The 230,686-nt window shown below is 55.2% G+C and carries 209 protein-coding genes, 1 tRNA gene, 1 pseudogene and 1 riboswitch (2 of these 212 only partly in view); of the genes and pseudogenes, 103 read left to right on the forward strand and 108 right to left on the reverse strand.

Translation table 11 applies throughout. From position 1 onward, the window contains the following. The 6 genes from SH678x_RS01500 to SH678x_RS01525 form a co-directional block, all read left to right on the forward strand. Window positions 1–1,104, forward strand: partial view of a phage major capsid protein gene (locus SH678x_RS01500; protein ID WP_496921114.1) — the 3' portion only. The gene continues 57 nt to the left of window position 1, outside the view; 1,104 of the gene's 1,161 nt are visible here — the last part of the coding sequence; the start codon falls outside the window, past its left edge; its stop codon occupies window positions 1,102–1,104. A 61-nt stretch (window positions 1,105–1,165) separates the two neighbouring features. Then, a complete protein-coding gene (locus SH678x_RS01505) occupies window positions 1,166–1,651 on the forward strand; it encodes a hypothetical protein (RefSeq protein ID WP_496921115.1) in 486 nt (161 codons plus the stop codon). Window positions 1,652–1,653: 2 nt separating this feature from the next. Beyond that, window positions 1,654–2,454, forward strand: coding sequence for a LamG domain-containing protein (locus SH678x_RS01510; RefSeq protein WP_496921116.1), 801 nt, complete (start codon window positions 1,654–1,656; stop codon window positions 2,452–2,454). After that, window positions 2,454–2,852, forward strand: coding sequence for a hypothetical protein (locus tag SH678x_RS01515; RefSeq protein WP_496921117.1), 399 nt, complete (start codon window positions 2,454–2,456; stop codon window positions 2,850–2,852). The genes SH678x_RS01510 and SH678x_RS01515 overlap by 1 nt, the downstream gene beginning before the upstream one ends. 57 nt (window positions 2,853–2,909) lie before the next feature. Continuing rightward, window positions 2,910–3,125 carry a hypothetical protein gene (locus SH678x_RS01520; protein WP_496921118.1) on the forward strand — a complete coding sequence of 72 codons (216 nt, stop codon included), beginning with the start codon at window positions 2,910–2,912 and terminating at the stop codon, window positions 3,123–3,125. Next, the gene (locus tag SH678x_RS01525; protein WP_496921119.1) at window positions 3,125–3,742 is read left to right on the forward strand and encodes a hypothetical protein; all 618 of its coding nucleotides are present in this window, start codon (window positions 3,125–3,127) and stop codon (window positions 3,740–3,742) included. The genes SH678x_RS01520 and SH678x_RS01525 overlap by 1 nt, the downstream gene beginning before the upstream one ends. Before the next feature lie 3 nt (window positions 3,743–3,745). On the opposite strand, the gene SH678x_RS01530 is transcribed toward SH678x_RS01525, so the two are convergent. Next, a complete protein-coding gene (locus SH678x_RS01530; protein ID WP_496921120.1) occupies window positions 3,746–4,291 on the reverse strand; it encodes a helix-turn-helix domain-containing protein in 546 nt (181 codons plus the stop codon). 98 nt (window positions 4,292–4,389) lie between these two features. Between SH678x_RS01530 and SH678x_RS01535 the strand changes: the two genes are divergently transcribed. Further along, the gene (locus SH678x_RS01535; RefSeq protein ID WP_496921121.1) at window positions 4,390–5,763 is read left to right on the forward strand and encodes a flavin-containing monooxygenase; all 1,374 of its coding nucleotides are present in this window, start codon (window positions 4,390–4,392) and stop codon (window positions 5,761–5,763) included. Between the two features lie 92 nt (window positions 5,764–5,855). Continuing rightward, a complete protein-coding gene (locus tag SH678x_RS01540) occupies window positions 5,856–7,859 on the forward strand; it encodes a hypothetical protein (RefSeq protein ID WP_496921122.1) in 2,004 nt (667 codons plus the stop codon). Window positions 7,860–7,876: 17 nt separating this feature from the next. Here SH678x_RS01540 and SH678x_RS01545 read toward each other — a convergent pair whose 3' ends face one another. From SH678x_RS01545 to SH678x_RS01590, 10 genes are all read right to left on the reverse strand, one after another. Continuing rightward, entirely contained in the window at window positions 7,877–8,617 is a 741-nt protein-coding gene (locus SH678x_RS01545; RefSeq protein ID WP_496921123.1) for an MBL fold metallo-hydrolase, read from the reverse strand. Between the two features lie 159 nt (window positions 8,618–8,776). Continuing rightward, window positions 8,777–10,069 (reverse strand): DEAD/DEAH box helicase, encoded by a 1,293-nt coding sequence (locus tag SH678x_RS01550; protein WP_496921124.1) that lies wholly within the window; start codon window positions 10,067–10,069, stop codon window positions 8,777–8,779. A 132-nt stretch (window positions 10,070–10,201) separates the two neighbouring features. Then, complete coding sequence (gene nhaA / locus SH678x_RS01555) at window positions 10,202–11,527, reverse strand: Na+/H+ antiporter NhaA (RefSeq protein WP_496921125.1); 1,326 nt, start codon at window positions 11,525–11,527, stop codon at window positions 10,202–10,204. A 179-nt stretch (window positions 11,528–11,706) separates the two neighbouring features. Further along, window positions 11,707–11,880, reverse strand: a complete 174-nt coding sequence (locus SH678x_RS01560) for a hypothetical protein (protein WP_496921126.1) — start codon at window positions 11,878–11,880, stop codon at window positions 11,707–11,709. A gap of 69 nt (window positions 11,881–11,949) precedes the next feature. Next, window positions 11,950–12,132, reverse strand: coding sequence for a hypothetical protein (locus tag SH678x_RS01565; RefSeq protein WP_496921127.1), 183 nt, complete (start codon window positions 12,130–12,132; stop codon window positions 11,950–11,952). A 70-nt stretch (window positions 12,133–12,202) separates the two neighbouring features. Beyond that, on the reverse strand, window positions 12,203–12,406 hold the full coding sequence (locus SH678x_RS01570) for a hypothetical protein (RefSeq protein ID WP_496921128.1): 204 nt from the start codon (window positions 12,404–12,406) through the stop codon (window positions 12,203–12,205). A gap of 1 nt (window position 12,407) precedes the next feature. After that, window positions 12,408–13,415, reverse strand: coding sequence for a glycoside hydrolase family 130 protein (locus tag SH678x_RS01575; protein ID WP_496921129.1), 1,008 nt, complete (start codon window positions 13,413–13,415; stop codon window positions 12,408–12,410). A gap of 69 nt (window positions 13,416–13,484) precedes the next feature. Beyond that, window positions 13,485–14,555, reverse strand: coding sequence for a hypothetical protein (locus tag SH678x_RS01580; protein WP_496921130.1), 1,071 nt, complete (start codon window positions 14,553–14,555; stop codon window positions 13,485–13,487). Window positions 14,556–14,557: 2 nt separating this feature from the next. Continuing rightward, window positions 14,558–15,787 carry a glycosyltransferase family 4 protein gene (locus tag SH678x_RS01585; protein WP_496921131.1) on the reverse strand — a complete coding sequence of 410 codons (1,230 nt, stop codon included), beginning with the start codon at window positions 15,785–15,787 and terminating at the stop codon, window positions 14,558–14,560. 428 nt (window positions 15,788–16,215) lie between these two features. Beyond that, entirely contained in the window at window positions 16,216–17,028 is an 813-nt protein-coding gene (locus SH678x_RS01590) for a transglutaminase-like domain-containing protein (RefSeq protein ID WP_496921132.1), read from the reverse strand. Window positions 17,029–17,192: 164 nt separating this feature from the next. On the opposite strand from SH678x_RS01590, the gene SH678x_RS01595 reads away from it, so the two are divergent. Then, a complete protein-coding gene (locus tag SH678x_RS01595) occupies window positions 17,193–20,021 on the forward strand; it encodes a cation-translocating P-type ATPase (protein ID WP_496921133.1) in 2,829 nt (942 codons plus the stop codon). A gap of 101 nt (window positions 20,022–20,122) precedes the next feature. On the opposite strand, the gene SH678x_RS01600 is transcribed toward SH678x_RS01595, so the two are convergent. Continuing rightward, window positions 20,123–20,353: a hypothetical protein gene (locus SH678x_RS01600; RefSeq protein WP_496921134.1), complete on the reverse strand. Its 231-nt coding sequence runs from the start codon at window positions 20,351–20,353 to the stop codon at window positions 20,123–20,125. Window positions 20,354–20,891: 538 nt separating this feature from the next. Further along, window positions 20,892–22,103 (reverse strand): inositol-3-phosphate synthase, encoded by a 1,212-nt coding sequence (locus SH678x_RS01605; protein ID WP_496921135.1) that lies wholly within the window; start codon window positions 22,101–22,103, stop codon window positions 20,892–20,894. 160 nt (window positions 22,104–22,263) lie between these two features. Between SH678x_RS01605 and SH678x_RS01610 the strand changes: the two genes are divergently transcribed. The 4 genes from SH678x_RS01610 (at window position 22,264) to SH678x_RS01625 (ending at window position 28,548) form a co-directional block, all read left to right on the forward strand. Beyond that, the gene (locus tag SH678x_RS01610; protein ID WP_496921136.1) at window positions 22,264–23,466 is read left to right on the forward strand and encodes an amino acid aminotransferase; all 1,203 of its coding nucleotides are present in this window, start codon (window positions 22,264–22,266) and stop codon (window positions 23,464–23,466) included. A 77-nt stretch (window positions 23,467–23,543) separates the two neighbouring features. Then, entirely contained in the window at window positions 23,544–25,034 is a 1,491-nt protein-coding gene (glgA, locus tag SH678x_RS01615) for a glycogen synthase GlgA (RefSeq protein ID WP_496921137.1), read from the forward strand. 5 nt (window positions 25,035–25,039) lie between these two features. Further along, on the forward strand, window positions 25,040–26,095 hold the full coding sequence (locus SH678x_RS01620) for a galactose-1-phosphate uridylyltransferase (protein ID WP_496921138.1): 1,056 nt from the start codon (window positions 25,040–25,042) through the stop codon (window positions 26,093–26,095). Window positions 26,096–26,361: 266 nt separating this feature from the next. Further along, a complete protein-coding gene (locus SH678x_RS01625; protein ID WP_496921139.1) occupies window positions 26,362–28,548 on the forward strand; it encodes an alpha-amylase/4-alpha-glucanotransferase domain-containing protein in 2,187 nt (728 codons plus the stop codon). 48 nt (window positions 28,549–28,596) lie between these two features. Here the strand turns inward: SH678x_RS01625 and SH678x_RS01630 are convergent, their stop codons facing one another. The 3 genes from SH678x_RS01630 to SH678x_RS01640 all read right to left on the reverse strand — a co-directional run bounded on the left by SH678x_RS01630 (window position 28,597) and on the right by SH678x_RS01640 (window position 30,693). Then, window positions 28,597–29,007, reverse strand: coding sequence for a GxxExxY protein (locus SH678x_RS01630; RefSeq protein WP_496921140.1), 411 nt, complete (start codon window positions 29,005–29,007; stop codon window positions 28,597–28,599). Between the two features lie 42 nt (window positions 29,008–29,049). After that, window positions 29,050–29,736: a dethiobiotin synthase gene (gene bioD / locus SH678x_RS01635; RefSeq protein ID WP_496921141.1), complete on the reverse strand. Its 687-nt coding sequence runs from the start codon at window positions 29,734–29,736 to the stop codon at window positions 29,050–29,052. Window positions 29,737–29,835: 99 nt separating this feature from the next. Next, a complete protein-coding gene (locus SH678x_RS01640) occupies window positions 29,836–30,693 on the reverse strand; it encodes a shikimate dehydrogenase family protein (RefSeq protein ID WP_496921142.1) in 858 nt (285 codons plus the stop codon). Window positions 30,694–30,885: 192 nt separating this feature from the next. Between SH678x_RS01640 and SH678x_RS01645 the strand changes: the two genes are divergently transcribed. From SH678x_RS01645 to SH678x_RS01655, 3 genes are read left to right on the forward strand one after another with little or no spacing between them, the layout of a single operon-like run. Then, window positions 30,886–31,680: a hypothetical protein gene (locus tag SH678x_RS01645; RefSeq protein ID WP_496921143.1), complete on the forward strand. Its 795-nt coding sequence runs from the start codon at window positions 30,886–30,888 to the stop codon at window positions 31,678–31,680. A gap of 58 nt (window positions 31,681–31,738) precedes the next feature. Continuing rightward, entirely contained in the window at window positions 31,739–32,047 is a 309-nt protein-coding gene (locus SH678x_RS01650) for a nucleotidyltransferase family protein (RefSeq protein ID WP_496921144.1), read from the forward strand. Beyond that, window positions 32,037–32,381: a HepT-like ribonuclease domain-containing protein gene (locus SH678x_RS01655; protein WP_496921145.1), complete on the forward strand. Its 345-nt coding sequence runs from the start codon at window positions 32,037–32,039 to the stop codon at window positions 32,379–32,381. Before SH678x_RS01650 ends, SH678x_RS01655 begins: the two co-directional genes overlap by 11 nt. Here SH678x_RS01655 and SH678x_RS01660 read toward each other — a convergent pair. The 5 genes from SH678x_RS01660 to SH678x_RS01680 form a co-directional block, all read right to left on the reverse strand. After that, complete coding sequence (locus tag SH678x_RS01660; protein ID WP_496921146.1) at window positions 32,361–33,161, reverse strand: class I SAM-dependent methyltransferase; 801 nt, start codon at window positions 33,159–33,161, stop codon at window positions 32,361–32,363. The genes SH678x_RS01655 and SH678x_RS01660 overlap by 21 nt on opposite strands. Before the next feature lie 144 nt (window positions 33,162–33,305). After that, a complete protein-coding gene (locus SH678x_RS01665) occupies window positions 33,306–34,106 on the reverse strand; it encodes a PEP-CTERM sorting domain-containing protein (RefSeq protein WP_496921147.1) in 801 nt (266 codons plus the stop codon). Further along, window positions 34,103–35,014, reverse strand: a complete 912-nt coding sequence (locus tag SH678x_RS01670) for a hypothetical protein (protein WP_496921148.1) — start codon at window positions 35,012–35,014, stop codon at window positions 34,103–34,105. Before SH678x_RS01670 ends, SH678x_RS01665 begins: the two co-directional genes overlap by 4 nt. After that, the gene (locus SH678x_RS01675) at window positions 35,011–35,922 is read right to left on the reverse strand and encodes a DUF1559 family PulG-like putative transporter (RefSeq protein ID WP_496921149.1); all 912 of its coding nucleotides are present in this window, start codon (window positions 35,920–35,922) and stop codon (window positions 35,011–35,013) included. The genes SH678x_RS01670 and SH678x_RS01675 overlap by 4 nt, the downstream gene beginning before the upstream one ends. A gap of 151 nt (window positions 35,923–36,073) precedes the next feature. Next, a riboswitch (cobalamin riboswitch) is annotated at window positions 36,074–36,324 on the reverse strand. A 36-nt stretch (window positions 36,325–36,360) separates the two neighbouring features. Continuing rightward, entirely contained in the window at window positions 36,361–37,611 is a 1,251-nt protein-coding gene (locus SH678x_RS01680) for an alpha/beta hydrolase family protein (RefSeq protein WP_496921150.1), read from the reverse strand. 541 nt (window positions 37,612–38,152) lie between these two features. On the opposite strand from SH678x_RS01680, the gene SH678x_RS01685 reads away from it, so the two are divergent. From SH678x_RS01685 to SH678x_RS01695, 3 genes are all read left to right on the forward strand, one after another. Continuing rightward, window positions 38,153–39,394: a DUF4832 domain-containing protein gene (locus SH678x_RS01685; RefSeq protein WP_496921151.1), complete on the forward strand. Its 1,242-nt coding sequence runs from the start codon at window positions 38,153–38,155 to the stop codon at window positions 39,392–39,394. A 113-nt stretch (window positions 39,395–39,507) separates the two neighbouring features. Further along, on the forward strand, window positions 39,508–39,738 hold the full coding sequence (locus tag SH678x_RS01690; RefSeq protein WP_496921152.1) for a DUF433 domain-containing protein: 231 nt from the start codon (window positions 39,508–39,510) through the stop codon (window positions 39,736–39,738). Further along, window positions 39,735–40,055, forward strand: a complete 321-nt coding sequence (locus SH678x_RS01695) for a hypothetical protein (RefSeq protein WP_496921153.1) — start codon at window positions 39,735–39,737, stop codon at window positions 40,053–40,055. The genes SH678x_RS01690 and SH678x_RS01695 overlap by 4 nt, the downstream gene beginning before the upstream one ends. Window positions 40,056–40,064: 9 nt before the next feature. Here SH678x_RS01695 and SH678x_RS01700 read toward each other — a convergent pair whose 3' ends face one another. From SH678x_RS01700 to SH678x_RS01750, 11 genes are all read right to left on the reverse strand, one after another. Continuing rightward, complete coding sequence (locus SH678x_RS01700; RefSeq protein WP_496921154.1) at window positions 40,065–41,183, reverse strand: alpha/beta hydrolase family protein; 1,119 nt, start codon at window positions 41,181–41,183, stop codon at window positions 40,065–40,067. Between the two features lie 207 nt (window positions 41,184–41,390). After that, complete coding sequence (locus SH678x_RS01705; protein ID WP_496921155.1) at window positions 41,391–42,962, reverse strand: sigma-70 family RNA polymerase sigma factor; 1,572 nt, start codon at window positions 42,960–42,962, stop codon at window positions 41,391–41,393. Window positions 42,963–43,000: 38 nt separating this feature from the next. After that, window positions 43,001–43,147, reverse strand: a complete 147-nt coding sequence (locus SH678x_RS01710; RefSeq protein WP_496921156.1) for a hypothetical protein — start codon at window positions 43,145–43,147, stop codon at window positions 43,001–43,003. Between the two features lie 923 nt (window positions 43,148–44,070). Further along, window positions 44,071–44,862, reverse strand: a complete 792-nt coding sequence (locus tag SH678x_RS01715; RefSeq protein WP_496921157.1) for a class I SAM-dependent methyltransferase — start codon at window positions 44,860–44,862, stop codon at window positions 44,071–44,073. Between the two features lie 81 nt (window positions 44,863–44,943). Continuing rightward, the gene (locus tag SH678x_RS01720; RefSeq protein WP_496921158.1) at window positions 44,944–46,308 is read right to left on the reverse strand and encodes a YcjF family protein; all 1,365 of its coding nucleotides are present in this window, start codon (window positions 46,306–46,308) and stop codon (window positions 44,944–44,946) included. Then, window positions 46,305–47,873, reverse strand: coding sequence for a YcjF family protein (locus tag SH678x_RS01725; RefSeq protein WP_496921159.1), 1,569 nt, complete (start codon window positions 47,871–47,873; stop codon window positions 46,305–46,307). The genes SH678x_RS01720 and SH678x_RS01725 overlap by 4 nt, the downstream gene beginning before the upstream one ends. 281 nt (window positions 47,874–48,154) lie before the next feature. Then, window positions 48,155–50,434, reverse strand: coding sequence for a glutamine amidotransferase (locus tag SH678x_RS01730; RefSeq protein WP_496921160.1), 2,280 nt, complete (start codon window positions 50,432–50,434; stop codon window positions 48,155–48,157). After that, entirely contained in the window at window positions 50,431–52,569 is a 2,139-nt protein-coding gene (locus SH678x_RS01735) for a BatA domain-containing protein (RefSeq protein WP_496921161.1), read from the reverse strand. The genes SH678x_RS01730 and SH678x_RS01735 overlap by 4 nt, the downstream gene beginning before the upstream one ends. A 3-nt stretch (window positions 52,570–52,572) precedes the next feature. Then, complete coding sequence (locus SH678x_RS01740; RefSeq protein WP_496921162.1) at window positions 52,573–53,469, reverse strand: DUF58 domain-containing protein; 897 nt, start codon at window positions 53,467–53,469, stop codon at window positions 52,573–52,575. Between the two features lie 28 nt (window positions 53,470–53,497). Further along, entirely contained in the window at window positions 53,498–54,016 is a 519-nt protein-coding gene (locus tag SH678x_RS01745; RefSeq protein ID WP_496921163.1) for a hypothetical protein, read from the reverse strand. 37 nt (window positions 54,017–54,053) lie between these two features. Continuing rightward, complete coding sequence (locus tag SH678x_RS01750) at window positions 54,054–55,010, reverse strand: AAA family ATPase (RefSeq protein WP_496923048.1); 957 nt, start codon at window positions 55,008–55,010, stop codon at window positions 54,054–54,056. Window positions 55,011–55,221: 211 nt separating this feature from the next. Between SH678x_RS01750 and SH678x_RS01755 the strand changes: the two genes are divergently transcribed. Genes SH678x_RS01755 through SH678x_RS01765 form a run of 3 tightly spaced genes read left to right on the forward strand, consistent with a single transcriptional unit; the run spans window position 55,222 to window position 58,296 of the window. Further along, window positions 55,222–57,579, forward strand: a complete 2,358-nt coding sequence (locus SH678x_RS01755) for a DUF4159 domain-containing protein (RefSeq protein WP_496921164.1) — start codon at window positions 55,222–55,224, stop codon at window positions 57,577–57,579. Window positions 57,580–57,616: 37 nt separating this feature from the next. Then, window positions 57,617–57,850, forward strand: a complete 234-nt coding sequence (locus SH678x_RS01760; RefSeq protein WP_496921165.1) for a hypothetical protein — start codon at window positions 57,617–57,619, stop codon at window positions 57,848–57,850. Then, the gene (locus SH678x_RS01765) at window positions 57,847–58,296 is read left to right on the forward strand and encodes an HNH endonuclease (RefSeq protein ID WP_496921166.1); all 450 of its coding nucleotides are present in this window, start codon (window positions 57,847–57,849) and stop codon (window positions 58,294–58,296) included. Before SH678x_RS01760 ends, SH678x_RS01765 begins: the two co-directional genes overlap by 4 nt. A 6-nt stretch (window positions 58,297–58,302) precedes the next feature. Here the strand turns inward: SH678x_RS01765 and SH678x_RS01770 are convergent, their stop codons facing one another. Continuing rightward, a complete protein-coding gene (locus SH678x_RS01770; protein WP_496921167.1) occupies window positions 58,303–60,564 on the reverse strand; it encodes an efflux RND transporter permease subunit in 2,262 nt (753 codons plus the stop codon). Window positions 60,565–60,838: 274 nt separating this feature from the next. Here SH678x_RS01770 and SH678x_RS01775 point away from each other — a divergent pair, with 274 nt between their 5' ends. Beyond that, on the forward strand, window positions 60,839–63,997 hold the full coding sequence (locus SH678x_RS01775) for an LPS-assembly protein LptD (RefSeq protein WP_496921168.1): 3,159 nt from the start codon (window positions 60,839–60,841) through the stop codon (window positions 63,995–63,997). 58 nt (window positions 63,998–64,055) lie between these two features. Here SH678x_RS01775 and SH678x_RS01780 read toward each other — a convergent pair whose 3' ends face one another. The 7 genes from SH678x_RS01780 to SH678x_RS01810 all read right to left on the reverse strand — a co-directional run bounded on the left by SH678x_RS01780 (window position 64,056) and on the right by SH678x_RS01810 (window position 70,986). Next, the gene (locus SH678x_RS01780; protein WP_496921169.1) at window positions 64,056–64,217 is read right to left on the reverse strand and encodes a hypothetical protein; all 162 of its coding nucleotides are present in this window, start codon (window positions 64,215–64,217) and stop codon (window positions 64,056–64,058) included. Between the two features lie 235 nt (window positions 64,218–64,452). Continuing rightward, window positions 64,453–65,052 carry a hypothetical protein gene (locus SH678x_RS01785; protein ID WP_496921170.1) on the reverse strand — a complete coding sequence of 200 codons (600 nt, stop codon included), beginning with the start codon at window positions 65,050–65,052 and terminating at the stop codon, window positions 64,453–64,455. Next, entirely contained in the window at window positions 65,049–65,741 is a 693-nt protein-coding gene (locus SH678x_RS01790; protein WP_496921171.1) for an RNA polymerase sigma factor, read from the reverse strand. Before SH678x_RS01790 ends, SH678x_RS01785 begins: the two co-directional genes overlap by 4 nt. Before the next feature lie 12 nt (window positions 65,742–65,753). Then, complete coding sequence (locus SH678x_RS01795) at window positions 65,754–66,704, reverse strand: hypothetical protein (protein ID WP_496921172.1); 951 nt, start codon at window positions 66,702–66,704, stop codon at window positions 65,754–65,756. A gap of 190 nt (window positions 66,705–66,894) precedes the next feature. Next, on the reverse strand, window positions 66,895–67,533 hold the full coding sequence (locus SH678x_RS01800) for a Uma2 family endonuclease (RefSeq protein WP_496921173.1): 639 nt from the start codon (window positions 67,531–67,533) through the stop codon (window positions 66,895–66,897). Window positions 67,534–67,585: 52 nt separating this feature from the next. Further along, the gene (locus tag SH678x_RS01805) at window positions 67,586–68,746 is read right to left on the reverse strand and encodes a DNA topoisomerase IV subunit A (protein WP_496921174.1); all 1,161 of its coding nucleotides are present in this window, start codon (window positions 68,744–68,746) and stop codon (window positions 67,586–67,588) included. Between the two features lie 101 nt (window positions 68,747–68,847). After that, window positions 68,848–70,986, reverse strand: coding sequence for a DNA topoisomerase VI subunit B (locus SH678x_RS01810; protein WP_496921175.1), 2,139 nt, complete (start codon window positions 70,984–70,986; stop codon window positions 68,848–68,850). A gap of 472 nt (window positions 70,987–71,458) precedes the next feature. On the opposite strand from SH678x_RS01810, the gene SH678x_RS01815 reads away from it, so the two are divergent. The 4 genes from SH678x_RS01815 to fmt all read left to right on the forward strand — a co-directional run bounded on the left by SH678x_RS01815 (window position 71,459) and on the right by fmt (window position 74,213). Further along, window positions 71,459–71,848: a hypothetical protein gene (locus SH678x_RS01815; RefSeq protein WP_496921176.1), complete on the forward strand. Its 390-nt coding sequence runs from the start codon at window positions 71,459–71,461 to the stop codon at window positions 71,846–71,848. A 75-nt stretch (window positions 71,849–71,923) separates the two neighbouring features. Further along, window positions 71,924–72,301 carry a hypothetical protein gene (locus SH678x_RS01820; RefSeq protein WP_496921177.1) on the forward strand — a complete coding sequence of 126 codons (378 nt, stop codon included), beginning with the start codon at window positions 71,924–71,926 and terminating at the stop codon, window positions 72,299–72,301. 207 nt (window positions 72,302–72,508) lie between these two features. Continuing rightward, window positions 72,509–73,096: a peptide deformylase gene (def, locus tag SH678x_RS01825; RefSeq protein WP_496921178.1), complete on the forward strand. Its 588-nt coding sequence runs from the start codon at window positions 72,509–72,511 to the stop codon at window positions 73,094–73,096. 184 nt (window positions 73,097–73,280) lie between these two features. Beyond that, entirely contained in the window at window positions 73,281–74,213 is a 933-nt protein-coding gene (gene fmt, locus SH678x_RS01830; RefSeq protein WP_496921179.1) for a methionyl-tRNA formyltransferase, read from the forward strand. A gap of 87 nt (window positions 74,214–74,300) precedes the next feature. Here the strand turns inward: fmt and SH678x_RS01835 are convergent, their stop codons facing one another. The 4 genes from SH678x_RS01835 to SH678x_RS01850 all read right to left on the reverse strand — a co-directional run bounded on the left by SH678x_RS01835 (window position 74,301) and on the right by SH678x_RS01850 (window position 78,478). Then, the gene (locus SH678x_RS01835) at window positions 74,301–75,629 is read right to left on the reverse strand and encodes a hypothetical protein (protein WP_496921180.1); all 1,329 of its coding nucleotides are present in this window, start codon (window positions 75,627–75,629) and stop codon (window positions 74,301–74,303) included. Then, window positions 75,626–76,861: a hypothetical protein gene (locus tag SH678x_RS01840; protein ID WP_496921181.1), complete on the reverse strand. Its 1,236-nt coding sequence runs from the start codon at window positions 76,859–76,861 to the stop codon at window positions 75,626–75,628. Before SH678x_RS01840 ends, SH678x_RS01835 begins: the two co-directional genes overlap by 4 nt. Window positions 76,862–76,891: 30 nt before the next feature. Next, complete coding sequence (locus SH678x_RS01845; RefSeq protein ID WP_496921182.1) at window positions 76,892–77,584, reverse strand: PEP-CTERM sorting domain-containing protein; 693 nt, start codon at window positions 77,582–77,584, stop codon at window positions 76,892–76,894. A 288-nt stretch (window positions 77,585–77,872) separates the two neighbouring features. Continuing rightward, the gene (locus SH678x_RS01850; RefSeq protein WP_496921183.1) at window positions 77,873–78,478 is read right to left on the reverse strand and encodes a hypothetical protein; all 606 of its coding nucleotides are present in this window, start codon (window positions 78,476–78,478) and stop codon (window positions 77,873–77,875) included. Window positions 78,479–78,710: 232 nt separating this feature from the next. On the opposite strand from SH678x_RS01850, the gene SH678x_RS01855 reads away from it, so the two are divergent. The 4 genes from SH678x_RS01855 (at window position 78,711) to SH678x_RS01870 (ending at window position 84,882) form a co-directional block, all read left to right on the forward strand. Next, window positions 78,711–78,878 carry a hypothetical protein gene (locus tag SH678x_RS01855; RefSeq protein WP_496921184.1) on the forward strand — a complete coding sequence of 56 codons (168 nt, stop codon included), beginning with the start codon at window positions 78,711–78,713 and terminating at the stop codon, window positions 78,876–78,878. 17 nt (window positions 78,879–78,895) lie between these two features. Beyond that, the gene (gene miaB / locus SH678x_RS01860; RefSeq protein WP_496921185.1) at window positions 78,896–80,320 is read left to right on the forward strand and encodes a tRNA (N6-isopentenyl adenosine(37)-C2)-methylthiotransferase MiaB; all 1,425 of its coding nucleotides are present in this window, start codon (window positions 78,896–78,898) and stop codon (window positions 80,318–80,320) included. 237 nt (window positions 80,321–80,557) lie between these two features. After that, on the forward strand, window positions 80,558–83,743 hold the full coding sequence (locus tag SH678x_RS01865) for a [protein-PII] uridylyltransferase family protein (protein ID WP_496921186.1): 3,186 nt from the start codon (window positions 80,558–80,560) through the stop codon (window positions 83,741–83,743). Between the two features lie 41 nt (window positions 83,744–83,784). Beyond that, window positions 83,785–84,882 carry a hypothetical protein gene (locus tag SH678x_RS01870; protein ID WP_496921187.1) on the forward strand — a complete coding sequence of 366 codons (1,098 nt, stop codon included), beginning with the start codon at window positions 83,785–83,787 and terminating at the stop codon, window positions 84,880–84,882. On the opposite strand, the gene SH678x_RS01875 is transcribed toward SH678x_RS01870, so the two are convergent. Continuing rightward, the gene (locus SH678x_RS01875; RefSeq protein WP_496921188.1) at window positions 84,879–85,583 is read right to left on the reverse strand and encodes a hypothetical protein; all 705 of its coding nucleotides are present in this window, start codon (window positions 85,581–85,583) and stop codon (window positions 84,879–84,881) included. The two genes, SH678x_RS01870 and SH678x_RS01875, sit on opposite strands and share 4 nt — an antisense overlap. Before the next feature lie 191 nt (window positions 85,584–85,774). Here SH678x_RS01875 and SH678x_RS01880 point away from each other — a divergent pair, with 191 nt between their 5' ends. From SH678x_RS01880 to SH678x_RS01890, 3 genes are all read left to right on the forward strand, one after another. Next, complete coding sequence (locus tag SH678x_RS01880) at window positions 85,775–86,653, forward strand: DMT family transporter (protein ID WP_496921189.1); 879 nt, start codon at window positions 85,775–85,777, stop codon at window positions 86,651–86,653. 131 nt (window positions 86,654–86,784) lie between these two features. After that, window positions 86,785–88,137, forward strand: coding sequence for a hypothetical protein (locus SH678x_RS01885; protein ID WP_496921190.1), 1,353 nt, complete (start codon window positions 86,785–86,787; stop codon window positions 88,135–88,137). 416 nt (window positions 88,138–88,553) lie between these two features. Next, window positions 88,554–90,038 (forward strand): DEAD/DEAH box helicase, encoded by a 1,485-nt coding sequence (locus tag SH678x_RS01890; RefSeq protein ID WP_496921191.1) that lies wholly within the window; start codon window positions 88,554–88,556, stop codon window positions 90,036–90,038. 41 nt (window positions 90,039–90,079) lie between these two features. On the opposite strand, the gene SH678x_RS01895 is transcribed toward SH678x_RS01890, so the two are convergent. Together SH678x_RS01895 and SH678x_RS01900 are read right to left on the reverse strand one after the other, a co-directional pair. After that, window positions 90,080–91,063, reverse strand: a complete 984-nt coding sequence (locus SH678x_RS01895; protein WP_496921192.1) for a metallophosphoesterase family protein — start codon at window positions 91,061–91,063, stop codon at window positions 90,080–90,082. Window positions 91,064–91,184: 121 nt separating this feature from the next. Then, window positions 91,185–91,763, reverse strand: a complete 579-nt coding sequence (locus tag SH678x_RS01900) for a TetR/AcrR family transcriptional regulator (RefSeq protein ID WP_496921193.1) — start codon at window positions 91,761–91,763, stop codon at window positions 91,185–91,187. Between the two features lie 148 nt (window positions 91,764–91,911). Between SH678x_RS01900 and mddA the strand changes: the two genes are divergently transcribed. Together mddA and SH678x_RS01910 are read left to right on the forward strand one after the other, a co-directional pair. Further along, window positions 91,912–92,688, forward strand: a complete 777-nt coding sequence (gene mddA / locus SH678x_RS01905; protein WP_496921194.1) for a methanethiol S-methyltransferase — start codon at window positions 91,912–91,914, stop codon at window positions 92,686–92,688. A 17-nt stretch (window positions 92,689–92,705) separates the two neighbouring features. Further along, window positions 92,706–93,068 carry a cupin domain-containing protein gene (locus tag SH678x_RS01910; RefSeq protein WP_496921195.1) on the forward strand — a complete coding sequence of 121 codons (363 nt, stop codon included), beginning with the start codon at window positions 92,706–92,708 and terminating at the stop codon, window positions 93,066–93,068. A 22-nt stretch (window positions 93,069–93,090) separates the two neighbouring features. Here SH678x_RS01910 and SH678x_RS01915 read toward each other — a convergent pair whose 3' ends face one another. Beyond that, complete coding sequence (locus SH678x_RS01915) at window positions 93,091–94,491, reverse strand: Gfo/Idh/MocA family protein (RefSeq protein ID WP_496921196.1); 1,401 nt, start codon at window positions 94,489–94,491, stop codon at window positions 93,091–93,093. 198 nt (window positions 94,492–94,689) lie between these two features. Here SH678x_RS01915 and SH678x_RS01920 point away from each other — a divergent pair, with 198 nt between their 5' ends. Further along, on the forward strand, window positions 94,690–96,210 hold the full coding sequence (locus SH678x_RS01920; RefSeq protein WP_496921197.1) for a pectate lyase: 1,521 nt from the start codon (window positions 94,690–94,692) through the stop codon (window positions 96,208–96,210). A gap of 67 nt (window positions 96,211–96,277) precedes the next feature. Here the strand turns inward: SH678x_RS01920 and SH678x_RS01925 are convergent, their stop codons facing one another. After that, window positions 96,278–97,123, reverse strand: coding sequence for a sugar phosphate isomerase/epimerase family protein (locus tag SH678x_RS01925; protein ID WP_496921198.1), 846 nt, complete (start codon window positions 97,121–97,123; stop codon window positions 96,278–96,280). A 90-nt stretch (window positions 97,124–97,213) separates the two neighbouring features. Between SH678x_RS01925 and SH678x_RS01930 the strand changes: the two genes are divergently transcribed. After that, window positions 97,214–98,131, forward strand: coding sequence for a DNA-methyltransferase (locus SH678x_RS01930; RefSeq protein WP_496921199.1), 918 nt, complete (start codon window positions 97,214–97,216; stop codon window positions 98,129–98,131). Between the two features lie 20 nt (window positions 98,132–98,151). Here the strand turns inward: SH678x_RS01930 and SH678x_RS01935 are convergent, their stop codons facing one another. Next, window positions 98,152–98,772 carry a transposase gene (locus tag SH678x_RS01935; RefSeq protein WP_496921200.1) on the reverse strand — a complete coding sequence of 207 codons (621 nt, stop codon included), beginning with the start codon at window positions 98,770–98,772 and terminating at the stop codon, window positions 98,152–98,154. A 109-nt stretch (window positions 98,773–98,881) separates the two neighbouring features. After that, window positions 98,882–99,772, reverse strand: a complete 891-nt coding sequence (locus SH678x_RS01940; protein WP_496921201.1) for a TerC family protein — start codon at window positions 99,770–99,772, stop codon at window positions 98,882–98,884. A 375-nt stretch (window positions 99,773–100,147) separates the two neighbouring features. Here SH678x_RS01940 and SH678x_RS01945 point away from each other — a divergent pair, with 375 nt between their 5' ends. The 3 genes from SH678x_RS01945 to SH678x_RS01955 all read left to right on the forward strand — a co-directional run bounded on the left by SH678x_RS01945 (window position 100,148) and on the right by SH678x_RS01955 (window position 102,021). After that, a complete protein-coding gene (locus SH678x_RS01945) occupies window positions 100,148–100,588 on the forward strand; it encodes a fasciclin domain-containing protein (protein ID WP_496923049.1) in 441 nt (146 codons plus the stop codon). 69 nt (window positions 100,589–100,657) lie between these two features. After that, a complete protein-coding gene (locus tag SH678x_RS01950) occupies window positions 100,658–101,224 on the forward strand; it encodes an RNA polymerase sigma factor (RefSeq protein WP_496921202.1) in 567 nt (188 codons plus the stop codon). Then, complete coding sequence (locus tag SH678x_RS01955; RefSeq protein WP_496921203.1) at window positions 101,224–102,021, forward strand: anti-sigma factor domain-containing protein; 798 nt, start codon at window positions 101,224–101,226, stop codon at window positions 102,019–102,021. The genes SH678x_RS01950 and SH678x_RS01955 overlap by 1 nt, the downstream gene beginning before the upstream one ends. Before the next feature lie 11 nt (window positions 102,022–102,032). On the opposite strand, the gene rlmN is transcribed toward SH678x_RS01955, so the two are convergent. Together rlmN and epmB are read right to left on the reverse strand one after the other, a co-directional pair. Continuing rightward, window positions 102,033–103,076 carry a 23S rRNA (adenine(2503)-C(2))-methyltransferase RlmN gene (gene rlmN / locus SH678x_RS01960; RefSeq protein WP_496921204.1) on the reverse strand — a complete coding sequence of 348 codons (1,044 nt, stop codon included), beginning with the start codon at window positions 103,074–103,076 and terminating at the stop codon, window positions 102,033–102,035. A gap of 115 nt (window positions 103,077–103,191) precedes the next feature. Next, a complete protein-coding gene (epmB, locus tag SH678x_RS01965; RefSeq protein ID WP_496921205.1) occupies window positions 103,192–104,223 on the reverse strand; it encodes an EF-P beta-lysylation protein EpmB in 1,032 nt (343 codons plus the stop codon). 78 nt (window positions 104,224–104,301) lie between these two features. On the opposite strand from epmB, the gene efp reads away from it, so the two are divergent. The 6 genes from efp to SH678x_RS01995 all read left to right on the forward strand — a co-directional run bounded on the left by efp (window position 104,302) and on the right by SH678x_RS01995 (window position 109,272). Continuing rightward, window positions 104,302–104,883: an elongation factor P gene (gene efp, locus SH678x_RS01970; RefSeq protein WP_496921206.1), complete on the forward strand. Its 582-nt coding sequence runs from the start codon at window positions 104,302–104,304 to the stop codon at window positions 104,881–104,883. Window positions 104,884–105,080: 197 nt separating this feature from the next. Further along, complete coding sequence (locus SH678x_RS01975; RefSeq protein WP_496921207.1) at window positions 105,081–105,683, forward strand: LemA family protein; 603 nt, start codon at window positions 105,081–105,083, stop codon at window positions 105,681–105,683. A gap of 106 nt (window positions 105,684–105,789) precedes the next feature. Beyond that, window positions 105,790–107,748: a M48 family metallopeptidase gene (locus tag SH678x_RS01980; RefSeq protein WP_496921208.1), complete on the forward strand. Its 1,959-nt coding sequence runs from the start codon at window positions 105,790–105,792 to the stop codon at window positions 107,746–107,748. Then, window positions 107,745–108,674 (forward strand): EF-P lysine aminoacylase EpmA, encoded by a 930-nt coding sequence (gene epmA / locus SH678x_RS01985; protein ID WP_496921209.1) that lies wholly within the window; start codon window positions 107,745–107,747, stop codon window positions 108,672–108,674. The genes SH678x_RS01980 and epmA overlap by 4 nt, the downstream gene beginning before the upstream one ends. A gap of 32 nt (window positions 108,675–108,706) precedes the next feature. Then, on the forward strand, window positions 108,707–108,991 hold the full coding sequence (locus SH678x_RS01990) for a hypothetical protein (protein WP_496921210.1): 285 nt from the start codon (window positions 108,707–108,709) through the stop codon (window positions 108,989–108,991). Further along, entirely contained in the window at window positions 108,988–109,272 is a 285-nt protein-coding gene (locus tag SH678x_RS01995; protein WP_496921211.1) for a hypothetical protein, read from the forward strand. The genes SH678x_RS01990 and SH678x_RS01995 overlap by 4 nt, the downstream gene beginning before the upstream one ends. Window positions 109,273–109,306: 34 nt before the next feature. Here the strand turns inward: SH678x_RS01995 and SH678x_RS02000 are convergent, their stop codons facing one another. After that, the gene (locus SH678x_RS02000) at window positions 109,307–109,624 is read right to left on the reverse strand and encodes a hypothetical protein (protein ID WP_496921212.1); all 318 of its coding nucleotides are present in this window, start codon (window positions 109,622–109,624) and stop codon (window positions 109,307–109,309) included. Between the two features lie 476 nt (window positions 109,625–110,100). Here SH678x_RS02000 and SH678x_RS02005 point away from each other — a divergent pair, with 476 nt between their 5' ends. Continuing rightward, entirely contained in the window at window positions 110,101–110,349 is a 249-nt protein-coding gene (locus SH678x_RS02005; RefSeq protein WP_496921213.1) for a hypothetical protein, read from the forward strand. Between the two features lie 197 nt (window positions 110,350–110,546). Here the strand turns inward: SH678x_RS02005 and SH678x_RS02010 are convergent, their stop codons facing one another. The 5 genes from SH678x_RS02010 to SH678x_RS02030 all read right to left on the reverse strand — a co-directional run bounded on the left by SH678x_RS02010 (window position 110,547) and on the right by SH678x_RS02030 (window position 115,558). Further along, on the reverse strand, window positions 110,547–112,538 hold the full coding sequence (locus tag SH678x_RS02010; protein WP_496921214.1) for an ABC transporter ATP-binding protein: 1,992 nt from the start codon (window positions 112,536–112,538) through the stop codon (window positions 110,547–110,549). Window positions 112,539–112,559: 21 nt separating this feature from the next. Continuing rightward, window positions 112,560–113,645, reverse strand: coding sequence for a LipP1 family hormone-sensitive lipase (gene lipP1 / locus SH678x_RS02015; RefSeq protein ID WP_496921215.1), 1,086 nt, complete (start codon window positions 113,643–113,645; stop codon window positions 112,560–112,562). 332 nt (window positions 113,646–113,977) lie between these two features. Then, window positions 113,978–114,724 carry a peptidoglycan recognition protein family protein gene (locus tag SH678x_RS02020; RefSeq protein WP_496921216.1) on the reverse strand — a complete coding sequence of 249 codons (747 nt, stop codon included), beginning with the start codon at window positions 114,722–114,724 and terminating at the stop codon, window positions 113,978–113,980. 14 nt (window positions 114,725–114,738) lie between these two features. Next, complete coding sequence (locus tag SH678x_RS02025) at window positions 114,739–115,056, reverse strand: P-II family nitrogen regulator (protein ID WP_496921217.1); 318 nt, start codon at window positions 115,054–115,056, stop codon at window positions 114,739–114,741. Between the two features lie 88 nt (window positions 115,057–115,144). Beyond that, window positions 115,145–115,558 (reverse strand): ferredoxin, encoded by a 414-nt coding sequence (locus SH678x_RS02030; RefSeq protein WP_496921218.1) that lies wholly within the window; start codon window positions 115,556–115,558, stop codon window positions 115,145–115,147. Window positions 115,559–115,731: 173 nt separating this feature from the next. Between SH678x_RS02030 and SH678x_RS02035 the strand changes: the two genes are divergently transcribed. The 4 genes from SH678x_RS02035 to SH678x_RS02050 are packed head-to-tail and all read left to right on the forward strand — an operon-like array spanning window position 115,732 to window position 117,886. Continuing rightward, window positions 115,732–115,995, forward strand: a complete 264-nt coding sequence (locus SH678x_RS02035) for a hypothetical protein (RefSeq protein WP_496921219.1) — start codon at window positions 115,732–115,734, stop codon at window positions 115,993–115,995. Between the two features lie 6 nt (window positions 115,996–116,001). Then, entirely contained in the window at window positions 116,002–116,796 is a 795-nt protein-coding gene (locus SH678x_RS02040) for a thymidylate synthase (protein ID WP_496921220.1), read from the forward strand. Next, window positions 116,793–117,296 carry a dihydrofolate reductase gene (locus SH678x_RS02045; RefSeq protein ID WP_496921221.1) on the forward strand — a complete coding sequence of 168 codons (504 nt, stop codon included), beginning with the start codon at window positions 116,793–116,795 and terminating at the stop codon, window positions 117,294–117,296. Before SH678x_RS02040 ends, SH678x_RS02045 begins: the two co-directional genes overlap by 4 nt. A 2-nt stretch (window positions 117,297–117,298) precedes the next feature. Beyond that, window positions 117,299–117,886: a DNA-3-methyladenine glycosylase I gene (locus SH678x_RS02050; protein WP_496921222.1), complete on the forward strand. Its 588-nt coding sequence runs from the start codon at window positions 117,299–117,301 to the stop codon at window positions 117,884–117,886. 65 nt (window positions 117,887–117,951) lie between these two features. Here the strand turns inward: SH678x_RS02050 and SH678x_RS02055 are convergent, their stop codons facing one another. The 3 genes from SH678x_RS02055 to SH678x_RS02065 form a co-directional block, all read right to left on the reverse strand. Beyond that, window positions 117,952–118,167 carry a hypothetical protein gene (locus SH678x_RS02055; protein WP_496921223.1) on the reverse strand — a complete coding sequence of 72 codons (216 nt, stop codon included), beginning with the start codon at window positions 118,165–118,167 and terminating at the stop codon, window positions 117,952–117,954. Between the two features lie 146 nt (window positions 118,168–118,313). Beyond that, a complete protein-coding gene (locus SH678x_RS02060; protein ID WP_496921224.1) occupies window positions 118,314–118,601 on the reverse strand; it encodes a hypothetical protein in 288 nt (95 codons plus the stop codon). A 265-nt stretch (window positions 118,602–118,866) separates the two neighbouring features. Continuing rightward, window positions 118,867–119,058, reverse strand: a complete 192-nt coding sequence (locus SH678x_RS02065) for a hypothetical protein (RefSeq protein WP_496921225.1) — start codon at window positions 119,056–119,058, stop codon at window positions 118,867–118,869. A gap of 432 nt (window positions 119,059–119,490) precedes the next feature. Here SH678x_RS02065 and SH678x_RS02070 point away from each other — a divergent pair, with 432 nt between their 5' ends. The 4 genes from SH678x_RS02070 to SH678x_RS02085 all read left to right on the forward strand — a co-directional run bounded on the left by SH678x_RS02070 (window position 119,491) and on the right by SH678x_RS02085 (window position 121,128). Continuing rightward, window positions 119,491–120,027, forward strand: coding sequence for an RNA polymerase sigma factor (locus tag SH678x_RS02070; RefSeq protein WP_496921226.1), 537 nt, complete (start codon window positions 119,491–119,493; stop codon window positions 120,025–120,027). After that, window positions 120,024–120,512, forward strand: coding sequence for a hypothetical protein (locus SH678x_RS02075; protein WP_496921227.1), 489 nt, complete (start codon window positions 120,024–120,026; stop codon window positions 120,510–120,512). The genes SH678x_RS02070 and SH678x_RS02075 overlap by 4 nt, the downstream gene beginning before the upstream one ends. Window positions 120,513–120,587: 75 nt before the next feature. Continuing rightward, entirely contained in the window at window positions 120,588–120,830 is a 243-nt protein-coding gene (locus SH678x_RS02080; protein WP_496921228.1) for an addiction module protein, read from the forward strand. Beyond that, entirely contained in the window at window positions 120,820–121,128 is a 309-nt protein-coding gene (locus tag SH678x_RS02085) for a type II toxin-antitoxin system RelE/ParE family toxin (RefSeq protein ID WP_496921229.1), read from the forward strand. Before SH678x_RS02080 ends, SH678x_RS02085 begins: the two co-directional genes overlap by 11 nt. 16 nt (window positions 121,129–121,144) lie before the next feature. Here SH678x_RS02085 and SH678x_RS02090 read toward each other — a convergent pair whose 3' ends face one another. Together SH678x_RS02090 and SH678x_RS02095 are read right to left on the reverse strand one after the other, a co-directional pair. Further along, a complete protein-coding gene (locus tag SH678x_RS02090) occupies window positions 121,145–121,381 on the reverse strand; it encodes a hypothetical protein (RefSeq protein WP_496921230.1) in 237 nt (78 codons plus the stop codon). 255 nt (window positions 121,382–121,636) lie between these two features. Then, window positions 121,637–122,032, reverse strand: coding sequence for a 4Fe-4S binding protein (locus tag SH678x_RS02095; RefSeq protein WP_496921231.1), 396 nt, complete (start codon window positions 122,030–122,032; stop codon window positions 121,637–121,639). A gap of 247 nt (window positions 122,033–122,279) precedes the next feature. Here SH678x_RS02095 and SH678x_RS02100 point away from each other — a divergent pair, with 247 nt between their 5' ends. Both SH678x_RS02100 and SH678x_RS02105 read left to right on the forward strand, forming a co-directional pair. Continuing rightward, entirely contained in the window at window positions 122,280–123,842 is a 1,563-nt protein-coding gene (locus SH678x_RS02100; RefSeq protein WP_496921232.1) for an alpha-N-arabinofuranosidase, read from the forward strand. 19 nt (window positions 123,843–123,861) lie between these two features. Beyond that, window positions 123,862–124,434, forward strand: coding sequence for a DUF2585 family protein (locus SH678x_RS02105; protein WP_496921233.1), 573 nt, complete (start codon window positions 123,862–123,864; stop codon window positions 124,432–124,434). A 6-nt stretch (window positions 124,435–124,440) separates the two neighbouring features. On the opposite strand, the gene SH678x_RS02110 is transcribed toward SH678x_RS02105, so the two are convergent. From SH678x_RS02110 to infA, 3 genes are all read right to left on the reverse strand, one after another. Continuing rightward, the gene (locus SH678x_RS02110) at window positions 124,441–124,959 is read right to left on the reverse strand and encodes a glycine cleavage system transcriptional repressor (RefSeq protein ID WP_496921234.1); all 519 of its coding nucleotides are present in this window, start codon (window positions 124,957–124,959) and stop codon (window positions 124,441–124,443) included. Between the two features lie 120 nt (window positions 124,960–125,079). Beyond that, window positions 125,080–126,789 (reverse strand): hypothetical protein, encoded by a 1,710-nt coding sequence (locus SH678x_RS02115; RefSeq protein WP_496921235.1) that lies wholly within the window; start codon window positions 126,787–126,789, stop codon window positions 125,080–125,082. 381 nt (window positions 126,790–127,170) lie between these two features. Then, window positions 127,171–127,395 carry a translation initiation factor IF-1 gene (gene infA, locus SH678x_RS02120; RefSeq protein ID WP_496921236.1) on the reverse strand — a complete coding sequence of 75 codons (225 nt, stop codon included), beginning with the start codon at window positions 127,393–127,395 and terminating at the stop codon, window positions 127,171–127,173. 464 nt (window positions 127,396–127,859) lie between these two features. On the opposite strand from infA, the gene SH678x_RS02125 reads away from it, so the two are divergent. The 3 genes from SH678x_RS02125 to SH678x_RS02135 all read left to right on the forward strand — a co-directional run bounded on the left by SH678x_RS02125 (window position 127,860) and on the right by SH678x_RS02135 (window position 133,173). Next, on the forward strand, window positions 127,860–129,947 hold the full coding sequence (locus tag SH678x_RS02125) for an efflux RND transporter periplasmic adaptor subunit (RefSeq protein ID WP_496921237.1): 2,088 nt from the start codon (window positions 127,860–127,862) through the stop codon (window positions 129,945–129,947). A gap of 64 nt (window positions 129,948–130,011) precedes the next feature. Beyond that, window positions 130,012–130,908, forward strand: coding sequence for an HlyD family secretion protein (locus SH678x_RS02130; protein WP_496921238.1), 897 nt, complete (start codon window positions 130,012–130,014; stop codon window positions 130,906–130,908). 18 nt (window positions 130,909–130,926) lie between these two features. Next, a complete protein-coding gene (locus SH678x_RS02135) occupies window positions 130,927–133,173 on the forward strand; it encodes a hemolysin D (RefSeq protein WP_496921239.1) in 2,247 nt (748 codons plus the stop codon). A gap of 193 nt (window positions 133,174–133,366) precedes the next feature. Here the strand turns inward: SH678x_RS02135 and SH678x_RS02140 are convergent, their stop codons facing one another. Continuing rightward, a complete protein-coding gene (locus SH678x_RS02140) occupies window positions 133,367–133,678 on the reverse strand; it encodes a hypothetical protein (RefSeq protein ID WP_496921240.1) in 312 nt (103 codons plus the stop codon). A gap of 191 nt (window positions 133,679–133,869) precedes the next feature. Here SH678x_RS02140 and SH678x_RS02145 point away from each other — a divergent pair, with 191 nt between their 5' ends. The 8 genes from SH678x_RS02145 to SH678x_RS02180 all read left to right on the forward strand — a co-directional run bounded on the left by SH678x_RS02145 (window position 133,870) and on the right by SH678x_RS02180 (window position 143,957). After that, on the forward strand, window positions 133,870–137,373 hold the full coding sequence (locus tag SH678x_RS02145) for a hypothetical protein (protein ID WP_496921241.1): 3,504 nt from the start codon (window positions 133,870–133,872) through the stop codon (window positions 137,371–137,373). Between the two features lie 85 nt (window positions 137,374–137,458). Continuing rightward, window positions 137,459–138,754, forward strand: a complete 1,296-nt coding sequence (locus SH678x_RS02150; RefSeq protein ID WP_496921242.1) for a hypothetical protein — start codon at window positions 137,459–137,461, stop codon at window positions 138,752–138,754. 77 nt (window positions 138,755–138,831) lie between these two features. After that, window positions 138,832–140,100: a serine hydroxymethyltransferase gene (gene glyA, locus SH678x_RS02155; protein WP_496921243.1), complete on the forward strand. Its 1,269-nt coding sequence runs from the start codon at window positions 138,832–138,834 to the stop codon at window positions 140,098–140,100. A gap of 15 nt (window positions 140,101–140,115) precedes the next feature. After that, window positions 140,116–140,415, forward strand: a complete 300-nt coding sequence (locus tag SH678x_RS02160; protein ID WP_496921244.1) for a nucleotidyltransferase family protein — start codon at window positions 140,116–140,118, stop codon at window positions 140,413–140,415. Continuing rightward, the gene (locus tag SH678x_RS02165) at window positions 140,402–140,749 is read left to right on the forward strand and encodes a HepT-like ribonuclease domain-containing protein (RefSeq protein WP_496921245.1); all 348 of its coding nucleotides are present in this window, start codon (window positions 140,402–140,404) and stop codon (window positions 140,747–140,749) included. Before SH678x_RS02160 ends, SH678x_RS02165 begins: the two co-directional genes overlap by 14 nt. A gap of 6 nt (window positions 140,750–140,755) precedes the next feature. Further along, window positions 140,756–141,187 carry a response regulator gene (locus SH678x_RS02170; RefSeq protein ID WP_496921246.1) on the forward strand — a complete coding sequence of 144 codons (432 nt, stop codon included), beginning with the start codon at window positions 140,756–140,758 and terminating at the stop codon, window positions 141,185–141,187. Window positions 141,188–141,321: 134 nt separating this feature from the next. Then, window positions 141,322–143,151: a tetratricopeptide repeat protein gene (locus tag SH678x_RS02175; RefSeq protein ID WP_496921247.1), complete on the forward strand. Its 1,830-nt coding sequence runs from the start codon at window positions 141,322–141,324 to the stop codon at window positions 143,149–143,151. Continuing rightward, window positions 143,148–143,957, forward strand: coding sequence for an alpha/beta fold hydrolase (locus SH678x_RS02180; protein WP_496921248.1), 810 nt, complete (start codon window positions 143,148–143,150; stop codon window positions 143,955–143,957). Before SH678x_RS02175 ends, SH678x_RS02180 begins: the two co-directional genes overlap by 4 nt. A gap of 23 nt (window positions 143,958–143,980) precedes the next feature. Here the strand turns inward: SH678x_RS02180 and SH678x_RS02185 are convergent, their stop codons facing one another. Then, entirely contained in the window at window positions 143,981–144,520 is a 540-nt protein-coding gene (locus tag SH678x_RS02185) for a DUF2617 family protein (RefSeq protein ID WP_496921249.1), read from the reverse strand. Between the two features lie 262 nt (window positions 144,521–144,782). Between SH678x_RS02185 and SH678x_RS02190 the strand changes: the two genes are divergently transcribed. From SH678x_RS02190 to SH678x_RS02225, 8 genes are all read left to right on the forward strand, one after another. Next, window positions 144,783–145,475: an endonuclease III domain-containing protein gene (locus SH678x_RS02190; protein ID WP_496921250.1), complete on the forward strand. Its 693-nt coding sequence runs from the start codon at window positions 144,783–144,785 to the stop codon at window positions 145,473–145,475. A gap of 192 nt (window positions 145,476–145,667) precedes the next feature. Next, window positions 145,668–147,077, forward strand: a complete 1,410-nt coding sequence (locus tag SH678x_RS02195; protein ID WP_496921251.1) for a LysM peptidoglycan-binding domain-containing protein — start codon at window positions 145,668–145,670, stop codon at window positions 147,075–147,077. 172 nt (window positions 147,078–147,249) lie between these two features. Beyond that, window positions 147,250–147,789 carry an orotate phosphoribosyltransferase gene (gene pyrE / locus SH678x_RS02200; protein WP_496921252.1) on the forward strand — a complete coding sequence of 180 codons (540 nt, stop codon included), beginning with the start codon at window positions 147,250–147,252 and terminating at the stop codon, window positions 147,787–147,789. 121 nt (window positions 147,790–147,910) lie between these two features. After that, window positions 147,911–148,585, forward strand: coding sequence for a DUF8091 domain-containing protein (locus tag SH678x_RS02205; RefSeq protein WP_496921253.1), 675 nt, complete (start codon window positions 147,911–147,913; stop codon window positions 148,583–148,585). A gap of 109 nt (window positions 148,586–148,694) precedes the next feature. Next, entirely contained in the window at window positions 148,695–149,714 is a 1,020-nt protein-coding gene (locus tag SH678x_RS02210; protein WP_496921254.1) for a 3-oxoacyl-ACP synthase III family protein, read from the forward strand. A 179-nt stretch (window positions 149,715–149,893) separates the two neighbouring features. Next, window positions 149,894–150,268, forward strand: a complete 375-nt coding sequence (locus SH678x_RS02215) for a GxxExxY protein (RefSeq protein WP_496921255.1) — start codon at window positions 149,894–149,896, stop codon at window positions 150,266–150,268. Window positions 150,269–150,320: 52 nt separating this feature from the next. Beyond that, on the forward strand, window positions 150,321–152,144 hold the full coding sequence (gene pepF, locus SH678x_RS02220; RefSeq protein ID WP_496921256.1) for an oligoendopeptidase F: 1,824 nt from the start codon (window positions 150,321–150,323) through the stop codon (window positions 152,142–152,144). Between the two features lie 155 nt (window positions 152,145–152,299). Continuing rightward, window positions 152,300–152,893 (forward strand): hypothetical protein, encoded by a 594-nt coding sequence (locus tag SH678x_RS02225; protein ID WP_496921257.1) that lies wholly within the window; start codon window positions 152,300–152,302, stop codon window positions 152,891–152,893. Between the two features lie 36 nt (window positions 152,894–152,929). Here the strand turns inward: SH678x_RS02225 and SH678x_RS02230 are convergent, their stop codons facing one another. Beyond that, entirely contained in the window at window positions 152,930–153,499 is a 570-nt protein-coding gene (locus tag SH678x_RS02230; RefSeq protein WP_496921258.1) for a nucleotidyltransferase family protein, read from the reverse strand. A gap of 359 nt (window positions 153,500–153,858) precedes the next feature. Between SH678x_RS02230 and SH678x_RS02235 the strand changes: the two genes are divergently transcribed. Together SH678x_RS02235 and SH678x_RS02240 are read left to right on the forward strand one after the other, a co-directional pair. Next, on the forward strand, window positions 153,859–156,450 hold the full coding sequence (locus tag SH678x_RS02235) for a DUF2339 domain-containing protein (protein WP_496921259.1): 2,592 nt from the start codon (window positions 153,859–153,861) through the stop codon (window positions 156,448–156,450). A 29-nt stretch (window positions 156,451–156,479) separates the two neighbouring features. Further along, a complete protein-coding gene (locus SH678x_RS02240) occupies window positions 156,480–157,871 on the forward strand; it encodes a DUF3999 family protein (RefSeq protein WP_496921260.1) in 1,392 nt (463 codons plus the stop codon). A gap of 7 nt (window positions 157,872–157,878) precedes the next feature. On the opposite strand, the gene SH678x_RS02245 is transcribed toward SH678x_RS02240, so the two are convergent. From SH678x_RS02245 to SH678x_RS02305, 13 genes are all read right to left on the reverse strand, one after another. Beyond that, window positions 157,879–158,967: an HlyD family secretion protein gene (locus tag SH678x_RS02245; RefSeq protein ID WP_496921261.1), complete on the reverse strand. Its 1,089-nt coding sequence runs from the start codon at window positions 158,965–158,967 to the stop codon at window positions 157,879–157,881. 28 nt (window positions 158,968–158,995) lie between these two features. Next, entirely contained in the window at window positions 158,996–159,751 is a 756-nt protein-coding gene (locus SH678x_RS02250) for an ABC transporter ATP-binding protein (RefSeq protein ID WP_496921262.1), read from the reverse strand. A 14-nt stretch (window positions 159,752–159,765) separates the two neighbouring features. Continuing rightward, a complete protein-coding gene (locus tag SH678x_RS02255) occupies window positions 159,766–160,905 on the reverse strand; it encodes an ABC transporter permease (RefSeq protein WP_496921263.1) in 1,140 nt (379 codons plus the stop codon). Further along, window positions 160,902–161,567, reverse strand: a complete 666-nt coding sequence (locus SH678x_RS02260) for a CerR family C-terminal domain-containing protein (RefSeq protein ID WP_496921264.1) — start codon at window positions 161,565–161,567, stop codon at window positions 160,902–160,904. Before SH678x_RS02260 ends, SH678x_RS02255 begins: the two co-directional genes overlap by 4 nt. Before the next feature lie 157 nt (window positions 161,568–161,724). Further along, window positions 161,725–162,573, reverse strand: a complete 849-nt coding sequence (locus tag SH678x_RS02265; protein ID WP_496921265.1) for a DUF1559 family PulG-like putative transporter — start codon at window positions 162,571–162,573, stop codon at window positions 161,725–161,727. A 4-nt stretch (window positions 162,574–162,577) separates the two neighbouring features. Further along, window positions 162,578–162,976 carry a hypothetical protein gene (locus SH678x_RS02270; RefSeq protein ID WP_496921266.1) on the reverse strand — a complete coding sequence of 133 codons (399 nt, stop codon included), beginning with the start codon at window positions 162,974–162,976 and terminating at the stop codon, window positions 162,578–162,580. Further along, window positions 162,973–163,482 (reverse strand): PulJ/GspJ family protein, encoded by a 510-nt coding sequence (locus SH678x_RS02275; RefSeq protein ID WP_496921267.1) that lies wholly within the window; start codon window positions 163,480–163,482, stop codon window positions 162,973–162,975. Before SH678x_RS02275 ends, SH678x_RS02270 begins: the two co-directional genes overlap by 4 nt. Further along, the gene (locus SH678x_RS02280; RefSeq protein WP_496921268.1) at window positions 163,479–163,844 is read right to left on the reverse strand and encodes a type IV pilus modification PilV family protein; all 366 of its coding nucleotides are present in this window, start codon (window positions 163,842–163,844) and stop codon (window positions 163,479–163,481) included. The genes SH678x_RS02275 and SH678x_RS02280 overlap by 4 nt, the downstream gene beginning before the upstream one ends. 59 nt (window positions 163,845–163,903) lie before the next feature. Continuing rightward, complete coding sequence (locus SH678x_RS02285) at window positions 163,904–165,007, reverse strand: type II secretion system F family protein (protein ID WP_496921269.1); 1,104 nt, start codon at window positions 165,005–165,007, stop codon at window positions 163,904–163,906. 14 nt (window positions 165,008–165,021) lie between these two features. Next, window positions 165,022–166,224, reverse strand: a complete 1,203-nt coding sequence (locus SH678x_RS02290; RefSeq protein ID WP_496921270.1) for a type II secretion system F family protein — start codon at window positions 166,222–166,224, stop codon at window positions 165,022–165,024. Window positions 166,225–166,232: 8 nt separating this feature from the next. Next, window positions 166,233–167,243 carry a type II secretion system F family protein gene (locus SH678x_RS02295; protein ID WP_496921271.1) on the reverse strand — a complete coding sequence of 337 codons (1,011 nt, stop codon included), beginning with the start codon at window positions 167,241–167,243 and terminating at the stop codon, window positions 166,233–166,235. A gap of 219 nt (window positions 167,244–167,462) precedes the next feature. Next, window positions 167,463–167,873, reverse strand: a complete 411-nt coding sequence (locus SH678x_RS02300) for a hypothetical protein (protein WP_496921272.1) — start codon at window positions 167,871–167,873, stop codon at window positions 167,463–167,465. Then, entirely contained in the window at window positions 167,866–168,432 is a 567-nt protein-coding gene (locus SH678x_RS02305) for an RNA polymerase sigma factor (RefSeq protein WP_496921273.1), read from the reverse strand. The genes SH678x_RS02300 and SH678x_RS02305 overlap by 8 nt, the downstream gene beginning before the upstream one ends. Window positions 168,433–168,828: 396 nt before the next feature. On the opposite strand from SH678x_RS02305, the gene SH678x_RS02310 reads away from it, so the two are divergent. Next, window positions 168,829–170,505 (forward strand): esterase/lipase family protein, encoded by a 1,677-nt coding sequence (locus SH678x_RS02310; RefSeq protein WP_496921274.1) that lies wholly within the window; start codon window positions 168,829–168,831, stop codon window positions 170,503–170,505. A gap of 340 nt (window positions 170,506–170,845) precedes the next feature. Here the strand turns inward: SH678x_RS02310 and SH678x_RS02315 are convergent, their stop codons facing one another. Next, window positions 170,846–171,985: a hypothetical protein gene (locus SH678x_RS02315; protein ID WP_496921275.1), complete on the reverse strand. Its 1,140-nt coding sequence runs from the start codon at window positions 171,983–171,985 to the stop codon at window positions 170,846–170,848. Between the two features lie 446 nt (window positions 171,986–172,431). Here SH678x_RS02315 and SH678x_RS02320 point away from each other — a divergent pair, with 446 nt between their 5' ends. Together SH678x_RS02320 and SH678x_RS02325 are read left to right on the forward strand one after the other, a co-directional pair. Further along, entirely contained in the window at window positions 172,432–172,851 is a 420-nt protein-coding gene (locus SH678x_RS02320) for a hypothetical protein (protein ID WP_496921276.1), read from the forward strand. Window positions 172,852–173,497: 646 nt separating this feature from the next. Beyond that, complete coding sequence (locus tag SH678x_RS02325) at window positions 173,498–173,905, forward strand: DUF4405 domain-containing protein (RefSeq protein ID WP_496921277.1); 408 nt, start codon at window positions 173,498–173,500, stop codon at window positions 173,903–173,905. Here the strand turns inward: SH678x_RS02325 and SH678x_RS02330 are convergent. The 7 genes from SH678x_RS02330 to SH678x_RS02360 form a co-directional block, all read right to left on the reverse strand. After that, entirely contained in the window at window positions 173,880–174,587 is a 708-nt protein-coding gene (locus SH678x_RS02330) for a sulfite exporter TauE/SafE family protein (RefSeq protein ID WP_496923050.1), read from the reverse strand. The two genes, SH678x_RS02325 and SH678x_RS02330, sit on opposite strands and share 26 nt — an antisense overlap. Window positions 174,588–174,607: 20 nt before the next feature. Further along, on the reverse strand, window positions 174,608–176,692 hold the full coding sequence (locus SH678x_RS02335) for a heavy metal translocating P-type ATPase (protein WP_496921278.1): 2,085 nt from the start codon (window positions 176,690–176,692) through the stop codon (window positions 174,608–174,610). Window positions 176,693–177,049: 357 nt separating this feature from the next. After that, on the reverse strand, window positions 177,050–177,391 hold the full coding sequence (locus SH678x_RS02340; RefSeq protein WP_496921279.1) for a hypothetical protein: 342 nt from the start codon (window positions 177,389–177,391) through the stop codon (window positions 177,050–177,052). 5 nt (window positions 177,392–177,396) lie between these two features. Beyond that, window positions 177,397–178,059 carry a cbb3-type cytochrome c oxidase subunit II gene (locus SH678x_RS02345; RefSeq protein ID WP_496921280.1) on the reverse strand — a complete coding sequence of 221 codons (663 nt, stop codon included), beginning with the start codon at window positions 178,057–178,059 and terminating at the stop codon, window positions 177,397–177,399. A 16-nt stretch (window positions 178,060–178,075) separates the two neighbouring features. Beyond that, window positions 178,076–179,491, reverse strand: coding sequence for a cbb3-type cytochrome c oxidase subunit I (locus SH678x_RS02350; protein ID WP_496921281.1), 1,416 nt, complete (start codon window positions 179,489–179,491; stop codon window positions 178,076–178,078). Then, a complete protein-coding gene (locus tag SH678x_RS02355) occupies window positions 179,488–180,120 on the reverse strand; it encodes a hypothetical protein (protein WP_496921282.1) in 633 nt (210 codons plus the stop codon). Before SH678x_RS02355 ends, SH678x_RS02350 begins: the two co-directional genes overlap by 4 nt. A 26-nt stretch (window positions 180,121–180,146) precedes the next feature. Continuing rightward, complete coding sequence (locus tag SH678x_RS02360) at window positions 180,147–181,181, reverse strand: c-type cytochrome (protein ID WP_496921283.1); 1,035 nt, start codon at window positions 181,179–181,181, stop codon at window positions 180,147–180,149. 289 nt (window positions 181,182–181,470) lie between these two features. Between SH678x_RS02360 and SH678x_RS02365 the strand changes: the two genes are divergently transcribed. Continuing rightward, entirely contained in the window at window positions 181,471–181,923 is a 453-nt protein-coding gene (locus tag SH678x_RS02365) for an RrF2 family transcriptional regulator (protein WP_496921284.1), read from the forward strand. A gap of 102 nt (window positions 181,924–182,025) precedes the next feature. Here the strand turns inward: SH678x_RS02365 and SH678x_RS02370 are convergent, their stop codons facing one another. Next, complete coding sequence (locus SH678x_RS02370) at window positions 182,026–183,048, reverse strand: hypothetical protein (RefSeq protein ID WP_496921285.1); 1,023 nt, start codon at window positions 183,046–183,048, stop codon at window positions 182,026–182,028. A 630-nt stretch (window positions 183,049–183,678) separates the two neighbouring features. On the opposite strand from SH678x_RS02370, the gene SH678x_RS02375 reads away from it, so the two are divergent. Continuing rightward, a complete protein-coding gene (locus tag SH678x_RS02375) occupies window positions 183,679–185,367 on the forward strand; it encodes a B12-binding domain-containing radical SAM protein (protein WP_496921286.1) in 1,689 nt (562 codons plus the stop codon). A gap of 127 nt (window positions 185,368–185,494) precedes the next feature. Here SH678x_RS02375 and SH678x_RS02380 read toward each other — a convergent pair whose 3' ends face one another. The 3 genes from SH678x_RS02380 to SH678x_RS02390 form a co-directional block, all read right to left on the reverse strand. Further along, window positions 185,495–185,644, reverse strand: a complete 150-nt coding sequence (locus tag SH678x_RS02380) for a CPBP family glutamic-type intramembrane protease (protein WP_496921287.1) — start codon at window positions 185,642–185,644, stop codon at window positions 185,495–185,497. 347 nt (window positions 185,645–185,991) lie between these two features. Beyond that, on the reverse strand, window positions 185,992–186,720 hold the full coding sequence (locus tag SH678x_RS02385) for a fumarylacetoacetate hydrolase family protein (RefSeq protein WP_496921288.1): 729 nt from the start codon (window positions 186,718–186,720) through the stop codon (window positions 185,992–185,994). 266 nt (window positions 186,721–186,986) lie between these two features. Next, window positions 186,987–188,135, reverse strand: a complete 1,149-nt coding sequence (locus SH678x_RS02390) for an ABC transporter substrate-binding protein (protein WP_496921289.1) — start codon at window positions 188,133–188,135, stop codon at window positions 186,987–186,989. 257 nt (window positions 188,136–188,392) lie between these two features. On the opposite strand from SH678x_RS02390, the gene SH678x_RS02395 reads away from it, so the two are divergent. Continuing rightward, entirely contained in the window at window positions 188,393–189,172 is a 780-nt protein-coding gene (locus SH678x_RS02395) for an SDR family NAD(P)-dependent oxidoreductase (RefSeq protein ID WP_496921290.1), read from the forward strand. Between the two features lie 26 nt (window positions 189,173–189,198). Here the strand turns inward: SH678x_RS02395 and SH678x_RS02400 are convergent. The 5 genes and pseudogenes from SH678x_RS02400 to SH678x_RS02420 form a co-directional block, all read right to left on the reverse strand. Beyond that, a pseudogene (locus tag SH678x_RS02400) lies at window positions 189,199–189,840 on the reverse strand (enolase C-terminal domain-like protein); the annotation flags it as partial. A gap of 530 nt (window positions 189,841–190,370) precedes the next feature. Further along, a tRNA-His gene (locus tag SH678x_RS02405) sits at window positions 190,371–190,444 on the reverse strand. A gap of 159 nt (window positions 190,445–190,603) precedes the next feature. Further along, a complete protein-coding gene (locus SH678x_RS02410) occupies window positions 190,604–190,756 on the reverse strand; it encodes a hypothetical protein (RefSeq protein WP_496921291.1) in 153 nt (50 codons plus the stop codon). Further along, complete coding sequence (locus SH678x_RS02415) at window positions 190,757–192,070, reverse strand: DUF1570 domain-containing protein (RefSeq protein WP_496921292.1); 1,314 nt, start codon at window positions 192,068–192,070, stop codon at window positions 190,757–190,759. It abuts the gene before it with no gap. 140 nt (window positions 192,071–192,210) lie between these two features. Then, window positions 192,211–193,209: a sugar phosphate isomerase/epimerase family protein gene (locus SH678x_RS02420; protein WP_496921293.1), complete on the reverse strand. Its 999-nt coding sequence runs from the start codon at window positions 193,207–193,209 to the stop codon at window positions 192,211–192,213. A gap of 244 nt (window positions 193,210–193,453) precedes the next feature. Here SH678x_RS02420 and SH678x_RS02425 point away from each other — a divergent pair, with 244 nt between their 5' ends. Continuing rightward, complete coding sequence (locus SH678x_RS02425) at window positions 193,454–194,494, forward strand: hypothetical protein (protein ID WP_496921294.1); 1,041 nt, start codon at window positions 193,454–193,456, stop codon at window positions 194,492–194,494. A 48-nt stretch (window positions 194,495–194,542) separates the two neighbouring features. Here the strand turns inward: SH678x_RS02425 and SH678x_RS02430 are convergent, their stop codons facing one another. From SH678x_RS02430 to SH678x_RS02455, 6 genes are all read right to left on the reverse strand, one after another. Then, window positions 194,543–195,838, reverse strand: coding sequence for a Gfo/Idh/MocA family protein (locus tag SH678x_RS02430; RefSeq protein WP_496921295.1), 1,296 nt, complete (start codon window positions 195,836–195,838; stop codon window positions 194,543–194,545). Between the two features lie 82 nt (window positions 195,839–195,920). Beyond that, a complete protein-coding gene (locus SH678x_RS02435) occupies window positions 195,921–197,168 on the reverse strand; it encodes a DUF3748 domain-containing protein (RefSeq protein WP_496921296.1) in 1,248 nt (415 codons plus the stop codon). A 7-nt stretch (window positions 197,169–197,175) separates the two neighbouring features. Further along, complete coding sequence (locus SH678x_RS02440; protein ID WP_496921297.1) at window positions 197,176–197,841, reverse strand: DedA family protein; 666 nt, start codon at window positions 197,839–197,841, stop codon at window positions 197,176–197,178. Window positions 197,842–197,942: 101 nt separating this feature from the next. Continuing rightward, complete coding sequence (locus SH678x_RS02445; RefSeq protein ID WP_496921298.1) at window positions 197,943–199,799, reverse strand: cellulase family glycosylhydrolase; 1,857 nt, start codon at window positions 199,797–199,799, stop codon at window positions 197,943–197,945. Window positions 199,800–199,812: 13 nt separating this feature from the next. After that, window positions 199,813–201,705: a sodium:solute symporter family protein gene (locus SH678x_RS02450; RefSeq protein WP_496921299.1), complete on the reverse strand. Its 1,893-nt coding sequence runs from the start codon at window positions 201,703–201,705 to the stop codon at window positions 199,813–199,815. Window positions 201,706–201,801: 96 nt separating this feature from the next. Further along, window positions 201,802–202,860: a glycoside hydrolase family 130 protein gene (locus tag SH678x_RS02455; RefSeq protein ID WP_496921300.1), complete on the reverse strand. Its 1,059-nt coding sequence runs from the start codon at window positions 202,858–202,860 to the stop codon at window positions 201,802–201,804. 415 nt (window positions 202,861–203,275) lie between these two features. Between SH678x_RS02455 and SH678x_RS02460 the strand changes: the two genes are divergently transcribed. From SH678x_RS02460 to lysA, 8 genes are all read left to right on the forward strand, one after another. Further along, entirely contained in the window at window positions 203,276–204,334 is a 1,059-nt protein-coding gene (locus SH678x_RS02460) for a LacI family DNA-binding transcriptional regulator (protein WP_496921301.1), read from the forward strand. Between the two features lie 259 nt (window positions 204,335–204,593). Continuing rightward, window positions 204,594–205,799: a PEP-CTERM sorting domain-containing protein gene (locus SH678x_RS02465; RefSeq protein WP_496921302.1), complete on the forward strand. Its 1,206-nt coding sequence runs from the start codon at window positions 204,594–204,596 to the stop codon at window positions 205,797–205,799. A 157-nt stretch (window positions 205,800–205,956) separates the two neighbouring features. Further along, complete coding sequence (locus SH678x_RS02470) at window positions 205,957–207,510, forward strand: hypothetical protein (protein WP_496921303.1); 1,554 nt, start codon at window positions 205,957–205,959, stop codon at window positions 207,508–207,510. A 118-nt stretch (window positions 207,511–207,628) separates the two neighbouring features. Continuing rightward, a complete protein-coding gene (locus SH678x_RS02475; RefSeq protein WP_496921304.1) occupies window positions 207,629–208,750 on the forward strand; it encodes a DUF1559 family PulG-like putative transporter in 1,122 nt (373 codons plus the stop codon). Between the two features lie 35 nt (window positions 208,751–208,785). Further along, window positions 208,786–209,208, forward strand: coding sequence for a hypothetical protein (locus SH678x_RS02480; protein WP_496921305.1), 423 nt, complete (start codon window positions 208,786–208,788; stop codon window positions 209,206–209,208). Window positions 209,209–209,238: 30 nt separating this feature from the next. Continuing rightward, a complete protein-coding gene (locus SH678x_RS02485; RefSeq protein WP_496921306.1) occupies window positions 209,239–211,212 on the forward strand; it encodes a glycoside hydrolase family 113 in 1,974 nt (657 codons plus the stop codon). Between the two features lie 3 nt (window positions 211,213–211,215). Beyond that, window positions 211,216–212,400, forward strand: coding sequence for a glycoside hydrolase family 113 (locus tag SH678x_RS02490; RefSeq protein ID WP_496921307.1), 1,185 nt, complete (start codon window positions 211,216–211,218; stop codon window positions 212,398–212,400). 220 nt (window positions 212,401–212,620) lie between these two features. Continuing rightward, a complete protein-coding gene (gene lysA / locus SH678x_RS02495; RefSeq protein ID WP_496921308.1) occupies window positions 212,621–213,859 on the forward strand; it encodes a diaminopimelate decarboxylase in 1,239 nt (412 codons plus the stop codon). A gap of 29 nt (window positions 213,860–213,888) precedes the next feature. Here the strand turns inward: lysA and SH678x_RS02500 are convergent, their stop codons facing one another. Both SH678x_RS02500 and SH678x_RS02505 read right to left on the reverse strand, forming a co-directional pair. Continuing rightward, the gene (locus SH678x_RS02500; protein WP_496921309.1) at window positions 213,889–215,358 is read right to left on the reverse strand and encodes a FecR family protein; all 1,470 of its coding nucleotides are present in this window, start codon (window positions 215,356–215,358) and stop codon (window positions 213,889–213,891) included. Next, window positions 215,355–215,903, reverse strand: coding sequence for a sigma-70 family RNA polymerase sigma factor (locus tag SH678x_RS02505; protein ID WP_496921310.1), 549 nt, complete (start codon window positions 215,901–215,903; stop codon window positions 215,355–215,357). The genes SH678x_RS02500 and SH678x_RS02505 overlap by 4 nt, the downstream gene beginning before the upstream one ends. 412 nt (window positions 215,904–216,315) lie before the next feature. Here SH678x_RS02505 and SH678x_RS02510 point away from each other — a divergent pair, with 412 nt between their 5' ends. From SH678x_RS02510 to gad, 9 genes are all read left to right on the forward strand, one after another. Further along, window positions 216,316–217,017, forward strand: a complete 702-nt coding sequence (locus tag SH678x_RS02510; RefSeq protein ID WP_496921311.1) for a hypothetical protein — start codon at window positions 216,316–216,318, stop codon at window positions 217,015–217,017. Window positions 217,018–217,126: 109 nt separating this feature from the next. Further along, window positions 217,127–218,074: a PEP-CTERM sorting domain-containing protein gene (locus SH678x_RS02515; protein WP_496921312.1), complete on the forward strand. Its 948-nt coding sequence runs from the start codon at window positions 217,127–217,129 to the stop codon at window positions 218,072–218,074. A 95-nt stretch (window positions 218,075–218,169) separates the two neighbouring features. Next, window positions 218,170–219,255, forward strand: coding sequence for a DUF1559 domain-containing protein (locus tag SH678x_RS02520; RefSeq protein WP_496921313.1), 1,086 nt, complete (start codon window positions 218,170–218,172; stop codon window positions 219,253–219,255). Between the two features lie 76 nt (window positions 219,256–219,331). Continuing rightward, window positions 219,332–221,320 carry a glycoside hydrolase family 30 beta sandwich domain-containing protein gene (locus SH678x_RS02525; RefSeq protein ID WP_496921314.1) on the forward strand — a complete coding sequence of 663 codons (1,989 nt, stop codon included), beginning with the start codon at window positions 219,332–219,334 and terminating at the stop codon, window positions 221,318–221,320. Window positions 221,321–221,504: 184 nt separating this feature from the next. Further along, on the forward strand, window positions 221,505–224,333 hold the full coding sequence (locus tag SH678x_RS02530) for a glycoside hydrolase family 2 TIM barrel-domain containing protein (protein WP_496921315.1): 2,829 nt from the start codon (window positions 221,505–221,507) through the stop codon (window positions 224,331–224,333). Window positions 224,334–224,480: 147 nt separating this feature from the next. After that, window positions 224,481–225,785: an efflux RND transporter periplasmic adaptor subunit gene (locus tag SH678x_RS02535; protein ID WP_496921316.1), complete on the forward strand. Its 1,305-nt coding sequence runs from the start codon at window positions 224,481–224,483 to the stop codon at window positions 225,783–225,785. A 24-nt stretch (window positions 225,786–225,809) separates the two neighbouring features. Next, on the forward strand, window positions 225,810–229,055 hold the full coding sequence (locus SH678x_RS02540; protein ID WP_496921317.1) for an efflux RND transporter permease subunit: 3,246 nt from the start codon (window positions 225,810–225,812) through the stop codon (window positions 229,053–229,055). A 141-nt stretch (window positions 229,056–229,196) separates the two neighbouring features. Next, window positions 229,197–230,294 carry a PEP-CTERM sorting domain-containing protein gene (locus tag SH678x_RS02545; RefSeq protein WP_496921318.1) on the forward strand — a complete coding sequence of 366 codons (1,098 nt, stop codon included), beginning with the start codon at window positions 229,197–229,199 and terminating at the stop codon, window positions 230,292–230,294. 148 nt (window positions 230,295–230,442) lie between these two features. Beyond that, window positions 230,443–230,686 carry the 5' portion of a glutamate decarboxylase gene (gene gad / locus SH678x_RS02550; protein WP_496921319.1) on the forward strand. It continues 1,154 nt past the right edge of the window, so the window shows 244 of its 1,398 coding nt (coding positions 1–244); the start codon lies at window positions 230,443–230,445; its stop codon lies off the right edge, out of view.

Below are 230,686 nucleotides of genomic sequence, written 5' to 3' on the forward strand. Positions count from 1 at the left end.
ACCGTCGCGCACCTGTCGGAGGCCTTAGAGAAAAAGCATTTGGCTCCCGAGGATTTTTCGATCCGTGATTTGGCGGAGGCGCTCGTGCCAGATGGTCGACAGTGGGTTCGCTTGTTGGACCCGCGCTCGAGTGGGCAGGTGAGTGTGACGGAATCGATGGAAGGGGTCGACGTCACCGCGTTTCTCAACGTCGCGGGGCAAGTGGTGCATGCCAAGATTCTGGATGCCTACACGCAAGAAGCGTTTGTCGTGTCGAAGCTGGTGCAGACCATTCCGACGCGGCTTGATGGCGAGAAGATTCCAGGCGTGGGGCGGTTGAAGGAGAACATTGACGAAGTTCCGCCGGGGATGCCTTATCCGCATCTCGGATTCGGTGAAGACTTCATCGAAACACCTAATACGGCGAAGCGTGGTTTCATTGTGCCGGTGACGAAAGAAGCAATTTTCTTCGATCGCACTCATTTGATTTTGAGCCGTGCCGCGGAAGTGGGTGAGATCCTCGGCCTGAACAAGGAAAAGCGGTTGCTCGACGTCGTGATCGGCGAGACGAACAACTACAAGGCCAACGGCACGAGTTACGACACTTATTACGCCAACGGGCCGTGGGTGAACTCATTGGGTGGCATCGCGCTCGTGGATTGGACGAACGTCGACGCGGCGGAGCAGTTGTTCGCCGACATGCTCGATCCTAATACGGGTGAGCCGGTACTCGTGCGAGGGACGACCGTGCTGGTGATGCCGGCGTACCGTCACGCGGCGCACCGAGTGTTCAATGCCGTCGAGATCAACTACGGCGCGAGTGGCGCGGCCACGCAAACCACGGCGGCCAATCCGCTGGGCAATTACAAGGTCGTGGAAAGCCGATTGGCTTATCGCCGGGTCATCGCCGCTGGGGTCGCGGCCGTCGAAGCGAAGAAATGGTGGTTTGTGGGCGACTTCAGGAAGGCGTTTGCTTACATGGAGAACTGGCCGATCACGGTGACGCAAGCGCCGATCAACAGCGAGGCGGATTTCAATAACGACATCCTGCTGCGGTTCAAGGCGAGCGAACGAGGCGCAGCGGCGGTGATCAATCCGCGGTTCGTGGTGAAGTGTACGGGGTAAGTGTGAACGGTTAAGGGAGGCACGCCCAGGGGTTGCAACCCCTGGGCGTTGGAGATTCAAGATGGCAACAGGTGACACGATTTTGGTTTTTGATCCTTTGGCGAATCATCCGCCGACGGCGAATTTTGCCACGCTCGATTTGCGGGGAGAGTTCGTCGTGCTCGATTTCGATGCGAGTGCGAATGAGTCCGCACAATTTCAGGCGGTTGTGCCGAGCCACTACAAAGGGGGCGAGCTTCATGTTGTTGTGACGGGAACATCAACATCAGCTACCAGCGGGAACGTGAAGCTGCGCGTGGAGCTGACGCCAATTGCCGCTGGAATTAACCTCGATTCTCTGCCTGCGGCGAGCGTTAGTGGTGATCTCGTTGTGGCATGTCCCGCGACGAGTGGAGTGTTGGTGGAAAGCGAATTTGATGCGCTGAGCGTCGCGGATTTAGAGGCAGGTGAAATTTTGCGTGTGCAAATCACTCGCTTGGCCTCGGACGGGGCCGACACGATGGCTGGCGATTGGGAATTGGTAGGCGTCGCGGTTAAGGAGGTATAGCCGTGGGACTGGGTGTGAATCTGACAAGCCTCATTGATTTAGGGGCCGTGGGTATTACGGGTTATCCGTTTACGCTGGCGGGATGGTTTCGCGTGCCGAACGTGAACAGCTTGCTGACGTTGATGGGGATTGGCAATTCAACGACGGGATCCTACCACCGTCTTGTTTACGCGGGTCATGCCAGTAATGTGGTCGGGGCGGCTAGTTTTATCACATCAAGCACGACGGCCTTGTCGAGCGCAGTAATGCCGACGGGCGAGTGGCATCATGTGGCAGGGGTGTTTGAAGCGTCCAACTTGCGGCGGGTTTATCTCGATGGCGGTCATGTGGGGACGAGCTCACAGAATCGCGTGTTTGACGGGGCCAATCAATATACCTTGGGCAATCTGGGAACCGATGCCGTGGATGTGGCCGAGGCGGCCATTTTCAAAACTGCGCTATCTGCAGGGCAAGTGGGACAGCTGGCTTTGGGTTTCTCGCCGTTATGTTTGCCGGTGAGTTTTCAATTAGCGGTGTATCAATGTTGTGCGCGTCAATTGAATTGGCCCGCGCGGGGACCAGTTGCAACCGCGAGTGTGGCACCGACTGCGGTGGATCATCCCCGGATTTTTTGTCGACAAAACTTTGGTGCGCGAACAATGCCGTTTCGTCGCTGGGCGCCGTTTCAGTTGGCGCGGGGAGAGTTGCGCGGAATGAATTTGGCAGATGGCCAACCTGGCCAAGCAAGCCAACCTGGACAAGCAGAAAGTCAGATCGCGGGGGCGGGTGTGAACATTGGGGAGCTGTGGGGAGAAGAAAGCTAATGGGAATCGCCAAGGATATTCAAGGAACGGTTTTTCGACACGGGACGGCCGTGTTGATGGCACGCGTGGTCGATGGCCAAGCCGAGCCGATCAACCAAGCCTCGGTGGCCAGTGCGAACTACACGATCTTCGCGTTGGCAACGGATCAGCCAGAAAGTCTGATTGCGGTCGAAGGGCATGACGAGGTCACGCTCGACGTCGAGGCGATCATCTTTGATTCGCTGCAAACTGGCGGTGGCTGGACGGCGGACGAGGTGGGTTACAACTTTCGGCACGAGTTGGATGTTTCGGAGGCGGAGGCATTCACCGAAGCGGGTCGGCGGTATCAGGTGCGTTACGAGTTGCTGCCCGTCTCGGGGCAGAAGATTGTGTTTCGGTTTTTGTTGAAGTGCATTTAGAAGCAGTCCCCCTCCCTTGCGGGAGCGGCTAGGGGAGGGAGTAGAGGAAATAAAAATATGCCAACGGATATTGAACAGATTGAAACGATTCGCGCGAACACGTTCGCGCAGCTCGTGGAATTGCGGGAAAGTCCAAAGCCGAGTTACACGATCGATGGCCAGCATGTGTCGTGGACCGAATACGTGCGGGCGTTGCAAGAGACGATTGAATGGTGCGATTTGAAGCTGGCTGGTTATCGACCGTTTGAATGCCGTTCGCAGGGGATGACCTAATGGATATTGCCACGGATTTTGCACAGATTGTGGACGGCCTGGAAGAAGTGACCCTGCGGCGGCGCGATTCCAACGCGACCGTGTCGGTGCTGACAGCGCGACGGCAGCAAATGCGTACGCGCGAAGCTGAACCTTCAAGCGGTATGGTCGTCGAGGCCAATGCGGAATGGCATTTGGTACTAGCCGAAGATGCTTCCCCGCAAGTGGGTGACGTGGTGCTGGACGGCGCCGATCATCGTTGGACGATTCTTGAAGTCGAAGAATTGCCGCTGCTGGGGCGTTGGAAATGCGCGACGCGCGAATTGCGGATTGCTTATGGGTGTGGTGAGCGAGTTGACGTCGAGCGGGCCGTGTGGAGTGACGGCGAGACGCCGGAGATTGTCGGTTACACGTATGTGGCGACCGCGCTACCCGTGCGAATTCAGCCCGTGGAAGTGAGCGTCGACGATGAGCAAGCTGGGCGAGCGACGTTTCGGATTATTCTGGGAGAGTCGCTGGTGCTCGAACCACACGACCGTTTTGTCGCGGGTGATGGGACGATTTATGTGTTGCAATCGTATCAGCAAGCGGAGCGGATTGATGTGTTGCCGGTGGTAGTGGTGAGGCGGGTGGAATAAAAATTAGGCATTATTGGTTTTCGAATTAACATTCGTGACTCTCCGATAGAGCAGGCCGATCATTTCGCGCAGGATTTCGGCTTCGCTGGTTTCGAGGATCACCGAGACTTGGTAGAGCAATTCGCGGCGGGCGTTCATGGCCGTGGCGGTTGCGATCGCCCCGGCTGCGGTGAGCTCGCCGCCGACGGCCACGCGGCTGTAAAGCTCGTTGAATTCGGCTTCGGTCCAATCCTCAAAAAGCTCGGGGTGATTGCGAATCGCCTCGGTGACTTGCTGGTTGGTGGCTCGATCAAATTCGGGATGTTCCGAGAAGAAGGCGTCGTGAAACAGCTCGTCGCTATCGATGCCCAAGCCTTCGGCCAGCTTGTGCAGCGTGCGGGCGTGGGGGGAGGTTTCGCCGCGTAAGATGCTCCGCAACGTGCGTTCGTCGACCCCCGTGGCGTCGACGACCCCTTGCATGGTCATGTTGAACCGGGCCATGAGCCGACGAATGTTGGCCCCGGGGAGGGTGCGCAGGTCTTTCCGGGATTGGGAGGACGTGGCCGACATGTAAACTTATGTACAGTATTCGGGGCGGGGTGTCAAGAGATCGGATGTGGGACACGACCGGCTAACCGGGGGCGGGTTGTTGAGACATAATAGACAGCATGACCACCGACACTTCAGACCGTTATTGCATAATTGGCGCGGGGACTTCCGGCTTGGCCGTGGTTAAGAATTTCTTGGATCACGGGATTCCGTTCGATTGCCTAGAGCGGGAAGACGCGATCGGCGGGAATTGGTGCTACGGCAAGCCGGCGAGCAGTATCTATCAATCGACGCACTTGATTTCGTCGAAGCGGCTCACCGAGTACAGCGACTTCCCCATGCCGGAGGATTATCCGGAGTATCCCAACCACGAGTTGGTGTTTCGCTACTTGCGGAGCTATGCCGAGCATTTTGGATTGCTCGGGCATATTCAATTCAACACGGCGGTGGAGTGGGTGGAGCCTTTTACAAATAGCCGCGATTTAACAAATCGCAGGGACCAGCGACTCGTTGAGTCGCGGCTAGTGAGCGATCACTCAGGATTTCGCGTTCGTCTCGCCAATGGTGAGGAGCGTGTTTATCGCGGGCTCGTCATCGCCAACGGGCACAATTGGGATCCGCAGTTCCCCGATTTTCCTGGTGAGTTCACGGGCCAGGTGTTTCATTCGAGCGAATATAAAACGCCCGACGTACTTGTTGGCAAACGGGTGTTGGTCGTGGGGGGTGGCAACTCGGGTTGTGACTTGGCGGTGGAGGCCGCGACTTATGCCAGCCGTGCGATGCAGAGTTGGCGGCGGGGGTATCCGATTCTTCCCAAGTTCTTCAAAGGCAAACCGATCGACGAATGCGGCGAACGGTTGCTCCGCTGGCGATTGCCCCTGTGGGCACGGCGAGTGGCCTCGAAGTTGATCATCCGCTGGGTGATTGGCCCGCCGGAACTTTCGGGACTGCCGCGTCCCGATCACAAGCTGTTTGAGAGCCATCCGATCATCAACTCACGAATCCATGACCGCGTTGGGCATGGCGATCTTACGATCAAACCGAACATCGCGCGGCTTGATGGGCGATGCGTCCATTTTGTCGACGGCACGAGCGAAGAATTCGATGTGATTATCTACGCCACGGGATTCAAGCTTTCATTTCCGTTTATCGACACTGAGCAATTGCATTGGCGCGACGGCAAGCCGGATTTGTATCTCAACATCTTTCATCCCGAACGGGACGATCTGTTTTGCATCGGTTTGATTCAGCCCGACAGCGGGCAGTGGGGAATCGTCGACGATCAATCGAAGTTGGTGGCACGGTACTTAAAGGGCTTGCAAGAGAGGTCGTCACACACGCTGGGGTTTAAGCAGCTTAAGGATCGCAACGATCAAGCCTGGCGTGGCGGGCGGACGTATGTGGATTCACCGCGGCATCGGTTGGAGGTGGAGCATTTTAGCTATCGGAATGAGCTGCAGAGAAGGGCGCGGGGGATGCAAAAAAACACCTAAATAGCACTCGTTAAGTGACAGTTCCCGGCGTCTGGGTTAAACTAAATTTCTCGTTGGGATCTTTTCTTACCTTATCGCAGGTTGATGCTCGCATGAATGCACGCGTTGTTTTGCTGCTCGCGATGAGTCTTGTTGTCCATAATCGGCTTTTCGCCGCACCGACGTATTCGATTCGATCCTTGGGACTGACGGATGCGATTCACACTTTTAACGGCGAGAGTCATGGATACGCCGAGTTGATCAACGACGATGGTTACGTTGCGGGGACATCGAGCCGTTACGTGAATGGCGAGAGCGCTGGCAGTAGTGCGTGGTTGTTCGATGGCACACAGACGTTCGACATCAGTCCCGTGGGTCCAGAGTACCTTGGCACGGGCGGGCTTAAGGACATCTATCCAGTTGACTTGAATTCCCAAGGATCGGTCGTGGGCATTGCAACGCTTTGGCCAGGGGAGGAAGAGACTGGCCTTGCCACTTGGCTTTATGATGGTGCGTCGACCCGCGATATCGGTCTCACAGATGCTGAACACATACGGAGTGATGGATTTCGATACAGCGAACTTGATCCCAGTGGGGTCGTCTATCCTGGCATGAGAGATTTTGTCAACTCCTCGAATCAAGTCACTGGTAGCTCAAGTCGTTACAACGGCAGCCAGTACATAGGACGCAGTGCCTGGGTTTTTGATGGTACAACGACCCAAAAAATTGGCTATATCGATACGGATCACACACGCGCCGATGGATATCGCGATAGTGCGGCACTGAATATCAATGATGCTGGGCAGGTGATCGGCTGGTCTCGGCAGTATATTCCGAGTTTAACAACTGTTGGGCAAACGAGTTGGTTTTATGAGAACGGCAACTTGATTCAGCTTGGTTTAACTGGCGCCGAGCATACGGGAACCTCGGGGCTTCGCTTCACATGGGCAACGAAGATCAATTCAACTGGCCATGTGATTGGCGCCAGTCAAAGGTATCAAGGGACAACGAGCGTCGGCCAAAGTGCTTGGATATACCACAATGGCACGACAACACAGTTCGGATTGTATGATTCCGAGCATACTTCGAGTTCGGGAGTTTCGGGCAGTGCGGTTCTGGATCTCAATGAGTCTGGTCAGGCTGTCGGCTATGCGGCGCGTTGGAATGGAGGTTCTATTCATTTGGGTGTGACTGCTTGGGTTTACGATGGTATAGAAGCAACAAGGATAGGTTTGATCGACTCGCAACATACAAATAACGCGGGGAAGCGTGAAAGCTTTCCCGCCAAGATCAGTGAATTCGGCCATGTCATCGGTAATTCAGTCCAATATGCACCTACAGGCAACGATCATGACAACGGGTATAGTGCCTGGTATTTTGATGGAAACATGACAAAGCGAATCGGCCTCTATGGTGCTGAATACATTGGACCAGCCGGACAAGAAGTCAGTGTCGCGCGATTGATTAATATTGCAGGACAAGCCACAGGCTCTTCAACACGATTCTTAGATGCCGAAAACTTTGCCCAAGACGCATGGTTTTATGACGCGGCGCTCGATCAAACATTTCCATTGAGGCTCTCAATGCGGAGCGATGGTTTTTCTTATAGTACTGTTCATCATCTCAGCGACGACGGCTACGCGCTTGGGTACTATCAGGCGTTTGACGAACTTGACAACGATTTAGGATATAAGCCGTTCTACTTTAGTGTTGAGGATGGATTGCACGATCTGGGTGAACTCGTTGAAAGTGGTCTTGCAGCTAACCGATGGCAGCAACTTTTCCAGGCTTCTTTTGCAAACTCGGCCGGACAGATCGTGGGTTACGGCGATCTGGCGGGTGGAGTTGTGAGTTCAACACCTTTGCTGCTAACTCCCATAACAGCTGATTTCAACAACGATGGCAACATCAATGGTCGGGACTTTCTTGCCTGGCAGCGTGGTGAATCACCTAACCCTTTTAGCGCTGAAGATTTGGCGATCTGGCAATCGCAGTACGGTAATAACAATGCTTTGAGTGCGAATGTCGCTGTGCCGGAACCTAATGCGGCCGTATTAAGCGTTTTTGGGTTACTCTTCGCAGCATTGGTCAAGCAAGGCAGACCGGCGATTCGTTGAATCGCGGCTAGCCGACTTCAAAACTCCACCACCATGCCATCGGTGCCGATTGATGTTTTGGGGAAGATTTTTCTTGCTGCGGCGAGGTCGTAGCATTCGTCTTCGTCGTAAACCGGATTAATGTGTACGAGCACTAGCTTCTTCACTTCGGCGGCGGCGGCGAGTTCTACCACGGGCATCAGGCAGCTATGGCCGGTGAGTTCGGCTTGCTCGGGTTGATCGTCGCAGAAGAAGCATTCGTGGATCAAGAGATCAACACCGCGGATGTGCTTAATGTAATCAGCGTTCTTGGCGGCCACGGTGTCGGTGACATACGCCAGCGAGCGGTCGGGCCAATCGATGCGAAAACCGACCGATCCGCCGGGATGCTTTAACGGAAAATGCGTGAGGACTGCGCCGTCAGCAAGTTTTATTTTGCCCGCGAGTGGCTGCATTTCGAACGGAGGATCGACCGGAAACAGTTCTTCGTGGAACAGATGCTTGCGGATGGCTTGCAGCTTGTCGGCTTCTCCGTGGACGGTCACGCGCTTGAGCGGCCCGGCGGGGATAATGTCGAACATGAACGTCAGGCCAAAGCAGTGATCTAAGTGGGTGTGCGAGAGGAACACGTCGAGCGTGTCGGTTTGCACGTGATCGGCGACGCGAAACATGGCCGTGCCGGCATCGAACACCACGCCCAATTCGGGCAGCATCAGGCAAGCGGTCTGCCTTCGATCGTTGGGGTGATAGCCGCTTGTGCCCAGCAAAACCAGTTTCATAAAGATCTCTGCAAGTAGCCGCGATTCAATAAATCGCAGATTCCCGGCGATTCGTTGAATCGCGGCTAGGGATGTTTTATTGTACCGACCGACGGAAAGTGGTTCCATCGCAGCTAGAGGCACCTGGGTAAACGGTATCGGGACGATACCGGCTAACTTCTAGAGGCCGCGGCGATGACGGCGGCGGGGGCGTTGACCAGGAGGAGCCGGTTTGGGGGGCTCGGCTGGCTTGTCCTCAGTGGCTGCTGGTGCTTCGCGCGGCGGAGCGGACGAGGCAACGGTTTGAAAGCCCTCGATTTCGTCGCGTTTGAGGAGCGTGTTGATCAGCATTTCAATGCGGGTGAGCTCGATGCCTTGCTCGGGGGTGACGAAGGAATAAGCCACCCCTTCGCGGCCCATGCGGCCTGTTCGTCCCACGCGGTGGACATAATCATCCGACGACTGGGGGAGATCGTAATTGATAATGTGCGAGATGTTGGATACGTCGATACCCCGGCCAACGACATCGGTGGCAATCAGAATCGTCACGTCGCCATCGCGGAATTTGCGCATCACGCGGTCGCGAGCCGTTTGGGGCAGGTCGCCGTGGATCACGTCGATGTCGGGCAGTTTCTTGGAGAGCTTATTGTGCAGCCGATCCGTGCCGCGCTTCGTCCGGCAGAATACGATCGCCTGCTCGGGCTGTTCGCGATGAAGTAAGCGGACAAGCAAGTCGTACTTGCGTTCTTCATCGACCGAAAAGTAGCGCTGTTCAATAGTGTCGACGGATTTGTTCTTGGGAGAAAAGTCCATGACCTCGGGTTCGATCATGTACCGCTGGGCGAGCCGTTCGATGGCGGGGGCGACGGTCGCGCTCAAGAGCAGCGTTTGCCGTTCTTTGGGACAACGGCGCAAAATCTTTTCGATGTCGGGCCGGAAACCGATGTCGAGCATGCGGTCGGCTTCGTCGAGCACGACGAATTTCAGTTCGTTGAGATTGAGCGCGTTGCGGGCGAGCAGGTCGATCACGCGGCCGGGGGTGCCCACGACAATGTCGGATCCCTTGGTGAGCTTGGTGATTTGCTGACGGATCGGCTTGCCGCCATAGACCGCGATGCAACGCGTCTTGCGTCCCTTGGCAAGCTTGCTCATTTCATCTTTGACTTGCACGGCGAGTTCACGCGTGGGAACAAGCACTAACGCGCGGGGCAGGCTGCCGGCTTTGCCTTCTTCGAGCAGTTCGAGAATCGGAATCGAAAACGCAGCGGTCTTGCCGGTACCGGTGCGGGCTTGGCCCAGAACATCTTTTCCGGCGAGCGCACGGGGAATGATGCCGGCTTGCACGGGCGAGGGGTTGTGGTAAGCGGCGTCGGCGAGCGAGGCCAACATCACGTCCGACAGGCCGAGCTGATCAAATGTAAGAACAGGGGGTGATTCTGCGGACTCGCCGCTAGAGACGCGATCAGTTACCAAGGCACATGCAGGATTGTTAGGGAGGTTGGGGCTAAATTTAGGCCAAATCGACTCAGCAAGGCTAGCAGCAAATGGGAGTTAGGTCAATTCCGCGGGACGCAGCGACGTGTCTCCCCGTTTCTAACTCGGCTTTCACTCACTCGTGGTCGCCAGAGCGGGCGGTAGGAACAGGGTCAGAAGCGTGAGGCCCAGGACGGCACTCACGAAAGAGCCAAGCAGGGTACCGATCTTTCCTGCGCTCAACAGGTCGCCTTCAAATGCCAGGCTCGCGATAAAGAGCGACATTGTAAAGCCGATTCCCGCAAGGCAGCCTGCCCCGGCGATCGATTTCCAAGTCACTCCTGTGGGCAGTTTGGCCAGTCCGATCTGGACCGCGAGCCAGCTACAGAGAAAGATTCCTAGCGGTTTGCCCAAGACCAAACCCAGTGCCACGGACCAAGAGATAGGATGAGTAACGGCTCGCAGGTCGATCGTCACGCCTGCATTGGCCAGGGCAAAGAGTGGCATAATAACAAACGCGACCCAGGGATGAAGAGCTTTCTCAAGCCTGTCGAGCGGGGACATGGTTTCCCCCATCATCCACTTCAGCCGTCCCACCGATTTCAATTCCCTCGGCAAATCGTCGGGTTCACCGTCGCCGATGGATTCCGCCAGAGCGTCGAGAACAGTGACTCGGGGAAGGAGCGCGGTTGCAGGTGTCAGCAAGCCCAACAACACGCCCGCGACGGTCGGGTGAACGCCCGAATGAAACATGGCCACCCAAATCGCCGTTCCTATCAGAAGATAAACTCCGATACTCCGGATCCCCATCCAATGCGAGAGGACCGTGACACCCAAACCCGTGGTTGCCACCACCATGGCCACGATTGAAATTCCCTCGGAGTAGAAGACAGCAATGACTAGGATGGCTCCAATGTCGTCGACGATCGCTAGTGCGAGGAGAAGAATCTTGAGACCCGTTGGGACGCGTCGCCCGAGCAGGGCTAGGAAGCCGACCACGAACGCAATGTCGGTCGCCATCGGGATGCCCCAGCCCGATCGCCCGCTTTCGTGGTTACCAATCAATAACAAGTAGAGAGTTGCGGGCACGACCATGCCACCGAGGGCCGCCATGAGTGGCAGGGCCGCTTTCCGAAAGTCATTGAGTTCCCCGTCGACGATCTCGCGTTTGATCTCCAAACCGATCACGAAGAAAAAGATGGTCATCAGTCCATCATTGACCCAATGCAACAAGGATTCATTGATCTCCCACCGGCCGATACCGATACGGAGATGCGTTTCCCAGAATGCTGAGAACTCGTCCGCCCACGGAGAATTCGCCACTGCCAGCGCAATGGCTGCGCACAGAACCAGTAAGACGCCACTGGTGGCTTCGATGGCCATGTACCTGCGCAACGGGCCGAGCAGACGATGAATCGGCGCGTTTGGAAGTTCAGGTTTTAGGGTCTCAGTAGTCATTGATGTGTGGTGCTAGTGGCAGTAGTCGCGTTTGTTTGCAACGACAATTGACAGATGCGCATAATGCCACACATCTCCCGAGAACATAAGGTTCAATCGGCAGTAAATTTTATGATGGCGCGGGATCAGCTCGCGTAACCGCGATGACTGCGAGTTATTTCCAGCGTCATTCCACAGGCTTACGGTTGTACGGCCGGAGGATTATCACCCGTCGTCTCGATTTCTTTTTCAGTCGTGACGGTCGTGGTGCCGCCGGGCGTCGAGACGGTGGTTTCCTCGGTCGTAGACGTCGTTTTGCCGCAACCGACGGCGAATAAACTCAAAATAAACATCGAGCATAGTAGGTTTTTCATATCAATACCATTTCCTTTTGCTGTGATTGCCGTGACGAACGGCCCTCGTGACATTGTGTGAACGAACATTTATTTCGGGCGGCGATCGTCGAGCATACGACTGTTGCCCGCTTTACTGCTCACCCTTTTCGTAACGACGGGAACAGCTTGTGATCGATTGTGGCTGTAGATCAGACTCACGACCCACAGCGCTAGCAGCGTTGCGAGCGTGAAGGCTGTGGTGCTCACGGGGAGTTGGTCGAGAAGCGACATGTTTGCCTCGATTGCATTGTTCGCATGCGAACAATTTGGGGGACATTGTTAATCAATCGAAAAAATGATCTTAGTGTTCTGTGCGCTCGCGTTTTTGTCGGGCTGCTTTAAATAAGTTTTCACCGAGGAATTCGAGTGCCTCCGATTCGGAGGCATGGGCCGAGGTGCGTTCTAGGTCGTCGACGGTCGTGCCCGAATACCAATGCCAAGGATGGCGATCGCCCGAATAGTCTGGGTTGTAATGCAAGGCATACGCGGCTTTGATTGTGCTCATCTTATGTTGCTAATCCCCTTGGGACGTAATTGCTGGAATCAGTTGGTACGGGACAAGCAAGTAAGTAATCGAGCAGCAAAGATGCTTGTGTTGTTGCCAACGCGATGCAGGAATCGGCCCCACCGTAGTACATGCGGATCTCGCCACTCGCTTTGTCGTGGACCCAACCGCAGGGGAAGACAACGCCGTTGACGTCGCCTTGTCGTTCGTAGGGCTCCTCGGGGGCAAAGATCCAGTCATCGCTACGGCGGAGCACATGAGTGGGATTCTCCAAGTCCAGCAGGGCCAAACCCAGGCGATAAAGACAACCGCCCGGAGTATGCCGCACGCCGTGATACAGCATCAACCATCCCTCGGGCGTTTCGAGCGGAGGGGGACTCAGGCCGATCTTATTGGCATCCCACCAAGCGCCACGCCGCGCGTGCATGAGCACGTGATGATCGCCCCAATGTTTCAGATCGGGCGAAAACGAGAGCCAAATATGCGCGCCCGAGCTGCCGGCCGAAACCGGCCGATGCAACATGGCATAGCGGCCGCCAAATTTCCGTGGAAAAACGGCCGCGTCTTTGTCATCGGGAGGCATCACGGGGCCAAGCCGTTTGAAGCTCCTGAAATCCTTGGTTACCGCCAACGAAACGAGTGGGCCGCTATGTGAGAACGCGGTGTAAGCGATCAACCATTCTTGCCGATCTTCGACCCATGTGAGCCGCGGGTCTTCGACGCCCCAGGTTTCTTCGGGGAATTGATCGGGGCTAGGTGCGAAGCTGGGCTTCTCATCTATTTGCCAGTCGGAAACTCCGTCGCGGCTGCGAGCCACGGTTAAGTGAGAATGACCACGGCGATCTTCCACGCGGACGAGCAAGATTGTTTCATCACCAAGCTGACACGCACCGGCATTGAAAACCGTATGCGCTGGATAGGGCCAATCGGCGGCAGTCAAAATCGGATTGTCCGCGTGGCGTTGAAATAGCTCGGGAAATGCTGGGGCTCGTTTACGTTCTATAAGCATCTTGGTTTTCCTTCCCTCCGTGGTTATGTCGACAATATAAAATGTGTTTTGTGTTTCACTGGAAAGGCCTTAGGCACCTTTGAATTGGTGCTTATTAACGGGCATCGTTTCCATCGTGGAGTCTAGGACGGCGACAAACAGATAAGCGAGAGTCGACTCGGCTCCTTGATTGCGATTGACCCCTGCGGCCGCGAGTCCGTCAAAGCACGAATGGTTCTCAGGATTTATAAGGGGCTGCCGTTGGCTGTTCTCTCCAAAGAACCATTCCCGGGCACGACGAAATGTGACGAGATGGTTTTTGTCATTCGTAAGCTCGTGCGCCGCCAGTGATGCGTCGGCCATCGTCGCGGCCTCGACGGGCTGTTGATCGTAGATGGCTTTTTCCTCACCATGCTCAAACCAACCCTGATTGCCAATCGGTTGAAAGAAACCGTTAACTGTCGTGGTCTGTTCGAGAAACGCAAAGGATGACAATGCCACTAAGTGAAATTTTTCTTGGGGCCAGCGCTGGGCGGCGATCATCATCGCGTGAGGCAAAACGGCATTGGCGTAAGTCATTTTCGACTCGAACCAGGGCCATTCGGGACGTGACGAACGATCGTAGCATTCCGTGAGTCGATTCGTGGCGGACCAGGCGACACTTTCGAGTAGGTCAATATTTTTGACCCCACTGGCGCGGAGATGACCCCAGGCGAGAATGATATAGGCTTGGGCGCGCAGGCTGCGTAAATCAGCAAGAGCTGGCAGCACGGCGTTGATCAGCTCACGTGCCAAGAGCCGATAACCCTCAGGCAGATCGCTTCCCAACACTTCCGCGAGTGCCAGCACCGCTTGGCCTTGGCAGTCGCCACAGCCTTCGGCGTCGAGCCAGCTACGGTCGTAGTCCATGAAATTATGAAATCCCCGACCGGGCGATTGAGCATGCTCGACAAAGCTCAAGTACGTCGTGATACGGTTAAGCATTGCTTGGCTGGGCTGCTGTTGCCACAGGCGTACGCAGATTCTCAGCGCACGGGCATTATCGTCGGTGCAATAGCCACTGTCGCGGCGCGGAATGCTATAGATCGCGTGTTGAATCAGACCGGTCGAGTCTGTCATGCGATCGAGATGTTCTAAACAAAGTTCGATACGATTTATCATTCTCAACCTCCATGCAGGGGTGCGGAGAGATGGCCTAAGACGTTCGCGGGCGTAAGGGCGTATTCAACACGATTGAGCGGATGCTTGCTGACCTGGCCGTACTTCTTGAAGCACTCCAAGTAGCGCTGTCCAACAACAGGCCAGAACATCGACTTAGCATATTTGTAGGCACGTCGCCGTGTTTCCAGTTGAAACTGCGGGTCTTTGAGAAATTGCAAAGTCGCCGTGGCAAATTGGTCGCTGCCGCCAAAGGGAACTAACAAGCCGCGGCCTTCGGCCAAGACTTCCTTTGCGTACAAGTAAGGCGTGCTGACCACCGATCCCACGGCACCCAAGGCGTAAGCCAATGTCCCGCTCGCGATCTGATCGGCGCCTTGATAGGGCGTGACAAACACATCACAAGCCTGCAGGTGTTGTAACAGGCCTGGCAAATCCAGGTACTTGTTCACGAACCGCACATGATTCGCGACGCCCCGCTTTTGAGCTAACTCCACTAAACTATCGCGATACTTCTCTCCAGAATCTCTTTTCACCTGGGGATGCGTGGCACCCACAATCAAGTAGATCGCCTCGGGGCACTCCTCGACGATGCGGGGCATGGCCTCGATCATGTACTCGAGTCCCTTGCCCGGATTGATCAGGCCGAAGCTGCAAATCATCTTGCGACCGGCGAGCCCTAATCGTGCTTTATGCGAGTCGTCGCGTTCAAAAGGCACCGTCGGCACGCCATGCGGAATCACATGCACGTTCGCCGTGGGGACTCGATAAACACTATGTAGCAATTTGGCTGCGATGTCGGTCATCACCACGATGCCTTGGCTCTTGGCGGCAATCTCTTGGATGATGCGGCGTGGCAACGAGGCAGGTTTTGTCAGCAAGGTATGAAACGTTGTGACGACCGGCTTACGGCACTCATGCATGAAGTCGATGACACGCTTGCCCCACTCGTCGGGGTAGAGCCCGAACTCGTGCTGCAAACTGACTACGTCGCAAGGTCCGTCGTTGGCCACTTCGGCCGCGTGACGATAAGCGCTCGCGCGTTTGTTGTCGATGACGTGTACGATGCGAGGATCGTCGCCGGGAAGTTCTTCAAGTTTTTGAATGGCCATCACCGAGGACACGGGCCAATCAGCGACCGCATCGACGGCATCCGCCGAATCTTTAGTGAACGTCGCGAGGCCGCATGCTTCAGGCGGATACGTGGAAACAAAGAGCGGACGAATGGTACGCATCACGAATCACCACCACTTTCTTCATCGCTAGAAAGGAGCATGCGATATTCGAAGCCATACTAGCCTGGCAACAATACCAATTAGGACTTGGACGGCATGGTCCAAACGAGCGAATGGAGATTCAACGCGTGGTTGAAGTAGGAAGCAAAATCGCCCGGTTCAAATGCCCGCCGAGTGAGGCTTATCGAGTCAGCGACCAAACAACTGCCTGGTCGGTGTAAGAAGAATTCGGCATATCAACCATACGCCTAAGAGTACTTATTTACAAGTCACCATTAAACGCATTGTTGCCAATACACGGGTTATAGGTGCGCTTTATCGCCTTTTTATTATAGGGTTTCTTTGGGATTAGTAAGAATTGTCTCACGCGCGACCGCGCTGAGTGGATTGTGCTCAGCCAATGATTCCAATTGCAGCAGGTTCAATTCTTACGCTGGAAGATCGTAAGCCCAAACGTGAAAGTCGTGCAACGTATTCATGCCGAACGTCGTCGTCAGCGCAACGTCGGCGGCATCGCGACCACGAGCCATCAGCACGCGGCCGATGCGTGGTGTGTTGTTGCGTGCATCCAGCGTGTACCAGCGACCCCCTAAGTAGACCTCGAACCACGCGCTGAAATCCATCGGGTCGTGTACCGGAGGCACCCCAATGTCGCCAAGATAGCCCGTGCAATAACGCGCGGGGATGTTCAGCGATCTGCAAAACGCAATCGCGAGATGCATGTAGTCGCGGCAGACGCCTGTCCGTTCGCGAAACACATCAAGCGCCGTGCGATTCGCACGAGCCCGCATGTAGTCGAAACGGATATGCCCATGGACAAAATCGCAGACGGCTTGCACGACGGGCCAACCCGCCGGTTCTTTACCAAAGCGGGCCCAGGCAATGTCACGCAGTTCGCTGTCGACTTCGCAATAACGGCTTGGGAGCAAGAATTGCAGTACGTCGTAAGGAAGGTCCTGCACTTGGTGTTGGAAGGCATTCAGCCCAAGCTCATCGACGAGGCCAGTGTCTTCGACAATCGCTAAGGTGCGAAAGCTCACACGACCCGCGGGCACGACCGCGCGACCGCAGAGGTTGCCGTAGGTGTCGAAGTACTCGTTGATGGGAACGGTGGGGGCGACCGTTAAGGGGTTGAGTTGCCGAATCGTGGAGGTCCGCTCGGGGTGCAGATAACCCATGACGATCACGGCCGTTGGCTGGGAAAAATCGAAAGTGGCTTCGAAGCCAACTTGAATAAGCATAAGTTTATTTCATCTTTCATCCGCCAAACCCTTCATTGTAGCAGTTCTCTCCAAGTCGTGCATTTATTGAGCCGGAGACGCATGCTACCTTTTAGAAGCGGATCTCATATCGAATTAACGGTGAACTTTTTTGTAAAACTTGTCGGATGGCGAGTCAGGAGTGCATGATGGATTGCAAGCTGATCGCCAAGGAAGCAGGAAGTGTTTTGGACACGCCTTATCGACTATCGATTGACGAAGTTTTCTCGGCTTTGGGATCTAATCGAAAACGGGGTCTCTCGGAATCGAAAGCCCAGGAACGACTCGATCAATATGGCCGGAACGAATTGATAGCCGAGCCTCCCGTGCCTGGTTGGAAGAAATTCTTCGCGCAGTTTACAGATACTCTCGTGATCTTGTTGCTCATAGCGACCGGGATCTCGACTGGACTTTGGCTCTACGAGCGGGAATCGGCGTTGCCCTATGAAGCGATTGCCATTTTCAGCGTGGTTCTGATCAATGCCATTCTGGGCTACGTGCAAGAAGCCCGAGCGGAAGCTGCGGTGGCGGCGTTGCGGGCGATGTCGGCGGCTGAAGCTGTGGTGATTCGCGATGGCGAGCAGCGGAGTGTGCCGGCCACGGAGATCGTACCGGGTGATCTGTTGCTCATCGAAGAGGGCGACACCATTCCCGCCGATGCTCGCGTGGTTCAATCGGCCTCGCTTCAGGTGGCCGAAGCGGCGCTTACCGGCGAGAGTCTGCCGGTGTCGAAAGACGTGCCACCACTCTCCGGGGAGGTAAGCCTTGGTGACCGTCACAACATGGTCTTTAGCGGCACGGCAGCCACCTATGGTCATGGCATGGCCGTGGTCACGGCCACGGGCATGCAAACCGAGATGGGACGCATCGCCGGGATGCTGCAAGAGACTCCCGAGGAATCGACGCCGCTGCAAAAGGAACTCGATCAGGTCGGCAGGGTGCTTGGCATCGTCGTCGTGGCAATCGCCGTGGTGATGATCATCACAATCATTTTCGTTGAGAATGTGCGCGGTATCTCTGCTCTCTTTGATGTGCTCATTTTGGGGGTGGCGCTCGCGGTGGCTGCGGTGCCCGAAGGTTTGCCCGCAGTGGTGACGGCGGTTCTCGCTTTGGGCGTGCAGCGGATGGCGAAGCGGCAAGCGATTGTGCGTCATCTGGCAGCGGTGGAAACACTCGGTTCGACGGATGTCATTGCCTCGGACAAGACCGGCACGCTTACCAAGAATGAAATGACGGTGCGAGTTGTTGTTACGGCCAGCGGCCGAGTGAATTTCTCAGGGACCGGCTACGCCCCTGAGGGACAAGTTGAGGTCGAGGGAGGGTCGCCGCTCGAAGGGGCGTTGCGCGTGGAGCTGGACATGTCGCTGACGGTCGCCGACCGTGCAAACAACGCCGTGTTGCAGGAGCGCGAGGGGCGTTGGCTGGTGCAGGGTGACCCGACAGAGGGTTCGCTCATTGTGGCGGCGCGCAAGGCGGGTCTTGAGACTGCATCACTCGACGCACGATACGAGCGACTCGGTGAGGTTCCCTTTTCATCCGAACGCAAACTCATGACGACCGTTCACGCCGATGCTGAACTCCAGGAAAACTTGCTAATTTTCACCAAAGGCGCGCCGGATGTGCTGTTAGCACGCTGTACTCACGAATACGTGGGAGAGCAGTCCAAAAAGCTAACCGCGGAGCGTCGCGCGCAGATCGTTCAGGCCAATGAAGAACTAGCAGGCCAAGCGTTGCGGACCCTGGGGGTGGCCGCGCGCAAACTCGCTTCGGACGCTCTCAAGCCAGATGAAATGGACGATAGCGTTGAACAGGAACTCGCTTTTCTGGGCCTCATTGGCATGATCGATCCCCCTCGCGAGGAAGCTCGCGAGGCCGTCGCACGAGCGAAGAGCGCCGGCATTCGACCGATCATGATCACGGGCGATCATCCCAAGACGGCGGCCGTGATTGCGGTGGAACTCGGGATTGCAAACGAAGCTCGTGCCGTCACCGGCTCCGAACTGCAGGCCATGTCCGACGAAGTTCTGCTCGAAACCGTGCGGGAAGTGTCGGTCTATGCGCGCGTGAATCCCGAACACAAGCTGCGCATCGTGAAAGCACTGCAACGTGACGGCAACACGGTCGCGATGACGGGGGACGGGGTGAACGATGCCCCAGCGCTGAAAAAGTCCGATATCGGTATAGCGATGGGAATTACCGGCACGGATGTTTCGAAGGAAGCAGCCGACGTGGTACTGACGGACGATAATTTCGCGACCATTGTCGCGGCCGTCGAAGAAGGTCGGGCGATCATCGCGAACATTCGCAAGTTTTTGCGCTATCTTCTTTCGTCGAACATCGGCGAGGTGCTGACGATGTTTTTTGGTGTCCTGCTGGCCAGAGTCATCGAACTCCATGCCGAGGGGGAAGCCGTTGTTCTGCCGCTGTTGGCCACGCAAATCTTGTGGATCAATCTGGTAACCGATGGAGCGCCTGCCTTGGCGCTTGGCGTCGACCCGGCCGATGAAGGGTTGATGCAACGGCCCCCACGCCCGCAGGACGAAGGGGTTATCACAGGCCGAATGTGGAGGGGCATCTTTTTTGTCGGGGTGATCATGGCCGTGGGAACGCTCGCGGTGCTTGATGCATCGCTCCCCGGCGGCCTGATCCCCGGCAGCGGCGACATGCGATACGCTCAAACGATGGCCTTCACCACGCTGATGATGTTTCAGCTGTTCAACGTATTCAATGCCCGCTCGGATGAATCAAGCGCCTTCCACGGACTGTTTCGCAACCCACTGTTATGGGGTGCGGTAGGTCTTTCGTTGGTGCTCCACATTGCAGTGGTTTACATTCCTTTCCTGCAAAAGGCCTTTTCAACTACGAACTTAAGTTTCGGAGATTGGCTGGTCTGCACCGCAGTTTCGAGTTCCGTACTATGGCTGCAAGAGCTCAGCAAGATTGTGACACGCCGAAGTGCATGGCCAGCGAGTTGAGGCACTTGCTGAAATCGAGTCCTACGGCATAGACAATAAAAAAACCGATCGCGCCCTGCAGGACGCAACCGGTTTTGATCAGTCTTGCACCAAACCAAGAATTACTTGGCGGCAGGAGCCGGAGCAGCAGCAGGAGCAGCGGCAGGCTTCTTGGCCTTAGCAGCAGCGCGCTTCTTGGGGCTCTTCTTGGCGGCCGGAGCGGCTTTCTTAGCAGCCTTCTTCTTCGGCGACTTCTTGGCGGCAGGCTTCTTGGTTGCAGCCTTCTTCTTGGTGGACTTCTTCGCAGCCTTCTTGGGGGCGGCCTTCTTAGCAGCTTTTTTCTTAGTAGCCATAGCCTTATGGGCTCCTTCCGTGATTGCGCCCGAGTTGAAAATTTTGGCTCTCCCTCTGGGCGCACAGAAAGAAAGGGAGGAACCCACCTAAAATTGAAACAGAACCGATTTTTCGCTAGCAGAATTGCCAGAAGCTTCTGGTAATTCGTGGTGCGTCTGTCAGCTCTACTTACTCCTAATTAAGGTTCGCGGCCGGCGGAATTGTGTTACGTGATCGCGACCGACGGTCGCAGCGTTATAGATTAATGAGTGGCCGCTGGTTGATTGACGAGAGAAGTTTTGCGAATAAGTGGAAGTTAATGATGAATTAAACAATCGTCAAATAATCTGTCGGAGTCAAAATAATTTTGTTTAAGTCTTCCAAGAATCGCTAACAAACTCTCTGTGTGAAATCTCCGTTGACTTCACTGCGCGCAATTGAACCAATTTTTTGCCAAACTAGTCAAGGCGAGTTCGCACAAAATTTGTGTTTTGTAAAAACTTCCTCTCTGAAATTTTTACGCGCTGGAGAGAATCGATCAGAGTCGCGCGGCACGACTCACGCCCCGTCTTGATTCCCATGGTCGTGGGCCCAGCGGCGGAGGTCCAGAAATTGGTCCGCGAACGAGTGGCTCGATGCGCCAAGTGGGCTCTTGAAGAAGCTCGCCAGGAAGTCCAGCGTGCCGGTCTGACCACGCTCGCGCGCAAGCAAAACGAACCTGGCGAGATCGAGCACCAAAGGGGCGGCGAGCAGCGAATCGCAGCCCTGCCAGGTGAACTGCAAAGTCATCGGAGTGCTTAAAAAACCGCGAAAATGCACGTGATCCCAGGCAGTTTTCCAATCTCCGAGGCTCGCCACGTGTTCGATCGAGACGAGCGTTTGTGGGGGGTAACCGAGGATCTCTTCGAGCAAGTGATCCTTGCTTTTGACCTTCGATGCCTTGTTGGCAGGATCGGTCAAAACACGTCCGTCGAGGTTGCCAAAAATGTTGTGTCCGACCCAGCTCATGACCTCGAGATGACGCGCCGCGAACATGGGAGCTAGCACGCTTTTGAGGAGCGTCTCGCCGGTCTTGGCATCGCGCCCGGCATGGCAGGTGCCACGGACGCGCGCGAGTTCGTCGATCCCCTGCGGAGTAGCTCCCAAGGAGGGGGTGAAATTGATGTAAGGCATTCCCAAATCGAGCACCGCGATGGCGTACAGCGTACTCGCGGGGAGAGGGCACGCTTCGGAATCGAGCAATGCCTCGGCGGCTGGCCACGTTTGCGGCCACGCTTCGACCTCGACAGGAGCTTCTGTGGAGGCGAGATTCACCACCACAACTTGGGTCGCGCCGGTCCGATTTTGAAAATCTTGCAAATCGGCCTGGATCCGTTCGATGGCTTGGCGAGCCGATTTCTCCACGGGAACGGCTTCTCCAGCGAGATTTTTGATCGTCGGGCCGACATTCCAAAGCACGCCGGGGCGGATATTGGCATCGCACTCGGCAAGGAAATTCTGGCTCGCGGCGAGTGTCTCGGCAGGGATCACGCGGCTTTCGATGTGCAGCCGCTCGGCTTCCGCGGCGAGCGTGGTGTCGCGAATTTCGTGGCCGCCGACCACGAACTGGTCCCACGCTGCGAACGGCATGTGACCGAATTCGGGGAGCGCGGTGACCAAACCCACTTGGTCGGTTTTGTTGGCACGCAGGGCGGCGAGCCCAACGAGTGTCGTCACGGCGACGCCTCCGCGTGCTCCAATAATCCACAGGCCGATGCGAGGAGCGCTCATGGAGGAAATTGAACCAATGCTCGTGAAAAGGTGTCGGGAGAGGATGAGGCGGGTGCGACAAATCCACTAGGAATGCTGGAAATCTGGGCCTATGATTGTCGCATGACAGCCCGCCTAGCCGCAAGCGGCGGCGACCATTCTCTTTCCTCCGGAACGACCCATGTTAGAAACCGTCGAACAAGCACCCGCGGATGCCATTTTGGGCCTCGCCGTGGCTTTTAATAAAGATCCCCGTGCCGAGAAGATCAATCTGAGCGTCGGCATTTATCAAGACGAGAACGGTAAGACGCCGACCCTCGCCTCGGTGCGAGAAGCCGAAAAACGGTTAGCGGCGGGGCCTTCGAGCAAGACCTATCTCCCCATTCCCGGTTCCCCCGGTTATCTGCAAGCCGTGCAGGAGTTGGCATTCGGCTCGGGGAGCGAAGTCGTGACTTCAGGCCGACTCGCGGGCGCGCACACGCCCGGAGGGACGGGTGGCTTGCGGGTGGTCGCCGATTTTCTGCACGAAAATTTTCCTCAGGCGACCGTCTGGCTGAGCGATCCCACGTGGCCAAATCATCAAAGCATTTTCGCCGCGGCCGGTTTAGCGACGAAGACTTATCCTTATTTCGATCAAGCAGCCAACAGTCTGAAGCTCGGCGCAATGCTCGCGGCGATTGAGAAGATGGCCCCCGGGGATGTGATTCTGCTCCACGGCTGCTGTCACAATCCGACGGGGATCGATCCCACGCCCGCCGAGTGGAAGCAGATCGCGGCGGCGGTCAATAAACAGAAAGTGCTGCCATTTCTCGACTTCGCCTACCAAGGCTTTGGCGACGGGCTGGAGGAAGACGCCGTGGCCTTGCGGGAGTTTGCCCAAGCCGGTGGCGAGTTTATTGTGTGCAGTTCGTTCAGCAAGAATTTTGGGCTCTATCGCGAGCGCGTCGGGGCCGTGGCTGTGGTTTGTAAATCGGCCCAAGACGTCGCCGCCGTGCAGAGCCAGCTCAACCGCGTGGTGCGGGCGAACTATTCCAATCCGCCGGCCCATGGGGCAGAAATCGTCGAAACGATTCTTAAGGATCCGGAACTTCGTCAAATGTGGGAGAAAGAATTGGCCACGATGCGGGACCGGATCAACGGCATGCGGAGCCAACTTGTCCAGGCCCTGGCCAAAAAAGGGGTGCCGGGGGACTACTCATTTATCAAAGATCAGCGGGGAATGTTCTCTTTTTCTGGCCTAACCAAGGACCAAGTTGAATTGCTGCGCGACGAGTATGCTATCTATATAGTAGGGTCGGGCCGCATCAACGTGGCGGGCTTAACCCCGGCCAACATCGACCGCGTGGCGGAATCGATTGGTGCGGTCGTGGGCCAACCGGCGTAAAGAATGGGTCCACCGCTAAACCGCAAGCGGCCGCTTGCGGTTTAGCGGTGGATTTCTAACTCACAATTGGATTCTTCGTGAACATTTTGTTTGCTACTGCCGAGGCGGTGCCGTTCTGCAAGACCGGAGGCTTGGGAGACGTGTGTGGCAGTTTGCCCCGCGAGCTCTACAAGCTGGGCCATCGTCCGGCGGTGATCTTGCCCGCGTTTCGGCAGATCTACCAATCTGGCTTGCCGATTATCCCAATGGGAATCCACTTTGACATTCCGATTGGCCAGAAGCAGGTGGGTTGTCAGATTTTGGAAAGCCATCTGCCCGACTCGGCAGTGCCGGTTTTTTTCATCGAGAACAACGACTATTTCGACCGTCCCGGCATGTACGGCGAGAACGGCGAAGACTATCGCGACAATTGCGAACGGTTCGTGTTCTATTGCCGAGCATTGCTCGAAGCGATCGTGCAATTGGATCTGGAAACGGAACTCATCCATTGCAACGATTGGTGCTCGGGGTTGATTCCCGCGTATCTCAAAACGATGCTGCACGATCAGTCCCCCTACGATCAGATCGCCACGCTCTACACGATTCATAACCTGGCCTATCAGGGAAGTTTCTGGCACTGGGACATGGTGCTTACCGGGATCGACTGGAAGTATTTCAATTGGCGGCAGATGGAATCTTACGGCAATTTGAACTTCATGAAGTCGGCCATCGCTTTTGCCGATTCGATCAGCACGGTGAGCCCCACCTACGCGAAAGAGATTTTGCATCCCCCCTTGGGATGCGGCATGGATGGTGCCCTTCAACATCGCCGCAACGATTTGTACGGCATCATCAACGGCGCGGACTACGACGAGTGGAATCCGTCGATTGACGAATACTTAGGTCCACACAATTACGACGCCGAGAGTTTCATCGGCGGCAAATCGGCTTGCAAGAAAGCGTTGCAACAGGAACTCGGCTTGCCGGTCGAGCCGCGGATCCCGTTGATCGCCGTGGTGAGCCGTTTGGCCGATCAAAAGGGCCTCGATTTGGTCGCCAAAGTGATGCAGCAGTGGGCCACCGAGCATCACGCTCAGTGGGTGATCCTGGGGACGGGCGAACCCCGTTACCACCAACTGTTGGGCCAACTGGGGGCGGAGCATCCCCACAAGATTGCCGTGCGGCTGGAGTTCTCGAACGAGCTGGCACACCGCATCGAGGCGGGGGCCGACATGTTTCTCATGCCCAGCCAATACGAGCCGTGCGGCCTCAATCAGCTCTACAGTTTGAAATACGGCACGGTGCCAGTCGTCCGCGCGACGGGGGGCCTCGCTGATACGGTCGTCGACACCACACCCGAAACGCTGGCCAACGGCACGGCGACGGGCTTCAGCTTCACCGAATACTCGGCCCTGGCACTTAACGAGGCCTTACAGCGGGCCTGCGGAATGTACGCCGACCCCAGCTCGTGGCACAAATTAATCGCCACGGGGATGCGGCAAGATTGGTCCTGGGGCTCGAGTGCTCTGAAATACAGCGACCTCTATGAGCGGACTCTGGCCCGCGCGCGGCAGGGTGTATTAAGCTAGTGGCGATGGACTGCACGAGCGACACCGTTTTTGAAATGCGAACCGATCCCACGACGGGACGGCGCGTTCTAATTGCCGAAGGGCGTGCCGCACGACCCAACGATTTCGCTGAGGACGCCGTTCTCGAGCAACATTCTTCCGTGGATTGTCCATTCTGCCGGGGCCATGAATCGCACACGCCCCATGAACTTGCCGTGGTGCGTGATTCGCAAGGGGAGTGGCAGATTCGCGTCGTGCCGAATAAGTATCCGGCCGTGGCACCGGCGAGCGGGGGACGTAAGTCCCCTGCATCATCGAACGCACCGTTTGCAGGGGACTTACGTCCCCCGCTCGCCGCTGATGGGGTCCATGAAGTAATCATCGAATCGCCGCGGCATATTCAAGATTGGTCCGAACTTGCGACGGACGAAATCGCCACGGTGCTTCAGGTCTTTCGAGATCGCATCGCCCATGCCTACACGAACGGCGGCATGCGGACGGCCGTCCTGTTTAAGAATGTCGGCCAAGGGGCGGGGGCCTCGCTTGAACATATCCACAGCCAATTGATTGCCTTGCCGTTTGTGCCGGAAGTGCTCGAGACAGAACTCACCGTGGCGGCAGAGTTTCAAAGCCATTCGGGCGAATGTTTGATGTGTCATTTGTTGGCGAACGAGAAGATCGACCAGAGTCGTTTCATTATGGAGAACGATCACTTTGCGGCGTTTTGTGCTTACGCTGGTCGCCAGCCTTATGAGACTTGGATTGTCCCCAAAGTCCATGCGAGTGATTTTCTCGAACTCAGTACCCAAGAGTCCTTGGCATTGGCTGAAATTCTTGGCGAAGTGGTCCGTCGTTTGCGTACACTTCTTGCGCCGCTTGCCTACAATTTGGTGCTCCATACAGCACCCGTTGGGGACGAGCGGCAAGCAGCGTTTCATTGGCATTGGGAACTGATTCCGCGCAGCACGTCGCTGGCCGGGTTCGAATGGGGTACCGGCATGCACATTAATTCGGTATCACCGGAACGAGCGGCAATCCGACTGAGAGCGTCAAAATCGGGTGAAAAAGTGCCGATTCAGTAAACTGGGCGGACTTCGTTAGCTCTTTGCCCTGTAGTGTTTATGCCAGCCAACGACCCTGACTTGGGCCGAACATTGCGAAAAGTTGGGTAGTTGCCGACTAGCATATTCCGCAGTAACCGGCGATCTTAAAGGGACACCGTGACTGCTGGCTTGAGCATGCTCAGTTAACTCACCAATCAACGGCAAAACACGCTTAACCCTCACCCGAGGGAACACGATAAAATCCTACACGCGACCGCGATTTCGCCTTTCACTCGATAGTCATCATGAATCAACCTTTACGACTCGTACTTGTGCTCCACAACCATCAGCCGATCGGCAACTTCGATGGCGTGTTCGAGCAGTCCTACCAAGATAGCTATTTGCCGTTTCTCGACGTGTTCGAGCGGTACGACAGCAAGCTGCGGATCGCCCTCCACACGAGCGGGTCGTTGATGGAATGGCTCGACGACCGGCATCCGGAGTATGTCGACCGGTTGGCCGCGCTTGTGGCCAAGGGACGCATCGAGATCATCGGCGGGGCCTTCATGGAGCCGATCCTGGCGATGATTCCCTCGCGGGACCGCGTTGGACAGATATCGACCTATTCCAAGTGGCTTGAGAATCGTTTGGGTGCAGACGTACGCGGCATGTGGGTGCCGGAGCGCGTTTGGGAACAATCGATGACCAGCGACATCGTCAAAGCCGGGATCGAATTCACGGTTCTCGACGACTTCCACTTCAAGAATGCCGGACTCACCACTGAACAGCTGCACGGCTATTTCGTAACCGAAGACGATACCAACGTGCTGAAGGTCTTCCCCGGCAGCGAACAGCTACGCTATTTGATTCCATTCCAGCCGGCACTCGAAACGATCAAGTACCTGCGTAGTGTGGCGGACACCCACCCCGGTGCGGTCGTCGTGTTTGGCGACGATGGCGAAAAGTTTGGCACTTGGCCCGGTACCAAAGAACATGTTTACGACCGCGGTTGGCTTGTGCAGTTTTTCGACGCCTTGTGCGCGAACAGTGATTGGCTCAAGGTGACGACCCCCAGCGAAGCCATTCAAAGCGTGCCGCCGCTGGGCAAGCTGTACATTCCCGAGGGCAGCTACCGCGAAATGACCGAGTGGGCCCTCCCCGCGGCTAAGATTAACGAATTCGAAGACGCGCACCACGATTACGAGGCTCAAGGCCTGTGGCAAAGGGTGTCGCCATTCATCCGCGGCGGTTATTGGCGGAATTTCAAGGTGAAATATCCTGAAACCAATGTCATGTATTCGCGGATGCAGATGATCAGCCGCCGCTTACAGCAAATGGTCGACGATGGAGCCGCCGGTGATCTTGTCGATTATGCGCGGATGGAACTGTATCGCGGCCAATGCAATTGCAGCTACTGGCACGGGGCGTTTGGCGGCACTTATTTGCCGCACTTGCGCAACGGTGTGTACACGCATTTGATCGCGGCCGAGAACCTGCTCAATCAATCGGAAGGCCGCGGCTGGCAACACGATCAACAACCGTGGGTGGAGATCGATGCCAGCGATTTCAACTTTGACGGCCGTCCTGAAACACGCTTGGCGAATAATAGGCTCATGCTGCTTGTTTCACCCGTCGAAGGGGGCCAGATTTACGAACTCGATGTGAAGACCATCTGCCACAACTTGCAAGCGACGCTAACCCGCCGCCCCGAAGCCTACCATCGCAAGGTGTTACGTGGCCCGAACACCAACGGCGATGGCGTGGCGAGCATTCACGATATGGTGGTGTTCAAGCAGGAAGGGCTCGACCAACGCTTGGGTTACGACACCTGGGCGCGCAATTCGCTCGTGGATCACTTCTACGCTGAAAATGTCTCGCGCGAAGCGGTAGTGGCCGGCACGGCTGAAGAGCAGGGCGATTTTGTCCATGGTCCTTACGAGGCCAAACTTCGCCGCAATCCGGGCCGCGTGCAATTGCAGCTTGTCCGCGAAGGCAACGTCGGTGGCAAGTCGATTCAAATCACCAAGGGCATCACTCTCAACGACGATGGCACAACGGTCGAGATTGCGTACTTGATCGAGAACTTACCCGAACACAGCGGCTTTATTTTTGCCCCTGAATTGAATTTTGCGGGTTTGCCGTCGGGCAACGATGATCGCTACTTCCGTACCGCCGACGGTCATTCGATTGGTCAGCTCGGCCATCAGTTAGATCTGCACGACGCCAACGACCTGGGCCTTGTCGATCAATGGTTGGGTATCGACGTCGGATTGAACTTCGATCGTCCCACGTCGGTTTGGACTTACCCCGTAGAAACGGTGAGCCAATCGGAAGGGGGCTTTGAGCTGGTGCATCAATCCGTGGCGGTCGTGCCGCACTGGCACCTCACGCCCGATGCGAATGGTTGCTGGAGCGTGACAATCCGGTTGGCGGTCGACACCAGCATGGCCGAGCAACGCATGGGCGAAGCGCCCGTCGCGGCATCGGTATAAAGATTGAACCGCTCATTGACGCTGATATGCGCTAATGTTGGCAGGACATCATTTAAGAAATTCAGAGAGAACCATGCGCTTCCATTCAATTTTGGCAATGGGACCAAAGTTGATGAGATAGCCGACCGGCTTGCGGGTCAATCGCATGTAATTTAGCAATTGAGCTTCGTGATCAACGATGAGTTCACGAACCGATTTTAGTTCAACAACGATCTGCGAATAGATGATTAGGTCAGGCACATAGCGTTTCTTGAGCATGTGATCCTTGTAGAAAGTGGCGAGATCCTGCTGTGGTACAAAAGGAATCCGTCGTAATTCGCACTCAATCTCCAAAGCTTCTTGATAGATTTCTTCGAGTAGTCCTCCGCCTAAAACTTTGTGAACCTCGAATGCTGCGCCCATCAGATCACAACCCTCTTGTGAAAAGGGTTTGTCACGCTCATTCGGTAACAATGACATTATCTATCTCATTTATTAGCGCACATTAGCGTCAATTAGCGGTTAACTCCCGCCTGCTAATTTGTACCAATCCACGCCCTCGCGAAAATCTTGCTGCTGATAATTCACCGAGGCCAACACCGGTACGTCGGTACGGCAGGCGATTTCGTCGGCATTGGTTTTCGTGCTTTCGTCGTCTGGAAAAAGCGCGAGCCGATTGAGAATAACTCCTGCCACGGGCAGTTCGGGTAGCAAGGTTTTTGCCGCGACCAATGTGAGCAGCGTGGCGTTGATCGTTCCCAACTCGTTGACCGCGACGACCATCAGGGGATAGCCAAACTCCCTGGCGAGCGTGCAGTTGTCGTCTTCGTCGCTCATGGGCGACATCAGGCCGCCCGCCCCCTCGATGAGCACGATATCGCTACGCTCGCGCCAGACTTCAATCCCCGTGCGGAGCAGATTACGATCCACTTCGCGTCCTTCAAGACGCGCTGACACGGGGGGAGCCAGAGGTGCCACGAATCGTTGGGGGCAAACTTCTTCGAGTTTGCCGGGCTGACCGGCCGCTTCCCAAAGCTTCAACGCATCGGGGGCGACGACGTCGTTACCATCGCGCTTGCAATCGGTGGCCACCGGCTTGTAGACGCCGACTTTGTAGCCAGACTTCACCAGCGCCCGGGCGATCAGCCGCGTGACGTGGCTCTTGCCGACACCCGTGTTTGTTCCCGTGATATAGAAGCCAGGAGTCATATTATTTCCTGTAGGGAACGGGCTCTGTCCCGTTCCGCTTGCAATGTGTTGTGTCGAGATAAAAGTTTCATGGAACGCCGAGGAGGGCGTTATCTACAGTTACAAAACCAAAAATTCTTCGACCGCTTCGCGCATCGCTTGGCGATCGGCGGCAGCGCCGGTCCAAATCTCAAACGCGAGCGCCGCTTGTTCGATGAGAAGCGTGAGGCCATCCACGGTGCGACAGCCCCGCGATTGGGCCTCTTTGATCAGCCACGTGTTGGGCGGATTGAACGCCACGTCGGCGACAATGGTGTGCTTTTCTAAACCATCGAGATCAAGCGGCAAGCGTTCATTCGGTTGATTAGGGCCCACGGGCGTGGCGTTGATCAACAACTGAAACGTGCCATCAATGGCAAACAAGCTGTCGCCCGCGAGTTCCTCAACACGGCAACTTCCCAGCGGTGTTTCTGTGACTAATGTTTTGGTAAGCTCTTCGACCTTTTCGGGGTGGCGACACAGAAAGCGAATCTCGCCCGCCCCCACGAGAGCCAACTCCGCGGCAATCGCGCGCGCGATGCGACCCGCGCCGACAATCGTGACCTGCAAGCCTTTCACGGAGCCGGTTTGCTCGAGCAACTGTCGCAGGGCCCGTCCTTCGGTGTTGTAGCCAGAGAACTTGCCTTCTGATTGCTTGATGCAGTTGACCTGGCCGCTGATCCGGGCGGCTTCGCCGATTTCTTGCAGATAGGGGACAACGCTGTTGCGATGGGGCGGGGCCAGCATGATCCCGTTGAATCCAAAAATTCGCGCCCCACGCAAAGCCCCTTCCAAATCCAGCGGCGGAACCTCGAACGTCAGAAATCGCCAATCGAGCCGTGCGGCCGCGAACGCTTTTTCGAGCATGTACTGTGTGGGATTGCCGGCAATTGGCTCGCCCATCAAACAGCAAACGTCTTGTTGGGGGTGGCTGGTCAAGGAACGCTCGTAAGTGATGGCCTGCGAAACTGGTAGAACCCTCCATTTTGACCTGCCGGAGGCTGATTTTCAACGCCGAGATTAAACGCAAAGCCCGCGAAGGCGCAGAGATTCGCAGAGAAATCTGTCAAAATTAAGTGAAGACCTCTCTTTGCGGGCCTCTGCGACTTAGCGATCTTTGCGTTGAAATCTATGCCTCCTAAATACCCACTCACGACGCTGTTTATCATTGCCACGGTCTGCGTGGATTTGGCAGTGATTCTGACGGGCGACGCGGGTTCGGTGCTGGCTGCCGAGAGTGGGCTCCGTTTCTATGTGTGGAACTACGCGATTCCCGCGCAGTTCGGTGCGCTCGCTCTGTGGGCCGTGTTTGGACGAACGCATCGACTCACCAAGGCCGCATGGGTGACGCTCGCTTGCGGGCTGCTCTTTGCGGTCATCTGGTACACCGTCGAGCCAGGCTTTCGCGGCGAGTCGATTTCGTTCAGTTTCATTCAATTCTTTACCGTGATGCTGGGAGTGGGTCTGCTGAAGTTGTGTGGCGTGGGGAAAGCCATTTCCAACGAAACTTTTCAAGTTTCCTTGATTGAGTTTTTTGGTTGGACCATGATTGTTGCCCTCTGGGCGTTTGGACTGCGCTTCGGCGGGGTCGATTTCTTGATCGATCAATATTGGGTCGTGTGGATCATCGCGGCCTCAGCGGCGCCGCTGTTACTTGTGCCAGTTCTGTTTTCAAGGATCTCGTCGGGCTCGCGACTGCTAAGTTTGTTGGCACTCTATTTATTCGTGTTTGGCGCTTATGCTCTCCTCACGAAGTTCATGGAAGGCCCCATGCCATTGTGGGCTCTTTCGCTGGCGATCACGCAAGTGACCTATATCTCGGCCTGGTGGTCGGTGGTGCGAATGGATGAAGTGATGCAAGAACGCCGGGTCGTCACCGAATCGAGCCGCGAGAAGTTGAAGGTCTTCGATCCGCAAGAAAGTTAGCCGGCAATGGCATGATAACTATTTTGACCGATTCCTGTGGGTAAGGTAGGATTGTGATATGGAAACAATTGTCACTCCGCATCTTGACCAAGTTGCCCAGCTTTGCCGTAAATTTCATGTGCAACGACTCGAGTTGTTCGGCTCTGCGGCGGATGGGTCGTTCAACGAAATGCGGAGCGACGTCGATCTTCTGGTGGAATTTGCCACACTCCCCGCTGGTGAAAATGCGGATGCCTACTTTGGCTTTCTTGAGTCATTAGAATCGCTTTTCGGTCGTTCGGTGGATTTGGTCATGATCCGTGCGATTCGAAACCCTTATTTTCTACAGGCCATAGAGAACAGCAGGACGCTCCTTTATGCAGCTTGAAATCAAGACGTGCTTAGAAGATATTCGACAGGCTGCAGAGTTAATTATGCAGTTCACGGCCAATAAATTGTTGACTGACTACGAAGACGACGCACTATTGAGAAGTGCTGTTGAGCGACAATTCGAGATCATTGGTGAAGCAATCAACCGCATGCGGAAAATTGAGCCATCAACAATCGATAACATTCCTAATGCTCGCCGTATTATTGCATTTCGCAATATCCTGATACATGGTTACCATGTGGTTGAAAACACCATCGTTTGGGAGGTTGTACAAAACAATCTGATGCCTCTCTTAGATCATGTGCGCCAATCAATGAAAGCCAACGAATGAGGTCGTTTTGATTTTCGATGTTGTCCGCCGTGCCTTGATGCGCACATACGGTGCAACATACTGCGAGCGATGTCCAAAGCTTCCCGTCGCTGCGTCTTCATCGGCGTGCATGGGTTCGACCAAATCTTCGATCACGAATCCCGCGCGGCACATGCCGCCGACGAGTTGCTCCCAGCGATGCAGAAATTCCAGCGTCCCCGGCTCGCGGATCCGACAATGCTCGGCAGGTGGGAGTGGACCCGTGCGATAATACTGTTCCGTCAGGCGATAGCCTGCACCGGTAGGCCGAATCTCGGCCTGCAAGCTCGTGGGAGACTTATGCTGGCTGATATAGAGTCCGCCAGACTTCGTGACGCGCGCGATCTCCACAAATGTTCGCGTCACGTCGGCCACGTAACACGTGCTGACGGGATGAATCACTACGTCGAACGTCCCCGCCGCGAACATCGCAAGCTCATCCATCGACGTTTGCACCGCGCGGATGTCGAGCTTACGTTCCGCGGCCACTGTACGGTCGAGGGCGAGCATTTCACCGCTGATGTCGACAACCGTCACTCGCGCGCCAGCCGCGGCATAAATCGCACTGTGCCGTCCGCCACCGGCGGCCAAGCAAAGCACTTCCAAGCCGGCCACACTGCCGCCTAGCCAACCCAAAGGGTCGACCGTGTCGAGCGGTCGGGCGAGCTCTTCGTTGGATGCAGGCCGCGCGAGGGGAACTTGTTGCCGCGCGAGCTTATCCCACGCGCGGGCATTGTGTTCTTTTTCTGGAGTGTCGGGCATAAGCTAAGCTCGCGGAATGGTTCGGGCACTCGAATCCAAGGGGTTCATCAATTGAACCATTCCGCAAGCCGCATGTCACGTAGTAATGATTCTCACTAGCCGGAGACAAACTTGTCTCCGGGCCCGGAGGAAGTTGCCCTCCGGCTAGGAGCGACGAGTTGCAAGGGCAGCAATCGCCAAACCGATGAGAGCGATGGCACTTGGTTCCGGCACCCGGCCACCCATCGCCGAGCCAGAGATCGTAACGCCATCGAGTTCAAAGTTGGCGTTCGCCGCAGTATCCGCCACGATAAAGCGGATATAACCCACCTTCGAGAGCGACGTGCCAGAAATATCGAGCCAAGTTCCACCCCCCGAGCCAGCCAGCAGTTCGAGAATGTCGGGATTGCCGGGATCGGACAGCCGTAAGCCGTTGAACTCACTCAACGCACCCGTGAAGGGTTGCTGGAAGTTCGAAGGAATTGTGCCGGCCAGGTCGTTATAACCTTGCGTCGGAATATCGAACGTAACCACGCCTAGGCTTTCCCAGCTGATGCCGTCGGCGCTGACTTCAACCTCGGCATCGTCGATGCCAAAGGCGAACAGCGGATTGCCGGCTTGGTTGTTGGGATAATCTTCGTCGGCGATCCCCACGTTGGTGAAGACGCCAATCTCGGGACCAGCACCAGGAATCGCAAAGTGCGAGAGCCGCAACGTGAGATGACCGGTCTCGCCGATGGAAATGAGCTCATCGGCGCCATAAGCCGGATTAAATGCGGTGACATTACCTGGGAAAATTCCTTCGCCCGTATAGCGTTCCGGCGACCCGAGTGCTGTGCTGGGATCGCTGTATCCCCCCGCCGGGTTCGTGCCGGGATCGTACGAGATGACTTGGTTCGCAAATTGCGCGTGTGTCGATTGTGTGCCAAGGAGTGCCGCGAGGCACAAACCTAAATACCATTTCATGAGACAATTCTCCGATCGTGATGCAAAAGTCGTGGAAGCATGAATATAAACGTAAGCAGCAACAGGCCTGTTGATGGTTCAGGAAGGACGGAAACTAAGGGGTAAGGGGGAAGGGGGAGGGTGGAGAGGGGTTCTTCGCCGTAGTTTGTTTGCCAGTGTGCGAGGTCATTGGCACTCAAGGGGGCAGGAGACTCTCCGCGTTGCCAGGTAAGAAAATCACGACCGTCGATGTCACCATCGCCATCGAAATCGGCATCGACTTCGGCGGCAAGGGGATTGCGTGCGAAGGCTTGGTTGCTGAAGCTGGGCGAGAACGCCAAGCTGTGCCAACTTTGGTTCAACACGTCGCGTGAAGAAATGCCAGATCCCGAACGTGCCCAAGTGCCGCCGTCGTAGGGATTGGCCGTGGCGACGCCGTATTGCCAAAAGCCGGTGATGAACCAACCCTCGGCATACCAATCGCCGGGATCGACCGATTCCGCTCCGTCGGTGGGTCCCGAGGTCGCAAAGCCTTGTTCATCGAAAAACGTGTCGTCGGTGATCGCAAACTGGCTGTCGTCGTTGGCATCGTAACCCATACCGACGACACCGGTGCCGAAGCCACCGATGCTGCCAATCTTCGCGAACAGGCGATCATCGGCCGCGACGATGGCAGTGATCATGTTGACCGCTTTGATGTTGCCATCCCAGCGGAAGCCCCAAACGAGTGAATTGTCGGTCGTGGCATCACCCTGCCAGTCGAGGGCCAGAGCCGCTTGATTTGCGCCGCTGCCGACCCAGAAGTCGATGTCATCGAAATTAACAACGGGACCAGCAACAACTGTCGTGTTGGTAAAACACACTAACAATACGGCGAAAAATGCCGTTAGCCGGCAGCGTCCCGCTGCCGTGAGCGATCGATGATTCACAGCGCTTCGCCTCCACTACGCGTCAGCAGCGCATTGAGCACGGCTTGTTCCACCTCGTCATGGAGGAACGAAACATGGCCATCACAAAAGGTGACCGAAGCACCGCCGGGATGGGGGCTACCGATTTCGTTGTCGAGGCTCGGATGATTGATGGGGTTGGATTGTTCCTGGGCGAAGATGTTATGCCCGTTCGCCCATTCCATGCTTGTGGTCGCGATATCTCCACTAGGTGTTGAAAGTTTTGATTCGCGTCTGAGAAAGGCTTCACCAATCACGGCGGTGTGGGCCGAGCCATCTGTGATTTGCTTGAACGTGACGGGTTCATTAAAGAGCATGACTCCCAGCGACTGGTCATTAACATGTTGAGTCGAGGGATTCTCAGTGTCCGGGTCTTCATAAACATCGCGCCCATCACCTTCGACGCCATACAATCCCGCGTAGTCAGTGAAGCCTTGGCCGCGCCAGAGGGTTGCCGTGCTATAGAGCTGTTCGCTTGGTGTGCTGGGACATAAGAAAAGCGGGATTGAAATCGTGGTGAGATCACGGTTGGGTGATTGGTAGGCTGGCAACTTGAGGTCGTACCGATCCCACAACGACTGGTATTCGATGAACGGGAGCAACTGGATGTTCCAGGAGATAAGCTGCTTTCCCGAACCACCCGGCAGCATGTTGTTGCCAATACAACCGATGGGGAACTCCCCGCGTTGCTGTTCGAAATTGATCGTCGCCGTACCGTTCTCGCACAAGTGGCTTTGGCATTGCGTGCGGCGCGCGGCTTCCCGAGCGGCTTGAATCGCTGGCAGCAAAAGCCCCACGAGCACGCCGATGATGGCAATCACAACCAAGAGTTCCACAAGCGTGAAACCGCGCAACTTGGACAGGTCTTGATGTGCTCGAACGCCAAACATGAACGGCTTCCCGCTGTTCGCATGTTTTGCCGGGACCTTCAGCGCAGCAACGCGCCTAGGAATCAAAATCAGACCGACAAAGAAACACGAACTCGCAGAGTTTCCTCAATTACGCGGCCGGCGTCCCTCGCGCCCATGCTACATGTAGCTAGCCACATACAACGCATTGGTAGGTCTTCTGACTCCCGAGCTCAAGCGAACCGGGCCTTCTCACCGCAAGTCTGCGTTTCTGTAATGGCAGAATCTCGGCAATGGCACTTAGATGTAGTTCGCTTGATCGGCTCGGTCACAGCGGCGGGGCCGTCCCGGACTAAGATTCCCAAAGAATCTGGCACCGGAGTTCCCTGTTGCGTCGGCGTAAAGAGTTTTTACTAACCGACCACCAACGCACGATCAAATCAGTAGGGCAGTGTAATGGGGCCGTCAGGGCGTGTCAAATCACCCGTTACCAAGGCTTAAAAATGCGGAATTTCTATAGCAAGCAGGCGCGAATACGATAACCGCCATCAGCAAGAGTGTCGTGGGTTCAGGGACGGCGACGCCCGCCACGACCGTGGCGTTATAGTTTGATGTTTGCTTTGCTATGCCGTCGGAAACATAGTCCGCGACAGCGATAAATGTATGTAAGCCATTCTCTTTGGCTTGATAGGTGTATTGAAGAGAATTTTCACTGGGACCGAAGGTAGCGATCAAAGTTTCATCGTGATAAAGCCGTAGTACCGTCCAATCAATTTGATTGACCGACAGTTGCAAGGGCACCTTCCCATTAAAAGTATTGCCCAGAGTTATTTGAATCGGCGGAACGACGAACGCATTGTCGTTGTGAGCACGGTAAACCATGGCCATGGCTTCTGTTGGAAGCCACGATGCACTTGCTGTGTCTCCTGGATAAGTCGATAAGGGGGTGATCAGTGGAGAATCAAGCTGAAGATAATTACCATTCATGTCGAGCTGGTTGGCTTCGCCTAACCATGCTGTCGATAAGTTCGATATATCGTTTAAAGGAAGGGGCGTATTGGGAACAACTGAGGGAAGCTTGTTTTTGGGATAACGCACGCGCATCGCTTGGTCCATAAAAGCAAACTTCGTAATTTGGTTGGTCGCCAAATGGCCATGCTGCCAATCGACAAGCTGCGCGAGCGTGGCACCATTGGCCCGTGAATTCATAAAGTTCGGTTGAATAATGTTGGGAGTGACAACCTCGTCATGCGCGCCGGCAATGGCGATTCCCGGCACCTGATAATCTTCAGAAGTCGCGAACGGAGATTGATATCCCTTGTCGGCAATGTAGCAAATCGTCCGTTCCGGAATGTGCGTGGCCAGAACGCCGACGTTGTAGCCCCCTTTGGAAATGCCGTCGAGAATCACGGGAGCATTTTTGATTTCGGGACGAGCAAAAGAACTGGCAACGGCATCCATAACTATTTGCAAGTTCGCCGTCGATTCTTCAGCGGATGAACCCGCTAGCACGGGAAAGTCGGAAATATCGCGAAAGCCAACAATGCCGAACCCCATTTGAGGCAGGCGAAATTGCCACAAGCTGTTACCCGTAAGTCCGCGCGTATCGTTGCCGCTGCCAGGAATGCTAAGAATGAGACCTTTGAGTGGAGTTGAACTATCTGGCAGCCATGCCCGCGCCTGTATGGGGACGTTCGAGCCGGCATAGTTGAAATTAAAGCTATAGTTCACTGGCGCGGCAGCCTTCGAAGCGGAGATAATACCGCAAAGAAGTAGGCACACCCCGTGTGCCATCATTGACAGGCGTGACGAAGTCATCATTTTATTGCCGATGAGAGTGACAGAGGAGTTAAGAAAATGAATCAGTCAACCATGTTGCCGTCGAATAACGGACTTTAGCGCGAGAAGTGGTTAGACTGACCTCCATCAAAACGAAGTGCGAAGCGACACGCTTAGTTTAACAACGCAACCTTGCCCTGGCAGTACTTAACCAACCGTTCGTCGACTTCTCCCTGATTATTTTTTACCTTTGCAAGATTCAGGCCCAAACGTTGCGCTAAAAGCGTTAGCCCGCGACGAGTTTCGACGGACCCTAGTTGCGACCTTCGCCGGGGTAAAAAGAGTTTTTTACTTACCTACCACTAACGCACGATCAAATAATAGACCGCAGTGCAATGAGGGGCTGTGGAAGTGACAACCACGAGCGGGAAGGCCGGGTTTATCGCACAAAAGCGGATTGATTGGAGCGGAGCACTCAACTAGCTTGGCACTTATGAAGGGCACTCTCAATTTCGTTGCCATGTTTTTGGTATCGCTGACGGCGACTGCATTGGCAGCAGAGATGCAGCCCGTCACACTCTCGGCAAAAGTGGCACATCCTCAGCCGATGACCGGCATCGTTTTGTGGTCGACCAATGAAGAAGTCGAGTCTGCACCCATTCAGTTGGAGTACAGCTATCTGACTTACGATCAGGTCGTGCGCGGCAAAGGGGAATACGATTGGGCGCCTGTCGAAAAATTGTTCAAGGAAGTGGCCGCTCGCAAGCATCAAGCGATTCTACGTTGGCATGATACGTATGTTGGTAAACCGACGGGTGTCCCGACGTATATCAAGGCGTTGCCCGACTATGAGGAGACCAACGCGACGAGCGAGAATCGCCCCACTGGCTTTCCCGATTGGTCCCATCCCGAGCTGCAAGAATGCGTGCTCGCTTTTTTCACCGAGTTTGCCCGTAAATTCGACAGTGATCCGCGCATCGCATTTGTCGAGGTCGGCTTCGGCTTGTGGGCGGAGTATCACATCTATGATGGACCGATGGAGTTGGGACGCACATTTCCAGCGAAGCAATTTCAAACACGGTTCTTCGAGCATCTGGGACGAAAGTTTCAGCAAACCCCGTGGCTGATTTCCATCGACGCGGCGGGTGAGCATACGCCGTTGGCAGACAGCGCGGCGCTGCGATCCATTCCCTGCGGATTGTTCGACGATTCGTTCAATCACGCTGCCCACGAGCTCGAGAACGAACCGAATTGGAATGTGTTGGGCCGCGACCGTTGGAAGATCGCGCCCTGTGGCGGGGAGTTTAGCTTCTTTGAAAGAAAAGACCAAACCAGGGCTCTAGCGCCCCAAGGGCCGCACGGCATATCGTTCGAAGATCAAGCAGCCAAGTTTCACATTTCGTTCATGATCGGCGATTCCCAGCCTGAGCATCAAAGTGACGAGCGGATCTTGGCAGCAGGATTGGCGTGTGGTTTTCGGTTTGAAGTGACTGAATTTAAGTCGGGAGACGGTCACTCGCGAGTAACGATTCGCAATCAGGGTATCGCACCGATTTATTACGATGCCTATCCCACGGTTAACGGCCTGCGGGCACAGAAATCGCTCAAAGGATTGTTGCCCGGAGAATCGAAGACTTTTGAAATTGCCAGCGACGGCACAACGCCAAAGCTGACGATTGAGTGCGATCGGCTTGCCCCGGGGCAACGCATCCAGTTCGATGCCGACTTGCCGTGATTTTTTTTCGCTGTCGGTAATCCTTTGCCTCGGTTTTGTTGTTTCAGGTGACGGTTACACCAGTCTTCTTGGATAGCGTATAATTGTTTGGTAACAAAAATTAGGAAGGGTCTATGATGGCTAATTGGGAAACATGCCCTGCGGTTGAGCGAATCCCGGATAAGGTGAGTGGTGCCTGGGTTTTTCATGGTACACGCGTGCCCGTTGCTGCTTTGTTTGAAAATCTCAAAGATGGGGCTTCCGTTGAGGATTTTCTTGCTTATTTCCCGGGCGTTCAGCGTTCGCAAGTTGAAGCCGTCTTGGAGCATGAAATGACGACTGCCGCGAGCGGTACCGTCTCATGAAGATCGTCTTTGATCAAGGTGTGCCCGTACCCTTGCGAGATCATTTGGCCGAACACAGCATCGATACGGCGTTTGAACTCGGCTGGTCACAATTGCGGAACGGTGATTTGCTCAACGCTGCGGAAGAAAATAAGTATGAGCTACTGATTACCACCGATCAAAATTTGAAGTATCAGCAAAATGTTTCCGATAGATCGATTGCCATAGTTGTCTTACTTTCTACCTCATGGCCAAAGATATTGCAGAAAATTGCAGAAGTTAGGCAGGCAGTTGGTGCAGCGTCTCCAGGCGCCTATCTCGTAGTCAAGATTTTGTAATCAGTCACTTCAACCGTTCTTATTCAGCAACCCAATAGCCTGTTCGCAATCAATCGCATGCTCGGGGCGAGGATGTTCCGCGGTGAAGACACGCAAGTCATCTTCGGGCAAGACTTTCACAAAACTTTCATCGATTTTGCCGACGGAATTTTCGAGGGCTTTCAAATTCAGGTCTAAATGAGTCGCTAAAAAACGAGAGGCCGCGGCGCGTTTCGAGGGCCCGTAGTCGTGGCCTTCGCTTGGGAAATGGGCATTCTCGATTTTGTCGTCTGCGTTAAAGAAAGAATAAATTCGCTTGATGTGGGGGTACTCAACTTCGGGGGCGTTGAGCGTCCAATCGCCGCCGTCGGAGATGAGCATCATCGGCTTGGGTGCCACGAGCGCGGCAATCTCGACGTTGTTCGTTTCGTAGTCTTTTGTTTTATGAATCGGCATCGCGCTTTCGCATTCGCAACCGCCGAAGAAGTGAGACGAGACCTGCACCACGGGGACTGAGACATCGATGCGATCGTCGATCGCGGCAAGCAAGAATGTTTGTGTCCCGCCCCCCGATTCACCGGTGACTGCGAGGCGGTCTGCATCGATAAACCCCAGTGATTCCAGAAAATCGAGAGCACGAATGCTGTTATAAGTTTGCAGACGCTGCACTTGATAACGACGATGTTCGCATTGAGTCGACTCGCCGTAGCCGATCATGTCGTAACAAAAGGCCGCAGCTCCCATGCGGGCTTGAGCCGCGCAGCGCTTTTGCATGTATTCCTGCATGCGGCCGTTGCCGAGATGGCCGTGAGGATTCAAAATGCCGGGGATTTTGCCTGTGAACTCAGCGGGGAGATAGAGATTCCCCGTTACCCAAAAGCCAGGCAAGCTTTCGAACGCGACGTTTTCGACCGTGTAGCCATCCATCTCGCGTTTGTCGCGACGGATGACTTTGAGATCGCACGGCTTCGGGAGCTTTTCGAGTTGTATCCCGCGGCGTACTCCCGCGCGAAGCAAATCGGCGCGCTGCTGCCAACCTGCACGGTCGTTATACAGCTTGGACTTCTCAGTAAGCTTTTCGCGGCCTTCGGCTTCGGTGTAGGCGGGTCCCCGGAGGAGGGTGATTTCCTGGGCTCGGACATTTGACAAGATTGATATTGAGAGCAGTAGACAACAAATCTTAATTGGATGCATACCAGAACCCTATTGAAAAAATTAACAGGAGGCAGCAGGGTGAGCAGAGATCAAACTATCAGCTTCTCTGCTAACTCTGCTACCTCCTGTAAAGGTTTACAACAAAAAACCCCGCGAAGTGAAACACTTCGCGGGGTCGTTAGTTTTAAGATCCGTGCGTTGTTAGTCCAAGAAGCCCGAAAGCTCGGCACTGCGGCTCGGTTGCTGCAGTTTGCGCACCGCCTTGGCTTCAATTTGACGGATACGCTCGCGGGTCACTTTGAAGATGTGGCCTACTTCTTCGAGCGTATAGCTGTAACCGTCGCCTAAACCGTAACGCAGCTTGATAATTTCGCGTTCGCGATAGCTGAGCGTCTTGAGCACCTTGGAAATCCGCGTCCGCAACATCTCTTGAGCGGCACCGATGGCGGGGCTTTCGGCACCCGAATCGGGCAGCAAATCGCCAAAGTGGCTGTCTTCGCTATTGCCGACGGGGCGGTCCAAGCTGATCGGGTAACGGCTCATGGCCAACACGCGGCGAGCTTCGTCGACGGTGCATTCGGCGGCACGAGCGGTTTCTTCAATCGTCGGTTCGCGTCCCAGGCGTTGCAGCAAAGCTCGCGACACATTTCGCACGCGGCTCATGGTTTCGACCATGTGAACCGGAATGCGAATCGTGCGACTTTGGTCGGCCACGGCCCGGGTAATCGCTTGGCGAATCCACCATGTGGCGTAGGTACAAAACTTAAAGCCACGGCGATATTCAAACTTGTCGACGGCACGCATCAGGCCGGCGTTGCCTTCTTGGATCAAATCCAAAAAGCTCAAGCCGCGGTTGCGATACTTCTTGGCAATCGACACGACAAGGCGCAAGTTGCCTTCGGACAAACCGCGTTTGGCTTGCTGATACTTGGAAAACACATCCCGCAAAAAGAGGACGCGGTTACGAAGGCTCGTGGGCGTTTCTTGAGTCATTCGCAAGATGTTGCGATACTCGACCATCAAAGGCTTCCGCTCGGACATCGGGCGGCGGTCCTTCTTCATTTGGTCGAGTTGCTTCTTGAGATCATCCACGCGGCGGCTGAACTCTTCGAGCGGAGCAATCATAGCTTCGATTCGCTGAGTCCGCAGACCCAACTCTTCGATCAGCATGACGGCCCGACGACGACGGCCCGCGAGGCGAACCCAAGCGGCTTTGCGAGCGGCAGGCTTGGCGCTTTTGCTGGTCGCCGTGCGATAGTCTTCCTCGTTGCGTTGCAGCAAGATTTCGAGCGTGCGCAAGTTGTGAGGCAGTCGGCCGAGAATTTGTTCTTTCTCCAAGCGGTCGGTCACCGACACCTGCACCGTGCGGTCGAATGGTAGTTCACCACGATGTACGCGGTTGAGCACCTTGTAGGCCACGCGAATCACATAGTCGCAGGCCAACAACCGGCGCCGAAAGGCCGTGCGAGTGTGCTCAATGCGGCGGGCCAAGTTGATTTCTTGCTGGCGGGTGAGCAGCGGAATCTCGCCCATTTGCGTCAGATACATCCGCACGGGATCGTCCGACCAGGATTCGAGATCGACAGTTTCATCGCCAAACTCGCTGTCCTCTTCGCCGTCAGCCTCTTTAACGTCGGTATCTAGCCCGAGCGACAAATCGTCATCGACGTCAACGTCGACGACATCGTCGATACTCTTGGTATCGAATTCCTTCTCCACGTCGGCGACGTTCGATTCATCATCCAATTCGTGATCCAATATCGCGTCGTACAAAGTCAATACTCCTCAACTACGGGAAGTCAGCAAGTGGTTTATGAACGGTTCGTGCTGGGATGAGCGATTGTGGCCAGGACCCAAGCGGGCCGTGCGATCAACATCCGACGAGTTGCCAGGAAATGAGTAACGATGTCAAGCAACGGAAATGCCAGCAAAGCTCGCAAAGCGTCGCGCAGGTGCATCGGACGTTTGGCAAATCGAACCAGGAGAGTGAACGCGGCGATCAAACTATTCCCCTAAAAACACAAACCTTAAGAAAGTCATTTGAAAAGATTGGGTCTGTCATCAATTAAGACAACTAATTCTAACACCAATCGTTTCAAGGGCTTTCGTCTTACTCAATTTGGAAAAAAATTACGTTTACACGAGTCACACTGGACAAGTTTCCGCGCGACGAGCGCGAATCAAATTACCCAATGCAAACAATCTCAATCGTATGGAAGCTTGCTCGCAGAATGCGTCGGCAGACTTTACGCGATCGGCACGGCCTATCAGCCTCGTGAGACATACCCAAATTTAAGTGTCTCGTGCTCGATCCTCAAAGTCAGCCCACATGCCCCATGAGCGCGCTTGAATTTCAAATCACTACTTTCTGAAATGGTCCTTCCTGGAAATGACGGCTTCCCAATCATGGCAAACCCACCATCAACCGAAGTACCGATCATTACCTCGGAACAAGTAACCGCACGCAACTTGTTCCGGAACCGTTCTCAGACCCTAGTCTCAATCAACCCGGCCAGCAGATATGCCCTTAGGCAATAAGGTCACTTGGCAGCTTTGGTCATCACCACAATGAGAGTGTTGACCTGGAGGGGAGATGCCGAAGTGAGCGTCTTATTTTGCGTGCGTCTGGCTCTTTGGGGAGTTACTTGAGGGGAGGGGGGAGAACCAATCGTTTTCAACCTTATAATTTTATCTGGGGACGAGCGGCGGTCCAGTGTTTTTTTGAAGAAAAACTTGACAAGCGTGTTTAAGCTTCTTTGGCAGCCTCGCGGCCACATCACCAAGAGCACAATGCTGGCAGAGGAATAGCCCTGAAAACTCGTCTCAGGCGGTTGCGGCATAAGAAGTTAGGTGGCAGCACGATAACAAACAGCTGCGTGCATCAAACATGCTTCTTTTTAAGTACGTAGACAACATCTTCAGTGGCCGTCGTGACTTCAACGGGCGTGTTGATGTCGTACCCAAAGTCGTAGATGCCCACGACTTCCAGATCGCTGCTACTGTCGATGAGTTTTTGCATTTGTGCGGCCGAATAGGTGCGGAAAACAACCCGATCCTCGATGCGAAACTGTTTCGTGGGGGTGTAAACGTCGAAACTCATCCCGACGGCTTCTTGCCGTTTGCGTGTATTGCATTCGATCACCCACAATTTGGAGAGAACCGCCAGATTCCCCCGCCGTGCGGCCCAGCTTTCCTCCTGCATCGGATCGACGCTCGTAGGTGTAAGATGCAGGCCCAACACGTAGATCCCGCCGGGACGCAGGGCGTTGGCCATCGCCTGCAGGTGATTCTCGGCCTGTTGTTGTGTGGCAAGATGCCGAAAGCTGTTGATCGTGTTGAACGCGGCATCGACTGGTTTGCGGAGCTTGAAGTCGCACATGTCCCCCACAAACGTCGATCGGGGAAAGCCCGCCCGCTCGAGTCGATCATTGCAAAAATCGACAGCCGCTTCGTTGAGGTCGAGCCCCCCAACTTTGTAGCCTTCCGCCGCAAACTTGACGAGCAACCGCCCCGTACCGCACGCGGGTTCAAAAATATTCTTAACCTTCCCGCCACAATGCTTGTCAAAACAATCAAGCAGAAAATCGAACTCGGGCTTCCAGTCGCTGCCGTACACCAAGTCGTAGTATTTGGGAAAGTCGTAGAGGCTGGCTTCGATGGTGGGGAGTGTCATGGGCCCAGTGTATCGGCAGAATAGTTGGGCTGCAATGAATTTGTCTACTTAGATAGCCGAGTCATCCTGGCTCGGAAATACTTATTTCTCCCCCACGTACCGATTGAGCGAAATCTTTTTGCCGATTTCGACCTTCAACCGTTCAAGCACCGATTCTTTGTCGGTGTTCGATAGGATTTGCTTCACGACTTCCTTCGGCGATTCGTCTCCCCAGCTCGCGCCATGTTGGAAGTAATGCCGCGCGGCTTGGCCGACGATGTACGAGCCGTATCCCGCCGCGGCGCCTTGGGGGAGCGCCGTCGCCACGGTGCCGAAACCTACGGTGAGCGCTTTGAAAATGCTCGATGCATAACTCACCGCCGCTTCGCTAAGCATCACCCAGCCGGCTGCTTTGAGAATGGAAGTGACGAGGTCGCGTGCGTTCGATGTGGTAATATTCATGCCATACACGCGGCCCAGCGTGACCACCATCGTCGCATCAACTGCTGAACCCCCCAACACATCAAGAGCTGGTACGGGATTCAGAGCGACGGCTAGCGATTTGGTGACGGCGAAATTCCAGATCAGCCGCGAAGCCTCTGTTTCCCGTAACCGAATTCTCAGCGCCCCCATGCGATCGCTCTTATCGGCGGCGAACATCGCGGCGTTGAGCGCGATCAACGATTTGCCTTCGGCGTTGAGAACTTCCAGTATGCGGCTGCGTAGCTCGCTCACTTTGGGCGCGGGTTTTCGCCATTCGTGCCGCACGCTGCCGTCGGGAGATTCGATCACGAACTCCATTTCGCGTGGATTGGCCTGCGTCACCAAAATATTGGCCGGTTCGACTAAACCCGCGAGCCGGCGACCGCGGAACAATTCCAAGAGTTGCTCAAGTTCGTGACGTGAATATAAATCTGACTTGTTAAGCACCAACAGAATCGGCTTGTGACTGGCAGCAAGTTCCAACAGAGCGGAGTATTCAGTTTCATTCAAATCGGAATCTGTGACGAACAAGACCAGGTCCGCCCGCGCGGCTGCCGAGCGGGCCATTTCCGCCCGCTGCGCGCCATCGACTTCATTGAGTCCCGGCGTGTCGACGAGCACGACTTCGGAATCCGCCAGCCCCGGCACGCGATAGCCGATGCCGTTCCATGGCACGTGCCACACGTCTTTGGTCCAACCCCCTTGCACGTTGACGTGGGTGATTTCATCACCGACCAACGCATTGATCAGCGCCGACTTGCCGGTGCTAATCTCACCAAAGACAACAATTTCGACCCGACCGCATTCGAGCTTTTCGGCCATGCGCTCGAGTTCGCTCAGATCCCGCGCAAGTTCCGCGCGTTCCGCGGTGGTACAGCCTTTGTACTTATCAATGGCGCGACGCACCGAATTCACGGCCGCGTGAAAATCGGTGTCGCGGTGCGTGCCGATGGGTGTTGTCTCGAAATTTGGGGAATCGCTCATGACTGGCCCTCGTCACGCAGCGATTTGGTGAGTTCCGTGCGACCGCGCTGCACGAGCTTGCGCAGCTGATCGGGACTGGTGAGCAATTGCCATTGATCGCGGGCAAGTTCCGCGATCCCTCCGGGTGGTGCTTCCATGTCGCGGCGATAGTATTCGACAAACACATTGCCGATCCAACGCGTGACGAGGGCTTGCGTGATGCCTTGCACAAGTCCGCCCGCAATCGTGCCAATGCCCGGCACGGTTTTAAGCAGCGAACCAACCCCCGCGGCCACGGCGGGTGAGACGGCGGTCGCCCCTACCATCGCGATGAGATTCTTGCCAAGCTGTTCGAGCATCTTCACCACGCCGTCGGTATCGATGGGCTGCTTATAAACGTTGGCCAATTCGATCACCATTTTGATCGTGATCGCACTCCCGCCTGCCAGGTCCAACAGCGGAATGGGATTGATCCCCGCCGCGCCACCGGCAGCCCACATGTGGCGGTTGATGATCTCGTTCGCCTTGGCATCGAGCACCGCCCGCACGCGATCCTTGGCTTCATCGACAAGACCACGCGATTGGAGCAGTAAATTCGCGAGCAACAATTCACGGCCATCTTTCTGTACGATTTGCAGCAGCCGTTCGGCAAGCGGCGCCACATTCGGCGGCACTTCGTATTCTTCGGTCAGTTCCTCGCCGGTGGAGGTCACGCGAATCCGTTCACGATTCACCGCCGCGGCCCGCACGGCGACGACATCTTTCGGAGCAATGCCAGGAAGTTGCGCGACAATCTGACCCACGAGCAATTGTTCCTCTTCCTCGTCGTACCAATCTTCCTTGTTGAGGCAGACGACGATGCGTTTTTCCATCTCGCGAAGTTTTTTGACGAGATCAACTTCATAGGATTTAAGCGGACCATCGACAACGAGCAGCACCAAGTCGGCATTCTTAGCTGCCAGTGCCGCGACCGCGGCCCGTTCTTCGCCACGGACCTCGGCAAGGCCGGGCGTATCGACCAACACAACCTGCTCGTTCGTGGGCCAAGGGACTTCGCTCCGCACCGAGGTCGTGCCGCCGATGACGTCCGAAGCAAAGACTTGCCGCCCGGCGAGCGAGTTGAGCAGCGACGACTTGCCGCTGGAGATCGTGCCGAACGCGACAATTTCAAGCCGCGAGTCGGCGTGCTTCTTATCAAGAGTTTTAAGAGCTTTCTCGATTTCACCGCGCAACTGCGCCGAGACCGCTGCATCGGCGGCAAAGTTTTGACTCGTGCTTAAGTTCTCACGCAATTCGGCCTGCAACTGCGCAGTGGAAAGTTCGCTGGGATTCTGCTGCCGACGTTCGCGCCCCAGGTCCTTCTTACGAGTGTTTCGCCACAATCGATAAAAGACGACCACTGAAGTGCCGAGCAACACGAACGCGCCCAGGCCTACCGCTCCGAGATAGCCATAAGCCAGCCAGGGGTAGGAGTTAGCGATTGTTTGATAGCCGCCAATGATCGAAGGGAGCCACGACACGAGCAAGTACCCCGCCACGGCGAGATAGATGATCAAGAGCAGCAACATTCCCCGGGGGAGTTTCATGTTTTAACGGTAAGGTAGGGAACGCGGACGAACACGGATCAAACAGATTGGTGTGGATTAATTTTACAGGAGGAAGCGGAGTGAGCAGAGTTGTAAGATTAACCGCTCATGCACGCTGAATTTCGCTAATTAATGCGAGATCAAATATTAGCGAGTATTAGCGTTCGTTAGCGGTTAGTCTTTGGTTCCCCTCTGCTTCCTCTGCGATCTCCTGTAATAATCCGCACGCTATCCTAAGCATAGTTGCTATTCGCTTGGCGAGACAGGTGATTGGTCGGGTGTTAGACCATTCCCCAGCGTTTTCGCAGATACCATTCACCGCCCAGGCAACCCACGAGCGTCAGCAGCATCGGCCAGCTGTCCCAGAGGCTATGCTCGGTGGCGATTTCTTCCTCGAACTCTTCCGTGCGGTCCTTGAGTTTTTCGAGCAGATCGGGCAACTCTTCGGGGGCGAGTCCCGCGCCTCCCGCGTCGGCGGTGAGGTTGGCCAGCGATGCCATGAACGTGGGCTCCGCTGCGGGTTGGTCGAGTTCCATGTCGCGGTCGGGAACCGTGAAGCGTGCTTCCGCCGCGCCGAGCACACCCGCTGAGCCTGTGGCGGTGACATTGATTTGATAATCGCCGGGGACGGTGCTTTCTTCAAAGCTACCGACGAAATCTTGCCCGCGCCGCGAAACATTGACCGTCGCGGTCGTGCCGTCGGGTTTGTTGACTTCAACTTGAAACTTGGCATCGGCAATTAGTTCGCGGTTTTTATCCAAGGCCCCCACGGCGAATTCCACGCGGCTGCCGCGCTGGTAACGGCGTTGATCGAGTTGCACGAACACGGATTCGCCGCTCGTGTCATCTTTCCGCGACAGCCACAACACGAGTTGCCGCCAGAAGCGTTTTTGCAATTCGCCAAAGCCTTCCATCTGCCACCGCCACGTGGTGTCGAAGGCCACTGCCGCGGTGCGACCTTCGCCCCACGTTCCGACGACAATGATCGGCGAGCGCTGGGGATCATCGGCCTCGGCAATGATTGCCGAGTTGGGTTTGATGGCCAACCGATCAAATCGGTTAGCTCCATCAAGCGCGGGGAGTTTGTTCCAATCGAGTTTGAGCGCACTTTCCTCATCGAGTTGGAAGATGGGATGCAACCGATTGCCCGCGGTGAGTGGAATCATGCGGATCGGACCAGGCAAATGCATATCTTGTCGCGGCGGTTCACCAAAGTTCTGCCGCTCGGCGGGGCCCATAATGATGGGCAGCACATCGTCCATTGGCGTGTTGCGAAAGCCCCCGGGCCCGAAACTATGAAAGCCCCCGACCATGGCCAGCCCCGCGCCGTTTCCAACTTGATCGGCCATCATCTGCCAAGTGTCGGGGCTTAAGCCCATGTAATCGACGTTGCCGATGAGAAAGACGTCGTATTTGCCGTCTTGCAGTTGGTCGCGCAAGTCGAGTTGTTGCCGGCGATAGTTGATCTGTTCGTAACGGACATGCTGATCGGGATACGACTGAAGTGCCGCGCGGACAAACCGTGGTTCGATGCCCGGCCCACCCCCTAAGCGCTGCGTCCCCGCAAGATACAGGATATTGATGCCCCCCTTCATGACCGTGACGAACGTGCTTTGCGAATTGTTGGTCGTGGCGAGCTCACCGTCGGGGGGCTCGACCGCCACCGAGACTTTGAATTCCCCTGCCTTTTGCGGCGTGTAGCTCAGCGTGAGCGGATACTCTCGCTGCCCGGCCGTGATGCGCACTTGCCGAGTGTCGACTGCTTCCATTTCGCCGTCAGCGTTTTCCCACAGAAGCTGCACCTTGACCGTTTGGTTACTAAAACCGTCTGCCGACAGCATGGCTTGCACAGTGGCTGGCGTTTCGGCGAAGAGTACATTGTTCACCAGTAAGTCATCCACGCGCACGTCGGATTGCAAGCCCAACGAAGGCTTGCCGTAGGTGAACGTATAGAGTGGGATGCGATCGGTGGCCAACCGTTCGACAGGAATTTGCGGGGGTTCATCCCGAGGGGCGAAGGCGCGTTGGGCCCCGTCGCTCATCAAGAGCACGGCGACGATTCGCTGCTGAGACTCACCCTCCAGCACATCGTCGAGCGCCGCTCCAACGGCGGTCTGCGCACCGTCGGCATTTTCAGGCAGCTCAAACTCGCCGTCGTCGAATTTGACTTCGCTTGTTTTTTCATCAAAGTGATAAAGCTTCAAATCCCAGGCTTCAGCAAGCTCCGTGAATTGGTCCGATGCCGCGGCGAGCGAATTCTTGAGTGCCTGCCAGCGCGACGTGTCACCGTTGGCATCGTTAATGGTCATGCTGCGAGAACTGTCGGCCAAGATCAACAGCGAGCCCGGCAATTTGTTGGTGTCGGTTGTGACCAAAGTTGGCCTGAGCATAACGAGAAACAACAGCAAAGCCGTCGCACCGCGCAAGGCCAGCAGAATTGTCCGCTGCTTGGGGGTGAGTTTTCTGCCGCGCGGCCCGACCGTGAGCACTCCGATTAAGAGCGCAGCGATGCACGCCATGAACCACCAGCCACCGACGGGATCGATCGACCAACTTGTCATGGCTGACGCTCCTCGCGGTAAAACCGATTGGAGAGCAAATATTCCGAGCCCCACACGAGGGCCACGACCATGATCGCCCAGGAAAACAACTCACGCCCCCGGCGGCCGATGTTCACGTATTGTTCCACGTCGGCAAGCGAATGGGCGAGTTCAACGCGTTGGGCGGGGAGCGCCGCCAGGATCGTTTGCGGATCGGCACGAGCGAGATCGCTCAATTCAGACTGCGCATTGATACTGAAACCTTCATCAAGCGCGCCGCTGGCTCCGCCCGCGGCGACACGATAGTTGCCGAGTTGCTCGGTCGTGCTGATGCGAATTGCATCTTCCCCCGGCGGCAAGGTTCTTCGCAAGGCTTCGCCCGTCGGTTCTTTGAGCACAAAGTCGGTCACCTGTTGCCGCGGTGAAAGTGGCAAGCTGACCGTTTCGCCGGCGTTGAAATTCAGTTCGCCCCCTTGGTTCTGTGAGAGATAACCAACGAGTTGATTGGCGAGTGCGACAAACACCCACGGCGGTTCTTGCGTCGGCAAAGCATTCCAAGAATCCCGTCCCACGGGTGCGAGTGGGTCCGACACCGGCGTGGCAAAGGTCATCACGCGGCCACGACCGACGGAACGCTCGACCAGCGCGGGGTCGTTGTTCGCGAAGCGTGCGACGACATAAGCGTCTCCCGCCAATTCGCCGAAGGTCCAAAAACTCCACACTGGATAAATCTGCCAGGGAATTTCCTCGGCATAGTTTCGAAAGCCCACGAGCGCAGGGTGGTCAAACTGCTGGGGGCGAAACCAAGTTTCTTGACGCGAACGGAGTTTCAAAGGCCCAGGCAACAGCTCTTGCGGCGGATCGGTGTTGAATGCGCTCGGTACGGCCCGATGGCCGAGAAAAATACCAACGCCACCCCCTTTGCGGGCAAACTCGGCGAGCTTGTTCCAAACTTCGTCGGTAAGTGGGGGCGGGTCCAACAAACAGACGGATTCAAAATCGGTGAGATTCAATTTGGCCGCATCGGCAAATCGACTCACCGTGCATTCAAAGCGTTGCGGTGCGTCGGGTCCCATCAGCGAGGGGCTCAACGCTTCCTTGAGGAACAATGTGTCGGCCGCCGATTCGCCCAGTAGCAGCACCTTGGCCGCCGGGCGGACTTCGACCGTGAAGTAACGGCGATTGTCGAACTCCAAAGGATCGCTCAGCGCAATCTGCACGGCCCCTTGATGAACGCCAAGCGGCAAATCGCCGAGCACGAACTCCGTTTGGCCCGTGCCGTCGGAACCCAATTCCACGATCCGCTGCCCGCGCTTCACGAGTTTGCCGTTGGCATCTTCGAGAAAAATTTCCACGAGCGGTTGTTCAGAATACCCCACACTTTTGACGTCGACTGTCACATTCAACGGTTCGCCCGTGCGGAGCGAACTTGAGCGCATTTCGACCGGAGCGAGCGACATGTTCCGCGCATCGCCACTTCCCACGTCGACAACGTAAATCCGCACGTCGGGTGAATCAGTGAGCGCTTTGTTAATCGCCGCGAGAGATTCCTCGTTGAACGACTCGATGCTCAAGTCGCTGAAGACAAACACTTCCTGCCGACGGTCTTCTTGCTCGGCGACCAGATCGATCGCATTGCGCACGGCTTCGGCGAGCGCGCGGGGGTGCGTTTCGGGCCGCAACCCACGAATTCTTGTTTCGGCTGTGTTCTTGTCCGCAGCAAAATTGCTCGTCGAACGGCTTAAGTCGATCACCGCGATCTCGGTATCGTCAGGCAACTTATCGACCAGCGTCTCCGCCATCGTCGTGGCCTTCGTTAGCCGGCTTTCATTCCGTTCGACATATTGCATGCGGAGCGAATTATCGAACACCAGCGCAACGGCCAGCGGCGCGCCTTCTTTGCCACGCAACCCCGTGCCACGCAGCGTGGGGCGGGCCAGCGCGAACGCGATGCCTGCGATCAACAAACAACGCATCGCCAACAGCAGCAGATGACGTAGATTCAGCCGACGGCGGTTCGCATCGCGACGTTGCTTGACGAATCGCAATGCCGGAAAGAGAAATTGCTGCGGCTGCCGGCGCATCACCAGATGCAGAATGATCGGCACGGCGATCAAACCGATTCCGGCAAGCAATAGAGGGGTTAAAAATCCCACGACTTATCCCATGTTCTTGCGATTGATGAGATACTCGGTGAGCGCCCTGTCAAATGGCATGCTCGTATCCAGCGGCACATAGTCGATACCGCTCTTGCGGCATTCGCGTTCGTAGTAGGATCGAAACTCGCGGATCTCGTCGAGATAATCAGCGCGATAAGCATCGGCATCGACTTCAATCGTTTCGTTCGACTCGGGATCACGCAGTTCCACGAGGCCTTCAAACGGGAAAGCGACTTCAGCCTGATCCAAGATATGAAACAGAATGACGTCGTGCCCGCCATGGCGCAGGCGGCGTAGCGCGGCAATCACCGGCTCGGGGTCCACGAGCAAATCGCTGAACAGCATGATCAGGCTGCTGTGCTTGAGCATCGCGGCGAGTTGAATCAGGCTTTGCGCGACGTTCGTCTGATCGCGCGGCTCAAGATTGGCGAGCACCGACAGGATGTTACCGATTTGTTGACGCTTCGACTTTGGCGGCAGGCAATTGACGATTTTTTCGCCAAACGTCACCAGCCCGACGGGATCGTTCTGGTGGATCATCAAATAACAGAGCGCTGCCGCCAGGCAAATGGAATACTCGAACTTGGTCAGTTCTTGTTCGTGGCTATAGGCCATCGACGCGCTTAAGTCCATCACCAGATAGCCAGTGAGATTGGTCTCGGCTTCATACTTGCGGATATAGTATTTGTCGGTTTTCGCGTAGACGAGCCAATCGATATCGTCGGGATTGTCGCCGTGAACATATTTGCGATGTTCGCTGAACTCCACGGAAAAGCCGTGAAAGGGGCTGGCGTGCATTCCCTGGAAGAAGCCTTTGATAATAAACTGAGCGCGTAGGTCGAGCCGAGCAATATGCCGAATGACTTCGGGTTTCAGATATTTTTCAACGGTCGACATAATTCAATAGAACGCGGAAGAACACGGATTAGGCGGAGGGGCGCGGATGGTATGCAGACAACTCAATAGGCTGATCAATTATTGAACTCAATTCGGTTTCGAGATTTATTAATGTTTCTTGTTTGCCATGCTTTGAATCGTGGAAGGCACGATAGAATCTAATTGTTTTCGGCAAGCGCAGGGGAGATATTTTTAGAATCATCGGATTGAAATCTTTTTCCCCCTTGAATTGAGAAAACAGGATCGTTTTGAGCGAAATCGGTGGCCACTTTGACCGATTAGACCAATTCAAGACATGTGCTCGAGTGCTAATGAGAGGTAACAAACCTGCCTCAAAATAGTCTTTCCACAATGGACTATCAGAGTAGATGACTAAAAAGTCCTTGCCCCGCCAAGGCCATTTCAACCAGACAACTGTTACAATTAATGAACTATAAAGAGTACATGCCACGATCCATATTAGAGCAGCAACAACTACTACTGGGACTAGTAGTGTTAATGCTAACAGTACGGTGAGATATTTCGCTGGTCTGTTATCTGTGCCCATCTGCCAAATCCGTGTTCATCCGCGTTCACTATTCTTGCTAACTCGCGTACTTCGGCTGCTCGGGCACCGGGATTTCTTTCACCAATCGCGCGATCACGTTTTCAGTTGTCATCCCTTCGGCTTGGGCTTGAAAGTTTGTGCTGATGCGATGCCGCAACACGGGAACGGCCACCTTTTGGATGTCTTCAATCGCAACGGTGAAGCGACCGTCCATGGCGGCGAGCGCCTTGCCGCCGTGGATGAGGAATTGCCCCGCACGGGGTCCCGCGCCCCAATCGACAAGCTCGCGTATAAATTTCGGTGCCGATTCATCGCGTGGTCGAGTGGCCCGCACGAGCGAAGCGGCATACTTAATAATCAGTTCGCTCACGGCGACCGAGGCGACGAGCTTTTGCAGATTGAGGATGGCCCGTGATGAGAGCACTTTGCCGACTTCAGGTTTTTCGTGTCGCGTGGTCGAGGCCAGAATCCGCTGCTCTTCGTCCAAGCTGGGATAATCGACCTTGATGTTGAACATAAAGCGGTCGAGCTGTGCTTCGGGAAGCGGATAGGTTCCTTCTTGCTCGATCGGGTTTTGCGTGGCGATGGTGAAAAACGGATCGGGCAAGGAATAAGTCGTTTGACCGATCGTCACTTCCCGTTCCTGCATCGCTTGCAAGAGCGCGGCTTGGGTTTTGGGGGGTGTCCGATTGATTTCGTCTGCGAGCAAGATATTCGTGAACACCGGCCCTTCGACAAAGCGGAAGCTCCGTCGGCCATGTTCGTCTTCTTCCAAGACGTTCGTACCCGTGATGTCCGAGGGCATGAGGTCGGGTGTGAATTGAATGCGTTTGAAATTGAGATCAAGAATCTGCGCAAGCGTGCTCACCATCAAAGTCTTCGCCAGCCCCGGCACGCCTTCGAGCAAACAGTGGCCCCGCGTGAAAATGGCGGCAAAGATTTGTTCGATGACTTCGTCCTGACCGACGATGACCTTTTGCAGCTCTTGCTGCATGACCAACCGATGTTGACGAAAGTCCTTGAGAATGTCGCCTAAGTTACGTGACACTGAGATTGGCTCCTCGACTGATGAAAGTTCCAGCGTGAATTTTATAGGTCCGCCACGGGACCGACAATGCAAGGAGCTGAATGCATTGTTTTCCCAGTCGTCGCAGCTTACGATTAAACACGGTTTTCTGATTGTGACTGCGTGAATCGGTGTAGGCATGAAGCGCCATCGACGAATTTGGATTATTTTCTGTTTGCTTATCTGGCAAGCCGCGGTGCCCTATTTGCTTCATGCTCAGCTGCTTCCCGGGGCCGCCGCGGAGCCGATCACGGCCGATCAGGTTCGCGAGTCGATCGACGGTGGCGTGAAGTATTTGCTCGAACAGCAAAATGCTAATGGCACTTGGAACGATCTGGCTCCCTATCCTGGGGGCGTGACAGCGCTCTGCACGCTCGCACTCTTAAACTCGGGGGTCGAGCCGGGGCATCCCCAAATTCAAAAAGCCCTGAGATATTTGCGCGACATCGAGCCGAGCAAGACCTACAGTGTGTCGCTCCAAACGATGGTCTTTTGCGCCGCCGAACCCGATCGCGATCAAGTGCTCATTCAACGAAATGTCAATTGGCTCGAAGCGACCCAAGTGCCCAACGGTGCGTGGTCATATCCTTCCGGGGATGGCGATAACAGCAACGCGCAGTTCGCCGTGTTGGCTCTCCACGAAGCGGAACGCGTCGGGGCGCAAGTTCGCCTCGATACCTGGCAGAAGGCCGCCGACTATTGGGCGAAGTGCCAGAACCCCGATGGGGCTTGGGGCTATCGCATGGATTTCAACGAAGGCCTCGGAAGCATGACCTGCGCGGGCATCGGCGCCACGGTGATTTGCAACGAGCGCGTCCGCGCGGCCGATGCGAAAGTCGAGAACGGTTTCGTGCAATGCTGCGAAGAATCGGAAGAAAACGATTCCATTGAGAACGCCATCAACTGGCTCGCGCGGAATTTTTCGGTGAGGCGCAATCCCGGTCGACGTGGCGGCGGACAGGTGTGGCACTATTATTATTTGTATGGACTGGAGCGAGTCGGTCGACTCACCGCGCGGCGTTTTATTGGCGATCACGATTGGTATCGCGAAGGGGCGGAGTTTCTCGTTCGCCAGCAAGACCCATTCAGCCATCGTTGGCAAGGACAGAATACCGCGGAGGATAGCCCGCACATTGCCACGTCGATGGCGCTGTTGTTTCTTTCCAAAGGTCGACGCCCCGTGTTGATTGCCAAGCTTGAGCATGGCCCCGACATGGATTGGAACAATCACGAAAACGATTTGGCCAATCTCACCGCGCGAATCGAAAAATTGTGGAACATGGCCCTCACCTGGCAAGTGATGGACCTGCAATCGGCCACTGTTGACGATTTATTGCAATCTCCCGTGCTGTTTCTCACGGGGAGCAAACCGCCGGAACTTGATGGGACCGAAACCAAGATGCGCGATTATTTAGATCGCGGTGGTTTTCTGTTTGCCGAGGCGTGTTGTATGGACGGCAGTGGCTTCGAGCAAGGTTTTCGCGAATACATGGATAAAGTTTTTCCTGAAGAGGAATACCGCCTCCGCCGCGCCGGACCCGAACATCCGATTTGGCGAGTGGAAGAATTGGTTCGCCCCGAATCGCCTTATATCGGGCGGATTTGGACGGTCGAATATGGTTGCCGGACGAGTGTTGTCTTCTCAGAAGTCGACCTTTCCTGTTATTGGGAGTTAACAGGCCGCGGCAGTCGCCCGACATTTCCCGATGCGATTGAAAATCGCCTAGCCGATGCGAATGCGATTGGCGTGAATGTCTTGGCGTATGCCACCAATCGTGAGCCCAAGGGCAAGGAAGCGGCATTCGTCGATACAATCGACCCGGCGGAAATCTTGGCGGCGGGGAGTCGCGGCACGATTCAAATTGCCAAGTTGCAGCATGGGGGGGGCTGCAACGATGCGCCGGGCGCGCTGGTGAATTTGCTGCGCACGGCGGCTCAAGGCGATCTCAAGTTGCAGATCAGCACTAACGAATATCCGATCTCGGCCGACAACCCGAATCTGTCACGCTACTTAATGGCCTTCATGCACGGCCGGCATAATTTCCGCTTCACGCCCAACGAGCAGCAAGCCCTGCGTGAGTATCTCACCAACGGCGGCACGTTGTTCGCCGACAGCATTTGCGCGAGCAAGGAATTTATCGTTGCATTCGAACGAGAAATTCAAGCGGTTTTGCCGGATGCAAAACTTGAGCGCATTCCGATCACCGATCCGATCTTCAGTAGCGCGGCCGGCGGGTTTGATATTCGTAAAGTGAAACGCCGCGATCCGGTTTCGCGCCAAGCGAACGAGCCGCTCGAAGCGCGCACCCGTGAAGTCGAACCCGAACTCCTGGGCATGCAAATCGACGGCCGTTGGGCCGTGATCTTTTCACCTTACGACATCAGCTGCGCGCTTGAGCAACACGAAGCGATGGAATGCCGCGGCTACACCCGCGAAGACGCGGCTCGCATTAGTCTCAATGTGCTGCTGTATACGCTGAATCCCGATGCGGAGTGAGAATTGCCATCCGTCTTTGGCGTGGTAGAATTGTGGTATGATCCGTGCTTACGAAGAAATTGTTGACTTTATTGCCGCCGGCACGACTTCCGACGCCGTTTCGCGGTTTGAAGCCTCGGAAGCCACGAAAGAGCAAGTGGCAAATCTCGTCCATAAAGAGAAAACCGTAGGACTTTCAGCGGACGAGGCTTCCGAACTTGATTACTTCTTAAAGATCGAACACCTGATGCGGCTGGCTAAGGCGCGCGCTTTGAGTCTTCGCGCGTTATGAGCAGCTATATTCCAGCCGACCTACGCCGTTTAGTAGAATCACGGGCTGGCGAAGTCTGTGAGTATTGTCTCATTCATCAGGCAGATACATACCTTGGTTGCCAAGTCGATCATATTATCAGTGAGAAGCATGGGGGATTGACCGAAGAGTCTAACCTTGCACTCGCATGCACGTTCTGCAATCGAGCAAAAGGGTCGGACATTGGTTCAATGTCGCAAACGACAGGGCTATTTGTCGCCTTCTTTAATCCTCGTAAGGACAAATGGCCGGATCATTTTCGCATTCAAAGTCACATCATTGAACCGCTTTCAGCGGCTGGTCAAGTGACGGCACGAATTCTTTCATTCAATACGGCAGAGCGTTTGTTGGAGCGTGAAGAATTAGTTCGCTGCGGAAGATATCCTTCTGAAGCAGCCAAAAGAATGAGTGGTCTTTCAACTTCTTAATGGCGTTCACCTCTCCACCACCCGCAACAACAGCGGCAGCGCCACCAGATTCCCAACCAGCCCGCCGATCATGGTGAGGCTCACCAGCGTGCCGAAGTAGACCGTCGGGATAAACTCGCTGAAGCAGAGCGTCGAGAAGCCGACCATCAGGGCCAGCGTGGCGAGTACCGCGGCGCGGCCGACGCTCGATTGCACGTCGAGCAAGGCTTGATCGCGTGACAGGCCTTGGCGCTTTAATCTTAGATAGGACATCACGTAGTGAATCGAGCCGTCGACGGAGAGCCCCACCGAGACCGCGGCGATCATGGCGGCGCCCATGTTGATTTTCAGGCCCAACCATCCCATGAGTCCAAACAACCAAAACACGGGCAGGATATTGGGAATCAGCGTGGCCACCGCAAGCGGCAAACTGCGAAATGCCCACGCCATCACCAACAAAATACTAATGGCAGAGACAGCAAAGGTTGTCCACTGATCGCGCAGTAAGCTTTCGATCAGGTGAGTAAACAACACAAAGTAGCCCGTGACGTGTGCCTCCGGATATTCCTTGGAAGTCGTCGCGCGAACTTGAGTGATCAAAACGGCTTTTTCACTGGCTTTGAGACGTTCCGGGGCACGCAACATAATGCGCAAATAGCGCTTGTCGCTGTCGGCGGTGGGGTTGTAGATCGTGGCGATGAAATCAGGCAGCCGTCCGCGAACTAGACTCAAGCTACCACGCACCGCCATATCAGCGCCAAGGGTAATCCGTTTCAAACCACCGCTGCCCGCATCGAGCATATCGGCCAGCGAAGTTGTCTTGGTCAGACCGGGGGCTTGTTGGCGTAACTGCTCTTCAAATTCAAGGATCTCCAACACAAAAGCTTTATTCATTCGAGCAGGCGCCGGGATCAGAATGTCCCAAACGCCCGCCCCTCCGAAATTGTTGTCGACAAATTGAAATCCGCGAACGAGATCGCTGTTTTGGCGAAAATTGCGTGTGAAATCGGTCTCTTGTTCGAGGCGAATATTTCCCACCACGGCTAACATCGTGATGGCCACGGAAGTCACTCCAATGAGCCGAGCGTGTCGACAACTCCAGTCGTAGAGCGCTTGCAAGCGCCATTGCAGACGCCTGGCCTCGAGTTCCGGTTGTGGCTTCTCGCGATGCTTGCCAAAGAGAATGATGGCCGGGGAAATCATCACGATTACGACGAGAACCAGCATGCTGCCGATCGCCATCATCAAGCCAAAGTCGACAACCGGTTTGACGCTGGAGACCATCAGCGCGGCGAAGCCCAAGGCATCGGTCAAGCAAGCATAGAACAGCGGGGCAGCCACCAATTCGGCGGTTCGCTGGAAAGCTTCGCGTGGCGGAAGCCCAGCGAGCCGTTCATCCCGATAGCGAACGATCACGTGCATCACCGCGGCAATTCCCACGACGGTGACAATCGCCGCGAGCATCGAGCTCACCATGCTTAGCTCAAGATCGAGCGCCACGAGAACGCCCCGCGTCATGGCCAATGTGAGTTGCACCAATAAGAGGGGCAGCACCAGCCAACGAAGGTCCCGAAAGCAAATCCAAAACGTAATCAACAAGAGTGCTAAGCACCATGTATTGAGCCGACGACCATCGATCTCCAACAGATCAAACGCCTCGCCGATGAGTACCGGCTCGCCGATCAATACTCCGCCGGGCAAGGGATTTACAAGCTGGCGAAGCCCGGCCAGCGTTTCACGAGTGGGAACCTTTGCGTTGGCATCTTTATCCAACAAACAAACCACACCGGCTGCATCCAAGGTGTCGTTATGGGTGTAGCCGGCAAACACATTTTTAAGTTTTTCTGCGCGGATGTTGGTGTGAAATTCTTTTCCTGCATTACCAAGCAGGCCCGGAACCTCGTGCAGTGATACGACTGATACCACGCCGGGGAGTTCTCGGGCGGCTTGCGCCAATTGATCAACGCGTGCCAATCCCTCCGCCGTGGGCAACTTGGGATCACGATAAACGGCCAAGACGATTTGATGTTGGCCGAAGGCTTGTTGCAACTTTTGATAGGGTGCGAGCAGCGGATCATCGGGAGCGAACATTCGTTCCAGGGAACGATCCATTTGCAAATCGCGTCCGATGTATGCACCAGCTGCTCCCAATACGAGCGCCAACGCCAACAGCCACCAGCGCTGCTCAATGAGCCAATGAATCGCTGAATGAGTGGAAGTGTCGGACATCGTGTCGGCATGACGGAGTGGGAAAGAACGTGAGGCGGGATGCGTAGTATCGATGTTCATGACACGCTCGACAACTCAAAGGGAGGCGGGGAAGGGCGGTTACTTTGCTGAGCGCAGGCGGTGCTGGCGTGTTACCCACCAAGTTGAAAAATTGAACGCTTCACCACGGTGGCCTGCGGAAGCCGAATGGCCGAATAATTTGGCGTTTTAAGTCGTTGACCTCAAAGGCTTTAGGAACTGCTAGCAACAAGCCAAAGTACCTTGCTTCCCTTTTTGACGGCTCCTATACTTCGCCACCCAAATTTGGGCAGGATTTTTTTCGTAACTCGAACCCTTGCTTATCGTTGGCACGATTGCCATTCCCATTTCAGAAAGCCCACCCCTGAGCATCGCGCGCATTACCAAGCGTTGCCCGCCCTCTCTCCGCACCAGCCGGACCGGCTCGCGGTGCGCGAAGTTCTTCCGCGTGTTGCTCACGCTGATGTGTTTTCTCGGTTTGAATGAATTTAGTTCTCGCGACTTGCGAGCCGAGGAACCTGCTCCAGCTGCGAGTGCGTCGGTAGAGCCGATCACCATCGCGGCCGATTGGTGTTGCCGCTGGCAGCAAGGGACCTACGAAGTTTGGCATCTGAAAGGGAATTGCTACATCAACCACGGGCTCACCTATGCCCGTGCGCCCGAAGCTGTGTTGTGGCTCGATGCCAACCGACCGGCTCACGATCCGAATCGTGTTGTGGTGTACATGGAAGCTTCGCGCACCGACAAAGTCGTGATCGACGATTCTCCGGTCGCTGGCGATCAAACTTCGCGCAAGACGGAAACCGCTTGGTTCAAGCGTTTGGAAACCAACGGCGAATTGCGGATGAAATTGCCCGAACCGGTGATCGCGACTCCACAACCACCACAAATTTACGATCGGGGCCTCGCGCATTTCGATCCCGAACATCAACGCCAATTGATGCTCGCACAATACAACGAATTCTTGCCCCCGGCGGTCGCCGTTCAGCCCAGCCCAAGTGGCATGCGCCGTATTGAGTTCTTCCCGCGTAGCGATTTTCCGCCTGATATTCAGAGCAAGAATCTGCCCTCGGGCGAAACGGCCGTGACCGTTTCCGGTGGTATGCGGCTGCTCATCGAAGGTTTGCCGACTAACGGTTTGCCGAGTGCTTTTGGTCCCGTTGGTACGGTGGATATCACGACCGATCGCGCGGTGATTTGGACTGCTGGCGACTTGGGCGTCGGTGGGCAATCGTTCCAAAGCCAGGACACGCCGCTGCAAATCTACATGGAAGGGAACATCGAGTTTCGCCAAGGGGATCGCGTGGTTTATGCCGACCGCATGTTTTATGACGTGCGTCGTCAGGTGGGTGTGATCTTGAACGCGGAATTGCTCACGCCGCTTCCCCGGACCGAGAATTTTGAATATCAGGGGCTCGTTCGCTTACGTGCCGCGGCGATTCGCCAACTCGATGCTGCGAATTTCTCCGCCACGGATGCCCTCGTCACTACCAGCCGTTTGGAAGAGCCGAGCTACCATTTCGGCGCCAATGAAATTACGTTCCAAGACATGCAAACGCAGGCCTTCGATCCGCAAACGGGGGCCGTCATCACCGATCACGCACAACTGGCCGAGAGCCAAGGCAATTTCGTCTATCTCTCGGGAGTGCCAATCTTCTATTGGCCGACGATTGCCACCGACTTGCGCAAGCCGACCTTTTTCATCGATAGCGTTCGTCTTGGCAACGACAACGTGTTTGGCTTCCAATCGATGTTCGACCTGGATGCCTACCAATTGTTCGGCATTCGTAACGCTCCCGCTGGCACGGATTGGGGTTTGAGCCTCGATTACCTCAGCAAGCGTGGTTTGGGCCACGGCACCGATTTCTCTTATGGCCGGAACGATATCTTCGGCTTCACGGGACCGGCGCAAGGAATTTTCGATTACTGGGGCATCTACGATAACGGCAACGACAACCTCGGTTTTGGCCGCCGCGATATTGTGCCCGAGGCAAACTATCGATATCGGCTCTACGGCCAACACCGTCAACGCTTGGACAACGGCTGGGAAATCACCGGTGAATCGGGTTGGAGCAGCGATCTCACGTTCGTCGAGCAATACTTCGAACAAGAATGGGATGAACGCCGTGATCCGCGCACCGGTCTGCGGGCGAGGCACATCGTCGACAATCGCGAATTCCTGATCGAAGCCAATGCCCAGGTGAATCCGTTCTTTACGGAAACGGGTTGGTTGCCGCGACTCGATCATTACTGGCTGGGTCAATCGCTTTGCGATGATACGCTCACTTGGTTTGAGCATTCGCAGGCGGCCTATGGGCGCATTGACTACGCCAGCACGCCGACGAATCCGACGTTGGCCTCTCAGGTGGCCGATGGCTTGCCGTGGCAAGGTCCTCCCAGCACGAATTTGGCGGGTGAGCGCTTGGTCACGCGTCAGGAACTCGATCTGCCCATGATGCTCGGTGGCGTGAAAGTCGTACCATTCGCACTGGGTGAACTCGCGCAATGGGGCGAGGATCTCAACGGCGAGGAACTCCAGCGGGCGTACATTAACACCGGCGTGCGGGCCAGCATGCCGTTCTGGGCGACGTTCCCGAGTGTGCAAGATCCGTTGTTCAATTTAAATGGCTTGTCGCACAAAGTCGTGTTTGAAGCGGAAGCCACCTACGCCGATTCCAGTCAAGATTTCGACCAACTGCCGCTCTACGATCCGCTACAGGATCAAAATATCTTGCAGATGAACTTGCGAACCTACACCGGTTTATTGCCGCCCCAGATTCAGGATCCTAAATTCCTTGCACCGAATTACGCTTTACGGACCGGTATCCAAAGTTGGGTTACGTCGCCGACGACTGAAATCGCCGACGATCTGGCGACCTTGCGTTTGGGTATGCGGCATCGTTGGCAAACCAAACGTGGTGGCCCCGGGCGGCAACACATCGTCGATTGGCTCACCATCGATTCGAACATCACGTACTTCCCAGACGCCAATCGCGATAACTTCGGTCAAGATATCGGCCTGTTCAATTACGACGCCCGTTGGCATTTGGGAGATCGCTTTACCGTCCTCTCAGATGGCTTCGCCGATTTCTTTGGTGACGGCATGAAGACAATCTCCGCCGGTGTGCTATTGAATCGTCCCACACGGGGCAATGCTTATCTGGGCTTGCAATCGATTGGCGGGCCGATCGAGAGTAACGCCCTGATTGGCAGCTACAACTATCGCATCAGCGAGAAATGGATTTCCTCACTCGGTGCTTCTTACGACTTCAGTGATACCGGCGCGATCGGCCAGTCAATTTCCGTCTCGCGGATTGGCGAATCGCTGCTCGTGACTTCCGGCTTGGCGTACGATTCGTCGAAAGACAACGTCAGCTTCATCTTTGCCATCGAACCACGATTCTTGCCGAAGCTCAATCTCACCAGCCGCACGGGCATCGAAGTGCCACCCGCGGGTGCGTACGGAATCGAGTAGCAGTACTCCCAGAGTTTGGGACACCATCTCAAACGAGCAGGCTCGCTAGGCGTGCTACCTACTTCTGCATCAAAAGCAAAACACCGGCCACGATCGCCAGCACGGCTGTGATGTCGGCACTGTGTGAGAAGCTTACCCCTAGGAATGGCGCGGTTAGCACGCCGAACAGAATCAGCCAAATGGCCAGCAATAACATCCCGAGGTTCTTGGGAACATTCATCGTAGGATTATCCAAGTGAAAGTAGCTTCGCCCGGATTGAGAAATCCTGGGCCTATTGTGTACTTCGACAGGCGGCCTGATGAGCATGAGCGCATCACAAAAGTGAGAGCACTTTCCGACGAGACCTGACCGAAGGACCGGGTTGAGCCAATATTCACGCTCCTTTTGTCAGCAAATCGATAATCCAGTTAATTTAAGTGTATTGAATGAATTGCCCAGAAGATCGGCTATTCACTTAGTTCATTTCCGCGCTCACGTCGAACCGTTCATACACTCGTTCGCCCATCGCCGACAATTGCGAACCCCATTCGCTGAACGATTCGCGTAAGGTGCCTTGAGTCGTACGCGGAATCTCGTTCAACACCGTGACCTCAGGAAGTTTCAACTGCGCGAGCGGTGAATAATCTTGCGATGTCCGTGCGGCCTGTGCAAACACGCCCAGCATTTCGTCGGGCATCGCAGCCAATTGCGTCGAAATCATCTTGGCGTGCTCGGCCCGCGTTTGCTGTTCGGCGTAATTGTTGAAGAGCATCGTACCGACCAGCAACATCGCTGCCGCGGCTGCCAGCCAGCCAACTGGTCGGTAAGCGAAGACCCGGTGAGACGGTGCTTCGCGTTGAGCTGTTAAGCTTATCGCGGCAGAAGCAGGCCGACTCGCCAGCTCTTTGCGACGAGTGTTCGCGGAAACGCGCAGCAAATCGTCGAGTTCCTGAGCCTGAGCCGCGTAATTGCGCAGACTTGCATCGCGTCGCTCCAGCCAACGCAACCAACCGGACAGGGGCGTTCCCATGTCAAATGAGCGTTGCATCAAAAATTCGAGCCATGTGCGAATCATGATTTGTTTCTCCCGGCGAGCTGGTAAACCGCGTCTCTGCTGCCAGAATCAAACAGCAAAGTGGGCGATAGCTCAGTGTTCGAGAATTCCTCGATTTCAGCGTCGTCCTCCGTGACGGTCAGTTTTTTTAAATGGGGCAGCAAGGCCTTGCGAGCGCGGAACAACAGCACGCTGACCGATGTTTTGGTTCGCCCTAATGATTGGGCGACTTCCTTAATCGATTGCTCCTCGCCATAGAACAACCACAAAGCGGTCCATTGTTCCGCCTTTAATGCACGGTCGGCGATCTGCCAGAGTTGATCGCGCTCTTCACGTTGGCTGGCTTGTTCGTAGGGCGAATGTGCGCCGTCGGTTAGTTCCAAGTGGCCGTCCGCTTGTTGCCCCATCGGCAAAGTTTTTCGACGGGAATGCCCCGCGGCGAGTCGCAGGGCGATTGTGAATATCCAGGGACTCAATCGTTGCTTTGGATCGTAGAGATGAATTTTCTCGTAGACTCGCAACAAGGTTTGCTGCACAACGTCTTCGGCGTCCTCCCGTGTGGGAAGACGCCGTGTTAAGACGTGCAGCAAACGAGGTCGCAGTCGGCGGTCCAGTTCGGCAAAGCTTTCCGCGCAGCCGTCTTGCACGCGCTGAGCCAATTGCTCGTCGCTCTGATCAGCCGGTTCGGTGGTTGCCGTTGGATTCGCCATTGAAGAGTGTATCTATTTAATCTCGTCAATTAAGCCTTGAACCACATCATAACCGACTTGGAAATTGGCAACGACGCTTGTCTCGCCTTCAGCATGACTTACGCTGAGGTGATTAAGCATCTCGGCCAGCTTCTTGGCTTCTTCGTCGTTGTCGGGGACGGCCAGTTGCACCATCGCCTTCATGCCGACTATCAGCTGGTTGATCTGTTGGGCCCGAGCCGGCGTGTCGGCCGTGATATTGGCGTCGATGGAGAGCGTATCCTGTGCCGACGCAGCTGAAAGGGCGAGCGACTGAATGGTCTTGATCAATCCCGACCCAGGGGCGTCTTGATCGATCTCGATGGGAGCCTTGGAGAGATCATTCACCGAAATCGAGAGAAACTTTTCGCCCGTGAGTTGGCCAGCCAGTTCAGCCGTGCCTGCAGTTTGCAATTCCTTGGCCAAGGCCACGGTTGTTTCGCGATTGAAGGAACCGACAAACACGTAATTCTGATTGCCGCTGGTCTTGGGCATCGCACACCACATCCGAGGGATGTCTTCTTTTTCGGCAACGAAGGAATGCACGATCGTATTCTCGTCGAGGTCTTCCGATTGGTAACCCGGAGCTGCTAGAAGCCACCCTTCGATATTGCCGCGGTTTGGGCCGAGGTTGGCGATTACAGTTGCCGATGTTTTCTCGAAGTCGTTACCGTAAATCACTACCTCACCAATCGCCGTGCGAGGGTCAAAGCCTAAGGCGTCGATGAGCGCCTTCACGTCGAGTTCTTTCTCTTTGCCTTTGTCGGTATTCTCGGCGATGACCTTATTAATCATGTCCCCCAGCGGACTGGCAAACAGACCTTTGACGTTGATATGCAATTGCCAAGCCGCGTCGGTCGTGGGGGCCGTCGCCGTGGTTTGCGCGATCGCTGGCAACGCGGTTAAGAAGAAAACAAGCATAAGCAGTTTTGAAACGTATTTCATGATCGAGTTCCTAGCAAAAAAATGACTAGCGAAAAAGTGATCGAAAGGTGTTGGTTCTAGCGGCCGCTACCAAGACTACGCGACCTCGGCCCCGAGAATTACACACAGCATAACGCAATCGGCGCTGCTGGCATTTCGCCAAAATGGCGGGGAGATTGGAATTTCCACGAGAAAGGTGGGGAGAAAGTCGTTAAACCTTCGCCGCGGCAAAGACATCGGTCACAGCAACCGAAAAGCCCGCTAGCAGCTTCGAAGTGGCGATTTCATTCTCGCCGAACACGCCGTGCATTTCATACGCTTTGCCAACGAGCGTGAGCACGGTGATCTTTTTCTCTTGAGGATCAACGATCCAATATTCCGGAATTCCGCCCTCGGCGTAATCAACAACCTTCTTCTCGAAATCGCGTTCATGAGATTCGGGATCGTCGCTCACCACTTCCATGACCAGATCGGCACCCTGAAAGTAGCGATTTCCACTCTTAGTGAGCCGCTCCATGGTACTGAACACGATGTCCGGCTCTCGATAATTGTCAGGGTCGAGATAAACACGAGTGGGAGAAAAGAGCACGACACCGATCTTCTGTCGTTCGACGAATATATCGAGAGCACGAAAAAGAAACTTCAAAATGAGCTGGTGTTCGATTGTTGGCATTGGCAATACCTCAATATGTCCAGCAGTGTACTCGATAAGCCAGTTAGTGCTGTCCGTCAGACTCAAGTAGTCTTCGTGACTCCACTTGCCCTGTGCAGGGTGAAGAAGGGCGAGATCCCAGACCGGCTCGCCGAAGATGGCAACGGAAGGATGTGATGAAGGCGCGCCAGTAGCCATAAAACCACTCCAGAAATAAAGGTGCTATTCAATTATAGCACGGCCAGCTCGCTCAATCCAACCAATCCTGCGCTTCGAGCCGTTCGGGGACGTACACCTCGGTGACATAGCTAATATCTTTCGAGATCAAAGATTCGACTTCCAACTTGAAATCGTTTTTGAGCATTCGCTGAATTTCTGCTTGCCAACGCTTCTTTTTCTCGAACCACGGGTAATGCGCAATCTGCTTCGCGCGTTTGCGGTCGTTTTCGTTCAGAGCGATCTTCACGCTGTCCGAAAGTTGGCAGCGATCGAAGTCGATACTGCGTAGTCCTAAATACTTGGCGTCGGGGATCGCCATGCGTTGCGACTCGTAGGCCAGGTTAATCGAACCCTGTTTGATCACGCTGTAGATATAGTATCCCCACGGATCGTTATCGAGCACACAGTAGATGGGCAGCTTCAATTCATTGTGCAAGCGGTAGAGCATTCGCCGCACGCCGCGTGGGGGTTGGCCGCTCCCGTGGGTCAGGATGCAATTGTGCTTCTGCCAAAATTTGTCTTCATTGAACCGTTGCCAGACCGTCCCTTTTTCGACGTGGAGGATAAACGTCGCACCACACTTTTTCGGATCGAGCTCTATGACTTCGGGTTCAACAATCGAGGGGATCGCGTAGCCACCAGAACCCATGCGCGAGCAATCGATCGTGTCCCCTTTGTCGATCAGCGTGATATTGCCGACCATCGCACCGCGATTTTCCGCGTACAGGTGCAACTCTTCGCGGATGGAATCCAACAGTACTTCAACGTCTTCGATGATCGTGTCGCACTCATTTTGTTCATCGAAGGTGTTTTCCTTGGAACCTTCGATCGTGGCTTTAAGCATGTAGTACAGACCCCGGAGGCTCGTTGTCTTTCCCTGATCGAGCAGCCGCTTGCAGCCGCTCGCCACGAGCATGGTGCGCATGTAGGCCTTCGCTTGCGACAGATCGAAGAGCTGTCGACGGTTTTTGCTGGTGCCCATTTCAAGGATACCCTTGCGCGGGCTGAACTTGACGTTCGCCAGTGTGCGCGAAGGGATATCGACGTACGGATCTTTCCGCGTTTTCGCCGCGGCGACGACGCGGTCGGCTAACCCGGTGATGCTTGTCATCGTTTTCTTGTCACGCGGCGTAAGTTTCACCGAGGAACCGCGCTTGGTGGCTTCAACTTTAACGGGACGTTTCTTGGCCATGATGCTAATTTATTTGTTTGCCGGTCCGCCGCGGCGGATTCCGATGCCGTGTGATTTGGTATGCGTAACGTCTCGGCATCGGGACGATGCCGACTAACTTTTTATTCTTCCGAATCTTCTTCGATGTCTTCTTCCGCTTCTTCGGCGACCGCGACGCGATTGATGGCCGCTTCGTGCGACATGGGATCAACGATCAATACGTTGTCGCCCAAGTCGAGTTGCGTGGGGTCTTCAACCTTTTTACCCCGTTCGTCGAGTTTCATGTCGGCGTCGGCCGTACGATTCTTGGCGACTTTCACGAGTTGCTCGTAAAGCTCCGATTGTTTCACGCCGTTGATTTCGCTGACGGCTTCCGAAACTTTCTTGAGATATCGCAAGAAGATTTCGCGGCGGTCCGATTGTTGCTTCACCCGCAAACGTCGCCGTAAAAACATGCCGAGCTTACGTCCCACGGCTTGCAGTCCGAGCCGGATTTCTTTCTGAATCTCGGGGTAGTTGGCAATCGCTTCCTTGGATTCGCTGGTGAACGGCACCCACACGCTGGCCATGTGGACCATCAAACTCACCGGACCCTTAGGAAGCGTCCCGCGTGATTGGCTCAAGCCATAGCTCCGCCAGTTCGTGCCGATGATTGTTTGAGTAATCGCACAGGCACTGTGTTGAAATTGCAACGGCACGCGGTTGGCATATCGCAAGATTTCCATCGACTGGCCTTCGGAAATGTTCACGTTCTTCATGGCGGCGAACAAGCTTTCGATTTCCTTAGGCTTGAGCTTGTTCGGTGTTTGCCGCGTGCCGATGCTGGCCGTCTTGATAATCTTGTCGGCCCCTTCGCCACCAAGTCCGTTGAAAGTGTGTACCAAAAACTGCCGGACCGTTCGGGCATCAGTTTCTTCCAACAGTTCAAGCAGCAGATCTTTGGTGATGTTCTGCGTGGGGGCGGTTCCGCCGTAAGTGAGCCCCACTTCAATCTGGAACGGATTGCCGCGGTACACCGCCGGTGGTCGCGTGGCGGCGGCATAAAACTCGCCCGGCACGACTTTGTGCATCCCCTTGAGAATCAAATCCTCACCAATCGGGCAAATACAATCCGTCGCGGGGGGAGCAATTTTCGTTTGCTGAATCGCTTGATAGAGCGCTTCCGCTTGCTTGCGGTCAACTTTTTGGGAATTGGTTCGCGTGCTAACTTTGGCCGCTTCGCAGATCTTCTTGGCGACTGAGCCATTCACCCGCGAAAAGCGGCTACTGAAAAACTCCGACAACGATCCGCCGGGGCCTTCCTCGAGCATCGCCGCCAACCGACCAAGTTCCACCCCATAAGGATGGGGTTTGATTTCCTTCGGCTCGGGGGGCAATGTTTTGGTCGAACGCTCGTAGATGTACTCGAAATCATCGGGGTCTTCGTAGTGCAGCGTGATATGCGGGTTGGCAATCGCCGTTTGTTCGAGATACTCGCCGACGCTGCCTCGCCCGCGATTGAACTTTGCCTCAAGCTCAATCGTCACCCGTGTGCCATGCGCTTGCTCGACCCATTCGATGCCATGTTTTTCGATAACAGCCTTGCCCTTTTCGCCGGGCAGAATGTCGACCCCTTCGCCGTTGCCATTGAGAATGCGTGGCTCGTTCTTCTTGGTGTCAATCTGAATTTCGTAATAGTGGGCGGGCTTGTTGGCGCCGACCTTGGAGATGATCTTCACTGGCTTGCCGGTGGTTTGCACGCCGTACATACCCGCCGCGCTGATGCCGATCCCTTGCTGGCCCCGGCTTTGCCGCAAGCGATGAAACTTCGAGCCATACAACAGCTTGCCGAAGATCAGCGGAATTTGCTTCTTGAGGATGCCCGGTCCGTTGTCTTGAATGCCAACCTTGTAGCGATCGGGCGCCATCTGTTGGATGTGAACCCAAATCTCGGGCAGGATGCCGGCTTCCTCACAGGCGTCGAGCGAATTGTCGACCGCTTCCTTCACCGTAGTGAGCAGCGCCTTGCGCGGATTGTCGAAGCCGAGCAGGTGGCGATTCTTGGCGAAGAATTCGCTCACCGAGATATCGCGTTGATTGGCCGCCATCGCCTGGGCGGTGGTGCGCCGCTTGGGCTTGGCTTCGCCGTTGGTCTCGGCTTGGACTTCGATCTCTTGGTCGTCGGTTGCTTCGTCGCCGACGGTTTCGCTCGCAGCACGCTTCTTGGCGGGGCGCGCAGCCTTCTTCACGGGTCGAGAAGCTTTCTTCTTTGCAGTGGCCACTTTATCTCTTGCCGCTAAACGGACATCTCCCTCGATTCCCAGCTGGAGTCGCCCCAACGGAATAATTGGGGCTGGCCGGCGTCGTCCCGACACCAAGCCTGACAATGAAACCCACGGCGGCTATCCCGGCATCCCGGACCGCTAAACTTTGTGGATTAGGGGGATTGTAGCGATTTTCGGGCGTCCTACCCAGGGCAGCGTTCCCGCATTTCGCCTGCAACCGGAATTACCGTATCCTTCGGCAAACAAATTCTCATCGATAGGAACCGTTCGAGCCGAAACCCTCTGTAGGACGTTGCAATTCGGCGGCTGAGTCGCCGTTGCCGTCCGTGACCCCCGCAGTCCAATCCCGGTCAACCAAGACCGCCTGCCTGATTGGACTCAAACAAAACCAACCCCAAACTCTCGCCGGCTCCTTGCTTTTGCTGCAAGCACTCCGCGCGTGAGCTTCGTGAACGCAGGGAGGCGATACATGGGTATTCGAATTCTCGCCGTCGGAATGCTGGCGTGCCTCGTGGGCACCGTGTTGGATTCTGCCAACGCCAATGCCGAAGTCGAAGGCCGCTACAAGCGAGTCATCAGCTACCAGAACAAAGGCGATTTGTTCTACAACTTCTACGAAGGTCCCCAGCCCAGCGGCACGGCAGCTCAGATGTATGTTTCGCCGTTGCCCGTACCCGCGTACGTGGGACACAGCTACACGACCTATCAACCGTTGATGCCTCACGAAATGATGTATCACCATTGCCGCACGCACTATGCCCACACGCCCGGTGCAGGTTGGTCGCGGGCGAAGATTCGCTATGGTACGCGCGGCCTTAAGCTGCAAGACATCATCCACGACTTGAGCATCAAATATTAATCTTTCCCTTTCACCTCTCGCCGGGGCTAGGGAAGGGGCTTACTTAGAATCAATTTCAGCACGAGGAATGAAATCGTGATCAACAAAATTTCAATCTGCTGCGGTGCTGCTATTTTGGCTGCGTCGCTGATGGGGTCGCTCGCCTCAGCCGAAGCGCCGTACTTGCATCCGTTGCGTCGTGCGGAGCTTTCGAACTGGCACGCCAATTACGCTCATTCGTCCTATGGGTATCCCGTAGCGATGGTCGTTCCCCCCACGGCTCAGTTGCAAACCAACTGGAGCTGGGGCGCACCAAGTGTGAGCATCTCGCGAATCGACCACCAATTCGGTCGCAATTACCCAGGCCCCGCACCGTTCGGCGCCGGCTTCCGCAAAACCCCCTACTGGCCAAGCAGCACGCACCAATTCGGTGTCTACCACGTGCGGGCCCCTTGGTATCCGACCCAGCGGTAAGCGGTTCCTCGTAGTTCTCGAACAACAATCCCGGACCACATTGTGGTCCGGCTAGGTGAAGACCTTAGCCGGATCGCAACGCGATCCGGGATTTCCGTTTTGATAGCTAGAAAGTCTATAATAAACCTGTCCCTCCACGCCGTAATTGCACACAATGGGCGTTTCGTTACGGACAAAATTTTAACTTCTGGGTACGAAGGTGCTGGCGTGAGTTTGCAGGTTATTCATTATCCCCATCCCACTTTGAGGCACGTGTCGAAGCCGGTCAAACGGGTCGACCGGGAACTGCGCGACATGATCGCCCAGATGTTCGAGCTCATGTACAAGCATGAAGGGGTGGGACTGGCGGCCAATCAGGTTGATTTGCCGTATCGCTTGTTCATCGCCAATCCGACGGGCGATGCCAATAAGAAGGACCAAGAGTTCGTTTTTATTAACCCCGTGATTCTGAGCGGCAAAGGCCAGGTCGACGGCGAGGAAGGCTGCCTCAGTATTCCCGGCCTGACCGCGGAAGTGACCCGTAAGGAAACAGTGCAAATCGAGGCCTACAACTTGGCTGGCGAGTTGTTCACCGGCGAGCTTGAAGGGCTGTTTGCCCGCATCGTGCAGCACGAAACCGATCACCTCGACGGCGTGCTGTTCATTGATCGTTTGTCACCCGCCCAGTTCGCCGACTTCCGCGAGGACTTGGAAGAGTTCGAGATCGACTTCCAAAGCAAACGCGACGTGGGCGAAATGCCGACCGATGAGCAGATCGTCGCCAAAATCGCCGAACTCGAAAAATTGCGAACTTAGAAATTTATTAACCACGAATCAAACGAATAGCACGAATCAGAAGAAGAAAAGATTAACCGCTAATATTCGCTGAAAAACGCTTATGAATTTATTAGCGATCATTAGCGTGGATTAGCGGTTTAAATTCTTTGCCTTTATTCGTGCTATTCGTTTGATTCGTGGTTTCAAAATCTTTGGTACTGCCATGCGGATTGTGATGTTAGGAACGGGACCGTTTGCCGTGCCGACGTTGCGCGCCTTGCATGCCTCTCGCCACGAAGTGCTCCTTGCCGTGAGTCGTCCGCCGCGGGGTCGCAAGCCGCTTCCCGCGCCTGTGCAAGTTGCCGCCGCAGAACTTGGCATTTCGACTTGGCTTCCCGAGACCGTCAATGCCGATGAGGCTCGGGCGAAGCTCACTGATCTCGAAGCCGATCTGTTGGTCGTGTGCGATTACGGCGAGATCCTGAAATCAGAAACGCTCGCCGTCACGCAATTGGGTGGGATCAATTTGCACGGGTCACTGCTTCCCAAATATCGCGGCGCTGCACCCGTGCAATGGGCTGTTCTCAACGGTGATTTGGAAACCGGCAACACGGTGATTCAAATGACGCCTGGGCTCGATGCCGGTCCCTGCGTTGGCGTCGATCGCGTGGCCATCGATCCCGACGAAACAGCCGGCGAATTGGAAGCCAGACTCTCCCAGCGTGGAGCCGACCTAGTCCTACAAGTCGTCGACCAGTTGGAAGCGGGCACTGCTGATCCCATCGTTCAAGAAAAAGCACAAGCCACCAAAGCGCCCCGATTGGAAAAAGAGCATGGCCAGGTCGATTGGTCGCGCTCAGCCCAACAGATCAAAAACCAAGCCCGCGCGCTTCATCCCTGGCCGCGTGCCTATACTTCCTGGCAGCGCGATTCGGCCGAGCCGTTACGCCTGATTCTCGACCGCGTGCAAGTGGCGAGCGGTGATTATCCGCTGAGTGCGCCGGGAACCGTCGTCGCCGCGGAGCAGCAACTCGTGGTCGCGACGGGTGACGGTTTTTTGAGTCTCGAACAGATTCAACCGGCCGGAAAGCGCGTGATGAGCGCGGCCGAGTTTTTGCGAGGGAACCCGGTGCAGATTTGGGAAGTATTCGGCTAAAACATTTTCAGCGAGTAGGATCCGGGGGATCTCCCTCGAAGTTTATTTTGACGTAGGGCTGGTGAAACGGTGCACCAAAAATCACGTCTACCGTCGCGTCCGCCGCGAGCCGAAATGCACCGTTGAGGATACTAAAACGAGCGCGAGGAGTTGAAGAGAATTTGGTTCCGGAACAACCGATTCCGCAGAAGTAGACCCAACGGACCGATGCCAAGCTGCGTTGCCGAAGTTTACAAAACTCGAATTTACCAACCATTCACCCTGAGTTGTTGCCATCGTATCGTACAAATTCACGGTTCCATCAAAGGCAACAGGCAATCCAAAGTAAGTCCATACGAGGTCTGTCACGTCATTGCTCTCCCAATCAACAACCGACAAGTCTGGATGAACTAGTTGCCAAATTTCTATACCTGGGAAAAGGATCAGTTCCAAATCGATTTCCGGATCCCATCCGTAGATGGGGATCTCAATAATTTCTCCGGGATTGAGAGGTCTTTCGAACCCTTCATCCGAATCAACGGGCAGCGTGCCTTCCGCCGGGGGTGTTGGCAAGTCGTCCGGTAGAACCGAAGGTTCGTCGATTGGCGGAACCGAGGGTTCGGGCGTTGGTAAGGGCGGAATTTGCGGTAGGTCAGTCGGCGGATCGTCGACTTCAGGCAAGGGCAAGGGAGGTGCCGGCGGTTGGGGCGGAGGGACCACTTCCGCGGTCGCTAGGATGTTTTTTAGCGAACTCGCTGGATCGGGAGCAGACAGGATCGTTTCGGGAGTGAACTTGACCATACCTTGACTGGTGGCAACTGATAAATCGAACGTTAAATCCCACGCGAGATCAGGGAGTACCACGTAAGCCAAACTTGTGGACGTTGTTTGGCTGCTACCCGGAACGCCCCACACACCCGAGAGATACGTTCCCAGGCCCGTGGCAAATTGGCTGTCAGCTAAACTTGAGGCCCCACCGGCGTTGTCTTCGTCGGGAGACCGCACAACCAGCGCATTGCTAGGCAGAATCAGGTGGCTATCTGAGCGGCCATCGACCAAGCCATTTCCCGTGCGGTCGGCCAGTCCGTCGAAGTCCACATCGAACCAACTTTGGTGGAATGTGCCCGAAAGGGTCACATCAAACGCTTGGAGCAGACTGCCGTCATCAGTCTCCAAGCCAATTTCCCAGGCGGAATACCCTTCCAGAAGAGAGTCGTGCAGGTCGACGCGCTGTGCCGTGAGCAAAACGCCTCCCCGCACGAACTGTGGGAAAACGATGCTCGTAGCGAGAAATAAGACTGCGACACTGAGTTTGCGCAACAACACCAGTTCTCCCTCGCCGTGACCGGCAGTATCCTGAACCGAGACAATTGATTCTAACCCTATTGGGCCTGGAATACCTCGCTTCGTCACGCCCGGTGAAGGAAAAAAGGTCATTTTCTTCCATGGCGACCTGCGAGAAGCATAGCTGGCAGCAGGGAGAGAATCAGCGAACTCGGCTCCGGCACGAAGAAATCAGCGGCGGTAAGCGTTTGGGTGTAGGTCCTTCGGTCCCGAGCGCGGGTTACGACCTTAATCGCGATGTCGAGGTCGCGTGGGTCAAAGTCTGCGGGAATCACGATATAGGCCAATCGCGCGTCCGCCGTCTGAATCGTTCCCGGGATACCCCAAGCCCCGCGAAGGAATGTGCCGATTCCATAATCAAAATTTACCGTATCCATGAGCGGGCTAAGACTTGCATTGTTGTCTTCGACAGGAGCAAAAGCAGAAGCAAACAGTGCTCCTGCTATTAACGTAAGATGACTATCACCTCGCGAATCAGCTGGAAGGCTGCTTGGTGAGGAGTCGGGGATACCATCGAAATCGACATCGAACCAGCGCTGATGAAGCGGCCCTTCGATGGAAATCTCGACTGCCGAGACGAGATGGTCGTCCAGCGAATGGACATCGAGTTGATAAGCGACAAAACCTGTCAGCGCGGCCTCGGGAGCGAGAAATGGTGGGGCAATTTTAGTTGCCGTTGCCACGAGTCGCGTTATCGTCGAGGGAGGAGGTGGCGGAGGTGGAGGCGGGGGAGGCGGTGGCAAGGTGCCTTGGGAGAGCGTGAAGAGCCCATTCGAGGTTTGCACCTTGATTTCGTAAATGCTGTCTACAGTGGAAAAGCCATCTGGAATTACGAGATACGCCAGGTCGACAGAAGTGGATTGGTCGAAGGCAGGAATTTCCCACGCGCCCGACAAGTAGTTCCCTACTCCATAGTCAAATGCCGCCGTATCCATGAGGGGACTGGGACTTACATTGTTGTTCTCGACAATTGTTCGCGTCATGATGCCTGCCGGCGTGAGAGCACTATCTCCTCGTCCACTTCTGGGTGCAACAAGCGGAGATGGATCGAAAATGCCGTCAAAATTGACATCCTGCCAACGCTGATGCATCGGTAGCGTAAACGTCGCATCAATCGCCTGAATGAGCGAACCATCGTCGGTGGAGACATTGAACTGGTAGCTAGAAAATCCGGTCAGGGCGGCATCAGGCGCGGAAAACGGTGGCGATTGACTAATAGCTCCAAGTATGACGCCGGCTTGTGCAAACTGAGCCGTCAGTGAAGCAATGACCATCAACGCGATGGCAACGCGAAGTTTCCGAGAGCAGGCAGCTACGTTATTCATGGTAAGATGTTTCTCAATTCACGATTGTGTTTAGTCACTGCGGCGCCAACAGATAAGGGCCAAAACTGCCAGCCCCGCACCCGTTAGCGTACTCGGCTCGGGTATGCAGAAAACCGCTGCAGAGCCGGTGAGGTGCGGACCGAACTCACCACGAAAAGTGCCGCTTGAGGTAACGATTCCGTAAACTAAATCGAAGTCGAAGATTTCGTCATATTCGTCAGTGACCTTTCGTGGCAATACCAGATAGGCCACTGAGGCCGTCGATGACTGACTGACGCCTGGAATCCCCCAAGCACCGCGTAGAGACGTGCCCACGCCATAGTTCCAGTCACTATTAGGATTAGGCAACGGACTGGGGAATACGTTATTATTCTCGATAGGCGCACGACCAATTAACGCGCCCGACACAGGTGTCAGGTGACTGTCACCGCGCCCATCAGCTGACGCTCCTATCGGCGACGGGTCAGGAATCCCGTCAAAGTCAATGTCATACCAGCGTTGATGAAACCGTCCCGTAATAGCGAGATCAATGGCTGAAATCAAACCACCGTCCGTAGTGTTGGCATCTATCTGACAAGCGCAGAAACCTTGGAGATTTTGCTCGGGGGCAAGGAGTGGCAATCGCATGGGGGTGACAGAGAACAAGATGTCCGCTCGGCTTGATGTTTCCACCAGCACCACGAGCAACAGGATTGTCATGATGATCAGTTTGATGTTACGCATGGCGACCCGCCTTATTAAAAAGTATCCACGAAAAAAGCCAACCTAGGCAATTCACAACGTCGCCGGTCAGGGCAAACGAAGAATCGCAAGGGTTGGCTATTCAATAGCGTTTCTCAGGGATAAGAATCGGTACTCTGGCCGTTAGCATATCAGCAGACAGGTGGCGTGTCAAAGCAATTACTTGTTTTCGCTCCGGGCTATTAGAATTAGTGTGGAATTTAGTCCGCAAGCCACCTGCCGCTATTCGTGGCAAACCAAATCGTTGCCAATTGCGGCGAATGAGCAACTTTATGCTCGCTGCAGCTTGCGTACCCACTCAGGCGTCGCTCGCACGTAAGCTTCGATGTGCTTCCGTCGAGTGAAGTAATAGAGAGCAGTGAATCCCTGGAAGATTACGCTAATTGCAATCACCGAGCCGTACACCGCGTAGACAAGCATTTCATAGAGGCCGGTCACTTGTTCGGGCGAGCCGAGGAGATCACTCAGTTCCGGATTCGACGTAAATTCTGAGAGAGCCGAATCAGACTCGTTGATCCCTGTGTACATCATCCAACCGCAGTAGATGACGATCATTGCCAGGAATCCAATCTGATTCCAACCTAAGAGCGCGGCGGCTTTCGGGTTGAATTTGTTGAGCAGGCTGCGTCCACGGAACTCATTCCATGCGACGAATGACAGCACGACGGTCACCAAAAGACCAGCGACGCTCAACAAGGCGAAGGGTGCCGACAGCGCCGCAATGATCGCGGTCGTCCAGCCATTGAACGAGGCCACCCGAGCCGCCTTGCGGATGAGCTTGCCACGATCGTCGGCGCGCGAAATTTCTTGGAAATGTTCTATGCTCAGCGGCCCCTCGGCAGTGAGCCCCAGTTTTTGAACGGCGATGGCAGACATATATAGTGGCTCGAAGGTTTGATACGAAGGCTTTGGACGCTGTGCATTGTCGCTTGAAACTCTACGTCGAAGTGCGGATAACGCAATTTTCTGGCGTATTTGTCATTTGTACTGCTGTCAGAACCACAATTTCCGCCTCGCCCCAGACCCCCACCGCCGTGTATCATAAGGGTTCGCGGCAATGGATTGGCCGCGCGTAGGCAATCGTCCGAATCGATTTGGGAGTTCTCTGATGGATCGCTGGGACATATTCATAGTGTGCGTGGCCGGCTACGTCGCCATCATGGCACTCGTGCGGCTGATGACCGGTCGGCGGAACCAATTGATCAGCCAAGTCCGCGAACAAATGGCCGACATGCAAAAGAAGAAAAAGAAATCCAAAAAGAAAGAAGCCGCGTGAGTTAGTCGGCCGCCTCAATGACCAAAAAACTCTACATCGAAACCGTGGGTTGCCAGATGAACGTGCTCGACAGCGAGCTCGTCGTGGCCAGTTTGCGCAAGCGTGGTTTCGAGCTGACCGACAACACGGGCGATGCCGACACAATTCTGTTCAACACCTGCAGCGTGCGGCAACATGCCGAGGACAAGATCTACAGTGCCTTGGGCCGCCTCAAGAATGCCAAGGTCAAGAATCCCAACAAGATCATCGGCGTATTGGGCTGCATGGCTCAGAAAGATCAACGGCTGATCTTCGAACGAGCTCCTTACGTTGACTTGATCGTGGGCCCCGGCCAGTTGCATCAGGTGCCTGACTTGATCGCCGACATCGAAGCGGGTGGCGGTCAGAAAATGGAAGTGAGTTTGGGCCGTAAGGACGGCACGCGGCAACAAATCGAGCGCAGCCACGAAAGTTTCGATCCGCTGCGCGACGCCACAATGCGTCCCACGCCTTATCAAGCATACGTACGGATCATGATCGGCTGCGACAAGTTCTGCACCTATTGCATCGTGCCCAGCGTCCGCGGCCCTGAGCAAAGTCGGCATCCCGCCGATATCCTTGCCGAAGCTCGGCAACTGGCCGGCGAAGGATGCAAAGAAATCATACTGCTCGGCCAGACGGTCAACAGCTATCGCTATCGCGAAAACGGCGGCATCACGCGGATGAGCGATCTGCTCTACTCGCTGCACGAAATCGATGGCATCGACCGCATCAAGTTCGTCACGAATTATCCCAAAGATATGACCGACGATTTGTTGATTGCCGTGCGCGACTTGCCCAAGTGCGCGAAGTACCTGCACGTTCCCGCGCAGAGTGGTTCGAACCGCATGCTCGAACGGATGAAACGCGGCTACACGATCGAAGATTATCGCGAGATGATGGATCGCATCCGCACGTTGATTCCCGACGCAGCCGTCACGAGCGACTTCATTGTCGGTTTCAGCGGCGAAACCGAAGATGATTTTCAACTGACTTGCAAGCTCGTTCACGAACAACGCTTTAAGAACAGCTTCATCTTCAAATACAGCGAGCGTCCCGGCACGAAGGGGGCGGAGCTCTTTCCCGACGACGTGCCTGAAGAAGTGAAAAAGCGCCGCAATAACGAACTGCTGGCCATGCAAAACATGATCAGCGAAGTCGACAATCATTCGTTCCTGGGTCGCAACGTTGAAGTGCTCGTGGAAGGCCCCAGCAAAGCCAGCGAAAAATCCGACGATCCCAACGCACAGCAATTGCAACTCACCGGCCGGACATTGTGCGACCGCATCGTCGTTTTCGACGGCAATCGCCGCCAGATTGGCCAAACGCTCCCGATCACGATTTACGATGCCAACGCCCACACGCTGTTTGGCGCGGTCGTCACGCAACACGTTGGCCCCGAGTTGTTTTCGTTGAAAGCTTAGTGGTTGCCGTTGATTTTCCCTTCATTCGGTGGGACAATGGAAGCAGAGTGGCGTACTTGGCGGCACGCGCTCCTCTCAAGTCGACCACTTGGTGCTAATAATCGAGCGCATCGACGATCCAGGCAAAGGGTCAGCAGACTGCGATAGTCCTATCGCGGTCCGCGGCAGCTTGCATGAACAACGGCCTCGCCGTTTGCTGCCGCAAATCGGAACATCCGTAGCGACGAGATTTGCCTGGTGTCTAAGCTCGCCATTGAGATCGATCAACTGCAGAGCGTGCTCAATTCGCGCGAAGAAGCTGAGCCGTGGCTCGCTTCGTTGGGAATTGCCAACTCGCGCTCGGCCTATACCGATCTCACCAAGCTCGCGAGCCTCGTGCCGCTCGATTTGCTTTCGATTCTATTGGATCAGTTTGCCGACGCCGCGCCGCAGTTGGCCGATCCCGACATGGCGCTCAACAATCTCGAGCGTTTTTTCCTGGCGTCCCGCAGCCCGCTGTCGATGGCCGCGCTGTTTGAGCGCGATCCGGTCGCGCTCCCTAATCTTCTTTTAATCCTCAACAGCAGCCAGCACCTCAGCGATCAGTTGTGTGCCGACCCCGAGAGCTTTGAGCTCTTGCGGCTCACCGAGGGACGGCCTGTTGCGCGTGAGTTGCTAATCGAAGAATTGCTCACCGATATACGCCGTTTGGAGAATGAAGAAGACGTGCTCGCGGCTTTGCGGCGTTTCAAACGTCGGGAAACTCTGCGGATCGCTTACGGTGATCTCGTACTGGGCGTGCCCGTGGCGCAGATTACGCGGCAGATTTCTTATGTGGCTGATGCGACGGTGGAAGCGGCGCTCGAGTTCGCGCAGCGGAAAGTTTGGAAGCGCAAAAATCCGAACAATGGCCGGCAATATGCCCCGCCACGCTTCGTGGTGTTGGCCTTGGGAAAACTCGGCGGGCTCGAACTCAACTATTCCAGCGACATCGATCTGGTCTTCCTGTATCAAGGCTTCAACGGCAATGGCTCACGTGAAGATAACAGCCACGAGTTCTGCACGGCCGTCGCGCAAGAATTGATCAGTCTGCTCACCGAAACCACCGATTTGGGCTTTGTCTATCGGGTCGATATGCGCCTGCGGCCCGAAGGTCGCCAAGGCCCACTGTGTGTCAGTGTTGAGCAAGCCCTTGGCTATTACGACATGCGTGGCCGCACCTGGGAACGCCAAGCCTATGTGAAGGCGCGTCCCATCGCCGGCGACATGGAACTTGGGTACGAATATCTGGCTCGCTTGGAGCCCTGGATTTATCGCCGCTATTTGAGCCTCACCGACATCACGGGTATCAAGTCACTTAAGCGGCGAATTGAAGATCACAGCACCAGCGGCGAATTGGCGTCCAGCGACGTAAAAACCGGCATGGGTGGGATTCGCGATATCGAGTTCGTGATTCAATTTCTGCAACTTTTGAACGGCGGGGCGCTCGAGCAAGTCCGCACGGGCAACACGCTCGAAGCAATCACCAAACTCAATCAAGCCGGCGCACTCACGCATCAGGAGAGTACGATTCTCGAAGAGAATTACGCCTATCTTCGCAAGCTCGAGCATCGTTTGCAGATTATGTACGATTTGCAAACGCACCAACTTCCCAAAGCGACGGCTGATTTAGCAAAAGTCGCCCGACGGATGGGCTACGCCGATCGCGCTGGCACAACGGCCCTTGATCTGTTTCGCAAGGATTACAAGCAGCGGACCGAACTGAATCGCAAGATTCTCGATCACTTGCTGCACGATGCCTTTGGCGACGATGCCGAGACCGAGCCCGAAGTCGATTTGGTGAATGACCCCGATCCCGCACCGGAAACGATTGATCGCGTCTTGGGCAAATATCCGTTCGCCGATCCTCGCACGGCCTATACGAATTTGATGTCGCTGGCCGAAGAGCGGATTCCCTTCCTCTCGACACGACGTTGCCGCATGTTTTTGGCGTCGATTGCTCCACGCTTGTTGGCCGCAATCGCGCAAACGCCCGACCCCGATGGCACGCTCGTCACGCTCAGTCGTGTAAGCGATTCATTAGGGGGCAAGGCCGCGCTCTGGGAACTCTTCAGCAGCAATCATGCCACGCTCAATTTGTACGTCACGCTTTGTGCCGCTTGTCCTTATCTGTCGGGAATTCTGACCAGCAATCCCGGCATGATCGACGAGTTGCTTGATAGCTTGTTGATTGCGCGGATGCCAGATCTCGCCGCACTCGAAGCTTCGCTCGCCGAACTGACGCGTGGTGCCGAAGATCGCGATCCAATTCTGCATAGCTTTAAAGCCTCGCAGCATCTGACCATCGGCGTGCGCGACATCCTGGGGAAGGATGACATCCAGGTCACGCATGCGGACCTCGCCGACGTGGCGGAAGTGTGCTTGCGACAGATCATGGATTTGGAAAATGCCAAGCTCATCGAGAAGCGTGGCGAACCGCGGATCGGCGAACCGTCGAGCGTGCCGCTCACCGACGGCGAATTGCCTTCGTATTGGCGCTTTCATCCGGGATCAGAACGTATCGGCGAGGCGTGTGAATTCATCGTGCTGGCCCTGGGTAAGCTCGGCGGTCGCGAGCCCAACTATCATAGCGATCTTGATTTGGTTTTCCTCTACGACGCCGAGGGGATGACTCACGCCCCGCGGCGCTCCGCGATTCAGAACACCAGCAACAATCATTTCTTCAGCGAGCTGAGCCAGCGGATTATCAAGCGGGCCACCCATTTTGGTCCCTATGGCCGCTTGTACGAGATCGATCCCCGCTTACGGCCAACGGGTCGCAGTGGCTCCTTGGCGATGTCGCTCGCCGGATTTGTTCGTTACTTCCACGAAGGGGGCGGTCAGCTTTGGGAGCGGCAATCGCTGTGCAAAGCGCGCGTGATCGTCGGCAGCGCAGCCGCCGCGGCGCGCGCGATGGAAGCCGTCACCGAAGCGATCTATTGCAAGCCGTGGCAACGAAGCGATGCCACGGAGATTCGCGCGATGCGCATGAAGCTCGAAGAAACGGCATCGCAGCGCAATCTCAAACGTGGCCCCGGCGGCACGATGGACACAGAGTTCCTCGTGCAGATGTTACAGCTCAAGCATGGCAAAGAAATGCCCGAAGTTCGCAAGCAGGGCACCATCGCTGGTCTATGCGCTTTGGAAAAAGCTGGCGTTTTGAGTGCCGACGACGCCCTCTTTTTGCGCAGCGCGTACGGCTTTCAGCGCAGCATCGAAGCGCGTATTCGCCTGATGGATGCCGCGGGACGTCATGAATTTCCCGAGGAATTGCGGGAACAAGCCAAACTTTCGTTCCTGATGGGGATGAGCGACCCCAGTGCACTCGATAAAAAAGTTTTTGACACCTTCCAAAAAGTGCGCGAAACTTTTAACAAGGTGTTCGATCACGCCGAGCGAAGCTAACACGATTTTAGCCGGACCGCCACGCGGTCCGGGATGCACTCATGCGTACCGTCTTACTTGCAGTGTTATTGTTTGCTTTCGTGCCCACCGCCCACGCGCAACTTCCCGTCGCCACCGGACGGCAATACACGCTCAGTAATGCCGCTTGGAAAGTCTTTATTCCTAATACGTACGTTCAACGTCCTAACAGCGTGGCCGACGTGTTGGTCCACTTCCACGGCGATCCGCAGACGTTTTACAACAACGCCGCCTACGCGAATCTCAACGCGATCTTAGTGACCGTGAACTACAGCGGTCTATCGGCCGCTTATACGACACCATTCAGTAACCAGAATCTTTTCCAAACCGTGCTCGATGAAGCGCTCGCCACCGTGCGCGTGCAACGTGGCATGGCCAGCAATCTCACTTGGGATCAGATCGGAGTTTCATCATTCAGCGCAGGCTACGGCGCCGTTCGTGAGATTCTTAAATCGTCCAATTATCGCAATCAAATCGATAGCCTGCTCGCCGCCGATTCGTTGTATGCCACCACTGCGGGAGATGGCACGTCGGTCGATTCGCAGCTGGCCGACTACAAAACTTTCGCTAACTTGGCCAAGAATGGCAGCAAGACGTTCCTCTTCAGTCATTCGCAGGTCCCCACTTACACTTACGAAAGCACTGGCGAAACGGGCGATGAATTGATGCAGTATCTCGGCATCGCGCCGACAGTCACGACAGCCAACGGGTTGGGAACGCTCAATTTCTATCGCACGGCACAGACTGGCAACTTTCGCTTATGGGGCGCACTTGGCACCGATGGCGATTCGCATCTTGAGCACCTGCGCTACATCGGTGAGTTTCTGAAACAGATGCCGTTGGCTTTGGTTCCCACGTCTCCTACGGATTTCGACCGTGATGGTCGCTTCGACGCAGATGATTTGCCGATTTGGCAGGCGAGCTACGGCGTGAACGCCAATGCGGATGCCGACGGTGATGGCGACACCGATGGCCGCGACTTTTTGTTGTGGCAACAGCGCGTGACTTATGCCGACATGACACCGTCAGTCGCCGCGATCCCCGAGCCATCAACAACGCTGCTGATTGGGATAGCCGTACTCCTAGCCGGATCGCAACGCGATCCGGGCAAACACCGCTAATTCAACGGGAACAACCAATCCTTATCCTTGTTCTCATCGATCAGCTTAATCATCGCACCTTCTTGCTTCTCGAGTGACCGCGCCGCCGAAGCCCTGACCCGATCATTGGCAATCGCGTGCGCAAACCAAGGGGCATGTGTTTTGATCGCTTGCGTAAGTTTCAGCGTCACAAGCGTGTGATCCCCCTCGCGCTCCAGCCGAGTCGACATCGTGTAACCCAACAAACGGGGCGACCCTTTGATCAATTGCGTTTCGGAGTTGATGTAATTCGGATCGATTTCCACGTTCTGCTGCAACGTGACGACTTCATGCCCCACGTAGTCGTCGAGCGTGCGAACCTGGAGCTCACCCTTCAAATCGAGTTTCCAGCCCGGGTCGGGGGAGAACACCGATTTGAGTAATGCCTCGCCAATGTTGCCCCCTTCGGCTTGCACGTTGGCCTCGTCCCATTTTTGCGAGACGAATTCGCTGGTGCCCCCCATGGTGATGATCTCTTTCGCGGCATTCGTGCGGACCATGATCTTGCGGACTTTGGTGAAATCCTGATCGATCACAAAGGTTCGCTCGACGGTCTGCTGCGAAACATAATTCGCGGTCAGCACCCAGCTTGCGGCAAACGCGGCGATCGATAGCACCAAGCCACCCACAATCCACGGCCATTTAAGTTTTGTGCGGGGTGTCTCAATATCAGTATCGGGCATGCTCTTTTCCTGGGAGTTATGAATTATCGTAGCTTACTCACCAGAAATCCGCGGGACCAGCCAAACTCATCGAATCACCGGATTTACGCCTGTTTCTGAAGGGTTTTACGCGTCACAATTTGCAGTTGCTCGCGACACTTACCCACACCCGTCGGCACACAATCACCTTGCGTTCGATAAGCATCTATCTGATGGCCTTCTTCACGGTGATCATCTTCTCCAGTGCCCCCGCCTGCGTAAAAGCCGTGAGTCTCAACACGATCACGCAAGGGATCGTTCGCTTAGGGCTGGCCAGCGCGGGGATGACGTTGCTGCTCTTGTTTCGTGGCAAGCTAACCCTCCAAGAATTCAAAAGCTGGAACCGCCGCACCTGGTGGGCGCTGTCACTTGTCGGATTTGCTTTCGGTCTGCACTGGTTGCTCTTCTTCGCCAGCATCAAACTTGCCAACGCGGCCATCGGCGCGATTGGTTTCTCGACTTACGGCTTGCACTTGCTGCTGTTGGGTTGGCTGTTTGGTTTTGGGCAAGTCTCGAAGCTCGATTTGTTCGGTTTGGCGCTCGCCTGTGTGGGCACGTATCTGCTGATTCCCGAGTTCAGCTTTCAGAACGACCACACTGTGGGCCTGATCATCGGCATCTTGAGCGGCCTCGCCGCCGCGGTCTTGCCATTGATTCACCAGCGTAACGCCGACATCGACGTTAACATTCGCACGTGGGGACAATTTACGTTGGCCCTCCCCATGTTTTTTCTGCTCTGGCCTTACACCGATTGGACGATCATTCCCAGCGAGATTCCATTGATTCTGTATCTGGGACTAGGAATCGCGCTCGTGGGCCACGGCATGTGGGTCCATGTAACAACCGAACTCTCGACGACGACCGTCAGTATTCTTTCTTATCTGTATTTGCCCATCTCGTTGATCTTCGGTTATTTGACGCTCGGTGACAGCGAAAAACTCTCCGGGCGAATGCTCGTCGGTACGATCCTGGTGCTGATTGCCAATGGACTTGTCCTCTGGAGCCAGACCCGCCTGCGCGCCCTGGAAGCAGAAGTCATCGAAACGGTGTAAGATTATTGTTGCGTAGGCCGGAACAAGCTCCGCGCAGTTCCGGCATCTTCCGTCATTCCCGCGCAGGCGGGAATCCAGGTGCGTTGCCGGAACTTCGTAGAACTCGTTCCGGCCTACAAAAGAGCAGCATCATGTTCAAAACCATTTCAGTCGTTCTTCTCTTTTCACTCTGCCAAAGCTCCCACGCCATTGAACCCTGCCGCATCGAAATCATCGACTCCGAAAACGGTTGGCCCGTGCCGTTGGTTGAACTACGCACCACCCATCAAATGCGATTCGTTTCGGACAACGCAGGGGTGATCGCCTTCGACGCGCCCGAACTCATGGGCCGCGAAACCTGGTTTTCTGTCGAAGGCCACGGCTATGATGTGCCCGCCGATGGCTTCAGTAAGCGGGGCGTGCGGCTCGTCCCCGAGCCAGGAAGAACTCTCACGGTGAAAGTGAATCGCCAACTTCCCGGTAAACGACTTGGCCGCCTCACCGGGGGAGGATTGTTTGCCGAGTCGCAGAAACTTGGTGAACACATCGACTGGCCCGAAACGGGCGTCCTCGGATGCGATAGCGTGCAAGTCGCCGTGCATAACGGCAAAATCTTTTGGGCCTGGGGCGACACGACCTTGCGGCAATATCCGCTGGGGCTGTTTCAATCCACGAGCGCCACGAGTGATCTCCAACCGCTCGAAAGTTTCGAGCCGCCATTGAAACTCCGCTACGAATATTTTCTGGACGAAGCCGGCCGTCCTCGCAACGTAGCCGTTATGCCGGGCAAGGGCCCAACGTGGCTCAGCGGTTACGTCGTGCTCCCCGACAAGGAGGGTAAACAACGCCTCGTCGCTCACTATGTGAAGATCAAAGGGAAGCTCGATTCCTACGAAAGCGGGCTGTGCGTTTGGAACGACGAAACCGAAAATTTTGAACGGCTCAAAAAACTGTGGACGAAGTCCGACGCCGAGCCGAAGCAACCCTTTGGCCCCGAAGGGCACCCCGCGCTCTGGAAAGATGGCGCAGGTAAAGAGTGGTTGCTCATCGGCGATCCGTTTCCACGTTTTAAGTGCCCGCCAACTTTCGAGGATTGGCAAAACCCCGACACGTGGCAAGAACTTGAACCACAAGCAACCGTGCCTACGGCTGATGGCAAAGAGCAAATCACGCCCCATCGTGGCTCGATCGCTTGGAATGAATATCGCAAGAAGTGGGTGGCCGTCTTCACGCAGATGGGCGGCAAGTCTTCGCACTTAGGAGAAATTTGGTTCGCCGAGGCCGACGAGCCGACAGGCCCTTGGAAAGATGCCGTCAAGGTTGTCACGCACAACAACTACACGTTCTACAATCCGCGGCTCCACCCCGGATTAACCCCCGCCGATTCGCCGATCTTGTTGTTCGAGGGGACCTACACCCAAACCTTCGCCGACCGCCCCCCGGCGACGCCACGCTACGATTACAACCAAATTCTGTATCGGCTGGATTTGAACGAACTCCCCTAACCGCCTGCGGCCTAGCGATTTGGCAATTGACTCTGCCCGCAAAGCTGCTACACTTACGCATACAAATTAGGTGCGAGACCGCCGCGAATGGACACATCGGCGGATCATTCCTTCTATGCTGCTAGCCCGCTTCGGTGGGTCCTGCCTCAGATTGCGAACGATTCTCTTGCTCCTCAGGTTCCACGACGGGTTCGTCGGGAGACCTTTGCTCTTGGAGCTTTGTGCACTTTGATGCACCGCGTCAGTAGCAGATTTGGTGAGCGGGTTTGTCCGTGAGTAGGTATTTAACCTACGTTACGCCCTGCTCAGGCATCACGTACGCACCTACTAACTTACTCACCCATGCAAGTGTCTCGCTGAGCCCACGTAAACGGTTCGCGCACGACAGAATATTTCCCACCAGAAAGTAATTCCCCATGAGTTTTGAATCCCTCGGTTTGTCCCAATCCTTGCTGCGTGCCATCAAGGAAAAGGGCTATGAAACGCCCACCCCTATCCAAGCCCAAACGATTCCCGCGGTTCTTGCGGGACGCGATCTCATGGGCTGCGCCCAAACTGGCACAGGCAAGACGGCCGCATTCGCGCTGCCGATGCTCGATCGTTTGTTCGCCAAAAAGAAAGAACCGTTCCAAGCCGGCAAGCGTCGCCATCATCCCAACTATCGCCCGGTGCGCGCGGTGGTGCTCGCCCCCACGCGCGAGTTGGCTGCTCAGATCCTCGACAGCTTCAACACCTACGGCAGCAATTCGGGTTTACGCTTCGCGGCGATCTACGGCGGCGTCAGCCAAAATCCCCAAGTCCGCGCCCTCGACCGGGGCGTTGATATCCTGATCGCCACACCGGGCCGACTCCTCGATTTGATGAATCAGGGTTTCGTCGACCTTGCCAACGTCGCGATTCTTGTCCTCGACGAAGCCGATCAAATGCTCGATATGGGCTTCCTGCCCGATATCAAGCGAATTGTTTCCGCCGTGCCGCAGCGCGAGCAAACGCTCATGTTCTCGGCCACGATGCCCGCCGAAATCAAGTTGCTGGCCGATAAGTGGCTGCGTGATCCCGAGTATATTCAAGTCACACCCGCGGCGACCACAGTCAAGGCCATCAAGCAGTCGGTCTACTTTGTGACTGCCAAGAACAAGCCACAACTGCTCGCGCATTATTTGCAAACCAATGCGATCGAGCGGACCTTGATTTTCTCCCGCACCAAACATGGCGCGGATAAGATCGTCAAACATCTGGTCAAGCACGGCCTTCGCGCCGCCGCGATTCATGGCAACAAAAGCCAGTCCGCGCGGATGAAAACCCTCGACGAGTTCAAATCAGAAAAGCCACCGATCCTCGTGGCGACCGACATCGCCGCCCGCGGTCTCGACGTGCGGGGCGTTTCGCACGTGATCAACTATGAACTGCCCGAAGTGCCAGAAACCTACGTCCACCGCATCGGCCGGACGGGCAGGGCGGGCGCCACTGGTTTCGCCACGTCGTTCTGCGATCGCGACGAACGGCCCCGTTTGTCACGCATCGAAAAGCTCACGAAGCTTCGTATCGTGGTCGAGGAAAATCATCCCGAGTACGCCGACCAAGGTCAGTCCGAACCTAGCCGCGACGAGCGGCCCCAATCCCGCGGACCCCGTGGCAATTCGCAGTCCCGCAGTCGTGGCAATTCGACTCCCCGAAATGGCGGCGCCCCCCGCAACAAGTCACGCCGCCCCGCGCGACCGAAGAAGCCCCAAGGCGATTCGCAATCCGATCGCAGCGAAACGCGTGATACCCAACGCGAGACGGCCGCTGGCCAAGGGGATGCTGTAGCCAGCAAGCCACGCAAACGTCGCCCCGCCCCAGCCGGCGCCACCGCAGGCCGCCCCGCGAAGAAAAAGTGGCGGCCAAAGGTGGGGAAGTAACTGTAGACTGTAATGCGGCAAGATCGTGGAAGTGATGGCTGTTAGGCTTTATCAGCCTTCCAGCCATACTCCACGTATTGATGGTCGAACGATCCATCGTCGTACAGATCGAGGATCGCATAGCCCTCGTCGCAATCTTTGTGGCGGCCTTTCCACCAGCCGCCGCAGACTGCTCCGTCGCAAAGATAGGTGACGCCGTTGTAATCAACGCGGTCGAGCGTGTGCAGATGTCCGCTCACGCAGAGCTTCACATTCGGATGCTTGGCGAACAGATCTTTAAGCTTCACGCAATCGGTGTGGATTAAGCCGCAGCCATAGTGAAAGCTGTTGTCTTTCTGATTGGCGAACAGAAATGCCGAGGCACTCAAGATCGGAATGTGTGACAGCACCAGCACGGGCGTGGTCTTGGGCGTATCGCGGAGTGTGTTGGCGAGCCAATCGTATTGTTCTTCGTCGACGTACGCCGAATAGCCATTCGGATCTTCCGGATGATGCTGCGTGCTGTCGAGCACGATGAACTTCCAGCCGCATTGGTCGAACGAATAGAAGCGGTTGTCCAGCTTCAGCATTTCCGTCGAGCGGAGCTTACCGTAGTTTGGCTCTTCGCCAGTGGTCTTGCTGCTCGATTTATCCCAACCCCAAATGTCGTGATTGCCAATCGCCGACCGCACGGGGATCGAGCAATCGTTCTTCAATGTGTTTTGCCAAATGTTCCATTGCAGTTTGGTCCGTGCGTCGTCGGCGCCATAACTGTCCATGATCGAATCGCCACCGGTGAGAATCAAATGCGGCTTGTCGGCATGCTGCTGCACATGATGCAAGCAATCGATCATCCCCTCGGTGGCACGGCGTTCGGGTTGAACGTGAAAGTCTGTCATATGCGCCACGCGCAGCGAACGCTTGCGGCAGGGATCGACTTTTTCAGCTTGAGCGGGTGCGGAGAAACTTCCCCACGCCGCGGCCCCTAAAGCCGACGCACCCAACAACGACAATGTTTCACGACGATTGAGCGACGTATTTTTCATACGGCGGGGTTCCTTAGCACAAACGAGTGGTTAAGCGACTCACTCTGTTCTAGCAAATTTTGATGAAGAATTGGCATCGAAATCGCGCACGAAAATCTACGGTTTACACACACCAAAACCTTCACTCGGCCGCGGCGGGGCACTGGCTGGCGATTACTTGTCGCGCGATGCTACGAGCGATGTCCACCGTGGCAGGGTTTCCGCTCACGTGCCGTGTGACATACGCCCCTTCCATGATCAGGCAGAGTTCCTGAGCCAATCGGCGCGGTTCACGGGCCCGCGCTTCTAGAGCAAGCATATAGACGATCTCTTCAATGGCTTGCTTGCTGGCTCGAGCCGCTTGATGGGCCGGCTCATGGGGCAAAGGAAACTCAATCGCCGCGTTAACGAAAATACAGCCCTGGAAGTCCTCGGACTTGACGACCATCTCGACCACGTCCATGACCGCTTGCAACTGACCCAGAGGAGTCGGCCCACCATGTTCACGAATTAAGTCGCGAAATGTGTCCTGAAACCATCGGTCATGGTCTTCCAGTGCGGCAAGCATCAAGTCTTCCTTGCAGTCGAAGTGCTTGTAGAACGCCGTTTTACTAATCCCCACGTCGCTCAAGATTTGGTCAATTCCCACGTTGCGAAAGCCGTCGCGATAAAATCGTTTGCCGGCGGCGTCGACCAAACGTTGACGGGTAGGAGTTTTCATCGTGTTTTTTACGGGTTTTTTAGCACAAGTTGACTCCAAGTCCACCTTTTGGTGGACCTCTGGTCAACTTTCGGGGCGTAACAAACGGACGATACTTGACGCTACATACTTTAGCGAAAAATCAATTCTTTGCCGTGAGGTCCCAATTATGAAACGATGGTTGTTTTTGATCTATGGAGTCGGGTGCCATTTGCTTTTTCTGGCAACGTATGCCTACATGGCATGCTTCGTAGGAAATGTGTTTCTACCTAAGACGATCGATACTCGCGCGCGAATCACACTGCCAACCGCCTTGGGGATCAACTTTATGTTGCTGTGTCTGTTCGCCGTGCAACATTCGGTCATGGCCCGGCCAGGTTTTAAGCAGATATGGACCCGCATCGTACCACAACCCGTCGAACGAAGCACCTATGTCCTTTTTTCCTGCGTCGTGACGATGTTGATGATGTTGCTGTGGCGGGGCATCGATATTGTCGTTTGGGATGCTCAGAATCCTGCGCTTCGTAAGATGCTCTGGGGCCTATTTGCCTGCGGCTGGCTGTTCGTGCCCGCGGTGAGCTTGCTGATCAATCATTTCGACCTTTTCGGAACGCGACAGGTATGGTTCTACTTTCGGGGGGAACAATACAAGCCGTTGGAATTTCGCGTACCTCTGTTTTACAAACATGTGCGACATCCTCTTTACGTCGGTTGGGCCCTGGCGTTTTGGGCCACGCCGACAATGACCGTGGGGCATATGTTCTTTGCTGGTATATTGACAATTTACATGCTGGGAGCGGCAGTGATTGAGGAACGCGATCTGATCGCCCACTTTGGCGAGCAATATCGCGAATATCGCAACCGCGTGCCGATGTTTTTGCCGCGATTTGGTAAACTGACGCCTGACGAACCGGTTTCCGAGATTCTAAAGGCCAACGCGCAATAGCCGACAAGGAGCGACTCATGCCGCAAATCATTCAAGCCCCCGTGATCGTGAATGCCGCTGGGAATAAGCCCAAGCGCATCGAAGAATACGCCGGCCGCGTGAGTTCAGGCCACACCAACGTGAGCGTCGCACGCATGGTGTCGCCCGGCGGTTGGGTCGAACCCGCGCAAACGCCTGAGTTCGAGGAAATCACTATGATCCTTCGCGGGCTGTTGCGGATTGAAGTCGGCGACGAGATTTTCGAACTCCACCCCGGTCAAGCCATCGTCACCAAACCGGGCGAAACGGTGCGCTACAGCACTCCCGATCCCGAAGGTGCGGAGTACATCGCCGTGTGTATCCCGGCGTTCTCACCGGAGACCGTTCACCGCATTGTTTAACCGATCGCATTCCGCTCGTTAATTAAACCTCCGGAATATCATAACCCTTGCGCTGCTCGCGCTTTTGCATCGCGTTGGCCACGTCGTCGCCGATGATGGTTTCCGTTGCGGCGTCCCATTCGATTGGGCGGTTCAAGCGCCCACTGATCGCCGCCAAGTGGCCCGTCGTCACGGCCTTGTGATGCGACCACACGTCCGACACCGGCTTCTCGCGCGTTCTGATGCAATGAACAAAGTCGGCCATGTGATCCCACGGATGCCCCACGCCGCGCACCTCGTCGAGCGCATCCTCAGGAAGCGGATTCTCTTTGAGCTCGTCGACGGGCTTCCCTTCGAGTCCACCCCGATTCACAAAGATGCGGCCCTTGGTTCCTTCAACGAGCAAACCATTGCGGGCGTCGCTCGAGACGGTCACTTGCACATCGTTGGGGAACTCCAACAGAAACTCATATTTCGTCGCGACGTTATAACGGTCGGTTTGCTTGGGATTGCCTTTTTCGTCGAACTCAACGGGATGCTCCACGTTGACCGGCGTCACCTTCTTCACGCCGCCATCTTTGCCGTTTTGTCCTAATAGCCACTGGCAAATGTCGATGTGATGGGCACCCCAGTCGGTGAGCTTGCCGCCGCTGAAATCGTACCACCAGCGAAATTCCTGATGGCCGTTGCTCGCATCCTCGCCACCATCGCCAAGTGATTTCGCCGCCGTCCACTTCTTGAGCTTCGGACCAAACCGGTAATCACGTGCCGAACATTGCCCCAACCACTTGTCCCAATCCAGCGTGCTGGGAGCAGCCTCAGTGGGGATCCCTTCGCTGTACGGCGCGCGATCGATGCCGATGGTCACCTTCTTGACGTCACCGATTCGTCCCGCGCGCACCAATGCGATCGCTTCCACGAATTGCTGCATCGAACGTTGTTGTGTGCCGACCTGCATGATGCGGTCCGATTTTTCGAGCGCGCGAATCATCTGCCGCCCTTCATCGATCGTGAGCGATAACGGCTTTTCGCAGTAAACGTCTTTCCCCGCTTGAATCGCTTCCACCGCGATCTTCACATGCCAGTGATCGGGCGTGGCAATGATCACGGCATCGACATCGGGCCGATCCAATACTTCGCGATAATCACCGTAGCCATGCGCAGGATTGCGACCACTTCGCACAAGCATGCTTTGATATTTCGCCCGATGATTGGTATCGATATCACACGCCGCGACGACATTACCAAACGGCGCCAGCGTTGTGCCAATATCGAACCCACGCGAACCCAAACCGATCACACCGAGGCTTAATCGGTCGCTGGGATGTTCGGTCCCCTGTGCGAACAACCGGCTGGGAACGAAATAAGGTGCGACCCCCGCCGCCGCGGTTGTCGAAAGCGTGCGACGCAGAAACTCCCGCCGCGAAGTGGATGAATAAGGCATGCCGCCCTCGGAATAGTGATGAGATTCTTCCAACAAACTTCAGTATACGGCCCACACTGCGTTTTTCTTCCCCTTGTTTCCAAAAAACCGCCCGTGATAGGCCGTTCAATTATTGACGCCTATCAGCAACAATTAAAGAGTTCCCACGCGGAACACCCTCCTATCAAATCTCTCCTTTCCATCGCATTCAGGCTCCCCATGAACGCAACCGTCTTGCTTCGCAGCATCATTCTCCATTCCTTGGTCCTCACAAGCGTCGCGGCAGCGGCCGAAGTTGCCGAGCCGACCCCAGGGCAAATTCCGCCGTTGCCGTTTCGCCCGCCGCAAGGCATCCCCGCGTTCCCCGGTGCTTGGGGCGGAGGCATCTTCGCCACGGGTGGGCGCGGCGGCAAAGTGATTGCCGTCACGAATCTCAACGACAGTGGCCCTGGCAGCTTGCGGGCAGCCATCGATGCCGAAGGCCCACGCATCGTCGTGTTCAAAGTGGCCGGAGTGATTCCACTCGAAAGCAATCTCGACATCAATCACCCCGACATCACGATTGCCGGCCAATCGGCGCCGGGCGATGGTATTTGCCTTGCCAATGCATCGCTCAACATCAACACTCGCAACGTAATCATCCGTCACTTGCGCGTTCGCCGCGGTCTCACCGAAGGGGGCCAAGGCTCCGACAACATTGGCGGCAATCCCATCGAGCAGATCGTTGTCGATCACTGCTCGGCGAGTTGGGGCATGGACGAAAATCTTTCGCTCTATCGCTACATGCGACCCGAGGAAGATGGCAGCCAGACCAAGCTCCCCGTGAAGAATCTCACAGTACAGTATTGCATCACCAGCGAAGCGCTCGACGCCAAGCATCATGCGTTCGGTGGCACCTGGGGGGGCGAGGACAGCACGTTCCATCACAACTTGTTTGCTTGCAACACGGGCCGCAATCCGTCGATCGGCATGAGCGGCGAATTCGATTTCCGCAACAATGTTGTGTTCAACTGGGCCCACCGCACGATGGATGGCGGCGACGAAACTTCGTTGATCAACGTCATCAATAATTATTACAAGCCAGGCCCCGCCACGAATGAAGAGATGCGCGACACAATCGCCCGCATCGAAGAACGCGATATGTATTCACCTGGCCGCCGCTTCGAACCAGGTGGTTGGTATCCGAAGGAAGCGAAGCGCCCCGGCAAATGGTATGTCGCGGGCAACTATTTTGATGGCTCGCCGGACGTGACCGCCGACAATTGGAACGGGATGAAGTCACAAGATCGCGGCGAGGGTAATGAACTCGCCCGTGTGAACACGCCGTTTGAAGCCTGGCCCGTGAAACAGCAAACCTCGCACGAAGCTTTTGATACTGTATTGAAACTCGCCGGGGCCACGCTCCCCAAGCGTGATGCCGTCGATGCCCGGGTGACCGAAATGGTTCGCACTGGCAAAACGATGACCAAGAACGGCATCGTGGCTGACCCGAAAGAGGTGGGGGGCTACCCCGAGTACAAATTCGATCCCGCCGAAGTCCCTACTGATGCCGATGAAGACGGCATGTCCGACGAATGGGAGAAGGAGCACGGTCTCGACGCCGCCCAAGCCTCCGACGGCTCGGCCGACACCGACGGCGATGGTTACACCAACGTCGAAGAATTCTTGAACGGCACCAACCCACAAGAAAAAATCGACTACACCAACCTCGGCAACAACATCGACACGATCAGCGGCTAAAAACTTAGCACCGGGTGATTTGATGGTTCTGCCATCAATACACCCGGGGCTGACTCGCTCTATTCATTTATCCACCGCGCTCCACCGCCATCTCAATCTCTTTCATATACTCAATACTCACCCGCGCAATTTCCAGCGGACTCGGTTCATACTTAAACACCTCCACGCTAATCCACCCGTCGTATTTGATGTCGTGCAGCGTTTGCATGATCTCCCCGTAAGCAACGTCCCCCATGCCGGGACCTAGCAGGTTCGGATCGTTGGCATGAAAATGAACGAGCCACTCCCGACTGCTCTCAATGATGACGGGAATCGAATGCTTTTCACTCGACATCGCCTTCACGTCGAGATGCAACTGGCAGTGCGTTGAATCGACGAGCTTCGCCAGCTGAATTCCTGCTTCGGCGGTCAACATAAAATCACCTTCGGCGGGCCCCAACGGTTCCAAGGCAATCGTCACATTGTTGTCCGCACAGGTAGGCATCACGGCTTGCAGAATTTCCGCCGCGTATTGTTCGGCGTCGTTGTAACCCACACCCGGCAAGAGATTGCGCTGCTGTGGCGAGCCGAGCACCATCACCTTGCCACCCAGGTCACCGCACAACTGCACCAGGGCTTTGAGATAATCGGTTGTGGCACTGCGCACCGCGGCATCGGGGCTCGTCAAATAAAAACCGCTCGTCTTCGCCAGCAGCCAGTGCAGGCCGACAACTTCCAATCCCGCGTTAGCCGCGATCTTGGCCACGTGTTGCCGCATGAATTTCGGAACCGCGCGGGCATCGAAATGCTCGTCTTGCTTCCACAGCGTAAACGGCGCGATTTCCACGCCCGTGTAACCAAGCTCCGCCGCTTGAGCCCACGCTTGTTCAAACGGCTCGTCGCCAAACATCTCGTTGCAGAAGGCGTATTTCATGGTTTCCTGCGTGCCTCTCGTTGAAGATTGAGCAATGCGTTATCATTCGTAAACAGATTCTGCCTCATTCCTTCGCAACTCACAATTCTTATGTCGCTCGCTTCAGGGAAGATTCATCAAGGGGACTGCCTCGCATTGATGCGGAAGATCGACGCCGGGTCGGTCGATTTGGTCTTCGCCGATCCACCATTTAACATCGGATACGAATACGACCAATACGACGACCGCCAAGAAGATCAGAAATATCTCGATTGGTGCACGAGTTGGATTCGCGAAGTTCATCGCATCCTGAGTCCCTCGGGCACGTTCTGGCTGGCCATCGGCGATGAATATGCCGCCGAACTCAAGGTCGCCGCCCAACGTGAGATTGGCTTCACGACCCGCAGTTGGGTGATTTGGTATTACACGTTTGGCGTGAATTGCAAAAACAAGTTCAGTCGGTCGCACGCTCATTTGTTTCATTTTGTGAAGGACGAAAAGAACTTCACCTTCAACGCCGAGGACCCGGAGATTCGTGTTCCCTCGGCACGGGCGCTCGTTTATGGTGATAAGCGAGCGAACCCCAAGGGGCGACTCCCCGACGATACGTGGATCCTCAGGCCACAGGATTTCCAAAGCGACCGCTATGGCTTCACGCCCGACCAGGACACATGGTTCTTTTCGCGCGTGGCGGGCACATTCAAGGAACGCCAAGGCTTTCATGGCTGCCAGATGCCAGAGCAACTGTTAGCACGCATCATTCGCGCGAGCAGCAACGCGGGCGAACTTGTGTTCGATCCCTTCTCAGGAAGCGGCACGACACTGGCCGTCGCCAAGAAGTTGGGGCGAGAGTTCTTAGGCACCGAGCTTTCGACCGAGTATGCGAAGGCCGCAACCGACCGGCTTAAGAAAATCAAAAGCGGTGACGCACTCGACGGCCCCGCCGACCCCGTGGCCAGCGCCCCCAGCACCGCCAACGGCACAACGCTCGAATCGCGGAAGAAAAAATTGGCGCGGGGGCGGAAGTAACGGCATCGGAACGACACCGGCTAACCGTTAGCCGGCATCGTTCCGATGCCGTTTGTGAACGGTGTCACGAACGACCAGCGCTGCAATTGCTTGCCTTCTTTCAGGGGATTGTTTTCGACGTACTGAATCGCACGCCAAACAGCTTCCGGCGAATCGAGAAAAACCTTCCAACAGCCTACTGCCCAACAAGCTGGCAATTCACCCGTGCGCTCGAAATCAAGCTGAAACGGATGCAATCCGGCAACTTTCAGGGCCAACGAAGCTTCGCGCTTCAAATGCCCAATGACATTCCGAGGCGGGATCGTTCTGCCCTTCACCACGACGTGCACATGTTCAGGAAGAATTGCACAGGCGAGCACTTCGTGCCCACTGCGACTTATAGCTCGTGAGAAACCTTTCGCAATTTGACGAGCCTGTACTCCTGAGAACAACACAGGCTCTCGCAGGAGCAATTGCTTCGTTGCAAGACGCTGCTTTTGATCATGCCTGATGTGGGCGACACTGCGCCTCGTGTCAACTTTCGTCGCTGGGCCACCTGTACGGAAGAGTTCCCAAGCGGCCACGTAATCAGACCACGACCCGCGAGGATCGTTAGGCAGCCAAAAGCCGTACGCTGTAAAAATGCCATGAAAAGCAATCATGGCGATTAGTGTACATTAGACCACTATTTAACGCAAGCACTCACGGCACCGGGACGGTGCCGGCTAACAGTTTGACGTACCGTTAGCCCGCCTCGTTCCGAGGCGGTGTCTACGTGGCGGTTTTCTCTTCCTTCTTTGGCAAGAACCCCGTGCAGAACGTCACCGCCATCGTCACCCAGAAGATCCAAAACGCCGGCGAATGGTAGTCGTGGAAATCGACCGGATGATGATCCTTTGTGTTGAAGCCCCAATCGACCAACAGCTTCGCACCAATCAACAGCACGAGCCAATAGGCCGTGGACTCGAAGCGTGGAAACTTTTCGAGAAGTCGTATAAAGATCACCGCCGCAAAGCGCATCAGCACCACGCCCAAGATGCCGCCGGTGATGATGACCCACAGTTTAGGATGCAGGGCCGTTTCGGAATGGCCCTTTGGTACAGGACCGACTAAAGCGATTGCCGCGAGTATCGAATCGACCGCAAACGCGATGTCGGTCAGTTCGATCACAAACACCGTGGGCCAGAATTTTGCTGTGCCATCAGCCCCTTTGCCATCTATAATATCGGTGGCGTGGGGGACCGGCACGCGCTGTTCGATTTCCGATTCTTCTTCCTCGGCCGTCAGTGGCAGACCTGTGCTTTGATGAATTAAGGCGGGTTCTCCCTCAGTATCGATGGCCGCCTGTTCGTCTTTATTATCCCTCTCAAAGTAAAGGTGCTTGATGGCGATATAAGCGAGATAGCCACCCCCCAAAAGTTTCACGACGGTCCATTCCAGCAGAAACGTCGCGACGGCGATGGCCAAGAAACGAAAGACGAATGCTCCGACCAAGCCATAAGTCAAAGCGCGCTGGCGCTGATGCTTCGGCAACCGCTTCGCCAGCAAACCCAATACGAGGGCATTGTCGATCGACAAAACCCCTTCCAGCAAAATGAGAATTCCGACGATTCCCAGATCGCCCCAAACAAATTCTTGACCGAACGGCAACGCAGAGAGCATGACAACCCTAGCTAGAGATTCTCGTTGATAACTAGTAATAAGCCGTGGATTATGACAGCCAGTACCAGTGGGGAAAAGGCTACCCCAAACCGTATTTAATTCCTCGAGTTAACGCACAATGGCAGCATTTCTCGGCAAACCGCATGCCACGGTAATCCCTGCATCCGTGGGCTTTCTCACCGCGAATCATCCTCTGAAGTGGCCGCTTCAACAGAAAGTCATGTCATCTCAAACCCAGGAGGAATATCAGTCATGCGTATCGCTACAATTTTTGCCTTTGCCAGTTTATTGGCCCTAGTGGCTAGCAGTGCAAACGCCTGTCCCAACAGTCAAAAGACTGCGCGTCACACTTATTCAGGAAAGCCGGTTGTTCATATGGTTTCGCAAGTGGTTGCGCAAGATGAGGAAATGGATATTGTCGATACGGCCGTTGCCGCCGACAGTTTTAAGACCTTGGTGGCTGCCGTGAAAGCAGCAGGTCTCGTCGACACACTCAAGGGCGAAGGTCCTTTCACGGTGTTCGCTCCGACGGATGAAGCCTTTGCCAAAATCCCCAAGGAAACTTTGGAATCGCTTCTCAAGCCCGAGAATAAGGACAAGTTGGTCGCGATCTTGACCTATCACGTCGTCCCCGGCAAAGTCATGGCCGCCGACGTTGTGAAGCTCAAGAAGGCCAAGACCGTCCAAGGCACCGAAGCGACTGTCAAAGTCGAGGGTGGCAAGGTGATGATCGACGGTGCGAATGTGGTCAAAACCGACATTCCCTGCAAGAACGGCGTCATTCATGTCATTGACGCAGTGATCATGCCCAAGTAATTTGAGTTGCGGGAGAGGGTTGCCTGTGCAGCCCTCTCTCCCTTTCTTCAAAAAAATTTGGGTCTCGTCTTGGAAGAAGCAAGCATTCTTTCTCGCGTTGCGTCTGGCGATCCAACTGCAGTCGAGCAGTGTATTGCTCGCTATGGTGGATTGGTCTGGACGATTGCGCGCAAGTTGAGCCCCACGCTTGCCGATGCCGAAGATGCAGTTCAGGAAGTTTTTGTCCAACTGTGGCAGCAGGCCAAGCGATTCGATCCGTCGTGTGGTTCGGAGGCAACGTTCGTCACCATGATCGCCCGACGCCGGTTGATTGATCGCCTGCGAAAATTGCAACGTCGGCCCACCCCGGCATCGTTCGACGCCTCTGCAGCCGAGCCCGCCGCTCAATCCACCGACTGGGCACAAATCTCCGACGAAGTGGCTTTTGCCCGACAGCAAATGCAGCGACTCAAATCCGACGAACGTCAGGTTTTGACGTTAGCTTTGCAAGATGATCTGACGCATACCCAGATTGCGGAACAACTGGAGATGCCGCTGGGTACGGTCAAGTCGCATGCACGTCGTGGGCTGTTGCGGTTGCGAGAACTCATGGGACTCGAGAAGGCGGCCTTAGTCGGCGGGGAGGGGCGCGCATAATGTCATCCCAACCTGATTACGACCGCTTGTTGGAACTCTTGGCCGATCGGGCCTTGTTCGAACTTTCGTCCGAGCAACAGGCCGAACTCGATACACTGCTCGCCAATTCCTCCGAGTTCGATACCGAAGAACTGGATCGCGTCGCGGCCATGGCCTATTTGGCGACCGTAACCGAACAGAATGAGTTGCCCGCCGCGCTGGCTACGAAAATCGCCAGCGATGGCCGTGCCATGGTTGGTGTTCAGTCCAAACGAACTTTGCCCCCGGCAGGATCTCAACTGAGCCGCCGAGAAATGGCGGCGTGGTTCACCGCGGCGGCGGCCTTGCTGGTTGCGGCGTTCTTTGGCACACGAGCCACGGAACAAGAAGTGGCGGAATTCATTCCTGACGAAACGAATGTTGCTGAATTCAAAGCCGATTTAGCACGTGCTAAGGAAGGTCTCACTCAGGTGGCCTGGGCACCCGGCACCGATGAAGCAGGCAAACAAGCCACCGGCGAAGTCCTGTGGGACAACAAACGGCAACAAGGGGTCATGAGCTTCAAAGGCCTGCCAGTAAATGATCCTAAGAAGAGCCAGTATCAACTTTGGATCTTCGACACGGCCCAGGATGAAAAGTACCCGGTCGATGGCGGCGTCTTCGATATTCCCGCCGGAGAAGACGAAGTCTTGGTGCCGATTCACGCGAAGCTGCCGATCGTCGATCCCACGCTTTTTGCAATCACAATCGAGAAACCTGGCGGCGTGGTTGTTTCCAGCCGTGAGCGATTGCCGCTGCTGGCCCAAGTCGATAAATAGCGAACACCCAGCTAGTGCAACGATTTGGCCACTTCGCGATTTTCTTTCCGCACGAGTTGCCCGCACGCGGCGGCGATATCCGCACCCAAGGAATAGCGAATCGTCGTGGGAATGCCGGCCTGTTTGACGACCGCCGCAAACGCCTCGCGTTCAGACTTTTCAGTGCCGGTCAGGTGAGGCGAATCGTCGATGGCATTATAAGGAATGAGGTTCACATGGACGTTGAGCCCCGCGAGCCAATCGACCAACTCGTGCGCTTCCGCCAACGAATCGTTCACACCGGCGAGCATCAAGTACTCGATCATCACGGTTTTATTTTGCAGGCTATTCACTTGTCGTAAGGTCGCTTGCAATTGATCGAGCGGATACCGCTTGGCGAGCGGAATCAACTGCGCGCGCGATTCTTGCCGCACGCTGTGCAAACTGAGCGCGAGATTGACTTGAGGAAAACGCCGCACGCAGCGCAACATGCCGTCGGCAATCCCCACCGTGGAAACAAGAATCTTCGCGGGCGAAAAATGAAACATCCGCGGCGAAGTCAAACATTCAATGGCCGCGTACAGGTTTTCTTCATTATGAAATGGCTCGCCCATTCCCATGAAGACAATGTTACGGAGCGCGCGGCCCTCGGGCGCCAAAATTTGACCTGCCTGCAACACTTGATCGCAAATCTCCGCCGCGGAGAGATTCTGAGCGATTCCCATCTTGCCGGTCGCGCAAAAATCACACGCCGCGGCACAACCAATCTGGCTCGAAACACAAAGCGTTGTCCGCCCCGTCGCGATGCGCAATATGACCGATTCGATCAGCATACCCGTAGCAGTACGAAACAACAGTTTCGACGCCCCGTCGATCTGCGAGTCGTGCCGCGAATCGAGCGTTAACGGATGCAATGCAAGATGCTCACGTTCCGCAAATTCAGCGAGCGCCTGTTCGTCGCTTTCAAAATGCTTGAACAAAGCGGTCCGCAACCGGCGCAATCGCTGCGGCTCGATCCGCAACTCCCGTTGCAATCGTTCTATCTCGGCCGTGTTGTAGATGCTGATCTTGGACATGAAAGATTTAAGAATGGAACGCTGATTTCGCGGATTGAACGGATCTTCACGGATCAGGCACACCAATTTTTAATCTGTGCAAATCCGCCAAATCCGTGTTCATCCGCGTTCTATTTTATAGAAGTACTGTCTTACTCATTTCACCGGCAATTTCTTGCACGTAGGTTGGTACAAGATATCCCGGCAGCCGCTTGCGCAGTTCCGTTACGATTCGTCGGCCTTCTTCCACGGACACTTCAAAGTGGGCCGCCCCCGCGACGCGATCCAATTGATGCAAATAGTACGGCACAACGCCCAACTGAATCAGCCGCTCGCTCAATTCTTGCTGAGCACTCACCGAATCGTTGACCCCACGCAGCAGCACCGCTTGGTTTAAGAGCGTCACACCAGCACGACGCAGCTTTTCAATCGCCATCGCCACATCGTCAGCCAACTCCTGAGCATGATTCACATGCACTACCATCACCGGTGCGAGTCGCGTGGTAGTCATCCAAACGATTAGCTCAGAAGTCACGCGCGAAGGGACAACAACAGGCAGCCGCGTGTGAACGCGCAGTCGCGTGACATGTTCAATCGCCGCGATCTTTTCCACAAGAGCCGCCAATCGCGTATCCACCAGCATCAGCGGATCGCCGCCGCTGAGGATCACTTCGTCAATTGTGTCATCCGCGGCAATCGCCGTGAGCGCCGCATCCCACGCCGCGGTGCTGTGCGGCGCTTCCTCATACGGGAAGTGACGCCGGAAACAATAACGGCAATGAATCGCACACGCCCCCGTGGCAATCAAAAGTGCCCGCCCGGCATATTTTTGCAACACACCCGGCCGCAAAGTCGCGGCGGTATCCCCCACGGGATCGGTCGTGAAACCAGCGACAGTATGCTCCTCAGCACCCAACGGCAGAACCTGTCGAAGGAGCGGGTCATCAGGATCGCCGGGCCGCATGCGGGCGAGGTAACTCGGCGGCACGAACACCGGGAAATCTTTGGCTCCTGACAGGCTTGCTGCAGCAGGTGCGGGCAAGTCCAACCGTCGGCAAAGTTCCGCCGCATCGCGCACGGCCAGCCGAATTTCCCCCTGCCAATGAGACTCATCGGCAGGGGGTAAAACGGGGCGGACAAGTCGGTCGGAATGAGCTAGAATAGCCATTTTAATTTTTGTTTGTTAGCCGGCACCGTCCCGGTGCCGTTCCATGCAAGATAACCAGTAGCGAGACAGGAAGATACCGTGCCCACGTACAGTACCAACGAATTCCGCAAAGGACTCAAGATCCAAATCGACGGCATTCCCTTTCAAATGGTCGAAATGAACTTCCGCAAGCCAGGCAAGGGCAACGCCCTGTACGAGTGCAAGCTGAAGAACCTGATCCGCGGCACGGTCACCGACAAAACCTATCGTGCCGGCCAAACGGTCGAAGCCGCCGACGTTTCGGAATTCACCGCCCAGTTTCTTTACAAGCAGGGCGAGGGCTACATCTTCATGAAGTCCGACGACTACGAACAATACGAGCTCACCGGCGAGCAAATCGGTGACGAAGCCAAGTTCCTCAAGGAAGGCATGGAATGTTCGCTCGTCGTGTTCGACAACAACCCGATCGGCGCGACGCTCCCCAATCACGTGGTGTTGCAAGTGGAATACTGCGAGCCCGCCGTCAAAGGCAACACGGCGACCAACGTCTCCAAGCCCGTGAAGCTGGAAACCGGCGCAGAAATCCTGGCCCCGGCGTTCATCAACATCGGCGATTGGCTCCGCGTCGACACCCGCACTCAGTCGTACATCGAACGCTCGAAGGATCCCAACGAAGCTTAAGAACGCCCCTAGCCGGAGGCACACCTGCCTCCGGGTCCCCAAATCGCATTGCAATCTGGCTTTACTTTCGATTTTCAGCAAGATTACCCTGGAACTCGCGAATCGCCTAAAAGGATTGCATTCAGCCGCCAACCGGTTAGGCTGACGGCTGCTGCGTGGCTTGGATTTTGAGTATTTGACTCGCAAGGGAGACTCTCATGGTGTGGGCAATTTTGGGGACAATCGTTGGCGTCGGCGTGTTGCTGCTGCTCTACGGCGTGGCGATCTACAACAACTTGGTCGCTTTGCGCAATCGGCTTGACAACGCCTTCGCTCAGATCGAAGTCCAACTCAAGCGTCGCTACGACCTGATCCCTAACTTGGTCGAAACCGTCAAAGGTTACATGTCCCACGAAAAGGGGACGCTCGAAGCCGTGATCAACGCCCGCAATCGGGCCGCGAACGGGTTGCAAGCGGCCGCTGCTTCGCCGGGCGACCCCAAAGCCATGCAGGAACTCGCCGCCGCGGAAGGTGCGCTCGGCAGCACCTTGGGTCGCCTCTTCGCGTTGTCAGAAGCCTATCCCGACCTCAAGGCGAATCAGAACATGGCGCAGCTCACCGAAGAGATCACCGCGACGGAAAACAAAGTAGCCTTCGCCCGCCAGGCCTACAACGATTCGGTGATGTCTTACAACACCTACCGACAATCGTTCCCGCCAATTTTCTTTGCCAACATGTTCGGCCACAACCGCGATGCCGAGTTGCTCGAATTCGCCGACAGCGCCGCGATCGCCGAAGCGCCGAAGGTGTCATTTTCTTAGGACCATAGGACTATGGACCGTGGACTGTGGAAATACTCACAGTCCGCGGCCAATAGTGATTTGTCGAGACCACAGTCCCACAGTCTATTGTCCACTGTCCTAGCACATGTCCACCGACTTCTTTCAGCGCCAGGCCGATTCCCGTCGCACGACCAAATGGCTGATCGTGATGTTTACGATTTCGGTCATTTGTATCGTGGGTGGCGTGTTCTTCGCCACGCTGGGAGCGTTACAAGCCAATAACTACACTCACGATGAGCTAGGCGTGGGGGGGCATTATTTTCAAGCCGATGATCTTTCAATCCCTCTCGCCGCGAGTGCTGGGACATTGGCGCTCATTAGTTTTGGCAGTCTCTTCAAAGTCGCCCAGCTCCGCGGCGGCGGCACGACGGTTGCCGAGAACCTGGGCGGATATCGGGTTCCTCAAAATACAACCGACCCTGTTGAACGGCGACTGGTCAACGTCGTCGAAGAAATGGCCCTCGCGTCGGGCGTGCCTGTCCCACCGATTTATCTGCTCAAAAACGAAGAAGGGATCAACGCCTTTGCCGCCGGTTATTCGACGAGCGATGCCGTCGTGGCCGTCACGCGCGGCACGGCCGAGCAACTCACCCGCGAACAGTTGCAGGGGGTCGTGGCCCACGAATTCAGCCATATCCTCAACGGCGATATGCGGCTCAACATCCGGCTCATCGGCGTGTTGCATGGCATCTTGCTGATGGGACTCATCGGTCGCATGCTGCTCAACATCGGCGCCCGTGGTGGCGGCAATCGTCGTGGCAAGAATGATGGCGGACTTTATTTACTCGCCGCTGGGCTGGCATTGATGCTCTTGGGGCTCTTGGGCACATTGTTCGGCAACATCATCAAAGCGGCCGTCTCGCGGCAGCGTGAATATCTGGCCGACGCGTCGGCCGTGCAGTTCACGCGCAACCCGGAAGGCATCGCCGGCGCGCTCAAACGCATTGGCGGAGCCGTCTTCGGCTCGAAACTCAAAGCCGCCAACGCCGCCGAGTTGAGCCACATGTATTTCGGCCAAGGCGTGTGGGAAGGTTTTACCGGCTTGATGGCCACTCATCCGCCGTTGGAAAAGAGAATCCGTGCCCTCGACCCGCAATGGGATGGCAAGTATCTCGCCGGGCCCAAAGTTTCACCCGCGCTCACCGAATCAGAATTCACGGCCGGGTTTGTCGGTGGCTTGAAAGGGGCCGACGAAGTTCCCGTCGAAGTCGTCCGGCATTCAGCCGAACAGGTGGGTAATCCCACGGAGCAGCATCGTTCTTATGCGGCCAAGTTGATTGAAAGCATTCCCAACGAAATCACCGATGCCATCCGCGAGCCTTACGGCGCGCGGGCCGTCATGTTTGCGCTGCTGCTCGACAAGCGGCCCGAGATTCGCGAACTGCAATATGAGTCCCTGCAAGCATCGATTGCGCGTGATGTTGTCGATCTGACATATAAGCTGTCGCCCGTGGTCGATAAGATCGATCCCCGCGCTCATTTGCCGCTGGTCGATTTGGCGCTCCCAGCATTGCGAACGATGACCAAACACCAATACACCGCCTTTCGCGATGCCTTCAAAAAGCTGGTCGAGGCCGATCAAGAAATCGCTTTGTTTGAATGGTCGCTCTATCGTGTCTTGTTGCGGCATTTGCGACCGCAATTTGAGACCGTCAAACCGCCACGAATTCAGTACTACAGCTTGGCTCGACTGGGGCAGGAGGTCGGCATTCTGTTTTCGACGCTGGCCTATCTCGACAACACGGGTAAGCGCGTCGAAGCGGCCGTAAAGCACGCGGCTTCGCTGCTCCCCGACATCCAAGTGCCGTTGCTAACTCCCCAGGAATGTACCCTTTCGCGATTGCAGTTGGCATTGAGCACGCTGAGCACCGTGGCCGCCAAACATCGACAGCGCGTCATAGAAGCGGCCGCCGACCTGATTTGCTACGACCACGACGTGTCGATCAAAGAAGCCGAGCTATTCCGCGGAATTTGCGACATGCTCGAATGCCCCATGCCGCCACTCCTCCCGGGCCAACCACTGGGCAAAGGTCGCGCGGGATGAACGAGCGTCTCGTCAATCTTGAGCGTCGCAGTGAAATTTTGCGACAGCTTCGTGAGTTCTTCTACGCCCGTGACTTCGTCGAAGTCGAAACTCCATTGCTCTCATCAGAAGTCATCCCGGAACTCCACATCGAGCCGCCAGCACTCAACAAACAATGGCTCCAAGCCTCCCCCGAACTTCACATGAAGCGGCTCCTCGTCGCGGGGATACCCGCGATTTTTCAAGTCACCCGTTCCTTTCGCGCGGGCGAGCTCGGTCAACTTCATAACCCAGAATTCACGATTGTGGAATGGTACCGTGCGAGCGACGACATGTCCGCCGGCATGCAGCTTCTCGACGAGCTTTGCCAGACGCTTGTGAAGACTCCCGCAGCGAAGCGCACCACCTACAGCGAAGCCTTCCAAACGTATCTCAACATTTGTCCCCACACGGCCACTTGCGAAGAACTCGCCCGCTGTGCCGCCGAGCAAGGTGTAGCAGCGGAAGGAATGAACACCAACGATCGCGATGAATGGCTCAATCTGTTGCTCGCCACCAAAATCGAACCGCAACTCGGGCGCGATGCCCCCGAAATTCTGTTCGACTACCCGGCGAGCCAAGCTTCACTCGCGAAAACAATCCGACGCGAGAACGGGATCGAAGTCGCCGAGCGTTTTGAACTCTATTGGCAAGGTGTGGAACTCGCCAACGGCTATCACGAGCTCACCGCTGCCGACCAGTTGCGAGCACGGTTCGTGGAAGTCAACAAAGCTCGCGTTGCGGATGGTCGCCCCGAGTTGCCACTGCCCGAATCGTTGCTCACCGCGATGCAACACGGACTCCCCAATTCCACAGGCTGCGCGCTCGGTTTCGACCGCCTAGTGATGCTGGCGCTCGGCGCGAAGTCGATTCACGAAGTTAGGGCATTTGACGAGTGTGTGGTATAATTAAGCGAACGTCCACTTTCCGGAGCAAACCGATGACTTCCATTATTCTTGACTCCACAACGGCCCAATTACCACTGCAACAGCTTCTGCAACAGTTGAGTAGTGGAGGAATTGAAGTTCGGGATTCCCAAGGTAGAGTAGTGGCAGTGATGCTCGGTCCCATGGACAAGGAAGCACTGACCTATGCGGAAGCGATGCTCGATTTAGCTCAGAATCGTGATGAAGTGCGTCAGGCTCTCGGGCGTCGGGAGGGCATCTCCACATCTGAGTTGTTGGCGAAAGCCGCCGCGGCCGGTGAAAAGGCCGATCGGCAATGAATCGCTTTACCGTCGTGTGGGCTAAGGAAGTTGAAAAACCTTACCTTCACTATTGGATCAATGGCGATTCCCAGATGCGAACCGCTCTCACCGAAATTGCCAATTGGGTCGATTCAAATCTTTCCAACGACCCCGTGAGCAAAGGCCGATCGGGACCTGAACCCACGACTCGGATAGTTAATGTCGAACTTGCAAGTTCACCCGCACGTGTTTCTGTAACGTATGAGATTTATCCCGATGATCGCCTTGTGCGAGTCGTACGATTGACATTTCGGATTTAATTCTTCGTTCACAATCTGAATCACGCTGCCGCGTTCAATCGTCGCTCGGATAGCCACCGATCCCTTGGTAATCGAACGTGATGTCGGTCTTCCAGCCGTCGGTTTCGTTCTTCACAACGACGTATTTGCCACCCTTGATCCCTTCGGTGCGCAGATGCTCCGGCTTGAAGGTGCTGGGGAGTCCCTGTGGGGAAGTCGGTTGAATCGTGCTGCCGATTTCGCCTTCCTTCGAGGCGACATAATAGCCATGCAGCAGCATCCGCACGTTGTCGGGGTACTGCTCGCCGCCGCTATAGACTCCATCCATCGGCCCGCCGATGAATTTTATAGTGAGATTGTCAGGCAATTGCATCGTATTGAGCTCCTTCGTTGCCGCCTTTGTAGCATGAACACAGTCAAAGCAAAACCCGTTAGCCGGCATCGTCCCGATGCCGCGTGATTTGCACCGCGGCGAATTCCAACGCCCTGAACGGCCAAAAATTCTTCCCCGGATTTTTGTAGAAATTGTGCCACGCCCTGTGCTAGGGTGATGAGAGTAGTGGGGTCATTCTGAGGGAGCCTAAGCGACCGAAGAATCTAGCCTCCATCACCGTGCGTGTCACAGACTCGAAAACAACACCACCCGCAAACCAAGCAAACCTGAACAACCTGGCAAACCTGAATGAGGAGACCGTAGGACCGTGGACGGTAGGACTGTAGACAGGCATCCGCTGATCTATCTTCCACCGTCTTCCCAATTCAACTTGATCAAACAAAAGACATGAACAAGTTGATGAAGTTGAGCAAATTGATCAAGTTTGATGTCGTACAGAACTGGAAGGGATTTAGATGACTATCGAACGAAAAGAGCTGCTAATTAATACTGGCCTTGTCGTTGCTGTGGGGCTTGCAGCAGTAGCCATCAATTGCCTAATAGACCTAGCGCAAGGTCATAAAATGGACTTAAGCGGGCAAATCAGCACATTTCTGATTTTCGTTCCGCTACTTCTTATGATTCAGCGCTATCAGAGAATTAAGAAAAGCAAAATCGTTAACGACAACACCATTACAAACCACCCGCAAACCAAGCAAACCTGAACATCCTGGCAAACCTGAATGAGGAGACGACTGCGCTTTCGTAGGCCGGAACAAGCGGTGCGCAGTTCCGGCATGGAACACGTGTTGGTAACCATGCCGGAACTGCGCACCGCTTGTTCACGGCCTACACCTTAACCAATCACCACGAACAACTGACCACAAACAGAGCGCAAATAAACCCTACCAAGTTGACCAAGTTAACCAACCTGACCAACCTCAGAATCTTTAAGAGTGTTCGACGTTTGCGGGGCCGTCTGTAGATCGACCATTCGGCGGTATTTGCCGTTGGTGGCCATCAGCGTTTCGTGCGTTCCGATTTCCGTGATCTGGCCGTGCTCCACTACGACGATCCGGTCGGCATGAGCAATCGTGCTCAGCCGATGAGCGATCACCAAGCAGGTGCGGCTTTGCATCAGGTTCGCGAGCCCCGCTTGAATGGTCCGTTCGCTCTCGGTGTCGAGATTGCTCGTCGCTTCGTCGAGAATGAGAATCTTGGGATCGGCCAGCACGGCCCGCGCGATGGCGATACGTTGACGTTGCCCGCCGCTGAGTTTGACGCCTCGTTCACCAATGAGAGATTGATAGCCCTTCGGCAAAACTTCGATGAACTCCGCCGCATTGGCAAGTCGTGCCGCCTCGCGAATTTCGGCATCGCTCGCGTGGCGATTGCCGTAGGCGATGTTGGCCGCGATCGTGCCGTCGAACAGAAACACATCCTGCTCGACGATGCCGATCAGGTTGCGATAACTGTCCATGTCAATTTCAGAAAGGTCTTGACCATCGAGCAGAATCCGACCACTCGTGGGTTCATAGAACCGCGCGACGAGATTGCACAGCGTCGTCTTGCCGCCACCGCTGGGTCCGACGAGCGCGATCATCTCCCGCGGCGCGATTTCGAGATTGATGTTCTCCAGGGCAAAACTGTCCGCACCGGGATAACTGAACGACACGTTCGCCAGCGTGACTTGGCCTTCCACGAATTCCTTGTCGACTTTGGTCGCCGCCGCGGAGTTGTATTCCTGCGGTTCCTCGAGCAAATCGAGAATGCGATCCAAGCCAGACAGGCCGTTCTGAAATTCAGCCGCACTTTGGGCGAGCATGGCCAGCGGTCCCAGCAGCATCAACAAATACGCCAGAAACATCACCAAGTCGCCCGTGGTGAGCGGACCATCCAGCACTCGGTAGCCGCCATAAAGCAAAAGCGCAGCGCTGGCGAGCGGCATCAGAATTTCCCACAGGATTTCGATCCAACGCATCCACCACCAGGCATAAAGTTCCTGCCGACCCATCAAGTGATTGCCGCGCATGATGCGGCTCGCTTCGGCCCGCTGTCCGCCGAAAGCCCGCACCACGCGCATGCCGCCGAATGCTTCGGTCGCCAGCGAATCGACTTTCTCGCGCTCCGAGCGAATGCGGCGATGCTGTGGTCGGATTTTTTCGATCCATGTACGGTGCGTTGTGTAAACGAGTGGAATCACGGCGAGGGCTCCCAGCAGCAATCGCCAATCGACCCAAGCCAACACGCACAAGCTACCGACCAATTGCACCGCCGCGCGCCACGGGTTGTAGAGCATGCCGAACACGAGCTCGCCGACACTGCCAGCGTCTTGGCGAAGAATGCTCGCCGTGCCCCCCGATTTAAGTTCCTGCACGCGATGCAAAGGGAGCCGCATCACGTGGGAAAAGACTTTCTTACGAATCGAAAGCTGCAACAGCTTGGTCACACGAGTGGCATACCAACGCCCCCACACGTGCAATACCAGCCGCACGAGAGAAATTGCGAACACGGCGACGACGATGGTGATCAGCAACTGCCAGCGCTCGTGTGGCAACCAGTTGGGAAATCCGGCGGGAAGCGGTTGATTCCCCAGCACATTCTCCACGACAATTTTCGTGGTCGCCGGAGGAACCAAAGCCAAGATCGTGGCTACGGTCAATGTCGCCAAGGCAAACGAAAGAGTTTTCCACTGACCATGGAGCAGTTGGAAGAAGCTCGTCACCAATTCCCTGGCCGAGCGATCACGCCGTTTCTTGCCGCTAATCGCCTCGTCCTCGGCAAAGACCTCCGCGCGATAATCGTCAAAGCGTTGTTTGCTGGAAGCGGGAGTTCTCCTCATAGCGGCGGCGTAGGCGGGGGTGACTTGCGGCTGCGCAGGTCTCGTTGCCCGCGTACGCTTTATTTTACGCATCCCACCCCAGCGTGGCGACCGCTAGCGACTGTGGGAGTAGTTTCCGATCTTGCAACGAGCATTTTCAAAGGCCTGCTGCAAGTCGTGCCCAGCGATTTGAACCGCCTCGCGAGCCTCTTCCAGCACCGCCGTCATGCCAAAAAACTCGTGCGTCACACCGACGAAGTTGTGATAGCTCACCGGCACACCGGCGGTAGAGAGCTTTTCGGCATAATGCTCGCCGTCACTCCGCAAGGGATCGATATCGGCGGTGATGATCGTCGCCGGGGGCAGATGGCTCAGATTGTCGGCGTGGAGCGGGGTCAAATAGGGATTGTCCGCGCAGTCCGTGCCATACAAATAGTGACCCCAAAACCATTTCATCATGGCCCGATTGAGTGGCTTGGCGTCGGCGTGTTCTTTGTACGACTCTGTTTCAAAATCGCAATCGGTCACCGGATAAATCAACAACTGATGCAAGGGGGCACGCACGCCATAGTCGCGCGCTTGCAGAGTTGTGACCGCCGCGAGATTGCCGCCCGCACTTTCGCCACACACGGCGATCTGTTCGCAATCTCCACCCAAATTCGGCGCATTATCGACGACCCATTGATAAGCGGCGAACGCATCTTCGATGGCAGCCGAGAATGGATTCTCGGGGGCACGGCGGTAATCACACGAGATGACAATACATTGGGCCGCGTTGCACAAGGCCCGGCACGAAGCATCATAGGTATCAAGATCAGCAATCACCCAGCCACCACCATGCCAGTAGACAAGCACAGGAAGTGGAGCTCGTCCTCGCGGCGTATAAACACGCGCATCGAGCGAACCCGCCGGACCAGGAATCTTGATCGCGCTGACGCTTCCTACTGCTTCGGGCTCAACGCTTTGGCCACGCTTTTCAAGCAACGACTTCACAGCGTCTACGGGGCCAGGTTGTTGGCGTGCTTCATCGGGATTGAGAGTTTCCAAGGGCTTGGGATTCAATGCCGCAAGTTCATCGAGCACAGCTTGCATGTCGGCGGTTGGTTGCCTCGAGTGTTCATTACCACGTCGCCCCAACGAAACCATGCCAGCCAATACACCAAGCGAGGCACCTCCGTAAAGAAAAGACTGAAGTTCCATAGCTGCTCCTTAATTAGCGGGTTATCGCTTAAGAACAGTGAATCTCATTCGCAAATGCTATGCCACGAAGAGGTTATGTTCGGCGCGTTGAATTCAGTACGACATAGCGAGCGTGTTATGTTGCAGCGACAACCAGCAAGATTGCGATGGAACCTAGGAAGTGGGCTTGGAGCAGAAATTCAAGAAGGGCTGTGCGCTTTGAACGGCAAATCAACGCAGGAACGGTTACTCAGCAGACACCAGTTTGCCCGCCAGGTGATCGAAAGGAGCCAGCCGAACCATGGTTGGAGTTCAACCACATGCATCTCCATGCAAGTCCAGATGATCTTAGCTTAGTCCTCGATCCGTGCTTTGACTTGCTCAAGCCCTGGGCCAAGCGAATAACGTTCGCCTTTGGGGTAGTTCCTGAGCCAGCCATAGAACTTGTTACCGGGGCAGAGCGTGGAAGCCACTTCGCGATGAACCCAGACGTCGTCAACCTTGAGATCATTCTTCTGCAACAGGTAGGCACAGAGCTTCACGAACGATTCCTTGGCCGCGTCGGTCGGTTCTGTTTCCATGAAGTTGCCGAGCAAGCAGATCGTCACATGCCCCGCCACGTTGCCTGGTCGCGGACCGGTTATGCTTTCGGGAACATACTTTGTCCCGCCCACACCCAAAGCCGGATTTTCCGCCACTTCGTCAGTGGAGAAGACGCCATTTTCTCGCCACTGTTCTTCCGTGAGATAACGCGTTCCACTGTTCGGTGCGTACTCGGTCGAGCGGCCTTCGAAAATCCGACCGTCGGGAGCGATCAAAAAGTGGTAGGCGATGTCGCCCCATTGATTGTCATCGCGATGGCCATGCTGAATGATCCGCAATTCGGCTTCCGGCGTGCCGTCGCCACGCAGTTTATCCACGGCCGTGTGATGCACGCTCACGTGCTTGACCTTGCCCATCGGCTGGAGCGAACCCGAACGCGGATCCGGCTTCTCGGCTTGCCACGCAGAACGCGGCTGAATCTCGGGCTTCTCAACTTCCGCGGCCGTCACAGGAGCAAGACATATCCAACAGGCCCACAGCAAGCAAGCGTTTCTCAACTATGTCCTCGTTCCTAAAAGTTCAACATGGTTTCCGGTGTTTCCGCGGCGAGGACCAGAATCTTGCCATCACCCATTCGTCCCGTGCGTGCCAGCTCGACCATCTTGCGGATCACTTCCTCAGCACGTGAATTTTCCACCCACGCGGTGATCTCGACTTTGGGAAGAAACGCTTCGGAGTATTCGCTCTCAGTATATTGGTCGAGATAGCTCTTTTGCCGTCCCATGCCCTTCACTTCGCGGACATGAACGGCTTCGAGCGGTGCCAATCGCAAACCCTCGAGAATTTTCTCGGCCAGAAAGGGCTTCACGATAGCAATCACTTGGCGCATGGCAGGAAAGCTTTCGGTTCGTCGGGCGAGCGGGATGCGTCAGCTTCCCGATTTATTATGTTGCAGTGGGCTAACGCCCACCGCTCGTTTAGCTGAAAAAGTTCTCGCCAAAGAGGTCCAGCTCGGGACCTATTTCGACTTCCATATCGCCCTGCACCGTCACTTGGCAGGAAAGGCGCATTGTGTCTTCGTTGCCGATAAAGGCCATCGCCGGAATCGGATCGATGCCGCCCGGGGTGACGGGGGTCGGAATCGGCATGCGGAAGCGCCACCGCTCGACCAGCCCCATCGGGCTAGCATTCTCCATACCCTTCACGATCTTCACCCGGCAGGTGCCGCATTGGCCGAAGCCGTGGCAGTTGATCACCGCGTTGAGCGACGCTCCGAAACCGTTGAGCCCCTGATGCGTGTTGACGCCCGCCTTGATAGCTTCCTTGCGGAGATTGGCTCCGACGGGGACCTCGATTTCCTTCTTCTCTTTGATGAACTTGACGACGGGCATCGATTGAACCACACCTTCTCACGGCCAGAGGGGAACTCACAGAGCGGCGCGGCTACCGTTTTTGCCGGCCAGGGAGTAGGATACTTTACCGCGCCACGGGGCCGCCGAAAAGTGGAAACACAGCTTGTTTTCCCGCATGTCAACACAACCGAGAACACTTCCCACAAGCGATTATGGCCAAGGATTTTTCGAAATACCAACAAAAAGTCATCAAAAACTACTACGACAACCGCGACGCGATTTCCCTGCAGCGGCTGAGCGAATTGGTGACCGATCTTTATCTGGCCGAAGGCAAAAGCCGCCAGACCAAATGGAATCAGGTGATCGCCACGCTCGAAAAACTGGGCATCACGGCGGACCGAATCGAGCACCTGCGCAAAAAGGACGATCCCGCGCTGGTCGCCAAAGTCGTCGAAGAACTCATGGCCAAAGAGTAACGCGTCATGAAGCAATATCTCGACCTTCTGCAGCACGTTCTCGACCACGGCGTCGTCAAAAGCGACCGCACGGGTACCGGCACGCGCAGCGTGTTCGGCTATCAGATGCGGTTCAACTTGAGTGACGGCTTTCCGCTGCTCACGACCAAGAAACTCCACCTGCGGTCGATTATTCACGAGTTGCTCTGGTTTCTGCGCGGAGAAACGAATGTTCGCTATCTCAACGAGAACAAGGTCACGATTTGGAACGAATGGGCCGACGACGATGGCGAACTCGGTCCCGTCTACGGCAAGCAATGGCGGTCGTGGATCGCGCCCGATGGCCGCAGCATCGATCAGATTGCCGAAGTCGTGAAAGCGATTCGCACGAATCCCGATTCGCGGCGATTGATCGTGACGGCTTGGAACCCCGCCGATGTTTCGCAAATGGCACTGCCACCGTGCCATCTGTTGTTTCAGTTCTACGTGGCCGAAGGACGCCTTTCCTGTCAGCTTTATCAACGCAGTGCCGACGTGTTTTTGGGCGTGCCCTTTAACATCGCTTCCTACGCGTTGCTGACGATGATGGTCGCCCAAGTCACGGGATTGCAGCCGGGCGATTTCGTTCACACGTTGGGCGATGCTCACCTTTACGACAACCACATCGAACAAGCGATGCTGCAACTTGCCCGCTCGCCCCGTCCGCAGCCGCAGATGCAGATCAATCCCGCGGTGACCGATTTGCTCGACTTCCGCTTCGAAGATTTTCAGCTTGTGAACTACGATCCCCATCCTCACATTTCCGCGCCGGTTGCCGTATGAAATTGTCGTTGATTGTTGCCATGGCCGAAAACGGCGTGATCGGCCGCGAGGGGGAATTGCCGTGGCATCTGTCGGCCGATCTGCGGCGTTTCAAGCGGCTCACGATGGGCCACGCGATTGTCATGGGCCGCAAAACGTGGGAATCGATTGGCCGACCGCTGCCGGGGCGGACTTCGATTATCATCACGACTCAGGCCGATTATCAGTCGGGCGATCCGTTGACGCTCGTAGCGACGAGCCTCGACGAAGCCCTGCAAAAGGCGAGTCACGCCGATTGCGTGCAGGATCAGTTGTTCATCATCGGCGGCGGCACGATTTACGAATTGGCGATGCCGCGTATCGATCGGTTGTATCTCACGCGGGTGCATGCCACGGTGGAAGGGGATGTGAGCTTCCCCGCAATCGATTGGCAACAGTGGGAATTGAAAGAGCAATCGCAACATGCGGCCGATCCTTTGAATGATTTTCCTTATGCGTTTGAAATGTACGAGCGAGTTTAGTTGTGGCCAAAGCGGTACGTAGAACTTGTGAATGGCAATACGCCGGCAGCGGCGAGTTGATTCCCTATCACGACAGCGAATGGGGCGTGCCCGTCCGCGACGATCAAAAGCAGTTCGAGTTCTTGACGCTCGAAAGCGCCCAAGCCGGTTTGAGTTGGATCACGATCTATCGCAAACGCGAAGCCTATCGCAAAGCGTTCGCCGACTTCGATCCCGAAAAAGTCGCCCGCTTCACCGCGAAGAAAATTGAGACTCTGCTGCTCAATCCGGGCATCGTGCGCAATCGACTCAAAGTCGTCGCGGCGGTGACCAATGCTCAATGTTTCTTGGAAGTTCAGGACGAATTCGGGACGTTTACGGATTACATCTGGGGTTTCGTGAACGGCAAGCCCAAGGTCAATCGCTGGAAGCGGATGGATCAACTCCCCGCCACGAGCAAGGAATCCGACGCGCTCAGTAAAGACCTCAAGCAACGTGGCTTCAAATTCGTGGGGAGCACGATCGTCTACGCCCACATGCAAGCCGCGGGGTTGGTGAACGATCACTTGGTGCATTGCTACCGCCACGCCGAATGCAAGGCGCTGGGGTAGATTTCAAGGTTTCCAATGTTTCCAACTCTTCCAACTTGTCGGGGGGTGATTCGCGGACGCTGTCGCTAATTCTTGTTGAATAGTCGGATCGCAAAGTGCGCAACAAGAACTACCGTTCCCGCAATGAACAAAATTCTTCCCAGAAAATGCGTGAAGGAAATCGCCCGAATAAAAGTCACACTGACTTCAGCATCTTTATCCCTAAACCAAATACCGATTAAATGGTGAATTGCAGCGAAAATCGCACCTGCTACTAAAAGTGAAATCGCGCCCTTAAGCATCACGCTACCCGCTCCAATAGCTCCAAGAATCGTCTATTGCCGATCAGCATAACTTTTCTTTGTGTTCGCTTGCCGTTTTTTTGGTTGGTCAGGTTGGTTAACTTGGTAGGGTTTGTTTGTGATGATAGTTTCGCAATTTTTTACTGTTAAGTACGCCGTTTAACAAGAATCCAACTATCATCGTTCAGCGCGAGATAATGTGATTCTATTGTGCCATCCGCTTGTTTAAGGCGACAGTTAACCCACGGCAAACCATCTTTATCAACTTCATAGACTCGTAGTGAACGTCCACGAGCAATTAATCGCTTGTAAAGGCTGCGAGTCTCATCGCGAAAACTTTTGTTTGAATCGTTGGCATAGTGTGGTAATCGCACAATTCTTACTCGGTCGCCGACACGCAAATTTTTCCATTCTTTGTTGCTGTTACTTGCCATTGGAATTCGTTTCAGGTTTGACTGTTAACAGCGTGCCAGCCAAGCCGCTTACTTGGGCAATAAACATTTAGCCAAATCTTTGATACGCATACCGATAACGATTAACAACAGTATTGCCAATGGGCCAAGTAATGCACTTTCAAATATCCCCAACCCATTCCCGCGATACATCAAATATCCGAGTTGACTTACAAATGCCAATGCCACCAATGGGCCCAATAAGCCAAATATCTTCATGTTAGCTGTTTTCTGATTAGTTTCTTTATTATACTTCTTTCCAAAATCCGTAGGCCATCCGACCAGCCCAGCAGCCAAACACAATACAAAACACGCTGAGTGCAATTCCGATCGTATATTGCATGGCATCGGTAAAGAGCATGGTTATTCCTGCTCCTGCTATTACGGCGGAACCGTACATAGCAATCTTCGCGCTGTTTCGCTGTTGTTTAGGATTCATCAACTTGTTCACGTCTTTTGTTTGATCAAGTTCGGTTGTTTGTCATTCCCACGCAACTGGATTCCCGCCTGCGCGGGAATGACGGTTGGAGTCGTTTTTCGAGTATGCGACACGCAAGGTGATGGAGGCTAGATTCTTCGGTCGCTTAGGCTCTCTCAGAATGACCCTGGTGCTCCCCATCACCCTAGCACAGGGTGTGGCACAATTTCTACAAAAATCCGGGGAAGAATTTTTGGGCTGGAGTAATGAAAAATGGGGAGAATTTTTGGCCGTTCAGGGCGTTGGAATTCGCCGCGGTGCATATCACACGGCATCGGGACGATGCCGGCTAACGCCGTTGGGAGTGTTTTATGATTCCGAGGTAATTTTGGCCATAAATTCTGAACCGCGGGGCTCTCTCAAACGACTACAGTGGTGAGCCAGGAGTTCATAATGCAGCCAGTCGAACAAAGTGATGCCGTTATCGCCGTGCGATGCCAGTTGGGAGACCCCGCCGCTTGGGAGGTGTTGGTCGAACGCTGGCAGCCGCGGTTGTGGGGTTTCATCGCGCGGATGGTGGCTGACGAACAAACGGCCGAAGACGTGTTGCAAACGGTCTGGCTCGAAGTGGTCCGCTCGCTCGTGAGACTCAATGACCCCGAGCGACTGGCGGCGTGGTTGTATGGCATCGCTCGGCGACGGATTGCGGACCGCTATCGTGCGGCGTATCGGCGGCCTCCCACGGAGGAGTTCAACAATGTCGCGATGCTTGATGAAAGTATCGAGCAGAGTGACCGCACGGAATGGTTGGCGTTGAGTATGGAACGCTTGCATCCGACGGATCGCGAAGCCGTGTTGCTGCACTATTACCAAGAGTTACCCATCCATGAAGTCGCGCAGATTTGTGGCGTGCCGTCGGGGACGATCAAGTCGCGGCTGTTTCGCGCACGACAAATTCTGCGGCAAGTTTTAGCAGGAGAAAAATCATGACTACGAATACTTTGAGCCCTCCGACCACCGAACGTGTTTTGGCGATGATTCGCGGAGAACTTTCTACGCCACGCCGGTGGTTTTATCGCGCGGTGTTGCTGGCGGCGAGTGTGATGACGGCCGCGATTCTTTCGTTGTGGATGACCGAGTCCGGGCCGTTGCCGTTGAGGCTGCATGTGGCGTTTGGGGCATTAAGTTTGATTGGCTGCGCGTGGATCGGCGTGCTCACGTGGATTCTGTGGAGACGGCGCTGCCCCACGGCACTCGATCAAATTGCCACGGGCTGGGTCGCCACGGGAGCATGTGCATTATTTTTGGTTGTGGCCGTTGTTACGGCGGTGACTCGTGGCGATCAGCAAGCGGCGATCTGGCTCGGGCTGATTGGCATTTCGTTTCTGAGCGTGGCGGTGATGATGTTGTGCCGTGCGTATGCTTGGCGTGAAGAACTGGGTCGAAAGCTGGCGGAGTTGGAAGGGAAAGCTTGAATGGCGATAAGCCAGCGTGAAGAGCGAGTTGGTGCTGATTGTTATTCATGCTAAAATTCAATGAGGAGAATTCAAATGACTCAACATGCCGAGCAATTACTCAATCAAGCGATGCAGCTCTCGCAAAGCGAACGCGAAGTGCTGGCCGATCAACTTTATTTGAGCTTGGAAGAGACAGGCACCGCCGACGAATCGATTAAAACCGCATGGAGCAGTGAAATCGCGCGTCGTCTCGGCGAGGTAGATGCTGGTACCGTAGTTCTTCATTCTGCCGACGATGTTCACGCAGACGTCAGAAAGATGATGCATGGCGAGTAATTTGCCAATCAAATATCATCCGGAAGCAAGAAGCGAAGTGCTTTCTACAGTGCGATGGTATTTATCAAAAAGTGCAATCGTCGCACAATCTTTTTTTGAAGAACTTCGTATTGCTGAGCGCCAAGTACAAGAAAATCCTGAAACTTGGGGTGTTTATGAGCAAGAATGCCGCATCTATCGGCTCAGACGATTTCCATACGGTGTCGTTTACCAGCAACGTGAAAACTATATCTTGATCTTGGCTGTCGCTCACTTGCATCGTAAACCAGGATATTGGAAACATCGGGTCCCATCTTGACCTAAACATTGAGAGATCACGCCGGGTCACGCACTTGATGTGCTTTGAATGCCGGCGCTTTGTCGGCCACGGATTGTTGCATGTGCCGACGCAACTCGGCGAAATCTTCTTCGGTGAGCTCGTGAGTTTCGGTCGCGGCTGGGTCACCGAGGGTGAGATAACCGATCGTGACGCCACTCGTGTCGACGACTTCCACGCTGCCATTGGCCGTGGCAAGTTCCTTGGTCTGTTCGGCAGTCAGGATAAGACGCATCGCAAGGCTCCGCGTAAGCACCAACGGGATAAGAACGGATGGTCATCCGCGATTTTAGGCGAACCAATGGCTGGTGGAAATCGATGAATTGCTCGGAAATGAAATAATCGGGGTAATGGGCCAGTTAGCTGAGAGCTGAGAGTCCAGGGTCAAGTGCCATGCAGTCTGGTTCTATGCTCTGGACTCTTCGCTCTTGACTATCTAGATTCTTCGGGTCGTGCCATAAAAATAAGCTGGCCCCTCAGAATGACACTTTTAGTTGGCGGCGCGGAGTTCGGCGAGATTTTGGGCCGTGCGTACCAGGCGGTCCCAGTTGTCGCGGATGTATTCCGGCGGGCCACCGACTTGGGCCATCACTTGGGCCGCCTTCTCGGTGGGGACCATTTCGATCGCGTCCCAGGGGCAGACCTTCAAATCGTAGGGATTCGATTTCTTTCCGGGAATATGGACGCAAACTTCGCAGCCGACGCAGCGCTCGAGGTCAATCTCGCACCACTGCTGATTGCCTTTCACGATGCCGCCGTCAAGCGAAAGCAAAGTGATGCAATCCACGGGGCAGACTTCCAGACAGGATTCGCAGCCGGTGCAGTTGTCGGCGTTGATGATCGCCAACTCTTTGGGAACTTTTTTACGAGGACCAGCTTTGGCCATGGTTCGATACGCGCTATGGGAGAGCGTTGGTTACGCGGGAAAACATTGTGAAATCTGTCACAATCTTACTCCACGAGGCCGCTCAAGCCAAGCGCGACCTGCGCTTTTCCCTGCCCTCGGTGAAACGCTCGCCGCCACTTAAGCCCTTGCAGCACTGGGAATTCCCGGCAAAATGCTGCTCAAGACGTATTCTTTTCGCTCGTCAATGCGATTCCCATTCCCACTGACTTTTCCGAGGTGAGCGGCCATGGCCAGACTATCGAAACTTTTCCCGCTGCTGCTAGCGATTTCTTGGTGCGCTTTCGGTGCGGAGGCTCCCGCCGACGATTTGCAGGCCGTCGGCACAATCCACGGCGACCAGCCGGGGGGGCAAATCAGCCGCCACATCTACGGCCACTTCATGGAGCACTTGGGCCGCTGCATTTACGACGGCGTGTGGGTGGGCGAGGATTCGCCGATTCCCAACACGCGCGGGATTCGTAACGACGTGATCGAAGCGCTCAAGAATGTGAACTGCCCGAACTTGCGCTGGCCCGGGGGATGTTTTGCGGATGACTATCATTGGCGCGACGGAATTGGTCCGCGCGACAAACGACCCAAGACCGTCAATATGTTTTGGGGACAAGTGGTCGAAACGAATGCCTTCGGCACGCACGAGTTCCTCGACCTGTGTGAGTTGGTTGGGGCCGAGCCCTATATCGCCGGCAACGTGGGAAGCGGTTCGCCCAGTGAAATGCGCGACTGGATTGAGTATCTCACTTACGACGGCAAGAGCACACTGGCCGATCTACGACGGGCCAACGGACGTGAGAAGCCGTGGAAGATCACGTACTTCGGCGTGGGGAATGAGAACTGGGGCTGCGGTGGGAACATGACCCCCGCGTTCTATGCTTATTTGTTCAAACAGTTCGCGACGTATTGCCCCGACTTCAGTGGCAACAAACTTGTGCGCGTGGCGTGCGGACCGAATGGCGGCGATCCCGCGTGGACGGATGCGGTGACGCTGCGTGCTGGTCGGCACATGCAAGCGATCTCATTGCACTACTACACGCTCGCCGCACCGTGGAGCGATAAACTCCCCGCCACGGGTTTCAACGAAGAAAAGTGGTTTGGCATTCTGCACGAGACGCTCAAGATGGATGATATTCTTGAAGCGAACGACAGTATTCTCACAGGCTATGATCCCGAGAAGAAAATTCCCTTGTTCGTCGATGAATGGGGGACTTGGTACAAGAACGAAGAGAACACGAACCCCGCGTTCTTGTATCAGCAAAATACGATGCGCGACGCGCTCGTGGCGGTGCTGAATTTCCATATCTTTCACAAGCACAATGAACGCGTGAAGCTGGCGAACATCGCGCAAATGGTCAACGTGTTGCAGGCGATGATTCTCACCGAAGGGGAGAAGATGATTCTAACGCCGACTTACTATGCGTTTGAGATGTGCAAGGTACATCAGGACACGACCTACTTGCCGGTGGAGATCGAAACGTCGGCTTACAAATATGGAGATCAGGAAATCCCCGCGGCCAGTATTTCGGCTTCGCAAGCGGCGGATGGCGTCGTTTATATTTCGTTGGTGAACACAAGCGCGAACGATCCGGTGCAGGTGCAATGCGAGCTCAAGGGAATCGAGGCCACGAAAATGACAGGCCGCGTGCTGACAGCGTCTGCCCTGGATGCCCACAACACATTTGATAAGCCGGGGCACGTGAAGCCCACCGAGTTCAAAAACGCGGAGATTCAAAACGGCACGTTGAAGGCCGTTCTGCCGCCTCATTCGGTCGTGGTGTTGAGTTTGTCGAAATAGATTTTGACTTGGGAACCGCATGCAGCTGAAAATCCTTGAGCGGAAGAATTGGCCGTGGCTGGCGATTGTGGCCACGATGGTGCTGACGGTTTGGCAGCTTCGCGCCCAGGGTCGGGTTTGGTTTTGCGAATGCGGCTCGTTGAAGTTTTGGGTTAACGATCATAACGGCTCGCATACGTCGCAACATCTGGCCGATCCGTATACGCTCACGCATTTTCAACACGGCCTCGTGTTTTTCTGGGCCGTGCGAATTGTTTTCAAACGGTGGAAATGGCAGTGGCAATTGTGGTTGGCTCTGGCCATTGAAGCGGCTTGGGAAATCGTTGAGAACACGTCTTGGGTGATCGACCGTTACCGCGAAGCGACGGCGGCGCTCGGTTACACGGGGGATTCGATTCTCAACAGTTTTGGCGATCTGCTCGCGTGTTTTCTGGGGATCGTCGTCGCCCACAAAATCGGTTGGCGGGCTACGTGGGTGGTGTTCTTCGCCTGCGAAGTGCTGCTGATTTTCACGATCCGCGACAGCTTGCTGCTGAATATCTTGATGTTGTTCTATCCGATTCAGGCGATTAAAGAATGGCAGATGAAATAGTCGCACTCACTCCAACGTAAGATCAACCATCATATCAGCGGCGACTTGCTCGAGCGCCACGCGGAGGGATTCGATTTCCAAGCCTTGTGGCAGGCGAAGTTGGGCCGTGGCGTGAAAGAGGGATTGGCCCGTGGTGGGGGCGGCGGTGCATTCGGTGGCGAGCTCTTCCACGTTCACTCCCTTGGTGGCGAGAACTTGGCTCACCTTGCGAACGATGCCGGGTTGGTCGAGGCCTACGAGATCGAGCTGTGCGATCATTCCCGTGGCCGCCGTGGCCCCCGTGGGATCGGCGCAGACCATCGATTCCAAACCTTGGGCTGATAGATTCTTGACCGCCGCGGAGAGGGCGTTGGCCTGGGCGGGAGCAATTTCCACGCGTAAGATGCCGGCGAATTGGCCCGCGAGATGAGCCATGCGGCTCTCGACCCAGTTGCCGCCATGTTCGGCGACAATCGCCGCGAGCGAATCAACGAGTCCCGGTTGATCGCGCCCTAAAACCGTAAGTACCAGTGAAGTCTTTTCCATCGCCGCCGCCTCCCTGAGCTGTCATGGTGAGACGGAGAGTATATCCAACAAAAAGGGCATCGGCTACCTAGGTAACCGATGCCCGTCTGTTGTAGGAACGAATTGGAGTAACTTGATACGTTACTCAACCGCACCAGCGGGAACGCCGTGAGCGCCCATGGCCTGCATCTGCGACGCTTTGACGGCGACGCCGATGGCACGCATGACGCCCTCTTCAGCTTCGAAGCGAGTCCGCAGACCGTTTTCAACTGGCTGGGCAACGATCTTCACGTGATCGCGGCCAACGGCTTCGGTCTTGAGAGTTTCGGCCACGGCTTGAAGCACTTGGTCTTCGGTCTCGAAGGCGGCAATCGTGTTGATGATTTGGCCAACCGAGATGCTCAATTCCATGGGGGCAATCGACTTGCCGGGGCTGGCTGCGGAATCATCGATCACTTTCTTGGCGGCGGTCAGGCAATCACGACCCATCGCAAAGTAGACCGAATCCTTGCCGATGCCGACGGCGAAATCAATCGTTTCGCCGAAGAGCTTCGTGGCTTCATCTTCCTTGGGGGTGGGAACGCTGAGGGTGTGGAACGTCACGCCCGCATGCGATTCCGCACTCCACTTGGGGGCAGGATGATCGGGCTTGTTCTTAGCCACTTCAGCCAGTTTCTTGAGACCGGCTTCGACCTTCGCGGGGTCGGCAATGAAACCGCCAGCCACCACGGTCACGGCTTCGGGCGAAACATTGGCCACGGCACCCATGTCCATCTTGCCGGCTTCAATCGTGGCAACCAAGGCGTCGATGAAATCGTTGCAGGCTGCCTTGACGTTTTCCTTGTCGGCTTCGCTATCCAGATCGTCTTGTTCATCAATCGCGTTGGCGATTTGCGACCGCAGCGATTCGACCATTTGCTTCGTCTGAGCGACGTCACTTTCGTTGACCGTGGAAGCGGTCATCATCATGCCGGCGGCATCGGGTTGGAAGAATCCAGCAAAGTTGGTCTTGGTGTCCTGCATGGTCTTCAACTGATCGGCGAGCTGCGTACCAGCGACCGCCGTGTAGATGAAGTCGATGAAGGCCCGTTGCTGATCGCCGTCGATCGATAGGCCGAACGTGAACTGATCGATTTCTTTGATCATCCGTTCAAGTTGTTCGACTTGGCCGTTGGCGAGGGCGGTGCGAGCTTGGTATTGTTCGTCGGTTTCGTCGGGCTTGCGTTTCATGCCCGCTTCCATGCCCGCGCGAAGTTGTTGCATCGCCATTTGACGATACGGCTCGGGAATGTTCTGCACGTTGGCGCGAATGCCGAGGTCGTATTCGTCGACCAGCGACTTAAAGGCCGCGACGGGATCGGCGGGGAGGCCTTCGAGCATTTGCGGCATCATCGACAGGAATGTCCAGCCCCCTTCGTTCTTGCCGAAGAGCGTTTGGCCGTTGGCGGTGATTTGGGTGATGCCGTTACCCGCGTCGGCGGTGGTGACACCGAAGGCCTTGAGGTTACCCACGAAGGTGGCGAGGTCCTTGATCGGCAGGCAGATCGCACCGCCGAAGTTCATGCCATCGCTTTGAATGAGCACACCGAGCGGCTGATTCTTTTCCAAACCTTGGGTGAAACCAAGAATGAACGGCTCGAATTGGGAAGCGAGTTCCGGCTGACCGGCCAGGCTGCCAATAAAGTTGACGTCTTGCTTGAGGGCGTCGTAACCAGCGAGCGTGATCAAAACGACCGGCTTCATTTCGGTGGTCGCTTGGGCACGCACGGTGCCGGCGACGGCCGACAGGGCGAAACTCGCGATAAGCGCGATTGAGAAAAATTTCCGGATGGAAAAGCTTCGATTCTTCACAGTGATTCTCCGTAAGTCGAATAAATAAAGACCGCGTGTGCCTCGTGATTGCATGTTGCTCGAAGGCGAGGGCGGCGCCCGATTTGCGGCCGAAACGGCAGGCGGGTAGATAGTTATACTGTTATACGCCCGGCGGGACGAGGTTATTGCAGAGAATTAGGGAAATTCGGCAAGGAAAGGCAGGCTGTTTGAGGGGCGCTCAGGGAGGAGCGGCCGGGGCCAGGGGATGCTCGTTCCCCGTGCCGCTATAAACACCGCTGGGCGAGCCAGCAGTGGCACCCTCAATGAGCGTCAGCAGTGGCCCCCATTGAGATCGTGGCAGCCCAGTTCAGAGCGCAGTTTGAGCTTTCCGGGCGAAATGCTGCGGTAGAAAGGAGCGGCTTAGCGCTCGCGGAAGGTAATGCGGCCCTTGGTCAGGTCGTAAGGGGAGAGTTCCACCCGCACCTTGTCGCCGGGGACGATGCGGATAAAGTGCTTGCGCATCCGGCCGGCCACGTGAGCGGTGACGACGTGTCCCCCCTCGATTTCAACGCGAAATCGCGTATTGGCCAATGCCTGGGTGACGACCCCTTCAACTTCAAGGGCCTCTTCTTTCTGCTTCGACATAAAATCTTTCGTTGGGAATCGATTTCTTGTGCCGCCTACTCTCGACGCCGAGACATGGCAACAAGTCTTTTAATCCTACCACTTCCCGGGCTGAGTTCCAAGCGAGATGTGGAATTTGGCCGGGGTTGGAGCCGTTTTTCCGCCTTGAATGGGTGACCAGGGAGTTGTCGCTCTCCGCAGGCCGACAGTTGGGTGCTGGCAGCACGGGCTGGTTTTGGGCGGAATGCGCGCTTTGTGACGGTCAAAACGCCCCGTGTCGTAACCTTCGACCCTGTATGATGTTTGACGTTGGCGGTCTAAGCACCACAATGATAATTGCCTGAAGCCATCAGGCCGATGAGTTCGAATGAAATGCTATCGCCCACCCACTTTCGGGGTTTGCGTAGCCTAAACCGTTCGATGATATCCCCTTACGCTCGTCATGGTCCGCCGTGTCCACTTCATCCGACCCCTCGCAAGCCACTGTGTCTTCAGCGCAAAACTCCCCTGACGACGATGCCGTCCAGCGCGCGAAGTTCGAGATTCAAAGTCTCGTGCAAGAAGTGGTCGAATTGAGCCGTTCGGGAATCGAGCCGGCCGAATTTTTCGCCGCGATGATGGATAAGTCGGTCTCAGCACTGGCGGCGATTGGCGGCGTCGTGTGGATGCTCGAAGAAAACGGCGCGCTCAAGCTGGAATACCAAGTCAACCTGCGCCAGACCGGACTCGCCGAGAGCGAACAAGCTCAGATGCAGCATGGGCGAATGCTCAAGCAACTGATCGACAAAGGCGAGCCGACGATCGTGCAGCCGCACTCGGGGGGCGAATCGCAAGACGACGCCGGCAACCCGACGGCCTTTCTGTTGGTACTCACGCCGATCATCAGCGACCGCGGCGTCGAAGGGATGATCGAAATCTTTCAGCGTGCCGGGGGACGGCCCACTACGCAGCGCGGGTATTTGCGCTTCCTGGTCCAGATTAGCGAACTGGCGGGGGAATACGTCAAGTCGCGGCGGTTGAAGCATTTCACGACCAAGCAAAGTTTGTGGGAACAACTCGAAGCGTTCACCACGCTGGTTCACAAAGCGCTCGACTCGCGCGAGACAGCCTACACGATTGCCAACGAAGGACGCCGGCTCGTTGGTTGCGACCGCGTGACCGTGGTGCTGCGCAAAGGGACCAAGTATCAAGTCACGGCGATCAGCGGTCAGGATACGTTCGACAAGCGATCAAACGTTGTCCGTCTGCTTCGCGAACTGGCGACGACGGTCTCTCGCACGGGGGACGATTTGTGGTTCACCGGCGATACGTCGGACCTTGCGCCGCAAGTTGAAAAAGCGGTCAACGCTTACGTCGATGAATCTCACACCAAACAACTAGCGGTGCTGCCGCTGCGTGAGTCGGACAAGGAACTCGACGATTCGCCCGAAGCGAAACGCGATAAGAAGGCCGAGAACATCCTGGGGGCGATTGTCATCGAGCAATTGGTCGATAGTCGGCCTCCCGATGGGATGCTCCAGCGGATCGAAGTCGTGCGTCGCCATAGCGCGACGGCGCTCACCAATGCCCAGGAATTTGAAGGATTATTTCTGCTCCCCTTGTGGCGGCTGTTGGGCAAGACGCGCGTGCTGGTCACCGCGAGAAATTTGCCCAAAACGATCGCGGCCAGCCTCTTGATTGCCGCAGCGGTGATTGCGCTCTGCACGGTGAAATACGACTTCACGATGGTGGCCGACGGGAAGCTGCTCCCCGAAGTGCGCCGCGACGTGTTTGCGGGCATAGATGGCCTCGTGACCGAAGTGCCGGTGGTGCATGGTCAGAACGTCAAAAAGGGCGATCTGTTGGCCAAGATGCGGAGCGTCGATCTGGAGTCGCAGATCACGCAGCTCGACGGCGAGTATCAACGGTTGTTGGAAGAAATCGCCACGACCGATCGCCAGCGACAGATGCTCACCAACAATCCCGAACGTGACCCCGTGGAACTCGAACAACTGACGGGAAAGCTCGCCCAATTCGAGAAGCAGCGGTTGAGTGCTGAGAAACAGCGACAGTTGCTTGACGAAAAAGAAGCCGAATTAACAGTCAGCAGCCCGATTGATGGTCGCGTTGTCACCTGGAAGGTGCGGCAGTTGATCGAGAACCGCAACGTGCAAAAAGGTCAGCGGCTGATGGAGATCGCCGATCCTGCGAGCGATTGGGAGCTGGAAGTTTATTTGCCCGAAGCCAAGATGGGGCATGTTGTTGAATACTTCCAGGAACTGCGTAAGCAAGATCCGAACGCCAAGCTGGAAGTGTCGTTCATCCTGGCTACGCATTCTGCCGAGCATCTCACGGGCACGGTCGAAGAAATTGACACCAGCGCCGAAGTGCAAGGCGAAAAAGGAAACACCGTGCGGATGATCGTTTCGTTCCCCCAGGAAGACTTGAAGCGGTTGGTGAGCGACCCCGTCAATGAGCTCAAGGTGGGAGCCGACGCGAAAGTCAAAGTCATGTGCGGCCAGAAACCCGTGGGCTACGTCCTGCTGCACGACCTGTTTGAGTTCATTCAGTCGCGAATCCTGTTCCGACTCTAGGGGCAAGCGATAATTACGGAAGCTTGAATTGTTCAGGCCGACGGTTGCTTGAGGAGATTGCTTGATGAGATTGACGGTAGCTTTACTGGCGGTGCATTGCCTGACCAATGGGGTTTGGGCGAATGGCACGGCTTCGGATCACGTGTTCGAACCATGCCATGTGCGCGTGAAGGACGAAGTGGAACTTCCTGCTCAGAAGGAAGGGGTCATCACCGAGCTCGGTGTGATTGAAGGCACTTCGGTGAAGGAGGGGGACAAGATCGGCGTGATCGACGACCGCGAAGCGAAGGCGGCCGTGAAGATCGCGAAGTTTGCCGAGGAACAGGCCCTACAAAAGGCGAAGGATGATATCGAACGTCGTTTCGCGGCGAAGAGCGCCGAAGTGGCCAAGAAAGATTGGGACCGCGACGTTGAAGCCAACCGGCGCTCGCCCGGTGCTGTTCCCGAAATTGAAGTCACGCAAAAGAAGTTGATGTACGAGAAAAGCCAACTCCAGATCGAGAAGGCCGATAAAGATCAACTGTTGGCTGCACTCGATGCCAAGACGAAATCTGCGGAACGCGCCGCGGCGGAAGTTGCGCTCGAGAAACGGACAATGTTCGCCCCCTTTGATGGCGAAGTTGTAAGATTGCATCGCGAGAAATCCGAGTGGGTCAATCCGGGGGATCCGATTCTCACGTTGATGCGATTCGACAAGCTGTACGCCGAGGCCAAGGTCCCCGTGAATCAATTCGATCGCGAAGAATTGTTGGGACAGAGCGTGACTGTGACCGTGCCACGGGCGCGGGGGAAGGAAAAGTCATTGCCGGGTAAGATCGTTCACGTGAGCCAGCTCGTGGAAAGTGGCGGCTACTGGGGAGTGCGCGCCGAAGTGGAGAACACCAAGGAAGGTGATAGTTGGGCCATTCAGCCAAGCCTCAGCCCACGGGCGAAGATGACGATTCACGTGGAGCAGCAATAGTTCCGCGCTGCGAAGCCCATGGCCACGTTATCTAACAGCATCGTTTCGAGTTCGTCGCGGAAGCTCGCCATTCGCGCGCGGCCCGATCTCAAGGCGCGTAAGCAGCGCTACCAAGGTCGCGTCTATTGGGTGGTCAAGGATCCGGTGGGGCTTCAGTATTTCCGCTTCGAAGAAGAGGAATACGCGGTGCTGCGGATGCTCGACGGTGAGTCGAGCCTGGAAGATATTGCTGAACGGTTTGAAAAGGAATTCCCGCCGCAGACAATTCGCGTCGAGGAGTTGCAGAATTTCATCGGCATGCTGCACCGCAGCGGACTTGTGCTGTCTGATTCGGCGGGGCAGGGGGTGCAGCTCAAGAAACGCCGCGATCAAAAAAAACGGCAAGAGCTGTTGCAGTCCCTCAGCAATATCATGTCGTTTCGGATGCGGGGGATCGATCCCGAGCGGATCCTGAACGCCATGTATCCGTGGGTGCGGTGGTTCTTCACCGTTCCCGCAACGATTTGCGCACTGATTTTGGCGTTGAGCGCGTTGACGCTCGTGATCGTGCAGTTCGACGTGTTTCAAGCGAAATTACCATCTTTCAATTCATTTTTCGCGGCCCAGAATTGGATGCTGATGGCGGGTGTGTTGTGCGTGACCAAGATCATCCACGAATTTGGGCACGGGATGTCGTGCAAACATTTCGGCGGTGAATGTCACGAGATGGGGGTGATGTTTTTGGTGCTCACGCCGTGCTTGTATTGCAACGTGTCAGACTCGTGGATGCTGCCCAATCGTTGGCATCGCGCGGCGATCGGCGCTGCGGGGATGTACGTGGAAGTGGTGCTCGCTTCAATCGCGACGTTCATTTGGTGGTTCAGCGAACCCGGGTTTTTGAATTATCTCTGCTTGAACGTTATGTTCGTCAGCTCGGTCAGCACGATCATGTTCAACGCGAATCCGCTGCTGCGCTATGACGGCTATTACATTTTGAGCGATATTTTGGAGATCCCGAATCTGCGGCAAAAGGCCAGCACGATTCTGAACAGGAAGCTCGGTTGGTTATGCTTAGGCTTGGAGGAACAGGAAGACCCGTTTTTGCCGCACCGTCATCAGATGTGGTTCGCTCTGTACACCGTGGCGTCGTTCTTCTATCGCTGGGTGGTGTTGCTCTCGATTTTGTATTTCTTGAATAAAGTGTTCGAGCCCTATGGCTTGAAGATTTTGGGGCAGATGATCGCGCTGGGTTCGATCTACGGCATGTTGGTGATGCCGCTTGTGAAGATTTTCAAATTCTTTCGCGTGCCGGGGAGGTTGAGCAAAGTGAAAAAGGTTCGCATGTATGCCAGCATGGCCGTGGTGGCGGCCGTGATTGGAGCGATCTGGTTCATCCCGTTTCCGATGAGCGTGATGTGCGAGTTTGAATTGCAGCCGCGCGACGCGGAAACGGTGTACTTCGACGTGGCGGGGACTTTGGAAGAGGTTTATGTCAAACCGGGCGAACATGTTGAGAATGGCCAGCTTCTGGCGCGGATGAGCAATGTCGATCTCGAGCTTGAGGTCGAAAAGCTACGTGGGGAACGCGAGGCGAGCCAAGCTCAGCTGGAGACCTTATACCAAATGCAGTTTCACGATCCGAACGCTGGCTTACAGATCGAACTCATTCGGCAACGCTTGGCGGCTCTCGATGAACAGATGAAACAGAAGGCCGACGACATGAAGCGGTTGGAGCTGCGCGCCAAGCAGGCAGGCACGGTGATACCGCCCCCCTATCGGGCCGATCAAACGGGTGAGCAGCAGATCGCGCTGGCGGGGTGGTCGGGTTGGCCGATGGAAGAGAAAAACATTGGAGCCTCGTTTTCACCCGATGGACAGGATAATGTATTTTGCCAGATTGGCGATCCCGACGAATGGGACGCGGTGCTCGTGATCAGTCAGAGCGAGATGGACTTGGTGAAAGAAGGGCAGAAAGTGCGACTCATGTTCAACGAGTCGGCTTATCATGTGTTTAATAGCACCGTGGAATCAATCGCCGATGACCAGATGGAATCGGTGAGCCCACGGCTGGCCAGCACATCGGGGGGCGCGGTCCCCGCTCAGCATGACCCGAATGGGTCAGTCAAACCGCTGTCGACCTCGTATCAAGCGGAAGTGCGGCTCGATAATTCGCTGGGGCTATTTCGCAACGGCCTGACGGGCACGGCCCGGATTCAGACTGAGCCCCGCACATTGGCCTGGCGGATGTGGCGTTATATCACGCGGACGTTTAATTTTGATTTGTAAGAACGAAGCAACTCAGACTTCTTGCTCTTCAATAGGGCATTCCACTGTGCATGGTTCATAATGAAAAGAAGCACGATAGCCACTGATTTTCACGGATGAAACACGGACCATTGGGAGTAATGTCCCGTGGGGGATACCGTTGCCGTTGCGTAAAAAACCTTCTCTATTCTTAATATCCGTGTTCATTCTGTGCTCAATCCGTGGCTAATTTCTCTGGGCTTGGCGCTGTAGCGATAGAGGGGTGTGACTTAAGCTTTACTTGAAGCAAGGCGTCTTGACGATCAAACAAAGCCGCGACACGTTCGTCATCCATCGGGCGAGATTCACCGAGTTTGCTGGACTTGATGGCTTCTTGGATTTTTGTTCGAGCAACTCCAAGTTCACTTTGGTAGCGTCGAAATTCTTGGAGAGCTTCTTCGAGGCTTGTGCCATTGAGGTCGCCACCCCATCGATGATCGATGTAGGCGTTAAAAGCATCACGTTCTGTGAATCGGCTTGTGCTCATGGATTTCACCTTTGTCTTTAAATTCTAACATAGACTTTGTTCGAGGCGAGCGAAGGATTTGCTCGGAAATCTGGAATTCCGCTAGCACGCGACTCGCTCTAGGACCATTTCTGCTGGCGGTTTAGAATCGCGGCGCTTTATTCTTTCCGCGCGGCTATTGCCGTGCTTTCCTTGCCGCAAATTCTCAGATCATGGCCAAGCGACGTTCTGCCACCAAACAGCTTGCCGACGAACCGGGCGAAGAGCAACCGTCGCGGCCGCGCAAAAAACGACGCTTCTTGCGGCGATTACTCGTGCTGGGTGTGTTGATGGTCGGCCTGGTGGCAGCCGCGCCGTTTGTCATCACACATTCGCCGCTGCGCGATACGTTGCTGAATTGGCAAATGCCGGTGGGGGGGTGGCGGATCCAATGCGATAGCGCGTGTCTGAGTTGGACCGGTTCGCAAGCCCTTGCAAACGCGACAATCTTTGACCCCGCGGGCAATCCGTTGTTGAGTTGGGAGTCACTTTCGCTGGAGCGGTCGCTGTTGGGCTTGCTGCTCAATTCGCAAGACTTGGGAACCGTGCGGATTGTGAAGCCGACCGCTACGATCGCCACGCGAGCCGATGGCAGCAACATCGAAGATTTTCTCAAAGCCGTCGCCGAGCAGCAGGAGGCGAAGGGTTCGTCGGCTGAGAGCGCGCCGCGATTGATTCAACTCGCCATCGTTGACGGAACCGTGCGGGGACTCGATCAAGCGAGTGGCAATCTGTGGAGCATCGAGCAGCTGAATCTCACCACGAGTTTGGGAACCCCGGACGGAATCGTGGTCGCCGATGGCACGGCGAGCATCCCTGGGGTTCAGCCAGAAGCGGCGGGGCGCGTGAAGTTTCGTATGTTGCCCGCGGAAGATGGGCGACAGCAACTTGATTTTTTGGCCGAGGGACTGCAACTGGCCACGCTGAGTCCTTGGATCACACGCAAGCTGGGCGATTCCCAAATGGCGGGGACAAGTTCGCTCGATGCTCATGCGATTTGGGCACAGTCGGAAAATGAGTCGTTGGAATTGAACACCTGGGGACGCGCGGAAGTTGCCGACTTTCAGATGACGGGGGAGAAGCTCCATGGCGACAAGCTCTTTAGCAGTCAGTTGGTCCTCCCTTGGAAGGTGGCGTTTGCCGATGGTGTGGTCACGGCCGAAGAATTCAAGTTCGACAGCGATTGGGCGAATCTCAGTGCTAGTGGCTCTGTGGCACTCGCTGAGTTCCAAACGCTCAGTTATCAAAACTTGCCCAAGCAAAATTTTGACATAACCGGCAAGCTCTCGCTATCGAAGCTGGCCAAGATGTTGCCCGCCACGCTGCAAGTGCGGGAAGGAATTCAAATCGATTCGGGCGATTTGCAAGTCGACGCCAACGGCGGCGATCAAGATGGCGCATTTCAGTGGTCGATCAAAGCGGTGCTTGCCAACTTAGTGGGGCGCGATGGCGGGCGAGCGATTCAATGGGACGAGCCTGTCGCGATCACCGCCAATTGGGTTGAGGCGGCCAATGCCGCGCGGTTGGACCGTGTGAAACTTTCGGCATCGTTCGCGCAAGGTGATTTCACAACGACCGATGATCGCATTCACGGCAAGTTCCTCATTGATCTGGGAAAGCTTTTTAAAGAACTTGGGCAATTTGTTGATCTCGCGGGCATCGCTGCGATTGGGCAGGCTGAGGGCAATCTCACGTTGTCGGCCAGCGAGGGCGACATCTTCACCGCCGAGGCGGAAGCAGAGCTCAAGGAAGTTGTCGTTTCGCAGCAAGGACGGAACCTCTGGGAAGAGCCGCAACTGGATGTGAAACTTGTCGCGGGAGGAACGGCCGCGGCGCTGGTTCCGAAATCACTCAACAGTGGAAGCTTAGAGTTGCGCAGCGCGCGGGATGTGCTGAGTGTGAAACTGCTCGAGCCTTTTGATTTGACAAGGCCCGCTGCTTGGTCGGCGGAGGTGAACGGAACGGGGGCACTCGCGGCTTGGGCGGGGCGATTGCGGCCCTGGACGAACGCGGTGCCGGATGAATTCAGTGGCGATGCTGCGTTGCGAGCGAAGGTTACGGCTGGTGAAGGAAACGTACAAGTTCGCGATTTGAATGGCAGCGTGAAACAACTGCACATTCTTGACGGCAACGTGAATCTCGACGAACCGCAGATTCAATTCTCTGGCGATATGCAGTGGAATTCGGCGGAACGAAAACTTGCCTCGCAAGAGTTTCAATTGACGAGCAGTGTCGTCGCGGTGCGCTCGCGGGAATTGCGGTTCGAGTTTCCCACGGGGCGAGTGCCGGTGATGACCGGCGAAATGGCCGTGCGGGCGAACATGGAACGATTGGCCGGCGCGGCAGGACTGATTGGGGGACGCGATGCGACCTGGCCGCGCGGTTCCGCGGCGGGTGTTGCCAGGTTTGCCACGAGTGCTGAACAAGTGGTTGCTGATTTCACATTCGACGCCGAGCAATTGCAGCTGGTCAAAGCGTCGGCCGCTGGTCCGCCCGTGGTGATCTGGTCGGAGCCGAAATTGCACTCCGCGGGGAAGGCGGTTTACGAAATCGCCAGCGAACAGGCCAGCGTGGAAAATCTGTTGCTAGAAGGCCAGACGGTGCAAATCGCTGGAGGGGCTGCGTGGGCCAAACCTTTGGCCAATGGTCCGATCTCTGTGAAAGGAAATTTGCAGTACGATGCGGCGGCGCTTGCTGGCTTAATCGCGAACTACGCTGGGCCAAGCGTCACTGTGCAGGGTGATCGTATCATTCGCTTTGATGCGCGTGGCCAGTTGCCGACGGGTGACAACGCAGCGCATTGGTCGCGGAATTGGCAGGGGACGGCAGAGACGGGTTGGACGGGTGCTTCGGTGTTTGGTCTGCCCATTAGTGCCGGCAAGCTGCAAGCGACGCTCGCCGAGGGTCGCATACAGACGGCGCCGCTGGATGTTTCGGTGGGCGAGGGGAAACTCACGACGAATTCGCTGGCCATCTTAGATCCCCCGCCGCAAAAGATTATCATCCCGGCTGGGCCCTTGTTTACGAACGTGCAGATCTCGCCGGCGGTGAGCGAGCAGATGCTGAAGTACGTGGCCCCAGTGCTGGCCGGTGCGACGCGCGTCGACGGCAAGTTCTCGCTGAGTCTGACCGAAACCCAAGTGTCGCTGGCTGATCCCAAACAGACTCGCACGGCGGGGCAGTTGGGCGTTCATCAATTGACCGTGCTGCCAGGTCCGATGATCGCCGACGTGGTGAATATTATTCGGCAAGTCGAATCGCTCAAGAATCCTCAGAATCTGTTGGGAGCATCGGCCGAGCCAAAGCAAACCAAACTGCTTTCGATGAACGATCAGCAGATTGAATTTCAGGTGGTTGATGGCCGGGTGTATCATCGCAAACTGGAATTCATCATCGACAAAGTGCCGATTCGCTCGCAAGGTTCGGTCGGGTTTGATCAGACGCTGGCCTTGGTGATCGAGATCCCGATTCAAGATCGGTGGATCGATGGCGAGGACGCGCTGCGAGGACTGGCTGGCCAAACTTTGCAGATTCCCATCCAGGGGACATTCCAAAACCCACGGATCGACGAACGAGCCATTGCCGACATCACACGGCAATTGATCCGTAACACTGCCCGGGAGGCCATCGGCGGGGAGATCAACCGGCAGTTGGAAAAGCTGTTCCAAGGGAAGTAGTTAGCCGGCATCGTCCCGATGCCGTGGTGAAGATAAACACGAGTCTTATCGGCAGTGGGACACTGCCGGCTAACAAGAGCTCAGCATGCTACGAGTTTTTCTCGCCATTTTGTTTTTGTGTGCTGCGACGCTCCACGCGCAATCGCCTGCGGACTGGCCGGCACCGCGGGTGGTGGATGCCGCTCAAGCTCAAGCGGCGGGCCTTCGCGAAATCACGGGCCGGCATCTGCGATTGTGGACGGACGTACCTGCAAGCCCAGCAGTCGAGGAATTGCCGCGGGTGTTTGATGCGGCGGTGCCGATTTGGGCCAAGTATTTTCGCGTATCGCCAGATCGTCTCCAAGATTGGCAAGTGCAAGGGTTTCTGATTCGCGATCGCGCGAAATTTGCTGCGCTCAATTTGCTGCCGAAGGACCATCACGATTTCTTGAATGGTTACGCGCTCGGCAACGAGTTGTGGCTCGAAGAGCAACCGAGCGATTACTATCGTCGGCACTTGTTGTTGCACGAAGGAACACACAGCTTCATGCTCTCGTTCTTGGGGAGCGCCGGGCCGGGTTGGTATATGGAAGGGATGGCTGAGTTGTTGGGGACGCACCGTTGGCAGGAGGGGCAATTGGAACTCCGCGTGCTTCCCGCCGATAAAGAGGACGTGCTGATGTGGGGGCGGATCAAATTGATTCGCGACGCCGTGGCCGCGGGACAAGCACGCTCGCTGGGGCAGGTGCTTAGTATCAGCAATCGGGAAGCCCTTTCGGTGGATGCTTATGCTTGGTGTTGGGCACTCACAAAGTTTCTTGATTCGCATCCGCAGTATGGCGAGAAGTTTCCCAAGCTCGCCGCTCAGGTCAGCGCGCCTGACTTCAACGAGCGATTCCGCAAGTTATATCATCAAGAGTGGAAGAATCTGGAGTTTGCCTGGCAAGCTTTTCTGGCAGCGCTTGATTACGGCTACAACCCCGAGCGGATGGCGATTGAATCCCCGCGTGCGGCTGCGATGAATGAACCGATTGAGTTTAAGCTGGAAACAAACCGTGGCTGGCAAGCCGCGCCGAGCTTGTTGAAGAGGGGCCAGAAGTACAAAGTCACTGCGCAGGGAAAGTATGTCATTGCCAACGATGGTGAACCGTGGCCCTGCGAGCCCAATGGCGTGACGTTGCGATATCACGATGGCCAGCCTTTGGGAGTGTTGCTGGGCAGCTTGCGTTTGAAAAGTAAGCCCAGCACATTCGCTCAGCCCGAGGTGATTGGCCTGGGTACCTCGTTAATTCCCGAGGACGACGCAATTCTCTACTTGCGCGTGAACGATTCCCCGGCGGAATTGTCTGAGAATCAAGGGGTGATCGACGTGCGCATCGAGCCGGTTTCCGGCGGCGATTGACACCCTCGGGGATGGCTTCAACAATAGTCATAGCCACAACTTTTGACTGTTATCTCAGCGTATGTTTTGAGGATTCGATGACCAATTTTCTTGCCGCGAATGATCCCGATGTCTGGTCCGCCATTTCCGATGAAATCACGCGTCAGCAAGACGGTCTCGAACTGATAGCCAGCGAAAACTATACGAGCCCGGCGGTGATGCAAGCCGCGGGGAGCGTGCTCACGAACAAATATGCCGAGGGTTATCCGGGCCATCGCTACTATGGCGGCTGCGAATACGTCGACGTGGTGGAAACGATCGCCATCGACCGGGCCAAGGAATTGTTCGGCGCGGAATACGCCAACGTGCAGCCCCACTCGGGGTCGCAAGCCAATGCGGCGATTTATTTCGCCGCTTTGCAACCGGGTGACACGGTGCTGGGTTTGGATCTGGCACACGGTGGGCATCTGACCCACGGCATGAAGCTCAATATGTCGGGCATGCTGTACAATTTTGTGAGCTACGGCGTGCGGCAAGACAATCATCGGATCGATTTCGAGCAACTTGCCAAGCTCGCGAAAGAACACAAGCCTAAACTGATTGTCGCCGGTGCGAGCGCTTATCCGCGCGAGATTCCTCACGACAAGTTTGCCGAGATCGCGCAAAGCGTCGGTGCGAAGTTGATGGTCGACATGGCCCACTATGCCGGCTTGGTCGCGGCGGGCTTGCACAATAGCCCCGTGCCGTTTGCCGACTTTGTCACTACGACGACGCACAAAACATTGCGCGGCCCGCGCGGTGGTTTGTGTTTGGCCAAGGCTGAATACGGCAAGACGATCAACAGCCGTGTCTTCCCCGGTTTGCAAGGCGGTCCACTGATGCACGTGATCGCTGGCAAGGCGGTTTGCTTCGGCGAAGCGTTGAAGCCAGATTTCAAGATTTACGCTCAGCGGATCATCGACAATGCTAAGGTACTCGCTGAAACATTGGCGGCAGGTGGTTTGCGGCTCGTGAGTGGCGGCACCGACAACCATTTGATGTTGGTCGACGTGACCCCCATGGGGATTGGCGGCAAGTTGGCCGAAACCGCACTCGACAAGTGTGGTATCACGGTCAACAAGAACATGATTCCGTTTGATGAACGCAAGCCGGTCGATCCGTCGGGCATTCGCATCGGCACCCCAGCGCTTTCGTCGCGAGGCATGGGCGAGGACGAAATGAAGTCGGTAGGACGCTGGATTTTGGAAGCCCTGCGTAGCCCCGAAGATCCACAGACTCACCAGCGCATTCGCGACGAAGTGCGCGTGCTGTGCGATCAGTTTCCGGTCCCCGCGGCAGCGTTGTGCGAAGAACTCACCTCGGCGTGATGATGAGGTTGGATTATGGCCACGGTCGCGATTGATATTCCGCAGCAGGTGATTGCCGAGTTTTGCCAGCGTCACCACATCGTCAAAATGGGCCTGTTTGGTTCCGTGCTGAGAGATGACTTTGGCCCGGCGAGCGACGTCGACGTGTTGGTTGAGTTCGATCCTCAGCATAATCCTGGGTTGGCATTTTTCGGAATGCAGGATGAATTGACCGAAATCTTGGGACGGCAGGTCGATATGCACACTCCCTTGGAGTTGAGCCGTTATTTTAAGCATGTCCTGCAAGAGGCTCTGACGATCTATGACGCGGCATAACGAGCAGATTACGCTTCGTCAGATGTTGGACATGGCCACCGAAGCCGTGAATTTTTGCCAGGGCCGAAGCGTCGACGACTTTGTCGAAGATAGGCTTTGGTGCCTCGCGATGGAGCGTTTGGTCCTTAATATTGGTGAGGCAGCCAATCGTGTTTCGCCTGCTGAGCAAGCTCAACTGCCGCAAATCCCATGGCCGCATATTATTGCGTTCCGAAATCGTGTGGTGCACGGATACGACTCGGTCGATTACAATCGCGTGTGGCAGATTCTGCAGCAGGATATGCCCAGCCTGATAAACGAACTTGAAAAACTCAATCTCCCCGATTTTCGATAATTCATCATGTCCAATAAAAATCGCGTATTGATCGCCGACGACAACGAAGCCAACGTCGAATTGTTGGAGGCTTATTTGGGTGGTCTCGATTTGGAGACCGCCGTGGCGATCGACGGTCAAGATACGCTCGATAAAGTGGCATCGTTTCAGCCTCATCTGATTTTGCTTGACATCATGATGCCGAAGCTGAGCGGATTTGAAGTTTGCCAGCGACTCAAGAGCGATCCCGCGACGAGCAGCATCATGATTTTGATGGTGACCGCTCTTAACGAGTTGGGCGACATCGAACGGGCAGTCGAAGCGGGGACCGACGATTTTCTCTCCAAGCCGGTCAATAAAGTCGAGCTCATCAAGCGGGTCGAGAACATGCTCAAGCTGCGCGACGTGAGCGACGAGCTCGAGCGACTGCGGCGGTATATCGAAGAAATGGAAAGTTGACCGCTAGCGATAGAGCTCTCTTGGGCCGATTTCCGTGGCCCTTGCCGAGGTGGCACAGGTCTGGTGCTGCTGAATTGCCACGATTGGGATATGATAGGAGTGTCAGTCGACGACATTCCTCACGAGGCAATTTCATGCGGATTCGCGCCTTTGTTGTCCTATCTCTGGTCATGCTGCTGAGCCATTCGGCGGATGCGATCGATCATAGGGTCGCGTTGCGCGCCGATCAAAGCCGAGCCGCTGGGGAAACAGACGACATTCAGAAATTGATTGCTCAACTGGGTAGCGACGACTTCACCAGACGGCGGGATGCGGAAGCTAAGCTTATTGAACTGGGTGGTGCGGCGTTTGATGCGTTGCAAGATGCGCAGACCGATCCCGATTTAGAGATTGCCACACAATCGCAATATCTGCTGCACCGCGTGCCGATCGATTGGGCCCGCGACACCGATGTTGAAGAAGTGCGCGAATTGATGGCGAATTATGCCAAGGTGAATGGTCGCGAGCGGCGCGAGATTGTCACGCAACTCAAGGATTTGAAAGCCGGGGCAGGTCTGGGAGCCTTAAGTCGCATAGCTCACTATGAATTGTCACCGGCACTGGCGAAGCACGCAGCACACGCCGTGTTGAGCGGTCGCAGTGAGCATGAAAAGAATGCCACAGCGCAGGCCAAGTTGATTAACACGGAGATCGGCGAAAGCCCGCGTGATTCGGCCGCCTGGCTTCGACTGTACGCCGCGCAGTTGAGCGATTCCGAGAGCGTCAACCCAGGATGGCTGAAGTTGATCGATGGCGAAATCGCGCAGATGAAAGAGGATCAGGACAGGACTAATCTGTCGACTCTACTGAAGTTGATGGAGTTTCACGTTCAGCTTTGCAAGGATCACGGCCAGGCGGAGGCGTTGTTTGAATCGCTGCGACGCCGCGTGGATTTGTTGATCGCTGAATTCGGCCAGGCACGAGAAGCAATCGCCCCAGACATTCAGTGGTGCATTAAGAACAAGCAATGGGCCGCGTTAGATTTGCTCGAAAAGCATTACGAGAAATTGATCAAAGACGACCGGTTGCTGTTGTATCTGGTCGCCGCCGCGCGGTCGGCGCGGGGAGATTCCACCGCCGCGCAAGAGTTTGCGGAACGTGCATATAAGCACGTGGCCGTCGGCCATAAAGATTCGGACTTGGAGGAGCGAAGTCACATCGGTGATTTGATTGCCGACTTGGGATATCACGATTGGGCCGAGCGTGAATGGCAGTTTGTGATTGAAAACGCGCCGCTAACGTCGACCGAATCGATGATCGCGCGGTCGTCGGTGGCGAATTGGTGCCTCCACGACCGGGGAGAAGATAAACAAGCCGCCGAATTGTTGGGGGAAGTTTGCGATGCCGTCGACAACGATGAAGAACTCAAAGCCGCGCTCCAGACGAATAGTGAGGCGAGCTACTACTTGAACAAAGTGCTCCGCACGCAGCGCGATTATTTCACCGCTTGCTATTTAGCGAGCGAGAAGGATTACAAAGGACAACGGAAATCACTCGAGCGGGCTTACAGCCGCAACCATAAAGACCCCGATGTGTTGATCGCCATGTATCGGTTGCAAGAATCTGACGACACGTATCGCGAGCGAGTCAAGGGCCGGATCGTACGCGCGCTGGCTGAAGTCGAGCAAGAGATCGAAGGCAATCCCGCCGAGCCGAATGGCTACAACCACTATGCCTGGCTTGTGAGCAACACCGAAGGGGATTACGACAAAGCGGTACGGTATTCGCTCAAATCGTTAGAACTCCGGCCCGAGACACCCAGTTATTTGGATACACTGGGCCGGTGTCACTTTGCCGCTGGGGATGTTGACAAGGCCGTGGAAGCTCAGCGTAAAGCCGTCGAGATGCATCCCAACGTCAAAGTGATGCAGAAACAGCTGGAAGTTTTTGAAAAGGCTCAGGCCGAGAAGAAAAAGAAATCATGAAAACAGCACAACTCGATAGCATCCGACTCGCCTACGAAGATCAGGGCACGGGACAGCCAGTTGTGTTTCTGCACGGCTATCCGCTCGATCACCGGATGTGGGGGCCGCAAATTGAAGCGCTGAGCAAGACGTGTCGCGTGATTGCCCCCGACTTGCGTGGTTTTGGTCAGAGCACGCAGGCTGCCGAAGATGCGGCGAGTGGCGTATCGATGAGCCAATATGCGGCAGACGTGGCGGAATTGCTCGATGCCATCGGTGTTAGCGAGCCGGTGATTCTGTGTGGTTTTTCGATGGGGGGGTACGTTCTATGGCAGTTCTTGCGACAGTTTCCTGAGCGAGTTAAGGCCATCGTGCCCTGCGACACGCGTGCGATTGCCGATACGTCCGAAGCACGCCAAGGCCGACTCAAGACCGCCGGTGAGGTTCTGAAAACGGGGATTGAACCCATCATCACCGCCATGCTTCCGAAGCTGTTGTGCGAAGCAACCAGGAATTCTCGCCCCGAGATTGTGGACGAGTTGACCAGCATCATGCGCAGCTGTTCGCCACAGGCGGTCGCGGCAGCGCTACGTGGCATGGCCGATCGGCCCGACGTGTCGGAGGAGTTGGAAAAAATCTGGCAGCCGACGCTGGTGTTGGTGGGGGCCGAAGACGCAATCAGTTCCCCGGACGAGATGCGAGGCATCGCCGATAAGATTCCCGGCGCGGAGTTTGTGGAGATCCCCCAGGCGGGACACATGACAACGCTCGAAAACCCCGAGGCGGTGAACGCTGCGCTCGTAGACTTTATTGGCCGACAAAGTTAGCCGACAGCGTTCCGCTGCCGTTCCTACGGCAAACGAAACATCGATTGAATTCGCAGCACGGCCGAATCATCCGGAAACGTGTGAAACGCTTGCACGCGGAATGATTTGTCGCGGGATTCAACGTTCATATAGCTAATCCCGCCGGCTTCGAAACGTCCGCTCGCTTCAAACTGGTGCAGCATTCCATTGCGCGCGGCCTGTAGGGATAGCTCTTTCTGATAGGCTCGCAGCTTTTCTGACGAAGCGTTTTCGAGCGAGAACGACATTTCGTATGTGATTCCGCCGTGGCATTCGAGTCGATCTTCACGGCTCGCACGGACGCGGTGCGACATGAGCCGGCGCTTCTCGGGCATTTCCAAATGGGCTGAGGTGGCCACTTCGGTAAGGAGCGAATCGCCAACCTTCCAAGCGACTAAGTGTCCAGTGCTTGTGATTCGCACGCTCGCCTCGTACTTGCCGCGTTGGAAAGTACGAGTCTCGTGGATGTCGAACAATTCGGGATGAATCGAGCGGCCATAAAGCTGCAGAACCAATTCAGCCACTTTGGGTCGGACGGAAAGCACGGCAAAACTCGCGGGTTGATATTTATGCAGTTGCCCTGATGATATCCCAATTATAGTTGTCGAGTCGGCGCATCTCAAAGGGGAAAGTTTTGTAATGATATTAGAGTTGGATTCTCTCTTGACAAGTGCGCGGTTGGTAAGCCTCAAACAACAAAATCTGGAAAACGAAAACTGCTAGCAGAATGTCAAACAACGAAATACAGAGTCTCAAATCTTCTCTGCGATACTCTGCACCTCAGCGAGCTCTGCGTTAAAATAATTCATGTCCTACACCGCGCACCAAGTTTACAAACATCTTTTCCAAGTGCTTGGTCCACAAGAGTGGTGGCCAGGGGAGACACCGTTTGAAATTATGGTCGGCGCGATCCTTGTGCAGAACACCGCGTGGAAGAACGTTGAACGCGCAATTACCAACCTCAAGCAAGCCAAGGTACTCACGCCGAAAAAATTATACGCACTCTCGACCGAAGAGTTGGCCGAGTTGATTCGCTCGGCGGGTTATTTCCGGATCAAGGCTAAGCGGCTTCATAATCTGGTGAAGTTCTTCGTCGAGCGCTATCGCGGTTCGATCGCGACCATGCAGAAAGTGGACACGCAACGACTCCGCGAAGAGCTACTCGCCGTGAACGGCATAGGGCCCGAGACGGCGGATTCGATCCTGCTCTATGCCGTGGGAAAGCCGGTGATGGTGGTCGACACTTACACCCACCGCATTTTTGCCCGGCATGGTTGGGTCACGCACGGTACGGCGTATCACCCGTTGCAGGAGCATCTCACCGGCCAACTGCCGACCGATGCTGTCATCTTCAATGAATTCCACGCCCTTTTGGTACATGTGGGGCATCATTACTGTAGTCCCGTGCCGCGTTGCGACGAATGTCCTTTAAGAGGGATGCTACCAAAGAGCGGGATTGTCGCGCCGCTCACAGGCGGTGCCAGCATCTCGAAGCGGTAGCTTGCTAGCAGTCGCTCAAGTGTGCTTATCGACGCTTGCGTTTGTGTGCAAGACTGATCTGGCCTTGCTAACGCCGTTTGCCTATCATCCGCCGCTACTCGCCGGGCGCTGGCGGGTATTGTTATTTTGTTTTGCGAATGTGGTGCCGCGCAACACACATTCGCTGGGCTTGCTTGTGATGGAGTACAAGCCGTGAATTCCATTCGACCACTTATCACGATTTCGATCCTGGGCATTGTTGGTCTCGTGCTGTACATGAAGATCAACGAAACCGAACCGGTGATTCCCACCGGCGCCGCCGATTGGGATATGTCTGGCAATCTCGACATCGGCAGTGTTGATGTCGGTGGCACGGGCGACTTGGGCGGAATCGAAATCGGCGGTGCGCCGACCGATTCGATGGCAGCAACTGCCGCGCCGGCAGCGGTATCCGCGGCGCCTGCTTTTAACGCCAGTGGTAGTACTGCCCCGAGCTACGCGCCAGCTCCTTCTTTCTCGGCGGATACAAGGTCAGAAGCTCCGCCTGCGTTTGTGCCCAACACAACGGCCCCAGCGGCTGAACCTAATTTGGATATCGCAACCAACGATGTTGAGGCTGAAGTCGCCGCCGCACCTGTGGCCGACACAAAAGCGACCGATTCGTCGAAACTTCCACCGTTGCCCGCACTGCCTGCCATGGCTGCCGGAGCGGCTGCGCTAGCTAACGAAACCTTGGGCGATTCCGCCTCGAATTCTAGCGCACCTGTTGATGTTCCTTCATCAATCAGTGAGTCAAGCACAACCGACGCTGCCTCGCCTGCAACTCAAGCTGCCATTCCGTCAGGTTTTGACACTCAAGCTCCGATCACTCCCACTGAATCACCTGAAGCCGATGCCAAGACCACGGCTGGTCAGGCCTCGCTCTTTGCCGCCACGCGACTTGCCGTGCAATCGGCTTTGGATCGTGGTGAGTTGTCGCAAGCCTTATTGTTGCTCTCCGATTGGTACGGCGATCCGTCGCTCTCCGCCGCGGAAGCCAACGAAGTGCAAGACCTGCTGAGCCAACTCGCGGGGAGCGTGATTTATTCGACCGAACATCGGCTCGAGCCGCCGTACATGGTGCAAGCGGGTGAGAAGCTCGAAGACATCGCTCAGAAGCACGATATTCCCTGGCAACTTCTGGCCAAGATCAATGGCATCGCTAATCCCGACCAATTGCAAGCTGGCCAGCAATTAAAAGTCTTGCGGGGACCCTTCTCGGCACGCATCGACCTGAGCGAACGCCAAATGGTGTTGATGCTCGGCCGGCGCTACGCGGGACAATTCACACTGGAAGTCGATCCGGCCACCTCGATCGAAGAAGGCTACTGGGCCGTCGATCAAAAATTGCTGACCCCGGGTAACGTGGGGATGCTCAACTCGGCCACAACCCCGAGCGAAGAACGCAGCATTTTGCTGACCAACGCCGGTGCCGCGGCCGGCCAAGTTACGATTCTACGTGGCGCGGGAGCGTCGTCCGCGGGAACCGATTCCGCGGGCCGCGTGATCCAATTCAAGGGTAACGACGTCGAGGACGTATACGACATTCTTACGCTCGGCTCGCAGGTGATGATCCGGCGGTAAAGACGATTTGGTTTACAGGAGGTAGCAGAGGGAGCAGAGCCAGTATTCCCGAGACTCTGGACTTTCCGCTCTTGGCTAACTAGATTCTTCGGTCGGCGAGCCTCTCTCAGAATGACTTGTCGATTGAGCGCGCCAATTTGTTTTCTCTGCTAACTCCTGTAAAAAAACCAGTATGTACGACCGACAAGCCCTCGCCGATCTGATCAAACAAAAGGCCCTCAAGTTTGGCGACTTTACGCTCGCCTCGGGCAAGAAGGCCAGCTTCTATCTCGATTGTCGGCAGGTGACACTCGACGCGCAAGGGGCCCAGCTCATCGGCGCGGGGATGCTTAAATTGCTCAAGGATGACATGCCCGACTTGGTGGGTGGCATGGTCATTGGGGCCGATCCCATCACGGCCGCGATTCTTACATTGGCGGGTATTAACAAGACTCCCTTGCGGGGGGTAATGGTCCGTAAGGAACCCAAAGGCCACGGTCTGGGGAAACACGTCGAAGGGCCATTCAACGAAGGCGAAGAACTGGTCATTGTCGAAGACGTGGTTACGACGGGTGGCTCGTCTTTGAAAGCGATCGAGCACTGCGAGGCGGTGGGACTCAAAGTGAAGCGAGTGCTGGCGATCATCGACCGCTTGGAAGGGGGCCGCGAAGCCTTCGCCCAGCGGGGCTATGAACTGACGACGTTGTTCACGATCAAAGATTTTGGAATTTAAGAGTTCAACGCAGAGCACGCCGAGAGGCAAAGTTTCGCAGAGGAAGATTATTTTCGAATAGTTTTGAATGCTCTGCGGCCCTCTGCTCCCTTGCGACCTCTGCGTTTACTACCCTCGAACTATGGAAACATCCCTCCATCGCCAATTGAAGCAGCATTACGCGACCAATGCTGATCGCTGCGAAGTTTCGATCGCCGGTTATCGCATTGATGCCGTCTACCGTGGGCGATTGATCGAAATTCAGCACGGCTCCCTCTCCGCGATTCGGGACAAGATCGCCGCGCTGTTGGTGGATCATTCGGTTACGGTAGTCAAGCCGATTGTCGCGATCAAGCAATTGGTGAAACTCGACAAGCGCGGTGGCTCTGAGATCAGTCGGCGTTTGAGTCCCAAGCGTGGCGTAATCCTTAACCTGTTCGACGAGTTGGTGTACTTCACGCGCGTATTTCCGCACAAACGGCTAACACTGGAAGTCGCTTTGGTGGAAGTTGAAGAGTTGCGCTATCCCGGGCATGGCCGTCGTCGTCGGCGCCGCGAGAATGATTTTCAGATCGCCGATCAGCGACTGTTGCGCATTGTCGAAACCCGACAGTTCCGCACACTGGCCGATCTCCGCCGTCTGTTGCCCGCGGAATTGCCCCCCACGTTTCACACGGGCCACCTCGCGTCGTCGATGAAAATCCCACGGGGGATCGCGCAACGAATCACCTATTGCCTGCGGGAAACCGGCGGTGTCCGGGTCGTCGGCAAAGAGGGGAACTCGATTCTCTACCGCTATACCCGTCGCGCGGCGTAGTCGAGCTTGCACCGGCGCTGCCCAGAAGGCGGCGAATCTGTTACCATTTAAACTTTCCCTTTCAACGATTGCGGTGCCTTTTTAACGGCGCATTGAATAAGGTTCTTCCATGAGCGAATCCACGCCTCCCGCGCGAAAACCGCCGATTCGGCAGCTCATGGGAGTGCAAATCATTGGCACGGGAAGTTTTGTGCCCGACAACATTGTCACCAACGAGGATTTGGCTTCGCTGGGTTGTGATGCCGACTGGATCATCCAGCGGACGGGCATTCGCGAACGTCGGCATGCGCCTCCTGGTATGACAACAAGCGATCTGGCCGTGAAGGCGGCGGAGCGCTGTCTGGCTGCGGCGGGGGTGAGTCGCGACGAAGTCGATTTGTTGATCGTCGCGACCTTATCGCCTGATCAGCTTTTGCCCGCTACGGCAACGCGAGTGCAGGATCGACTTGGTTTGTGCTGCGGGGCGATGGATCTTTCGGCGGCGTGTTCCGGTTTCGTCTACGCACTCACCACGGCGATGCAGTTTGTGGCCACCGGGGCGAGCAAGCGGGCACTCGTGATTGGTGCCGATGCGAATTCCCGCGTGGTCGATCCCGAGGACAAGAAAACCTATCCGCTCTTTGGCGACGGGGCAGGGGCGGTGCTGCTGGCCCCCGGCAGTCCCGAGCAAGGGGCCCTTGCCTACACTCTTGGGGCCGATGGCTCAGGAATTGAGTTGCTCTATCGCCCCACGGGCGGTGCAATGGATCCGTTTGAATCATGCGACCCAAAGCAGCGCGGCTGGTTCATGAAGATGGACGGCAAGCCTGTGTTCAAGTGGGCCGTGCGGCTGATCGAAGATTGCTCGAAAGATATTGTGAAGTCCGCGGGTCTGGAACTCGCCGACATCGATTGGTGGCTGTTGCATCAAGCGAACGTCCGTATTCTCGATGCCGCGGTGCAGGCTCTTGAGATTGACCGCGAGCGGGTCGTGATGCATCTCGATCGCTACGGCAATACCTCCGCGGGAAGTATCCCCATCGCGCTCGACGAAACTGTCCGCGCGGGGGGCATTCGCCGCGGCCATCATCTGCTGCTCTCCGGCTTCGGCGCGGGTCTCACCTGGGGGACGATGGCGTTTCGTTGGTAGGAAGGCTATTAAACGCAGAGGTCGCGATGATGCCAAGTTGTCATTCCGAGGGAGCCTAAGCGATTGAGGAATCTGGCCCGCTCCAGAGCGCCGCTGTAGAATCATGTTTTTTAAGCCACGGATGAACACAGATTAAACATGGAAGAGGGGCCAAATGTAGACTTTCTTCCGGAGTTTCTATGATTCTCGTACACGCTGAAATCACAGAACAGATTATCGGGGCAGCGTTTGAGGTTTATAAAGTATTGGGTTATGGCTTTCTCGAGCGTGTTTATCAGCGAGCTATGCAGGTAGAGTTGAGGTTGCGTGGTCTACAGTGTGAACTTGAACGACGAATTGATGTGCAATTTAAAGGCGAGTTAGTCGGAGACTATTCGGCTGATCTATTTGTCGAAAATTGTGTCCTGGTGGAGCTAAAAGTCGCGAAAACTTACAGGCTTGACGATGAACCTCAACTTTTGAATGAACTCAAAGCAACTGGCGTCAAAGTTGGCCCTAATAAACTTTGGTCGAACACAAGTCGATTTCAAGCGAATGGTATTTTGAATTTGTAGCCGTGTTTAATCCGTGTTTTTCCGTGGCTCTCCTGATGAATGGATGCTCCCAATGACCGCGACCAGATCAAAACCTAAGAAATCGCTCCTTCCCACACGTGACAAAGTCAAAGTTGCCGACACTTGGAATCTGGACTCACTCTATCCCAACGACGAAGCGTGGGAGAAAGATTTCACCGCCTGGGAGAAGCAAATCAAACGGTACGCCGCGTTTCAGGGGAAGCTCGGTTCGGGTGCGGATCAGATCGCTGAGTGTTTGAAGTTCGACGTGAAATTCGATCGTCAGGCCGAGCGACTGAGCACCTACGCATTTCTCAAAACGACCGAAGACACGGCCAACAGCACCTATCAGCGGATGGTGGGTCGCTTTCAACATGCCGCGAGCGAAGCAGGCCAAGCGGCGAGCTACATTCGCCCCGAGATCATGGCGATTCCTCCGAAAAAGTTCGATGAATTCTTGAAGTCGAAGTCGCTCGCGCCATTTCGTTTGACGCTCGAACGGATGGTCCGCTACCGACCCTACACGCTTTCCAACGCCGAAGAAAAACTTTTGGCCATGCAGAGCCAAATGTCGGATACGGCCAATCACACGTTCCGCCAGTTGACCGACGCCGATTTTAAGTTCGGCATGGTGAAGAACGAAAAAGGGGAATCGATCGAGTTATCGCACTCGTCGTACTCGGCGCTGTTGCATTCGCCGAAGCGCTCGGTTCGCAGCGCAGCGTTCCATCAGTATTACGAAGTTTATGCCAATCACGAGAACGCTTTGGCCGCGACGCTCAGTGGCAGCGTGCAGCGCGATGTTTATTACGCCAAGGCACGCGGTTACAGCAGTGCAATCGAGGCGGCCTTGTTTCACGACGACGTGCCACTCTCGGTGTACGACAATCTGATCGCGGCCGTGCGCGGCAAGCTGCCGGCTTTGTATCGCTATTACGATCTGCGTCGGCGAAAGATGAAGATCAAAGATATTCATCACTATGACACCTACGTGCCGATTCTGAGCGATCTCGATCAGAAGCGCAACTGGCAACAGGCGGTCGATACCGTGATCGCTTCGCTGGCGCCGCTCGGCAACGAGTACACTAGCGTGCTCGAACGAGGGCTCACAAGCGACCGTTGGTGCGACCGCTATCCCAATCGGGGGAAACAAAGCGGAGCGTTCAGCTGTGGTTCGTTCGATGGCGCGCCGTACATCATGATGAACTATCAGCCGACGGTGCTCGATCACGTGTTCACGCTCGCCCATGAGGCGGGGCACTCGATGCACAGCTATTACTCGGCCAAGAGCCAGCCGTTTCAGTATTACAACTATGTGATATTCGTGGCCGAAGTGGCGAGCACGTTCAACGAGCAGCTGCTGAGTCGCCACTTGATGAACAATGCTGCTAACACCGAAGAGCGTGCCTACTTGATCAATCGCGATATCGACGCGATTCGCGGCACGATTATTCGTCAGACGATGTTCGCTGAATTCGAGAAGATCATTCACGCCCTGGCCGAGGCGGGCGAGCCGCTCACGATTGAGTGTTTCAAGAACGAGTACTACAAACTGCTCGAAGCGTATTTCGGTCCCGACTTCGTTCTCGACGAGCAATTGAAGCTCGAGTGTTTGCGCATCCCCCATTTCTATCGAGCGTTCTACGTCTACAAATACGCCACGGGCCTGTCTGCGGCGATCGCGCTCTCCGAACGCGTGGTTCATGGCGGCAAGGCGGAACTGAACGATTATCTTTCGTTCCTCAAGGGAGGCTGCTCGAAGTTCCCGCTCGATCTGCTACGCGATACCGGGGTCGACATGGCAAGCACCACGCCAGTGGACACAGCGCTCGCGCGATTTGAATCGCTCGTGGATGAGTTGGATGGGTTGTTGTAGCGCGAACCAATTCACCTGTTTTCTTTGCATAGCGACGAACAAGACGAGCATCCACGCGGTTGTGATTGAAATCGAGTGATGTCGGTCTTGATCTTCTTCGGCCGGTCGGCCTATATTTTGGCTCTGACTTAAGTTTCGCAACAAGGAGGTGGCTCGTGACGTTCATGACACGGATTGTGTTTTCTATTCTCGCTTGTTTGGCCGTGGAATTGCACGCGGTCCAGATTCCTGTCGCTAGCTACACTCTTTCAGGCAGCGATGTCGGCGGGAATTACTCAGACAGCACCGGCAGTGAACTCACCGACGACATCGACGCCAATATCGCCTGGGGAAATGGCATCTCAATCGGTGTTGGCGACATCGGGCCACTCGTGGGCTGGTCCAATAATAATCCCACGATCCAGTTCAACTTCGCCGGACTGGTGAATGTTGGGGTCTTGGAAATTTGGTTCGCCGACAGCGATGGCTCTGCCGGCGTCGCAATGCCCTCGGCCGTGACGTTAAGTACATCGGGTGGCTATTCACAAGCCTTTCCTATCATCGATCCCCCCGGCAATGGCGCGACGGTGCCCGTCCTCGTTACGGGGCTGAATCTCATGACGGATAATCTGACGCTTGTCGCCACGGGCACCCAGCAATGGACGATGCTTTCCGAAGTGCGATTCTTCGAACAGGTTGTGCCTGAACCGACGGGTTTGATGCTCGGAGCACTCGCATTGGTGTCACTAGCCATGTCGCGGTCCCGATAGGTAATCATCCACCATCACGAGTGCCCAAGTAAGCGTTCACTCGCCACGGGCGTTGGCCAGAAGTTGCCGAAATGTTGGTTGCAAAGATGTATGCAGCTTTCTGGCGAAAGAGCTGTTGAGATTGTGCTTGGCGATTAGCTCGACGACGTCGGCAAAGTCTTTGTGCATCCGCCGAGCGTTGCCTTGGCCACACGCGATCTTGGTTTCGATTAAGCGTGCGAGCGTAAGGACTGGGAGCCCTTCGAGGTTGGTCACCGAGTTTTCGTCAGCCGGGTCGGGTAAGCGAACTTCTGAACCAACACCGGCCTTGTCGCCCGAGAGCAGAAATTGCAAGATCACGCCCGAGGGGGCGACAAACTGTTTGTTAGGCGCATCCCACTCCCAACCGGCAGCAGTCAGTGATTGGCGAATTACATCGGCGTCTTCTGCTCGGATTAATAAGTCGACGTCGATCGTGTTGCGTTGATAGCCGTGGAGGCAAACGGCAACTCCTCCAACGATGGCATGTGGGAGGTGATGGTTCGCCAGCAATTCATGCGAAGCGACCGCCGCGTTCCAGAGGGGCTCATTTCCCAACATCGCGTAAATCCTTTGGGCGGTAAGCATCGAAAACCCTGAGTGCCAACAACAGTAATGGCTTAATCATAAATTGAATCTAAGCAGTTAATTCTAGCATGCCTGGGAAGCATGTGAATCTACGACGTAATTGGCCCTTTCGGCGGAAATAAAAAGCGGCCCAATTTCTGGCAGCACCTTGCACAAACCATCGCCTCGGAAAGCACTGCCTTACAGGAACTACACACCCAAGCGGCGGGGCGGGCGAGCAGGTCATCAAGCAAATTGCTGAATAAGTCATGGCTTCGCCGGACTTCTCTTGGACGTTATCGCTTTCCCGTGGTAACCTGCTCGGTTGGTAACCACCAGAACGGACTTTGCGCCGTTCGTCTCCAATCTCGGGCGCCACCATGGAAGAAGTGTTTTTAGTTTTTCTCGGCCTCGGCGCGTTGGCCGTCGTCTTTATTGTTCCCATCGTCAACTTCTTTCGTTTGCGAGCGATTCAAGAAGATCAAGCGACGGGATTCAATTCGCTTCGCTTGGAGATTGGGCGGCTACAAAAGAAGCTGGCGGAACTGGCGGCTGCCCCGGCTCCACCCGCGCCTACTGTAACACAGCCAGTGGTGGAACCAACGGTTGCTGCGACTCCGGCAGAAGAAAAAACAACACAGCCAGTCGCCGAAGAGGAACCAAAAGTCGAAATCGTCTGGCCCGATCCGCAAGGACCCAAGCCGCTACAACCGGCGGCCCCTCGAACTGTAAAACTGCCGCAGCATCTCACCGGCCAAAAGGTCCCCGAGTTCGCGGCGGCATCGCCTGCTTCCACCGAGCCAGCCAAACCTGTATTTTCGACGCGCCCGGTTTTTGAACCGTTGCCGCCGCGGGAGCCAAGTCGCTTTGAAGTCGCTGCGAAGGAAACACTGCACAAGATTTGGAACTGGATCATCGTCGGCGAGGAGCATGTCCCCGCGGGTGTGTCGATGGAGTTCGCCATCGCGAGCCAATGGCTGTTGCGGATCGGCGTACTCTTGGGCTTGGTGTTGGTCGGCTATTTTCTGACGTATTCGATCAAGAACGGTTGGCTTGGTCCGCAAGCACGCGTGATGTTGTCGACCGCCACCGGCTTGGTGCTGCTAATCGCGGGCACACGCATCCTTGGCAAGAAATATCACGTGATGGGCCAAGGGCTCATGGGGGCGGGGCTCGCGACGTTGTACTTCAGCGTGTTCGCCGCGTCGAACATGTATCATCTGATCCCCGCCATGCCGGCCTTCATCGCGATGATTGCGGTCACGGTCCTCGCGGGGGGAATCGCCGTTCGCTTCAATTCGATGCTTGTGGCGGTGCTCGGCATCATCGGCGGCTACGGCACGCCCTTGATGCTCTCCACGGGGGCGGTCGATTTCGTTGGCTTGTATGGTTACATGCTGGTGCTGGGCATCGGCGTGCTGGGGATCTGCTATTGGAAGAACTGGCCGCTGGTAAATTACCTCAGCTTCTTTGCCACGTATGCAATGTTCTTCGCCGCGATGCGCGCCTATACGCCCGAGCATTTCCATGAAGTGATGCCGTTTGTCGTCGCGTTCTTTGTGTTGTTTTCGACGATGATCTTTCTTTACAAAGTCGTGCGAGGAGCGAAATCGAATCTGCTCGACTTGGTGGCGCTCTACATCAATGCCGGCGTGTTCTTTATCGTCGGATCACGCTTGATCGAAGAAATCCACGGCCGACGGTGGGTCGCGGCGCTTACGCTCGGCTTGGTCGCCTTCTACACGGCACATATCTACTTGTTCCTACGGCGTAAACTGATCGATCGCGAGTTGCTCGTGTCGTTGTTTGGTCTGACCGCATTTTTCCTGTCGATCACCATGCCGCTGGTGCTCTCGAATCAACGGATCACCGCGAGTTGGGCGATCCAGGCGGTCGTGTTCCTGTGGATTGGCCAGAAAATCGGCAGCCAGTTTGTCCGGCAAATTGGGCTGCTGTTATTTGCTTTGGTGCTGGGGCGGTTTTGTTTTCTCGACCTGGGCAGACAGTTTGCCGGCGGTATTGCCACCACAGCGGACATGGCTTGGCAAGACTATCTGGTCGCGCTTGTGGAGCGTGCCGTGGCCTTTGGAATTCCGATTGCGTGCTTTGGCATTGGCTACCGCATGCTCAGCCGTGAACCTGCACCCGAAGAAGGGATCATCGCTCGCGGGAATGATGTGCCGTCGTGGATGGGAAAAGCCACGACGCTGCACGTGCTGATCGTAGCCGCCATGGTAATGGGCTTTATGTATTTGCATTTGGAACTCAATCGCACGGTGGGCGTGTTCTATCCCCCGGCTCGGCTGCCGGTGCTGACGATGTTGTGGATCGGGCTGAGCGCGTTTTTCCTGATGCAGTACGTTCGCGCAGGGGGCGCGGTGTTTCTCGGTTTGTTCGTCTTGGCGATGGTGGCCGTGGTGGGGAAGTTGCTCGGCGTCGATTTGCCATCGTGGGGTGTGAATGAGAGGTTGCTTTATGCTCCACCGTATTCGTTCCGCGATGCGTTGATGCGTTTGATCGATTTCGGCGCGATCATTGGCTTCTTCGGCGGGGCCTATGCCATCTTCCGCAACCGCCAAACCGTAATCCCAATTCGCGACCTGCTGGGGCTCGCGAGTTTAGCGATGCTATTTTTCTATCTTACGCTCGAAGTGAACAGCTTTTTGTACGATGCCTACCCCGGCTTGCGGGCGGGAGGGGTGTCGGTGTTATGGGCGATTTTTGGCTTGGCGATGATTTGGCGGGGGATCAGCAAGAACATTGCCACACTTCGCTATTTGGGCCTGGCGCTGTTTGTCATCGTGACCGGCAAGATCTTTTTCAACGATCTCGCACGGCTGGAACAGTTTTGGCGGATGGTCGCGCTGGTGCCCTTGGTGATACTGTTCTTGGCAGGCTCGTTCTTATACCTAAAATTCAAGGAGAATTTTGCCGTGGCCGACTCAACCACGCCGTCGGACGACCTTCCTTGATATCTAACTTAACTATGCGGAGCAGAAACATGATACGAATTGCGGTTCTCTTCGCGTTATTGGGGGGCTGTGCCAGCGCGTCTTTCGCCGCGGATGTTTACTACGTGAAGGACATTGAGCTTCCTGCAATCGAGAGCGAGGAACTGCTTTCAGTAGCGCTCGATAGCGATGTCTATGCCCACAGCCAGACGAACTATCACGACTTGCGTTTGCTCAACAGTAAGAACAAGGAAGTCGCCTACCTCGTGCGGCGTGGCCAGACGAAGCGGAGCCGCACGATCGAGCAAACCTGGACCGCCGAGCATTTGTCACTCAAACCAGACGAAGATGGCAGTCTCAAAATTACCTTTGTCACCGACACGGAAAAACATCCCCAGCCGCCGCAGGGGATCCGTCTGTTTTCACCGCTCTCGAATTTCGAGCATCGTGTGAAAGTGGAAAGCTCCACCCACGGACACAATTGGGTGACGCTTATTGAAGATGAGCTGATCTTTGATTATTCGCAGTTCATGGATGTGCGGAACGTCACGATCGATCTTCCGAAGATCGACGACCAGCCACGGTTTTTCCGGCTCACGATTGCCGACGTGACCCAGGAACAACAGTCGCAGCTGTTGGAGCTTTCGCGGAACTTACAAGGAGATGATGAAACCAGCCGCACCGAACGGATGACGATCAAGCGTCAGCCGTTTCGCATCGACCGCATCGAACTGTGGACCGACAAGGTTCAGCAAGACCTTGCCGTGGATAGTCAGGAGGCTTATCCCGTAAGCGTTGATCCCGCTGAACCCACAACCAAGGATAAACAGACATTTGTCTATTTGAAAACCAAGAACGAGCCACTCACTCGATTCAGAGTCGCAACCGACACCACGAACTTCAGTCGTCCCGTGACCGTTGAGATTCCTGAACCCGGCACGACGCCGCAGAGTTGGCGAGCGATCGGGTCGGACACAATCTCGCGAATCGACTTCCGCACGCTCAAGCGAGCATCGCTCGATGTGACTTTCCCAGAAACGCGGTCTGCAGAATATCGGCTGGTGATCGATAATCGCGACAGCCCGCCGCTTGATATCACGGGCGTGACCGCCGAGGGGCATGAGTATGAAGTGCTATTACTGGCCGACCCGCAGGAAAAATATCGACTCGCTTACGGTGACACGCGACTATCCAGCCCGAATTACGATACGGCTGCGCTCGCCGAATCGCTCAAAGCAGGTTTCACGGCCTTGGTTGGGACGCTTGGCGCAGCCAAGCAAGTCGAGATTCCCCCCGAGGCCATCGTTCCCGAATCATTTTTTAAATGGTTCGTGAACAGTTCGCTTGCGATGACCACGGTCATCTGCGTGCTGGTCGTGGTGTTGGCAATGGCGTTGTATCGCGCCACGCGGCATCTGGACGACATCAAGGAATCGCCGTAATTATTGCTCAGCGTTTGGCGACTTCGTTCGTGGGCGAAGTCATTTCACCGGCACCTTGCTTGGCGTTGATAAAAACGTCGATCTGCTGGCCGACAAAAAGTCGTTTGCCCTTGGTATCGATGGCGTAGATCACTTGTAGCACGCGAGTATCGACGCGCTCGGTGTTGTCGCCGGTGAGCGATTTCTTGGGGACAACATAAGGCTCGATCCGCACGAATCGCAGCGGAAAGAATTCGTTCGGCTGGCCTTTGAGCGTCGCCCGGGCTTCGGCATCGGTGAAAAAGCGCGGGATGTCGTATTCGTCGATGTCGACGCGGACGTGCAATTGCGTGACATTGCCCAATACAACAAGCGCCTGGCTGGCGGGAGCGGCCACGAATTCACCGGGGCGGACGTTGACCTGCAACACTTCGCCATCCACAAGTGCTCGCACGACCAAACGATCCAATTCGGTCTGGGATTCATTAACTTGAGCTTTGGCGTTGTCGATGGCGGCTTGGGCCACGCGCTTGTCGTACTCCCAAGCACCGGCTTTGAGCAAATCATACTCAGCGACCGCGCTGTTGTAGCGCTCGCGAGCTTGCACTTCTTGTTGTTTGCGGACGATAAACTCTTCCTCGGGCATGGCCTTCCGATTGAAGAGCTGCTCGCCGCGCGAGGCTTGCTGTTGCCAGTTCTCCCAATCGGCCTTGGCTTCCAGAACTTTCGCTTCAGCGCGAGGCAGTTCTTCGGTGCGCGGCTGCGCTTCAAGGCGTGCCAGTTGAGCTTCGGCATCGGCGAGGCTCGCCTGGCGGATTGCGAGCTCCGCCTGACGTTGACGGTCATCCAAACGGAACAACGGATCGCCAGCTTTGACTTTCTGACCAACTTGGGCCATCACTTCGACGACCACTCCCGGCACGGGGGTGCCCATGGAGATGTTCTCGGTTTGCGGCTCGACCATGCCGGCCCCCGCCACAGTGTTGGGGAACGGATTCACGGCGGGCTGTATCGGAGGCGGCAACTCCGGAAGCCGCGTGCGGGCACTCATCAAATAGTTGGTCGCAAAGATAATAAGCCCAAGTGCGATCAGCGGTAAACCAAATTTCGTAAGCATGGGAGTCAGATTCAATTGTCCAAAAGTGTTATACGAGTTGACCTTCAACGAACTGCTCATCATCGGTCATAGAACCATTTGATTCGCGGTGTTCGAGTGAAACAATCCGGCCATCGTCCATGCGGGCCATCGTGTCGGCGAATTCAAAAATACGACTATCGTGGGTCACGATAATCACGGCGCGGTCTCCTTCGACGGCGATGCTGCGCAGAAGTTCCATGATCGTATGGCCCGTCTTGGCATCGAGCGCGGAAGTCGGTTCGTCGCACACGAGCAGGCGAGGGTGATGCACCAGCGCCCGCGCGATCGCGACGCGCTGTTGCTGACCGCCGGAAAGTTTTCCCGGTAGGTTATTGATTCGCTCGCCCATCCCCATTTTTTCCAGCAGCGACACAGCCGAGGCGACCGCCTGGCGTTTCGATTGGCCTTTGATTACCAACGGTACCGCCGCGTTTTCAGCAGCGGTCAGCGCGGGGAGCAGATTGAACTGCTGAAACACAAAGCCAACATTGTCGCGCCGAAACGCGGTGCGCTGCCAGGACGTGAGCGCGGTGAGGTCGGTTCCTAACGCGTTTACGGTACCGCTCGTGGGTTTCAAGATCCCGGCGAGCACGGAAAGGAGCGTGGTCTTGCCGCAACCGCTGGGGCCGACGAGCATGGTGAGCTTACCCGCGTAAACGTCGAGATCAACGCCGCGCAAGGCGTGCACTTCGGCATTGCCGCTGCCATAGATTTTGGCAACTTTGCGGCAAGAGATCAGCGGTGTGGTTTGTGAAATTTCCATCGATCGTAAAATGCTTATCCTTGGAACACGACGGCCGGTTCAACGACCATCACGCGGTACATGCTCAACAAGCTGGACAGGATGCTAATTGCCCCCACGGCAACGGCGGTTCCGATGAACACTTCGGCGGGCATGTAGAAAGCCAACCGCGAACCGGGCGCATTGGCAACAATGCCAAACCAAGTGGCCCCGCCAATTCCCAGGCCAAAACCGATGAAGCTCACCAAGAGTGCCTGGAGCAGGATCATGCTGAGCAGCATCAGATTGCCGGCCCCCATTGCTTTAAGTGCGCCATACTGTTTGATGTTTTCGATCGTGAACAGATAAAAGGTCTGGGCCGCGATGGCCGTGCCCACGATAAATCCGAGCGCGACCGTAATCCCGAAGTTGAAAGGGATGCCGGTCTTCCGCATGAAATAATCCATCGTGACCCATTCAAATTGTTTGCCGGTCAGCGCTCGCATGCCGGTTTGCTTTTCGATCCGTCGGCAAACTTCGTCGACGTCCGAACCTTCGGTCACGTCGGCGAGCACAAAGGAAAGGACCTTGCGCTCGGGAGGGACAAACTGCAAGGCTTGCGAATATCGGGTGTAAACAACCGGGAATGTCTGGAACGTGCGGCTCGAACGACAGATGCCGACGATCTCGGCTTCCTTGTCATTCATTTCAAATCGTTTGCCGATATGCGGTTTTTCGCCGGGCCATAGCAATTGATAACCTTCGTAATCCATGATCACCGCGTCGGGCCTGCGCAAATCGAACACGCTGCCGATCATCATGTCGGGCGGCGCGCCCACCAGCGTGGCGTCGTCGAGGCCGAGCAAAATCGTTTGCTGGAAATTGCCATCTTCCAAGCGGGATCGTGTGAGGCCTTTGTAAAGCGGCACGGCCCAAGCCACGCCGGGCACACCGCGCACGGTATAGAGATCGCTATCGGAAAGCGGCTTAACGTCGTCAATGAATTGCACGTTGCCATCCATCACCCAGATGTCGGCCCCTTGGATGTCGCGAATCTGTCCGCTCGTTTGCAGCATCAGTCCACAAAAGATCGATGTTTGCTGCGCGATCAACAGCGTGGCGAAGGCAATTCCCAGGATGATGCCCAGATATTTGCCTTGATTGCCGGTCAGCATTTTCAGGGCGATCCAGTTCATCGCTCGACCTCCCCGAGCAACGCAGTGGTTTGATCAACACACGCCCGAGCTTGGATCGCCGCGAGTGAAAAATTGGTCACGTGTCTGGCGAGTTTTTCCACGTCATACGATGCATATTCGTCAACAACAATTAAGCTGCGGATCACTCCGTCGGCAAAAAAGTAAAACAAACATTGGCCGACGATACTGAAGGCCGTCAGGTGGAGCTCTTCTTCGGAAATATCATCCGGTAACAGCTCGCGCAAGATGCCGTTGAGAATTTCTAACTCGGGCCGAATACTAGAGCGGGCAAGTTCAGCGCACGCGGCGGTCGGGTGCAAGACTTCGCGCAACACGAGCCGTGGCTGCCAAACGTCGCCGGGATCGCTTAGCACCCGGCGGAAGAACGTAATGATGAAGTCCGCCAGCTTTTGCGTCGCTGGTGTCGTTTCATCCCAGCCCGGGAGCTTGACCTTTTCGATGCACCACCGATGGGCTCGCAGCACCGTTTCGATGTAGAGTCGTTCCTTGTCGCCGAAGTGGTAATTGACCGCAGCGAGGTTAGCGCCGGCTTCCTGGCAGATGTCCCGAACGGTGGTGCTTTCAAAGCCCCGCTCGGCAAACATAATGCCGGCAGCTTCGATAATGCGTCGTTGGGTCGATTCTAAGTCGTTGTCAGACATTGGTTTGCGATGTAAAACGAGTGATTAAAACACGTGTTTCAATCAATTGTATCATCGGTAACCGCAGAGGCAACGATAAGCTAAACAGAATTGCGGAGAACCACAGGGATAAAACTTTCTAATAGCCGCGATTCAACGAATCGCAGGGAAATTCCGCTTAGTACCGGCTTTGCAAGGTGCCGTCTGCACGATGGCCAAGTTGCCGGAGGATTTCGGGTTCGGTGTCCTCGGTGAGTGAATGCACCGATCCGTCGGCCAAAACCGTTTGCACCGTACCCGGATGGGCGCTGCTGAATCCACCCACTTCCAGAGGGCCAAGCTCGGGGAGTTCCGGCTCATCGCGCCGCCACCGCCGCGCGTTGAGCTTGCTTGTGTTGCGGAGGGTGGAGCGCGTGCCACTGACCCAACCTAGCGTGTTCTCGTCGCGAGTTTCGCCAAGCAAAAGCGTTTGCGAACTTCCATCCTTTATGTCCGTATAGCGAATCGCGCTGTTGAGAAACAACAAGCCATGATTGTCGGCATCGATGGGGGCCTCAACATCGTTGTGACAACCGGTGTAGGTGCTGACCGCAGCGAGCTTATCTTCGGAAAGTTCATTTCCCGGAAATGAGGGGCAAGTAAAGACGTCAACTGGGACGGCCCGTACGGGTGCATTGACCGGCGCGTATGCCCCCGCTTCGATATCGAAGGCTTGATAGGCCGTATCCATTTCGATGTACGGTAGGATCTGTACGAGCCAACTCACATGCTGCCCATCGGCTTCGCTGCGAATCGGGCCTTCGGGATTGATCACCCCGGCGGGTAAATGCTCAACCGCGAACTCGTAGTTATGCACGCCGAGTCCCAACTGGGCCAAGTTGTTGACGCAAGAAGTTCGACGAGCGGCTTCGCGAGCCGCTTGCACGGCTGGCAAAAGCAAAGCGACCAGGATGCCGATGATGGCGATCACGACCAAAAGTTCGACGAGCGTAAAGCCGTGCCGAGAATGATGGGATTTTATGTTCATGGATCTATTCCTCTCGAATGAGTGAAAATGTGTACGAACGCCGAATTGACTGTGGCGAATCGGCAGGGAGTTGTGCGATGACATGGACTTGGGCGGGCTGATCGTTGTTAGAAGCTTCAACATCGATTTTCACCACGGCGGATTCGCAGCCCGGTATCGCATCACCGGTGAGTTCCCAGGTTTCGCCGGAGTAGTCTACATCCTCAGTCAGTTGCCCTACCGCGCGTTGCACACCCGCGGCCAAGAGAAACTCGGTTTGGCTAAGCTGCAGATCTTGGCGTGCTGCCTGACGGGCGGCAAGCGCCGTCTTGAGCATCGACGCGGCGATACCCATCACGATGGCGAGGCATGCCAGTACGCAAATCAAAATTAGACCGGATTGTCGGCGGCGGCGCTGCCTCATGGGGTGCCTCCCAAATTGCTCACCATCTGCGAAAAGCAGCTAATGTGGGCCGTGACGTGCAGCACGATTTTTGGCGGTTCGCTGGCAACTTTTGTTTCGCGGGTCACTTGCAAATCCAGCATTTCCGGTGCGGCGGTAGTTGTGATGGTCGCGTGATAATCGGCGGGCTTCTTGTAAAACTCGCGTTGCGTTTGTTCGTCGGGGATTTCCGATTCGCGAATGAATTCAGTGTCGGCGATGGTGTAACGAACGACTCGTTCGTTGGGCATCAGGAAGTCGAGTCCCAAAGGCTCTTGTGTCAGTTTGGCCGATTGGGCTTCATGAGCATCGCGGCGAAGATCATGCGACAAGCGAGTCAGCGACCGCATCGTGTCGGCTTGCTCGCGACAATCGCTATCAATTCGCATAGCCCGATGCACCGCGCCGGTGGCAAGTGTCAACAGCACCGTGCTCACTGCCATCGCGGCAGACATTTCAACAAGCGTAAAGCCGCGTCGTTTGTTCATCGCGTGTCCTCCGAAGATTCACTCAGCCAACCCACAAGCCGCAGTGGTTCTGGCTTTCCCGCGCGGTTCCAATTGATTTCCAACACAACGCGAGGTCCAAACTCATCCACGATCTTGCTGCCTGACAACTTGGCATCTGACAAAGTGGCCTGAATCGCCGCGGAAACTTCCAGGTTGCCCAAAGCTTCGTCCAGCGTGGCTTCATCAAGCAGCGTGAGTCGCTCCAATTGATTGGTGAGCTCATCCGCGGCGAGCTTGTAGTGCTGCGAATCCTGCCACAGTTTTCCACTGCGGAACGACAATGTGGCGAGCAGTGACAAGGCCGTGATCAAAATCCCCGCCGCGACGACAAGCTCTGTCATGGCCAAGCCAGAGCGATTGTTTCGAGATATCTTGTTAAGTCTGAACATGAAAGTGTTGATTACGCGAGGGCGGATATTAGATCGAAAATGGGAGCGAGACAGCCAACGGCGATCACGAGGACGACGACGGCGATCAACAGCGTGGCCGCGGGTTGCAACAGCGAGAGATACATTTCGAGCCGACGTTCGACGCGGCTCCGTTTGAGTTCCACAAACCGATTGAGCGTCCAGCTCCGCGATTCGGACGAGGTCGCCGCTTGCAGGGCACGGGCTTCGGCCGGCGCGATGAGTTGCACACGGGACATGCTCTCCCAGGGGTCGGCACCTTGTTCCATTTCGTTGCGCACGAAGAGCAATTTCTGTCGGATGCGGCCATCAAAGTGGTAGCGGGCAAGCGTAGAAACCGCGCCGGCGAGCGGTCGGCCCGCGCGGGCATTCCCCGCCAACAGATTCAGCACATTGATCGACCGCAACTGTGCCAATGGTTTGATGAGCCGCCCGGTGACATGACGACGGACATAGCGTTTGAGCCGTTCCGATTTCCAAAACCACAACAGCGCGATTCCCGGAATTGCCAGCAGCCACCAATAGTTGACGATCCCATTACTGGCAGCGATGACAAATTGGCTGATGCGGGGTAGGTCCAATTCAAAGTCATAAAAAATGGCATTCAGGCTGGGGATGATTTTGATCATCAAAAAGGTCAGCACACTGGCCATCACTGCGAGCGTCAACAGCAAATAGACCACAACCTGGCGCAAGCGAGTCCTAATTCGCAGTTGAGCTTGATCGGGCTTGTTGATCAGATCGACCAATGTTGCCGGGAGAATGCCCGACTGTTCGCCGAAGCGGATGGCCAAGGCATCGTCGTCGGAAAGCACGCCGGGCGTTTGTTCAATCGCATCAGCCAAGAGCGTGCCGGCGTAGAGTCGTTGCGACAAACGGCGGAGTCGTCGTTTGTAGCTGCCGCGATGTTCAATGGCTAAGTTCGCCACGAGCGGCGCGGCTTCCAATTGTTCGGCGGCAGCCACGGCGAGAATTTTCAGCAGCGATTTCTGTCTCGCGGCAAGTGTATCCGCTGGCCACCAAGGCATGCACTTCCACGGAGAGTAGCGAAACTCAAATCGCCCTAGCCGCTGAAATGTTGGAAAGTGTTCAATCATGGTGAGAATTTCACTTAACCTGTTAAACCGTTAACCAACATCACCAAGGGAATAAACAACGCAAACACCACGATGGCCACAACCAGTCCGATGGAGATGATGGCAAGTTGCGGCAGGAATCCGGTCGACAATCGCAAACGATTGCGAACACGCTCCGCATATCCATCGGCCAAGGTTTGCAACAGGGGGATGTGCGGAGCACCTTCGGGGCCAGCCTGCAATGCATACACAACCGTCGCAGGGAGCGACGAACGGCGGAGCCGTGTTACATCGTTCGAGTCGGCTACGAGCACGCTCGCCAACTCTTGAGATTCCTGTTGCAGCCAACGATGGGGGCTCGTCTTGCCGACAAGTTGCAAGGCATCTGGCAACGGGATCTCGGCTTTCAGCGCTTCAGTGAGTTGCCGGACGTACCGTGCCATCTCGCCGACTTGCTGTGAATTGCCGTCAAAAAAAAGCCCAAGCATGCGGCTGGGGAAGATCCAGTTGCGCACCACTCGCACAACGACATAGAGGATGAAAGTCACGACGGCAGCCAAGGTAAGAAATTGGAATGGCTGGTAGAGCAACAACGAAGAGAAGAAGAGCATCACCTGGGTGATCCAGGGCAAATCCAGACCAAAGTCATCGAAGATATTCTTAAACGTGGGGACGACCGCGATGCTTAAGAACGCCAAGACTGCGACCGAGATCAATAACACGGTTGTCGGATAGGCCAAACTGCGAGTGAGTTGGGCACGATTGGCAAGGTCGCGGTCGGCTTCGGCGAAGACCTCTTGCAAGCGCTTCGTGCCGATCGTGGGCCCGCTCGCCAACAGCGGTAGCCAAGCGCGGATTTGCTGCGGCGATTGGGTCATTTCCGCGGCAGTGGCGCTCGATTGCATTTGAGTCGTGAGTTGCTCAAGTTCCTTTCGCGCGCAGCCACGTGGCATCTCTTCGGCAAACGCCGTCAACGCGGGGGCCAGCACGTTGCGATGTTCCAAGAGTTCGCCTACGCGCTGACGGAAAATTTGTTCCCCCGCGGTCGCAGCGAAAGGAACCGGCATGGGCGATAGGCTCGACCGTTCGATGCTGGGGGCTTCGATCTGGCGAATCAACAGCACCGCAAGTCCCTGAGCTTCCAACTCAGCGAGTGCTGCGGCTGCGCTCGTGGCGAAGAGTTCTCCCGTGCGGAGTTCTTCATCGGCGGTCAAGGCTTGATAGGTGAAATGAGGCATCGCAGGAATCAATAGGCCAGGGTGTGCAGCATTTGGACGTACGGTCCGAACAAACTCAAGCAATAAAAGAGCACGATCAAACCGCCGAGGAACGCGCCGATCAGCGTCGGCAGGGTGAAGTGCCAAACACCGGATTGCCGTTCGGCGGATTGACGGTAGGTTTCGGCAATGAATCGCAAAACTTGCGGCAACGGCTCGCCCCCCACGTCGCCGGTGAGTGCCCACCTCAGCAAGGGCGGAAACGCGTTCAAGCGGACTTCGTCGACCGCGAACAACGGCTGATTGTTTTCCTGCGCCGTGGCCAGGGACTCGCTGGCCGCGATGAGTTCAGAATCGTTGGAGGATTTCCCTGCCAGTCGTAAGCTGTGCGGTAAGGGGACACCCGCTTCAAGCAAGCTGGCAACTTGTTCGGCGAAGACTGACCGGGTTACAGTCGCAAAATAGTGCTGCGAACCGGGCAGCCACGGCTTATGCGGATTGGTTTGTCGCTGCCAGAAATAGATTCCCGCCACAACCAACAACGGCACGAGCGGCACCCAGACGAACATCCATGCGCGACCCCACAGCAAAAGTTGCAAACCCCAACTGGGCGTCACGCGGATTTGTTCGTAGATCGATTCCAGCGTGGGGGCATAGCGGAGGCAGAGGAAAATGAATCCGCAATACGCGAGCGAGAAAATCACCAGTGGCTGCACGAGCGCCTGGCCCAACGTGTTGCGTATGTCGTCCCAGGCGATCGGCTGGCGACTCAACCCGTCGAGCGCGAGCGGCAATTGATTCGATTCCAACCCTGCCAGCAGGGCATGCTGATACATCGGTGGGAATTCCACTTCCTCGGCGAGAGCCCCTTCGATCGGTTGGCCCAAACTGCTGCGGAGCGCCAGCCGCGCATTGATCTTGGCGAGCGCTTCCCGCGTCGTTTGGGTCGGATCGCCCAGCTCGATGGGAACGCCCGCCTCATCGAGCGCGGCGAGCTCTTCGTTGAGGGCAAAGATTTCTTCGAGGGTGACTTCGTTCATGTGGGGACGGCGCGCTATCGTGCAGAAATCAACAATTGTCATTCCGAAGGAGCCTAGGCGACTGAGGAATCTGGCTTCAATCTCGGCACGTTTTCAATGCGAAAAGGTGCTGCGAACCAGATCCCTCGGGTCGTCGAACTCCCCTCGGGATGACAGTGGGGCTTGTGGGAGATGTTCCACAAGAGTGATGCCGCGGCGGGCCTGACTTGCCTAATAAAATCAGTCGTTGATCAGATTCGCCTGCTTATTGCGCAGCTCGAAGAAGGCTTCGACCCAGGCCCAGGCGGGGTTGAACGTGACCCCCATTTCCTTGGCCGATTCCTGACGAAGCTCAAACTCGCGGGTGACCGTCTGATGCGCCAGCGTTGATTCTGCCGGCTCGGGCAGGAATCGCCCGGGGATGTTGCCGACCGCCAGCACAACCACCAGCGCGGCGATTCCCGCGAGGCGCTTGTTCCAGCGGCGTAAGCTCGTTGAGCGGCGGGCCGCTTCGAGCGTGCTGGGCCGCAAATCGTCGCTGGGTTGAACATAGTTACCGGCCGCGCGGACCAGCGATTCAACCGCGGCGAAGGCTTGGCGTTCGCGGCGATCCCGACCATTCTCGAAGGGATTGTTTTCTGAATTACTCATGAACCACCTCCACGTGCGCGGCCGTGAGCTTTTGCGTGAGCTTCGCCATCGCATAGCGATAGCGGCTCGCGGCGGTGAAGGTGGAAATTTCCAACACCTTGCCGATCTCGGCGAACGTCATGTCTTCCCAGATTTTGAGCACGACGACTTCGGCCTGCTCGGTGGGAAGAGTTCGCAAAGCGGTCCAAACGGCGCGATGCGATTCTTCGCGTTCGACTTCATCGACGAGCCGGCCGCTGAGCAAATCGGAAAGGTTGGCAATCAGGCCCCAGCGTTTCTTGCGGCGAATGATTTGCAGCGCTTCGTTGCGAACCATTCGCAACAGATAAGGCCAAGGAGCGTCGGCCTCGCGGAGATGGCTTGTATTGCCAGCCACGCGCACCAGCGCGGCCTGGACGGCGTCTTCGGCGTCGTGCTGGTTGCGGGTGATCGTCGCGGCATAGCGAACCAGCCGCTGCGACGTGAGATCAAACAACCCCGCCAGCGCAGCCACGCCGCTTTCCGTCATGCGGATGGCGCAGGTACGAACCTGATCAGAAAAGTTGGCGCTGTTATCCATCAACCGTCACGATGCACCCGCGACGCGATTTTGTCTAGTGAAATCAAAAAAATGTTAGCCGGCATCGTCCCGATGCCGTGTTTCCCGGGAGAAATCGCCCACGAAGAAAACAAGAAGCCATAAAAAGCCACTCATTTTCTTGCCTTTTTGTGTTTCTCGTGGCCATGATTCGCAAACCAGCGGTACCTAGCAAACCTTACCTAAACCGTTCATACCTCGCGCAATGCGTTTCGTTTCGCATGTGAGTTCCCTGTCGAATGTAAAGCTACGAAATGTTTAGCGGTTATCAGGTTCGCGAGTGATCTCTATCAAATTGGTAGCCAAACGAGCAGGCGCTAATCGCGTGGTATCTTTGTGTTGGCCGCCTCCCCGCTTGCTTCCCTCCCCCCAGATGCAATGCATCCCCTCCGCCCACGCACCTGGCACCGCTTGTTTCCATCTCTCGTGGGGATGGTCTGTCTGTTCGTCGCGTCGGCTGATCTTGCGCTGGGTCAGGCTCTGCCGATTGCCGATCCCGTGCAAGCTGAGGATGCGCTGGTCGAGGCGGAACGCCTGGACCGACTTGGCGATGCCACGGCTGTCGACTTTTATTTTGAAGCGGCCGCCCAAACAGCCCACCTGATGCGGCGCTACCCGGCCACAATCACGGGGGCAAGCGACATCGAAGAAATCTACGGCCAAGCGCTCGCAGGTTTAATCGAAAGCAGCCAGCGATACGCCAGGCTCAATCCCCAACGTCGCGGCATCTTGCTCAATGGCGGGACGCGTGTTCTGCCGATCCGCTATTTCGGTTTTGCCTGGCAGCCGACGGACTTCACGTTGCTGCTGCCTGCTCGCTACGAACAAAACAATGAAATCGCCAATCACTACATCACCGCCGGAATCGGCTTGCCGCTGATCGTTGAGCGTGTCACTCCGCAGCCGCTGGTGTTTGCCCGCGAGCGACAGCCGTTTGCCGCGACGGCTGTTTTAAAACCTCCCCAAAGTGGATACCAGCAAGCAGCGATGGGATCGAGCGGCTTCGTGCTTGAGCTGTACAACCCGCTCGCGTACGACAAAGTCCGCTGGGGGAGTTACGTGCTTCCGCTGGCTCGTGATTTAACGGCCCCCTTGGCCAAGGAGATCAACGAGAATCCCCGGCAGTATTTGCGAGGCTTCACTTCGCCCAACGACACGTCGGTCCAGCCGCAACTGTTTATGTTGGAACCCTACCAACGCGGCAAGATTCCGGTCGTCTTGATTCACGGACTGTATTCCGACCCGACCACTTGGGCCGACATGCTCAACGAATTGCGTGCGCAACACGATCTCTATGCCCGCTATCAATTTTGGGTCTTTCGTTATCCGACCGGCGGTAGCTTGCTCAATTCGATGACGGCACTCCGCCAACAGTTGCTGCTGGCTCGCATGGCGTACGATCCGTTTGGCAACGACGCAGCCATGAACAACATGGTTTTAATCGGCCACAGCCTGGGGGGCCTGGTGGCGAAAACGCAGATCACATCTTCGAACGATCAATTTTGGGGACGGATCGCCCAGCAGCCGTTTGCCGCTCTGCGTGCTCCGGCTGTCGTGAAGCAACGCTTCGCGGAGAACCTGTTCTTCGAGCCGGTCCCCTACGTGAAGCGAGTTATCTTTATCGGCACGCCCCACCGCGGCAGCCAGCTCACAGTCCGCGTGGCGGGTCGGATTGGAAGCGCCCTAGTGTCGTTCAATTCCAACGAAGCCGCTGAGTTTCAAGAGATTGTCGAAAGCAATCAAGATGTCTTCCGACCGGACTTCAGCAGAGAGCCACCCACTTCGATTGCGATGCTCGAACCCGACAGCCCGTTTCTCGCGGGGCTCGCCAACATGCCGATCAATCCCGCGACGCACATCCATTCAATCATCGGAACCGGTGGAGGCTATTTCGCACCCGAACCGGGCGACGGCGTGGTCTCGGTCTCGAGCGCGCGACATTGCGGCGAAAGCGAGCTCTTCGTGCCGACGGTGCATGAAGAACTTCACCGCGATCCGGAATCGATCAACGAAGTGGCCCGCATTTTGCGCCAGCACGCGGGGATGCTGCGTTAGAGACGCGAGGTTTCGTAGTTGGCCACGAGAAGCACGATAAGGCACAAAAAAAGCCATTACTGTTCGTGTTTTTTTGTGTTTCTTGTGGCAATGATTTCCTACAAGCATCAATTTCAGATTCAGTAAAGTAAGGATAGCCACGGAATTTCACGGACGTAACACGGATGTTGAAAAATGAGCAAGAATCAGATGCTTCGCACATACCGTCAAGCAACGGCTGCTGACTATCAGTAGTACTACTCACTCCTTACTTTCCGTGTTTATTCTGTGTTTCATCCGTGGCTGCTGATACGAAACTTAGCACACGAACCTTTGTGTCTTTTCGTGTTTCTTGTGGCTATCAATTGCGATGGCGGTGAACGATGCACATTGCCAGAGCCATCGCAAGTATCCATGTAGCTGGCTCGGGCACGATCAAAGCGCCGACAGTTAGCAGGGTGTAGCCAGCCAGTTCTCCCGTGGTGAGATACTCCAGGGTGTAGTTGTCGCCATAGGTGGCCGAGGTGAGTGGCGCCCAATCTTCCACTGTGGCGTCCCAATAGCGGATCGCATCGGTGCCGGAAATCAGATTGAAGAATTGACTTAATGAATTGTCAGCATCGCCGTAAAGAGCCAGCATGCCGCCGGTTGCGATGTTAATAAAGCTGTCACCCTTTAAGTTTGAATCGATAGTGAGTGTTCCAGGTACGCTGACTAATCCACCGTCCGTGATATCCAACGTGCCACGGCCAATGCTTCCGACAAAAAGCACGCTCGATAATTTTGAGCCGATCCCAGTCACCGTGGCCGAACCGGTTGAGTTTGGCATATTTCCCAAATAAACAGACCCACTCTTTGCCTGCCCACCTGCCTCGATACTGAGAATGCCATGACTTGTGTTGCCGACGAGGAGCTTTTGGTTGTTGATCCACTGAGAACCAGCGCCAGTTATGGTGACCGTACCAAACGAATCAGTGCCGCCTCCTAGAAAGCCGCGAATGCTACTCACCTGACCACCGGCCTCAATCGTGAGTGTGCCGTTACCATACGATCCAACATCTAAATAATCGCTGCTGATCCATTTGGAGCCCGTCCCAGTTACTGTAGCGGTACCTGACGAGCCTGCGAACATCCCAAGGCGGCCTCGAACATTACTCACTTCGCCTCCTGCCTCTATCGTCAGTAAGCCATGCCCCAAAGTCCCGATAAACAGTTCCGCGGCATTGACCCATTTCGAGCCCGTGCCACTAACGGTGGCCGTACCCGTCACATCTTTGCCGTAGCCAAGTGCTCCGGGGCGTGAGGCCAAAACGCTCCCTCCATCAACGCGCACACTGCCATAGCTCGTAATACCAACCAGCCCTGGCGAAGAGCTATGCCACTCACTGACATGCGGTGAGACATTTCCCGTCTGAACAATCGCCGCCGAGAGCGACGGAATAAGAATCCCCATCCCGACAAGCAGCGTTGCCAGCCAAGAACAGAACTTAAGATTAACCATCAACGCAGCCGAATATCGTTGAGAATTGGTAGCGAAAGGAGTGCCTCCATTCTATCAGGCAAAACACACTGTGCCACCTGAAAATGCAGCCAGCGATTTTCACGGTAAATCGCGATCAGCCCGCGTGGATCGTTTCCAGGCTTGTCACGTGCAAGAGGCCAAGGATCGCCCTGCGGTCTATGGGAAAGATAATGGGGCACGACGGTTCTCTTGGCAGTGTTCAGTAATGCGCGCAACAGAATCAAGTACATTTGCGACCTGTACACTGTGATGTGCTCCTTTTCGTCACACTTTTCTCCGATGAGTGCGGAACGGGCTCCCGAGCGATGCGTTTTTCCAGGATTTAGCTGTCGGAGTGATCGGCACCTCAATTGCTCGGCTAGTAAACTCTGAGGGCTCATACAGTGCCCTGTAAGACTGCCCGCTTGCGAAAGGATGCGACGATCATGAAGAAAAATCATAGTTTGGCAGGCGTCCTGGGGATTTTGTTAGTCGGGTTCGTCTCGGCTCAGGGTTTTGATGAGCCGCTGATTGAACCATTCCCCGACGCCGAAGCGAAGCCGTTCACTTTTTGGATGGATGTGAAGCTTGGAGAATCTCAAAAAATCTTCGCTGCCTTGGCGGAGGCCGATTTTGAAACCCTTGTCGGTAGCGCCAAGAAACTGACGGCTTTAGCCGAAATGGAGGGCTTTGTCCGCAACCGCTATCCGGGTTATAAAACTCAATTACGATCCTATCAATTCGCTCTTCGCGAAATCGAAAAGCAAGCGAGCCAGGAGTCGATTGAAGGGGTAACGCTGGGCTTTCAGCAGTTGACTTTGAGTTGCGTGAATTGCCACAAGCAACTACGCGATGCGGCTAAATGACTTGGAGTGAACATTTAGACCAAGTTTATGGTTTGGTAATCAAGGAGATTCTCGATGGCGTGTGTTCACTTGCAGCGACTTTACAATCTTTGCCAGGAACAGGAATTGAAACTTGGTGGAGCCGACTTGATCCGGGTGTTCTGTACACAATGCGGCGAGCAGGAAGTTTGTCCGTCTACGCTGATGGACGACTATGAAGAGAAAGAAAATGAGCCAATGAGGGAAGACTCAAAAGGTTAGAATTCTTGGAATCCTGCTGAGATTAATCCAGCGGGGTACGGTTGAAGGATCCTACGCTTCGAGATTGGCGCCAAGGTGTGGGGCAATGCTGTAAAAACTCAGTAAGCTGCTTGAGAGAGACCGAAATTGTGGAACCTAGGCGTTCTCGGGACAGGCTAAGGGTGGTGCGTTCTTATCGTAATAGCCGCACGGAGGTTTTCGAAGTCGTGGACGTCATACATGCGTAAGTACTCGAAATTGTCGATCGACTGGGAGTCGTCTTGGTGGAGGTGGTTGAAGGCAATCGAACTGGTGACAGTTCGGTCGTTTTTGTTTAAAATTAGGCCTGAAATCGCAACTCTTGTCTTGCGATCAAAGTTCTCGTCGTCGTTGATTAATTGATTGCCCCTTCGGAAAACCATGCGGTATGTCCAAGTTTACTAAGACCGATATCAACTTTTGGCTTGATGCCTTCTTACTCATTTTGTTTGTGATTTTTTCATGGATTACAATTATCCTCCGGTTCGTCTTTCCACCAGCTACGAAATCTGAAGGATGGAAATTATGGGGCCTCGACTATTTGGCTTGGACTGATATCCAGTTTGCGCTCCTTGCATTGTTCTCAGCGTGTATCCTACTACATGTGATGTTGCATTGGTCGTGGGTGTGCGGCGTCATCAATGGCTGGGCCCGCAAACGCCGTCCAGATTCAGGACCAAAGCAGGACAATGGCACTCGAACGCTTTGGGGAGTAGCGCTCTTGATTGCAATCTGTAATCTGATCGGTGTCGGCGTTGCTTCGGCGGTTCTTATGATTCGTGAACCCCTGCCGTAGTGGGTTCGCAAAATGGACAGGGAGGAGCGCTATCGGTTTCTTGTGATTGAAATTGTACGGCCCCACGAGCGATTGAGATAACGCCTGTCACTACGATGCACCACGCGGCAAGCTTGAAAAGTCGTGCACGATTCATTCCCGAAATAAACTGACCACTATATCCCGCAGCGACCATCATCGGAATTGTACCTAAACCAAATGCTAACATGGTGAGAATGGCAATTCCCATGGAACCGCTACTACTTGCTTTCAACAGAAATGCGTAAACTAGACCGCAAGGAATAAACCCTGTAAACACGCCCGCAACAAGTGGGCCGGTGATGCCGGGCGCAAGTAGGAAGGTTTTGAGCCAGGATCCAGCCCCACAGGGTATACTTCCTAACACTCGAAATGCGGGAAGCGATAAAACACCGGCGGTTATCAGGCCCATAAGCACAAGAGCCACGCCGGCAGTGATCGCAAGTGTTGCCTGTGACAGTACGACGCTGCTTCCTTGGGAGGTGACCCACGCACCGGCGAAGCCTGCGACTCCACCGCAGAAACAGTAAGTAAAGACTCGTCCAAAACTAAAGGCCATTTGCCTACGCCATAGACTAACGCCAGGTGTCACACCTGCTGAAAGTGAAATTGCTAGAGGGCCGCACATTCCCAGGCAGTGAGCCGAGCCTAGGATTCCGCTCACCAAAATGTAAGGAAGCTCAATCAAGGTGATACTCCAGCAAACTCCGCCCGCGGTCTTGTCAAAGTATTAGCAATTGTCGTCGTGTTTTGAGCAAATTTTTCGACTGATGGTGCATCAGGTAATTCAGGTAGATCCGGATAGCGACCCAAACGCAAGGAGTTGCCGATCACGAGTATACTGCTGAGTGCCATCGCGAGGGCTGCCCAGATTGGGTTCAATCGACCGCAAACTGCCAGACCGATACCGCAAGCGTTATAGATGAATGCCCAAAACAAGTTTTGCCTTACCACCTTCAAGGTATCTCGTGCTAGTCCAACGGCCCAAGGAAAGCGACGCAGGTCATCTGAAAGCAGGCACACGCCGGCCGCGTCGCGTGAAACGTCGGCACCGCATCCGAGAGCAACACCAACATCGGCAGTTGCCAAAGCCGGGGCATCGTTAAGCCCGTCACCGATCATCGCAACACGACCGCGTTTTTTGAGATTTTCCAGAGTAATCGCCTTATCGGCCGGTAATAAGCTGCCTCTGGAATGAATGCCCAAGAGATTGCCAATGGGTATGACGCGTTGTTGAAGATCGCCGGAGAGTAGGTGAATTTCGAGTCCTAGACGACGACACTCCTCAAGTGCTTGAACTACTTCTGGCCTAAACTGTTCGGCCATCAAAAATACTCCCTTTGTGCTCCCGTTCCAACCGACATAAATTTGCTGATGCAACGGATAATGCTGTAAGCGACAAGCGAGTTCTGGATGCGTTACAAAATTACGCTCTTCAAAAAAACTTTGGCTACCTAGGAACGCTGTGCCTAGTTCTGCCGTTTGACACGAGAGGCCTTGCCCTGGCCAACTTTCAATAGGCGAAGAACTAAGCTGAGTGAGTCCTGGTGAATGTTTGGATACAAAACCAGCGATTTCACGCGATAGGATATGATTTGATCCACTCGTCAAGGTTAGGGCAACTGACAGAAATTGCGATTGATCGATTCCGCTGGCAATTATGAGGTGGCAGTTGCTGGGGACACCAGTGGTAAGCGTGCCTGTTTTATCAAAACAGGCAAACTGAAGTTCGGCCATTTTCTCGAGCACGACTCCGCTACGAAAAAGGAGTCCAGCCTGCGCTGCTCGACCCAGAGCTGCCCATACGGCCATGGGCGTTGCCATTCCCAAAGCACAAGGACAAGCAATAAGTACGACAGAAAGGGCGGTAAGAATTCCTTGATTAATACCGCTTTCTGTGGCATGCCACCAACCAGCAGTCACTGCGATAAAGCAGACAAGTGGAATGAAAAAGAAGGCGACACGATCCGCAAGTCGTTCGTGCCGACCCTTGGCAGCGCGTGCCAAACGCACCATATCGATAATACGAGACAGGGTCTCTTTGCCATCGGAGGCGGTGACTTCGATCGTGATATCGCCATCGAAGTTTAAAGTACCTGCATAGACAGGGCTTCCTGGCGATTTGACAGCCTGTACGCTTTCACCTGTGACGATTTGCTCATCTACCAAGGCACGGCCGCAGGTCACAATTCCATCAACCGGGAACCGTTCACCGGGTAGAACGCGAACAATATCGCCAGTGCGTATCTCATTACGATTGATTTGCTGGACCTCGCCATTCGGCAGTTTCTTGCGTACTTTCTCGGGAAGCAACTGGATGAGTTTGTCGAGCGAAGTACCTGCGCGATGCTTACCTTTCGCCTCAAGCCAGCGACCGATGGAAACGAAAACCATGACCATCGCGCCGACTTCGAAATAAACATGTCCTGTCCCGCGAAGAACTGAAACGATCGAATAGCAATATGCCGCGATAATGCCTGCTAGAATGAGCAGATCGGTTGTCAACACGCGGCGTTTAAGAGACTGTCCGACTCCCTGGGCGATAGGGCCACCCAATAAATAGAGAACAGGGAGTGCGAATAAGAATGTTGCCCATCGAAAAACTCCCCGTAGAGTTACGGCCAAAGGATTGGTGAAGGAATTGACGGGATAGAGATCTTCGCTCCACAAAGCCATTGTAAAAACCATGACATTCATGGTGAAGAAGACACCCAAGCCCAGTCGAAGCATGGCTTGTGCAGAAACGCCTTGTTCTTCTTTAGCTGCCATGACATTGGCCACGGATCGGCAGCCAGAACAGCAGAATTCGATTGAATCTGGTGATGCAGAATTTCCCCATGCCAATTGCGAAGGCAAAGGCAGGCCACAGAATGCGCAGTAGCGGTCAGTTGTAGTAGTACTCACGGTGGCGACGCAATTTCAGTCTGTAATGCTGGGAACAGGTAGGAGATTGTGTAGTAAACAGCAAATACCCAGAACCCTAGCCATATGAGTCGAACATACCAAGGTATGCGATTCCCGACGTATGTGTGCCATCGCCCTTCTTCTTCCGGAGTCGTGGTCTTTATAGGCATGCCCTCAGCTTGCGTTTCTAAATAGTCACTCATGATCGATGTCTTCCATGCCCTAGAGGATTGAATCGCTGAAATGTGCGTCACTGTCAAATCTGTCCAACTGTTCTTCGTGTTCCAACATTGTCACTTTAGGACCTTCGATATCGTTAAACATGCCCTGAGCTGCCGCCCAACCCAACATGCACAAAAACCCCGCGCTGGCCAGTAAATAGTTCATGAGCGGTGCAACCGCAAATACACCTTCGGAAGCGGCTGAATCAGAGTCTTTGACCAGCTTCACCAGTTCAATGAATTTGCTACCGAACCCGAAGAAACAAAATCCAAGAATCACCACCGCCATCGCCAGAACGATTCTGTTTCGCAGCTTATCAGCGTTTTGAGTTTCCTGAGACATGCCACCTACTCCAATGGATTTTGCATTTGATCGACCAAAGGTACATATTTTTCGTAGAGCGGGTACTCTTCCAACCAAGATCCCAACCATTGGACATAAGTGATAATCGCAAGACCGCGTTCATTGGGTTTGTCGGGATCGTTCTCATCAAAAAACCAAGTGTAAGCGGGCATCGGTGACCGCTGAGACAACGTTGCAGGGTCATAGAAATGCACAGCGTGCCAATCGTTGCTGCGTCGTCCGCCTTCGCGGCTTAAATCAGGACCAACGCGACGAGTGCCCCACAAAACGGGACGTTGTAAGCGATTCTGGTATTCTGGCGATGAAGCGACTTTGCCCCAGCGAATACTCTCATTGGAAACGGGACGGACAAACTGGCTGTGACAATGCCAGCAACCTTCCGCGACGTAGACATCGTGGCCTAACTGCAATGCTTTGGCGAGATTCTCTTGATTGGCTGTTCCGTAGTATTTCTTGAATTGTTCGGGATAGCGCAAGCTCAGATCCTCGAATTGATAAATCAAGTTTTGATTCTCGACCAATTCGGCGACGGACTGTTCGGGAAGATCCCTGTACAGCAGGATCGGAACAAGCGCGTTCGACAAAAATGCGAACAGAAAAAATCCGATGCCACCGACCAAGAGGATGCCTGATTTACTTTCGAACATAACATTTCATGCCTTGTTAGGCTGTCATAGTTGCAGTGCGTGTGACGACGGACGGATTGGCTAGCCGCCAAGTCTGCCACAGGTTGTAAATAAAAACGACTTGCCCACCGATGATCGCAAGTCCCGCGAACAATCGAGTGACCCAGAAGGGAAATGATGCGTCGACGGAAACTTCCCAAGGTTGCAGCGAGCCCCAGTAAAATCCTTGGAACACTCCTGCGAGCGTCAAGTCGATAAACATCACCACGATACCAACCGTGGAAAGCCAATAGTGCCATTCACACAAATTGCGGCTGTACCACGAATGCTTTAAGAGCCTAGGGAAGAGGTACGTCATCATTCCAAAGAACCACATGCTGAATACACCAAACATGACCAGATGAGCATGGCCAACCACCCAATCCGAAAAGTGAATCAGCTTTTGAAAAGTGTGCGTCACCTGCAGCGCACACTGTGCGCAAGTGACGAAGTACAAAACCATTCCCGTATAAAACCATCGAATTGGCAGGTTAGTAACGATGGCTCGCCCAGAACCCCAAATGGTGCCAAAAAAGTTGATGATCACTGTCGTGACCACAAATTCAACCGCGATGGTTGAGATGATGGCTCCATATTCAAGAAAGTCTGGAATCGGTGTGTATAGAAAGTGATGAATACCGTTGAGCGGATAGAAAAAAGCGAGCCCCCAGAACCCGACCAATGATAGGCCGTGGCTCCAGATTGGTTTTTTAAGCAAAATGGGAACAAAATAATACATGAGCCCCCACGCCAGCGGCGTGACGAACAATCCTACCAGGTCATGAATGAAAAGGCCGGCAACGGCACCCGCACTCGTGCCCGAGACAAAATATTCGGGCACGAAATTGCCCATAGCGTAGGTCAGGAATGTCCAAACAAACGCCGCCATAAAGTACCACAGCGTTACATAGAGAGGCCCGGTCGTACGAACGATAGGGGCCATGAAATTGACGGCAACCAAGGCCAATCCGGCCAATGCGAGAGGGTCGATCCAGACCGGAGTTTCGCCCCATTCCACGCCTTGTGCCTGCCCCATCAAAATGCCTATGGCAGTCGAAAGGACAACAACCTGCCAGGCAACAAAAATGAAGTATGATAGAGGCCGACTAAGCACCGGTTTGAGAGTCAACCGGGGAATCGCCCAGTGGAGTGCTCCTAAAAAGCAATTGGCAATGAATCCATACGCAATGGCGTTTGTGTGAACCATTCTCCAGCGGCCTGGCGAGAGGTATTCGCTTCCTGCAAGAGGATTCCAATTCACTAATTGGAGAGCCATCAACAAGCCGCCTGCCAAAGACACAAAGAGATAGCCGAGCGCAGCCAGAAAATACCACAAGACGAGACGCTCTTCGACGAGCGGCACTCCCAGGCGATCTGCTGCGGTGTCGTCAAAAGTAGAACTCGGGGAATTCATTTTTTCTCCGTGACTCGGCGATAGGGCACGAAATCACCCAAGGGATATACCAGTACCATTGTCCAACCAAAAACAAGATGAGTGGCGGCAGCAACCCACCACGGCACGCGATTGACAATCAAGTTTTCTTCAGACATGTCGATGACTTCGGGCTGTAGCCAGGACAAGATCCCATAAAAGTTGATAATCCAAATCAACAGCGACACGATGGTTGCAATCAAGAACTTCACGCCAATCGATTTGCCGGCTCCCCATCTTGTGAGTGCCAAATACACTGGGATGCCCATAACCATTCCGGTGGCGAGGTACAGACAGCAACCAATGGCCAGCATTAAACCATTCTGCTCAGGCGGGAGATTGAAGGCTTGATCACCAAGTGGAAACGTAAGATAGCTACGAATAATTTCGAGTGGATGCCTACCCGTCAGGACTGAGCCAACGATATTGAACAAGAGACTAGCCATCGCACCGAAGATGCCTAGCATGAAGCCGGTAGTCGCGTAGTACGCCGTGTAGTACCCCGAGGGCCGAAACGGCGCATAATCGACTTCGGCCGCAATTTGCGACTCAAGTTCGTTGACGCGGCGTTTTAGTTCGATCAGTTCTGATTCTTTAGCGACTGTATCCATTTAACTCTCTAAAACTTAGAGGTAGGTTAAGCAGCCTGTGCGGCGGGCTGATCGTCTACCGCAGGCGTATCCTGTTGGTCAGTGGGTTCGATGGTATTCGGAGTTTGCTCAACAGGTGCCTGAGTTGGTAGATCGGCAGCGCTCAAAGGTTCTTTTCCTTCACGCCGACGCTCGCCAGTTGCTTTAATGAAATGGACAAGATGCCAAATTGCTTCGGGATTTTCTTGGAAAACCTTTTCGAACGCAGGCATCGGAGTGCCATTGATGCCCGATGAAATCCGTCGATAAATGTCTATGGGCCGACCTCCACCGCGGAACATACCCGATGACAAATCCGCGGCCGCCGCTTGGTGACCCCAAGAGTCCATTCCAACTTCAACTTTTTCCATTGATCCACCTCGCCCGAACTGACCGTGGCACTTGTTGCAGGCTTGCTGCAGAAAAAGCTTGTGACCTAAGGCTACAGTCTCATCTGTCATGGGAGGCATTGGGGTAGTTGGCATGACGATGCGCTCTGAAGATTCCTTCCAGGGAAGTAACAACTCGTCGATGATCTCCTGCGTGAGCTCGTCATCGGGGAGTTCACCATCGTCATAAGCCATTTGGGCAAGCTGTTTCTCCAGTTGACCTCGTAGTGTGAGCACCATGACATAGTCAACAACTGCATCCACGTCTTCGTCGCTGAAGCGATCGAACGATGGCATGGATGTGCCGGTGATACCTCGGCGTACCGTGCGAACCAGATCAGCTCGGCGTGGTTTCATGCCGTATGGTGTTGATGTAAACTTGAAGATGCCTTGCGTGTAGTTACGAGGTTTCGGATTCAAGTACACGGCGGCGGGACCGTTCCCATCGCCGTTGACACCGTGACATTGGCTGCAGTAACGCGAGTAGAGTGCATAACCGCGTTTGAGATGGGCATCGTCCAATTGCGAGCCAAGGAGAATCGGCTTATCGGGGGTGCCAGTAAGCGCTTGCAGTTTTTGAACGACCTGAGTCTGGAGGTCCTTGTATAACTTCAATTCTTCCGGATCTTCGATGTCTGCCGTCAGTTCGACCACTTCCTTGCTAGGTTTAAAGCTAGGGGGTGACTCTCTACGGCAGCCTTGGCTGGCTAGAATCAGAACACTTAGAGTTAAGTAAAAGGCTGGCCGACTCGCGCCTACAGTCAAATCCCTTGGAGGTGCCGAACGGATTTGGGCTTTTTTAGAGGCAAAATCGCGGTGAAATAGTGCCCACAACATTCCTTGGCCCACTTGGTGGTAGCGACTAAATTGAAGAATTCGCAGGTGAATTTAATGGTTTCAAACAGGATGTCAAGGTGCGCTTTGGCTGCCTTAGGAGGTTTTTTTGTTTTCACAGACAGCTGAATACGCACTACGATCCATGGCGCATTTGGCGTCCCGACCAGAATTTACCAGCACCATTCCCGAAATGTCGGAGGCCACTCAGGTCCCAGCACCTTATCTTCGTAAAGTTCTGAACCGGCTTAGAGACGCAGGGATCGTCGCAACCCAGCGTGGAGCGGGAGGCGGAATCATTCTGAAAGCTGACCCGGACGACCTAACAATTCTGAGAGTTCTAAACGCCGTCGATCCCATCAAACGTGTGGAAAGATGTCCCCTGGGACTTCCAGAACATTTTAAACTCTGCCCGCTCCATTCTGAAATCAACGAAGCGATTGCTCAGGTTGAATCTGTCCTCAGTAAACGTACGCTGGCGGATTTGCTTGCAATGAAGCGGGTGGGAGTCACTGATTGCGATTTTCCTGCCTCGGCAAATGATGACTTATACCAACTATGAAGTGATTATCGCAGCAGCGAGTGTTTTAATTCTGGAAAAAACTCGGGCCAGAGAAAACTCTGGCCCGAGCTTTGAGGCTGGACAAGTGAAGGGCGAATACGTTTAGTAGCGAAGAATCCAGTCGAGAGTGAAACGGCTTTCCAATATGTCACGTCGTTCCGTTAAAGGAACTTCAAACGCGGCTCCTAATTCGTGATGTCGATTGCGTTTGAACTTCACGCCCAAAGCTTGGGTGACGATATTGTTACCGGCGACGCCCACCGAACCAAAGTTAAACAGATCGCCACCTTCTACACCTGGCAGTGCGGTATTATCCCCCGACCGGGTCCAGTTATACCAGTTCACTTCGGTGAGGGCGTACCAACGTGGCGCGAATTCGTAGTCCCAGTGATTCGACCAATACCACATAGTACTTTCGGCGTTGTTGTCCACTGGTAAACGAAAGCCCGAAGCGCTGATCCAATGGCCGCGGGTAAGTATCTCCGTCCCACCGGTCAGAAAGACGTGAAACTCACCGTCGCCGTTGCCTTGTCTTGTGCCCGGCGTTCCGACGGGCATTTCGTAGGTTGCTCCCGTGCTCAAAAGTCGCTGGGCCACTGGATCGGCGAAGAGGTTGTATTTCAAACCGGCTGCCACGTCGGCCCAGCCATCTTCAATTAATGGATTGCTGGAAATCACATAGCCATCTTTGGTGGCAATAAGTGACAGCCGTTCCGTGAGTGCCGCCCGTAATTGGACGGCAATCAATTGCACGTCACCACCAGCTGTCGCCGCAGGCACGTTGTGATTCAAATAAATCGCCCGTGCTTCAGTGAGCGTGCGTGGATCTTCAAAAAACACTGGGTTTGTAATGGGACTGATAAAGCTGTCGAAGCAATGGTCCGATGGCTTCAGAAACCCGAACAACTTGCCTGAACACGCAGAGCCGCAGTCGCAGCCATTCCCACAATCCACTGCACAGGCATCATCGCAGTAGGATGTCAATTCAACGCCGGTTGGCTCAAGGAATAAACCGTCAGCTTGTTCGGCTTCACAAACAATAGGTGAGAAACCGACGCATACCAGAATCGCCATAGTCCGAATGGCAGATGCAAAAATATAGCGAATGACGCTTTGTCGAGACATGAAAGCCTCCATGCTTAAATAAGCAAGCATTTGCTAGCACGACCGGCATTCCAATGCCAACAAAATCTATCGTGCTTTGCCTTGATTGCATTATTGAGTTAATCGGAGAGATATCCTCGATTTCTAAGTATGCTTGGCGTTCAAACGACCAATTTTCCTAACCGCACCATTTTATCCCCTTTAGGGATATTGTCGGGTGCGGGACGCCGGAACAGTGCTTTGAGTTCAATCCAGCACCACTTTTACGAACCCGCCCTTGGAGTCGAAGTCATGAGATGGCCGTTCATTGCGAATGCTTGTGATCAGAGTGTATTCCTCTTCGAACTCAATGAATTCCGGATGAATTTGCGAAACACAACTATGACGTAGATAGTCGACGGTTCGTCAGGGCCTATTGAGTTCTCGATCGGCCTGGATACCGGCACTGTAAATGCATCCTGCCAAAAGTGAATTTAGAAAAGCCACGAAAATTTATGCGCACTTTGGCGTGATGTGGTTGCGTGGAGTCTAAAAATGCACATCAAGTGAGTCAAATTTACACACAAGTTGGCACGAATGAGTCGCTTGCCAACTGAAGATCCTGCACTAAGTCCTTCCGTAAGTTAATTCACAAACGCTTAGGATCTTTATATGTCTCATCCTTCACATCCCAAAGGGGTTAAAGCTCGTGTGCTTTTATCGAGCGTCTTTGGTCCCTACGCTCAGGATGACGCTTATGGCAGCAGGCGCATCAATCCGATGGAGCTCTACCACAACCAGGTCACGCGCGTGCAGGAAGCATTCTCACTACGCACGTTCAATCGATCTTGGGGATTGATGCTAATACAAGTAAACCTGCAAGCTCCCTGCACACTTCTCGACTTCCCGACAGAAGAACGTTTTGTCCAAGAGCTAAAAACCATCCAATACGACGTCATCGGCATAAGCTCGATTATGACCAACTTGCTCAAAGTGCGCCGTATGTGCAAGCTGATCCGCAAATACCAACCACAGGCAACTATCGTAGTCGGCGGACATATTGCTAATCTTGCTGTATTGCCGGAATACGCCGACGTCGATCACGTGGTTCGAGGCGACGGTGTGCGATGGATGCGGAAATTTCTCGGCGAGGATGAACATAAGCCTGTACGACATCCCGTCGTCCGAGCAAATATCGGCTCACGTATCATGGGTGTTAGTCTTCAGAATCATCCCGGCGATGCCTGTGCGACATTAATTCCATCTGTAGGCTGTCCTATGGGGTGCAATTTTTGCTCGACATCCGCCATGTTCGGGGGTAAAGGAAAATTTATCGAATATTACCAGTCAGGCGACGAACTCTTTCAAATCATGTGCAAGCTCGAAGCGGCCTTAGGAGTTCGGGCGTTCTTTGTCATGGATGAAAACTTTCTGTTAAACAAGAAGCGTGCCCTCGAACTCCTCGAGTGTATGGATGAGCACGAAAAGCCGTGGTCTCTCTATGTTTTCAGCTCAGCCAATGTCTTGCAGAAATACACGCCAGAACAGCTTGTGGCACTTGGAATATCATGGGTTTGGCTTGGACTCGAAGGCAAGGAATCCCAGTACACCAAATTGGCTGGCACGGACACTATCAAATTTGTGAGAGAATTGCAGTCGCATGGAATCCGTGTTTTGGGTTCAAGTATCATTGGCCTGGAAAGTCACTCACCTGATAACATTGATGATGCCATCGAACATGCCGTAAACCACAACACTGAGTTCCACCAATTCATGCTTTATACGCCAATTCCTGGCACACCGCTGTTTGCCGAACATCAGGCAAACAATTCGCTTAAAAGTTTGGCAGAGGTTTCAATCGCTGATATACATGGTCAACATCTTTTCAATTACCAACACCCACATATCAAAAACGGCCAAGAAACTGAATTTCTGCTTCGTGCATTTCAACGGGACTTCGAAGTCAATGGACCTAGTGTTGTTCGCATAGTGCGATCTGTTATGCGTGGTTGGCGAAAATACAAGGCACACCCGAGTGCTAGAATACGAGCACGGTTTGCTCACGAAGCCGCGAATCTACCTGTACGTTATGCGGCAGTCCTCTGGGCAACTCGACAACATTATCGAAACAACGCAAAGTACGTCGCTCAGATCAATGATTTACTCTCAGAGTTGCACGCAGAGTTTGGCTGGTACTCCTATTTGGCGACTCCTATTGCTGGGCGTTATCTTTATCGGAAGCTCAAAAAGCAGCAGGAAATGCTCGAAGCTGGTTGGACATATGAACCTCCAACATTTTATGAAGCAAACTATCCACATGGCCCACATAACTCAAAGCAAGCCGCAAGTGTGTCCGCCTAATGTTAAACATATTTACGTGTCTCTACGACCTAAGTTTAGGTCGAAACGCAAGCCCTCGACTCGCGATGGCGGCCATGACAAATAGCAGCGAACCGACGCCAAATCCTAGTAGGGCCTGTGTCCACGACTAGCCGCCTACCATATGTTCGGCAGCAAATATGAAAGCCGTCAACAATAGAGCGCTGCAAACGCCAAGCGGATCTATTAGCCGCTGTAATGGATAACCATGAAATACCAATTCTTCACGGCACGATAAAATGATAAACGCTAAGAGCACTGTGAGCGTCTCTTCAGAAAAAGTCTCGGCAGCTCGCCAGTCAGGTTGATTTACTCTGTGGTCCTGAAAGACCCGCGTCAGTGCGATCGGCAGGTGGCGCCAGCGAGAGCGTGCTTTGGCAGCAGATCAAATCCGAATAAATTGGATGCCCACTCGAAGCCACCACATTTGCTGAGCCAACCAGCTTTGGTGCCGCGAAGCAAGCGGCACTCGGAATTCATGGAACCTCGCTCGACGCACTGCCACGGGAATGGTTGACAATTCGATCACCAGCTACAAACTGATTTAACTGCATATCTCTACTCTGACATACGCAGTGCTGTTAACTTTTGTTAGATGACGGCACACTATTCAGCGCGACAAACTTGGCGTTGCGTTCCCAAGCCTTCAATAGAAAGCTCCATGAAGTCTCCCGCTTTCAAGTACTTTGGCGGTTTCTGACCCAACCCCACCCCTGGCGGTGTGCCCGTACTAATAATATCGCCCGCCTCGAGCGTCATAAATTGCGACAAATAGTGCACTAAGAAATACGGGTCGAAAATCATAGTCCGTGAGTTTCCGTTTTGCTTTCTCTCTCCGTTAACATCAAGCGTCATGGCGAGATCGTTCACGTCGCTAATCTCGTCAGCAGTAGCAAGAAAAGGTCCGGTTGGACAGAAAGTGTCGCACGACTTGCCTTTGACCCATTGGCCGCCACGCTCGAGCTGAAAAGCGCGCTCAGAGATATCGTTGCAAATGCAGAAACCGGCAATATAACCTAGGCTGTCCTTGGGTGACGATAAAAGTCGAGCATTCTTGCCGATAACAATACCAAGCTCGACTTCCCAGTCCGTTTTCTCGCTACCGCGCGGGATAATCACGTCGTCGTAAGGTCCAACAACGGTATTCGAGGTCTTCATAAAGACAATTGGTTCTGAAGGAACCTGCATTCCCGACTCGGCGGCGTGATCGCTGTAGTTCAGTCCAATACAGATCACCTTCCAGGGCCGAGCGACACAAGAACCCCAGCGCACTTCGGCAGGCACAGTGGGCAATTTGTCACCCTTCTCAGCGAGAAGAAGTCCAAGCTTTTCCAAGCCACCATTCTGAAAGAACGAACTGTTCCAATCTTCAAAATACGCAGAGCAATCCTTTGGTTGACCATCGGCAGCAAGAACACCAGGTTTTTCCTTGCCAAATTCTCCAAATCGAATGAGTTTCATTTTGGTCTTAACTTTCTTAGTAAGGCATGTCTATGTATTGTGCTGGGTTATATTCTCATGGAATTCTGACGGAAAAATTAACTTCGAGTCGTGCGGCGCGGTCGATCTTTCCCGCCGTTCCATAGTGACAAGGATTGGAATTATGGCATGTTATTCCAAATAACATTCAACTCTTCGAGTGTGGTGCTAATATCTCTTCTTTCGTGAAGAAAGCGATTGAGAGTGTCTCCACCTTGATCCTGGACAGTCAAATATCCTTCATAACGCGGGCGTACCCAAGCACCATCAATTGTCATTCTTGTATCACGAAAAAAGTTGTGAGTTATTGCATTGCATGCGTCATCGTCCCACGCCACGGAATTGGCCGGTTGACCATTTGCAGCGGTATAGATTGTGCGTTGGCAGTCGGCGCTAGCGAGCCAAAACGCGTAATCGAGTGCCACAGATGGATTTGCGCATGCCGCGGATATCGCGAGGCCCGTTCCGCCGAGCTGGGTTCCGATGGGACCATTCGTTCCCAATGCAGGGATATTTGTGAAGTGTATCAGTCGGTCGGCAAACGCAGGACGCGAGTAATTCGTGTATCCATACAATAGCGGGCAATATGCGTACTGCTGATTGTTGGAGCGGCTCATCCAGTCGAGCACGGCGGGTGGATCAAGTCGCAAACATGCACTCGGAAGATGACAAGCAATTTCTTGCATCGCTGCTAAAACGGTCTGTCCCGCCTGCTCGTCGATAAATGGTCCAAGCTTTCCGCATTGACCGATCGGAGAACCGAGATTTGCAGCCAGCGAGTTAAAACTACACATCGCATCCACCGGCTTGAGTGGCCATAGCACGCGATTCTGTTTAGCAAGTTCCAGCACTTGGTCCCAAGTTGACGGTATCTCGCTCTCATCGATCAGGTCGGGCCGATAGGCTCCGATCTGAGTGGCTGCGTCGATCGGCAATGCCCACATGTGATCATCGTAGAAATACGATGCGAAAGATGCTCCAACGCTCTGTTGGGAGAGAATATTCAACTCTGCATCTTTGCCACAACTATTGAGCGGCAACAAGCATTTGCTCTGCGCGGCGACGCCCACATGAGGATGGTCGATAACAATCAAATCATAAGTTGACGCCAATTCGACCAAAGATTGGTCGGCAAAAGCCTGCAGCGACCTCTTTTCCCAAGAGATTGTTATCTGATCGTCTGTTTCGTTTGCGTATATATTGGCAGTAGCCACCAGCGGGTCAAAACCACGCGGATGATCCCACGTAATGCCCCTTAATCGAACCGGCATGCCGAACTCCCAGAAGATGGATCAAGATCGATATAGCTAAACATTTTTGAGTTGCCATAACAAAAAAACGACGGCAGCCGAGTAAACAAATCCGTCCAAGGCACATTTCTTGTACTCATCGAAGTAATTTAACTCTTCGAGCCAAATGTTGTGTGTGACCCCATGATTTCTCTTTGTGGTCGTAGTAAAATACTCGCACAGATTGGCAGAGTCGTTTAAAAATATTTACCATTGCTTTTGGTTCTAAAGTGCTTGCTATGAGTGGTCGACTTGAAAATAAAGTTGCTGTCGTGACAGGCGGTGGCTCTGGGATTGGCGAAGCAATTTGCCTCCGTTTTGCCAACGAAGGTGCGAGGGTTGCCGTGCTCGACTTGGACCCAATGGCCGCTGAGAAGACCGCGGCTCGCATTCAACAGGCTGGCGGAAATGCCAAGGGCTTTGTTTGTGATGTTTCGGACGAAGGGCAGGTAGATTCGACTGTCAGGGCAGTTGTTGATCTGTTCGGTCGACTGACAACACTGGTCAATAATGCTGGAGTTGCTCATATCGGAAACCTTGAGCAGACAAGCACCGCTGATCTTGATCGGATTTACCGAATCAATATCAAGGGGGTCTATAACTGCCTTTATTCTGCTGTTCCTTGGCTTAAGCAGTTTGGTGGAGGGGCCGTTATCAACATGGCATCTGTTGCATCGACCAAGGGAATTCCAGATCGCTTTGCGTATTCGATGAGTAAGGGCGCTGTGATCATGATGACTCGCTCGGTGGCCTGTGACTACCTGAAGTCCAACATTCGCTGCAACAGTATTTCGCCAGCACGTGTTCATACGCCGTTTGTCGATAAATACCTTAAAGAGAATTACTCGGGTCGCGAGCAAGAAATGTTTGAGAAGCTGTCTGCCACACAGCCGATGGGACGTATGGCCAGACCTGATGAAATCGCAGCATTGGCAGTTTTCCTTGCCTCGGACGAATCGAGTTTTGTCACCGGCGCGGATTACGAGATTGACGGTGGATTTAATAATTTGAAGCCTTGAATTCGTCCATACAGACACATTAGGCCCTACAGATCCAATGTGTAGCTCTTTATTAGCTCGTCGGGGATCTCAATCCCAATTCCAGGTTTGGTGGGGAGTTGGATAGCCCCATCGACTACGGGATGACCAAGCTCCTGGAGTTCTTTGCGCAAGGGAGAATCAAACACTTCGGCTGGAGCAAATTCGATGAACGGAGTGATGGACGAATATGCGGCCAAGTGGACGGTCGCTGCGCCGAGGATTTGAGTCGACCAATTTCCGGGGATGACTAAAGCACCCCAATCTTTCGCCTGCTCGACAATCCGTTTGGCCTCTGTGATCCCCCCGATCGTGTTCATATATGGCTGGACAACGGAGACTTTGCCATATTTGATCATGTGCAGGCACTCCCAACGACTAACAGCATGCTCACCCATGGCTAAGGGGACTGTAGTTTGAGAGGCCAACTGTGCGTATGGTTCGTAAGAGTCCACGGGAAAAGGAGTTTCAAAGAAACAAATATCAAGTTCCTCCAGAACTTTGCAGATTTTGGCACAGGTTGCTACATCGTTGAATCGATAGCCGACATCGACGGCGAGCATGGCATCGGCTCCCAAAGCTTCTCGCGCTTTTGTTGCTAACTCAATGATATGAGCAACCGTCGACATCATTGGCTCGACTTTGAAGGCACGATAGCCGCGTTGCTAGGGGATCGCATTTCTGGGGTCTGCGGAGGATCTTGAGAGCCAAGGGCCCAAACCCAGCTGCAGGAGTTTTGCCGTACCACTCGCGCAGAAAACGGAGGGCCAAACGGATGTTTGGGGCTTCTCGCGTGCAATTTCCATTGCGCTGGTAGTAGTCTTTGGCGAACTTGTAGTAACGGGCACAGATCTCCACGACGGTAATGCCATCGCTTGCTACCACCAGGGGATTGCGATTGTTCTGGAGCCACTCGCCGACCAGACGATCATAAGCAATCTTGCTTGTCTTCGTGTTGTGTGGGCCCAGGAAAAAGTCCCGACCGTTCAGCGTGACGACGGCCTGACCCGCTCGCGCGGTGCTTGCGATACTTGGGCAGATGATTGTTCGACCAAGGCATGATGCGGTTCTCCTCGAAAATCCAAAAACGGTAGGTACCGTTTTTGAAGCTTGGGAAACGCCGCGCTGTCGAACGTCGACAGGTAACAGAAACTCTTATTTCGGCAAAAGTTAAGCGAAGGGTGGCTGACGGGATTCGAACCCGTGACCTTCGGAATCACAATCCGACATTCTAACCAACTGAACTACAGCCACCACAAGAGAATCAAACGATCCTACTGCCCAAGGTTGTGCTGGTCAACCGGCGAGCAAGTTCTGTGGCTGAGGTCTGTGACCTCGGTCGTTTCCGACCTCACAGGTCAGCCACAGTTCGGAAGTCAGCCACATTTTCGGAGGCCAGCCACAGACGGCATTCTAACGAGCACGGAACTTAAAAATCGCTGCCGTCAGGAGCGTGCCGACGACCATGCCTGCTACGAACAGCAGCATGCCGGCCGGGGCTTCCTGGGGGGTCACGTGGGCTAGCATTGCCAACGCGGTCGTTGTCAGCAGGGGCATCGTCAACATTTAAGAGTTCTCCTCGTCGGCAGATGTTCGCGGTAAGGTGGCTCGTGGGGGCAAATTGGCGGGGGTGGCCAGGCTTTTCAGGAACTCGTGGTATTGGGCATCGAGTTCGCCGAAGCTGACCCCCGTGATTTCTTCGAGGGTAGTCGGTTTGTCTTGGCCTGCATAGACGAGCCGCAAATATTCCATCAGGGCAGGGCGGTACAGGCCGTCGCGGTAGTGCATGAAAAACGTAGCGAGCCCGGCGGATTGGCTGTACAGTTTGGCGATGTCGCTGCGGCGCTGGAGGTCGGAGGTACCCAGCCGCGTGAGCTCTTCCAGCGGAATATAAAAGCCGTCCTGGATTGCATTCTTGTAAGCGGCTGCGAGTCGGCCCGTGTCGGGGGTGCCGACCGAGAATGCTTGCAGCTCTGCGGCAAGTTGCATCGGCGTGAGCGATTCAAAATAGCAAGCGATCCCTTCCAGGATCCAAGCGTTGGCGACCCCACCGACGTTGCGAGCCGACTTGGTTGACTCTTGAAAAAACTGATGCACGGCTTCATGCGTGATCGTGCCGGGGCTTTGATCTTCGCCGGCAAAGAAATGCAGCGTGCGCGTGTTGTCGAAGTAGATACCCAAGGTCTTGGCAATCTGAGCCTGCTGACGGATGAGCGCATCATTATATTCATCGCGGGTACGATAATAGACAACCTGGAAGGGTTTGCCGCGATAGCTGGAAGACTCTTTCCCCGCAAAGCGTTTTTCGAGTTCCGCCGGTTCAATCAAGTAAGCACCACACAATTGCAGCCAAGCTTGATAGATCCCTTCCAAGCGTGACGCAAGTTCCGCGGCAGCTTCCCGGCTATGGTCGGTCGTGACTTGAAAATGATCGGTGCGCACCCGCCAGCCGTCGTCGATCGTCGCGTGACGCTTGGCATCGTCCTCGGCGGTGATCCAGCGCTTGCCGATTTTGCGCTGGCCTGCTTCGTATTGAGGAGCATCTTCGGCGGCGATCCAACCGAATTTCGGATGCCAGATGAAACCATCTTTCATCTGGCGGATGGAATAAGTTCCCGCCCACTGATCGCCATGCTTTTCATAACCCAAGACGCGGCGAGCGTCGGCGTGATCGGGGTGGAACATCAAAGTTCGCGCCGCGGCTCGCAGTGCGGCACCGACGTCGCCTTGCTTGCTAAATTCGCGAGCCTGGGCAAAACTTTCGTCCGCTTGTTGGCGACTTTCGGGAGTGACTTGGCGGGGTTGCGTTTGGGAGTAAATGTCGGGAACGACGAAAACAACTTCGCCCGAGGGGGCCGCAGCGCGTAAGGTGAGCGCCATCAACAAGGTCACAAAAATTGACAGCGGAAACTTCAATACAGCGCTCAATAAAAATGAAACCTGCCGCTAAGCCGCAAGCGGCCGCTTGCGGCTTAGCGGCAGGGCAAAGAACACCTCAATTGTAGCATGCCGCCAGTGCGTTATTTGTCGGCAAAGGCCGCATCGAACGCCACGTTCGAGGGGGCGAAGTCGGTTTTTCTCACAAAATCGCAGGCCTCGCGGGCACCATGTTCGCGGTTCATGCGGGCGTCTTCCCATTCGACACTCAAGGGCCCCGCGTAATTGATATCGTTGAGCGCGCGGATGATTTCCTCGAAGTTCACGCTGCCACGTCCGGGTGAGCGGAAGTCCCAACCCCGTCGTGCATCGCCGAAATTCAAATGGCTCGACAGAATACCGCTGCGCCCGTTGAGCGTGACAATCGCGTCTTTGATATGCACGTGATAAATGCGATCCGGGAATTCGCGAATGAACTCCACGGGATCAACACCTTGCCACAACAGATGGCTGGGGTCGAAATTGAAGCCGAACTCTTCGCGATGGCCGATCGCTTCGAGCGCGCGATGGGCCGTGTAAATATCGAAAGCGATTTCGGTGGGATGAACTTCCAAGGCGAACCGCACGCCGCATTCGCCGAAGACGTCGAGAATTGGATTCCAACGATTGGCGAACTCCGCGAAGCCCGCTTCGATCGTCGATTCCGGCACGGGGGGGAACGAATACAGATAAGGCCAGATCCCCGAGCCGGTGAAACCGTTCACCACTTCCACGCCAAACCGTTGCGCCGCACGGGCCGTGTTCTTCATGTCCTCGGCGGCACGTTTGTTGACGCCCCCGGGATTGCCATCGCCCCACACATACTCTGGCAGAATCGACTTGTGACGCGCATCAATAGTGTCGCAGACCGCTTGCCCGACAAGGTGGTTGCTGATGGCTAGGCATTGCAGATCGTGCCGGTCGAGCTGTTCGCGTTTGGCATCGGCGTAGCCTTCGTCACTCATCGCTTCGGCGACGTTGAAATGATCTCCCCAGCAGGCGAGTTCCAAACCGTCGTAACCAAACTCGCGAGCCTTGCGGCCCATATCATCGAGCGGCAAATCGGCCCACTGACCGGTGAACAGAGTGACGGGACGTGCCATGAACGGTAGCTCCTATGTGCCGAGGGGATGAGAAGCACGCATTGTCGCAAATTTCAAACGGATGGCAACTCGGCGGAAATGTCCGAAAGATTATGACCACAAAGACACGAAGAACACTAAGGATGGAGAAATGATCCGGATACGAAAGTGCTTTTCTTTGTGCCTTTGTGGTTAGTTTCTCTGCGGGCCTATCGAAGAGCTATAATTCTTCTAGAGCAATGTTAACTCTTTTGAAATTATGAATATGAAAGATCTCGCTAAAAAAGTTCTTTGTGTTGTAGCAACTGCTATGCTCTGTAGCACGCTTTCCGCCGCGGAGGTTGCTATCGACATTGAGGTGGCGATGGCTCCCGGTGTGCCGATTACCGCGCCGCAGGAATGGGCCGAGCGATTGGGCAAGCTGGGGCTCGATCACGTGCAGATTCGTTCCGCACGCGGCGATGAAAAACCTGCGACAACAATGAATGAGCAAGGGACGCGAGTTTCGGTCATCGCGGTCCTCACCAAAACAGATGAGCTCATCGTGCCGCAACGCAAGTTTCGCGTCAGCCAGTTGAGTGAGCTGCGCGAATATTTTGAGAACTTGCCCACTCAGATCGTGGAAGAGGGAATCGTCCGCGGGCCGTTTCGGCTCACCGAGCAAGAGTTTCACACCGTGCTCGCCGATCTCGCCAAACCGATCGTGATAACAACCGAAGGCAAAACAACGGGCGATCTTGTTGCCCATTGCCGCACAAAGTTTCGCTTGCCGATCAAAGTGACCGCACCTGCGGAGCTGATGCTGCAAGGTGGCAAGCCGTTGCCGATGGAAATGGAAACCCTCGCCGCGGGGACGGCTTTGGCGATTGCGCTGCGTCGCGACAATCTCGCCATGCGGCCCGAACATATTCCGGGTGGCTTGCAGTTGGTGATCGAGCCGTATGAGCGCGATAAGGAAACCTGGCCGATTGGTTGGAAGGTCGAAGGCTCGCCCCGTCAGCTTGTGCCGAAGCTTTATGAACCGCTCACGATAGAAATCGAAGGCTACACGCTGACGACCGCGCTGGAAGCGTTGGCACCGCGGCTGACCGTGCCTGTGATCATGGATGACTATATGCTGACGAAACTCGAGATCGATCCCGCCAAGGTGCCAGTGAAAGTGCCGGCCAAGAAGACATATCTTAAGGGGGCCATCGATCGGATATTCAGTCAGGCCCATTTGGCGTGTGAATTGCGAATCGATGATCGCGGCACGCCATTTCTGTGGGGCACGCAATACGGCCCCGATAGCCGTCCCGCGAAATAAATCAGCCGCTCGCGCTAGCGTCCGGTTCTTTGCGGTGATTACTTGTGGTTAGCTCATCTTCGGAACCGACCAGTGTCCTTCGGCGCGGTATTTGCGCCCGAGCAGGTCGTTGGCTTCCGCGTCGTCGATGATTGTTTCGCCGTCGAAGACCAGCGACCGTTTGAGCCGCGTCGAGATGTTGCCCAAGTGAATGGCACTGGCGGTCTGAGTGGCCACTCCCAGCGGGGCGTTGGGGGTTTTTCCGTTCTTCGCCGTATCGATCCAATTTTGCATGTGGCTCGCGACTTCGGGTTTGACGACGCCGTCGAGTTTCACCGGTACGCGGTTTTTCTGATCGTCAAACACGTCGAACTTGCCGCGTTTGCTGACGAACAGTTTTCCCTTGCTGCCGTAGAATTCGGCACCCGAATCGACGTTGTAAGGATAGCTGTTGGACCACAGGCGTTGCTCGTAAACAAGCATCCGCGGCCCGGCGGGGGTTTCGTATTCAAACGTGACTTGCTGCGTGTCGGGCCATTGGCGGTCGTCGTTGAAGAAATAAACGCCCCCCATCCCCGAGATCCGTTTCGGCGCGCCGGTCACGCCAAGTCCCCACAAGGCGTAATCCATTTCATGAACGCCGTCGTTCCCCAGATCGCCCGCGCCGAAGTTGTACCACCAGTGCCAATCGTAGTGAAAGCGATTCTTCTGATACGGCATCCACTCGGCGGGGCCAACCCACGTGTCGTAATCAACATTCGCGGGCGGCTGGGTCGGGTTGGCATGTCCAATCGAATTGCGCGTCTGCCAATTCCAGCACTTCGCAATAAGCACGTCGCCGATGAGGCCGTTGCGTAAGTGGCTGATGGCTTCTTGAATGCCGGCCGAGCTACGTGCTTGCGTGCCATGCTGCACAACCTTGCCGGACTTCTGCGCGGCATCGATCAACAATTGCCCTTCACGGAAATTGTGCGAGACCGGCTTTTCGACATACACATGTTTGCCAGCTTCCAGAGCCAACAATGCTGCTGGCACATGCCAATGATCGGGGAGAGCGAGCGTCACACCATCGATGTTCGGGTCATCCAGCACACGCCGGATGTCGGTCACGCCTTGTGCGCCGGTTGTTTCTTTTCCTTTGGCCAGCCGCTCTTCATCGACGTCACATACATAGGCAATCTCGGCGCCCGGAAGTTGCGAGAGCGCGCGATAATGGACGTTCCCTTGGTTGCCGCTGCCTATCACGCCAATGCGAAAACGCTCACTCGCCGAATTGGCCCAGCCGCGCGGAGTCGTCAGCAAGCCCGTGGCGAGGGCTCCGGTGGAAAGCGTGCCGAGAAAGTGACGACGAGTGAACTGCGACATGAAACAACCTACGAAGAGCGACGGGCAATCTCTTCATCGTAGACAAAACGGTGGCCAAATGAAGGTCTTGGTAGAGAGGGAATCAGCCAAGTCCCGTTTCGGCAACGAAAATCTGGTTATACGTTGCACCGTCTCGGTGGACTGGTTGCACGTAAGCGACATGCCGCCCGTCGGGCGAGACGACACAAGCTTCACCCCGCGGGGAAAATTCGCCGAAGACCGGGTCGGTGAGCCGTCGGGACTCGCCAGAATCTGTATTTGTTAACATGAGGCTGCCGTCGGCGATCGCCGCAAGGTGGACACCATCGGGATGCCAATTGAATGCCGAGGCGATATCAAAGTTGTGATGTGTGATTTGTCGCGCCTCGCCGCCGGAGGGTGAGATTGTCCAGAGCTGCACGTGGCCCGCATCGTCGCGCATCAAGAAAGCGATTCGCTCGCCATCAATCGAACTGCGCGGCCAATGCCGTGGTCCCTGAATGCCGGGATGCTTACGTGTTGTAGTGCGCGTCAATCGGCGTTGCATCGTGCCGAGCGGCGGAGCAGGGGGGGCTGTCTCTGTACCGGTCATTGGTTCCAACCCAGCGACTGTCACATCCTCGGGAAGTTCGACGACAAATAGCTCAGTGACGATTTCCCCTTGTTCGGTCAGAACATCCCCCAAGAAGGCGATTCTACGACTATCGATCCAAGCATCTTCATACGCTTTGCAAATCTCATCCGAACCCGGCTGGGGATTGGCGACCGTTTTGGTGATCACCACCGAAAAAGCCGTGCCGTCGTGATTGCGTGGATGCGTGTGAGGAACCTTCACCTCTTTGCCGACCAATGCAACCGCGACGTTGCGTTGATTGCGGCCAAGTTCGTTTTGAATGTGATCGTCGTAAGTGAAGCTCGCATATTTGCCATCAGGGCTGAAAACGTGAACGTGCGATCCTCCGCGCAGCGCGCCGGGCGTGAAGGGAACAATCAGATCACGGGCATCGAGAGTATGAATCACTTGCGGGCGATCGGTTTCGACAATCACCCCTTGCCGATGGCAGAACGAGTATTGCCAATCGGGCGTGGGATGTTCCGGCCCCAAGATAAAGACAATCTTTTCTTTTGTCGGATGATAAGTCGGCACACCACAGCACGCGCCGTGACGGCTTTCGTAGAGAACTTCGACTACGCCCGTGGCGATATTCGCTCGCTCGATGCGTGTGCCATCGAACAATGTCCCCGCGAGATCGCTGCGGACATCGTAGACGATCCATTGGCTGTCGGGGGACCAAACTGCCGTGTTGGTGAGAAGGTGGCCGTGGGAAGCCGTTGTGATTTGCCCTGGCATGGTCAACTCATTCGGGCTTACTGAATTCCTCGCGGGCCAATCGGCTGATCAGGTAGCCCCAAACGATGGGGAGCAGCGAGATCACGACGATGCCAATCACAACGGCGGTGAAATTGTTCTTCACCATTGGCATGTTGCCGAAGGCATAGCCGGCCAATGTGCAGATGCCGACCCACAAGATGCCGCCTAGGACGTTGAACACCACGAACTGGGAATAGGCCATGCTGCCAGCCCCGGCCACAAACGGCACAAACGTACGAACAATCGGCACGAATCGCGCGAGGACGATCGCTTTGCCGCCATATTTTTGGAAAAAGCGGTGGGCTTTGTTCAAATGATCGCGGTTAAGCATCCGATGCCAAAACCCGGAGCGATCCTCCGCCTTAAAGATCTTGGGCCCTAGATAGTTGCCGATCGAGTAGTTCACCGCATCGCCCAGAATGGCCGCCGACAGGAGCAAACCAAGCACGACCCAGAGATTCAAAATCCCGGAAGCCGAGAGCGCCCCCGTGGCAAACAGCAACGAGTCACCCGGCAAAAACGGCGTGATGACCAAGCCCGTTTCGCAAAAGATGATCAGAAACAGCAGGGCGTAAACCCAAGCCCCGTATTGCCCGACGAACTCCGCCAAGTGTGCGTCGAGGTGCAAAATCAAATCGATGAGCGTATCCATGAAGCAATCATACAGCGCAGGTCGCGGGCGGATGGGAAACTGAGGATTCTAGCAGCCCCCGCCTGAAAGCGGGAGCGAAGAATTTTCCCGTTGCGGGGCGATTATTCCGCGATTTGGCCGTGATGGATCACGGCACGGCCAATTTGGGCCGTTGCATCCTTGGCACTGTCGGCGGGGAACTCAAACCGCAGATAGCGAGCATTTTGCGGTACGCCGTCACCCGAAATCACAACATGACGGAGATAGCCGTAATCGTTCTTGACGCTCGACCACTCCTGGTAGTGCGTCTGGCAGGGCTCGAATATCTTGCCATCTGCCGAGGCGCTCACCAGCATTTGCGAAGCTTCGTCGCCGAAATAGGTTTCGATGAACCAGCTGGCGATCGGTTCGTCGACGTGATAAGTCATCGAACTGCCGGGGGCGAACTTCACGCGGTGAAAATCTTCGCGTGTCTTGCGGTCTTCACCGCTGACTAGCTTCACGTCCCCCGCGGTTTTTACTTTTGAGAAATCCAAACAGTTGTCGACCAGAGTTCGCCGCACGACCTTTATCGGGCCAACGACGTTCGAGGGCTTCGACGAACCGGACTCATTACGCGCGACGACGGCATAGTAATAACTCTCGCCGGGCTCGACCGTATCGTCATGAAACAGCGGCGCATACGGAAACGCGGCATCGCTGACGTTCTGGCGCACCGTGTTCCAAGGTCCGTCCTGGTTCTTTGCACGCAGCACATCATAGCCGGCAGCTCCTGCGCTGCCTTGCCAACTGATCAGGCTGGGATCGGTGATCGGAAGCAACGTGGGGCGCTCGGGTGCTGGCAGGTCAGGAACGTCGAGTCCCCGAATCGCATAAGCGGCGTCGCGCATATGTTTGAGCGTTTCTGTTTCTTCGTAAGGCTTGCCGCTTTCAAAGCCGGGCCAGTGATAGGCTTTGAACACGCCCGCGCCGAGCGGTTCGCTATGCCAATAAAAACCTCCCCCGCGATGGTGGTAGCGCAAACTCCAGACGAGCGCGCCGCTAATCCCTTCATTCACAACCAGATCGAGAACCTGTTTGACTTCCGCCGCGGGGACAAAGCCGAACTCGCCGACGAAGTATGGCTTCTTGCCACGGCATTTGTGCCACGCTTCACGAATCGGATCGATGAAGTTCCCTAACGGTTGCGGATAGTGATGCGTCGTGATCACGTCGACGTCCGGGGCGTCCAGCTGTTCTTGGGAGACGCCCTGCAGCGAATTGCCGTCGATCACCAAGTGGTTGGAGTCGATGCTTTTGATGAATTTTGCAATACGATTGGTCCACTCTTGTGGCGGTTTGATTTCGTTGCCTGTCTCCCACGCGAAAATCGTGGGGTCATCTTTGTAGACCACGCCCGTGAGCGAATTCTTGCGATTCAACACGTAGCGAATCGTGTTCTCAAAGTCAGAAATGACTTCTTCATCAGTCCAGAAATCGTCGGGCTGCTTGCCTCGAAAGGCGGCATACTCCGCGCGGCCTCCCATCCACCACCACTGATCGACGAACGGCACGATGACGCGAATCCCTTTCTCACGCGCGATCTTCAGCACCAAGTCCAGCACTTGAAACGCTTCTTCGTTGAACTCGTTGGGCCCCGTGACATAGACAAACTCGCCCATGTCGGTCCCTTCACGCCGGACCGTCAGAACGTAGGTGCGTACGACGTTGCCCCCCATTTGCTTGATCGATTCTAGGGCATCGGTGATTTCAAACTCCGTGGGCCAGCCCCAAGCCGCTTTTCTGTCGGGGGCCAGGTCGTCTTCCACTTGATGCAGATTCGGAATATTGAACGACACAAAGCGAAACTCTGTGTCGCCTTTCATGAGCTTGTCGCCATCTCGCGTGATGAAGTGCTCGATGCCCTCGGCGATCACCTCATGAGTTCCAAGACTCAACGAGAAGCAGCAACTCCAAATAAACAAACATGTCCGGAGCATGGAACGGCCCTATCTATGGGGATGAGGCGGACTGACGCGTCGTGTTGAGATCAGGAGGAAAGTCGACCAGCTGGTCATACCAACTTCGCTTCAGAATCCATGAAGTGGCAAGGATGATAGCAATGGTCACGGCCAGCGAACGGTAATCTTGAAGAACGATGTAGATTCCCGCGGCCGTCAAAGCGACTTGCCAAACAATGCCGACCACCACGTTGAACGCATCACGCTTGAAATCGCGATTCGCGAGAATTTCGGGATTTTCTTGGGCGACAAGATCGTGGATTGGTTTCCAAAAACCCCAGGGTCTGACGCGGCGATAAAAGTTTTTCAAGGTTTCCAAATCATCAGGTGGGGTAAGCAAAGTCCCCAAAATGCAGCCGACAAGCGAAATCAGCAAGATTGCAGGGAACAGAAAGATCTCGGCGGGCCGAGAAGGAATGACGTTGTTCTCGGCGAGCAGCGTCGTGACTTGCGGAACAAACCCCGCGGCTAACATTCCCGCCGCCATGCCCCAAAAGTATCCATAGCTGTTGAATCGCCACCAAATCCATTTCAGCATGTTGGCCGCCGCGTAACCGCCGTAGAGTGCCGTGACGATCCATTGCACGATGTCGTTCAGCGAATTCGTGAGAAAACCAAATCCTGTTCCTATGATGACCACGATCAGCGAAGTCGCGTAACTCGCGCGGACGTACGTTTTTTCGCTGGCATTGGGATTAATGTAACGCTTGTAAATATCGTTGACGACGTACGCGGGGGCGGCGTTGACCGTGGCCGCATAAGTCGACATGAATGCCGCCAGTAGGGCTGAGATGAGTAGCCCTAGCAGTCCGACCGGAATGAACTCGCGCATCGCGAGCGGCAGGATCAGTTCGAAATCGATGGATTCCCCTTGCGCGGCAAGCTCGTCGGTGAAGTGAGCGAGCGCAAGCACCGTGAGCCCCGCGATCAACATATAACGTGGGATCAGCAGCACCAGGCTCACGAAACCGCTCATCAAGGCAGCTTCGCGCGGTGTCTTCGCCGACAGTACACGTTGCATGTCGTAGTTGGGTGCGGGTCCCGCCAGGCTTTGCAACACGCCCTTGAAGAGCGTCATCATGATGAACAAGCCGAACAACTCCCAACCATCGGCCGCAATCTTGCTGTTGGCCGCGTCGAGTTTCCCCGACCAATCGAGGTTGAGATGCCAGCCAAAAAAGATATCCTCCCAGCCGTTGGGGACAACCTTCGCCAGAGTCTCCGGCGAGACTTTTATGATCGCGATGATGCCGACCCAAATACAGGCCACGGTCATAATGAAGAACTGGAGAACTTCGGTGAAGACAACGCTGAACATGCCTCCTTTGACGACATAAACCGTGGTGATCGCGGTAATGATCAAGCCGTAGTAGTTGACGTTTGTGGCGGGGTCTTCCGAAAGCTGCCAGGGCAAGAACGCAGCGGCGAATTTGCCGATGCCGATGAAACCATAAGCCAGGAAGCCGATCACATTCACCAGCGCGAAGGCGACGACGATCAAATGCGCCAGCTGCGCGCCCCGGCTATCGCCAAAGCGAAAGCGAATCCACTCGGCACCGGTCATCACTCCCGATCGCCGCAACCAGATCGAGAGAAACACCATCATGAAAATCTGGTTGAAAGTGGGCCACAACCAAGGGATCCAAACGCTCTTCATTCCGTAAACAAACAGCAGATAAACCATCCACATGGTGCCGCTGATGTCGAACATGCCCGAGGCGTTCGACAAGCCGAGCATGTACCAGGGAATCGTGTTCCCGCCGAGAAAATAGTTGTCGATGCTTTTGGAGGCCTTCTTTGAGATCCAAAAGCCGATCGCAATCGTGGCTAGAATATAGCCGAAGATGATTGCCAGATCGATTGTGTGGAGATTGAGATCAACCATGGATCGCGTGGAACGACCTCATCGCCAAACAAGAGAATAGAACAGAAAAGTGTGTGTCATCCTGACCGCTGGTGCCATCGCCGAAAAGGGCCGCGATCAAAACACGGCCGAGTTTTCTTTGGTGAACGCCAACAGCTCGCTTACGTGGGCATAAGCCACGCATGAAGCCGTGTCAGCTGCACCGTAGTATATCGCGAGTTTATCTTGTTCGACATTGCACAACGCCGCGCAAGGGAACACCACGTTCGGCACATGGCCAAAGACTTCGTAATCGGCCTCGGGCGTGAGCAAGTGCTGGTTCGTGCGGTAAAGCACTTTCCAAGGCTCGTCGAGATCGAGGATCGCAGCGCCCATGCTGTACACGAAACCGTTGCAGGTATCCATCACTCCGTGATAGATCATGAGCCAGCCGTCTTCGGTTTCGATGGGGATGGGACCCGCGCCGATTTTGGTTCGCTGCCACCATTGGCCGGTATGATCGCCACCCTTACGCATCACGAGGCGATGCTTGCCCCAGTGAATCATGTCGGGGCTTTGGCTGACGTAAATATCGCCGAACGGAGTGTGGCCATTGTCGCTGGGACGGCTCAGCATGAAAAACTTGCCGTTGATCTTGCGCGGAAACAGCACGCCGTTGCGATTGAACGGTAGGAACGCATTTTCCAGCAGCGTGAACCGCTCAAAATCTTGCGTGCTGGCGACGCTGATGGTGGGGCCATTATGCCCGCCGCACCAGGTGATGTAATAGGTGTCTTCGATCTTGCAGACACGTGGGTCGTAGGCGTAGTCGTTAACGTGAATCCCTTCAGGATCGTTAACGAAGCGCATTTGTTGCGGCTCGATATGCCACGTGAGTCCGTCTTCACTCCAACCGGAGTGGAGATGCGGATAGCGTGAACGCAGTTCAACACGAAACACGCCGGCAAAGCCATCGCCGAATGGCACGACAGCGCTGTTGTAAATGCCTTGCGCGCCGGGAATGTAGTGACGGCCGATGACTGGATTTTCCGAATGCCGCCAGACAACATCTTTGCAACCCGCGGGACGTTGTTGCCAAGGAATCGAAGCCGGAGCTTGCACGCTCTTACGAGTCGTCTCACGGTTGGCGGGTGTCGCCACGGCTGCACCATTTCCAGGTTGCGAAGATTTATCCATCGAACTCTCCATCCTATCCGTGCGACAACTTGATGACGTATTGTCGCAAAGCTCTCTCTCTAGTTTTTGGCTCTAGTTCTTGGCTATAGCTCTGGGGAACTTCAGCGCGCCTCGCTGGCCAACTTCTAAGCGTTCTGCGGGAATTGAACCGCGAGCAGCGCACACATCACGAGGAGTGAATGATGCCCTTCAACTCAATTACTTGAGCAGCGATGTTCCGAGAAGGCCATCAATTCCAGGCACAGTGACCATTTGTCACCAACCTATCAACTACTTTAACAGCCAACTACAGACAGTTCAAGTAGTTGAGCATCCGTCTCGCGGCATTCCCGCGCCCCAATGCAGTTGTCACGGCTACTCTTCTGGTGGATCATGGCGGGGATATCCCCGTTGTTTTTCGCAGTTGGTGGTTTCCATGTCTGGTTCGTCCGCGCCTCGTTTAAAAGATGTCGCCCAAGCGGCCAATGTTTCGATGAGTGCCGCTTCGCGAATTTTGCGTGGAGAGCGCGATCGCTTCGGCGAGGAAACCTGCCAGCGTGTCTTAGATGCGGCGCGCCAACTTGGCTGGCGGCGGAACCTGCTCGTCAACGGGATGCAAACTGGTCGCACAAAGATGATCGGCGTGATGATCCCACCCTACGATTCCTTCTGGGTCGACGTGCTGGCAGGGATTCATTTGGTGCTGGCGGGGGCGGACTACTTGCCGATCACGGTCTGGGTGGGCGATTGCCAGGAGATGCCCCACTTCGAAAAGGACGACGACCAAGGGCTCGGGCAGATCAGCCGTTTGCTGGATCGCCGCGTGGATGGATTGATTCTTTGGCCGTCGTTCGCAGTGGCTTACTACGAGCATTTTCGCGAGCTTTTAGAACGCCGCGTGCCGGTGGTCGTGGTCGATCACGAGTTCTCCGAAGAACAGATCGCCGATTCGATTGAAACCGACGAACAACGCTGTGCGAAGGCCGTGGCGCAGCATTTATTGTCGCTGGGACACAAAAATATCGCTTGTTTGTCGTCGCGCGAAACGGCCTGGCAAGCTTGGGCTGTGCGTCGCCGCGAGTCGTTCGAGCAAGCGCTGGCCGATCACCCCGAAGTGATAATCAAAAGCTGGCGGCTCAATCCTTGGGGCACCGACGGCCCCGAGATCGCCGAGGAGATTTTGCGGCAAGAACCGCGGCCCACGGCGGTGTTTTGCGTCACCGATCACGAAGCACTCTATATCTATGAAGCCGCCACGAAGTTGGGGCTGCGCATCCCTGAGGATCTTTCGGTCGTGGGTTTCGCCGATCTGGATTTCGCTGCTAGCTTGCGGCCCCCTCTCACCACGATGCGCCAACGGCCCAAAGATATCGGCCGTCGCGCGGCACAGTTAATCCTCGATCGGCTCGATGGCGACTTCGCCGATCACCCCCCGACGACGATCCGCGTGGGGGCGGACCTGATTGTTCGTGGCTCAACGTCTCAAGCCAGCTAAGCGACCTGACGCGCTATCTGCTTTTGGCAAATTGACTTAGGGTGCATGCTTGCACGATGCCGCATTGCCCAGTGTGAGATATTCAAGGTATGCGTAAAAAAACCTCAAAATCGTTGTTAAAATAGTTGACAAAGCAGAAAAACCGTGCCTAAAATCGGGCAGGTCAAGTAGTTGAGCAGATTTTAGCTGCCTGATCCCCAACTTTTCTAAATTGCTGGTCTTTTTGAGATTCATTCAGCACCTTGAGGGAGGAGTTCTAATGAAGAAACACCTGTGTCACGTTCTGCGCAAGGGCCTCTGTTTGGGCCTCGTTGTCGCAGCGACGCTTTCTATTTCGAGTGCGGCTCGGGCGCAAGCGCCGAGCGCCTTGTACACCTGGGACAATACGGGCAACGCTTCGCCGAATATTGAAAACTGGGTGAAGAATTTCGGCACGAACACGGCCACAATCTCGAATGCGACTTTTGGTGAGCTCACGCTGACCGAAACTGGCGCTGCCGGTTCAACGATTGCTTTTAGTGATGGCGGCAACCGCGTTCGCGAATCCGCGACGGGCTCCAGCGGCGGTACCGACGTAACCGGTCTCGATTGGTTGGAGTTTGATCTTGGTCACTCGGGCGTCGGCGATATTGGCGTACAGTTTTACGTTCAAGCTTCTACCGGCTTCAACTACGTCACGCTCGCCAATCTGAATGTCTCGCCAGGCGTGAATACCTATCAAGTGCCGCTCACGGGATTGTCTCCTGCCCAATCCGTCTACTTACGGACGATTGGTTTCAACGTCTTTGATCACGCGGCCGAAGGGAACGTCACCTGGACGCTCCGCGAAGTTCGTGCCGGGGGCACGCCGCTGAGCTCTCGCGACTTGATCACCCACGAAACCGGCACCGGCGATGGTGGCCTGCAGACGGCAATCGTCAACTTCGATCGGACAGCTGTGCTAGGCAATAATGGCAGCGCCGCCAATCAGGTGGGGCTTTCTCACAATCCAGCAGGTACCGGATCCTTGCAGTGGACCGACTTGGGTGGTTCAGAGGGGGCAGCCATTGGTTGGGGTAACGGCACGGCGTGGAATGGCAACACATTCAACAGCCGGGCAACGGACGTTTCCAACTACAAGTACGTCACGTTCACGGTTTCGGCCACCGATCCCCTCGACGGCGGCGGCACGGTTGGCATGGGCGCTTACATTCAAGCTAACAACTTTGTCTTCCAAGGCATTGACGGTGGCTCGGGCCAATCGATCCCCATCGATGGCCAGTTTCACGATGTGACCTGGTCGTTGGCGGGCATGAACAACATGAACGCGGTGGATCTGGTGGGGCTCAATTTGTTCAGCCATCCCCAGAATCTCATCATGAACGTGGATAACATTCGCTTCTTTGTTCCCGAACCAGCAACTGTTTCGCTCGTCGGATTGGCTTTCGTAGCCCTGCTTGGGCGACGTGGAATGAAGAAGGCATAGTGGTTTGGAAATTTGCACCGGCCCTCGTGTGAGGGCACCAGGGCCGGTGTTTGCAAATCGATTCTTACGTAAGGCATAAATTCAAACGGAACTGTTCTGAGCAGGCCGTGGCGGACCAACATCTAGGGTGCAACGGATTACGAGGGAGTAATTGACAATGATTCGATCTTTCAAGAAATGCGTTTCCGCGACCGGCTTAGCAGTCGTCTTATGTGCGGCTTCTGTTGTTCAGGCTCAACCTGCAATCTTTTCCTTTGAAAACGCGAGTGACATCATTCCGTGGACAACGGGCTCTACTCAAACCTTAGTGCAATCCACTTTTGGGGCGACCGATGGCACGAAAGCCTTGCTCATTGATAACGTCACGTCGGGGTTCAAGAATAACATTGCAACCACGCCGAATTTCGGTCCGGCCACCGAAGGCTTTGCCGAGGCATTTGCCGCTTTTGATCTCGCTGGCAGCGTGATCGGGGGCGGTGGAACACCTAAGCTGGAGTTTGATTTGGCTTGGGATTTCAGCGCTGCAACGGATGGCTTTATTCAGCTCGGGTTATTCGTCAACAGCAGTACGGATGGTGGTGGTGGTTTTAAAGGCTACGGTACTGGGTCCTTCATTAATGGCAATTCGGGATTTGGGTCGTGGCCAGCACTTAGCGGAGGAGCCACCGCTGATGGTGCCGTGCTAACTTCGACAGGACCAACCTCAGTGCACGTAGCGATTCCCTTTGGTCCCACCAAAACATTAACGCTATCGAGCGCATCGACATTTTTTGACATTGGCTTTCAATCCAACGGCAGTTGGGGTGGTACGGTCGACTTTGCGATCGACAACATCAAGTTCACCGGTGTTCCTGTCTTTGAAGAGCACACCTTGTTTTCTTGGGAGACACCCGATAATCCGGCAACTCCCAGTGTTGATGAGAGATTTGAGGGTTGGGCGCAGAATCCGACCGCAAGTCCCGCAACGCCCCTATCGATTACCAGCACGGGTGCCACGGATGGAAGTTCGGCTTTGCAGATCGATCGCACGCCGTTGGCAGATGGATTTTCCTGGGGCAGCGCGTACACCCTCGACGCCACCACAACTCCGTCGGATCAAGCGAAGATCGACGATTTGGTGGATCGCGTCAACGCTGCGAGCCGCATCGCGATTGATATTACGTTCCAGGATCAATTTCCCATCAGTCCAACTTATTCAAACCTCTGGCTCGCGTTCCAAGATGAATCGGGCAACTACTATCAAGCTGCGTCGCCCGGCTTTGACCTCGTAGAAGCTTCAGAGCAAACGACGCAGACATTGATTTTCGACCTCGCAGATTTTGTCGATAACGGCGATCCCGAGAATTTGATTTATCTCACCGATGTTGGTCTGCTCGAAGGGACAGAGCAGTTGGGCATCATCTTAGGAACCGGCACAGATGGAGGAGCCATCTACCAGATTGATAACTTCCGTTTGATTAGCGAAGTCGTCGACAGCTTACCTGGTGATTTCAACGGCGACGGCGTCGTGACGGGCCGGGATTTCCTGGCATGGCAACGAGGTGAGTCTCCCACTCCATACAGCACGGGCGATCTTGCTGCTTGGCAAGCGGCCTACAACGGCGGCGCGCTGGCAGCGGTGCAAGCCGTTCCCGAGCCAACAGCGCTCGTCTTGGTGTTGATAGTCGGAGCAGCATTCATCGGTCGCGGACGTTGTGCTGGAATCTGTTAATCAGTTTCAGCACGCGGTGGGGCAGCCCGCGACTTGTTATTGGGAACATGATCCACCCCCGTTCAGTGGATTCGAGGAATCAATGGCGGTTGAGAGCAGAGGTACGGAGGTAGGAACAATGCGTTCACGAGGAAAAAATCAACGGCACGTCTTGGGTTTCACTCTCGTGGAGTTGCTGGTGGTGATTGCCATCATCGGCATCTTGGTGGCGTTGTTGCTGCCAGCGATCCAAGCCGCGCGTGAGGCAGCTCGACGTACACAGTGTACCAATAATCTCAAGAATTTGGGGTTGGGTGTTCTCAATTATCACGACGCCCGCAAAGTGTTTCCAGCTTCTGCTACTGTTCCAGCAGCGAATATGGAGCCGTTGAAGTACAATCGTATCTTTGGCAGTTGGATCGTTGATTTACTTCCTTACATTGAGCAAGCCAATCTCCAGAATCAATTTACAATCAGTCCAACGGTTCGCATGTCCGATGCCGTGAACGAGGCTGCTCGCTCCACGGAATTGAGCGTTATGCTATGTCCCAGCGATACAGGACAAGGTAACTTTTTTGTCGAGTCCGATGAAGGGCGTTGGGCACGTGGAAACTATGGGCTCAATGCGCATCAGTATTGGCCAAACATTTCGCTTAACAAACAGGCGATCGGATTGGAAAGTGGCAACATGTCCCAGTACCTGGACTACAATCTGGGTCTGGGTGGATTCGCGATCGAGGGAGTGGGTGGTCCGGAAATGTCGATCGGGAAGATGACCGACGGCACGACGAACACGATATTGCTTGGTGAGATGCGCGTGGGACTCGATCAATCAGATCGACGAGGAGTGTGGGCGATGGGCCTTTGTGGCTCTAATTATCATTGCCGTCATGCCTCAAATGGTGTCAATGCGCCTAATAGCTGTGGATCAGGCGAAGACGATGTTGATCGCATACAGAACACTGTTGCCTCACTAGGCCAGCAAGCCATGCGAGCCCAATGCATGGACGCCGCGGATGTGGACAGTGGACAATCGGTAATGCGTAGTGTTCACCCTGGCGGAATTTTTGTCGCGATGGCCGATGGCAGCGTTCGCTTCATTAGCGATTTCATTCAACCGGGAAATATTGGTTACGGGGCCTACATCGGTGCGGATGATAACAGCGGAAACTCTTCACAAATCCGTCAAGAGAATTTTGGCGTTTGGCAGCGCATCAACATGTCAAAGGACGGGATGTTGGCGGACACGAACGAAAAATAGGCCACGGCTTCTTGAGAGCAATGGATTTCTGACAAATGTTTAAATTGAACGTTCGGCTGGTCTCGCTCTTAACGTTGACCTTAATTTGCGTCGGCTGCGGCAGTAGCGCGCCATTCGAATACATCCCCGTCAGTGGGCAATTGACCTACGAAGATGGCTCGACCATTCCGGCCTCGGGAATGAAGCTGCAATTTCAGGCCGTCGATCCCCCCGTGGTTGAAGGGATGCATGCTCGCGTGGCGACGGCCGATCTCAATGCCGAAGGCAAATTCTCCGAAGCCACGAGCTACAAGTTCGGCGATGGCCTGATCCCCGGCAAGCACAAAGTGGCCATCGGCTATGCCACTGATAAGGCGGGGAAGCTCTTGATTCCAAAAATCGCGACGGGTCTCGGCACGACAGAGATCATCGTCGACACCGCTCAATTGCCTTTAGAGATCAAAGTCCCTAAGCCGTAAGTCCTTTATCGATTCAAAGTGAGACGGCCCATGCGCTTGATCTGCTTAAGCCGTATCCTCTGTTTGCCGGCGATCGCTCTACTGCTTACGTTTCATCTGCCGTTTGCTTGCGCCAACCCCGTGCTCTACGAGCCGGGAATCGATCCGGGTGTTGGTTTCAACATGGTGTCGTGGGGCAACTTTGGTAACGGCGCGACTGTCTGGCAGAATGCCGTGCAAGCGATGCACGACGCGGGCTTCGACGAAGTTTCGTTGAGCCCCGTGCGTTACTACACGCCCGGCACGGGGGCTATCGCCTCCACGTCATCGAGTGGCCCCGAATTAAGTCACATCGCTGCAGGCATCGCACGCGCCAAACAACTCGGCATGCGCGTGACCGTGAATCCCTTTGTCGAGCCGGTCAACTTCACGCAGTGGCGCGGCTTCTACAATCCGACACCGAACTCAGCAGAGTGGACCAACTTTTGGAACAACTATCAGCAATATATCGTCGACGTCGCCGCGATGGCCGAAGCCAATGGTGCAGATGCGGTGACTATCGGCACGGAAATGCGCGGTCTGGAACTCAATAGCGGCAACAATCCGAAGTGGACTTCGGTTCTGAATGCGGTCGACGGCGTCTTTACGGGCCAAATCGGTTATGCCGCGAATTGGGATAGCTACAACAATGCCAACACCGCCAGCGCGATTTGGGATCACCCGGCGGTCGATTTCGTGGGGATTGATTCGTATTTTACTGGGCTTTTATCGAACGGTCAGGCCAACGCCTCGGGCAGCTATCCCAACCTGGATTTCATCACTCAGGTGGAAAATGCTTGGAACACCAAACTCGATAACGAAATCTTACCTTTCGCTGCCGCACGACAAGGGGGCGCCGGCTTGCCGGTCAAATTCACCGAGATCGGTTATCTGCCCTACAACGGCACGACGGTTTCTCCACAAAACGGCAGCGGAACTCTCGATCAAGACGAGCAGAACATGGCCTTCGAAGGCTTCATGCGAGCCCTTGATGGCCGCAAGGCCGCGGGAGAATTCCTGGCCGCACATGTTTGGCAGTGGGATATGCAAGGTTCCGCAGGCAGTCAATGGAACATGAATCCCAACGGTGGTAATCAGCCCACCAATCAACAAACGGCCCAATGGCTTTCAGCGTTCATGAATGGCACGAACCCCGATCCCGGTGATCAACCTGCACCGGGTGCCCGAACCTTGCTCTACAGTTTTGAATCCGGACTCGACGGTTTTGCCTTTCCCAATTTCAGCGGCAGCACAAGTTCGTTGGCTCAAGCCACAACCACGGGAGCCACGGACGGTTCGAAGAGCCTCGCCATCACGAAGACTGATGATGACTGGACCTGGGATGCCCGAGTCAACATGAACGGCACACAATTGCAAACGCTGCAGAATGCGCTCGCCGACGACATCGACAACTATGTACTAGAAATGGATGTCAGCTATGTGACCGCAAGCCTGCCCAGCGGGCTCAGCGATCTCAACATGCACGTCTCATTTCAACCCACGCCGGGGGCGTGGACTCAAGCATTTCCCTTTGCCGACATCAATGGCCGCGTGACGCAATCATTTCATGTCGAGATTCCACTGAACACATTTAATCTGGCGGCGGGAATATCGGGACTGGCGTTTCACATTGGCTTCGACGGCACATGGCCCAGCGGTAGTGCCACGATTTATGTCGATAACATCGCCTTGGTGGATTTATTTCCCGACAACGCGGATTTTGATGGTGATGGCGACGTCGATGGACGCGACTTTTTAGCTTGGCAACGAGGCTTCGGCACCGCGGGCACGGCTACTTTGGCCGATGGCGATGCGAATGGCGATGGCAACGTGAACGAGTTGGACTTGGAAATCTGGCAAGCGCAGTACGGAACAAGCAACGAATCCGAATTACAATCGATCTCTTCTCAAGTGCCTGAGCCGTCGTCTCTTTTGCTTTGTTTTCTGACATTCCTGGCCACAGGCGGCAGCCGACGGTGGAGATAATCAATGCATCTTGTTCTCCTTCTTGCCCTGTTGGTTTTCACTGCGCAAACTGTTTACGCCGCACCACCTGAGAACACAAAGCACGAGTTCGTGAAAGGCATCTCCTGGGGTTGGGTTGGTTCGCGGGGCGATTACGAATCGCCTGAGGCCGCGGAATCGATGAAGCATTTGGCCGAGACGGGTGCCGAATGGGTTTGTATCGCGTTCGGCACGAACATGAAATCGCACAACGATCCCGACTTCACGTGGGGCGACGACAACCCGCAGATGGTAAGCGACGACGAGGTGCGCCACGCCATCCAACTGGCTCGCGATAACAATCTCAAAGTCATTTTGAAACCGGTCGTGAATTGTGATGACCAAATCTGGCGGGCGTGGATTAAGTTTTATCGGCCAGTCACGGCCGCAGAAAAAGCCGCAGGCACGACGGGTGAACTCGATCCCTGGGGTGACGACCCCGTGATGCGCGAAGGCGAAGTAAAAGACCTTGCCGCGTGGGTGCATTGGTGGAATCACTATCAAAACTTTTTGATTCACTACGCCGAAATTGCTAAGGAGCAGAACGTCGAAATCTTCTGCCTCGGTTGTGAGATGTCCTCCACCGAGGAGTTCGTCGACGAGTGGCGACAGGCGATTGGTGAAGTTCGTGCGATCTACGATGGTCAGCTTGTTTACGATATCAATCATGGCCGTGAGATGACGCTCCCCTGGTGGGATGCGGTCGACATCATCGGCGTGAGCGGCTACTACCCCGTGCCACCGCCCGAAGGCGTTGCGATGGAAGAAGCCGTCAAGCAAACAACGAGCGAAGCCGAGATCGCCGCGGAGTTGGTCAAAGTTCGGGATCAATTGGCTCTCGTCAGCGCGAAATGGCACAAGCCGGTGATGATGATCGAAACAGGCGTGACCAACGTCCGTGGCTGTGCGCGTTATCCTTGGTCGCATCCCGATGCGCTTCCCGATAGTCCGCTCGATGATGCTGAGCAAGCCAACTACTACCGCGCGTTTTTGAAAACCTTCGAGACTGCGCCCTGGTTCATGGGCTACGCCTGGTGGGATTGGCCGGCGCGGCTTTATCCCCACGAAGAGGCCACCGAGAATCGCGGCTTCTGCATCTACGGCAAGGAAGCGGAAAACGTGCTCAAAGAATGGTACGCCAAGCCAGCGCCGCAAGTCGTGGTGGAGTGATTCGCGCGACAGAGCGAACTTTCCTATCCGAGAACGGTCTTTCTTCTAGCCGCAGGCGGTAGCCGACGGTCATGACGTGGCAAAACAGCTGGCTACCGCCTGCGGCTAATACATCTTCAAATCACGTCCTGTGAATCGTGAATTGCGCGAGCTAGTCGCATTTGCTACAATCCGAGGCTCGCCGTGAACCCTCCCACCCGACTGTAAAAGCCCGAGAGCCATGGAAAAGACTCTGCCGTTCGATGCCGCGACGTTGGCCCCCATTCTGGAAAAGTATCCCACGCCGTTTTATTTGTACGACGAAGCAGGCATTCGCCAGCGAACGCGCGATCTGCTGGCCGCCTTTAATTGGAACCCTGGCTTTAAGCAGTACTTTGCCGTCAAGGCGACCCCCAACCCCCACATCGTTTCGATCCTCCGCGACGAAGGAAGCGGCACCGATTGTTCGAGCGTGGCCGAGTTGATCATCAGCGAGCGGTTGGGCCTGAGCGGCGACTCCGTCATGTTCACGTCGAACAACACCTCAGCGGCCGAATACCAGCAGGCCGTCGAGTTGGGGGCGATCATTAATCTCGATCACCCCAGTTTGATTGACACGCTCGTGGCCGCGACGGGCATGCCCGAAACGATCTGCTTTCGTTTTAATCCTGGCCCCGAACGCACCGGCAATGCGATCATCGGCAATCCCCAAGAAGCGAAATTCGGCTGCACCCGCGAGCAGATTTTGCAAGGTTACCAACGCTGCCGTGAGTTGGGTGCCAAGCGTTTCGGCTTGCATGCGATGATCGTCTCCAACGAGCGCGACGTGCAATCGCTCTGGGACACGGCGCGCATGTTGTTCGAGCTGGCCGTGTTGGTGAAACGTGAAGTCGGCATTAACATCGAGTTCATCAACCTGGGCGGCGGCATCGGCGTGGCTTACCGCCCCACGGACAGCGAAATCGACTTGAACGAGTTTGGCGCCGGCGTCGAGAAACTTTACAAGGAGATTCTCGTTCCCGCGGGATTGGACCCCGTCAACATTCTGATGGAGAACGGCCGCTCGATGACCGGGCCATTTGGATATTTGGTGACGCGGGTGATCAATCGCAAGGAGACATACAAGAACTACGTGGGGGTCGACGGCTGTATGTCGAACCTCATGCGACCGGGTATGTACGGCGCGTATCATCACATCACCGCCATCGGCAAAGAGAATCAGCCGGCGGCTGGCAACGTCGACGTTGTGGGTTCCTTGTGCGAAAACAACGACAAGTTCGCCATCGACCGCGAACTTCCCAACTTAGAAGTTGGCGACGTGCTCGTGATTCATGATGCCGGCGCGCATGGCCACGCGATGGGCTTTCAGTACAACGGCCGGTTACGCTGTGCGGAATTGCTCCTCAAGCCCGACGGCAGCGTGCAACAAATCCGCCGGGCGGAAACGCTCGACGATTACTTCGCGACGGTGGAGTTTTAATTAAACCGGCCTAAGATTGCTTTGAGCTATTAATTCTCAGTAGATGCTTTGGCCGGGGCGACCGCGCCGAAACCGAGCGGCGTTGCGGCGATGCCGTACATCGCGCGGGCTTGTCGTTCTTCGCCCACGATGCCCAACACAATCGGCGTGGCGTCGACACACCGGCGATGCCAGACCGAGAACGTGTTGTCGATGCTTTGTCCGCCGCCGCCGGCGTTCTTGAACACGGGCAAATCGGGCCGCAACGCTTGATCACCCGCTGGCCAGGGGCCTTCATCGAGTCCGATATCGACGCCCGTATCTTCAAACTGATCGGTGAGCCACTTGGGTGGCGGCACGCGGTCGTCGAAGAAGATGTACAGATTCGCCGGTTGAGCCATTTCCACGGTCATTTGGAAATCGTCTTTATAGCGATAATCGTTGAACGTCTTCACAAAATCGGCACCGACGAGAAACTCGGGCAGCCCCGCCGCGGTCAGGCCATTCCATTGATGGGGGTGATCGACATAGGCAAAGACGTCATCGCCCAAACCATGGTAGTTGATCTGGTAACAGACATACTGCGAGCCATCCGCCGGAGGAATATTGTCGCGGACTTCACGAATCACGTTCACGCCGGAACCCGGATAATCGGCGGTCCACCAACTGCCGCGTTGGTTGCGGCCAACTTGCATGATGCGCTGAATCTCGCCCTGGCGATCGACGCGAGCCGCTTGGCCTTGTTTCAACCTTGTGAGTCCATTGCCCGTGTTGATATGGTCGGCCAGATCCACTTTGCCGTCGAACACCACCACGTCGGTAAAGCCATTCTTGCGAGTCGCCACGCCGAACTCGGTGCCTTGATCGATGACGTCGATCACCGGAGTTTTGATTGTGAAGCCCTTCATCGAATTGGGAACACGGGCCGTTGCCAAGCCTTGATCGAGATGCACAAGCATATCGGACTCGATCATCAGCGAAGCCGCACCGATCACGCGCACGATGGGCCCCGTGCGAAAACGCATTGTGAACTCGCCGGCTTCGGTCCGCAGGCGACCCGGCACGACTAAGTCGCCCGGCTTGAGCGCCGACGAATCGTCCATCCACGAGACATTCTCGACTTCAATGATTTCGGCGACCGCAACGTCCTGCCATTTGGGGTTTTGGCGAGCTTGCCAGAGAGCATAAACTCCCGCGATCAAGATCGCCGCGGCGAGCCCAAGCGTCGTGAACCGGCGCATGGCCTCGCGCTTCACATCATTGGCGGGCGGTGCGGGAATGATCGCTTCCAAGGCTTCGGTCACACCGAACACGGCCAGATCGCGTTCAATGTTTTCGCTCTGCCATTGCAGCAGGCTGTGGACGAAAACTTCTTCGGTGAGGCCTTTGATCAACTCGGGATGATCGTCAATCAGCTGGGAAAATTCTTGGCGTTCGTCGTCGGTACACGAACCATCAAGCACAAAGTCAATCAGCTCTTCGAGACGGCGCACTTGTGGATTTCGCTCAGGGAGGCTCATGATCGTTCCTCCGCGGCCAGGGTGGCATCCACGCAGCGTGCCAGGCTCATGCGGATCCGATGAAGTTGCGAAGCGACGTTGTGAGCAGTCTCACCCAGTCGCGCGGCGAGCAGCTTCACCGAAACCTTAGCATGGTAACGTTCGCCAATGAGATAGCTTTGACGGTCGTTGAGTTTCTTCAGGCAATTTTGCAGCGCCGCCAAACGGGAATCGGCTTCACCGGCCAACCGCGTGCATTCTTCATCAATGCGGGCCATGGCGGCATCGCTAAACAGCAACCGCGAACGCGATTGGCTCTTGCGAAACGCCATCACTCGTTGCCGGGCAAACGCAAAGGCCCAAGGGAGAAACGGTCGTTCGAAATCGAAATCGTGTATCTTCGACCACAGGTCGATGTTGGTGTCTTGCAGGACGTCGGCCGCGGCGGGATCGCCGAGCATGAGCGTCGAGATATAGGCGTGGAGCTTGCGCTGATGGACAGTGAGTAATTCCACAAACCGAGTCGCCGTTTCCGGGCTCACGGTGTTAAGTTCATCGGAATTCACAGTTGCGTTGATCCTGCCCCGAGATAAACAGATTAGCCGTGCATTGCAAAGCTCTGGCCTAGTGGTTGCAAGCACGGAGGATTCTCTTACTTAGATTCAGCAAAAGGAAGCGATTTATCGCAAAAATTCTGGAATTTGTTTGCGATATTTCCCGCGCATCGGCTGAAATTGAGTAGAGGGTGAGAAAGACTTTTCTTTTCCAGCCACGGGCAGTGGGCTGCGAAAAATCCGCACGCGAGTGCGTTCTCGGCAATTCCTCGGGGCAGAGGCTGTTGCAGGTTGTCTGCTTATCCTTCAAAAATGTCGATCTCGGTGTGACGGCACGCCGCGATCAATTGGGATGTTGCTCTCGGCTGTGCACGGCCGGTGGCAGGGTCAGCTTTTCTAAATCACTTTTCTGGAGTTGCTTCTAATGAAGATGAGATGGGCTGGAAAAATACGGAAGTATTGTGTGGCGGCAGCCATGCTCGGTTTGACGCTTTCCTGTGGCAGCGCTTGGGCAGAAGTTCACTCGGACTTCGATCCCGGCGGAACTTACTTCGGCGGCACAGAGGGCTGGTTCAACTATTCAGGCAACCCCGGTTTCGCCACGGCGACCCCTGCCGGTGGTTCGACGCTTTGGTTGGGTGTGAAGCCTCAGCAGTACTTTGGCCAAATCACGAGCCAAAACTGGGCCACGCCCGACATCACCATTCCCGATTGGAATTCCAACACCCATCTGGAATTCGATGTCATTGTCGACAGCCTTTGGTTCCCCAACAATGCCAGCCAAGCAATCACGGTGGAGTTCCAAGTCGGCGGCGGCGTGGGGGGCACGATTAATCAATACGCCAACCCCACGATTGATACATCCCTGAAAGATACGATTCAACACGTGTCGATCCCGCTAGCCGCGATGCAACCCTTTGATCCGACCGCGACCTTCTGGAATCTGTCGATCAACTTGTCGCCCGGTTATGCCTATGAATGGGATAGCAGCAACCCAGCTGTTCAGCCCTACAACCCGCGCTATTACCTCGACAACGTAGAATGGACCGCAGTTCCCGAACCGACGTCGTTGGTGCTGGGTGCATGCTGCGTGTTGTTGTTGGGAACGCGTCGAGTTGGCCGCTAATTGCAATTCACTCGATCCCTCTGAAGTAGAGGCCGTGCCGTCGCGGGTCCTGCCCGTTCCCGCGGCGGTTACGGCATGAAATCACACTTTTCTCCTAAGGAGTTTCCCCATGAGGTATCAAGCTGCCTTTTCAGCTTTGTTTGTGACGCTGAATTTGCTGCTAGCAAGTACCGCGCAGGCCCAATTGACCGTACAGGATTTTGAAGGTCCGCTGCCAGGTCCACAGCAGTATCCCGGTGGTTATAGCTTCAGCGGCGGCGGCAATGGTAGTCCCGCTCTCACCGAAGCCATTATCGATACCGACGCGGTGAGTGGCATTCAAAGCTACGAAATTACCGTCGATGCGACCAACAACGCGGGATCTTATTTCTATTATGGTCTGGGTGGTTTTCACGGCTTTTATGGCGAAGGCTTTGGCTTTGCGGAAGGACAAGAAGGCCAAAACAACCCGGCCAACTATCGCATGACGTTCGATCTCAAGGTGATCGGCAACAACGGCGACACCGAAGCCGCGACCCCCGTGGGTGGTGCGGTAGGTATTTATAAAGGCGACTACGAAGCCGTCTACGACGTCGATGTGAACAGCGACGGTGACAAGCTGGATGGTTTTGACATTTGGAACAGCACCTTCGTCGCACCCGTGGGCGATAACGACTGGAATCAAATCGTTTGGGATCTCGATTCCGGTACGGCACCCACGACCAATGGCAGCCCTGTTCCCGTGCCCGTGTTTGATGATGCCTCGAATATCTACTTCCAGATTTATTTCAACTCCGGCGGTTTTGGCACAGATGCCGGCAATGTGATCCGCCTCGATAATGTTGCCTTGGAGTTTGTGCCTCCGACCGCCACCCCCGGCGACTTTGACGGCGATGGCGACGTCGATGGCCGCGACTTTTTGGCTTGGCAGCGCGATCCTGGCGTGGGGTCATTAAGCGATTGGCAAAATAGCTATCCCGTGGGCGCATTGACTGCGGGCTTTGTAGCCGTGCCCGAGCCGGCGAGTTTGTGGCTAGCGATGTCGGTGGCGTTGTTGGCCGGGTGTCGTCGGAGATAGTGGCAACAAGACTTGAGTCTGAACAACGCGGTACGGTTTGGAACAAGCCGTGCCGCGTTGTTCGACGAATCGTAAAAGGAATTGAGGAGGTCATCGTGCGACGCGCATTCACATTGGTCGAACTTCTGGTGGTGATCGCCATCATCGGCGTGTTGGTGGCGCTGTTGTTGCCGGCGATTCAGGCCGCGCGCGAAGCCGCCCGGCGTACCCAGTGTAAAAACAATCTGAAGAACATTGGCCTGTCGATCCTCAATTACGAAAGCGCCCGCAAGGAGTTTCCAACGGGTGGAGCAACTTACGGTGACCGCCTTGAATGTTACGCTCAAAATGGCAAACCCTGGGTCGGCAAGAAGCAAGGCATGAGTTGGGCGTATCAAATCCTACCGTATCTGGAGCAAGGGGCTCTGCATAATATTGGCGATACGAATGTCGTCCAGAGCAGTCATGTTCCGTTATACAACTGTCCGTCTCGGCGTGGTCCCACGCTGCATGAAAGTAATTGGGGACCAAGTTACCTGATGGATTATGCAGCGGCTCAGCCAGCTACATTAGGCGCGAGCAATGCAGCCGCGATGTACATAGCCACTCGAGATTATGAAAGATGCGCCAGAGTGGAAAACTCTTTTTGGAGTCCCAATGGCAGCGGCTACGGCTCACCTGCGAACAATGGCGTTTTCGACGGTGTGATCGTTCGTTCGTCGTGGAAGCGTGACGGCACAGCCACTTGTGGCCCTAACCCTGCTCCGGGTGCTTTTGTCACTGGGGTTGCAGATCCTACCAAAGTCTCTCAGATCACTGATGGTACGAGTCACACACTGATGATTGGCGAGAAGTACGTCTTCCAGCAACATTACGATGGTCACGGAAATGATCCGTCCGACGATCGCGGGTGGCTCGACGGATGGGATCCCGACACGATGCGTTCCACGATGGCCCAGCCCCTCAGTGATGGATCGTGGAGAACTCTTTGTGCCCCAGACAATACAGCGGATAAAAGCAACTTATTCAACCAAACGTATATGTTCGGCTCGGCTCACTCGTCAGCTTTCAATTGCGTATTCGCCGATGGTTCAGTCCATTCAATTAGCTATGACGTACCAATTGAGGTATTTAACAGTCTCGGTACGAAGGGCGGAGAGGCTGGTCCGTATGAAGTAACGGACTTGTCAGCGATCAACTGAGTGATGCGCAACTAACAGTCATTTGAACGGCGTGTGAGTGTGCTCTGCGCTGAGAATTGGGGCAGAGATTTTGAAGATGCTCTCGAACAGAAATTGCTTAGTAATTCTCGTCGCTAGTTTCAGCGTCTGCGTGACCACATCTCTGCACGCGCAAATCTCAGCCACCGTCACCGTCGACGCGGCTAATGTTCGCTCGGTCATGTCTCCGCTGGGCATCGGTCTGCACACGTCGCCCTATTACAACAATATGTCTCACCCCACCGTGGACGACCGGCTTGAAGAAGCGGGCGTGACCACGCTTCGTTATGGCGGTGGCGGCTATGCCGACGTGCTGCATTGGTCGGTCGCGCGGCCTCAATGGGAAAGCGGCATCACCGGGGGCGGCTTGTCTCCCTGGTGGGGCGAGCCCACCAACTTTGGTTACGTCGGCCCGGGCTCGGGATTCAACGGATTCGTGGGGCTGCTCGATCAACTTGAAAATGGCAAATCGGTAGTGACAGTCAACTACGGCTCAGCGATGAAGTTTGTCGGTGGCCAGATGCAGGTGCCCGACTACGGGGGACAACCCAAGGAAGCCGCGGCGTGGGTAGCCTATGCCAATGCCGACGCGAGCATTTACGGCACTCCCAACGACATCGTGATCGGCGTCGACCAGCAGGGGAACGATTGGAAGACCGCCGGCTACTGGGCGAAATTGCGTGCTTCGACCTCCGGCGAGTATCAATCGTGGGCTCAAGCCGACGGCGTCTATAGCAGCTACAACTCGTTCTTGGCGATCAATCGCGATGCGCCGGTGGGCATCGAATATTGGGAAATCGGCAACGAAACGTTCGGCACGGGTTATTACGGCGGTGGCAACGGCTACACGGTCGATTATCGTGTCCCCTACAACGGCACGAATCGCGATGACAACCCCGCACTCTCGCCTGCCACTTATGGTCAGGAGGTTGTCGAGTATGCCGAGTTGATGAAGTCGATCGATCCCAACATCAAGATCGGGGCCGTGCTGGCGACTCCGCCGGATGATTACGGTTGGTCCTACGCCGACTTGAACGACAACGGTTCGAAGCAATCCAACGAAGCCTACTGGAACGACGAAGTTCTCTCGCAACCCGGCGTGGCCGACAACGTCGATTTTGTGATGGTTCATTGGTATCCGTGGGCGGGAGATAATGCCAACGGTTCGAGTCTGTTGTCGCAAGTGCGCACGAAGATTCCGCACATGATCAACGGCACTACGGCGGGGCAGGACACCGGCTCGAACGCGGGGATTCGCGATACCTTGGCCACTCATAATTTGTCTGAAGCCGAGATCATGATCACCGAGTTCAATTACATGGGCTCACTGCAATCGGGCGTCGCGAACAGCGTGGAATCGATTTTCGTGGCCGATGCTTACGCAAGCTGGCTTGGGTTGGGGGTCACCAGCGTGCAGTACCTTGAGATGCTCACCAAAGATTTTCTGGATGACTCGAGCGGCTTCGCTCGCGGTTCGGCCTTCTATGGGATTTCGATGGTCGACAAATTGGTCGAGCCGGGGGAATCGCTCGTCAATGCGACGACCAGCAACAACAACGTTCGCACGCATGCCGCGTTGCAGGACGATGGCAGCATCGCCGTGATGGTGTTGAATCTCGATCAATCGCAATCGGCGAACGTGACCGTCAACATTGCCAACATCGCCCTGGGCAGCACGGGCACCAAGTATTTGCTCACCGGCGGGACGAACCTCACGAACAATGCGGAGTCAGCGCTTGGCAACTCGTTCACGATTAGCTTGCCCGCGCGGTCGATTGCGACTTATATCATCGATGCGGCCCCCCAACTGCTGGGCGATTTTGACGGCGATGGCGACGTCGATGGCCGCGACTTTTTGGCCTGGCAAAGTGGTGCATCGCCCAACCCCTTCAGCGCCGAGGATTTAGCCGACTGGCAAGAGAACTTCGGCGTGATCCCCGAAGTGGTCGCCACCTTGGCCGTCCCCGAACCAATGAGCTATGGAATCGCTGTGGGGCTGGCCCTGCTCACGGGCATGAGTCGCACCCCCGGTCGAGTTTTGCGCTAATTAAGTGCGACTCGCCGCCAAATTCGTGATTTGTGGTTAAGGCCCAACTCCGTTTGGGTAATTTCTTCCTGCGGCACCATGCTTAAAGCCTGCGACTGGGCATTTAGTTTCCCGGTTTGGGTTCATAAACTACAGCAGGGTGCGCTTCGCTTTTCAGATGCTTCGATAGGTTGGGCCGGTCTCGATGAATTGCTTGAATCGTATTTGCTGTGCCATTTTCTTTGGCTTTTGGGTCGTTCTCTCATCCGTGGCCGTTCAGGCCGCGGAAGAAAGCACGCGGCTGAGTGATTGGCGATTCACGCAGGGTGATCCCGCGAATGCCGAGGCGACCGACTTCGACGACAGCGCGTGGAGCAACGTTCGCGTCCCCCATGATTGGGCCATCGCCGGTCCGTTCGATCCCGAGGAAGATGGCTTCGCCGCGAAATTGCCCTGGAAAGGCGAGGGCTGGTATCGCCAGGAGTTTACGCTCGACCGACCCGAGGGATCGCGCGTGTATCTCGACTTCGATGGCGTGATGGCCTTCCCCAAAGTCTATATCAACGGCAAGCTCGCCGGCGAATGGGATTACGGCTACACCTCGTTTCGCGTCGACGCCACCGACCACGTGAATCTTAAGGGCAAAAATGTCGTCGCCGTGCACGTCGACACAACCAACCACGGCACGCGCTGGTATCCCGGTGCGGGGATCTATCGCAAGGTGATGCTCGAAGTTCGCGAGCCGATTCATCTCGCGCATTGGGGCGTGTTTGTCACGACGCCGGAAGTCAGCAAAGAATCAGCAACCGTCAAAGCGGCAATCACCGTCGAGAACCACAACTCCGCACCCACCAAGGGACAACTTAAATTTACGATTCTCGATCCCACGGGCAAAAAAGTTTCTACCACGGACGCAGATCTTGAATTGCAAGTTGGTGAAACAGAGTTTGGCTACGAGACCAATGTCGTGAATCCCGAACTGTGGGATGTGGACCATCCCCATTTGTATTCGCTAAAGACCGAGGTGATCGTCGACGGCCAAACGGTCGATTCGCAAACGACACCTTTTGGTATCCGCACGTTTGAATTCACGGCTGACGACGGTTTTCATTTGAATGGCCGTCGTGTGCAGTTGTATGGCGTGAACCTGCATCACGATCATGGCCCACTGGGCGGGGCGTTCAACACCCGCGCGATGGAGCGGCAACTCGAAATCATGCAGGAGATGGGCGTTAACGCCTTGCGCACCAGCCACAACGCCCCCGCGCGAGAGGTCTTGGAGCTGTGCGACCGGATGGGCATCCTCGTTTGGGACGAATGCTTTGACAAATGGAACAACACTGCGGATCGCGTCGACGGCAAGCCGACGCACGAAGAACATGGCGAGCGTCATCTGCGGAGCATGATTTTGCGCGATCGCAATCATCCCTCGGTGGTGTTGTGGTCCATCGGCAACGAGATTCCTGATGACGAAGAAGGGGTCAATCCCGAACGCGTCCGCATGATGGCCAACATCGTGCGCAAGTACGACACGACTCGTCCCGCGACGATAGGGAGTTGTTTTCCCGAACAGGTAGCCAAGGGCATTTACGAAGGAGTCGACGTCGTCGGTTGGAATTACATGCGCCGCTACGACAAGCATCGCGAGCTCATGCCCGAGAAGCCGATTGTCTACAGTGAGTCAGCCTCGGCGTTGAGTTCGCGCGGGTTTTACAACTTGCCATTCCCCGAGACCAAAACGGATTACGCCCCCGGTCTGCAGGTTTCGTCCTACGACTTGAATGGTGCCCCCTGGTCGGACGTGGCCGACGCGGAATTTCGTTTGATGCAGGACGACAAATTCGTGGCTGGAGAGTTTGTGTGGACCGGTTTCGATTACCTGGGTGAACCAACGCCGCACAGCGCCGATGCGATCAGTTCCTATTTTGGCATCGTCGATTTGTGTGGCATCCCCAAAGATCGCTATTGGCTCTATCGCAGTCATTGGCGGCCCGAGGAAACGACCGTGCATATCCTGCCGCACTGGAATTGGCCCGATCACGTGGGGAAGAATGTCCCCGTGTTCGTTTACACCAACGGCGATTCGGCAGAGTTATTTCTTAACGGCAAGTCGCTCGGTCGCCGCACAAAAGGCGAAGTCCCGGCCCGCCCCACCAATTTTGCGACCGCTGCAAAATTCACAGCGAGCTCGAGTCAACCCGGCAAGGAGCCCGACTATGTCGCCGACGACGACTTCGTCACGCGGTGGTGCGCGGATGCAGGCACGGCTGGGCAATGGTTGGAAGTCGATTTGGGCGAGATCAAACCGATTAAGTGCTTACTCTTGGAACTAGAAAAAGAAGCTAAGAATTATGGCTACGTCGTGAAGACGTCGGTCGATGGCGAGAATTGGGAAACGCTTGTCACGAAACCAACCAGCAACCAACCGGAATGGGGCGGGCCGAAAACCTCACCGCATGACGTTGACACGCAAGCTCGCTATCTGCGGATCGAGTTTGATGAACTTAGTGGTCGGGCGTGGGCAAGCATCTGCGAGTTGGGAATCTTTCCCGAGCATGTCGACTCTTATTATTTTGATTGCACCTACGACTATCGCCTCCGCTGGAACGACGTGGTTTACGAACCGGGAGAGCTCAAAGTCATCGCTTACAAGGATGGTAAAGAAATCGGCACGGCGACGATGAAAACCGCCGGTGAGCCAGCCCAGGTGCGGCTAACCCCCGACGGAAAGGAACTCACGGCTTCGGGGGATGATCTCTGTTACGTGCTTGTCGAGGCTTTGGGCAAAGAGGGTGTGCCGTGCCCCTTGGCGGAGAACATGATCGAGTTCGAGGTCGACGGCCCTGCTGAGATTGCCGGCGTGGGCAACGGCAATCCCATATCGTTGGAACCGTTTCAAGCGGACCATCGCCAACTTTTTTTCGGCAAGGCGATGCTGATCCTTCGTACCCAAGCAGGAAAAGCTGGCCCCATCAAAATCACCGCGAAATCGGCTGGTTTAACACCGACCAGTGTGGAAGTCTCGTCCCACTAGCGGCACAACAAGGCGTGGGCTTGTTCCGATGGGAAACTGCTATTTCTTAGGTTAAAATTGAACCTGGCCATCGGTTACCGCGTAACAGGTGATTGGACGCCCTCCTCCCGCCTTTTTGACCCTGCAATCTCCCGCCGGAATCCATTCATGCCTGCGACGTATCCCGTTCGTTGGGTTCGCCTAGCGCTGTTGTCGGCCCATGCGCTTATTGGATGTACCGCGCTCATCGGATGCACCAAGCCCGTGGCAACCCAAACGACAGCGACCGCACCCGTCGCAGCCAAGGAAGTCGTGGTCGTCCGCGCTCAACTTCAATCCTGGCCGCAAACCGTGCGCGTGCAAGGGAGTTTGTTGGCCTACGAAGATGCAGTGATTGGTTCCAAGCTCGCGGGCCGAGTGGCGGAAGTGAACGTCGATCTAGGCAGCGTCGTTAAGAAGGGCGAAGTTTTAGTGAAACTCGTCCGCAGCGAGCTCGATCTACGCGTCGGCTTGGCCGAAGCTCAACTTCGTCAAGCTTGTGCGGCGATTGGCATCACTCCAGAAGATGATGAAACACAATTCGATGCGTCATCCGCCCCCGGCACGATGATGGAACAAGCGCTGGTGAACGAAGCGCAAAGCACCGTCAACCGTGCGCAGCAACTCTTGAGTTCACGGGCCGTCACCGAGCAAGAATTCGACACGATGGTGGCCCAGTTAAAAGCAGCCCAAGCTCGTTACAACGCCGCGATCAATATGGTTGGCGAACAGATCTCGATGATTGGCGTCCGTCGCAAGGAGCTGGCCCTGGCCAAGCAAATGGTGACCGATTCGGAAGTCGTGGCCCCCTTTGATGGCGTCGTGGGCGAGCGCTTGGTTTCGCCCGGCGAATTCGTGGGGGCAGGGCAGGCGGTCGTGTCGCTCGTTCGCTCGGATGTGCTCCGCTTCACGGCTGGCATTCCTGAAAGTCGTGCCTCAGAGATTCATGTCGGTCAACCGCTCAACATCAACAGTGGCCGCAACATCGCCGCGCCGATTGCCACCAAGCTGACGCGGGTCAGCCCCACGGTGATGCAGGCGACTCGCTCGATTTTGATCGAAGGCGACGTGCCGAATCCAACGTTGGAATTCCAAGCCGGTTTATTTGCGCAAGCCGAAGTTGTGGTCGATCCCGACGAACAAGCCATTGTGTTGCCATTAACGGCCGTAAGTCGCTTCGCCGGCGTGCAAAAAGTGTGGGTCGTTGCCGACAACGTCGCCAAACAACAAACCGTCCGCACGGGACGTGAAGATGAACAGCGCATCGAAATCTTGAGCGGCTTGGAAAACGGCACGGTCGTGGTCCTGCGCGCCAGCGAGGGTCACGATGGACCAGTGATTCCACGCGAACAGTATTCCGAGAATCCACCGCAAGAAGAGATTCCTCAAACAACAACTCAAGAAATTTCGAAACCTAGCGGCGATAAAACGTAGTCGCACGCTATCTGGAGAATCTTCGTGCAGTGGTTAGCCCGAGTTTGCGTCGAACGTCCCATCTTCGCCTTGATGTTGATCTTGGCCGTGGTGGTCGCCGGTGTAACGTCTTATCCACACTTGGGCATCGACCGCTTTCCTAACATCGATCTCCCCACGATTCGCGTGCAGACCACGTATCCTGGCGCCGCGTCGTCGGAAGTGGAATCCGAAGTCACGCAGCCTTTAGAAGACGCCGTTGCCACGGTCGCGGGCCTCGATGAATTGCGGTCGATTTCCACCGACGGCACGTCGATGCTCATGCTCACGTTTCGGCTCGATCAGAATATCAACGTCGCGGCGCAGGACGTTCGCGATGCGATCTCCGCGATCATGAATCGCCTGCCACCCGATATCGATCCCCCCATTGTGCAGAAGCAGGACCTCGATGCCTCGCCGATCATGTCGATCGCCGTCTCAGGACCGCGCGATACCCGTGAGCTTTACTTCATGGCGGATCGCTATGTGAAAAGCACCATCGAATCAGCGCGCGGTGTGGGACAGGTTCTGATCGAAGGGGCCGTGGAACGGGCCGTTCAGGTGAACATCAACGCCGACAAACTCGCGGCCTATCGCCTGTCGATCATGCAGGTTCACGATGCGATCGTGGCTCAGAACGCCGAAGTCCCCGGCGGCCGCGTTGATGCCGGTTACCGCGAGTTGAGTCTGCGAACTTTGGGCCGTATGCCCGATTCGCGTGAGTTCAACCAACTTGTCGTCTCGACCGTCGATAACGTCCCCGTGCGAATCCGTGATCTCGGCGAGGCGGTCGACTTCACCAAAGAACGCCGCACGCTGGCCAAGTTCAACGGCGAACCGGCCGTGATTTTGCTCATCCAGCGTCAATCGGGCATGAACACCGTCGAAGTGATTGATGCCGTGAAGGAGCGTTTGAAAACGGCCCAGGAATTACTTCCACCCGACGTGAAAGCGCAGGTCCTGCAAGATCAATCGCGCTACATCCGCGCGGCGTTGCATGAGATTCAGAATCATCTGGTTTCCGGCAGCTTGATGGCTAGCATCATCGTGCTGCTCTTTATGCGTTCCTGGCGGTCGACAATTATCGCCGCCGTGGCGATCCCCACGTCGATCATCGGTGCCTTCGCCGTGATGAAGGCGATGGATTTCACATTGAACAATGTGACGATGCTCGCCCTGGTGTTGATGGTGGGCGTGGTGATCGACGATGCCATCATCGTGCTGGAGAACGTCTTCCGTGTGATCGAAGAAAAAGGGCTCTCGGCCAAAGACGCTGCCATCGAAGGGACGCGTGAGATCGGACTTGCCGTGCTAGCCACGACCCTGTCGTTGGTGATCGTTTTTTTACCGGTCTCATTTCTATCGAGCGTGACCGGCCGCTTGCTCTTTGAATTCGGCATCACCGCGAGCGTGGCGGTGATGATTTCGATGCTCGTGAGTTTTTCACTCACGCCGATGATGTGCAGCCGCATGCTGAAAGCAAATAAGCCAGCCGGTGTTGCGAACTCGAAATCGGCGGCAGGCCCTTCATCGCGCCGGGGCTTCTACCGCTTCATCGAAGGCGGGTACATGTTCCTGCTGCGCTATTCGCTCAAATTCAAGTGGCTGGTGATGGTCGTCGTGATTTTGACCATCGCCGCCAACGTGCCCCTTTATCGGTTGGTCAAGCAAGACTATATTCCGACCGATGTCGATGAAGCCGAGTTCGAAGCCCGCATCAGCGCGCCCGAAGGGGTGAGCATCTCGTCGATGGAAGAAATCGTCAACGCCATCGAACCACAGGTTCTCAAGATCCCAGGCATCACCAACGTGTTGACGACCGTGGGTGGTGGCGGCGGTGTGCGAGGCACAAGCTCGGCAGCCATGTATATTCGGCTCGAAGATATCGAAGGGCGTTCCTTCTCGTGGAGCCGCTTGGTGAAAGGACTCCTTGCCGGCAATCCCTCGCAAGCTTGGGAAGGCAATTTCAACCAGCGCGACAAGATGCGCGAAGTTCGCCAGATCATCGCACGCTATCCCGAATTGCGTGCTTCGATTCGTAATCTCACTTCTTTTCGGCAAGGTGCTCCGGTGGATATCGACTTCGTCGTCACCGGGCCAAGTCTCCAGACGTTGGCTGAGTTCAGTCAAAAACTCGCTCGCAAGGTTGCCGAGATCCCGGGCATTGTCGACGTCGATACCACGCTCCGCATGGATAAGCCCAATCTACTCGCCCACATCGATCGCGAACGGGCCGCTGCGCTCGGCGTCGACGTGCAGGAGATCGCCGACACGCTACGCGTCTCGGTCGGTGGCGATGACCGTGTGTCGCGTTTTTATGACAGCCAAGACGATGATGCCTATGATGTGGAGCTTCGGCTCGTCGGCGTTGACCGCGACGATACGCAATCGATTTCGCAGTTGTATATTCGCGCGATGCCACCCGCAGCGGCCAGAGTGCCGATGGTGGGTTTGGCCGCGCTCCCGTTGATTTCGGGCATTGGTTACGACGGTCGCACCAGCCCGCTTACCCGTATCGACAACGTCGTTACGTTTGAAGAAACATTCAGCCCCGCGCGGATCGACCGGCTCGATCGGCAGCGGATGTCGGCCGTGCGGGCCAATCTCGGTGCAGGCTACGCGCTCGCCGACCGCATTCAGGCCGTACAATCCGCCGCGGACGAACTCGGTTTGCCCCCCGGTTATTCCACGCGGGTGATGGGTCGCGCGAAGGAGTTGGAACTCACACTGCAAGAATTCGTGTGGACCTGTGCGCTGTCGTTTGTCTGCATGTATATCGTGCTTGCCGCGCAGTATGAGCATTTCATTCATCCGATCACGATCTTGCTCTCGCTGCCACTCGCCGTGCCGTTCGGACTGTTGAGTTTGTGGATCGGCGGCGAGACACTGAACCTCTATTCCGCGCTCGGAATTCTCGTGCTCTTCGGCATGGTAAAAAAAGCGTCCATCCTGCAGATCGATCACATCAACCAACTTCGTGCCCAAGGCATGCCCCGCGAGCAAGCGATCCTCGAAGGAAATCGCGACCGCCTACGGCCGATCCTCATGACGGCCATCTCCTTTATCGCAGGCATGGTTCCACTGTTGATCGCCACCGGCCCCGGTGCCGAGGAACGCCGCTCGATTGCCGTGCTGGTGGTGGGCGGCATGGCCTTGTCGTTGCTACTCACGCTGCTCGCCGTGCCGGTGATTTATCTCGTGCTGGATGACTTCGGCCGAGTGTTTCGCAGGAAAAAGCTGGTTACCAACTGAACAGTTTAACCAAGGCTGGCGTGCTTTTTGCTGAATCTCCATCCGGAGTTGGCAATTCTTAACAATCCCCGCTATCATGGGGTGAACGAACCTAATTCTTTTCATCAACGGATTCCGGGGGCCAAGCTCATGATTCGATGCATGTTACTGCACCGCATTGTTCTTCTGACATGCTGCTTCATTCTCGCCTCGACATCTAGCACCGCGTTCGCCCTCCCACCGTTGGGTCTCACGCAGATCACTTCGCAAACCAATATAAACTCCGGCCTCGAAGTCATCGACGGCACGGCCTATCTCAACGTCAGCAACGGTATCTGGACAGTGGACTCGTTGGGTACCAAAACGTTCACCGAAGTCGTACCAACTCCGGCGAGTCTCGTACCTACGACGCCTGTGGTGAAAGCCACGGATGGAGAGTTGTACTTTGTGGCCAATTGCGGCCCCTTTGGAAATTCCGAATCAACCTTGTTTCAATTCGGTCAGACGCTCACTCCCGTTGTCACATTTGGACAAGCTTTGACCTACGGAGTGGATTCTCAGCTACGCATGTTTGATGCGTATGGCGCAATATTTCTGTCAGATGGCTCGTTCGATGGGTATCTGGAAACCCCTGACGGTTTGTTTCAGGACTCGATTGTTGAGAGCCTCAACGGCGTAACCCCTAAAGGCTATATACTGGGTGTCGCCAGTGAACCAGATACGATAGGGACGTCACCTGCTTTATGGAATCCCGATGGCAGCTTCGCATCATTCTTGTATACCTCGGGCTTTGTCTTTCCGGGATCGATCAGAGATCGTGCCGATGGGAATGGTGTGAACATTAGCGATGGCGACAGTGGGCAGGTGATCCTTGGTGGGAATGGGTATGGCCTTACCGATGCAAATGGCACTCCTTTGCCGGCTGGACAAACTTATACTCAAGTTTCTCAAAGTAATTTTTTAGTGGGCCAGATCAACGATTTCGGTCCCAATCCAGACGAACTCTTCGGTTTCTTCCCTGGCATCGTTCCAGGCTTTGAAAATCGTGTTGTTCCGCTTTACGATCTTTTCCCCGAACTCGCCTCCATTGATATTGATGCAATCACCTCGGCGGCCTCAGTCAAGGGCAACCTCTACCTGACCGTCAGCGGTAGCGACGGCCTCTACTTGTTCGGAGCCCGCGATCCCTCTGTCCCCGAACCCACAACCGCTTTGCTGCTCCTAATTGGCCTGCCCATTCTCCTGCGCCGCAACCGGTAACATCTTGGGTGCCACTGCTGGCTCGCCCAGCAGTGTCTTCATTATTGGCTCGTTTTGTCGTCGTATCCTCCTGCGCCGTGCCTTGCCTCATCCTTCCATCTGCGGCAAGATACAAGCCAACTCATTCCGCGCCAGGAGGTTTTTATTCATGGCCCTGCATGCCCGCCATTCGGTCGAGAGTTCCCAGAACCGCCAACTCACGATGCCGACCGATCTATCCGTCAGCGTCCCCAAATACACGTTTCCCGCGGACGAGCATCAGCCGGATCAGGTCTATTCCTTGATTCATGATGAACTGCTGCTCGACGGCAATTCGCGGCAGAATCTTGCCACGTTCTGCCAAACTTGGGTCGAGCCCGAAGTCCACAAGCTCATGAACGAGTGTCTGGACA

This window comes from Bythopirellula superficialaquae (genome assembly GCF_059632245.1).

Bases quoted from the DNA above. Each gene is read 5' to 3' on its own strand.
- SH678x_RS01505 (WP_496921115.1), top strand. From the start codon at position 1,166: ATGGCAACAGGTGACACGATTTTGGTTTTTGATCCTTTGGCGAATCAT.
- SH678x_RS01515 (WP_496921117.1), top strand. From the start codon at position 2,454: ATGGGAATCGCCAAGGATATTCAAGGAACGGTTTTTCGACACGGGACG.
- SH678x_RS01520 (WP_496921118.1), top strand. From the start codon at position 2,910: ATGCCAACGGATATTGAACAGATTGAAACGATTCGCGCGAACACGTTC.
- SH678x_RS01525 (WP_496921119.1), top strand. From the start codon at position 3,125: ATGGATATTGCCACGGATTTTGCACAGATTGTGGACGGCCTGGAAGAA.
- SH678x_RS01530 (WP_496921120.1), bottom strand. From the start codon at position 4,291: ATGTCGGCCACGTCCTCCCAATCCCGGAAAGACCTGCGCACCCTCCCC.
- SH678x_RS01535 (WP_496921121.1), top strand. From the start codon at position 4,390: ATGACCACCGACACTTCAGACCGTTATTGCATAATTGGCGCGGGGACT.
- SH678x_RS01540 (WP_496921122.1), top strand. From the start codon at position 5,856: ATGAATGCACGCGTTGTTTTGCTGCTCGCGATGAGTCTTGTTGTCCAT.
- SH678x_RS01545 (WP_496921123.1), bottom strand. From the start codon at position 8,617: ATGAAACTGGTTTTGCTGGGCACAAGCGGCTATCACCCCAACGATCGA.
- nhaA (WP_496921125.1), bottom strand. From the start codon at position 11,527: ATGACTACTGAGACCCTAAAACCTGAACTTCCAAACGCGCCGATTCAT.
- SH678x_RS01560 (WP_496921126.1), bottom strand. From the start codon at position 11,880: ATGAAAAACCTACTATGCTCGATGTTTATTTTGAGTTTATTCGCCGTC.
- SH678x_RS01565 (WP_496921127.1), bottom strand. From the start codon at position 12,132: ATGTCGCTTCTCGACCAACTCCCCGTGAGCACCACAGCCTTCACGCTC.
- SH678x_RS01570 (WP_496921128.1), bottom strand. From the start codon at position 12,406: ATGAGCACAATCAAAGCCGCGTATGCCTTGCATTACAACCCAGACTAT.
- SH678x_RS01575 (WP_496921129.1), bottom strand. From the start codon at position 13,415: ATGCTTATAGAACGTAAACGAGCCCCAGCATTTCCCGAGCTATTTCAA.
- SH678x_RS01580 (WP_496921130.1), bottom strand. From the start codon at position 14,555: ATGATAAATCGTATCGAACTTTGTTTAGAACATCTCGATCGCATGACA.
- SH678x_RS01585 (WP_496921131.1), bottom strand. From the start codon at position 15,787: ATGCGTACCATTCGTCCGCTCTTTGTTTCCACGTATCCGCCTGAAGCA.
- SH678x_RS01590 (WP_496921132.1), bottom strand. From the start codon at position 17,028: ATGCTTATTCAAGTTGGCTTCGAAGCCACTTTCGATTTTTCCCAGCCA.
- SH678x_RS01595 (WP_496921133.1), top strand. From the start codon at position 17,193: ATGATGGATTGCAAGCTGATCGCCAAGGAAGCAGGAAGTGTTTTGGAC.
- SH678x_RS01600 (WP_496921134.1), bottom strand. From the start codon at position 20,353: ATGGCTACTAAGAAAAAAGCTGCTAAGAAGGCCGCCCCCAAGAAGGCT.
- SH678x_RS01605 (WP_496921135.1), bottom strand. From the start codon at position 22,103: ATGAGCGCTCCTCGCATCGGCCTGTGGATTATTGGAGCACGCGGAGGC.
- SH678x_RS01610 (WP_496921136.1), top strand. From the start codon at position 22,264: ATGTTAGAAACCGTCGAACAAGCACCCGCGGATGCCATTTTGGGCCTC.
- SH678x_RS01620 (WP_496921138.1), top strand. From the start codon at position 25,040: ATGGACTGCACGAGCGACACCGTTTTTGAAATGCGAACCGATCCCACG.
- SH678x_RS01625 (WP_496921139.1), top strand. From the start codon at position 26,362: ATGAATCAACCTTTACGACTCGTACTTGTGCTCCACAACCATCAGCCG.
- SH678x_RS01630 (WP_496921140.1), bottom strand. From the start codon at position 29,007: ATGTCATTGTTACCGAATGAGCGTGACAAACCCTTTTCACAAGAGGGT.
- bioD (WP_496921141.1), bottom strand. From the start codon at position 29,736: ATGACTCCTGGCTTCTATATCACGGGAACAAACACGGGTGTCGGCAAG.
- SH678x_RS01645 (WP_496921143.1), top strand. From the start codon at position 30,886: ATGCCTCCTAAATACCCACTCACGACGCTGTTTATCATTGCCACGGTC.
- SH678x_RS01650 (WP_496921144.1), top strand. From the start codon at position 31,739: ATGGAAACAATTGTCACTCCGCATCTTGACCAAGTTGCCCAGCTTTGC.
- SH678x_RS01655 (WP_496921145.1), top strand. From the start codon at position 32,037: ATGCAGCTTGAAATCAAGACGTGCTTAGAAGATATTCGACAGGCTGCA.
- SH678x_RS01660 (WP_496921146.1), bottom strand. From the start codon at position 33,161: ATGCCCGACACTCCAGAAAAAGAACACAATGCCCGCGCGTGGGATAAG.
- SH678x_RS01665 (WP_496921147.1), bottom strand. From the start codon at position 34,106: ATGAAATGGTATTTAGGTTTGTGCCTCGCGGCACTCCTTGGCACACAA.
- SH678x_RS01675 (WP_496921149.1), bottom strand. From the start codon at position 35,922: ATGTTTGGCGTTCGAGCACATCAAGACCTGTCCAAGTTGCGCGGTTTC.
- SH678x_RS01685 (WP_496921151.1), top strand. From the start codon at position 38,153: ATGAAGGGCACTCTCAATTTCGTTGCCATGTTTTTGGTATCGCTGACG.
- SH678x_RS01690 (WP_496921152.1), top strand. From the start codon at position 39,508: ATGATGGCTAATTGGGAAACATGCCCTGCGGTTGAGCGAATCCCGGAT.
- SH678x_RS01695 (WP_496921153.1), top strand. From the start codon at position 39,735: ATGAAGATCGTCTTTGATCAAGGTGTGCCCGTACCCTTGCGAGATCAT.
- SH678x_RS01710 (WP_496921156.1), bottom strand. From the start codon at position 43,147: ATGCACCTGCGCGACGCTTTGCGAGCTTTGCTGGCATTTCCGTTGCTT.
- SH678x_RS01715 (WP_496921157.1), bottom strand. From the start codon at position 44,862: ATGACACTCCCCACCATCGAAGCCAGCCTCTACGACTTTCCCAAATAC.
- SH678x_RS01720 (WP_496921158.1), bottom strand. From the start codon at position 46,308: ATGAGCGATTCCCCAAATTTCGAGACAACACCCATCGGCACGCACCGC.
- SH678x_RS01725 (WP_496921159.1), bottom strand. From the start codon at position 47,873: ATGAAACTCCCCCGGGGAATGTTGCTGCTCTTGATCATCTATCTCGCC.
- SH678x_RS01730 (WP_496921160.1), bottom strand. From the start codon at position 50,434: ATGACAAGTTGGTCGATCGATCCCGTCGGTGGCTGGTGGTTCATGGCG.
- SH678x_RS01740 (WP_496921162.1), bottom strand. From the start codon at position 53,469: ATGTCGACCGTTGAAAAATATCTGAAACCCGAAGTCATTCGGCATATT.
- SH678x_RS01745 (WP_496921163.1), bottom strand. From the start codon at position 54,016: ATGGGCACAGATAACAGACCAGCGAAATATCTCACCGTACTGTTAGCA.
- SH678x_RS01750 (WP_496923048.1), bottom strand. From the start codon at position 55,010: ATGCAGCAAGAGCTGCAAAAGGTCATCGTCGGTCAGGACGAAGTCATC.
- SH678x_RS01755 (WP_496921164.1), top strand. From the start codon at position 55,222: ATGAAGCGCCATCGACGAATTTGGATTATTTTCTGTTTGCTTATCTGG.
- SH678x_RS01760 (WP_496921165.1), top strand. From the start codon at position 57,617: ATGATCCGTGCTTACGAAGAAATTGTTGACTTTATTGCCGCCGGCACG.
- SH678x_RS01765 (WP_496921166.1), top strand. From the start codon at position 57,847: ATGAGCAGCTATATTCCAGCCGACCTACGCCGTTTAGTAGAATCACGG.
- SH678x_RS01770 (WP_496921167.1), bottom strand. From the start codon at position 60,564: ATGAACATCGATACTACGCATCCCGCCTCACGTTCTTTCCCACTCCGT.
- SH678x_RS01780 (WP_496921169.1), bottom strand. From the start codon at position 64,217: ATGAATGTTCCCAAGAACCTCGGGATGTTATTGCTGGCCATTTGGCTG.
- SH678x_RS01785 (WP_496921170.1), bottom strand. From the start codon at position 65,052: ATGATTCGCACATGGCTCGAATTTTTGATGCAACGCTCATTTGACATG.
- SH678x_RS01790 (WP_496921171.1), bottom strand. From the start codon at position 65,741: ATGGCGAATCCAACGGCAACCACCGAACCGGCTGATCAGAGCGACGAG.
- SH678x_RS01795 (WP_496921172.1), bottom strand. From the start codon at position 66,704: ATGAAATACGTTTCAAAACTGCTTATGCTTGTTTTCTTCTTAACCGCG.
- SH678x_RS01800 (WP_496921173.1), bottom strand. From the start codon at position 67,533: ATGGCTACTGGCGCGCCTTCATCACATCCTTCCGTTGCCATCTTCGGC.
- SH678x_RS01805 (WP_496921174.1), bottom strand. From the start codon at position 68,746: ATGGCCAAGAAACGTCCCGTTAAAGTTGAAGCCACCAAGCGCGGTTCC.
- SH678x_RS01815 (WP_496921176.1), top strand. From the start codon at position 71,459: ATGGGTATTCGAATTCTCGCCGTCGGAATGCTGGCGTGCCTCGTGGGC.
- fmt (WP_496921179.1), top strand. From the start codon at position 73,281: ATGCGGATTGTGATGTTAGGAACGGGACCGTTTGCCGTGCCGACGTTG.
- SH678x_RS01835 (WP_496921180.1), bottom strand. From the start codon at position 75,629: ATGACCTTTTTTCCTTCACCGGGCGTGACGAAGCGAGGTATTCCAGGC.
- SH678x_RS01840 (WP_496921181.1), bottom strand. From the start codon at position 76,861: ATGAATAACGTAGCTGCCTGCTCTCGGAAACTTCGCGTTGCCATCGCG.
- SH678x_RS01845 (WP_496921182.1), bottom strand. From the start codon at position 77,584: ATGCGTAACATCAAACTGATCATCATGACAATCCTGTTGCTCGTGGTG.
- SH678x_RS01850 (WP_496921183.1), bottom strand. From the start codon at position 78,478: ATGTCTGCCATCGCCGTTCAAAAACTGGGGCTCACTGCCGAGGGGCCG.
- SH678x_RS01855 (WP_496921184.1), top strand. From the start codon at position 78,711: ATGGATCGCTGGGACATATTCATAGTGTGCGTGGCCGGCTACGTCGCC.
- miaB (WP_496921185.1), top strand. From the start codon at position 78,896: ATGACCAAAAAACTCTACATCGAAACCGTGGGTTGCCAGATGAACGTG.
- SH678x_RS01870 (WP_496921187.1), top strand. From the start codon at position 83,785: ATGCGTACCGTCTTACTTGCAGTGTTATTGTTTGCTTTCGTGCCCACC.
- SH678x_RS01875 (WP_496921188.1), bottom strand. From the start codon at position 85,583: ATGCCCGATACTGATATTGAGACACCCCGCACAAAACTTAAATGGCCG.
- SH678x_RS01880 (WP_496921189.1), top strand. From the start codon at position 85,775: ATGGCCTTCTTCACGGTGATCATCTTCTCCAGTGCCCCCGCCTGCGTA.
- SH678x_RS01885 (WP_496921190.1), top strand. From the start codon at position 86,785: ATGTTCAAAACCATTTCAGTCGTTCTTCTCTTTTCACTCTGCCAAAGC.
- SH678x_RS01890 (WP_496921191.1), top strand. From the start codon at position 88,554: ATGAGTTTTGAATCCCTCGGTTTGTCCCAATCCTTGCTGCGTGCCATC.
- SH678x_RS01895 (WP_496921192.1), bottom strand. From the start codon at position 91,063: ATGAAAAATACGTCGCTCAATCGTCGTGAAACATTGTCGTTGTTGGGT.
- SH678x_RS01900 (WP_496921193.1), bottom strand. From the start codon at position 91,763: ATGAAAACTCCTACCCGTCAACGTTTGGTCGACGCCGCCGGCAAACGA.
- mddA (WP_496921194.1), top strand. From the start codon at position 91,912: ATGAAACGATGGTTGTTTTTGATCTATGGAGTCGGGTGCCATTTGCTT.
- SH678x_RS01910 (WP_496921195.1), top strand. From the start codon at position 92,706: ATGCCGCAAATCATTCAAGCCCCCGTGATCGTGAATGCCGCTGGGAAT.
- SH678x_RS01915 (WP_496921196.1), bottom strand. From the start codon at position 94,491: ATGCCTTATTCATCCACTTCGCGGCGGGAGTTTCTGCGTCGCACGCTT.
- SH678x_RS01920 (WP_496921197.1), top strand. From the start codon at position 94,690: ATGAACGCAACCGTCTTGCTTCGCAGCATCATTCTCCATTCCTTGGTC.
- SH678x_RS01925 (WP_496921198.1), bottom strand. From the start codon at position 97,123: ATGAAATACGCCTTCTGCAACGAGATGTTTGGCGACGAGCCGTTTGAA.
- SH678x_RS01930 (WP_496921199.1), top strand. From the start codon at position 97,214: ATGTCGCTCGCTTCAGGGAAGATTCATCAAGGGGACTGCCTCGCATTG.
- SH678x_RS01935 (WP_496921200.1), bottom strand. From the start codon at position 98,772: ATGATTGCTTTTCATGGCATTTTTACAGCGTACGGCTTTTGGCTGCCT.
- SH678x_RS01940 (WP_496921201.1), bottom strand. From the start codon at position 99,772: ATGCTCTCTGCGTTGCCGTTCGGTCAAGAATTTGTTTGGGGCGATCTG.
- SH678x_RS01945 (WP_496923049.1), top strand. From the start codon at position 100,148: ATGGTTTCGCAAGTGGTTGCGCAAGATGAGGAAATGGATATTGTCGAT.
- SH678x_RS01955 (WP_496921203.1), top strand. From the start codon at position 101,224: ATGTCATCCCAACCTGATTACGACCGCTTGTTGGAACTCTTGGCCGAT.
- rlmN (WP_496921204.1), bottom strand. From the start codon at position 103,076: ATGTCCAAGATCAGCATCTACAACACGGCCGAGATAGAACGATTGCAA.
- epmB (WP_496921205.1), bottom strand. From the start codon at position 104,223: ATGGCTATTCTAGCTCATTCCGACCGACTTGTCCGCCCCGTTTTACCC.
- SH678x_RS01975 (WP_496921207.1), top strand. From the start codon at position 105,081: ATGGTGTGGGCAATTTTGGGGACAATCGTTGGCGTCGGCGTGTTGCTG.
- SH678x_RS01980 (WP_496921208.1), top strand. From the start codon at position 105,790: ATGTCCACCGACTTCTTTCAGCGCCAGGCCGATTCCCGTCGCACGACC.
- epmA (WP_496921209.1), top strand. From the start codon at position 107,745: ATGAACGAGCGTCTCGTCAATCTTGAGCGTCGCAGTGAAATTTTGCGA.
- SH678x_RS01990 (WP_496921210.1), top strand. From the start codon at position 108,707: ATGACTTCCATTATTCTTGACTCCACAACGGCCCAATTACCACTGCAA.
- SH678x_RS01995 (WP_496921211.1), top strand. From the start codon at position 108,988: ATGAATCGCTTTACCGTCGTGTGGGCTAAGGAAGTTGAAAAACCTTAC.
- SH678x_RS02000 (WP_496921212.1), bottom strand. From the start codon at position 109,624: ATGCAATTGCCTGACAATCTCACTATAAAATTCATCGGCGGGCCGATG.
- SH678x_RS02005 (WP_496921213.1), top strand. From the start codon at position 110,101: ATGACTATCGAACGAAAAGAGCTGCTAATTAATACTGGCCTTGTCGTT.
- SH678x_RS02010 (WP_496921214.1), bottom strand. From the start codon at position 112,538: ATGCGTAAAATAAAGCGTACGCGGGCAACGAGACCTGCGCAGCCGCAA.
- lipP1 (WP_496921215.1), bottom strand. From the start codon at position 113,645: ATGGAACTTCAGTCTTTTCTTTACGGAGGTGCCTCGCTTGGTGTATTG.
- SH678x_RS02025 (WP_496921217.1), bottom strand. From the start codon at position 115,056: ATGCGCCAAGTGATTGCTATCGTGAAGCCCTTTCTGGCCGAGAAAATT.
- SH678x_RS02030 (WP_496921218.1), bottom strand. From the start codon at position 115,558: ATGCCCGTCGTCAAGTTCATCAAAGAGAAGAAGGAAATCGAGGTCCCC.
- SH678x_RS02035 (WP_496921219.1), top strand. From the start codon at position 115,732: ATGGCCAAGGATTTTTCGAAATACCAACAAAAAGTCATCAAAAACTAC.
- SH678x_RS02040 (WP_496921220.1), top strand. From the start codon at position 116,002: ATGAAGCAATATCTCGACCTTCTGCAGCACGTTCTCGACCACGGCGTC.
- SH678x_RS02045 (WP_496921221.1), top strand. From the start codon at position 116,793: ATGAAATTGTCGTTGATTGTTGCCATGGCCGAAAACGGCGTGATCGGC.
- SH678x_RS02055 (WP_496921223.1), bottom strand. From the start codon at position 118,167: ATGCTTAAGGGCGCGATTTCACTTTTAGTAGCAGGTGCGATTTTCGCT.
- SH678x_RS02060 (WP_496921224.1), bottom strand. From the start codon at position 118,601: ATGGCAAGTAACAGCAACAAAGAATGGAAAAATTTGCGTGTCGGCGAC.
- SH678x_RS02065 (WP_496921225.1), bottom strand. From the start codon at position 119,058: ATGAATCCTAAACAACAGCGAAACAGCGCGAAGATTGCTATGTACGGT.
- SH678x_RS02070 (WP_496921226.1), top strand. From the start codon at position 119,491: ATGCAGCCAGTCGAACAAAGTGATGCCGTTATCGCCGTGCGATGCCAG.
- SH678x_RS02075 (WP_496921227.1), top strand. From the start codon at position 120,024: ATGACTACGAATACTTTGAGCCCTCCGACCACCGAACGTGTTTTGGCG.
- SH678x_RS02080 (WP_496921228.1), top strand. From the start codon at position 120,588: ATGACTCAACATGCCGAGCAATTACTCAATCAAGCGATGCAGCTCTCG.
- SH678x_RS02085 (WP_496921229.1), top strand. From the start codon at position 120,820: ATGGCGAGTAATTTGCCAATCAAATATCATCCGGAAGCAAGAAGCGAA.
- SH678x_RS02090 (WP_496921230.1), bottom strand. From the start codon at position 121,381: ATGCGTCTTATCCTGACTGCCGAACAGACCAAGGAACTTGCCACGGCC.
- SH678x_RS02095 (WP_496921231.1), bottom strand. From the start codon at position 122,032: ATGGCCAAAGCTGGTCCTCGTAAAAAAGTTCCCAAAGAGTTGGCGATC.
- SH678x_RS02100 (WP_496921232.1), top strand. From the start codon at position 122,280: ATGGCCAGACTATCGAAACTTTTCCCGCTGCTGCTAGCGATTTCTTGG.
- SH678x_RS02105 (WP_496921233.1), top strand. From the start codon at position 123,862: ATGCAGCTGAAAATCCTTGAGCGGAAGAATTGGCCGTGGCTGGCGATT.
- SH678x_RS02110 (WP_496921234.1), bottom strand. From the start codon at position 124,959: ATGGAAAAGACTTCACTGGTACTTACGGTTTTAGGGCGCGATCAACCG.
- infA (WP_496921236.1), bottom strand. From the start codon at position 127,395: ATGTCGAAGCAGAAAGAAGAGGCCCTTGAAGTTGAAGGGGTCGTCACC.
- SH678x_RS02130 (WP_496921238.1), top strand. From the start codon at position 130,012: ATGAGATTGACGGTAGCTTTACTGGCGGTGCATTGCCTGACCAATGGG.
- SH678x_RS02135 (WP_496921239.1), top strand. From the start codon at position 130,927: ATGGCCACGTTATCTAACAGCATCGTTTCGAGTTCGTCGCGGAAGCTC.
- SH678x_RS02140 (WP_496921240.1), bottom strand. From the start codon at position 133,678: ATGAGCACAAGCCGATTCACAGAACGTGATGCTTTTAACGCCTACATC.
- SH678x_RS02145 (WP_496921241.1), top strand. From the start codon at position 133,870: ATGGCCAAGCGACGTTCTGCCACCAAACAGCTTGCCGACGAACCGGGC.
- SH678x_RS02150 (WP_496921242.1), top strand. From the start codon at position 137,459: ATGCTACGAGTTTTTCTCGCCATTTTGTTTTTGTGTGCTGCGACGCTC.
- glyA (WP_496921243.1), top strand. From the start codon at position 138,832: ATGACCAATTTTCTTGCCGCGAATGATCCCGATGTCTGGTCCGCCATT.
- SH678x_RS02160 (WP_496921244.1), top strand. From the start codon at position 140,116: ATGGCCACGGTCGCGATTGATATTCCGCAGCAGGTGATTGCCGAGTTT.
- SH678x_RS02165 (WP_496921245.1), top strand. From the start codon at position 140,402: ATGACGCGGCATAACGAGCAGATTACGCTTCGTCAGATGTTGGACATG.
- SH678x_RS02170 (WP_496921246.1), top strand. From the start codon at position 140,756: ATGTCCAATAAAAATCGCGTATTGATCGCCGACGACAACGAAGCCAAC.
- SH678x_RS02175 (WP_496921247.1), top strand. From the start codon at position 141,322: ATGCGGATTCGCGCCTTTGTTGTCCTATCTCTGGTCATGCTGCTGAGC.
- SH678x_RS02180 (WP_496921248.1), top strand. From the start codon at position 143,148: ATGAAAACAGCACAACTCGATAGCATCCGACTCGCCTACGAAGATCAG.
- SH678x_RS02190 (WP_496921250.1), top strand. From the start codon at position 144,783: ATGTCCTACACCGCGCACCAAGTTTACAAACATCTTTTCCAAGTGCTT.
- pyrE (WP_496921252.1), top strand. From the start codon at position 147,250: ATGTACGACCGACAAGCCCTCGCCGATCTGATCAAACAAAAGGCCCTC.
- SH678x_RS02205 (WP_496921253.1), top strand. From the start codon at position 147,911: ATGGAAACATCCCTCCATCGCCAATTGAAGCAGCATTACGCGACCAAT.
- SH678x_RS02210 (WP_496921254.1), top strand. From the start codon at position 148,695: ATGAGCGAATCCACGCCTCCCGCGCGAAAACCGCCGATTCGGCAGCTC.
- SH678x_RS02215 (WP_496921255.1), top strand. From the start codon at position 149,894: ATGATTCTCGTACACGCTGAAATCACAGAACAGATTATCGGGGCAGCG.
- pepF (WP_496921256.1), top strand. From the start codon at position 150,321: ATGACCGCGACCAGATCAAAACCTAAGAAATCGCTCCTTCCCACACGT.
- SH678x_RS02230 (WP_496921258.1), bottom strand. From the start codon at position 153,499: ATGCTTACCGCCCAAAGGATTTACGCGATGTTGGGAAATGAGCCCCTC.
- SH678x_RS02235 (WP_496921259.1), top strand. From the start codon at position 153,859: ATGGAAGAAGTGTTTTTAGTTTTTCTCGGCCTCGGCGCGTTGGCCGTC.
- SH678x_RS02240 (WP_496921260.1), top strand. From the start codon at position 156,480: ATGATACGAATTGCGGTTCTCTTCGCGTTATTGGGGGGCTGTGCCAGC.
- SH678x_RS02245 (WP_496921261.1), bottom strand. From the start codon at position 158,967: ATGCTTACGAAATTTGGTTTACCGCTGATCGCACTTGGGCTTATTATC.
- SH678x_RS02250 (WP_496921262.1), bottom strand. From the start codon at position 159,751: ATGGAAATTTCACAAACCACACCGCTGATCTCTTGCCGCAAAGTTGCC.
- SH678x_RS02255 (WP_496921263.1), bottom strand. From the start codon at position 160,905: ATGAACTGGATCGCCCTGAAAATGCTGACCGGCAATCAAGGCAAATAT.
- SH678x_RS02260 (WP_496921264.1), bottom strand. From the start codon at position 161,567: ATGTCTGACAACGACTTAGAATCGACCCAACGACGCATTATCGAAGCT.
- SH678x_RS02265 (WP_496921265.1), bottom strand. From the start codon at position 162,573: ATGAACATAAAATCCCATCATTCTCGGCACGGCTTTACGCTCGTCGAA.
- SH678x_RS02270 (WP_496921266.1), bottom strand. From the start codon at position 162,976: ATGAGGCAGCGCCGCCGCCGACAATCCGGTCTAATTTTGATTTGCGTA.
- SH678x_RS02275 (WP_496921267.1), bottom strand. From the start codon at position 163,482: ATGAACAAACGACGCGGCTTTACGCTTGTTGAAATGTCTGCCGCGATG.
- SH678x_RS02280 (WP_496921268.1), bottom strand. From the start codon at position 163,844: ATGACAGAGCTTGTCGTCGCGGCGGGGATTTTGATCACGGCCTTGTCA.
- SH678x_RS02285 (WP_496921269.1), bottom strand. From the start codon at position 165,007: ATGATTGAACACTTTCCAACATTTCAGCGGCTAGGGCGATTTGAGTTT.
- SH678x_RS02290 (WP_496921270.1), bottom strand. From the start codon at position 166,224: ATGCCTCATTTCACCTATCAAGCCTTGACCGCCGATGAAGAACTCCGC.
- SH678x_RS02295 (WP_496921271.1), bottom strand. From the start codon at position 167,243: ATGAACGAAGTCACCCTCGAAGAAATCTTTGCCCTCAACGAAGAGCTC.
- SH678x_RS02300 (WP_496921272.1), bottom strand. From the start codon at position 167,873: ATGAGTAATTCAGAAAACAATCCCTTCGAGAATGGTCGGGATCGCCGC.
- SH678x_RS02305 (WP_496921273.1), bottom strand. From the start codon at position 168,432: ATGGATAACAGCGCCAACTTTTCTGATCAGGTTCGTACCTGCGCCATC.
- SH678x_RS02310 (WP_496921274.1), top strand. From the start codon at position 168,829: ATGCATCCCCTCCGCCCACGCACCTGGCACCGCTTGTTTCCATCTCTC.
- SH678x_RS02315 (WP_496921275.1), bottom strand. From the start codon at position 171,985: ATGGTTAATCTTAAGTTCTGTTCTTGGCTGGCAACGCTGCTTGTCGGG.
- SH678x_RS02320 (WP_496921276.1), top strand. From the start codon at position 172,432: ATGAAGAAAAATCATAGTTTGGCAGGCGTCCTGGGGATTTTGTTAGTC.
- SH678x_RS02325 (WP_496921277.1), top strand. From the start codon at position 173,498: ATGTCCAAGTTTACTAAGACCGATATCAACTTTTGGCTTGATGCCTTC.
- SH678x_RS02335 (WP_496921278.1), bottom strand. From the start codon at position 176,692: ATGGCAGCTAAAGAAGAACAAGGCGTTTCTGCACAAGCCATGCTTCGA.
- SH678x_RS02340 (WP_496921279.1), bottom strand. From the start codon at position 177,391: ATGTCTCAGGAAACTCAAAACGCTGATAAGCTGCGAAACAGAATCGTT.
- SH678x_RS02345 (WP_496921280.1), bottom strand. From the start codon at position 178,059: ATGTTCGAAAGTAAATCAGGCATCCTCTTGGTCGGTGGCATCGGATTT.
- SH678x_RS02350 (WP_496921281.1), bottom strand. From the start codon at position 179,491: ATGAATTCCCCGAGTTCTACTTTTGACGACACCGCAGCAGATCGCCTG.
- SH678x_RS02355 (WP_496921282.1), bottom strand. From the start codon at position 180,120: ATGGATACAGTCGCTAAAGAATCAGAACTGATCGAACTAAAACGCCGC.
- SH678x_RS02370 (WP_496921285.1), bottom strand. From the start codon at position 183,048: ATGTCTCGACAAAGCGTCATTCGCTATATTTTTGCATCTGCCATTCGG.
- SH678x_RS02375 (WP_496921286.1), top strand. From the start codon at position 183,679: ATGTCTCATCCTTCACATCCCAAAGGGGTTAAAGCTCGTGTGCTTTTA.
- SH678x_RS02390 (WP_496921289.1), bottom strand. From the start codon at position 188,135: ATGCCGGTTCGATTAAGGGGCATTACGTGGGATCATCCGCGTGGTTTT.
- SH678x_RS02395 (WP_496921290.1), top strand. From the start codon at position 188,393: ATGAGTGGTCGACTTGAAAATAAAGTTGCTGTCGTGACAGGCGGTGGC.
- SH678x_RS02410 (WP_496921291.1), bottom strand. From the start codon at position 190,756: ATGTTGACGATGCCCCTGCTGACAACGACCGCGTTGGCAATGCTAGCC.
- SH678x_RS02415 (WP_496921292.1), bottom strand. From the start codon at position 192,070: ATGGCGCTCACCTTACGCGCTGCGGCCCCCTCGGGCGAAGTTGTTTTC.
- SH678x_RS02420 (WP_496921293.1), bottom strand. From the start codon at position 193,209: ATGGCACGTCCCGTCACTCTGTTCACCGGTCAGTGGGCCGATTTGCCG.
- SH678x_RS02425 (WP_496921294.1), top strand. From the start codon at position 193,454: ATGAAAGATCTCGCTAAAAAAGTTCTTTGTGTTGTAGCAACTGCTATG.
- SH678x_RS02430 (WP_496921295.1), bottom strand. From the start codon at position 195,838: ATGTCGCAGTTCACTCGTCGTCACTTTCTCGGCACGCTTTCCACCGGA.
- SH678x_RS02435 (WP_496921296.1), bottom strand. From the start codon at position 197,168: ATGCCAGGGCAAATCACAACGGCTTCCCACGGCCACCTTCTCACCAAC.
- SH678x_RS02440 (WP_496921297.1), bottom strand. From the start codon at position 197,841: ATGGATACGCTCATCGATTTGATTTTGCACCTCGACGCACACTTGGCG.
- SH678x_RS02445 (WP_496921298.1), bottom strand. From the start codon at position 199,799: ATGCTCCGGACATGTTTGTTTATTTGGAGTTGCTGCTTCTCGTTGAGT.
- SH678x_RS02450 (WP_496921299.1), bottom strand. From the start codon at position 201,705: ATGGTTGATCTCAATCTCCACACAATCGATCTGGCAATCATCTTCGGC.
- SH678x_RS02455 (WP_496921300.1), bottom strand. From the start codon at position 202,860: ATGGATAAATCTTCGCAACCTGGAAATGGTGCAGCCGTGGCGACACCC.
- SH678x_RS02460 (WP_496921301.1), top strand. From the start codon at position 203,276: ATGTCTGGTTCGTCCGCGCCTCGTTTAAAAGATGTCGCCCAAGCGGCC.
- SH678x_RS02465 (WP_496921302.1), top strand. From the start codon at position 204,594: ATGAAGAAACACCTGTGTCACGTTCTGCGCAAGGGCCTCTGTTTGGGC.
- SH678x_RS02470 (WP_496921303.1), top strand. From the start codon at position 205,957: ATGATTCGATCTTTCAAGAAATGCGTTTCCGCGACCGGCTTAGCAGTC.
- SH678x_RS02475 (WP_496921304.1), top strand. From the start codon at position 207,629: ATGCGTTCACGAGGAAAAAATCAACGGCACGTCTTGGGTTTCACTCTC.
- SH678x_RS02480 (WP_496921305.1), top strand. From the start codon at position 208,786: ATGTTTAAATTGAACGTTCGGCTGGTCTCGCTCTTAACGTTGACCTTA.
- SH678x_RS02485 (WP_496921306.1), top strand. From the start codon at position 209,239: ATGCGCTTGATCTGCTTAAGCCGTATCCTCTGTTTGCCGGCGATCGCT.
- SH678x_RS02490 (WP_496921307.1), top strand. From the start codon at position 211,216: ATGCATCTTGTTCTCCTTCTTGCCCTGTTGGTTTTCACTGCGCAAACT.
- lysA (WP_496921308.1), top strand. From the start codon at position 212,621: ATGGAAAAGACTCTGCCGTTCGATGCCGCGACGTTGGCCCCCATTCTG.
- SH678x_RS02500 (WP_496921309.1), bottom strand. From the start codon at position 215,358: ATGAGCCTCCCTGAGCGAAATCCACAAGTGCGCCGTCTCGAAGAGCTG.
- SH678x_RS02510 (WP_496921311.1), top strand. From the start codon at position 216,316: ATGAAGATGAGATGGGCTGGAAAAATACGGAAGTATTGTGTGGCGGCA.
- SH678x_RS02515 (WP_496921312.1), top strand. From the start codon at position 217,127: ATGAGGTATCAAGCTGCCTTTTCAGCTTTGTTTGTGACGCTGAATTTG.
- SH678x_RS02525 (WP_496921314.1), top strand. From the start codon at position 219,332: ATGCTCTCGAACAGAAATTGCTTAGTAATTCTCGTCGCTAGTTTCAGC.
- SH678x_RS02530 (WP_496921315.1), top strand. From the start codon at position 221,505: ATGAATTGCTTGAATCGTATTTGCTGTGCCATTTTCTTTGGCTTTTGG.
- SH678x_RS02535 (WP_496921316.1), top strand. From the start codon at position 224,481: ATGCCTGCGACGTATCCCGTTCGTTGGGTTCGCCTAGCGCTGTTGTCG.
- SH678x_RS02545 (WP_496921318.1), top strand. From the start codon at position 229,197: ATGTTACTGCACCGCATTGTTCTTCTGACATGCTGCTTCATTCTCGCC.